This is a genomic window from Streptomyces humidus (assembly GCF_014649655.1).
Taxonomy (GTDB): domain Bacteria; phylum Actinomycetota; class Actinomycetes; order Streptomycetales; family Streptomycetaceae; genus Streptomyces; species Streptomyces humidus.
In genome coordinates this window covers 1-215,956 of sequence record NZ_BMTL01000014.1, presented here as the reverse complement: position 1 = coordinate 215,956, position 215,956 = coordinate 1, and the positions used below count along the sequence as shown (strand labels likewise).

Below are 215,956 nucleotides of genomic sequence, written 5' to 3'. Positions count from 1 at the left end.
CCACCTCCACGGACGCACCGGATCTACCTCACCCACCCCAGCACTATGCCTGACCAGCACAAACCCAGCCCCCACACTCGGTTTCGAGAACCCTTCTTACCGGCGCTCCACGAGGCGTTTGGCGTCTCCGCCCGTCCGGCGGCCACGATTCGGCGTCCTTCGAAGAGGACATTGCGGGCTGCGTTGTGGTCGCGGTCGTGCATGGCACCGCACTCGCCGCACGTCCACTCGCGGACGTGCAGGGGCTTGGGTCCGTCCCGGAATCCGCAGGCCGAGCAGACCTGAGAGGACGGGAAAGCGCGGTCCGCCTTGGCGAAGGTGCGGCCGTGCCGAGCCGCCTTGTACTCCAGCATGCCGACGAACGCGGACCATCCCGCGTCGTGCACGGACTTGGCGAGCCGGGTACGGCCGAGGCCGGACACCGCGAGGTCTTCCACGTACACCGCTTGGTTGTCGCGAATGATCTGTGTGGATGCCTTGTGGTGCCAGTCCCGACGCCGGTCCGCCACCTTGGCGTGCTGGCGTGCGACCTTGATGCGGGCCTTGGCCCGGTTCTTCGACCCCTTGGCCTTGCGGGACAACTCCCGCTGACGACGCTTGAGTTTCTTCTCCGCCCGGCGCAGGAAACGCGGGCTGTCGATCTTCCTACCGTCGGACAGGACCGCGAAGGCGGACAGCCCGAGGTCGATACCGGACTCCGCCTCCAGCCCGGGGAGGATGTCCGGCTCGGTGTCCACGACGAAGCTGAGGAAGTACCGGCCGGAGCTGTCCTTGGTGACGGTCAAGGACGTGGGCGCGGCCGGGAGCCGACGAGACCACTTGACCTTGAGATTGCCGACCTTGGCCACATACACCGTGCCGTTCTCCTGGAGGGAGAAGGCGTTGGTGTTGAGGCGGATCGACTGCCGGGTGTCCTTCTTCGACTTGTAGCGGGGCGGACCGGCCTTCCGGCCCTGCCGCTTGCCCTTGAGGCTGTCGAAGAAGTTCTTGTAGGCGGTGTCCAGGTCCCGCAGGGACTGCTGCAGGACCACGGCGGACACGTCGGCGAGCCAAGCGCGTTCCTCGATGCGCTTGGCCTGGGTGATGCGAAGCCGGGACAGATCTGCCGACTTCACGTAGGGCAGCCCGGCCGCGTGCGCTTCCCTGCGGTCGCGCAGGCAGTCGTTCCACACCACGCGGGCACACCCGAACGCCTGGGCCAGCGCGCGGCGCTGCGGAGCGTCCGGGTAGGCCCGGTAGTTGTAGCGGAGCTGCACAACCAAGATCCTACTACGATTGGTCTCATGGGTATGCAGAACGACTACAGGCGGGGCAGGCATGTCATTTCGGCGATGCATGTGCACTTGGTCTTCGTGACCAAGTACCGACGCGGAGTCTTCAATGACGAGATGCTGACACGCTGCGAAGAGATCATGCGCAAGGTGTGCGAGGACTTCGAGGCGGAGCTGAAGGAGTTCAACGGCGAACGCGATCACGTTCACCTGTTGGTGCACTACCCGCCCAAGGTCGCCGTCTCGAAGCTGGTCAACAGCCTCAAGGGCGTCTCCGCCCGCCGGATACGCCAGGAATTCACCGGCCGGACCAACCACGCCATCACGCACGGACACCTGTGGTCGCCCTCATACTTCTCCGCATCATGCGGCGGAGCACCCTTGGCGATCGTCCGCCAGTACATCGAGCAGCAAAAAACGTCCGCTCCAGCCTGCGGGTCAGAGCAGTCTTGAAATGCATCCATCCCCGGCGCGAACGCCGGGGCTTTCACGCAAGATCACCGGTAACTGCCGAACGCCCGCCCGTGTCCGGCCGCCGGATTGAGCCTGGCGACCAGCGCGGAGGCTGAAGGGGAGAACGCGGAGGCCGCCACGCCCTGCCCGAGGCGCGCCGCCCACAGCAGGCCGGGGCTGTCCGCGACGACGTACAGGGCGGAGGCGGCGGCGAAGGCGACGAGTCCGCCGAGCAACACCGGGCGCGCGCCGATGCGGTCGGCGAGCGTGCCGAAGACCGGCTTCAGCAGCACCTCGGCGCCGTCGTACAGGGCGAGCAGGCCACCGAGCACCAGCAGCGAGGTGACCGCCCCCTCGGCATGGCCACCGAGGTTGGCGGCGATCCCGTGCGCGCCGAAGGCGGTGGTGAACCCGGCGGCGTACAGCGGCCACATGCGCCGGGCCGGAGCCGCCTGCTCCGCCGATGCCGTGCTCACTGTTCCGCCTCCGGGACCTGGCGCGGGGCGGCACGCACACCGCCGTGGAACTCCTACGCAATGTAGAAGAAGGGTGCTGGATCGCCGAACGTCACGACGGGGGCGTGCGACGGGGCCCCGGACCTCAGGGGGTCGCGCTCATGAATGCCGGTCCGGCCGGCTCGAGGGCGACCGGATACAGTGCGCGGGACGGCAGCGCGGTCAGGGAGGGGAAGCGTGACCGACACCAGCAACGCACCGCTCACGGAGGGTGAAGCGCAGGCGCCGCGGCCGAGCCGACTGCACCGCCTGATGCGCTTCATCCCCCTGATCGCCCCCGTCCTGCTGTGGGCCGTGCCCTGCTGGGTGCTCCTGTACACGGGCCAGCACTGGCCGCAGCCCGTCACGCCGGCCGGCACCGTGGTGTTCGTCCTCGGCCTCGTTTGCATGCCGCTCGCGATGGCGCGCGGCCACGGGCGGCGTCAGCAGGACCGGGCGGCGATCGTCGGTGACACCCTGCTGGGCGTCGGCTGGGTTCTGTTCACCTGGTCCGTGCTGCTCGGCGTCCTGTTGCGGCTCGCCCTGACCGTGGCCGGCGTCGGCGAGAGTCAGGACCGCGCCCGGACGGTCACATGGGCCGTCCTCGGCGTGACCGCCGTGCTGCTCGCCTGGGGGTACGCCGAGGCCCGCCGCGTGCCACGCGTGCGCCGCCTCGACGTGCGACTCCCGCGACTGGGAGCCGGGCTGGACGGGCTGCGGGTCGTCCTCGTCACCGACACCCACTACGGCCCGCTCGATCGCGCCCGCTGGTCGGCACGGGTGTGCGAGACGGTGAACACCCTGGAAGCCGACCTGGTCTGCCACACCGGCGACATCGCGGACGGCACCGCCGAACGCCGCCGCGCCCAGGCCGCCCCACTCGGCACCGTGCGGGCCACGCATGCCCGGGTCTACGTCACCGGCAACCACGAGTACTACAGCGAGGCCCAGGGCTGGGTCGATCTGATGGACGAGCTGGGCTGGGAGCCGCTGCGCAACCGCCATCTGCTGCTCGAACGCGGAGGCGACACCCTCGTCGTCGCCGGCGTGGACGACGTCACCGCCGAGTCCTCCGGCCTGCCCGGCCACCGCGCCCACCTCGCCGGAGCCCTGGACGGCGCCGACCCCGACCTGCCCGTCCTGCTCCTGGCCCACCAGCCCAAGTTCGTCGACCGGGCAGCAGCCGACGGCATCGACCTCCAGCTGTCCGGCCACACCCACGGCGGCCAGATCTGGCCCTTCCACCACCTGGTCCGCATCGACCAGCCCGCTCTCGCCGGCCTCAGCCACCACGGCCCCCGCACCCTCCTCTACACCAGCCGCGGCACCGGCTTCTGGGGCCCGCCGTTCCGCGTCTTCGCCCCCAGCGAGATCACCCTGCTCGTACTCCGCTCCCCGCACCCGCCCACCGCGCCGTAGCACCGGGCAGGCCGGCACATCCGCCCGGAGGCGTCCTCGAGGGCCGTAGGGACTTCGCCCGGCGGCACGAAGTATGATTTGGACCCGAACAAATACCGAGGTCCCATGCCTTCGCAGGCGGCCCGAAGGAGCGTTCCCGTGCCCGGCCAACGATCCATCACCGAAGCCGAGAAGCTCGCAGAGGCCAAGCTCGGCGGCAGCAGCTTCCGGCATGACCAGATGGCCGTCGTCGCCAACATCTATCGCGCCGCCTCGGCGGTGCGGCAGCACCTGGAGAACTCCGTGCTGCGCGGCGTCGACCTGACGTGGACCGCCTTCGTGGTGCTCTGGGTCGTCTGGATCTGGGGCGAGTCGGAGACACGGCACGTGGCCGAAGAGGCCGGGATCTCCAAGGGCACGCTCACCGGAGTCGCCCGGACGCTGGAAAGACGCGGGCTTGTACAGCGAGCGGACCATCCCACCGACGGCAGGCTGGTGCTCCTGAGCCTGACCGACGAAGGGGAGCAGCTGATGCAGCGGGTCTTTCCGGCGTTCAACGAGGAGGAGGCCTTCGTCACCGGGCAGCTCAGCGACGCGGACTGCCGGACCGTCGCCGACGGACTGCGCCGGGTGGTGCTGCAGGTGGAGGAGAAGGGCGAGGAACGCCGCCGGGATCTGCTGGAGGGCGCCGCCCCCGCGCCACGCCGCAGCGGCCGCCGCAAGGCCTGAGCCGCGGCCGTCCCGGCGATGAGGTCCCGGACCCCCGGCGCCTCATCGCCGGGGTCGTACCGCGCGACCGGACCGGCCGGTCACGCCCGTCGAACAGGCTCGTCATCGCCGCTCCCCGGGGTCGGCGCAGGAGAGCTCCGGCTCATTCGAGGTACCGCCGGCCGCCCTGGGTGACGCCTGCGCGGTAGGCCGCAAGGAGCCGGCGCAAGGCCTCGATGCTCTCTTCGGTGCGGTCCGGTGCACCGGACGTGACCTGGTGGAACACCAGGCCGTCCAGGGCGGCGAACACGATCTCCGTCATGTCCTGCGACACGTCGAAGCAGGCCAGCGCCTCGCGTACGGCATCGCGGTACGCGTCGTAGAGCACGTCGACGTGGTGGCGCAGCTCCGGCCGCCGGCTGGATTCGAGCTTCAGCTCGTACTGGAAGGCCTGGACGTCGGGGTCGGCCGCGATGAAGTCGGCCAGCGTCGCGGCGAAGTCCTCCAGCCTTCCGCTCGCGGGCACCAGCGAAGATGTCTCGATGCTGCGGGTGACGCACCACCGCAGCGCCTCTTCGAGCAGCATGTCGCGCGAACCGAAGTGGTGGGCGACCAGTCCGTGCGTGACACCGGCCTCGGCTGCGACGGCACGGTAGGTCAGTTTCCGCAGGCCGCCACGGGCCACCACCCTGACCGCCGCTTCCAGGAGCGCCCCCCGGCCTTCGCCGTAACCGGGCCGGGCCTCCTGGCCTGCCTCGCCGTCCGTCTCCACCTCGGCAGTCACTCGCCGCCCTCCCTTGCGTCCGCCCGTCCCGAATGCCAATCTATCCTATTGACAAGTTATCCATATGGATAGATTCTCGCTGCAGCGCACATCTCCTCTATCTGCTGGAGTCCCCATGGCCATCCCCGAAGGACTGAGCCCCACCCCGTTCGCTCCCCGCTACGCGGACCGAGTCGAGGAGTGGATCGACATCTACGGCAACGCCGTGCCGCTGGCCATCGGTGATCCGGCCGAGGAGTACGAGGCCATCCGCACCGCCGTCGGCGCCTCGGAGTACTCGATGCTCTACAAGTGGCATGTCGAGGGTGAGGACGCCGTCGCCACCGTCGACGCGGTCTTCTCGCGCAGTGTCAAGGGGCTGGGCGCCGGACGCATCGCCTACGGGGTCGTGGTCGACGCCGACGGGATGATGCTGGACGACGTGACCGTGGCCGTCCTCGCGCCCGGCCACGTCGTCGTCACCGGCGGCAACCCGGCCACCCAGCAGTCGCTGACCGCACACGCCCCCGCCGGCACCACGGTCACCGAGCGCCGCGACGAGTCCGCGGTCCTCACCCTGCAGGGCCCGCGCAGCCGCGACGTCCTCCAGCGCCTCACCCACGTCGACGTCTCCAACACCGCGTTCCCCTACTACACCTTCCTGCGCGACACCCTCGTCGCGGGCATACCCGCACAGGTCAGCCGGCTCGGGTTCACCGCCGAGCTCGGCTACGAGATCCAGGTCCCGCGGGAGCGCGCGCTGGAGCTGTGGGACGCGGTCTTCGAGGCCGGCGCCGGCCTGGGGATCAAGGCCTTCGGGGCGATCGCCCTGCTGACCTGCCGCACCGAGGCCGCGATGATCATGGGTGAGCTGGAGTACGACCGGACGGTCACGCCGTTCGAGTGCCGGATGGGCTGGGCGCTGGACTTCGACAAGGGCCCCTTCCAGGGCCGGGACGCACTGCTGGCCAAGAAGGACAGCGTGACCGGCCGCGTCGTCAGCGTCGTCGTGGACGCCGCGCCGGAGGCCGCCGAGGGCGCCCGGCTGGAGCTGGACGGACGTGACATCGGATACGTGACGATGGCGCTGCCCTCCCCCGTCCTCGACGGCGCCACCCTCGGTCTGGCCCGGGTCCACCGCGACGCCGTGAAGTCCGGCACCGCGCTCACCGCCGTCGCCTCCGACGGCTCCAAGGCCGACGCCACGGTCCGGCCCACACCCGTGTACGACCCCGAGCGCGCCCGCGTGCGGGCCTGACCCGACGGAGATCCTGACGTGCAACGCTACATTCTCACGCTCCGCTGCCCCGACCAGCCGGGCATCGTCCACGCACTCGCCGCGGGCGTCGCACAGGCCAAGGGCAACATCCTGGAGAGCGCCCAGTTCTCCGATCCCGGCACCGGCGTCTTCACCATCCGTGTGTGCCTGGAGACACCCGAGGCCGACACCGAGAACCTGCGGGACGAACTCACTCTGCGGCTGGCCCGCTTCGACCCGGTTCTGACCGTCCGGCCCGAGGAGCAGCGCCGCCGGGTGCTGCTGATGGTGTCGAAGTTCGACCACTGCCTGGTCGACCTGCTCTACCGCTGGGACCTGGGCGAACTGCCCGTCGACATCCCGCTGATCGTCTCCAACCATCCCGATCTGGAGCCGGTCGCGAAGCGGTACGGCATCCCCTTCGTCCACCTGCCCGTCACCCGCGCCACGAAGCCCGAGGCGGAGGCCGAGCTGCTGCGGCTCGTGGCCCGGCACCAGGTCGACTTCGTGGTGCTCGCCCGCTACATGCAGGTCCTCTCCGACGATCTGTGCCGCAGGCTGTCCGGCCGGATCATCAACATCCACCACTCGTTCCTGCCGGGTTTCAAGGGCGCCAAGCCCTACCACCAGGCCCACGACCGGGGCGTCAAACTCATCGGCGCCACCGCCCACTTCGTCACCGCCGACCTGGACGAGGGCCCGATCATCGAGCAGGACGTCGTCCGCGTCGGTCATCGCCACACCGCGCCCGAACTGGTCGCGATCGGCCGGGACGTCGAGCGGATCGTGCTGGCCCGGGCCGTCCGGCTGCACGCGGAGGACCGCGTCGTCCTCACCGGCTCCCGCACCGTCGTCTTCGCATGACGACCGCTCCGAGAGGCTCGTACGACATGACCACCGCAACGCTGCTCGACGGGAAGGCCGCGGCAGCCGACACCAAACGGGAACTCACCGAGCGGGTGGAGACGCTGAAGAGCCGGGGCATCGCTCCCGGCCTTGGCACCGTCCTCGTCGGCGACGACCCCGCCAGCCACTCCTACGTCGGCGGCAAGCACCGCGACTGCGCCCAGGTCGGCATCGCCTCGATCCGGGTGGAGCTGCCCGGCACGGCCACCCAGGCCGACGTCGAGGCCGCCGTGCTCAAGCTCAACGCCGACCCGGCCTGCACCGGTTTCATCGTCCAGCTGCCGCTGCCGGCCCACATCGACACCCACGCCGTGCTGGAGCTCATCGACCCGGCCAAGGACGCCGACGGGCTCCACCCGGCCAACCTGGGCCGGCTCGTGCTGGGCATGCCCGGGCCGCTGCCCTGCACCCCGCGCGGCATCATCGACCTGCTGCGGCGCAACCACGTCCCCGTCACCGGACAGCAGTTCTGCGTCATCGGCTGCGGGCTCACCGTGGGCCGCCCGCTCGGCCTGATGCTGACCCGCAGCAGCGAGCACGCCACGGTGACCCTGTGCCACGAGGCCACCCAGGACATCGCCGCCCACGCTCGCGCCGCCGACGTGGTCGTGGCCGCGGCCGGCGTGGCCCACCTGGTCAAACCCGACTGGATCAAACCGGGCGCCACGGTCCTGTCCGTGGGCATCACCCGGACCGTCGAGGGCATCCTCGGCGACGTTCACCCGGACGTCGACCAGGTCGCCGGCTCACTCGCCCCGCCGGTCGGCGGAGTGGGGCCGATGACCCGCGCCATGCTGCTGACCAACATCGTCGAGGCCGCGGAGCGGAACTGATGTCGGCGTAGCGAGGGGGGGCAGGACCGTGCGGTCCTGCCCCCCCCTCGCCGCCTATGTCGCCGTGCGGCCGAAGGGCCGCACGCACGCCTACCCGCGACCGGAGCAGTCGGTGCAGCACTCCACCGGGTCCCCCTCGTAGCCCCACGGCCAGGACGTCACCAGCCCGCCACCGCGGAGAGGACCGGGCCGGCATCGCGGCGGCGGCCCGCCCGGACCAGGGCGTGGGCGAGCGTTCCCAGATCCGCGACGTCGGCGGCGTGACACAGGCGGCCAGGTCGCGGCCAGAGCTCCGCACCCCGGTCCAGCAGCCGTGCGGCGTGCGGCTGGACCAGTACTGGCTCACCCCCAGCGCCTCGACTCCCCCGCTGCTCCTCGCACCGTGATACTGCCGCACAGCCGCCGTCAGGGGCAGACAGGCCGCCGGCGCGTCCCACGGCATGACCGCGATGACATCTGTCGCCTGTGGGCGAAGAGAGCCATGTCCTTTTCAGTGTCCGTCGTGGGCGGCGCGCACCAGTGCGTCGAACAGGGCCTGCTGGGCCGGGTCCTGGTGCGCGGTGTCTTCGGGGTGCCACTGCACCGCCGTGAACCACCCGGGGTGTCCGGGCAGTTCGAGCCCCTCCACCGTGCCGTCGGCGGCCCGCGCGGTGACCGTGAGCCCGACGCCGATGCGGTCGACTCGCTGGTGGTGGTAGCAGGAGGCCTCCGTCTTCTCGGCTTCGGTGGCCTGTTCGAGCAGGGTGCCGCGCTGGATCGCGACCGGGTGCACGACGTGCCGGTGCTCGCGGTCGATGCCGCCCATGTCCTGTTCCAGGCTGCCGCCGAGGGCGACGTTCACCACCTGCAGCCCGCGGCAGACCGCCAGCAGGGGCAGCCCCGTGTCCAGTGTCCGGCGGGCGACTTCGAGGTCGAACACGTCCTGGAGGTCGTCGACGTCATAGACGGTGTCATGGGTGTCGGCGGCTCCGTAGCGGTGCGGGGCCAGGTCTCCGCCGCCCGGCAGCAGTACGCCGTCGAAGCGGGCGAGCCGCTCGGCCACGTCGGCTCCGGCCGGGTCGGCGGGATGGACGCTCACCGGCTCGCCGCCGGCCCGCCACACCGCCTCGACCAGCGCGCGGGCGTTCACCTCGGCGGCGTAGCGGAGCGCGGACGTGGTGGCGGCGAACCGGGCCGGAATCGCGATCAGGGGCCGCGGGTGCGTACGGGTCACAGCTGGATCCAGGTGGTCTTCAGTTCGGTGTACTTCTCGATGGCGTGGGCGGACTTGTCGCGGCCGTTGCCCGACTGCTTCATGCCGCCGAAGGGGACGGTCAGGTCGCCCTCCTCGTAGCAGTTGACCCAGACCGTCCCGGCCTTGAGCGCACGCGAGACCTTGTGGGCGGTGGACAGGTCGGAGGTCCACAGGCCGGCGGCGAGGCCGTACTCGGTGGCGTTGGCGAGACGTACCGCCTCGTCGAGGTCGTCGAAGGCGAGGACGGACAGGACGGGTCCGAAGATCTCCTCGCGGGCCAGCCGCATGCCGGGGTCGACCCGGTCGAACACGGTGGGCCGCAGGTAGCTGCCCCCGGTCTCGGCCAGGGTCCGGCCCCCGCCCACGCGCAGCCGGGCGCCCTCGTCCAGGCCGGAGGCGACATGCTCCAGGACCCTGCCGAGGTGGCCGTCGCCGACCAGTGCGCCCATCTCGGTGGCCGGATCGAGCGGGTCGCCCACCCGCAGTTCGCGCGCCCGTGCCACGACGGCCTCGGTGACCTGTTCGGCGATGGAGGAGTGGACCAGCAGCCGGGAGGGCGCCGTGCACATCTCACCCTGGTTGAAGAAGATGCCCCAGGCCGCGGTCGCCGCGGCCTTCTCCAGGTCGGGGGCGTCGGGCAGCACGATGTTCGGTGACTTGCCGCCGAGTTCGAGCCAGACGCGCTTGAGGTTGGAGTCGGCGGCGTAGCGCAGGAAGTGGCGGCCGACGGCGGTGGATCCGGTGAAGGCCAGCACGTCGACGTCGGGGTGCAGACCGAGCGCCCGGCCCGCCACCGGCCCGTCACCGGTGACGACGTTGAGGACGCCGGGCGGCAGTCCGGCCTCGGTGGCGACGCGGCCGAGCAGCAGGGCGGACAGCGGAGAGGACTCCGACGGCTTCAGGACGACCGTGCAGCCGGCCGCCAGCGCCGGAGCCACCTTCCAACCGGCCAGCGTCAGTGGGAAGTTCCAGGGCACGACGGCGCCGACGACACCCGTCGGCTCCCGGGTGACGAGGGCGAGCGCGTCAGGCGCGGTATGGGGGGCCTCGTCCGTGAGTTTGTCGGCGAGCTGCCCGTACCAGCGGAAGGTGTTGATCGCGGCGCGCAGCTCGACGGCGTACGCGTCGGTGACCGGTTTGCCCATCTCCAGGCTCACCGTCAGCGCCAGTTCCTCGCGCCGCTCCTCGAGCAGGTCGGCGATCCGCAGCAGGACCCGGCCGCGTTCGGCGGGCGCGAGACGCGGCCACGGCCCCCGGTCGAAGGCGCGACGGGCCGCCGCGACGGCGAGATCGACCTCGGCCTCCCCTGCGTCGGCGACCCGGACCAGGGTCTGACCGTCGCGCGGGGAGATCACGGCGAACGATCCACCGTCGCCGGCTTCGCTCCTGCCGTCGATGTGGTGCTGTGTGGGCAGATCGAGTTCCTTGCTGCGGCGCAGCAGTTCCTCATGGGTGGCGCTCAGCACGCGCTCTCCTTTCCATCTCGTTCGGTGACAGACGACTCGCGCGGTTCGGCAGAAGGCCGGATACGGCCGGGGCGCGGGCTCCGGCCGTATCCGTGGGGGCAGCACCGCTCAGTCGGTGGTCCCTGCCCGGGACCGCGTCATCCGGGCGGCGGCGACGCCGAGGACCAGCACCGCCGGTACGGTGACCTGGAGCCACACGGCCGTGGTCCGGTCACCGCCGATGAGGGTCGTGAAGTTGGCGATGATGAGCCAGATGGCCCCGGCGATGCCGAGCGCGCCCAGTACCGGGGCGATCAGGGTGTTCCAGGGGCGGGTGTCGGCGCGCGAGCGGCGGAAGAACACGACGACCGAGGCCGAGGTCAGGAAGTACAGCAGCATGACGCCGAGGACGGCGACCCCGCTGAACCAGGAGAAGAGGGTCAGCACCGGGTCCTTGCCGAGGATCGCGAAGGGCATCACCAGGAGCACGGAGAGCACGGTCTGCACCGTTCCGGCGACCCAGGGCGAGTGGCGGCGGTTGATGGCGGTCAGCCTGTGGGGCAGCAGACCCTCGCGGCCGAGGGAGAACAGGTAGCGGTTGGCGGAGTTGTGAAAGGCCAGGATGCCCGCGAAGAGCGAGGTGGCCAGCAGGATCGGCAGCACGTCGCCCGCCCAGCCGCCGAACAGGTCGGTGATCGGGGCGAAGACGAAGCTCGCCGCGTCGCCGCTCTGCAGCGCCTTGCCGGCATCGGCGGTCACCTGGGACGCGCCGTGCGCCGAGACCAGCATCCACGAGGTGAAGGCGAAGAAGCCCGTGATCACCGCGACCGACAGGTAGGTGGCCCGGGGGACGGTCTTGCGGGGCTCGCGGGCTTCCTCGCCGTAGATCGCGGTGGCCTCGAAGCCGAACATCGACGCCACGGCGAACATCAGCGCCACACCGGGAGCGCCCTTGAGCGCGGCGGACGGCGAGAAGCTGTCGGTGAAGCCGAGGCCCTCGGGCCCGCCGCCCTTGAAGAAGGTCACGAGGGCGAAGGCGATCAGGATGCTGAACTCCGCGAGGACGAACACCGCGAGGATCTTGGCGCCCATCTCGATGCCCGAGGCGCCGAGGACCTGCACGATCACCATGGTGACCAGCGTCCAGACCCACCAGGCCACATGGGTGCCCGTGTAGTGCTCGACCAGGCCGCTCACCGTGGCGCCGTAGAGCCCGTACATGGCGGCCTGGACGGCACAGTAGGCGAAGAGGGCGACCCCGGCGCTGCCGGAGCCGGTCGGGCGGCCGAGCCCCTTGCCGATGTAGGTGTAGAAGGCTCCGGCGTCCACGACATGGCGGCCCATGGCGACGAATCCGACGGAGAACAGCAGGACGATGACGCCGGCCGCGAGGTAGGCGGCGGGAACACCCGCACCGTTGCCGATGCCGACGGCGATGGGTACGGCCCCCGCGATGCCCGTCAGCGGCGCCTGGGCGGAGAGAACGAAGAAAAGAATGCCCAGGACACCGAGAGAGTCGGGCTTGAGCTTGCCTGCCATGGAGACATCATGACCAGCTTGTACGGGAAGCGCGGTTTGACTGTCCACTCGAGTTCACCTGCCGGAGACGGGGAGGGGCGGGGTTTTGTTTTGAGCCAAACGAGTTGCCTCATGTTGGGCTGGAACTATCCGTTTGGCAAGGGGGTGCGGAAAGTTCCTTCTGCGGACACGGAGGCGGTGAAGCAGGCCTTGCCGACCGAGGCCGGGAAGTGACGGCCGCCGCGCGGCCCGTGCGGCAGGACGAACCCGCCGGGATCGCGTACACGCCGGGTCGAAGCCCTCGAAGCCGGGGACGACCCGGGCGATGCAGTCGCGGATCAGGTCGCAGCCCTCAGCCATGGCCCGCCAGGGGACGCTTGGCGGCTCACGAGCGGCGAACCCCCGTTCGGCCGGTTCGCAGACCCCGTGCGGGGCCTGCGCCGTACGGCTCCGACGGTGCGGGTCTCCATCAAGCTCAACCGCTCCCACCTGGTCTGACGGACATGCCGCGTTCCCGTCTACTCGTGCACCGTGATGGCCTGCAGCGGACAGACCTCGGCGGCCTCGTACAGCGCCTCGGCGCTTGCCTCGTCCACGTCGGCCACGTAGACGTCCGTCGCCTGCGACCGCAGGGACAGGCGTCCCTCGTCGTCCAGCGCGAACAGGTCAGGGGCGGCGTACACGCACTGGCCGTGGTCCTGGCACTTCTTGAGGTCGACTTCGACCTTCATGACTGCTCCTGTCTCTCGGAGGGGTCGGGGGATCAGCGAAAACGGACGGGGAGGTGGGTGATGGTGCGCAGGAACTCGGTGTGGGCGTAGGCGGGCTCGCCCGCGAGCTCGACACCGGAGAACCGGTTGACGATCGAGCTGAAGACGATGTCGGCCTCGGCGCGGGCCAGGACCTGGCCGGCGCAGCCGTGCATGCCGGAGCCGAAGGCCAGGTGCTGGCCGGCGGCGAGCGGGCGCGTGTGGTCGAAGGTGTCGGGGTCGGCGAAGACCTCGGGGTCGCGGTTGGCGGAGGCGATGAGCAGGGCCAGCGCCTCTCCGGCCGGCACGGTGGTGGCGCCGATGACCGTGTCCTGCGTGGTCAGACGCACCACCATCGACTCGGGCGTGTCGATCCGCAGGATCTCGTTGATGATGCCGGGCCGCGCCTCCGGCTCGTCCCGGTAGGCGGCGAACAGTCCGGGCTGCTGCGTCAACAGCCAGATGCCGTGGTTGATCAGGTGCTTGACGTCGAGGTGGCCCACGGCGAAGAACAGGAAGATGGTGTGGACGACCTCTTCCTCGGTCATCCTGCCCTCGTCCTGCGCGGCGATGAAGGCGTCGATCAGTCCCTCGCCGGGGTGGGCTCGCTTGTCGGACACGAGCCGGCGGATGTGCCCTGCGAACCAGGCGAACGCCTCCGTGGTGGCGCGGGCCTCCTCGTCGTTGCCGCCGGGACCGAGGCTCAGCCCGATCTCGTAGGTCTTGCGCTGGATGGTGTCCATGTCGGTCGGCTCGATGCCGAAGATGTGGCAGGTCGTCTCGAAGGTGCACTTCAGGGAGAGGCCGTCGGCCGCGTCCAGGGCGCCGTCGCCCTTCTCGACCTCGTCGAGCACGGCCTCCACGGAGGCGCGCATGACCTTGGACCACTCCTCGACGGCCTTGGGCGTGAACCAGCGGTTGGTGATCCGCCGCAGCCGCGTGTGGTCGGGGGCGTCCTTGCCGAGCATGGTGTGGTGGATCGGGGCGGCCGGCCCGAAGTCGAGCTGCTGCACGCTCAGGGTGGGGTTGCGGATCAGCCGGGCGACGTCCTCGTAGCGGGAGACGACGTACAGGCCGGCCGGATGCCTGTAGACGGGGTGCTCCCGGCGCAGCCGCGCGTAGTACGGGTAGGGATCCGCACGGAAGCCCGGGTCGCGGAAGGGCAGCAGATCCCCGGTGACGGACGCGGGTCCTGCGGTGGTGACGGTCATGTCGTGACACTCCTCGTATCGGACGCGAGGCGGAGGCGGAGCTCGGAGTGGAGAGAAAGAGAGGGGCAACCAAGGTCCCCGTATCGGTCGAGAATTATCCACGCGGATAATTTCGTCAATACTTCGCAGCCGCGTAATCAACTCTTTACGCCGCCGGAAGCGGACGAGCCCCCGTCGCAGTGCGACGGGGGCTCGTCCTGACCTGCCGTGACGGCAGGAATCGCCAGGGGCCGGCGACTACTCCGCGCCTCCGGACCGCCGGGTCAACAGGGACCGCAGCTCCTTCAGCGCGCCCTCGGTGACGTCCGGCTCGCCGAAGACCAGCTGGTGCAGCACGAGCCCCTCCATGGCGGCGAAGACCAGCCGGGTCAGGGCAGGGCTGGTGCCCTCGGGCAGGCTGCGCGACAGCTCCCTCTCCGTGGCCTGGAAGTACTCGTCGTACAGCGCGCGGATCTGCGGCAGCAGCTCGGGCCTGCGCCGGGACTCGAGCATGAGTTCGTACTGGAACGTCTGCAGGGCCGGCTGACGGGTGACCATGTCCGCCAGTCCCGCCGCGAAGTCCGCGATGTCGCCCGTGCCGGGTTCCAGGGAACTCGTCCGCACGCTGGTGCGCACCGCGTGTTCGAGGGCTGCCTCGACCAGCGCGTCCCGCGACCCGAAGTGGTGCACCACGAGCCCGTGCGTGACACCCGCCTCCTCCGCGACGGCGCGATAGGTGAGCTTGCGCAGCCCGCCCCGGGCCACGACGCGCACAGCCGCGTTGAGCAGGGCCTCACGGCCGGTCCCGTAGTCCACCCGCTTGCGGGGCCTGGCGGAGGGCTTGTCGGAGGAATCGCTCATGGACGCGACCCTACCCGGACACCGGGGCCGGCAGGCCGCCGCGGAGGCGTCAGCGCTTCGGCGGGCGGATGCCGCGGAACTCCCAGTCGCCGCCGAGGGCGGTGGACAGCACCTCCTCCGATTCGGTGGGCTGGGCGCCGACGTCGGTGCGGATCGGGGTGGGGCCGGTGACGATGTGGTTGGTGAGCCGGCCGAGGCCCTCGACCTCGACCTCGACGACGTCACCGGGCTGGACGGGACGGGAGTTGGCGGGGGTGCCGGACAGGAGGACGTCGCCCGGGTAGAGGGTGATCGTGCGGGCGATGTCGGCGACGAGGTAGTGCATGTCCCACTTCATCTCGTCGGTCGTGCCGTCCTGGACGACCTTGCCGTTGACGTAGGTGCGCAGGCTCTTGCCGCGGAAGTCCCAGTCGGTGACCAGTCCGGGGCCGAGCGGGCAGAGGGTGTCGGAGCCCTTCACCCGGAGCATGGAGCCGGCGTCGGTGTCGCGGAAGTCGTGCAGTCCGTAGTCGTTGGCGACGGTGTAGCCGGCGATGTACTCGCCCGCCTCGGCCGGGGAGACGTTGCGCGCGGTCTTCCCGATGACGATGGCCACCTCGCCCTCGTAGTTGAGCCACTTGCAGCCCTCGGGGCGGACGACGGCGCCCTTGTGGGAGTTGAGGGCCGAGGTCGGCTTGTGGAAGTAGGTCGGCGTGCCGGGGAGGTCGATCCGGAACTCGTCGACACGGCTGCGGTGGTTGAGGTGGACCGCGATCACCTTGGACGGGACGACCGGCGGCAGGTGCTGTGCGTCCTCGATCTTGACGCGGCGGCCGTCCCCGGCGACGAGTTCGTCGTCGTCGACGGTGACCTGGACGGCGGCGCCGTCGAGGAGGATGCGTCGGTACTCGGGCATGTTCCGGACTCCTAGATGTGACGGTGAGGGGTGCGTGGGGCGGGCAGGCCGGCGCCGGTCCAGCCGTCGGCCGGGCGGTCGAACCAGAGGTGCACCTGGCCGGTGCCGATGGAGTTCTCGTACTCGCCGTACTGACGGGCCTCGGCGACGCAGGCGCGCTCGCCCAGGGCGCCGGCCATCATCAGGTAGTGGAAGAACCTCGCCTCCGGCTTGTACTTCCAGAACTCGTCCATCGTGTCGAGGACCTTGTCGTGACGCCCCTCCTTGAACCAGGCGATGCGCTCGTGGTCCGCCGCGCGGGCCTCCGGCGTGAAGATGTGCACCGGGTCTCCGGCCTCGTGGTCGCGCAGTTCGCGCAACGGCCAGAAGGTGTGCGACAGCGCACCGGAGGCGATGAGCAGGACCCGGCGGCCCGGGGTGGCGGCGATGCCGTCCGCCAGGGCGCGGCCGAGCCGCAGGTGGTCCTCCATGTCGCCGGTCTGGCAGACGCCGATGGTCACCCAGCGCTTGTCGGGCAGGCCCTCGCCGAGGAACTTCCAGAGGTTGATGGTGGCGTAGTAGATCGGCAGGTAGTCGTCGTCGATCGGGGTGATCCAGGTGCCGTGCTTGTCGGCGAACTTCGCGATGTTCCCGGCCAGTTCGGGGTCACCGGGGAAGTCGTACGGCATCCGGCACATGCCGCGTGGCAGTTCCTCGGAGGTGAACAGGCCGGCCCGGCGGGCTTGCGCGGTGACGACGAACTCGACGGTGGTGGCCCAGTGGGAGTCCAGGACGACGACCGTGTCGTAGTCGTCACGTGCGAAGACGTCCTCGCGAAGCTGGTGCAGGCCGGTGACGAGGGTGATCTCCTTGCCCCCGTTGAGCTCCAGCCGTGTCTCCTCGGGCAGCACGATGGTGGGGACGTGGGCGAGGAGGCCCGCCCCGACGATCTCACCCATGGTCCTTCCATCCCTTCGGCGCGGTCACCGTGTTCTTGAGGTCGCAGTAGAAGTCGAAGCTCCAGGTGCCTCCCTCGCGGCCTACGCCGGAGAGCCGGGAGCCGCCGAAGGGGGCCTGGAGGTCGCGGACGAAGAAGCAGTTCACCCACACCGTGCCCGCGACCAGCTGCGCGGTGACGCGCTGGGCGCGCTCCGGGTCGCCGGTGGTCACGGTGGCGGCCAGCCCGAAGCGGGTGCCGTTGGCGAGCCGGACGGCCTCGTCCTCGTCCGTGAAGGTCTGCAGCGTCAGGACCGGGCCGAAGACCTCCTCCTGCACGATCTCGGAGTCCTGGGCGACATCGGCGAGCAGGGTGGGCGCGTAGTACTGGCCGTCCCTGCGGTGGCCGCCGATGACGGCGCGGGCCCCGTCCGCCACGGCCCGCTGCACGAAGCCGTCGATCTTCTCCAGCTGGAGGTTGTGGATGTTGGGCCCGATGTCGGTGGCCTCGTCGCGCGGATCACCCTGCTTCAGCCCGCTCGCCTTCTCGACGAACCGGCGCGTGAACTCCTCCGCGACCGGTTCCTCGACCAGCAGCCGGGTGCCCGCGAGGCACACCTGGCCGGCGTTGTCGTACTGCTCCACCGCCAGGTCGACGGCGAGGTCCAGGTCCGCGTCGGCGAACACCAGCAGCGGCGACTTGCCCCCCAGTTCGAGGCTCAGGGGCGTGAGGTTCGCCGCCGCCGACGCGGCGATCCGCTTGGCCGTGGGCACCGAACCGGTGAAGCTGATGCGGCGCACGTCCGGATGCGAGGTCAGCGCGTCGCCGATCTCGGATCCGTAGCCCTGGACGATGTTGAGGACACCTGCCGGGAGCCCGGCCTCGGCGGCGATGTCGGCCAGCAGGGAGGCGGTCAGCGGCGACCACTCGGCGGGCTTGAGCACGACCGTGTCGCCGGCGGCGAGGGCCGGCGCGACCTTCCAGGTGGCCAGCATGAGCGGGGCGTTCCACGGGGTGATCAGGACGCAGGGACCGGCCGGGTCCCAGCTCACGTGGTTGGTGTGCCCGCGCGTGTCGAAGTCCTCGTGGTCCAGGCTCTGCAGCCAGTCGGCGAAGAAGCGGAAGTTGTGCGCCACGCGTGGCATCACTCCGCGGCGGTGGGAGCGCAGAAGGGCCCCGTTGTCGGTGGTCTCGACGATGGCGAGCTCTTCGATCCGCTTCTCGACCCCGTCGGCGATCGCGTGCAGGATGCGGGCGCGCTCCGCCCGGGACGTGGCGGCCCAGGCGGGGAAAGCGGCCTTCGCGGCGGCCACGGCGGCGGCCGCCTCCGTGGCCGTGCCCCGGGAGATCTCGCCGATCGTACGGCCGTCGATGGGCGAGACGTCCGGGAACGTCTGTGTCGAGGCGACGCGCTCGCCGCCGATCCAGTGCCGGGTGTCGACGGCGACCCCGGCCACGGTGATGGTGTGTTCGCTCATGCTGTGTTCCTCCGGTCTCACGAGGGGGTGGGGTCTACTCGGCGCCGGAGGTGCCGGATTCCAGCAGTCGGCCGCCGTCCCAGACGACGCCGACCTGGCGGTAGTAGGCGGCGATCGGCTCGCGGATCTCCAGGCGGGCCAGTTCCTCGGTGGGCGCCTCGAACAGCTCCAGCTCGGCGTCGCCGCGCCAGGCCGGTCCCGCCTCGAAGGACGCGGCGCCCGACTCGATCAGCTCGTCGAGGGCGAGGCCCTTGCCCTTCTCGATGGAGGGCAGCCAGCGGTGGTGGGCCATCGGGTGGGCGTTGACGAAGCCGTTCGTCTCCGACGGCTCACGCAGGGTGACCACGGTCTGGGCGAGGCGCCGGTCGGCGGCGGCGAGCGTCGCGCCGAAACGGGCCCCCGCCTCGATGCGCGGGGCGGGCCCGTACGGGTGCGGGCGGGTCTGGTGGATCGAGCCGAGCTTCTTCGGGTAGCCCTGGTGCAGCCCTCGCGCGATGGCGAAGTCCTTGTCGACCCAGATGTAGACGCATCGCGAGTAGGTCTGTCCCCGGTACGTGCAGCGCACGACCGCGAAGGCCTCCTTGTACTGGGAGAGCACGGGATCGAGCAGTTCCTCGCCGGATGCCGAGCAGGACTGCCAGTCGGCCCAGATCAGCGCCACCGCGCCGGGGTCCTCGTCGGCGAGTTCCAGCGGCTCGGGAAGCAGTTCGCGCACGCGTGCCGGATCGGTGCGGTACTCGACGGTGAGCAGGTCGCCGGAGTACCGGTAGGGCGGTGAGGGGATCAGCGACGAGGCTCCGCTCGCCGTCTTGGGGAAGAGGAATCCACGGACGGTGGTCATGATCAGCAAAGTCCTTAGGCGGTGAGGGCGGGCTGCTTGAGCAGTTCGGCGCGGTACCGGGAGGCGGCGGCCGCCGCGGCCTGGCCGCCGAGGGCGACGACACCGGCCAGCCGGCCACCGGCGTGGTAGCCGACGACGACGTCACCGTCGAGGTCGCCCTCGAGTACGCGCACGTCTTCCCTGCCGAGTACGGGCGCCCCGAAGGACTGCAGACGGAAGTCGTGCTGGTCGCTCCAGAAGGTGGGCAGCGGCGCGAACGGGGACAGGTCGTGGCCGGCGCCGGTCAGATGGGCGACGAGGGTCCTCGCTGCGTGCTTGGCGGTGTCCGTGGGGATGCACCAGTGCTCCACACGGCGCGGCAGGCCGTCGTAGCGGGCGTTGGGGAAACGGGCGACGTCACCGACGGCCACCACGTCGGGCCGTCCGCCGACGCGCAGGTGCTCGTCGGTGAGCACGCCGTCGCTCAGGTCGAGGCCGTTGCCCTCCAGCCACTCGGTGTTGGCGACCGATCCGACCGACTCGACCACCACGTCCGCGGGCAGGACGGTGCCGTCGCCGAGGGCGACGCCGGTGACATGGCCGTCGCCGGTGAAGCCGGTCACGCCCGTGCCGAGGGCGAAGCGCACGCCGCGTTCCTCGTGGCGCTTCAGCAGGGCCCTGGCGAGGAGTTCGCCGAGGGGACCGACCATCGGCAGCGGCAACGGGTCGACGACGGTCACCTCCCGGGCGCCCAGAGCGAGGGCGGTGGCGGCGACCTCGCAGCCGATGAAGCCGCCTCCGACGACGACCACGCGGGCTCCGGGCCTGGTGAGGGCCTGCCGCAGGCCCTGCGCGTCGTCGATGGTGCGGACCGTGTGCCGGCCGTCGAGCGGGCCGGGGCAGCGCAGGCGCCGGGGCCGCATGCCGGTGGCGACGACCAGACCGTCGTACGTGAGCGCCTCGCCGTCGTCGAACTCGACGATGTTCTCCGCGAGCCGCGTGGCGACGACCCGGGTGCCCAGTCGCCACTCCGCGTCGGCCAGGCTCGCCCTCGGGCGGAAGGCGAGGGACTCGAAGGGGGCCTTGCCGGCCAGGACCTCCTTGGACAGGGGCGGCCGGTTGTAGGGCATGTGCGGCTCGTCACCGACGAGCGTGACGGCTCCGGTCCAGCCGGCGGCCCGCAGCTGCTCGGCCGCGCGCAGGCCGGCCATGGAGGCGCCGGCCACGACGATGCGTGCGTTCATCGTCAGACCTCGATACGGATCGCCTGGAGCGGACACACGTCGGCGGCTTCCTCGACCTCGTCGAGCAGCGCGTCGTCGGGGTCGGACACATAGGCCAGGTGGCCGCTGTCGTCCATGGAGAAGACATCGGGGGCGGCGAAGACGCACTGGCCGTGGTCCTGGCACTTGTTCATGTCGACGACGACCTTCATGGCCGGTCCTCCTGAAACTGACGGCGTCGGGGCGGGGGCGGGGAAAGAAGAGGGGCCCGACCGCTGGGCGGCCGGGCCCCGGCCAAGGGATCGGCGACTGACCGATCCCTTACTCATTTGGCTTCAAACAACATAGGAAGCCGTCCACCCCTGGTCAATACCTATCCATGCGGATAATTTTTTTCCATCCCCCTCTTGCGGGGCGTCCGCAGCACCCATACCGTTTGGCACCAAACAAGACGGCCCTGTGCCCTCACCGGCGCCGGCCCCTCCGACTCCCCCGTCACCCACACCCCCAAGCGCCCGAGGAGACATCGGTGAGCGCAGCCCCAACCTCCAGCCTCCGTCAGCACATGCAGCGGCTCGCCGCCGAGGGCATCGACGTGGTGCGCGTGACCTATCCCGACCTCATAGGCAGCGACCGCGCACGCGACGTCCTGCTGGACCACCTGCCGTCGGCCTGCGACCACGGCCTGGCCTTCTGCCGGGCCGTCTACCACACCAGCCCCCAGGGCGACGTGGTCCCCGTCTCCGGCGGTCTCGACGCCGGCCTGCCCGACATCACCGTGCGACCCGACCTGGACACCCTCGTCCCGCTCCCCTGGGAGCCCGGGGTCGCCTCCTGCCTCGCCGACGTCACCGACCCGGCCACCGGTCTGGCCGCGACCGAGTCACCCCGCGACCTGCTGCGCACCGTCCTCGACCGGTGCGCCGAACACGGTCTGCGTCCGGTGGTCGGCCCCGAACTCGAGTACTTCCTCTGCGACGAGGACCCCGCCTCCCCGAGCGGCTGGAAGCGTTACTCCGGCGCCACCGGCACCGTGTACACCGCCGGTCTGCGCGCCGACGGCGACAACCACCTGCTGCGCACGCTGCGCCTGCTGCGGGACATGAACATCGGCGTGACCAACGGCAACCACGAGTTCGACGGCGGCCAGTTCGAGATCAACCTCACCCACTCCGAGGCTCTGTCCGCCGCGGACCGCGCCTTCCGCTTCAAGTCCGCGATCAAGGAGCTGGCACGGAAGGAGGGGAGGCTCGCCACCTTCATGGCCAAGCCGTTCATGGACGCCGGAGGCTCCGGTTTCCATCTCCACCTGTCCTGCGACAGCTCCGACGAGGAAGGCGCCGGCAACGCCTTCGACGATCCCGCCGGGCCGTACGGGCTGTCCGCCACCGCCCGCCACGCCGTCGCCGGCATCCTCGCCCACGCCCCGGCCCTGGCCGCACTGGCCAACCCGACCGTGAACTCCTACAAGCGTTTCGGCCCGGACACCCTCGCCCCCTGGCTCATCGACTGGGGCCTGGACAACCGCAGCGCCATGGTCCGCATCCCGCCCGAGCGCGGCTCCGGCGCCCGGTTCGAACTGCGCCTCGGCGACGCCGGCGCCAATCCCTACCTGCTGATCGCGGGCACGATCGCCGCCGCGCTGCTCGGTGTGCTGGCCGGCGAGGAGCCCCCCGCCCCGCTGGAGGGGTACGGCTACGACACCGCCAGGGCAGCCGTGCTGCCCATGAGCCTGCCGGCCGCGCTGGACGCCCTGGAAGCGGACACGGAACTGACCGAGGTCCTCGGCAAGGGCTTCACCGCCTCCTTCCTCTCCTACAAGCGCAATGAAGTCGAACGCTTCCAACGGCACGTCACCGACTGGGAGTTCACCGAATACGCCTACCACCTGTGACAACTGGGAGCCATGCGATGACGACCGAGACCCCGACCGCCGCCGTGAACGAACCGATGCCGCTGGCGGACGTCAACCTCGCCGACCTGGACAACTTCACCGACGGGATCACCCCGTGGCGCATGTTCCACACCCTGCGCCACCAGGACCCGGTGCACTGGCAGCCCGAGGAGGCCCCCAACTCCGGCTTCTGGGCGGTGACCCGGCACGCCGACATCGCCCGCGTCGACCGCGACGCCGAGACCTTCACCTCGATGAAGTTCGTGAACCTCGAAGAGGTCGACGAGGACCAGATCAAGACGCGTGCCTCCATCCTGGAACTGGACGGCGTCCGCCACCGCGCCATGCGCAGTCTGCTCCAGCGCCAGTTCGGCGCGAGCGTCATCAACAGCTACACCGACTTCCTGCGCGGCCTGACCGCCACCACGCTGGACGCGGCGCTGGCCAAGGGGACGTTCGACTTCGTCAAGGAGGTCTCCGCCGACTTCCCCATCAACGTCCTCGCCCGTCTCCTCGACGTTCCGCCGGAGGACAACCAGCAGCTCATCGACTGGGGCAACCGCATCATCGGCAACACCGACCCCGACTACGCCGACGTCCTGCTGAACAGCGCGGAGAGCGAGCAGTACCGGCACCTGCCCTTCCGCTCGCCCGCCTCGCTCGAGGTCTTCGAGTACGGCCGTGAGCTGGCCCGGCAGCGACGCGGCGGCGACGGCACGGACCTGGTGTCCAGGCTGGTGAACACCACCCCGAAGGACGGCGTGCCCCTCTCGGCGCAGGACTTCGACAACTACTTCCTGCTCCTCGTCGTGGCCGGCAACGAGACCACCCGGCACACCATCACCCACTCCATGCTGGCCCTCCTCCAGCACCCGGAGCAGCTGGCCCGGCTCCAGGAGGACCCCTCGCTGATCCCGGGCGCGGTCGAGGAGTTCCTGCGCTGGGCGTCCCCCGTCTACCACTTCCGGCGCACCGCGACCCGCGACGTCGAACTGGGCGGCAAGCACGTCAAGGAGGGCGACAAGGTCGTCATGTGGTACGCCTCCGGCAACCGCGACGAGGAGGTCTTCGGCAACCCGTACGACTTCGACGTCACCCGCGCCGACAACGACCACGTCACCTTCGGCAAGGGCAGCCCCCATCTGTGCCTGGGCAACCTGCTCGCCCGCACCGAGATCCGCATCATGTTCGAGGAGCTCGTCCCGAGGATCGCGGACATCCGCCTGGCGGGCGAAGTCCCGCGTGTCCGCTCCAACTTCGTCAACGGCATCAAGAAGCTGCCGGTCGAGGTCACCCTCGCCTGACCACCTGACCGACTGACCACCTGTCCGCCTGCCGTGGCCGCCCGGGCGGTCGCGGCAGGCGTGGCGGCCGCGGCAGGCCGGGCGGCCCGACCCGGACGAACGGCCGCCCCTCCGTCCGCCGGCCCGTCCGCCCGTCCGCCCCCAAGTGCACTCGTCCTGAGGAGCGCCACGATGACCACTCCCCGCATGCAACTGGTCCTGAGCGAGAACTGGACCATGACCGGGGGCCGCGCGGATCTACCGACCGTGATCCGCTGGGCCCGCGAGGCCGAGGACGCCGGATTCGACTCGGTCATGATCAGCGAACACATCGTGCTCGGCCCCGACGCCGGAGCGGGCGGCGTGATGGGCAACCCGCGCGACTACGCCCTGCCCGGCAACCAGGACCCCCGCACTCCCTGGCCCAGCTCGCTCATGCTGCTCAGCGCGATCGCCGCGGTCACCGATCGCCTGCGTCTCGCCGCGTCCGCGGTCATCGCTCCCCTGCGCCACCCCCTGCTCCTGGCCCGCGAGCTCGGCACCCTCGACCTTCTCTCCGAGGGCCGGCTGATCGTGCTGCCCAACGTCAGCTGGAGCCGGGACGAGTACGCGGCACTCGGCGTCCCGTTCTCCCTGCGCGGCAAGCTCCTCGACGAACACCTCGAGATCTGGGCGAAGGTGTGGGGGCCTTCTCCGGTGTCCCACGAGAGCGAGCACTACACCTTCCAGGACGTCTGCTTCGAGCCCAAGGCATACCGCCCGGACGGCCCCCGACTGTGTTTCGGCGGCGCGGGCATGCACGACGCCATGGTCCGCAGGATCGTCCGCTACGGGCACGCCTTCAACCCCCTGGGCAGGGTGAAGCCCGAGGACATGCGGAAGCTGAAGACCGCGATGGCCGCCGCGGGCCGCGACATCGCCGACCTGGAGATGATCGGCAGCACGCGCGCCGTCTTCCCCGACGACGACTCCTGCGCCGACCTCGCACAGGCCCTCGAGCCCCTCCCCGAGCAGATGGCCCAGGGCTTCACCACCTTCTGCGTCAAGCCCTCGCAGTTCACCGACGACCCGAACGGAGTGGGCGCGTTCTGCCGCGAGGTGATGCGCCGCGTCGAGTCCCTGACCGTCTGACGGGGGCCGACCGCTGTCCCGCATCGCGGGGGCGTCGCCACTCTCGACGGGAAGGCACGCCCCGCACTCCCGGTGAAGCCGCTCCGCAACGCCTGACGGCCCCTCGTCGCGCCGAACGGCTGAAGCGCCGCCGCGCGGTTGCGACGAGGTACGACGAACTCGCCGAGGCACGACGAACTCGCCGTCCGCTACCACGCGGCCGTGCCGGTTGCAGCCATCAACGAATGGCTACGACCAGCACGGTCGCCCCCTAGCCGTTGATGTCCAAGGCCGTCCCGTACAGCCGCTCCACCCTCAACCGAATGACGACCCTGCGCTCGGTGACCAACTGCTCGAGGAACGCTTCTTCGTTCTCCGGCTTCGCGGCCGTCGGGATCATCGCGAGCAGTTCCCGCCCGACCGCGTCGCCTGGAACCGTAGTGATCTCGGAAGTCTCCGCCGCGCCCTCGGCGACGGCGAACGACCAGACGTCGCCACCCTGCACATGCAGCGCCGCGCGCGGGTTGCGCTGCAAGTGCTTGACCTTGACGCGGTCGGCCGTGGTGGACAGCCTCACGATGCGGACCTCGGGGTCCCAGCTGTAGAGCATCGTGGTCAGGTGTGGATGGCCGCTTCGCTTGACAGTGGCGAGGGTCCCGAACTGCTGCCCGGCGAGCAGATCGGAGAGGGCTTCATCGGACAGGGAGCGAGGCGCTGGTCCTTGAGTCATGCTGCGATCAACTTCCTTGACGTGCACGGCATTCCACGGCCCTCTTGTGCCCTGCCAACTTCCGCAACAGGCTCTGACGATGATCCATGGATGGCAGATATATCTCGTAGCTCGATATATGCTCGATGCATGACCAGACAGAATCCGCCCCTGACGGAACCGCAGTACTTCATCCTTGCTGCACTCATGGATGGTCCGTTGCACGGCTACGGCATCATCAAGGCTGCCGAGCAGGCCACCGACGGGCGGCTCCGGATCGCTGTCGGCACTCTCTACGGCGCGCTGGAGCGGATGGAGCGGGCCGGGCTGGTGGCCGCCGGCCATGAGGAGATCGTGGACGGGCGGGCGCGGCGCTACTACCGGCTCACCGAGGACGGCACCGAGGCGCTCGGCCGGGAGGCGCTGCGGATGCAGCAGGCGGCGGCCGTCGTCATGGGACACTCGCGGAATGCCGGAGCGGCCCCGGCATGAATCGTCTGCTGCTTGCGGCCTACCCCGAGCCCCACCGTTCCCGGCAGGGAGAGGAGGTGCTGGCCTGCCTGTCCGAGGCGTATCCCGGCCGCTCCTGGCCCCCGCCGCGGGAAGTTGCCGCCCTGGTGCGCGCCGGGTTACAGGCCCGCGCCCGTGCCGTCGTCGACGACACGGCCCGGCCGTGGTGGCTGGACGGCATCCATCTGGCCGCCCTGGCCCTCGCGGCGCTGGCACTGGTTCCGTACTTGCAGGACGTGTGGCACTGGGCACTGCACATCGACCCCGGACAGCACGCCATCGCCTTCCGCTTCTCCGGCTGGTACCCGTGGGCCGAAGGTCCCACGCGGATACGGCTGTTGCCCTACGGGCTGCTCCCGCTGGGCTGCCTGATCGCCCTGCTCCGCGGCAGAGCGTGGATCGCGCTGCCGGCCGCGGCAGCCATGATCTGGGCGGGCGCCACGTCCCACGGCCGCACCCTCTTCGGCGACGAGGGCAAGGCGGGCCTGGGCTACTACGGTCTCGGCGCCCCGATAACGGCCCGTGACCTGGTGCTGTCGGGAGCACTGTGCGCCGCGTGCGCCGTGCTGGCGCTCTGCCGTCCCGGCCGTCTGCGACGCCGCTCGTACCGCTGGCTGGCCCCCGTCGTGCTCGCCATGTTCGTGGCCGGGGGCCTGCACGTCATCTCCGTCAGTCCGGCTTTCCAGCGCGGTTTGTTCGTCCTCGAAGTCGCCGCGCTGATCGCCGCGTGGGTGGCGACGGCCGCCACCGGCGACCACCGGTGGCTGATCCCCGTCGCGGCGTTCGCGGTCGTCCGCATGCAGGCGATCGTCGTCCGGCCGGACGCGTTCATGCAGTCCTTTCCGGACCTGGTCGTCCTCATCCTGCTGATCGCACCCCTCCCCGCCCTGGCGATCGCCGCCCAGCGCCGGCAGGGGCAGGCACTCGCCGAATAGGAGCGGACCCCCGGTGGGCCGGCCGAGCCCGGCGGCCCACGCCGCGGCACATGCCGCGCTGCGCCGTGCCGTGCCGTGCCGGAAGGCATGCGTGACCGAACTCCCCCCAACGGAAGAAAAAGAGCGATGACTCAGCACGATTATCAGTCCCTGCCCGCGCACCGTCCAAAGGCCTCGATGCAGGCTCCCGAGGCCACCGAGGCCACCGACGACCCCAGCCCGTCGCGTACGACACGGCCGTGGATGCCGGCTCTGCTGTACACCCTGGGGTTCCTGGCGGTCTACCTGCTCGCCATCTGCACCCCGTGGGGGCAACGAGCCGAGAACGCCCTGTTTCATCTCGGTGAACAGGGCGGCGAGGAAGCGTGGATCTACCCCCTGTCAGGATCGGCCTACGGCTCGACGCCCCTGCCGCCGTTGGAATTGAGCGCCAAGCCCACCGTGATGGTGGGCCTGGCCGTCATCGTGATCCTCACCCTGGTGCGGCGGTGCTGGCGGCAGGGGTGCGCGGCGCTCGGGGTCGTCATTCTCACGACCGCAGGCAAGGAGGTGCTCAAATCGACCATCCTCCCCCGCCCCGATCTGGTGGGCGCGCCGGAGAATCTCCTTGATCAGGGTTTCCCCAGCGGGCACACGGCCATCCCCGCCGCGCTGACCCTCGCCGCCGTCCTCGTGGTTTCCCCCCGCATCCGCCCCTACGTCGCCACGGCCGGTGTGCTGTGGCTCGCCTGCATCGCCGCCGCCAGCGCGACCATGGGCGGCCACCGGCCCAGCGAAGTGCTGGGAGCCACACTGTTGGCCTGTGTCTTTTACGGCCTCGCAACCTGGCTGCTGCCGTCGGCCGCCGCGCCAGCCGCCACCCGGAGCCCCCGTGCGCTGCCCGTCGTCACCCTGACGCTGGCACTGGCCGTCGCCCTCGTTTCCGGCGCACGGAACGACACCCTCACAAGGTCACTGGTCTCGGCAGCGACGGCCTTCATATGCGCGGCTCTGGTCTGGTACGCCGCAGTCGGGCGGCCCGCACACACCGCACGCCGCACACGGCCCGCACTGGACTGACCACCCGGCGGGCACCGGGCGGGAACCGGCGCATGCCGGCGGAGCACTGCTCCGGTCGGTGGCGGTCTCGTTCGCCGGCCTCGGCGGCGGCTTCCGCCGGGCCTGACCCGGACGCGGAGTGGGCCGGCCGGCTCAAGCTCCGGTGGTGGGGAGCAGTACCTCCGCCCAGACCGTCTTCGTGTACGCGTCGCGGACGGTGCTTCCCCAATCGTCGGCGTAGGCCTCGACCAGGAGCAGGCCGCGGCCCGACGTCTCGTCGGCGGGCCGCGCCGTCACGGGCGGGGGCAGCCGTTCGGGGCGGCTGTCCGTCACCTCGACGCGGAAGCGGTCCGGCAAGAGGTGCAGCGTCAGCCGGAAGTCCCGGCCGGGGAGGCTGCCGTGGCGGACCGCGTTGGACGCCAGCTCGGCGGTGACGAGGGCGACGGCGCGGGCCGGGTCGGCGTCGTACGGGAGCCCGGTCCACTCGGTGAACTGCTGGACGGCGAGCCGGCGGGCGAGGCGCGCGCCGCGTCCGGTGCTGCTGAAACGCAAGGTCAGTTGGCGGACGGGAGCCGGCGGCGGCTTCGCCTCGTCGGTGAGGTGTTGGTGTGTCACGGTGTCAGCGTCACCGGGCGCACGGCCCGCTGACCAGGTACGACGCCCGTACGCCGTCCTCGTCGTACGGAGTGGGCGGGCGGCCTCGGGCTTGGTTGTACGTGGCTTGTACGGGCGTTGTACGGGTCCGGCGCGTATCCCCTTTCCCACGCGTCGCGTTGGGCATGGACCGGTGGCGAACGCGGCCGTGGCGGGGCGCGGAGCGTGATGGGAAGGACGTGAGGCTGTGAGGACGGTACGGGACGCACGGGAGACGCGGACGGGGCGGGGCGCGAAGACGAAGGACGACGTGCCCGACGCGCCGGGCGAATGGTCGGCGTACGGGGTGCTGTTGCAGTACCTGCGCAAGCGGGCCGGGCTGAACCAACAGCAACTCGGGGACGTGATCGGCTACTCGCTGGAGCAGGTGGCCTCGGTGGAACAGGGTCGGCGGCCGGCGAAGGCGGCGTTCACCGTGGCGGCGGAACGGGCACTGGAGGCGGGCGGGGTGCTGGACGCGCTCCAGGGGGAGGTGGATCGGGCCAAGTTGCCGAGGTTCTTCAGGAACTTCGCGCTCTTCGAGGCGGAGGCGGTCAGCCGGTTCGAGTATGAGCCGCTGCTGGTGTCGGGGCTCCTGCAGACCGAGGCATACGCACGCGCTCTGTTCGCCGGGCACTGCCCACCGCTCAGCGAGGAGATCATCGACCAGCACACGGAAGCGCGACTGAGTCGGCAGAAGCTGCTGACCCGAGTGCCGCTCGCAGAGCTGTCGTTCATCATCGGTGAGGAGGCGCTGCGGAATCCGGTTGGCGACAGGGACGTCATGCGCGAACAATGGCAACACCTCTTGATGGTCGGGGCGTTGCGGAACGTGGAGGTCCAGGTCATGCCTGCCGCGTGCGGGCTCCACTCCGGTCTGAACGGCCCGTTTGTGGTTCTGGAGACCAAGGAGCACCAGCACCTTGGTTACATCGAGTCTCAGGATGTCGGGTGCGTCGTGCATGATCCAACAGAGGTCAGTGCCTTCGGGTTGCGGTATGGCAAGCTGCGGTCGCAAGCTTTGAACGGCGTCGAGTCTGCGCGGCTCATTGAACGGCTGGTGGGAGAGACATGAGCGTGGAGCAGGTGTCCGAGAACGTGAACGGGCTGCGCTGGTTCAAGAGCAGCTACAGCGGCTCGGGAGGTGGCAACTGCGTCGAGGTGGCCGCCGGCCTTGACGCCGTGTACGTACGGGACTCGAAGGCCCTGGGTGACGGGCCGGTGCTGCGGGTCGGCCGGGGCGAGTGGGCGGCGTTCGTCGCGCTCACGGTGGAGTAGGGCCGAGTACGGCTTCTGAGCGGAACAACGGGCTTGCTCACGGCACTTGTGGTGACGTGAGCAAGCCCGTTGTCATGCCGACGGCTCAGAACAGGGCGCCGTCAGCGGCCTTCTCCTCTGGCCGCGATCCGAGGCGCTCGGCGCCACCCCGCCGCAACTCGCCGCCCTGACGGCACGGATCCGCCCCCGCCGTCCGCCTCGGCCCGGCACAGGACGGACTGATCCTCCTCGACCCGGCGTGCGGTACCGGGCATCTGGCCGCAGCCGCGGTACAGGAGTACGACCGCCCAGGAACCTCAAGCCCGGCGGGACCGCCGTGACCCGGTGGACGCAATGCATTGAGCCAGGTCACGCCGCGTTTGTAGTAGTGGTACCTGGGCGAGGGGCCGGTGTTGACGCTCTTGACGGGGATGACGGAGCGTAGGCCGTCGACAGAGGCGAGCAGCGATCCGGGCCCTGGATGCCGCGTGACGGCAGATGGCCGACGTCGCTCTTGCCGACGTCCAGGTCGCGCAGGGCGTGGTGGGACTGGTCGAGGGCGGCGCCGGTGGACCAGTGGCCGTCGGGCATCCGCTCCACGGTCAGCACCCCGGCCTGCGGATCCAGCGTCGTGAAAGGCTCGGGCACGGTCAGCGTGTGACACCCTTCAGCGGGCTCTCGCCGGAGGTCCGCCGGGGTGAAGGGGTGCTGCGGGCGGTGTGCAGGAGGGGCGCCCAGCCGGCGGTGTCGGTGAAGTCCCGGCCCCCGGACGGGACGACGTCCACGACGACACGGTCGGGGCGCAGCAGCACGGCGTCCGCGCGGCCCGCGCGCAGCCAGGCGGCGAGGGCGCCGTCGTCGCCGAGCTCGGTCACTGGGATCACCCGGACGCCGAGCCCTTGGCCCAGGGCGTCCAGCGAGGGCCACGGTTCGGCGGCGGTGAGGAAGGCGAAGGAGTCGCCGAGCAACTCGTCGAAACGGGTACGCCGTCCGTCGGCGGTGACCCACGGTTGCGGGCAGTGGGTGCCCGCCAGGCCTCTGCGCAGGCGGCGGCGGACGAGGGGGCCGGGGGTCAGGGGCGGGCTGAGGTCGCGGCCGGCCAGCGCGGTCAGGCCGGGTATGCGGCAGGCCGCCGCGAGAAGTCCGCGGCGCAGTGCGGCGGCGCCGTCCTGCCCGCCGGTCATGGCCCAGCCCATGGCGACAGCGAGGCGGATCACGTGCCGGGCGTGCGGCTTGCGTTCGCTCTCGTAGGTGTCCAACAACTCCTCCGCGCAGCCGTGTTGAAGGACGCGGGCGAGCTTCCAGGTGAGGTTGTAGGCGTCGCGCAGGCCCGCGCACAGGCCCTGCCCGATGAACGGCGGGGTGAGGTGGGCGGCGTCGCCGAGGAGGAAGACCCGCCCGCTGCGCCAGCGGTCGGCGAGGCGCGCCCGGAAGGTGTACTGCGTCTCGCGGACGATCTCGAAGTCGTCGTCGTTCGAGTGCGGCAGCCACGGGGCGACCAGCTCGCGGACCGGCTCCTGACCGTCCCGCAGCCGGAACTCCCAGCGGTAGCGGTCCTCGCCGACACGCATGAACGTCGCCGGTCGGTGCGGGTCGCAGACCTGGTCGACGCCCTCCCAGCAGCGGACGTCGGCGGTCGTGCGGACGTCGACGACGGTCCAGCGCTCCTCGAAGCGCAGGTCCTCCCACACGGCGCCGACGGCGGCGCGGGTGAGGCCGTTCGCACCGTCACAACCCAGGACCGCCTCGGCCCACAGCTGGTGCTCGCCGTCGTCGTCGCGGTAGGTCACGCGGACGGGGCCGGCGGTGTCCGGGCCGACGACGGTGACCTCCACGCCGCCGCGCAGTTCGCATTCCGGGTGGCGGGCGAGGGCGTCGCGCAGCAGTCGCTCCAGCCGGGGCTGGTCGAACATGCTGGTCTGCGGGTAGCCGTGGTGGCCGTGCCCGGTGCGGCGGAACTCGGCCATCACCCGGTGACGGGCGTCCAGCAGCCGCAGTCCGTCGGCCGGGCGGGCGATCGCGGCGAACTCCTCCCCCACGCCCGCGGCCTGGAGGATCCTGCGGACCTCGTCATCGGTGGCGACGGCACGGGGCAGGGGGTAGACGTCCTGGTGACGTTCGAGGACGAGGGTGCGGACGCCGCGCCGGGCCAGGAGGAGAGCGGCGGTCACGCCCACCGGTCCGGCGCCGATGATCACCACGGGTACGTCTGCCCTGTCGTGTCCGACGGTCATGTGCGGCTCGCTTCCGTTCTCACCGGGGTCCGGACGGGGGTTCGCTGTTCGCCGAGGTCGATCCGGCCGTCCGGCGTCGCGATCGTCGCCGTGATCACGTCACCCGGGTGCAGGTAGTGCGGGTTCTTCGCCTGCGACTTGAAGAACGCCTTCCACTTCACCGCGGGCGGCAGCAGCGCGCCGATCTTCTCGACCGGTTTCGGCGGAGCCTTCAGAGCCGTGCCGCCGGGCGTGCCGGTCAGCAGCAGATCGCCGGAGTCGAGGGTCTGGAACCGGGCCAGCAGGGTCAGGGCCTGCGCCGGGCGGACGATCATGTCGGCGAGGGTGCGGTCCTGACGCAGCTCGCCGTTGACGGACAACCGCAGCCGGAGATCGAAGAGATGGGCGAAGTCCTCCGGCTCCAGCAGGGCAAGGTGCGGGCCGGTGGGCGTGAAGGTGGGGTACGACTTGCTCTCGTAGAACTGGGTCTTGGTCAGCTGTACGTCACGGGCGCTGACGTCGTCGGTGATGACGAGCCCGGCGACGTAGGCAGGCAGATCACGCTCCTCCACCACGGTGCCGACGGGCAGGGACGCGCCCATGACGAGCCCGAGTTCGATCTCGTAGTCGAGGAACTCCACGTGGGAGGGGCGCACGACAGCGTCGCAGGGTCCGCTGACCGAGCCGGACGCCTTGCGGAAGAAGGCGGGCGGGATGTCACCGGTGAAGCCCGAATCACGGGCGTGACTCCGGTAGTTGACCATCTGGGCGACGACCCGGCAGGGGGTGGTCACCGGCGAGAGTGCGACCAGGTCGGCGACCGGCGTGCCCGCGTCGGCCGAAAGAGCCGCCTCTCGTACGGCATCACGGTCGGCGATCAGCTCGGCCGTGGTGACGGCCTTCGTGTCGACGGAGACGGCCCGGTCGCCGCGGACCACCCACCAGCCGCCGGACGTGCGCAGGATATTGGTGCTCATGTCAGTGCCTTCGTGAGAGGACGGGGTTCAGGACCTGGCGGCCTTGAGCAGACCCAGCAGGCGCGCGGGGTCCATCTCGTTGTCACCGCGCAGAGCCTCGATGACGTCGCGGATGCGTTGCGGGGAGGGGCTCGCGCCGAGGAAGTCGCGGGTGGCGGGCGGACCCCACTGGGCCAGGCCGCTGGTCGACATGGAAGCCCAGCCGGGGGCGACATCGCGGGAGAACAGGTCGCCGTCGGCGAAGTGCTCCAGCATGAAGCGGTCGGGGTCGCGCCAGTAGTCGAAGAGCTGACTGCCCTGGATGTGTCGGCCGATGCCCCAACTGCGCAGGTATCCACGCTCCTTGAGGTACTCGCCACCGGCCGCGATCGAGTCCAGGTCAGGTACCTGGTAGGCGGAGTGGACGTAGCCGGTGCCGGGCCCCAGATGCATCGCCAGCGTGTGGTGGTCGGCCGGCACGCTGCCGAGGTCACAGCGGATGAAGGCCATGGTCGGACCGCGGTCGCGCTGCCCGTCCAGGAACAGGAAGTCGGAGACGATCATCCCGAGGATGTCCAGGTACCAGTCCAGGGCCCGGCCGAACACCCGTGTCTCCAAGACCACGTGGCCCAGGCGCTGAATGCGGGACGGCTCGCGTGGAGGCCTCTGCGTGGCGTTCGTACGGCGGTGATCGGTGCCGAAGTTGAGCAGCAGCGGCCGCTGCTCCGGCAACGCCGGCAGCCGCTCGCCACCGTGCACCACCCGCACCGGAAAACCCGAGGGGTCGAGCAGATCCACCGCCTCGCCGCCGCCGGGCGCGTCCGCCCTTCGCACGTCGGCCCCGGTGGCACGTGCCAGCCGGTCCAGATCGGACCGCTCCGCCGCGCGGAAGGCCGGGCCGATGAAACGGGACGTACGACCACGCCGGATCACCATGCAGGGCGAGCCACCGTAGGTACCGCGCAGCCACAGTTCCCGTTCCGTGCGGGCGGCGACGCCGAAACCGAAGTCCCTGGCGAAGACCTCGGCCCGGTCCAGGTCGCACTTCTCGAACTCCAGCCAGGCCAGGTCAGCGACCTTGATCACGGGATTGCGGGAGCGGCCGGGATGCTCACCCCGCAGCGCTCCCTCCTCGCTGTGCAGGTCCTGATGGGCCGTCCTGACATCGGGCCCGTGTACGCGGGTTTCAGACATGGTGCCCTCCGAGCGGCATCGCCTTGATGAGGAAATCATCAGGTCTGACATTCCCTTCGTCAAGGTGTCCACGGGAGGTAAATGATGAATTCATCAGAGCTGCTGTCGTCATCGCCCGCGTGGTTAGACTCTGTGCATGCCTACGTCAGCCCCGCCCGGCAACCGCTTCGAGCGGCGCCGCGCCGAGACCCGTCGCGCGCTCGTCCGTGCCGCCCGGCAGATACTCGCCGAGACCGGCGACACCGGCGCCAGCATCCAGGCGATCGCCGAACGCGCCGACGTCGGTTTCGGCTCCTTCTACAACCACTTCCAGTCGAAGACCGAGCTGTTCGAAGCGGCGGTGGTGGACGCCCTGGAAGAGTTCGGACAGAGCACCGACGAACGCCTGACGGGGATCGACGACCCGGCGGAACTCGTCGCGGCAGGATTCCGGCTCAGCGCCCGGATGGCCGACTCCCATCCCGAGCTGATGCAGGTCCTGCGCCGCCGCGGCCTCGGCCACATCCACTCGGACAACGGCCTGACCCGGCGGGCGGTGCGTGACGTCGAGGCCGGCATGGCGTCCGGCCGCTTCACCCCCGTGGCCCCGGCGGTCGCCCTGTCCGTGCTGGGCGGGACCCTGCTGTCCCTGGTGGAACTGCGATTCGCCCGACCCGACCTGGACGGCGACGAGGCCGCGTCGGACCTGGCCGAGATGGTCCTGCGCATGCTGGGCGTGCCACCGGGCGAGGCCCACGAGGTCGCCCGGCGCCCCCTTCCCGACCCCGCCTGACGGGCCCCTCCCCCGACGGTGACCGACGAGCCCGGCCGGGACGTGACCGAGCGGCCGATGAGGTCGGCGCCGCGGCGCGAGAACGTGGCGGGCCCGGTCGCCGTCTGCCGGACCGGGCCCATGCGACGGCGCAGGCCCGCGCCCGCCACACCCTGACGGATCACGGCCCGTCCCGCAGGCGGCCGCCCCTACGCGTCAGTGATCTCCGGGTCCCACGGTTTCTCCGACCGCAGGGCGGCGACACGGGAGGCGGGGGTCGGCGGCGCCGTCACGGCTGCGTGAGGGAGGCGAGCGCGGCGTCGAGCCGGAGGGTGGCCTCGTCGGCGACCGGACGGAGCGCGTCGAGTCCGGTCAGGGACACCATCGTCTGCGGATCGAGAGCCTGTACGGCGATGTGGTCGCCCTCGGCGCGGACGACCACGTTGCACGGCAGCAGCAGGCCGATGGTGCGGTCCGTCTCCAGAGCCCGGTGGGCAAGCGGCGGATTGCAGGCGCCGAGGATGACGTAGTCCTCCAGGTCCTCGTCCAGCTTGGCCTTGAGGGTGGCGGTGACGTCGATCTCGGTGAGGATGCCGAAGCCCTGCTCGCCGAGGGCCTCGCGAACCCGCGTGACGGCGGTGGCGAAGTCGGTGTCGAGGTGCACCGTGCGGTCGTAGGTCATCGGTCGGCCCCTTCCTGTCGGCTCGCCTTGCGCCGACGGGTGTCCAGCCGCAGGCCGGGCAGGTGCGAGCTGCGCCGACCAGGGAGCGGTCCACCCGGCGACGCCCGTCGGCTCGGCCCGCTCTCCCAGGATAGTCACCGAGGCCGACGGCGCCTGGCGTCGCGCCCGCCCGGTCCCGGCGGCCGGCCGCCGGGACCGGCCTCAACGGAGCTGACGGACCGTCACAGGGCGTCACGCACGAAGGTTCAGTCGCTCGGCGGCGAACAGTTCCAGGTGGGCGCAGTTCGGGCAGCGGAAGGCATCGATCTGCCATTGCGGCAGGCCCCGAGTCCTGGCTATGCCCAGGACGCCCCGGTCGAGCAGACCGCCGAACCACCGTGCGTACCCGCGGGCACCGCTGCCGCTGTCGCTGACAAAGCCCTGTTCGAGCCCGACGTGATCGCACTGGGTACACCGCATGTTGTTCATCGACGGAGTGTAGGCGCGGCAGGGGGCGATGTCGTGGGGCAGGCGGCCGGGGGGCCGGGAAGCCGGGAAGCCGGGGCAATGGATCACACCGTGCCCCTCTCCGGGTAACGTCAGGGTATGAGTCATCCGCATCCAGAACTGAAAGCCGCCCCTCCCCTTCCCGAAGGAGGGCTGCGTGTCATCGCCCTGGGCGGCCTGGGTGAGATCGGCCGCAACATGACCGTCTTCGAGCACGCGGGCAAGCTGCTCATCGTCGACTGCGGCGTGCTGTTCCCCGAGGAGACCCAGCCCGGCGTGGACGTGATCCTGCCGGACTTCACCTCGATCCGGGACCGGCTGGACGACGTCGTGGGCATCGTCCTCACCCATGGCCACGAAGACCACATCGGCGGCGTGCCGTACCTCCTGCGCGAACGGCGCGACATCCCCGTCGTCGGTTCCAAACTGACGCTGGCGTTCCTGGAGGCCAAGCTCAAGGAGCACGGCATCCGGCCGCGCACGGTGCGGGTGCGGGAGGGCGACCGGCGGCGCTTCGGGCCCTTCGACTGCGAGTTCGTCGCGGTCAACCACTCCATCCCGGACAGCCTCGCGGTCGCGATCCGCACCGGCGCCGGGATGGTGCTGCACACCGGCGACTTCAAGATGGACCAGTTCCCTCTCGACGAGCGCATCACCGATCTGCGCGCCTTCGCCCGCCTCGGCGAGGAGGGCGTGGACCTGTTCCTGACCGACTCCACCAACGCCGAGGTACCCGGCTTCACCACGTCCGAGCGTGAGCTGAACCCTGCGATCGAACAGGTGATGCGCACCGCACCGCGCCGGGTCATCGTCTCCAGCTTCGCCAGCCATGTGCACCGTATCCAGCAGGTCCTGGACGCCGCCCACCAGCACGGCCGCAAGGTCGCCTTCGTCGGCCGGTCGATGGTCCGCAACATGGGCATCGCCCGTGACCTGGGCTATCTGAAGGTCCCGTCCGGTCTGGTCGTGAGCACGAAGGAGCTGGAGAAGCTCCCGGACCACAAGATCACTCTGGTGTGCACCGGCTCCCAGGGCGAGCCGATGGCCGCACTGTCGCGGATGGCCAATCGCGACCACGTCATCCGCATCGGCAAGGGCGACACCGTCCTGCTCGCCAGTTCCCTCATCCCCGGCAACGAGAACGCCATCTACCGGGTGATCAACGGACTCACGCGGTGGGGCGCCCACGTGGTCCACAAGGGCAACGCCAAGGTGCACGTCTCCGGGCACGCCAGCGCCGGCGAACTCGTCTACTGCTACAACATCGTCAAGCCCCGCAACGTCATGCCCGTGCACGGTGAATGGCGTCATCTGCGGGCCAACGGCGATCTCGCCATCCGCACCGGTGTCGCCCCCGAGCGGGTCGTCATCGCCGAGGACGGCGTCGTCGTCGACCTGGTCGACGGGCGCGCGTCGATCACCGGCAAGGTCCCCGCGGGCAACGTCTACGTGGACGGCATGGAAGTCGGCGGCGCCACGGAAGCGTCCCTCAAGGACCGCCTCACCCTCGCCGCCGAAGGCGTGGTCACGGTGGTGGCGATCGTCGACGCGGACACGGGCGCCCTCGCCGAGGCCCCCGACTTCCTGGCGCGTGGCTTCGTCCATGACGACACCACCTTCGAGCCGGTCGTCCCCGTCATCGAGAAGACGCTGGCCACCGCGGCCGAGGAAGGCGTCGGGGACGCGCGCCAGCTCGAACAGCTCGTCGCCCGCGCCGTGGCGAACTGGGCGTTCCGCACCTACCGTCGCAAGCCCCTCATCATCCCCGTCATCATCGACGCCTGACGCCTGAGCGACGGCCCGGCAGCAGGGTCCCCGGTTCCCGTCGCGGTTCCGGGGCGCCGGGGGTCGGGCACGAAAACCGGAAGCCACCCCGGGAAGCCGGGGTGGCAAAGGACTCGGGTGCGCGGTGAAGGCCGCCCGCACCGCCCTGCGGTTCCGGCTCCCGGCTCCGGGCCCGGGCACCCGTCAGACCGTGGCGGGCGCGCCGAGCATCGCGGACGCTCGCTGCAGCGAGGTGAGGATGCCGGCGGGCGCGGGCGGGGCCTCCGGGAGGGCGCGGCAGGTGAAGCCGAGCTGGGCCATGGCCCGCAGGACTTCGGCGGCGCTGAAGTCACGGCGGTCCTGGCGGGTGATGATCTGGCCGACCTGCTTGACGGGGTAGTGGCGGCGGCCGATGGTCACGGATTCGCCGGTGACCGGTTCGGGCTTGACGCCCTTCATCGATTCCAGCACGCCGCCCTTGGTGAGTTCGAAGGGGAAGCGGGCGATGACGCAGCGCATGTGGCCTCACAGGGGAGAAATCGAGGAATTCCCGCAGGGATCAGCCGCACGGGGAATTACGGGTACGGACCGATGGCGAGAAAAAGAAAGGGACAGCGTGCAGCTGGGGCCCGCACCCCGAAGGATGCGGGCCCCAGCGACGGTGTGCGCGACGTCAGGCCGGAACGATGTTCTCGGCCGTCGGGCCCTTCTGGCCCTGCGCGATGTCGAAGGTCACCTTCTGGCCCTCGAGCAGTTCACGGAAGCCCTGCGTGGCGATGTTCGAGTAGTGGGCGAACACGTCGGCGCCGCCACCGTCCTGCTCGATGAAGCCGAAGCCCTTTTCCGCGTTGAACCACTTCACGGTACCAGCAGCCATGTCATGTCTCCTTTGGGGCAGTGCATCGGAATCCGCACCGCGCGGATGCCGTGTCGCCGCGATGATCACCCCGCCCGGAAAGCAACCGGAAATACAAAAGCGCTCCCCACCGAAAAAATTGGTGGGGGCACTCGACGTTTTGGGATCATAACTGCAACCGAGATCGACAGTAGCACGCCGAAACGGACTGTGCACGTTACTCAATTCCGCTCCGCTCATTGCGGCAAAACCCTGACCGCGGGGTCTGCCAAATTCTCGCTTCGCGGGAACAGATATTGAGTCGCCCGGGTGCGATGTCTCATCGGGGACGGTGGGGCCGGGCCCGGACGGTCGCGGGCCCGGCCCCGCGTGTCAGCTCGCCAGGCGCCAGCGCTGGTTCGCGCCGCCCGAGCAACTCCACAGCTGGATCTTCGTCCCGTTGGCCGTCGCCTGGCCGGCGGCGTCCAGGCAGCGTCCCGACTGCACCGCTGTGATCGTGCCGTCGGCATTGACGTTCCACTGCTGGTCCGCCTGCCCGCTGCAGTCGAAGATGGCCGCGGGAGCGCCGTCGCCCGCTCCCTGGCCGACGCCCAGGCACTTGTTGCCGTAGACGACGAGCTGCTTCGCGGCGGTGTAGGTCCAGCGTTGGTTGGAGCCGCCGTTGCAGTCCCACAGTTGCGCCTGTGTGCCGTTGGCCGTGGTGGAGGCGTTGATGTCGACGCAGCGTCCCGACGCCTGGCCGATGATCGTCTGGTTGCCGGAGTTGGGGGGCGGCTCCGTGTTCGAGCCGAACTGGGTGAAGAACTGCCACACCGCGGCCGACGTCCAGGTGCGCCAGCCGTCACCGGTGGATCCGTCGATGGGCCCGGGGTCGTGACCCGCTCCGTCGAACGCGGCCCAGACGACCGGGTATCCGGACCTGCATCCGGAGTAGGCGGTGATGATGTGCGTCAGGCTTCCGTTGGCCGGCTCGGGCGGGTTCTGCGGGGTGCAGCCGTTGGCCCGGACGAAGGTGTCGCGCAGCTCCCGTCCCAGCGAGATGGGCAGCACGTTGTCCCGGAGGCCGTGCAGACCCATGTAGGCGATGGGCTGGCTGCCGCCGTTGCACCCGCTGAGGTTCGCGCCGGAGTAGACCGCGACCGCGCGGAAGACCGTCGCCCGGGAACAGGCGAGGGCGTACGACATTCCGCCGCCGTAGCTGAAGCCGGCGGCGAACAGCTGGGTGGTGTCGACGCACAGACCTGCTTCGATCTGGCTGACCATGGCGTCGACGAAGGCCACGTCCTGGCCTCCGGGGTTGGCCCAGCCGTTGCCGTTGCCCTGCGGGGCGACGAAGATCGTGCTGTTGTTCGCGCCGTCCGCCAGGCGCCGCAGGCCGTAGTAGGACCAGTTGTAGCCGTCCGTTCCGCCCGAGTCGACGTCGTTCGCCGTGCCGCCCCGCCAGTGGAAACCGAAGACCAGCCGGTAGGGGTGGCTGTTGTCGTAGCCGGCCGGGACCCGCAGGATGTAGCTGCGGTTCTGGCCGCCGCTCTGGATCGTGTGGTTGCCGCTCGACAGCGCCGGGGCCTTGCCGCAGCCGGCACTCGCCGCGGCGACGGTCTTCGCGGCCGGCGTGGGCGCGCCGAGGCCACTGCTGAACGAGGTGCCCGCAGCTGCCAGGACGAGAAGTACCGCGGCCATGAGGGACATCAACAACGGTTTGCGCTTCATGCACTCCTTCTTCCGTGCTCGGGGAATGGGCGGGGAGCGCCGGTCGAGCGGGCTCAGACGGCGGTGACGGTCCACGCGTTGTTGGTGCTGGAGTTCGGCGTCCACAGCACGGCGGTGGAGCCGGCCGTGGTGCTGCCGCTGCCGTCGAGAGCGGTGCCGGTGCCCCGGTTGACGATCCGGTAGCGGTTGCCGCCGAGGTCGGTCAGCGACCACTGCTGGTTGTTGCCGCCGTTCCACGCCTGCTGGCGGGCCGGAGCCCCGTCGGCGGAGTTGCCGTAACTGTCGGCGGCCATGCCGTTGGTGCGGTTCATGATGCGGTGGTAGCCGTTGCCGAGGTCGATCAGCTGCCACTGCAGGTTGGTGCTGCCGTCGTAGTTCCACTGCTTGAGGTTGGAGCCGGCGGCGACGTTGCCGCCGCTGTCGAGCACCAGCCCGCTGGTCGCGTTGGCGATCCTGACCCAGGTCGTCGAACCGCCCGGCGCGCCCAGGACGGGTATCTCACCGGAGAAGGTGAGCTTGACCGTGTACGCCAGGGCGCCGAACGGCGGGTTGGCCGAGGGCATGGTGAGGTGCAGACCGGACGCGTCCTGCGTCGGTGCGGGCAGGTCGATGTAGGTGCCGGCGGTGTTGCCGAGCAGCTTGGCGCCCGTCAGGCTGCTGAGGTTGATCTGGTTCGAGTTCAGCGTCGTGACGGTCATGGTGCCGCCCTGCCAGCCCAGGGCGGTGGCGTAGAGCACCTTGTTGTCCTGGCTGCGGGTGAACCGGATGTCCTGCGGCTTGCCGGCCACCGGTCCGCTGAACGAGCCGCCGCCCATCTTGGTGGGACCCTCGCCGTAGCTGGCCCAGGAGCGCGTGGAGTAGACCGCCTCCCCGAAGCGGCCGAGCCAGTCGCCCATGGCGAGCAGGATGGACTGCTGTCCGGAGGGGATGACGCCGTCGGCCATCGGGGCGATGTTCAGCAGCATGCTGCCGCCCTTGCTGACCCGGTCGATCAGCGAGTGGAGCATCGCCTGCGTCGAGTAGTAGCCGATGCCCACCGTGTAGCACCAGCTGGACGAGGAGATGCTGTCGTCGGTCAGCCAGTAGGGGGTGAGCAGCCCTGCGGGGCCGCCGCGCTCGAAGTCGAAGACCTCACCCTTGTTGTTGAGGCCGTCCTTGTAGGTCGCGACCACGTCCCTGTCCCACGCGACCGCCTGGTTGTAGTAGTGCGCGAGGAACTGGAGCCGGTAGGACTCCTGCACCAGGTGCAGGTCGAAGTCCTGCCAGACCAGGTCCGGCCGGTAGCCGTCGATCACCTCGATCAGCTTGTCGTACCAGAGCTTGTTCTCCGCGGCCGAGCCCTGCTGGCCGAAGAGGATGCGCAGGTTCGGGTCCGACTGGTTCGGCACATGGTCGTAGAAACCGTTGAAGTGGTAGGCGTGGTGCAGCGAGGTCATGAACTTCAGCCCCTGCCCGCGGATGGCCTGCGACTGCAGCCCCACGAGGTCGAGCCGGGGACCGTGCTGCACCGAGTTCCACGGGTTGGAGCGGCTGTTCCACATGGAGAAGCCGTCGTGGTGCTCGGCGACCGGGCCGGCGAACCTCGCGCCCGCGGCCTTGAACAGCCGTGCCCAGGCGTCAGGGTCCCAGTTGCCGCCCTGGGAGGCGAGCTTCGGCGCGAACTGCACATGATTGCCGGCCTTGTCGCGGGCGCCGTCGACGAAGTTGTTGTACGGCCAGGCCGAGGGGTCGCCGTAGGTGGCGATGTGGTGCCGGTTCTCGGCGGAGCCGCCGATGTACATGTTGCGCGGATACCACTCGTTCCCGAACGCGGGAACGCTGAAGACGCCCCAGTGGTAGTAGATGCCGAACTTGGCGTCCTGGAACCAGGCCGGGGCCGGGGGGTGCTGGTCGACGGAGGGCCAGCTCGCGGTGTAGCTCGCGGGTCCTTCGGTCGCGGCGGCCCCGGGGGCGAACCGCAGCAGGCCGACGGCGGTGGCCGCGCCGGCCGCCGCCAGCAGGCGGCGCCGGCTGAGCGGCAGGGGGGAGGAGGACATGGGTGGGGTGCCTCTCGGGGGAATGGACGGAGGAGGTGCCGGGTCGGTGATCGTCAGCCCGTCGCCGGCTCAGTCGCGCCTCCATTTCTGGTTGCTGCCGCCGTTGCAGGTCCACAACCGCAGCAGGGCGCCGTTGGCCGTGCCGGGAGCGTCCAGACACAGGCCGGACTGGACGCCGGTGATCGTGCCGTCCGCGTGGATCGTCCATTTCTGGTTGCTGCCGCCGTCGCAGGTCCAGATGTCCACCTTGGTGCCGGGGGTGGTGCCCTGGCCCGCGGCGTCGAGGCAGTAGCTGCCGTACACCCGCAGCTCACCGGCCGAGTTGTCGGTCCACTGCTGGTTGCCTCCCCCGTTGCAGTCCCACAGCGCCACCTGGGTGCCGGCCGTCTGCGACTGGTTCGGAACGTCCACGCACCGGCCGGAACCGACCCCGGTGATCGGTGCGGACGTGCCGCCGCCGTTCCCGCCGCTGCCGGGGGTGACGGACAGGTTGTCGAACTGCGCCGTCTCGTTCTGGCTGGTCGCGTAGCCGATCTGGCCGCCTGCCCAGGTGCGGTCGTCGGCGGAACCGACGGTGGCGCCGTCGACGACGGCGGTGATCGTGGTGCCGGAGAAGGTGAGGGCCAGGGAGTGCCAGCGGTCGGTGCCCAGTGCCGCGGCCGTGCCGCGGGCGAGCGTGGACACGGTGCCATTGGTGTTCGAGTTCAGGATCGACCAGGCCCCGGTGTCGCTCACCCGCAGGTGGTAGGCGTTCAGCCCTCCGGTGCGGTCGTAGTCGTGCCCGTTGGCCCGGCCGATCAGCTCGGCGTATCCGGGCTGTTCGAGCAGCACGTCGGAGGAGAGGGTGTAGTTGCCCCAGCCCACGTCGCCGAGCAGAGCGTGCGGATCGGTCAGCGCGTCCCAGGTGATCGGCCTCTGGGGGCTCATCTGGCGCACGCACTTGCCGCTGCGTCCGCCGCCGCAGCCCACCGTCTCGAAGGCGCCCTGCCAGTCCATGAGGTACTTGGCCTCGGCGCCGGTGGCGTAGCCGTCGAAGGTGTCGCTGTACGGCAGCTTCAGCGCGCCCCGGGCGGGACCGGTGGCGGCGCCCTTGCCCTGACCGGTCGTGGTGGTCAGGGTGTACAGGTGTCCGGGCTGGACGGTCAGGCTGAAACCGCCGCCGGACGGGGTGATGTCGGCGGAGTGGACGAAGTGGTCGGCGGGGTTGCCGGAGGTGACGTCGGTGGACCAGACATGGACGGTCCCGGTGGACAGCCCGCCGGTGACGTTGAGGTTCAGCGTCTGGGCGCTGCCGGCGTCCATCGTCTCGATGACCGTCGAGTAGTCGGAGTTGTTCGGGGACTTCAGCGAGACGTAGCTGCCGTTGTTGCGGTTGCCGCCGAGGTAGCCGCTGGAGGCGTCGAGGTAGTGCCACCCGGGAGCGGTGAACTGACTGGTGTGGGCCATCACCCAGGTGTTCTTGCCGATCGAGTAGGAACCGGACCACGGCTGCGAGGCCAGGGCCAGACCCATGGTGGGGTAGGGCAGGTTGGGTGTGAGCGCGGCTACCACCGGCCAGTTGAGGTAGGCGGTCATCCGTCCGTCGATGTACCCGCGGTTGATGCCGCGGGCCATGGCCTGCGCTCCCCCGTTGTAGTCGTCCGAGCCGTTCTCGCTCGCCCACAGCGGCTTGCCCGACGACGTGGCGGCCGACGGCACGGAGCAGCTGGACTGGGCGGACCGGTAGCCGCAGGGGTAGTGCGTGCCGATGGCGCTCACCGCGGCGGCGAACGCCTGGTTGGAGTTCACGTCGTTGGCCACGGACCAGTCGGAGTCGGCAGCGACGATCTTGACGTTGCCGTAGCCGTTGGCGTTGAGCGCGCTGCGCAGCTGCACGTACCAGGAGACGTTGTAGCCCCGCTCGTTCCATCCGCCGAGGTAGTCGATGCCCAGCCCGTGCTGTTTGGCGCAGCCCAGCCACGAGAGCAGGTAGTTGGTCATGTCGGCGGACCAGAAGTTGCCGCCGCCGATCCAGCCGGGGGCGCCCCAGGCCAGCCCGTACAGCTTGATGTCCGGGTTGCGCGCCTTGGCCTGCTCCATCAGCCACCATTCGTAGCCGCGGTCGCAGTTCAGGTCGGACCGGGTGTGCTGGTGGCTCGGTTCGGCTCCTGAGGTGGAGTTGGTGTCGCCGCCGATCTCCGCCTTGAGGATCTGCAGGGACGCGCCGTAGCCGGGCCGGAACAGGTAGTCCAGGACCTGACCGCGCTGGGGCTCGGGGTAGTCGATCAGGAGCCTGCTGTTGCCTCCCCCGCCGCTGATCGCGCCGACGCCGTCGAAGGTCCGGCCGGCGGACGCGCCGTTGATCGTGACGGAGGTGGCGGCCTGGGCCGGCGCCGCGGCCGTGGCCACGATGCCGCCGGCGACCAGGAGGAGACCCGCGAGCACGGCCGCCCAGGCGCGCAGGCGCCACAACGACCGGTCGAATGCTGACACGGTGGGTTCCTTTCGCAGATCGGAGGTGTCCCGTCGGCCGCGGGGGTGTGCTCCGGCCGGGGACGCGATGTCTGTCAGCGCAGGACGAAGTCCTGGTTCGTGCCGGGTGTGTTCTTGCACTGCCACTGGTCCAGCTGCTGCCCCGGGTTGCCGGCGGCGCCGTAGACGTCCAGGCACAGGCCGCTGTTGCGGTTGTGGAACTCGTAGGAGCCGTCGGACTGCCGCACCGGCAGCCAGAGGCCGTTGGCCGCCGTGCCCGGGGCCTGCTGGACGATGTCCGGGACGCCCGCCGTCGTGGAGCCGCCGGCCACCGCCACGTCCAGGCCGGAGCTCTGGGCCCGCAGTTCGCCGTAGCCGTCCGAGGCCGGCACGAACCGGAACTGCTGGTTGCTCTGCCCGTTGCAGGTCCACTGGTCGATCGCGGCGCCGGCGCTGCGTGAGTCGCCGGCGACGTCCACGCACAGGCTGTCGCTGGCGACCACGAGCCGGTGGTAGCCGTCCGGGAAGCCGCCGCCGGACGAGGCCGGTGTCAGACGGACGGCGAACGCGTCGTGCGCGCCCCGGAACGTGATCGGCACGGTGATCGGACCGCCCGTTGCGCTCACGTCCTGGTCGTACACCGTCTGCGGGGCGTCGAGCGGGGCCTGGTCCGGGATGCGGTCCACGGTGACGTGCACGCCGCCGGCGCCCGCCAGCCAGGGGACGGACGACAGCCCGTCGAAGGTCACTGACGCGTCGCCGGTGTATCCGTTCGCGTCGCCGACGATCGCCACCGCCCGCTTGTTCGAGGGGTCCTCGGAGGCCGAGATCGCCGTCGATCCGACCTGGCCGGAGGTGTCGACGAGGGTGCCGGTCATGTCGGCGTAGTCCCGAAGAGCCCACCAGTTTCCGGTCGGCTGCCAGCTTCCCCCGCTCTGCGTCAGGGCTCCGGTCAGGTTCGGGGTGACGCAGCACACCCAGTTGCCGCGCATCGCGTTGGCGTACCCGGACTGCGCGAACCGCGCCAGATACCAGGCCGTCACTCCGGCGGTCTGCCGGTCGGCGGGCTGGTACTCGTTCGAGGACAGCGGCAGCGCGCCGATGCCCGCCGCGGTAAGGGCGCTGTTGAGGCTCCGCGCGACGGTGACCGGGTCGTCGACGTCGCCCTCGTTGTGGTTGGCGATCATGTCCGGCACGGTCCCGGCCGCCTTCACATGCGCCAGCCAGGTCCGCCATTCACCCGGATCGGCCTGGGGGGTGAACGCGAGTGACGGGCCGACGATCTGCGCACCGGGGGCGATGCGCCGGATCTCCCGGTAGGCGGTGTCCCACATCTGGAAGTACTGGGCGCTGTTCACCCCCCGGGTCCAGAACACGGAGATGTCCGGCTCGTTCCAGATGTCGTAGGAGAACGTGAGCCCCGACGCCTGCAGCGCTCCCACGGTGGAGTCGATGAAGCCGATCCAGTTCGAGCAGTCGCCGTTGTCGCACGGGTACCTCGTGTTCGACGGCTGGCCGCCGTTCGCGCCGTAGATGTCGCTGACCAGCACCTGGTACTGCGCGTGGTAGGGCGGCCGGGTGAGCCGCCTCGCCTGCGAGACGATCGAGTCGAGGTCGGCCCGGGTGGCCGGGCCGTACTGGTAACCGTCCCTGATCCAGCCGCCGGAGAACCAGCCGCCGCCGCGGAAGGCGTTGATGCCCAGCGGCTGGACGAACCGGTCCGCCGGCAGGCTGCCGTCTTCGTCGAAGCCGTAGAGGAACCCCTCCCCCACGCCGGTCGAAGGCCCGCGCGGCGACGCCAGGTTCACGTTCAGCGACCTGCCCGCGGCGGCCGGGCTCCTGCCCGGGACAGCCTGGCCGGCCGCCTGCGGCGACTTCACCGGGGCAGCCTGGCTGGTGGCGGTCGACAGCAGCGGCAGCACGAGCGCCAGGAGGGTGACGGCCAGCAGGGCCGGACGGCAGGCTCTCGCTCTCGTCCTCATCCGGTCCTCCCGCGACGTCGCGCCGCCGCGCCGCGGCGCGTGTGCGGGACAGGCCCGGTTCGCGCGGGCGGCCCGGCCGGGGCGGGGCGGGGGCTCATCCCAGCTTCCACTGCTGGGCGGCGGAGCCGTTGCAGGTCCCCAGCTCGGCGAGGGCTCCGTCGGCGGTGGCCCCTCCGGCGACGGTCAGGCACAGGCCGGACTGGACGCCGGTGACCGTGCCGTCCGCGTTCAGCGTCCACTGCTGGTTGGCCTGGCCGTTGCACTGCCAGATCTCCACCTTCGTCCCGGCCCCGGTCTGGTTGTCGTAGACGTCCAGGCACCTCTGGTCGGCCCCGGAGTAGACGGTGAGCTGGTGGGACGCGGAGTTCGTCCAGGTCTGATTGGCTCCGCCGTTGCAGCTCCAGATCACCGCCTGGGTGCCGGCCGTTCTGCTGGAGTTCGGCACGTCCAGGCACTTGCCCGCGCCCACCGCGTGCAGCGCACCGGTCACACCGGCGCCCCCGCCGCCGCTGGTGCCGCCCGCGACCCGGTACATCACCGTGCCGTGGGCCGGGACGGAGGCGCTGATCGTGCCGGAGGTGGTCGACGACGCGCCCGACCACAGGTCGGTCAGCGTGTAGGCGGACGCCCCGGTCTTCCCGATCGCGGCCGCGCTGGTGGTGATGGTCGCCGTCGAGCCCGTCTCGTTGAACAACGCCACCGAGACGTCCCCGCCCGCGAGAGGCTTGGCCAGCACGTCCCGGCCGCCCGAGGAGGAGACCATGACGCCCTGCTTGCCCAGCGGATCCTGGTCGACCGCGATCACCCGGGAGTTGGTCAGCGTGGAGAGCGTGTCCGCACTGGCCGAGGGGATGTTGGTGCCCGCGATCAGCGGCGCGGCCATCTCCGCCCACAGACTGAACTCGCTGCGGCTCTCGGTGGCCGTCAGCGAGCCGTTGCCCACCTCCAGCATGTCCGGGTCGTTCCAGTGGCCGGGGCCGGCGTAGGAGGCCAGTCCGACGTTGCTGTGGAAGATCGACAGCATGCTGGAGAAGCTGGCGTTGATGTCCCCGGTGGTGCGCCAGCTGTTGCCCACGTCCGCGCCCCAGGTCCACACGTTGTCCTGGCCCCAGTTGCACAGGCTGTACAGGATCGGCCGGCCGGTGGCGGCGAGGGCGTCACGCATCGCGGTGTACCGGGCCCGCGCGGGCGCCCCTGTGCTGTTGCAGTTGTCGTACTTCAGGTAGTCGACGCCCCAGGACGCGAAGGACTGCGCGTCCGTGGTCTCGTGCCCGAGGCTGCCCGGGTATCCGGCACAGGTCGCGGTGCCCGCGTCCTCGTAGATCCCCAGCTTCAGGCCCAGTGAGTGCACGTAGTCCGCGGTGCCCTTGATGCCGTCGGGGAACTTGGCGGGGTCCGCGACGAGACGGCCGGCGGAATCGCGGTTGCGGGTCATCCAGCAGTCGTCGATGTTGACGTACGAGTACCCCGCCGCCTGCATGCCGTTGGTGTGCATCGCCTGTGCGGTGGACTTGATCAGCGACTCGGAGACGTTGCAGCCGTACGCGTTCCAGTCGTTGAAACCCATCTGCGGGGTCAGCGCGAGCCCGTTGCCCAGCGCGGCGGCGGGCTGCGCGGCGGCGGGCCGGGCCACAGCGGCCTGGGCCGCCGCGGGCTGGGCCGCCGCGGGCTGGGCCGTGCCGAGAGCGAGGAGGGGGGCGGCTGCTGCGAGCAGCACGACCGAGAAGGCGGCTGCCCGGGCCCTGCGCAGGGACGGCAGCGGAAGCGGCCGAAGACGCCTGGCTCTCGCACCGGTCATGGACATAAGTCATCGACTCCTGAGCCGAGTTGGAGGGAAAGGGAGCTCAGCGGTAGCCCGCCGCGGTGATGTTCGCCTGCACCGCGGCGTCGGTCGCGTCGGAGGGGTAGCCGGCGACCATCGCTCCTTCGTAGAAGGTGCCGGCGCTCAGGTTGGCGCCGCCGCCGGGCTTGCAGCAGTCGCCGCCGCTCCCGAGGACGATGGCTCCCTGTTTCTTCATGGGGCTGTATCCGTTGGGGAGGCCGCCGTCCCACAGGGTGGTCAGACCGCCGGACTGCGCGTTGCCGCCCTTGAGGGCGAATCTCGACGTCCCGTTGTTCTTCAGCATCGCGGTGACGAACTTGCCGGCGAAGGCCCGCTGTCCGGGGTTCCAGGACTGGCTGCCGCCGGAGTACAGGCCCCACTCGAGATCGGCCTGCACCCAGGGACCGTTGCCGGCGCAGCCGCCGAACCAGCACTCGGTGCCGAAGTTGATGGCGTCCATCGCCCCGGCGGCGTCGGCCTTCCGAGTCGTCTCGCTGTTGCCGTAGTCGAAGCAGCAGCCGCTGTTGACGTGGGTGCCGCTGGTGACCATGTACGCCCCTTCGGGCGCGGCGCCGGTCGGCACGCCCGTCAGGTGACCGTCGCGCCAGTAGCTGTTGCCGGGATTGATGTAGAGCGAGTACGCCTTTGCGCCCCCGGCGGTCAGCGACTCGGAGGTCGCCTTCGCGGGGCTGCTCTGACTCGACCCTGGGACCTGGGCCGACCCCTGGTACCACAGGTCGTTGCCGTGTCCGGACTGGTCGTAGACGCCCGTGATCACGCACGAGGTGCCCGCGCAGAAGGAGTCCTGTGCCGCCGCGTCGGCGAAGCCGCCGGCCGCCAGGACGCCGATGCCCCTGGTCGCGTTGTCCGAGGAGCGCCTGACCTGGTACAGGTTGCCGCTGTACGAACCGAAGAGTGCCCGGACCGTGCTGTGCGCGGCCACGCACGGCGTGCCGCCCGCGGAGTAGAGGTCGCACGGACCCGATCCGCCGGCCGGAGGCGGAGTCGTCTGCGTGCTCCACTTCTGGTTGCTCCGGCCGGTGCAGGTCCACAGGATGACCGCCGTGCCGTTGGCCGTGCCCGCCCCGTTGACGTCGAGACAGAATCCGGACCGGACACCGGTGACGATCCCGTCGGAGTTCTGCCGCCACACCTGGGTCGCCCGCCCGTCGCACGACCGGATGACCGCCGGGGCTCCCGGAGCGGTCCGGTCGTCGTAGGCGTCCACGCAGCGGGTGCCGCTCATCGTCCTCAGCTCACCCGCCGACGTGACCTCGAACGCCTGGTTGGCCTGGCCGTTGCAGTCCCAGATGTCCAACGCCGTTCCCGGCGTGTCGGTGTTTCCCACGACGTCCAGGCATCGTCCCGACGCCGAGCTCACCAGGGGCGCCGTCGGCGCCGCCGCCGCCGACCAGGCGGGCACCGAAGCCGACACCATGGCCAGCAGCGCCATCACACACATGACGGCAGCCGCCGGTAAGCGTGCTCCTCGAACTGCGGGGCTCCGGGGCGAAACGGATGAAGGCTGCATTCTGTTCCTCGGATGCGTGGGGGGAACGGGGACAGAGAGCGCGTGCCTGTGCGAGGGGGCAGGGTGCCCGAGATCACCTACAGGGAACTCATAGACATCCCATGTCCATAGTGATTCCACAGGCCTCTGAGCGTGTCAATACACGCACCACCCTCGATCGGAACGCGATCCATCCCATGTATTTGCGGGCCGGATCGCCGTGCGGGCATGCCGGAACCCGCGTCCGGCGACGGCCGCCGTGCCGGGCGCGGGTGTTCGTTCCCGTCCTCCGGAACGTTCCGGGGCGAGGGCGCTGGGCGGGCGCCGATCAGCTCGCCCGAGGTTCGGGACCCGGGCTCAGGTGACCGGCAGAGCGGTCCACTGCTGGTTGGCGGCGCCGTTGCAGTCCCACAGGACCAGTTGCGTGCCGTCGGCGGTGGACGCGCCGGGGTCGTCGAGGCAGCGGCCGGAGACCGGGTTGCGGTAGCCCCCGTTGAAGGCCTGCCACTGCTGGTTGGTCGCGCCGCTGCAGTCCCAGATCTGGATCTTGGTGCCGTTGGCAGTGCCCCGGCCCGCGACGTCGAGGCACTTCCCCAGGGCCCGCAGGGTGCCGTCGGAACGCGCGGACCACTGCTGCGCGGCGGAGCCGTTGCAGGACGAGATGTCCACGGCGGTCCCGTTGACGCTGCTGCCGCCGTTGACGTCGAGGCACTTCCCCGCGATTCCGGAGCGCACCTGTCCGCCCGTGGAGGCCGGCGGGTCGATCCAGCCCGCCGCCTCCGCGGCCCGGACCCCGGCGTGGAAGGCGTCCGCCATCTTGCGGAAGCCGTTGTCGTTGGGGTGCAGGGCGTCGGACAGGTCCGCGGCGGTCAGCGCGCCCATGTCCACCAGGCGTACGTGCTTGCCGGCGGCCTGCTGGGCCTGGACGATGCCGGGCAGCTTGGCGTTGAACGCCGGCCGGTTGGCCTCCTCGGTCCCGCTGGTGGAGACGATCACGGTGCCGACGAGGACGGTCGCGTCGGGGACGGCGCGGGTGATCTGGTCGATGAGCGAGCGGAGCCGGTCGGGGGCGGTCGGGATCTGGTAGTTGCCGTTGAGGTCGTTGGTGCCGATCTCCAGGGTGACCACGTTCGGGCGGTGACGGGCCAGCACGGAGTCGGCGATACCCGCGATCTGGTCGATCCGCCAGCCGGAGTGGCCTTCGTTGTCCGGGTCGGACATGGTTCCGTTGCGGCCCGAGCCGACGAAGTCCAGGGCGTGCCCGTCGGCCGACAGCTGGTTCCACAGAAAGCTCCGGTAACTGTTTCCGGACTGGCTGCCGACGCCCCAGGTGATCGAGTCGCCCAACGGCATCACCCGCAGGGCGGCCGGCGCGGCGGCGGACGGGGGCCGCGCGCCGGAGTCGGCCGCCGCGGGCAGTGCGGCGCCCGCACCGAGCACGGTCGTCAGCGCGGCGGACAGGAGTGCAAGGCGCTTCTTCATCAGCTTCATCGGGGTTCCTCACCGGTGGGGGACAGTGGGCGGGGCGAACGGTGCGTGGACCGGTCAGCGGGGGGTGAAGTCCTGGTTGCTGCCTGCCGTGTTCTTGCAGGGCCACTGGTCGAGTTGCTGGCCGGGGCTGCCGCTGCCGCCGTAGACGTCGAGGCACAGGCCGCTGTTCTTGTTCTGGAAGGAGTACGAGCCGTCCGGCTGGCGTACGGGCAGCCACAGGGCGGCGGCTGCTCCGTCCGGGGCCTGCTGGACGATGTCGGGTGTGCCGGCGCTCTTGGAGCCGCCCGCCACCGCCACGGCCTGCCCGGAGTGCTGCGCCCGCAGCTGCCCGTAACCACCCGAGGACGGCACGAACTCGAACTGCTGGTGACTCTGCCCGTTGCAGGTCCACTGGTCGATCGCGGCGCCGGCGTTCGCGGAACCGCCGGACACGTCCAGGCACAGGCTGTCGCTGCCGATCACCAGCTGGTGGAAGCCGGTGGGGAAGCCGTCGCCGTCGCCCGGTGTGCGGACGCCCGCCTGCTGGATGACCTGTTGCGCGCCCTGCGGCCAGTTGGCGCCGCCGACCAGGACGTTGCCGCTGAGGACGTTGTTGTGCGGAGGTCCGGTGGCCACGTACGTGTTGCCGCCGTTGTACCAGTTGCCGGAGAAGGTGCTGTCGTCGGTGTGGTTGTCGCCGTTGGCGTTGGTGAGCGCCCAGTTGCCGGCGTCCTGCACCACGTTGCGGGCCACCGTCAGGTACCGGGAGCCCTCGTCGAGGTACAGCGCGGTGGTGTGGTTGTTGCCGTACATGTAGTTGTCCGAGATCACCGAGCCGGGGCTCGCCGACAGGCTGTAGATGCTGCCGCCGTCGAACATCGCCTTCTTGGTGTCGAACACCAGGTTGTGGGAGACGGTGTTGTTCTTCAGGGTCGTGGGTGTGCTGTAGACGGGCTGATAGGCGTACGTCCCCCTTTTGACGTAGTCCTGACTGCCGCCCGGGTCGTTGACGCCCCAGCCCCAGCCGATGTCGATCCCGTCGTAGGGCAGGTGGTCGCACTGGTTGTGAGTGATCGTCGCGCCCGTGACGTAGGTGGACAGGATGCCCGCCGTCTCCTTGTAGTCGGTGCCCACCCCGCTGACCCGGTTGTCGCTGACGACGATGTTCTGGTCGGTCATCTGCGGGTTGCCGGGGTGGTGCGCGTCCGGCTGGATACCGCCGATCTGGATGCCGCTGCCGGCGATGTCGGTGAACGTGTTGCCGGTGACGGTGATGTCGCGCGCGCCGAGTCCGGTGCCGGACGCCGTGGCGACGCCGTCGTTGCCGACGCCCAGTCCGGCCTGCCCCAGTCCGGAGAACGTGTCGCCGGAGAACGTGATGCCGGTGGCGGCGGAGACCTGTACGGCCGCGGGCATCTGCGCCCAGTGGTTGCGGGTGGCCTCGAACTGCGCGCACCCCGACTTGCAGGTGCTCAGCCAGTTGGCGGGCATCGCGTAGGCGCCGGTGAGGTGCGCACCGCTCTGCTGGTCCGCGTAGCCGTCGGGTCCGCTCGGGCCGAGCCAGGAGGTGCCCGTGAACCGGATGCCGGTGAACGCCAGGCCGGTCGCCGGCGAGCCGTAGCTGCCGCTGATGCCGAGCAGGCTCTGCAGCCGGGGCAGTTGGATGTCGAGACCGTTCGGGTTCTGGCCCGGCTGGGCCCGGTAGTACAGCTCGCCGGCGGGCGAGTCGAGATACCACTGTCCGGCCTGCTTCAGGAAGGCGTAGTTGTTCTCCAGGTACATGGTCCCGCCGGCGAACGGCGCGTTGACGGTGTCGTAGCCCCAGGAGTTGTTGTTCCACGCGGGCTGGCGCATGGTGATGGTTCTGCCGCTGATCGACTGAACCGGCGCATAGCGGTCGGTGAACGAGTTCAGGCTCTCGACTTCCATGTGGCTCTGGTCCGAAAGACCGGCCAGGTAGTCGAGGGAGGAGTCTTTCACGGTCAGGCCGGTCTGCGTGAAGGTGAAGCCGGATCGGGGCACCTGGATCGCCGCCCGCGGTGCTCCCTTGCCGTTCACGTACAGCTGGCGTGTGTTCACGCCGGAGCCGACGTGGACCGACCAGATATTGCTGTTCTGATCATGAACCTGCCAACCGGATAACTGCTGGGCCCCGCTCACCACCGGCTGCTGTCCGGACACGGCCTGGTAGGTGATGGTGTGGCCGTTCTGGCCGCCGTCACCGGAGCCGAAGACCAGCGGCTCGGACAGCCGGTAGGTGCCGCCGGCCAGGTGGACCACGACGTCCGCGTCGCTCGAGAGCCGGTGCGCGGGCTGCCGCGCCTGGTCGATCGTCGCGAACGGCTGCTCAGCGCTGCCGTTCCCGCCGGGAGCCGCACCCGGAGCCACGTACAGGGCGACGGCCGACGCCTGGCGCGCCGCGGGCACGGCGACCGCGGCCCCGGCCGTGGTCAGGCTCTGGGAGAGCAGGGCGAGCAGAGCCAAGGGGGCGGCCCACACGCCGCGGAGCACTGCGGCTCTGGACATCGTCATCCTCCGGTCGTGGCGCATGGGGGTCTGTCGGGGCGGGTGCCTGTGCCCCGTGCGGCGCCCGTGGCCGGGGTGACCCGGCCACGGGCTGGGGCCGTTCAGGGTGCTTGGAGCCGTTCGGGGTGCGATGGGGCTTCGTCCGCGAGATTGCAGAGAGGTTTCGGGGGGAGACGGTGCTCCCGGCCGCTCGGGCTGTCAAGGGTGCGGAAGCCTCCGCTGTGAACGTTGTCGCGGAATCGGTTCGACGGCTTGTTCCCGCGCCTCGGGGCCGGTTCGCACGCTCGAACAACTCGGGGGTCGCGGGCAGCCCCACGGCCGCGGATCCTCCCGCCGTGCCGGTGTCCGGCGGCCGGGCCCGGCCGCCGGGTGACTGTCCATCACACAGCTGAGCTGGGATGCAACCGCCGACCCCGGTCGGAGCGCCGCAGGTCCGGAAGGCGTCGGCCGCGGCGGCGGTAGCTCGGCCCGCGCGTCTGCGTCGCCTCCGCCGTCCGGAGCGGCATTGACCCCGCAGTTCCCCGGTCGTAGCATCCCGTCGAAGCGCTTGCGTGGAAGCGGTTCGCTCCACGTGCCCCGGTTCGAGGTGAGACGCGGAACGCGTGAGCCCTCGTCAGCCCGACGCCGTCACCCACGGCTCAGGGCACTCGGGCGGGCCGGCACCGCGGCCGGCGGGTCCATCGGCCTCCGGCAGTCGTCCCTTCGTCCGCCCCACCGACGGCGCCGTTCTTCACGAGGCCCCGGAAGAGGGCCGCACCGCCGGGGCGTGCGCGGGCCGGAACGCCCCGCCGTCCGGAGCGCACCGGCCACGGCCGGCGTCGGGTGGCCATGCGGTCCGGGGCCGCCACGTCCCGATCGGGGCGGCGCGGTACCTGAGCGTCCGCCGCCCGCGGGAAGAAGCCCGTCTCCGTGGGAGGCGCACCCGGCGGAGGCGAGATCCCTCAGCCGTCCAGCCAGCAGCCGCGCTCGTCGACGGGTCCTCCGGCGTAGTCCGAGGTCAGCCGGTACACGCCCGCCCGGGGCACGGTCAGCCGGGTCCACGGGCCGTCCGCGCTGAGGCACGCGCCCTCGGCCCGCAGCCACGGCGAGTACTCGATCCGCACGGTGCTCGTCCCGGCGCGGGGCATCCTCAGCGTCAGCTCCGCCTCTCCCGCGTGCTGCGGCTCGGCCGGGGCGGAGGCCAGCGGCAGGCTGTCGCGGACCCGGTAGATCTTCCAGTGACGGTCCTGCCAGACAAGCTTCAGCCAGGGCTGCCCCTCCTTGATCAGAGCGGTCTCGCGCTCCGCAGACCGGTCGGGCGTGCCGTCGTGCAGGACGACGTAGCCCACCGCCCAGTGGCGCAGCCAGGCGTGGTAGCGCGGCCCGTCGAGGTTGCCCTCGTAGAACAGACGCCCCCGTTCCACGTCCAACTGCTGGTTCCAGCCCCGCATCAGTTCGACGTGCGGGCCGAGGAGGGTGGCCCCGCGATGGTCGCGATCCGTGGGCAGTTCGACCCGGCCGCGGTCCGCGCCCAGCCGGGCGAGCGCGGCCAGCACTCCGTCGGTGTGCGTGACCCAGCCCGGAACGGGGTCCGGGCTGCGCAGATGCATCAGCGACGTGACGCAGAGATAGGAGACGGAGAGGGCGGTGACCACGGCCATCGCGCGCACATGGGTGCGGCGGACGCCGTCGCGGAATCCCCGGGAGCGACGGTGCAGCGCGGCCGCGAGCAGCACGGCGGGGGCGAAGAGCAGGGCGAGCCGCTCCACGTTGTTGCCGATCGGCGAGGGGACCAGCCAGGTCAGGACGACCCCGGCGGCATACAGGGCGCTGCCCGCCCGCACCACCCGCCACTCCCGGGGGGACGCCCACACCACGGCGGCGGCCATCAGCACGGGCAGGATCATGCGGCCCGCGGCCATGGGCTGTTCGCCCTGGAAGGGGAACAGCACTGTCGTCAGGCCGACGACGGCGACCGGCGGGAGAACCAGGGCGAGACACTTGCCGTACTGGCGGGTGGCCAGATATCCGGCGCCCGCCACCAGCAGGAAGAGCCCGGCCACCGGGCTGCCCATGGTCGCGAGCAGCGTCCCGGACGCGGCGGCGGCGAGCCGGGCGGGCCGGGGCGCGCGGCCGGCCACGGCGAGCAGGCCCGCGAGGGCGAAGGCCAGGCCCAGGGCGAAGGTGGTGCGGCCGAGCACGACGTTGTACCAGAGGGCCAGCGCCCCGACCAGCGCGGGCAACAGCGACACACGCGCGACGGTGCGCTCCAGGAGCACGGCCAGCATCCAGGTGGCACTGACCCCGGACAGCACGGAGACGGCACGGACCCCGAAGAGTGCCATCAAGTGCGGCGAGATGACGCTGTAGTTGACGGTGTGGGTCCCGCCGAACCAGAAGAGCCCGTACGGCGTGTCCGGGTGCCTCCCCACGAACCCAGCCCACGCGTACTGCGCGGCGAGGTCACCGCCGCCCGTCGCGAGAAAGGCACCCCACCCCCAGTACAGCGGGAGGACAGCGGCGACGGCGAACAGCGGTACGCGGTACCTCGCCGGTACAAGCGACCTGCGTCCGGGGCGCAGCGCCGGCGGCGGGGGTTGCCGTGCGGCGAGGGCCGGCAGGGTGGAGGACTGTACGGACATATCGACTTTCCCGGTGCGGAACGGAGGCTGGACAAGTCCGCCGAGAACCGCGCGGCCCTGGGGCCTGCTGGAACTCGCGGACCCGTGCAGGCATCACGACCGGGCCTCTCCCGTCCGTCGCGGCCACCCGCCCGTCGCGCCCCCTGTCGGCGCGCCGGTCCATCGGCCGGCTCTCCCGCGTGCCGGAGGCGGCATCACCCGAAGCGCGCCCGACGGCCCGTTGCGCAGGCCGGGTTCGTCGGACAGTCGGCCCCTGTCGGCGCGTCTCGCGCCCGCCGCGGCGGCGTGAGCGTTGAACCACGCTGCGCGTGCCGCGCAACTCGCTGACAGCGCCAGCACCAGGAGGCCGACATCATGCACTGAACCGCTCCGGAATCGGTGGAGGTTCCGGACTGGGGCCTCGTACCCAAGCGGACTGCGGACACCGGCCGGAGCACGCCTCCGACCATGATCCGGACCTTTCCCGGGCCGGTCACCCTCCACCGGCTTCAGCAGAGGCTATTTCCACAGGTCAGCCTCATGCAAGGCGCGTGCCACGAGCAGGGCGAATCCGCTGGTGAGCTGCTCGGCGACGTATCCCGGGTCCATCTCCTCGTCAGGGGCCGAGTCTTACGAAGTCGTGACGCGGTGGGCCCGGCCCCTCCCTGGGGCGGGTGACCGCCCTACGGTGGTCGCATGCGTGCACTGGTCGCCGGCGACGCCGGGCTCATCGGTTCTCCTGTCGTCGGGGCGCTTCGAGCGCGCGAGGACGAGTCCGTCGTGCGCGAGGTGCGTGGCGTGTGCGGGGTGCGGGACGCCGCGGACGCGGAGGCGGGGGGCCAGCCGGTCCCGGTGGGCGCGTTCGCGGCCCACGACACCGGCGAGGCGCCCACAGCCGGTTTCGCGGAAAGCTTGCGGGAGTTCGCGCCGGCCGGAGCGCCGGACGCGTAGGACCGCGCAGGACCGGTGGTGCTGCCTGTGTCATTGAAGCTGCCACGGGCAGCACCACCTCGAAGCGGCAGCCGCCGCGGACGTCGCACACGGCGGGCGGCGGACCCGTCCGCCGACCGGCCGGTCACGGACTCGTGGCCGGCCGTGATCCGGCCGCCGGCCGGCGGGAACCACACCACGGACCGCAACACATGACGAAACGCTGACGTCCGTGCTCGCAGCGGCTTCGGCACGGTCGCGGCGGCCTAGCCTTCCCCCGTGACCCGTGATCTTCAACGAGACCTGTACGCGACCGCGGCCGCGGCGCTGCTCGTCGCGACTGCCGCCGTGGTCGGCACCGTGATCGAGCGGCGGTACGGCACCCTGCACGTGAGCTGGCCGCCGCTGTACGGCCATGCGGAACCGCATGTCGGCCCCGGCACCCCGGCCGCCCTCCTCGTCGCCTTCGGCGTCGTGACGTACGGCCCGCGGCTGGCCGCCCGGCTGCCGTGGCGCACGCTGCTGGGCGCCGCCTGGGGCACGGCCATGGCATGGACGTGGTCCCTGGCGCTGATCGACGGCTGGCAGCGCGGGATCGCGGTACGGCTCACCACCAAATACGAGTATCTGCAGGTCATCGACCGCTTCCAGGACATCCCCGCGACGCTGCGGGACTTCACCCAGCACATCCTGATGCACTCCCCCGACAACTGGCCCGCGCATGTGGCGGGTCACCCTCCGGCGGCGACGGTCACGTTCGTCCTGCTCGACCGGGTCGGCCTCGGCGGCGGGGGCTGGGCCGGGGTCTGGTGCATCACCGTCGGTGCGTCGGCGTGCGTGGCGGTGCTGGTCGCCGTGCGGGTGCTCGCCGGCGAGGCGCTCGCGCGCCGTGCGGCGCCGTTCCTGGCGATGGCGCCGGCCGCGGTGTGGATGGGCACCTCCGCGGACGGGTACTTCGCGGCGGTCGCCGCCTGGACGATCGCCCTGTTCGCGCTCGCCGTCACCGGACACCGGCCGCCGCTCACCGGTTTCGGCGCCGGGCTCCTCTTCGGTCTCACCTGCTATCTCTCCTACGGGCTCACCCTCTTCGCCGTGATCGCCTGCGCCGTCCTCCTGCTCGGCGGCCCGCGACGGATACGGCCCCTGCCCTACGCCCTCGCCGGACTCACCGTCGTCCCGATCGTGTTCACCCTCCTGGGCTTCAACTGGTGGGAGGCCTACCACCTGTTGGTCGAGCGCTACTACCAGGGCGCCGGCGGCATCCGGCCCTACGGCTACTGGGTGTGGGCCAACCTCGCCTGCACGGTCCTGGTCGTGGGCCCGGCGACGGCAGCGGGCCTGCGGCGCACCGTCGCCACGCTCCTCGGGAGCGCGGGACGGCTCCGGACGCGTTCCCCCCTGGACGCTCCCCCGCCCGCGGACGCTCCCCCGCCGGTCCTGACACCCGACCCCGACGGCGCGTCCGTACGTGTCGTCCAACGTGTCGTCCCCGCTCTGCGCCGACGGGCCCGGGCGGGCGCGCCCGCCGCCTCCCCCGACCTCCGTCTCGCCCTCCTCGCCGCCGCGGCGCTCGCCGCCCTGCTCATCGCCGACCTGTCCGGGATGAGCAAGGCCGAGACCGAGCGCATCTGGCTGCCGTTCGCCATGTGGCTGCTCGCCTCGTGCGCGTTCCTGCCCCGCCCCCGCGCCTGGCTCGCCGCGCAGGCCACGGTCGCCCTTCTCGTCAACCACCTGCTGCTCACCGGCTGGTGACCGCCCCGGGCCCCGGCGGTCACCCTCCCGTCCGCGCGAGGACGTCTTCGAGGGTCTCCGCACGCCGCAGCGGCTCGAACGTGATGCCGCCGTGGGCGTCGACGCGTACGCCGTGGACGGCGGGGTCGGGGAGGCTGTTGTAGTGGAAGGGGGTGGAGGCGTAGTACGCGCCGGTGTCGAGGAGGCAGACGATGTCGCCGGGCGCGAGCAACGGGAGGGGGCGTGCCCGGGCGAGCAGGTCGCCGGCGAAGCAGCAGGGACCGGCGATGTCCTGGGGTACCGGTTCGCCCGCTCTGCGGCTGCCGTCGGGGCCGTGGGCGCTGATCCTCAGGGGCCAGGACGACGGCGTGAACACGGTGCGGGCCGCCACCTGGGCGCCGGCGTGGGTGATGGCGACGGGGCGTCCGCCGGACGTCTTCGTGTATTCCACGCGGGCGGCGGTGAACCCGTTCTTGGCGAGGAGGGACCGGCCGAACTCCGTGACGAGCCGGTACCGTCCGCCGAACAGGCGCGGCACACGGGACCGGACGCACCGGACGTACGCGTCGAAGCCGGGAACGGTCTCGTCATCGCCGAAGTTGACGGGGAGCCCGCCGCCGACGTCGACGCCCCTCACCTGGCGGCGGCCGTGCGTCGGGCCGACCTCGTCGGCGAAGGCCACGGCCCTCGCGATGCCCTCGGCGATCAGTTCCAGGGGGCAGCCCTGCGAGCCGACGTGTGCGTGGACCCACGTCAGCCAGGGGCGGGCGCGGTACGCGTCGAGGAGGCGCCGGCGGCTTCCCTCGTCGTCCAGCGCGATGCCGAACTTGGACGTCGCGGTGGCCGTGCTCGTCTCCGCGATGTCGCCGCCTCCGACCTGGGGGTTGACGCGTACGCCGATCCGGGAGGCGGAGGGGCGCAGCGCGAGGATCTCGTCGATGCGGTCGAGTTCCTGGAAGTTGTCGGCGTTCACCGCGACGCCCAGTTCCAGCGCCCGCGCCAGCTCCGAGCGGGTCTTGGCCGGGGAGTCGAAGACGATCCGGTCCGGCGCGAATCCCGCGGCCAGGGCCTGGGCGAGTTCGCCGGCGCCGGCCACCTCGCAGCCCATGCCGAGGGTGCGCAGTTCCCTCAGCACGGGGACCAGGCAGTTCGCCTTCGCCGCGAAGGTGTGCAGGACGCCCGGGGGGTCGGGGAAGGCCTCGTGCAGCGCCGTCACGCTCGCGGCGACGCCGTCGAGGTCGAGGAACGCGGCCAGGTCGGCGCGGTCGGGTGCGAGGAGACCCTGGTGCACGGCGGCGCGCAGGATGCGTTCGCGTCGTTCGGCGGCAGCGGTGTTCACGTGCGTCATGGCGTCCCGTTCCTCGTCGGTCTTGGCGAGCCGTCGGCCGTCACCGTTCGGGGCGGCCGCCCCGACGGCTTCCAGGACGCCGTCCTCGGCCGTGTCGCCCCTCCGCGGGCGCGGGCGGTGCGGGACCACGGCCTGACGGGGCGGGCGGTTCGCCCGCGGCCGTCGGCCGCCCGCAGGTCCGGCAGTTCCCGGGCGGACCCCGCCGGACTTCGCCGGACCCGACGGACCCCGCCGGGCGAGCGCGACCGGGGCTGAGACGCCGGCTGGTCCTGCACGGCGTGCGCCCACGGCGGGCGGCATGCGACGGGGGCCGAGGACGCCTCCGTCACCCGCACGCGGTCCCGGTCCTCCCTCCCACGGGCCCGCCGCCTCCTGCCTCAAGGAATCTCCTGCTCGGCCCAGATGATCTTCCCGTCGGCCGTGTACCGGGCTCCCCATCGATGGGCGAGCTGTGCCACCAGGAAGAGTCCGCGGCCCCCCTCGTCCGTGATCCGGGCGTGTCGGAGCCGGGGGGCCGTGCTGCTGGCGTCGGCGACCTCGCAGGTCAGACGGGCGTCGAAGAGCAGACGCAGGCGGATCGGCGGAGTGGCGTAGCGGACCGCGTTGGTCACCAGCTCGCTCACGATGAGTTCGGACGTCGTGGCCAGCTCACCCAGCCCCCAGGCCTCCACCTGGCGGGTCGCACGGGCCCGGACGTCGGCGACGGCGGCCGGGTCGGCGGGCACGTCCCAGGAGACGACGCGGTCGGGGCCCAGGGCGTGCGTGCGGGCCAGCAGCAGCGCGATGTCGTCGGACCGGGGGACGGGCACCAGCCGGCGCACCACGGCTGTGCACAGGCCGTCCAGGTCGCCGCCGGCCCCGGCGAGCACCTCGGCGAGCCGGGCCATCCCCTGCTCCATGTCCTGGTCGGCGCCGCCGAACAGGCCGTTCGTGTAGAGCCCGAGCAGGCTGTTCTCGGCGAGCTCGATCTCGGTGGCCTCGAAGGCCATGCCGCCGAGCCCCAACGGCGGCCCGGCGGGCGGCTCGGGGAAGGACACGCGCCCGTCGGGGGCGACGACGACCGGGGGCGGGTGCCCGGCCCGGGCCATCGTGCAGCGCCGGCTGACCGGATCGTAGACGGCGTACAGACAGGTCGCCCCGAGGAGGCCGGTCGAGCCCTGCGGGGCCGTCGTGTCGCCGGTGCGCTCCGCGCTCAGCCGCAGGACCAGGTCGTCGAGGTGGGCCAGCAGTTCGTCCGGGGGCATCTCCATGTCGGCGAGGGTCTGCACCGCGGTGCGCAGCCGCCCCATGCTGGCCGCGGCGGCGATGCCGTGCCCCACCACGTCGCCGACGACGAGGCCCACCCGAGCCCCGGACAGCGGGATCACGTCGAACCAGTCGCCGCCCACCCCGTCCGTGGGGCCGGCCGGGAGGTACGAGGAGGCCACCTCCAGGGCCGTGCCGCCGGCCAGGGCGTGCGGGAGCAGGCTGCGCTGCAGGGTGACGGCCGCCGTGTGCTCCCTGGTGTAGCGGCGGGCGTTGTCGACGCACAGCGCCGCCCGCGCCACGATCTCGCGGGCCAGCAGCACGTCGTCGGGCTGGAAGGAGACGGGATTGAGCGACCGGACGAACGTGGCGAGGCCCAGGGCGGTGTCGCGGGCCCGCAGCGGCACGGAGATCAGGGAGTGCATGCCGAACGCGTCGATGCGCGCCGCCCTCTCGGGCTGCTCGGCGGTCCACAGGTCGTCGGACCCGTCCAGCACCGGGATGAGGATCGGCTCGCCGTCGATGAGCAGGTTCGCGCCGTGCGGCGGAGGGACGAAGTCCACGCTGTCCCCCAGCCGGGCGACGGCCTCCGGGCAGCCCTCGCGCACCGAGCTCATCCCGGCCCGGCGCATCACCGGCCGGGCGGCGGGCGGGGCGGCGTCGGTCAGCCACGTGCCGTGCTCCTCCGTGCTGAGGACGGGCTCCAGGAGGTCGACGACGACGAAGTCCGCGAAGCGCGGGACGCAGAAGTCGGCGAGTTCCTGCGCCGTGCGCATCACGTCCAGCGTGGTGCCGACGCGGGCCCCCGCATCGTTGACCAGCGACAGCAGCTGGCGGGCGGTCCACCGTTCGGTGACGTCCTGGACCATGTAGCAGACCCCGGTGACACAGCCGTCCGCGCCCTCCAGCGGGAAGAAGGACGTGGAGTAGGCGTGCCGGCGGTGCGGATCCGCCCAGCTCCAGCCCAGGTACTCGTAGTCGGTCACCGGGTCGCCGGTCTCCAGGACCCTGCGCATGAGGTTCTCGAGGGTGACCGCCTGCAGACCGGGCAGCAGCTCGCTCAGCCGGCGTCCCAGCCGCTGTTCGCGGGGCACGCCGCCGAAGCGTTCCAGGGTGTCGTTCAGCCACACGTACCGCAGCTCCAGGTCCATCACCGCCATCCCGACCGGGGAGCGGGTCAGGAACCCGTCGAGGACGGACTGGCCGACCGCCCACCGCCGGCCCCGCTCGCGCGCCGAGACCAGGAAGCACTCGGCCCCGCCGACCCGGAAGGAGGCGGACACCCGCAGGTCGGCGTCGAGGGCGCGGCCGTCGGCGTGCCGCAGGGAGACGACGCCGCTCCATCCCATGCCGGCGCGGCAGCGCGCGGCGACGGCGGCCACGCGGGCCGGGTCGCGGGGCATCGCCACGAGCTCCGCGGCGGAGCGCCCCACCACGCCCGGCGCCGGCCGCCCGAGGAGCTCCTCGGCCTGCCGCGTCCAGCCGATCACGGCCCCGTCCTCGGAGAGGATCGCCGCCGCGTCGGTGGACGCGTCCAGGAGGTCGCCAGGACCCGCGGGCGTCGGGACCTCGGATGCTTCTCGCGCAGAATCCATGGGTGCCGCCCTCCACACGACCATGGTCCTGCCAGTTCGGCCGATGCGCACGGCGCCACGGGACCGGGCCCTCCCGCCCGGCTTCCGCGCGCGCCGGACGGGAGGCAGCATGGAAGGGCTGGAGGAGGATCCGATGACATCCGACCCCGTTCGCTCCGACGGCGACCCGTACCGCCCCGAGACGCCCCCGCCCACCGGGCTGCTCGACGTGCTGAGCGTCTCCGCGATGGTCGTCGACGCCGACGGCCGCATCGTGTTCTGGACCCCGCAGGCGGAGGATCTCATCGGCTACACAGCCCAGGAGGCGCTGGGAAGGTACGCGGCCCGGCTGTTCATCCACCCCGAGCACCTCAAGGCCGTGGCGAAGCTGTTCGCGGAGGTGCTGGAGACCGGCCGGAGCTGGGCCGGCGCGTTCCCCATCCGGCACAAGGACGGCAGCACGCGTCTGATGGAGTTCCGCAACATGCGGCTGCAGGACGATCTCGGGGACGTCTACGCCCTGGGCATCGCGGCCGACCACACCCTGCTGCAGCGCGTGGAGACCGACCTGGCGCTGTGCGAGCGGCTGATCAACCAGTCCCCGATCGGGCTGGCCCTGCTCGACCCCGATCTGCGGTACCTCCTGGTGAACCCGGCTCTGGCGACGATCGACGGCGTCCCCGCCGAGGACCATGTCGGCCGCCTGCTCGGGGAGACCCTGCTGCTGCCCGACGTCGACACCATCGAGTCCGCACTGCGCCAGGTGCTCACCACCGGCACCCCGCTGCTCGACCAGTACCACGTGGGGCGCCCGCCGACCGACCCCGACCACGAGCACGCCTGGTCCCTGTCGTTCTACCGGCTGGAGGACCCCGGCGGGCGGGTGCTGGGCGCGGCCGCCTCGGTGGTCGACGTGACCGAACGGCACCGTGCGGCCGCCGAGGCGGACCGGGCCCGTCGCCGCCTGGCCCTCATCGCGGAGGCCTCGACACAGGTCGGGACCACTCTGGAGGTGGAGCGGACCGCTCACGAGCTGGCCGAGATCGCCGTGCCCAGGCTGGCCGACGTGGTCGCCGTGGACGTCCTCGACTCCGCCCTGGCCTGCCGTCGTGCGCGCCGGCCGGACAACGGCCCGGAGCTGTTCCGCGCCCTCGCCCTCAAGGCGGGCCACGTCACCCCGGCGATGCGCGCCGCCGACGCGCCGGGCGACCTCGCGGCCTATGACGGGGACCGGCTGGTCACCCTGTGCGTGCACACCGCCCGCCCGGTCCTGGTGCGGCACGTCGGCGACCGCGACCTGCCCCGCATCGCGCGGGACGCGGAGGCGGGCGCGCTGCTGGCCCGGGCCGGCGTCCACTCGTATCTCGCGGTGCCCCTGATCGCGCACGGCGAGGTGCTCGGCGCCCTCGACCTCAAACGCACCCGCAACCCGCTGCCGTTCGACGAGGACGACGTCATCCTGGCCACCGAGCTGGCCGGGCGGGCCGCCGTGGCCATCGACAACGCCCGCTGGTTCCAGAGCGTGCGCAACACCGCGCTCACCCTCCAGCGCAGTCTGCTGCCCGACCACGCGCCCCGGCACACCGGCCTCGAACTGGCCTCCCGCTACCAGCCCGCCCAGGCCACCAGCGAGGTGGGCGGCGACTGGTACGACGTCATCCCGCTGACCGAGGACAAGACGGCGCTGGTCGTCGGCGACGTGATGGGCAACGGCATCGACGCGGCCGCCACCATGGGCCGGCTGCGCACCGCCACCTGCGCCTATGCGGACCTCGATCTGCCGCCCGGCGCCGTGCTCCAGCACCTGGACAAGATCACCTGCGATCTGGAGCACTACATCGTCACGTGTCTGTACGCCGTGTTCGACCCCCGCACCGGGCAGTGCCTGGTGGCCAACGCCGGGCACATGCCGCCCGCGCTGGCCCGCCCCGGCCGACGCCCCCGGCTGCTCGAACTGCCCACCGGGGCCCCGCTGGGCGTCGGTGGAGTGCCCTTCGAGGCCACCACGACCGAACTCGCCCCGGGCGACCTGCTGGTTCTCTACACGGACGGCCTCGTCGAGACCCGGCACCATTCCATCGACGACCGGCTGGAGGCGCTGCTGAGCTTCCTGGACGAGCCGGACCGCCCTCTGGAGGAGATCTGCGACCTTCTGCTGTACGGCCTGCGCCACCCCGAGGACCACGACGACGTCGCCCTGCTCGTGGCCCGGACCACCGTTGCCTGAGGGAGCCGGCCCCCTACCGGGGCGCCCGGTCCGGCGGCTCCGGTGCGGCGGCCGGCACGTCGTCCGTCACGAGGGAGGCGACGTGGGCGGTGACCGTGTCCAGGACGCCCGTCCAGGCCGCCCGGTCGCCGAGCACGAGGTAGTTGAGGGTGAGACCGTCGGTCATGGCGGCCAGGTAGCGGGCCAGCACGGTGACGGGAACGCGCAGGCGGAGGTCCATGCCGCGGCGGAGCTGTTCGATGAGGTCGCTGTAGGCCTCGCCGTACATCTCGTGCTGACGGCGCGCCAGGTGCTCGAACCCCGGCCTGCGCAGGGCGTACTGGGTGAGTTCGTAGGTCAGCATGTGCTCGTCGGGATGGGCGCGGACGTGGTCCCAGTACGCCTGGAAGCCGGCCCGGACGGTGTCCTCCAGGGTCTCCCTGGGCCGCAGCGCCTCCTTGACGACCGTCACGTAGTGGTCGCCGATGGTCGTGATGACGGACTCCACCAGTGCCTGCTTGGACTCGAAGCAGTAGTGGAAGACGCTGAGGGACACGCCCGCCTCCGCGGCGATCGCCCGGGTCGTCGTCTTGGCGACGCCGTCCCGGGTCATGACCCTGATCGCCGCTTCGGTCAGCTGACGGCGCCGTTCGGCCGACGGCATCCGTGCCATGAGCGTGTCCTTCGCGTTCGTCCGGCGGCGGCCGTCAACTGCTGTAGACGCCGACCTCGTGCAGCGAGTATCCCCAGTCGGTGCCGCGGCTCAGACCGTGCACCCGGACGTAGCGCGCCGGGGTTCCGGTGAAGGAGGCCGTGTCCAGGCCGCCGTCGCCGGACGTGGTGGACCAGGCGGTCTGCCAGTTCGTCCCGTCGGTGGAGAGCTCGATGCGGTACGCCTTGCCGTAGGCGCGCTCCCAGTCGAGGTTGACGCGCCTGACGAGGCCGGTGGCGCCCAGGTCGATGCTCAGCCACTGGTCGTCGCTCCAGTCGCTGGCCCAGCGGGTGCCCGTGTCGCCGTCCACTGCCCGGCCCGGCTGGTAGCTGGTGAACGGGTTGGACTCGGACGAACTGGCCGTCGCCGCGGCCCCCTTGGCGAGGTTGACGCCCGCCTGGTGCCGCTCGGAGGCGCCCCAGGTGCCGAGGTAGGACTCGGCGCCCCGCAGGAGGTCCTTCACCACGTCCTGGCCGCCGACGCGCCGGATGTCCTCGACCCAGTCCGGGATCATGCCGACGTGCGCGGCGCCGTCGGTGTTGACGTCGAAGGTGCGCGAGCCGGTCGTCAGCCTGTCGATCACCGAGCCGCCGTCGGCGCTGCGGAACGGGTAGGTCACCTTGTCGGCGGCGTCGGCGCCGCGCGGGGCGGGGTGGTCGCCGATGCCGTTGAAGTCGGTGCCGTAGCCGTAGCCCACGCCGTACTTGTCACGCAGCGCCTTGGTGCGCTGGGCCTCCGCGACGAACCCCTGCGAGCCGTGCATGTACTGGGCCACGAAGCCGCCGAGGGCGTAGACCCGCTCGGTCCAGTCGAGGTCCATCCAGCTGTGCGAGGAGATGACGCCGGGGTAGGACGCGGCCTGGAGGATGTCGAGCACACGGCCGACGGCCTTGACGCTCATGTGGTCGATCTCCAGCATCATCTTGCGTTTCATCATGCCGCGCGCCGCGTACTCGCCGAGCGCGGTGAGGCCGCGGGTGTTGCACTGCGCGTTCGCGTCGTACGAGGGGACCCGGGTGCCCGCGGGCAGGTCCGACTCCGCCGTGGAGGGTGCGGTGCCGATGGGGTTGTCGTGCTGTGGACCGGTGCACTTCTCGGTCTGCCAGAAGGTGCCCGTCGACAGGAACTGCCCGACGTTGATGGCCGTTCCGAGGCCGCCCTCGTCGAAGCGGACGCCGCACAGCGCGTTGTCGAACTTGTGGCAGAGGAACATGCTGCGCACGCCCAGCGCGTACAGCTCGTCCAGTCCCTTGTCGATGTCGGACTTGCTGCACTGCGCGATGTCGAGGATCTGCTTGCAGCCGAACGGCTCCGAGGTCTCGACGCCGAGGACGACGGCCAGCTTGCCCTGCTCGACGACGTCACGGGCCTGTGCGCTGTCGAGGACGATGCGGAACCAGCCCTTTCCTGCGCCGCCGTACTGCTTGTCGACGTAGGCCTGGAGGTCGTAGGCGAGCTTCGCCTGCAGCCGGATCGAGGTCATCTCGTCACAACTGCGGTCCTTGAAGGGGTAGACGGAGCAGATCATGCCGTTGGTGACGAGGTCGTTGACGAGCACCCGCTGTCCGCCGCGCCAGGCCCGCTCGACCCAGGCGTAGTAGTTCGCCTGGTGGGTCATGGAGTCGTAGGCGGGCCAGTCCTTGAACGTCGGCCAGCCCGCAGGGTCGTGCTTGCCGTCGCCGCCGTGGGTGATGTAGTCGAAGATCGCGAGGGTGCCGTCGGGGTAGTGCTCCGGACAGTCCTTGAGCGCGTCGGCGACGCCGGCCTCGGAGAAGACCTTGCCGCAGATCAGCCGCCCGCCGAAGGCCTCGTTGGAGAACAGGTGGTTGTGGGCGTCGACGAAACCGCGTACGTCCCCTGCGGAGTCGGTCCCGGTGAACGGCTCTCCGGTGACGCCGATCTGCGAGTCGGGGTTCGGCCTGGCCGTCGGCGTCCACCAGTCCGAGCCGGCCGCCGAGCTCGGCGTGGGGCCGAGAACCGCCGCGATCACGAGGAGGAGGAGCGAGACGACGGTGGCGTCCCGGCGTCTGCGGTAGGGGCGTTCGGTCACGGCCCACGTCCTTCGGTCGGGGTGAGGGCGCGGTCGACCAGGGCGTCCCGACCCTGTATTTGTCATGACCAGCGCAAGATGGTGGGACGAGGATCGCGACAGACTCCGTTCCGAGTCAAGAGTCCGGGACGCTTGACCTGATAACTGCGGGGGCCGGGCCCAAACCCCCGGCGCCCGTACACCGGTTGCACGGGGCCGGCCGGCGCGCCCACACGTTCAGGTGATGATCTTCGGGAGTGGCCCTCGGCTCCCCCGAACTGCCCCTATCCCTGACATATGGACAACACGCAAGCTTCTGTCGACCCCGGCGGGATCTCCCGACGGCGGTTCGCCGCGGCCACGGCCTCGGCCACCGCCGCTCTCACGGTCGCCGCGCCCGCCGAGGCCCTCTCCCCGCGGCCGGCCCGGCCGGCCGGGCCGGCCGCCGACCGGGCGACCTGCCTGGCGGTCGCGCGGGCGCTGCTGGTGGTGGACGAGAACGACCGGCCGCTGGTGCCCCGGTACGAGAAGATCCTCGCCGACGGACTCCCCCGGGCCGGGACGAGCGCCCCGAAGAAGGTGCTCGTGATCGGCGCCGGACCGGCCGGGCTGGTGGCCGCCTGGCTGCTGAAGCGGGCCGGGCACCGGGTCACGCTCGTGGAGGCCAACGGCAACCGGGTCGGCGGCCGCATCAAGACCTTCCGCACCGGCGGTCACGAGCAGGCGGCGCAGGCGTTCGCCGACACGCGCCAGTACGCGGAGGCCGGGGCGATGCGGATCCCCGGCAGCCATCCGCTGGTCATGAGTCTCATCGGCCGACTCGGCCTGGAGAAGCGCCGGTTCCACCTCGTGGACGTCGACGCGGACGGCAAGCCCGTCAACAACGCCTGGCTGCACGTCAACGGCGTCCGGGTGCGCCGCTCCGCGTACGCGAGGTCGCCGCGCCGGATCAACCGCTCCTTCGGCGTGCCCCGCGCGTACTGGGACACCCCCTCCTCGACCATCCTGCGCGAGGCGCTGGACCCGGTACGCGACGAGTTCAGCACCCGCGGCCCCGACGGCAGGCGGGTGGACAAGCCGCTGCCGGAACGGGTGCAGGGGTGGGCGCGGGTCGTGCAGCGGTTCGGGAACTGGTCGATGTACCGGTTCCTGACCGAGGAGGCGGGCCTGGACGAGCGGACCGTCGACCTGGTCGGCACCCTGGAGAACCTCACCTCACGGCTTCCGCTGTCCTTCATCCACAGCTTCATCAGCGCCTCCCTGATCAGCCCGGACACCGAGTTCTGGGAGCTGGTCGGCGGCACGGCCACCCTCCCGGACGCGCTGCTGAAGGAGGTGGCCGACGTGGTGCGGCTGGACCGGCGGGTGACGCACATCGAGTACTGGTCGCCGGACCGGCAGGGCGGTGACGGCGGCGCACGGGTGCGTGCCGACGGGCCGCACGTATGGATCGACACCGTCTCGGAGGGGCGCGACGGCAAGGTGGTGCGCGAGCAGTTCACCGCCGACCTCGCGATCGTCACCGTCCCGTTCTCGGGGCTGCGGCAGGTGCAGATCAGCCCCTTGATGTCGTACAAGAAGCGGCGGGCCGTCGCGGAGCTGCACTACGACAGCGCGACCAAGGTGCTGCTGGAGTTCAGCCGCCGCTGGTGGGAGTTCACGGAAGCGGACTGGAAGCGTGAACTCGACGCGCTGAGGCCCGGGCTGTACGAGGAGTACCGGGACGGGAAGACGCCGGCCGACGGGAGCCTGCTGGGCGCGCACCCCTCCGTGCCGCCCGGTCACATCACGGCGGGACAGCGCGTGCACTACGCGGCCGACCGGTGGGCGGGCCGTGACCAGCCGGAGGCGGCGCACGTCGTCGGCGGCGGATCGGTCTCCGACAACTCCAACCGGTTCATGATCAACCCGTCGCACCCGGTCGCCGGCAGCAAGGGCGGCGTCGTCCTGGCCTCCTACAGCTGGGCCGACGACGCGTCGCGCTGGGACTCGCTGGACGACGACGCACGCTATCCGCACGCCCTGCGCGGACTGCAACAGGTCTACGGCCCGCGCGTCGAGGTGTTCTACACGGGCGTGGGCCGCACCCAGAGCTGGCTGCGCGATCCGTACGCCTACGGCGAGGCGTCCGTGCTGCTCCCGGGCCAGCACACGGAGCTGCTGGCCGCCATCCGCTCCCCCGAGGGCCCCCTGCACTTCGCGGGCGACCACACCTCGGTGAAGCCGTCGTGGATCGAGGGCGCCCTGGAGTCGGGGGTGCGGGCCGCGTGGGAGGCGCACCGGGCGTGAGCGACGTGCTCCTGGCGCCCGGGTGACCCGGCGGCGGGGCCGCGCGGACGTGCACAGGGGTCACATCCGCGCGGCCGCCGCGCAGCCCGTCAGCTCGTCGCGCGCACCGCGTCGAGGATCAGCTCCGCGACGGCCTTCGGCTGGGACACGGCCACCGCGTGCGAGGCGCCGTCGAGCTCCACGATCGTCGCCCCGGCGCGCTGGGCGCCGAAGCGCTCCACCTCGGGGTTGATCGCCTCGTCCGCCCCGGCGACCAGCGCCCAGGACGGCTTGGTCCTCCAGGCGGCCGCGGCGGCCGTCTCCTCGAACGCGGCGGCGGCCAGGGGGCGCTGCGCCGCGGCGAGGATCCTCGTGACGTCCGCGGGCACGTCCGCGGCGAACACCGACGGGAAGGCGTCCTCGGCGATGGTGACCTCGACGGCCGGGTCGCCGCCCGGCACCGGGTACGTCCACTCCTTGAGGTTGCTCACCAGCGGCGAGAGCGGGAAGCGGCCCTGCAGCTCGCCGAGGCTCTCGCCCTCCTCGAGCACGTAGGCAGCGACGTAGACGAGGCCGACGACGTTCTCCGTGGCGCCGGCCACGGTGATGAGGGCGCCGCCGTAGGAGTGGCCCACGAGGATCACGGGGCCGTCGATCTGCGCGGCGACCGAGGCCACGTAGGCGGCGTCGGAGGCGAGGCCGCGCAGCGGGTTGGGCGGGGCGATCACGGGGACGCCCTGGCCCTGCAGCTCGGCTATGACGCCGGACCAGCCGGCCGCGTCGGCGAACGCGCCGTGGATGAGGACGACGGTGGGAGTGGTGGTCATGGGTGTGCTCTCTTCCTGAGGTCAGGCGTGCAGGGCGTCGCGCAGGGTGCCGACGGCCAGGTCGATGGCGGCCTCGGCGGCGTGGGTCGGGCGCAGCGCGTTCAGCATCACGAAGTCGTGGATGATGCCCTGGAAGCGCACCGCGGTGACCGGGACGCCGGCCGCGCGCAGCTGGTTCGCGTAGGCCTCGCCCTCGTCGCGCAGCACGTCGGCCTCGCCGGTGACGACCAGCGCCGGAGGCAGGCCCGTCAGCTGCTCGGTGGTGGCGCGCAGCGGGGAGGCGGTGATCTGGGCGCGCTCGGCCTCGTCGGTCGTGTACTGGTCCCAGAACCACTGCATGCCGTCGCGGCGCAGGAAGTAGCCCTCCGCGAACTGGTGGTAGGAGCCGGTGTCGAAGCTCGCGTCGGTCACCGGGTAGAACAGCACCTGCTGGACCAGCGGGACCCCGCCGCGTTCCTTGGCCATCAGGGTGAGGGCGGCGGCCATGTTGCCGCCGACCGAGTCGCCGGCCACGGCCAGCCGTCCGCCGTCGAGGCCCTTGGACGCGCCCTGCTCGACGATCCACCGCGCGACCGTGAAGTTCTGCTCGATGGCGACCGGGTAACGGGCCTCGGGCGAGAGGTCGTACTCGGGGAAGACGACTGCGGCGCCGACGCCCACGGCGAGCTCGCGCACCAGCCGGTCGTGGGTGTGGGCGTTGCCGAACACCCAGCCCGCTCCGTGGATGTACAGGATCACCGGCAGAACGCCCTCGGCGCCGGCCGGCTTGACGATGCGGGCGCGGACGCTGCCCGTGGGACCGCCGGAGACGGTGATCCACTCCTCGTCGACGTCCGGCTGGTCGACCTCGCCGGACTGGACCTCGTCGACGGCCTTGCGTCCCTCCGCCGGGGGCAGGTCGAAGAGGTACGGCGGGTTGGCGGTCGCCTCGGCGAACGCCGCGGCCTCCGGTTCGAGCACCGGCGTGGCCGGGTCGACGGCGTCGGACATGGCATCTCCTGCTGTTCTCGGTGTGCGCTGTCTTGCTCCGCCACGCTAGATCCGCCACGCCACCGCGTTTTGCCCACCCGTGCACGGCCGGTGATCCGACAGCGCACAGTGGAGGGCCCGGGGCGGCGCGCACGGGGATCGGGTGCGGCGGGTCGCGTCCGGCGCCGTGCCGGGGACCCTCCCGCGACGCCCCGCGCCGGACAGCCGCTCGGGGCCCGGGACGCTTTCGTCCCGGACCCCGAGCAGCGCTGACCGGGCGCGGTCAGCAGAGGCGGCCGGTGTAGTGGGCGCCCTGGATCCTGGCCGCGGAGCCCAGCCAGGTCCTGCCCGGTCCGACGCACCACTCGGTGTCGGGCGCGTGGGCCACCTCGATCTTGATGACCACCCGTGAGCCGTCGGACGTGCAGTGGTTGTAGAAGGCGTCGGAGCCCGTCTCGTAGAAGCCGCAGGGATTCGCGGCGGCGGGGGCCGCGTCCGCGGGGGTCACGGCGCCCAGGGTGGCGAACACGAGAGCGGCGGAACCGACGGCGCCGAGCATCGTACGACGAACACGCACAGCTGAACTCCTCACGGAAGGGGGATCGGAACAGGCCCCGGGACCGGGAAGACGCGGGTCCGCCGATCGCCGGGATGCCTGCACCAGGATCGTCGCGGGCCCGCCCGGACGATCGGACGTCACGTCCCCTTCACCCCTCGAAACGTTTCTCCGCTACGCCTTCGGGGTGATCCTTTTCGCGACCGGGAGTCGACGGCCCGGAGTGGGCGGACGGCGTGGCCGGGGCGCCGCGGCCGCGCTCACGCGGGAGTTGCCTGCGAACGGGCGGAGCAGCACGGCGGAGCCGGCGCCGCCGCCCTCCCCTGCGATTCGACTCGACCGCACTCTCCCGACAGCCGGGCTGCGCCGAAGCACCGCCGACCCGGTGCGAGGAGGACCGGCCGGCCGGTTGCTGCGCTTCGCCGCCGTGGGCGCCGTGAACACAGTCGCTTACGTGCTGCTGTACACGGCGCTGCGTCCGCCCGCCGGACCCCAGGCCGCCGACGCACCGGCACTGCCGGCCTGCGCTCTGGCCGGCACGTCCCCTGGACGCCCCACGGCGTCGGCCCGCAGGGTCCCAGCACAGGGCAGCGAGACCCTCACGGCTCGCGCTCGGCGGTCATGACGCTGCCGGACGCGGTCCGAGGTGGCCGCTCAGAGGTGGCCGTCCAGGAACTCCCGGATCTCGGCGACGGTCATGGGACCCGTGCCGTGCGCCACCGCCTCTCCCTCCTTCAACAGAACGCAGGACGGGGCTCCGGTGATCCCGTACAGCTCCGTTGCGGCCGGACGACGCGTGATGTCGGTGCGGACGGCCGTCAGGCTGCCCGTGTACTCGTCGGCGATGCCGCCCACGACCCGGTCCCCCCGGTCTACGGCCGAACGGCGCAGGTGAGCGGGCACGCGAGGCACTCTTTGCAGGAACTCGAGCGCCGCTGTCGATCCAGCCGCATCCCGTTCGACATGCTGATGAAGGACCCATCATCGCCCACACGAGGAAACGACGGAACATCATGAGGGACCACGTGGATCAGCTGCTGCGCGTACAGAACTTCACCGTCTCGAGCGACGGCATCGCCGCCGGGGAGGACCAGAGCCTGGAACGGCCTTTCGGCCACGACATCGATCCGAGCAAACTGTTCTCCTGGGCGGGCGCCACGGCGAGCTGGCCCAACCGCACCGATCCCGGAGGAAGCCGCGGCCTCGACGACTACTTCACCCGGGACTTCAGCCACAACATCGGTGCCGAGATCATGGGCCGCAACAAGTTCGGACCCCAGCGCGGCGCGTGGCGCGACCACGAGTGGCGCGGCTGGTGGGGTGACGAACCGCCGTTCCGCACACCGGTGTTCGTCCTGACTCATCACCAGCGTCCGTCGTTCACGCTCTCCGACACCACGTTCCATTTCGTGGACGGCGACCCTGCCACCGTGCTCGCGCAGGCGCGGGAGGCCGCGCAGGGCAAGGACGTCCGGCTCGGCGGCGGCGTGACCACCGTCCGGGAGTTCTTGGACGCCGATCTCGTCGACGCCCTGCACGTGGTCGTCGCACCGGTGAAGCTCGGGTCCGGGCTGCGCCTGTGGGACTCCCCCGAAGATCTGCTGGACCGGTTCCACATGGAGGTCGTGCCCAGCCCGAGTGGCGTGACGCACCACCTGTTCTGGCGCAGATGACGAGACGGGCCGTCCGGCAACCTCGGCACGGCTGAACGGTTGCGGCCGTTCCCGCCGGCCGGCAACAGATGTCGCTTGCCGTCGGCGGGAGACGTCGGGCGGAAGGGCGCCGCCGCCGAGGCCGTCGCCGCCGCGTCGGCGACGGCATCGGCGGCGGCTTCCGCGGCCTGGGCGGTGTCGCCGGCGGTCTGCGCGGCCAGGTCGTCCGACGATGATGTGTCGCGGGTGGCCGGGAACCGGGGCAGAACCTCGCTGAAGGCCCGGGAGGCGCCCTCGAGCGCCGAGGCCATCTCGCCGGGGATCACCCAGAAGGTGCTCCGCGGACCCTGCGCGAGCCGGGGCAGCGACCGTCTCGGTCGACTGATGGAGCGGGTCGTGGAGAGATACGTGGCAGACCTGTCGAACGTGTTCACATCCGCGGCCGAAAGGATGTCGCGTACCACCCCCGGCTCGTGCATCCCGCACCGCCCGCAGCCGCCGATGAGCGCCTCGAACAGCGTTTTCGATACACGGCCTACGCCTTCGGGGTGATCCTTTTCGCGACCGGGAATGGGCGGCCCGCGTTCGGGTAAGGCGGCCGCTTTCACCCGGCTGACCGCCCCGAGTGGTGGCGGCGCGCGGCCTGACTGACGGTGGATCACGTCAGACCGGGTCAGGTGAGCTGACGAGGTGTCGGCTGCCCGGTCGTGACGGAAGGACCATCAGATGCGTTCTGCTCGCATGATCCTGGCCACCGCGGCCGCGACGGCCGCTCTCGCGGTGGGCGCCCCCGGCGCCCACGCGGCCGACGGGGGCCGGGACCACGACGGCTCGTCCTACAGCAAGGAGGACAGCTCCTCCACCGGCAAGAGCGACGGCTCCTGGTCCGGCAAGCACGACAAAGACGAGAAGGAGGACCACGACGCACCCCACGGCGGCATGCACACCGGCGGCGGCGCACTGACCGTCCTCGGCCAGGACGGCGGCCGCGACGGCTCCGCCAAGGACCCCCGCTTCGACCCCGAGACCTACAAGGACAAGGACTGGCAGAAGGAGCAGGGCGGCAAGGACGAGAACTCCTGGAACGGTGAGGAGAAGGAGGAGTCCGGCGGCTGGAAGGGCAAGCACGACAAGCCCGACGGCGGCATGCACACCGGCGGCGGCGCCCTCGCCGGTCCCTCTGTCACCGCAGGCGGCCTCGGCGTGCTCGCCCTCGCCGGCACCGGCCTCTACGCCCTGCGCCGCAGGAAGACGGTGGGGGGTGTGGCCTGAGCATGCCTGACGCGATAGCAGCCGCGGCCGTCACGCTCCTCCGCGTGGCGGCCCGGCCGGCTTTCGGCCCACCCGGCCTTTCGCCCGGGCGCCGCGCCGCCGCCCCTGTCGGCGTCCCGTCTGCGCACGTACACTGACAAATCGTAGATGTGCGCGCGCAGTTGACCGGGGGGAGCCGCCATGTCGGGGGACCAGCACGGCAGATACGACCACACCATCCACGTTCCGCCCATGCCGACGGCGCCGCCGCCGGCCCCGGCGGACGGAGTACGGGCCGTCGCGGTGGCGGTGCTCAACCTGGGCGGACTGGGCCTGGGCTACGCGCTGGTGCGCCGGTGGGCCCTCATGGCACTGTGCTGGACCGCCACCGCCGCCCTGCTCTTCGCGGCGCTGCCGGCCGATCCGGACGGCGTTCCGGCCCTCGCGCTCGTCCTGTACGTCGCCTTCCTCGTCGCGGCGGCGGCGCACGGCGCGCGCGTCGGCCTGCGCACCCCGCTGGCCGGGCTCCGCCGCGCACCGCTCGCGCTCGGGCTCGGACTGCTCCTGCTCGTGGCGCCGGCCGGCGGCGTCGTGCTGTACGACGGCGCGCGGGACGAGGCGACGCAGCAGATGCTCCTCGACCGGCTCGACCAGGCCGACCGGCTGGTGGAGGCCGCGGGCGGGAAGCCGTTCGGCACGGCTCGGGCCGACTACGACAGAGCCCTGTCGGCCTACTCCGGTCTGCGGGCGGACCACCCGGGCTCCCGGGCGGCGGAGCGGGTGCCGTCACGGATGAAGACGTTCTACACGACGGTCGGCGCACCCTTCGCACGGGGCGACTACTGCGCGGCGACAGCGCCTCTGAAGTATCTGCGCACGGTTCCCGAGAGCCTGCCGGGGACAGACCTCGGGGAGCTGAAGTCCTGGCCCGACGACCGGCTGGCCACCTCGCTGTACGAGTGCGCGTCGGCGGCGCTCACGGCCGGCGAAGCCACCTGGACGTCGCAGTTCGGCGAGTTGCTCACCGCCTTCCCCGAGTCCGGGCAGGCCAGGAAGGTCGAGCCGGCCGTGGCCGCCGCCGTCGTCCGCACGGAGAAGGGCCTGAGCGGCGCGGAGCCCTGCTCGGCGGTCGAGCGGCTGCGCACGCTGGGGACCCAGATCGACGGTCTGACGGCCGGGCGCACCGGCGTCGGCGACGCCCTCGACAAGGACTCCCAGCGGGCTGCGGGCAGCGCCGCCGCGGGTGCGTACACCTGCGGTGTGGACCAGTACCGGGACGGTGACTTCGACGCGGCGCAGACGACCCTGACGGACTACGCCACCGCCCACAAGACCGCCAAGAACGCGGCCCGGGCCAAGAAGATCGCGATAGCGGCGGAGATCGCCCAGACCGTGCCGGCCGCCGGCAAGTCCCTGCCGACCACCCGTTCGGGCGGCAGTATCTCGGTGACGGTGCAGAACGACAGCCCCGACGAGATCACCGTCCTTTACACGGGGCCGGTCACCGGGAGTTTCACCCTCAAGGCCTGCGGCAGCTGCAAGGCGTACCCCTTCGGCAGCACCCTCAACCCGAGTTTCAAGCCGTGCAGCGACAGCGGAAAGAACTATCCGCAGCGCACCATCAGCCTGCCGGTCGGCACCACGTACTTCCTGCACAAGCCGATGGGCGACAGTCTCGCCACGCCCGCCTCGGACACGGCCGAGCTGCAGTCGGGCTATGTCTACACGGAATGCGCCTACACCCTGCAGCGCCTGGGGTCGGGCCTGTGAACAAGGGGTGAGAAAGGTGGGATATTCCGGTCGCTGAAAATCCGTCAGCTCTCGAATGCACAGCCCACGGGGCGTGGATGACGGGTGGTAAGGTGCGCCGGAATTCTCTCTTGCGCAGGCCCCACACGAAAGCCTTGAGACCACGAAATGAACGACATAATGGCGGATGCCTCCCCCGATTCCTTCGTCCCGGGCGGCAGCCGCCGGCATCGCAGACCCGGACAGAGCGGCGTCGGTCTGCGCCGGGCCCTCGTGCTCGCCCTCGCCGTTCCCCTCACCTCGGCGGCGCTGGCCGCCCCCTCGGCGTTCGCCGCGGGGAAGGGCGTCGGGACGACGGCCAAGGACACCGCGCCGGGTGAGGGCCTCGGCGCCGACGACCAGCAGATGGTCACGAACCTGGGAACCCGGGTGCTGGACCCGCGGCTGGGGCCCGACGTGAGCGGCGTGGTCCTCGACTCCGCGTCCGGCCGGACCCTGTGGGACCACAACGGCGCGACCGCGCTGATGCCGGCGTCCAACACCAAGCTCGCCACCGCGACCGCCGCCCTGACCGTGCTGGGCCCGGACCACCGGTTCACCACGAAGGTCGTCTACGGCGGCGGCACCCTGACCCTCGTCGGAGGCGGGGACCGGACGCTGACCGGCGCCGACCTCGCGGAGATGGCGAGCACCGCGGTCGCCGGCCTCAAGGCGGCGGGCCTGACGACGGTGAAGGTCGCCGTGGACGACAGCCTGTTCCCCGAGCCGACCCTGGCAAACGGGTGGAACAGCGGTTACTACCCCGACTCCGTCGCCCCGGTGCGCGCGCTCGTCGTCGACGGGCGTCACGTCGAGGACACCTCGCTCGACGCCGGGCAGCTCTTCGCTCAGAAGCTCACCGCGGCCGGGGTCGACGTCGACGGCGCCGTCACCCGCGCGACGGCCGGCGCCGGCGACGTGCCCGTGGCTCAGCACCGGTCGGCCGCGCTGTCGGACATCGTCCACAAGATGATCAAGGTCAGCGACAACGACATCGCCGAGACGCTCCTGCGGGCGACCGCTCTGGCCACGGGCCGCCCGGCCACCTTCGAGGGCGGCACGGAGGTGGTGCGCCAGGTGCTGAGCCTGCGGTACGGGGTGTCCCTCGACCACTTCGAGATCTACGACGGCAGCGGCCTCTCGCGCGCGAACCGCATTCCGGCCGCCACCCTCGCGGAAATCCTGGAGCTGCTGACGGAGCCTCGCTACGCGCGCACCCTCGGTTCCATCCGCGAGGGGCTGCCCGTCGCCGGCGAGGCGGGCAGCACCCTCGGCCCGGAGTGGGGCCGGTTCGACGACATGAACTCCAAGTGCGCCGTCGGCAAGGTGCGCGCGAAGACCGGCACCCTCACCGGGGCCATCGCCCTGAGCGGACTGACGCAGGGCAAGGACGGCAAGTGGAAGGTCTTCTCGTTCGTCGAGAACGGCTCCACGGCCGAGGCGAGCGCCATCAAGGACGCGATGGACGGCCTCGCGGCCACCGTCAACGGCTGCTGGGCCTGACGGGCGGACAGCACAGCCCAGGACGGGACGGGACAGCCGAGGCACGACAGCGACAGCGACAGCGCGCGGACGGGCAGGCTCCGGCGGAGTCGGCCCGTCCGCGCGTTCCCGGCCCGTTCGACTGTGACGCATACCACAAGAGAACGATGTCGTTTCGATGACCACACGAGGGCTACGCTGACCTGCAAGTGAACGAAACAGTTTCGTTCCTAGGCGTCCGCCCCCACCGCATGGAGAACGACAGCCATGGCCTCCGTACTCATCGTGCACGACCAGTCCCTCCAACGCCTCGGCCTGCGCATGCTGTTGACAGCCGAGCCCGATCTGACCGTCGTGGGCGACACCGCCGACGGAGCGGAGGCGGTCCGCCTGAGCGCCGCGCTGCGGCCCGATGTCGTCCTGATGGGCGGCCGCCGCCCCCGGAGCGAGGACGTCGAGATCATCCGCCGCATCGCCCGGCCCCCGCACCTCACAGCGGTCGGCCGCCCCGCCGCGCCGGCGGCCGGTCCCGCGCCGCGGGTGCTCGTGCTGACCTCCACCGACGATCAGGGACACGCCTACGCGGCCCTGCGCGCGGGTGCCGGAGGATTCCTCCTGGAGGACGCCACCTCCGGCGAACTGGCCGCGACCGTCCGGGTGGTGGCCGCCGGGCACGCCGCCATCACCCCCGAGCTGACCCGCGCGCTCATCGACACCGTCCGCCACGACCGCACCCCCCGGCCCGTCGAGCGGGCCATCGGACCGGACGCCTTCACCCAGCGCGAACGCGACGTCCTGGCCGCCGTCGCCTCCGGCTGGTCCAACGCGGAGATCGCCGCGCGCCTGTCCATCGCCCCGACCACCGTCAAGTCCCACGTCAGCCACATCCTGGCCAAGATCGGCGCCCGCGCGCGGGTCCAGGCGGTCGCCTTCGCCTACGAGTACGGCCTGGTGCACCCCGCGGCCTGAACACGGCACCGCCCCGCCACGGCCCCGCCCCGCACCCCGGGAACGGGACCGTCGTGCACTGCGGGCTCTAGTCGCGGGCGCGCTGGTGCACGCGGGCGAGCAGCAGGTTCGGGTCCCGCTGGGCGAAGTACGCGGCGCTGGTGACGTACGCGGTCCGGCCGCGGACGGCGACGGAGGTGGGGGCGGAGAGCCCGTCCGCCGCGGTGAGGACGACGCGGTGGGTGCCGTCCGGGCGGACCAGCGCGACCTCGTTGCCGCCGGTCAGGGCGACGAGAGCCGTGTCCCGGCGCCGCTCGACGAAGCCGAAGTCGTCGATCGCGTAGAGCCGGGTCGCCCGGGTCTCGATCGCGCCGGCGGAGCCGTCCGGACGCACGGGGATGCGCAGCAGCGTCCCGGCGTTGGTGTTGGACACCCACACGGCGTCGCGGTGGAGCCGCAGGCCGTTGACTCCGACGCGGGCGGCGGGCGGCGCGTTGCGGGGCTCCAGCGCGGCTCCCGTGGCCCAGGCCGTGGGGGCGCCTCCGTGGCACGGAACGCGCCAGACGGTGCCCCGCACCGAGTCGGCGGCGTAGAGCACGCCCCGGCGCTCGTCGAGGGCGAGGCCGTTGGGGAAGCCGTTCGGCGGCAGTTCGGCGATCTGACGGGGTGCGCTGCCGTCGGGGTCGACGCGCCAGATGCCGGTCCTGGCCGTGCCGGTGGCGTAGTTGACGTAGAGGGTGCCGTTCCGCGCGCGGGCGATGCCGAGCACGACGGCCGCGCGGACGACCGGGGTCTTCGGGTTCGCGACGGCGGGCAGGGTGGCGAGGACACGGGTTCGGCCCTGCCGGGTGACGTTCACGACCTGCCGGGCGGTGGAGAACGTCAGGTCGGCGGAGCCGTCGGGTTCGAGCACGATGTTCTCCGGTGTCTCTCCCCGGGCGAGCTGGAAGTGAGCGACGACGCGAGGGTCGGACACGGTCGGCTCGCCTCCTGTGGCGGGCGCCGCGGCCAGCAGGCCGAGGGCGACGGCGACGGCGGTGGCGACCGCAGGACGGGTGACTCGGGGCATGGGAGCCTTCCTTGCGGGGACGTCGGGAAAGCCGCTGTGCGGCGGCCAGACGACCATCGCGTCGCACCGGCGGCGGCCGCCGCAGTCATGGCCGGGAGATCGCCCGCGTGGCGCAGGGCAAGGACCCGCCTGCCGCTCACGCGGGTGACGTCATGCAGCAGACTGTGCGTGCAGACCGGCACTCCTCCAGAAGGAAGCACAGCGTGATCATCTTCGGCACCAAGGGATACCTGTACCAGCTCGCGATACTGACGCTGGTGTGCGGCCGTTGCGGCAACCCCGCCGCCCACACCCTCAGGAAGCGGGTCACGAAGTTCACGCTGTTCTTCGTGCCGCTGTTCCCGATCTCGACGAAGTACGCCACGCAGTGCACGTTCTGCGGCGCCGAGCAGAAGGTGACCAGGGAGCAGGCGGATCAGCTGCCGGCACAGGGAGCGGGCCCGGGCACGGACCAGCCGTACGGCCGGCCGCAGCAGCAGCCGCACCAGCACTGACGGACGACGTCCCTCAGCGGGTGAGTCCGGCGCGGTCGCAGGCGGCCCGGAGCCCGGGGGTGCAGATGCGGGCGACGGTGTAGACGCCGCGGTCGACCAGGACGCGCTGGATGTCGTCGACGGTCACCGGCTCCGAGGTGAGCAGGACCGACGGGATGCGGGCGGTGGTGGGACTGTCGGTGGTCGTGGTGGCGCTGTCGGCGGGATCCTCGCCCTTCCCCACGGCGACCGCCATGGCGGCCACGGCGGCCGCCTCGTCCTTGAACGGCTTGTACACCGTCATGTACTGCTCCCCCGCGACGATGCGCCGCACGGCGTCGAGGTCGGCGTCCTGGCCGGTGACGGGCGGGAACTTGGTGACGCCGGCGCTCTTGAGGGCGGCGACGACGCCGGACGCGATGGAGTCGTTGGCCGCGAGGACCCCGTCGATCCGGTCCGGGCCGAGGGCGGCGATGGCGGCGGACATGTTGTTGTGGGCGTTCTGGGCGCTCCAGTCGAGGGTGTCGTAGGACCTGGCGATCTTCACCTTGCCGGTGAGGACGGACAGGGCTCCCTTCCTGTAGAGGGCGGCGTTGGGGCTGGCCGGGTCGCCGTTCATCATGACGACGCCGGCTCCCCCGGACCGCCGTCCCATGCCCTCGAGCAGCCCCTCGCCCTGGAGCCGGCCGACGTGCCGGGCGTCGAAGCCGACGTAGCCGGTGACCGGGCCTTCGGCGAGGCGGTCGTAGGCGATGACGTCGACGCCCGCCCGGCGTGCCTCCTGCACGGAGGAGCGGACCGCACGGGTGTCGGCGGCGTCGAGGATGAGGACCTTGGCCCCTTTGGTGACCATGGAGACCATCTGCTGCCGCTGTCTGGTCACGTCGTTCTCGGCGTTGGCGTACTCCAGCGAGCAGCCGGGGCACAGCTTCTTCACCTGCGCCTCGATCAGCGGCCGGTCCGAATGCTCCCAGCGCGGGACCGTGCGGCTCGGCAGCAGCAGACCCACGGTGAAGCCCTCCCGGGCCGGCTTCTGCCCTCCCCCGTCCCCGCAGGCGGCCAGGGGGATCGTCATGAGGGCCGCGGCGAGCACCGCGACGACGCGCTGCCGACGGATCATCACATCACTCCCTGCGGCACGGCGATCTCGCTCCACACCTGTTTGCCTCCGGCCACCGGCACCGAGCCGAACGACTCCGACATGGCCTCGACGAGGAGCAGGCCACGGCCGCCGGTCGACTCCCAGTCCACGATGACGGGTTTGGCGGGGGCCCGCGGGGAGGAGTCGCTCACGCAGACGCGCACCCGGTCGCCACGGAGGATCAGGTCCAGCCGGACCGGTCCCTGGGTGTGCACCAGGGCGTTGGTGACGAGTTCGGAGACGACCAGCAGCACGGCGTCGGCCGCCTCCTGGACCTTCCAGCGGCGCAGGGTGCGAGCGGTGAAGCGGCGGGCGTGCATGACGGCGTCGGGCAGCCGCCACACCATCCAGCCGGACCGGATCGGGCGGGTCTTCATGCCGTCGTAGCGCAGGAGCAGCAGCGCCACGTCGTCCTCGCGGCGGCCGGCGTCGCCGAGCAGCGCGTCGGCCATGGCGCCCGGGTCCGCGGGGTCGGCCGCGGCCAGTGCGGCGCGGGTGCGGCGCATGCCCTCGTCCAGGGGCAGGTCGGCGGCCTCGACGAGACCGTCGGTGACCAGGGCGAGGACCGTGCCGGGGGACAGTTCGACGGCCGTCATGGGGAAGTCCGCCTCGGCGAGGATGCCCAGCGGGGGCCCGCCCTCGACCTCGATCTCCTCGGTGGCGCCGTCGGGGCGGCGGACCAGGGGGGCGAGGTGGCCGGCCCGGACGAAGAGGGTGTTGCCCTCCTCCATGTCGAGTTCGGCATAGCAGCAGGTGGCGAAGAGGTCGGTCTCCATGGCGACGAGGAGCCGGTTGGCGTGCGAGACGACCACGTCGGGAGGGTGGCCCTCCATGGCGTAGGCCCGGACGGCGGTGCGCATCTGGCCCATGATCGTCGCGGCGCCGGCGCTGTGTCCCTGGACGTCCCCGATGACCAGCGCCACCCGGTCCTCGGAGAGGGCGATGACGTCGTACCAGTCGCCGCCGACCTGAAGGCCCCGCTTGGCGGGCAGATAACGGGCGACGGCGGTGCCGCCGGGCAGCTCGGGCAGCCGCCGGGGCAGCAGACTGCGCTGGAGCATCGTGGCGAGTTCCTGCTCGGCGTCGTGGGCGTGGGCCCGTTTGAGGGCCTGGCCGACGAGGGCCGCGGTGGCGGTGAGCAGGGAGCGTTCCTCGGGGACGAACTCGTGCGCGCGTTCCCAGCCGACCAGGCAGATGCCGGCGACCTGGCCTTTGGCGGGCAGCGGCAGCACGGCCAGGCCGCCGTCGCCGACACCGGTCAGTCCGGGTTCGAATTCGGTGCCGGCGGGCCACAGGTCCATCCGGCCGTCGGCCAGGGCTGCTTGCAGGGTGGGCAGGGCTCGCAGCGGCGCGTCGGGCCACTCCGTGCGCCACTCGGAACGCCACACCTCCGGCCAGGCGGCGGGCCGGGGCGGGTCGAGGACGGTGACCATGAGCCGGTCGTCCTGGAGCGCGGCGAGGGCCACCCGGTCGGCGCCCAGCGGCTCGCGCAGGGCGGAGACGACGACGCGGCCGACGTCGCGGACGGTGGCGGCGTCGTCGAGTGCGGCGGTCAGCCACTGGATGCGGGCGACGTCGTCGGAGCCACGGCGCAGCACCGGGGTGGCCGTCACCACGCCCAGCACCTCTCCGGGCCCCTCGGGGACGCCCGCCTCGACGCGGCAGCTCAGGCTCAGCCAGCGCATCTCGCCGGTGGGGCCGCGGACCCGGAACTCCAGGTCCCGCCGGACGGAGGCCTGGGCGGACGGCTCCAGGACCGACATCAGGGCGTGCATGTCCTCGGGCAGGGCGTGGGCGAGGAGGGTGTCGACCTTGCCGTCGAAGTCGTCAGGGGTGATGCCGACCAGGTCCAGGAGCGTCTCGTCGGCCTCGATCAGGCCGGTGTCCGGGACGAGGACGAAGGAGCCGACGCGCAGGCTGCGCAGGGCGGGCGCGAGCAGCGGGGCCGGCGCGGGCGGGTCCGCGACCGGTCGCAGGAGCACCGCGAGCGCTTCGGCGTAACGCTCCAGGAACCGGCGTTGCTCGACGTCGAAGCCGTCCGCCGAGGCGCCCTGGACGACCAGGCAGCCCAGCCGTCTGCCGTCCGCGACCAGGGGCAGCGCGCCGAGCGGGGTGCCGGCGGCGAGCCACAGGGACCGGTCGGTCCAGTAGGCGCGCGCGGCGGGCGAGTCGCCGGACAGCGCCAGACGGTCCGGCGGCCCGGGTTCGGAGGAAGCGTCTCCGGCCGCGTCCAGGAGCCGGAGCTCCCCGTCGCCGGCAGCGGGCGCGTAGACCGCGGCCTGCGTCGCTCCGGCGAAGGTCAGGGCCCGGTCGAGGCATCTGCGCACCGTACCTCCCGTCCCGCCGCAGGTGCCGACAGGTTGAGATCGGGGCACCCACCCACCAGAATCGCATATACAGATCAACCGAACATTTCCACCTTATTGTCATCTACGGCAGGTATCGCCCATGAAGGCCCGTATGCGTGACACCGCGGCCGTCGTGACCGCCGTCTGCACCGCGATCGTGCTGGCGGCCTGCGGGGCGGACAAGGGCGCTGGTCCTGCCGGGGGGAGCGGTCCGCGCATCGGTCTCCTGCTGCCGGACGCCACGACGTCGCGCTGGGAGACGCAGGACAGGCCGTTGCTGGAGAAGCGGATCCGGGAGCTGTGCGCGACCTGCACGGTCGAACACGCCAACGCCAAGGGCGATGTGGCACTCCAGCAGGAACAGATGGACTCGATGATCACGAAGGGGGTGGACGCCGTCGTGCTCGTCCCCGTGGACGCCCGCGCGCTGGCCCCCACCGTCTCCGCGGCCCGCGCCGCGGACATCCCCGTCATCGCCTACGACCGCCTCGCCGAGGGGCCGATCTCCGGGTACGTCTCCTTCGACGGCGTGGAGGTCGGCAGGCTCCAGGGCCGCGCGCTCCTGAAGGCGATGGGCGACAAGGTGCCCGGGGCTCGGATCGTGATGATGAACGGCGACCCCGGCGACCCCAACGCCCGGGCGTTCCGGCGTGGCGCGCTGTCCGTGCTCGACGGGAAGGTGAAGATCGGCAAGGCCTACGACACCCCGCAGTGGCGGGCGGAGATCGCCCACCTGAACATGGCCGGCGCGCTGGCGGCCCTGGGCGACCAGCCCCTCGACGGCGTCTACGCGGCCAACGACGGCCTCGCCGGCGGGAGCATCTCCGCCCTGAAGGCGAACAAGGTCCGTCCGCTGCCGCCGGTCACCGGGCAGGACGCCGAACTCTCGGCCCTGCGGCGCATCGTCGCCGGCGAGCAGTACATGACCGTGTTCAAACCGTTCGGCCCCGAGGCCGCCGCGGGGGGTGCCATGGCCGTGGCGGCGGCGCGCGGGCAGAGCCTCGGACCCGTGTCCACCGGCGAGGTGCCGACGCGCGGCGGGGAGGCGGTCGCCTCGGTGCTGCTCGCCCCGGTGTCCGTGACGGCCGACAACATCCGGGACACGGTCGTCAAGGACGGTCTGCACACGGTCGGGGAGATCTGCGTCCCCCGGCTGCGGGCCGCCTGCGCCAGGGCCGGGCTGACCTGATCCGCCGACCGAGGAGTTGTTTTCCGTGGTTCCTGGGCCGGGAGGTCCGCCGGTCCGGGTTCCTGGACGAGGTGGAGGCGGAGCGTCGTACGAGGCAGCTGCCGGAACGGCCGACCGGAGGGCTGCCCGATCCGCGCGGCCCCCTCGCGTCCCTCTCCAGCGGTCGGCGCCGGACGGTCGTCCCGCCCGCGCGCTCCTGGGGGACCCTCGCGTGCTCCTCCTGGACGAACCGACGGCCGCGCTGGGTTTCGAGCAGACCACCGAGGCCCTCGACCTGGTAGACCGGTTGCGGGACCGCGGTCTCGGCGTCCTGCTCATCAGCCACGACCCGGGCGACGTGAAGGCTCTCGCGGACCGCGCCGCGGTCCTGCGGCTGGGTCGCAACAACGGCTTCTTCGACGTGAACACCGCGTCCCAGGAGCAGATCGTCTCGTCCATCACCGGCGCCACGGAGAACGTGCCCCGCCGGCCGGCCGGCCGGGAGGCGGGGTGGTGAAGATCATGCAGGCCGTCGCCGGTGGCGCGCGGAGCGCGGTCGCGGCCGTCCGGCGCAGACTGCGCGCCGGCGAGCTGGGGTCGCTCCCCGTCGTCCTCGTCCTGGCCGTCGTCTGGATCACCTTCCAGTGCCTGAACCAGAACTTCCTCTCGCCGCGCAACCTGTCCAACCTCAGCGTGGACATCGTGGGGACGGGGCTGATCGCGGTCGGCATCGTCTTCGTGCTGCTGCTCGGGCAGCTCGACCTGTCCGTCGGGTCGATCAGCGGCCTGGCGGCGGCGGTCTTCGCCGTGCTGAACGTGAACAACGGCGTGCCGGAGTGGCTCGCCCTCGTCGTCGCGGTGCTCGTGGGCACGGGGGCGGGGACGGTCCAGGGCTACTCCGTCGCCAGAACCCGGGTGCCCGCGTTCGTGGTCACGCTCGCCGGGCTGCTCACCTGGAACGGCCTGATGCTGGCCGTGCTCGGGGACAGCGGCACCGTCAGCCTCGACGAGAACGGGCTGGTCGCCCGGCTGACCAGCTACTACTTCACCCACGACGCCGTGGCCTACGGTCTGGCGGCGGTCGCCGCGGGCGCGGTCTTCCTCGTGTCCGACCGGGACCGGCGCCGCCGCAGGGCCCTCGGCATGCCGCACCGCACGCTGCGCGGCATCCTGATGCGCACCGCGGGCGTCGCGGTGCTCGCGTTCGCCGTCGCGTTTCTGCTCAACCGGTTCCAGGGGCTGCCGCTGGCCCTGCTGATCTTCCTGCTGCTGGTCGCGGTCCTCGACGTCGTGCTGCGCCGCACGCACTACGGGCGGCAGGTCTACGCGGTCGGCGGCAGCCTCGAGGCGTCCCGCCGCGCGAGCATCGACGTGACCTGGGTGCAGACGGCGGTGCTCGCGGCCTCCGGCACGATGGCCGCGGTCGGCGGGCTGTTCCTGGCCTCGCGGATCACCTCGGTGAGCCAGACCTCGGGGTCGGGCGTCCTGCTGGTCAACGCCATCGCGGCGGCCGTCATCGGCGGCACCAGCCTGTTCGGCGGGCGCGGCACGACCTGGTCGGCGGTGCTCGGCATGCTGGTCATCCAGTCGATCGCCTCCGGCATGGCGATCACGGACACCCCGCCCGCCGTGCAGTTCGTGATCACGGGCGGGGTACTGTTCGCCGCCGTGGTCATCGACTCGCTGGCGCGCCGCCCTCAGGAGACGCGCGGGCGGACCTGAGGCGCGGGAGCGACCTGGTGCGGACAGGTGCCGCCGTCCGGCTGTGCGTGGCGGCTGTCCGGACCGGAGTGACCGCGATCCGGCTTTGGTGAAACTTGCAACACTTTTGAACGCGGCGCCCCCGTCGCACCGTAATGAGGGGAGAACGGCGCGTCACGCGCGACGCGTTCCAGGCGATAGGACGACGGTGCCGAACAACTCACCCACAGCGGAGGGACGAAGAAGGTCCCTCACCAGCAACTGGCCGGTGGGCCGACGGCTGCGGGCCGTCCTGCTCATCCCGGTACTCGTGGCCCTCGTGCTCGGGGGCGTGCGGGTGAAACGTTCGGTGGACACCTGGCAGGACGCCGACGACGCGGTCAGGGTTGCCGAACTCGTCCAGACGGCGAACAAGTACGCCAGCGACGCGATCAACGAACGCGATGTGTCGGTCATCCCCCTGCTGAGGGAGAAGAGGACTTCGGACACGGTCGTCCAGGCCCGCAGGACGACCGACGCGGACGCCGCGGCCTTCGGCCGCGCGGTCGCCCGGATGCCGAAGACCAGCGGCCTGCTGCGGCGCGTCCAGCTGGTCCGGAACGGCGAGAGTCAGCTCGGCACGGTGCGGGCCAACGCGTTCACCGCAGGGATGAGCGGCGTGCGGACGGAGGAGAGCTATCACGCCGTCCAGCACCCCCTGATGGAGCTCTCGAACGAGCTGGGCTACGGCAGCAGCAACCGGACCAGCTTCGGCCGGACGCTCTACGCCGTGTCCCTGACGCAGGCGACCGAGTCCCTGATCCGGTCCATCGGCACCCACCTGCTGGTGGAGGACCGTGCCGGACTCGCCGCGGGAGAACTGGAGTCCCAGCTCGCCTCGTTCCGCTCGTACGCCTATCTCCAGCAGGTCGGGCTCCAGGAGTACGCCGGAGCCGGCACCGCCGAGGACATGGCGAGGCTCAGGCAGGCGCTGGCCGCCGCCGAGGCACGCGGCGAGCAGCAGCAGGCCGCCGCCGCAGCGAAGGCGGCGGCGGCGGGCCGCCCGTACGTGAGCCCGCCCCCCATGGCGGACATGATCACCGAGATCGCCGCCGGGAAGCCGGTCGGCGAGCTCGCCACGAAGGGCGTCACCCCCGAGTCGTTCTTCGCCGCGTCCACCCTGGGCTTCGACGCCTACCGGAGCGTCCAGGTCGGTCTCACCGACGCCGCGCTGGCCAGCGCCCAGGACATCGCCGACGACGCGCGGCGCGACGCGATCACCAACGCCGCTCTCGTGCTCGCCGCGGTGCTCGCCGCTTTCCTTCTCGCCTCCTGGGTGGCGCGGACGATGAGCACCGGCATGCGCCGCCTGAGCGCCTCGGCGATCGAGATCGCCGGACAGCGCCTGCCGGGCCTGATCCACCAGATGGCGCAGCCCGACGCCGACCCGGTGGACACCCGGGTGACGCCGATCCCGATCGACACCACCGACGAGATCGGCGAGGTCGCACGGGCCTTCGACCACGTCCACCGCGAGGCCGTCCGGCTGGCCGCCGAACAGGCCCTCCTGCGCGGCAACATCAACGCGATCTTCACCAACCTCTCCCGCCGCAACCAGTCCCTGATCGAGCGTCAGATCGCCCTGATCACCAGCCTGGAGGACAACGAGGCCGACCCGGAGCAGCTGGAGAACCTCTTCCGGCTGGACCACCTGGCCACCCGCGTGCGCCGCAACGGGGAGAACCTCCTGGTGCTCGGCGGCGAGAAGCCCGCGCAGGCGTGGGACCAGCCGCTGCCACTGGTCGACGTCGTCCGCGCGGCCTCCTCGGAGGTGGAGCAGTACGAGCGCATCCAGTTCTCCGGACTGCCCGAGGTGCAGATCCAGGGCCGCGCCGTGACCGACCTCGTGCATCTGCTGGCGGAACTGATGGAGAACGCCACGGCGTTCTCGTCCCCCCGCTCGGAGGTGCGGGTGACCGCGATCCGGCTGCCCGACGGCCGGATCATGGTCGAGATCCACGACGAGGGCATCGGCCTGGCGGCGGACGACTTCGCGATGATCAACCACAAGCTCGCCAATCCGCCGACCGTCGACGTCGGCATCTCCCAGCACATGGGGTTGTTCGTGGTCGGCCGGCTCGCCGAACGGCACGGCATACGCGTGCAGTTGCGCCCGTCCGGCGAGCGGTCGGGGACGACGTCCCTCGTCATGCTGCCCGACACGCTCACCCATCGCTCCCCCGACGCCCGGCCCGACTCCGACACGCTGACGCTGGCCAGGATCACGAACGTCCCGCAGTCCCGGCACGCGGACGTCATGGCCTCCCTGGGCGGCGGCTCGGACTCCGGCGACGCGTTCAGCGACTACGAGGCCTGGCAGGACGAGTCGGCGGGGACCGGGCCCGTCGCGGAGCCCCCGCCCGCAGCCGAGTCCTCCCCCGCCGCGGCCCGCCCCCGGCCCCTCCCCCGACGCGCCTCCGGCAGCCGCGGCCGCCGCTCCCGCTGACCCGACGGCCCCCGCTACCGCGACGACCCCGCCGGATGGGCCGTCCGGTGGCGGGACACGCCGCCGGACGGCCCATCCCGCTGGACTGAGGCCTTGACGGTCATAACGTCAGCAATATGAAGAAATGCCATATCGCATATCTGGCGTGCACGGCGGCGCTCCTCGGGACGGGGCTCGGCGCCGCCCCGCCCGTCGCGGGACGCACCGTCCACCTGGTCCTTCCGGGGGAATCGATCCAGAAGGCGGTGGACGCCGCCGAGCCCGGCGACACGGTTCTGCTGACCTTCGGCGTCTACCACGAGAGCGTCACCCTGAGCACGCCCGGGCTGACCCTGCGCGGCATGGGTCGGCACACGGTGCTCGAGCCGGCCGCCGTCACCGGGAAGGCCGCGGGGGCCGCGAAGGCCGCGGGCGCCGCGAAGGCCGCGAGCACCGGGAAGGCTTCGGGCGCCGCCGCCGGCGCCTGCGCCGCGGACGGGAACGGCATCTGCGTCGTCGGCACGAAGGACCACCGCGTCAAGGACGTCACCGTCGCCGCCCTGACCGTCTCCGGCTTCACCCGGACCGGCGTCCACGCCACGGCGACCGACCACCTGACCGTCCGTAACGTGACCGCGGTGAAGAACGGGGTGTGGGGCATCGCCCAGGAGGGCTCGGTGCGGGGCGTGTTCCGGGGCAACACCGCCCGGGACAACGGCGACGCGGGCCTGTTCCTCGCCAACAGCGTCAAGGAGGAGCAGGGCGCCACGGACACGGACGGAACGGTGGTCGAGCGCAACCGGCTGGAGGGCAACCGGATCGGCGTCACCGTCCGCAGGCTGCGCAACCTGACCGTCGCGCACAACGACCTGACCGGCAACTGCGCCGCGGTCTTCGTCGTCGGCGACGAGAACAAGCCGAAGGCCGGACTCGTGACCGTGCGCGAGAACCGCATCGTGCGCAACAACAAGTCCTGCCCCAAGACGGCCCGGCTGGACGCCCTTCAGGGCTCCGGGATCGTGCTGACCGGCGCCGAGGACAGCCTGATCACCCGCAACCTGATCGAGGACAACGTCGGCACGTCCCCCCTCTCGGGCGGCATCGTCCTGTTCAAGAGCTTCGTGGGCACCACCAGCGACCGCAACCGCATCAGCGACAACGCACTGCGCGGCAACTCCCCCGCGGACCTGGTCGTCACGGACATCGCCGGCAAGGGCAACACCTTCGAAGGCAACGCGTGCCGGACGTCGCGGCCCGCGGGCCTGTGCTGAGCGGCCACCGACCGCAGCCGCTCACGGACCCGCCCGCCCCGGGGACGCCCCGCGTCGCGTGATCCCCGGGCCCCGGGCCCCGAGCGCCGTGCACGGGGGCACACAAGGCGCCGCTCAGCGCAGGCGTTCCGGGCACTCCAGGCACTCCAGGCACTCCAGGCACTCACCACACATCGGGAATCCACGCAGGAAAGAAAGAAGGCGGCAGATGACGACCGTTCAGCCTCCCAAGCTCCCGGACCCGCCGGCGCCGGGGGCGCCGCCCCCGTCCATGCGGCTGAGGGAGCTCGCGTTCGGGGCGGCGTGCGCCGCCGCCCTGCGCGCGGCCGCCCGGCTCGGGGTCGCCGACGCCCTCGGCGGCAGCCCGATGCCGGTGGCGGACCTCGCGGCGGCGGTGAAGACCGAGCCCAAGCCGCTGCGGCGGCTCCTGCGGGCCCTGTCCTGCTACGGCGTCTTCGCCGAGCAGGCGGACGGGACGTTCGCGCACACCGACGTCTCCCGGCTGCTACGCGAGGACGACCCGAACAGCCTGCGCGCCATCACCCTGTGGTGCACCGAGCCCTGGACCTGGGACGCCTGGCCGCTGCTGGACGAGGCCGTGCGCACCGGCCGCGACGTCGTGCGGGACCTGTACGGCAAGGAGTTCTTCCCCTACCTCAACGAGGACGCCCCGGAGTCGGCGGACGTCTTCAACCGCGCCATGACGACGTCCAGCGTGCAGTCGGCGCGGGACGTCGCGGAGTTCCTCGACCTGTCGGGCGCCGCGTCCGTCGCCGACCTCGGCGGCGGCCAGGGGCACGTGGTGGCGAGCCTGCTGGACAAGTACCCCACGATGCAGGGGGCGTTGCTCGACCTTCCCCGGGTGGTGGAGAACGCGGTGCCGAGGCTGCTCCCGGGCGGCGACCTCGCCGACCGCGCGCGCGTCGTGCCGGGCGACGTCCGCGAGGCCGTCCCGGTGCAGGCCGACGTCTACGTGATCAAGAACATCCTGGAGTGGGACGACGAGAGCACCGCCCGCACGCTGCGCAACGTCCGCGAGGCGGGCGGGCCGGGAGCGCGGGTCGTGGTCATCGAGAACCTCGTCGACGACACGCCGTCGATGCGGTTCAGCACCGCCATGGACCTGATGCTGCTCCTCAACGTCGGCGGCGCGAAGCACACCACCGAGAGCATGGTCTCCCGGCTGACCGACGCGGGACTGGTCATCGACGACATCAGCCCGGTCAACCCCTATCTGCACGCGTTCGACTGCCACGTGGCAGGCTGATCCGACCGCGTGCCCGCCCGTCCCGCCTTCCCCTCCCGACCACCGGTCGCCGGGCCCGCAGCGCTGCGGGCCCGGCGACCGGTGACGGTCGGCGAGGTCAGCCGGCCGGCTCGCGCTCCCAGAGGTAGAAGCGCTGCGCCATGGCGTCCTTGGGGGAACGCCAGGTCTCGGGGTCGTAGGCGCTGACATACGCGGACAGCCGCTCGCTCACGTCCCGGAACTCGGGGTGCCCGGTGATCTTCGCGATGGCGGGACCGGGGTCGCGCTCCGACTCGATCATGTGCATGTACAGGTCGCCGAACTGGAAGAGGCTGCGCCGGACGACGCCGACGAGGTGCGGCAGCTCCCCCCGGTCGGACTCCTCGAACACCTTCGCGATGTCGGGAGCCGATCCGGGGGCCATCCGGGCGACGATCAGGGCCTGGTGCATGGAACCGTTCTCCGTCCGGCTCAGTCGGTCATTCCGGCGGTGGCGCCGCGTTCGGCGGCGGCCTTCTCGATGCGGTCCCGGATCAGGCCCATCTGGATCTTGGAGTTCCGGTTGATGTTGTCGGTCATCCAGTCGTCGTCGACCGGCGCCTCCGGCTTCATCGCGAAGTCCTGCGTCCACACCATCCGCGTGCCGCCCGGGACCTCCTCGTACCGCCAGTGGATGTTCATGTGGTCGAAGGGGCCGGTCTCGACCCGGCGGGCCTTGACGGTGCGCGTCTCGCGGTCCGGCTCGCGCTCCGAGACCCAGCTCCACACGGTCCCGTTCTCGTCCGGGTGCATGGTCAGCCGGAACGTCGTCCTGCGTCCCTCCCGGGAGAGGATCTCGACGGACGCGTACTCGGTGAACAGCCGCGGCCAGTTCTCCAGATCGTTGGTGATCTCCCAGACCAGGTCCAGGGGTGCCGCGATGGTGATCTCGTTCTGTGTGTGTCCGGACATCTCAGGCTCCTGTCATGAGGGCGCTGTTGACGAGGTCGAGGAACTCGCGGGGCGTCTTGGAGCGTTCGGCGTCGGGCGGCATCGGCGTGCCGTACCGGTTCTCCAGCTCGCCCACGATGCCCAGCAGGCCCAGCGAGTCCACGCCGAGGGTGTCGAAGCCGGTGTCCGGCTCCCGGAGCCGGTCCGGGGCGACGGTGACGCCGGCGGACTTCTTCATGAGTTCGGCCAGCTCTTCCACAGTGATGCGGTCAGTCATGGGTTCCTCTTCTCTCCTGCTGAGCGGCGCCTCGCTACGAGGCGTCGGCGACGCCGTGCCGGAGCACCAGCGCCGAGTTCGACCCCATGAGCCCCCGGCTCAGAACCAGTGCCGTGCGCACCTGCGCGGTGCGGGCCCGGCCGGTCACGAGGTCGAGGTCATGGCAGACGTCGAAGACGTTGGGGGTCGGAGGGATCAGGCCGTGCTCCATCGTGAGCACCGCCGCCGCGGCGTCCATCAGCGGCGCCGCGCAGTACCCCCGCCCGATGCCGGTCTTCGGCGCGGTGACGGGCACCCGGGCCCCGTGCGGGCCGAGCGCGTCGACGATGGCCAGCGCCTCGGCGCGGTCCGCCTCCGGGACGCCGAGCGCGTCGGCGAAGACCACGTCGATCTCCTCCGGGGCGCAGTCCGCCTCCTCCAGGGCTCCGCGGACGGCCTGGGCGAGGCCTTCCCGGGACTCGGCCCAACGGGAGGCTCCGGTGAAGGTCGCCGCGTGTCCGGCGAGGACGGCCCGCACCCGCGCACCGCGGGTCCGGGCCTGCTCCGCCGCCTCCACCACGACCATGGCGCCGCCCTCGGCCGGCACGAAGCCGCAGGCCGCGGAGGTGAACGGACGGTAGGCGCGGGCCGGGTCGTCGACGGTGCTCAGCTCCTGGTAGCCGAGCTGGCAGACGACCGAGTACGGCGCGATCGGCGCCTCGGTCGCCCCGGCCACGATCACGTCGGTGCCGCGGCGCACGGCCCGCGCCGCGTGGGCGAGGGCGTCCAGGCCGCCGGCCTCGTCGGCGGCGACGACCGAGCAGGGGCCCTTGAAGCCGCGGCGGATGGAGATCTGGCCGGTGCTGGCGGCGTAGAACCAGGCGATGGACTGGTACGGGCCGACATAGCGACTGCCCTTGCCCCACAGCTGCTGCAGCTCGCGCTGGCCGAACTCGCCGCCGCCGGAGCCGGCCGCGGTGACCACGCCGACGGAGAAGGGCGCGGCGTCGGTCTCGGTGCGGCCGAGGCCGGCGTCCTCCAGCGCGAGGTCGGCGGCGGCCATCGCGAAGTGCGTGAACCGGTCGGTCTGGACGAGGTAGCGCTCCTCGATCGCGGCCGACGGGTCGAAGTCGCGGACCTGGCCCGCCACCTTCAGCGGGAGGTGCTCACAGCCCTCACGGGTGACCCGGTCCAGGACGCTGATGCCCTCCCTGGTGGACTTCCAGAAGGTCTCCGTGCCGGCTCCGTTGGGCGCGACCACGCCGATTCCCGTGACGACCGCGCGCCGTTGAAGGGGTTCGCTCATCGTGTCTTCTCCCTCGGCCGGTTCATGACCACCGCGGACTGGAAGCCGCCGAACCCGCTGCCCACGGAGAGCACGCTGCCCAGCTTGCGCTCACGGGCCACGCGCGGGACGTAGTCCAGGTCGCACTCGGGGTCGGGCGTCTCGTAGTTGGCGGTCGGCGGCACGACCTGGTGGGCCAGCGCCAGGACGCAGGCGACGAGTTCGATCGCGCCGATCGCGCCCAGGGAGTGGCCCACCATGGACTTGATGGAGCTCATGGGGGTGTCGTAGGCGTGCGCGCCCAGGACCCGCTTCACCGCGGCCGTCTCGTGACGGTCGTTCTGCTTGGTGCCCGACCCGTGCGCGTTGACGTAGTCGATCGCGCCGGCGTCGGTCCGGGCGTGGTCGAGGGCGTCCCCGATGGCCCGGGCCATCTCGAGGCCCTCGCTGGTGAGGCCGGTCATGTGGTAGGCGTTGCCGAAGGTGGCGTACCCGCCGAGCTCGCAGTAGACGTGCGCGCCACGGGCCCTGGCGTGCTCCAGCTCCTCCAGGACGAGCACGGCGCCGCCCTCGCCCATCACGAACCCGTCGCGGTCCGCGTCGAAGGGACGCGAGGCGTGGGCGGGGTCGTCGTTGTTGGAGGAGGTCGCCTTGATCGCGTCGAAGCACGCCATGGTGATCGGGGAGATCGGCGAGTCCGAGGCGCCGGCTATGCAGATGTCGGCCCGGCCCTCCTCCACGGTGTGGAACGCGTACCCGACCGCGTCGAGTCCGGAGGTGCAGCCCGTGGAGACGGTCTGCACCGGCCCGCGCGCCCCGAACCGCTCCGCGACCGTCGAGGCCAGCGTGCTGGGGGTGAACGCCCGGTGCAGCTGCGGGGCCGCCTCGCGGTGGTCCACGTCCCAGCGCTGCCCGCCGTGGCTGACCAGGACGTAGTCCTTCTCCAGCCGGGTGGTGCCGCCGACCGCGGTGCCCAGGGAGACGCCGACCCGCCAGGGGTTCTCGGCGGCCAGGTCCAGACCGGCGTCGGTCACGGCCTCGGCCCCGGCGGCCAGCGCGAACTGGATGTAGCGGTCGCACCGTTCGACGTCGGCGGCGTCCAGTCCGTGGGCCGCCGGCTCGAAGTCGCATTCGGCGGCGATCCGCGAGCGCAGACCGGTCGGATCGAAGAACGTGATGCCGCGCGTCGCCGTGCGCCCCTCGACCAGGAGCTTCCAGAACGCCGGCACGCCTATGCCACCCGGGGCGACGACGCCTATGCCGGTGACCGCGACACGTCTCGTCATGACCGGACCTGACGTCGTGGGGCCGCCTCGGACCCGATCACCACGGGCTCGGCGCCGGTCTCCTCGGTGTCGACGTGGCCGAGCGGCGGGGTCGGCGCCAGCGGACCGAGGTGGAAGACCATACGGGCCTCGACGTTGCCGACGTTGCGGAAGCGGTGCCGCATGCCGACGGGGATCATCAGGCCCTGCTCGGGCTGCAGGGCCTGCGCCTCGCCGTCGAGGTCCACCTCCAGCTGCCCGCACACCACGTACACGAACTCCTCGGAGTACGGGTGGTAGTGCTCGCCGATGCGGTCGCCGGGCTTGATGAGCGCGACGCCCATGAAACCGCTGGTCGAGCCGACCGTCGCGGGGGTGAGCATGGCGCGCAGATCGCCGCCGCGCCGGGTGTTGGGCTCGACCTCGCTGAGATCCACGACTCTGGGACGGGATGTGATCACGACGTTCCTCCGATGTGTACTGCGCCGGCGTGGCAGGGGCGGGGGGCCGCCCCTGCCCACGTGATGGGGACTCAGGCCTCGGGCGACCGGCGGTCGGTGACGAGATCCATGCGCGCGAGCTGAAGGAACCGCGCGAGGGGGGCGCTCTTCCCGGCGGACTCGGGGGACGCGCCCGCGTCGTCCTGGAGCGTGGTCAGCTCGGCCACCTGCTCGGGATCGGCCAGCCCCAGGGCCTGCACGGGGTCGGCGGCGTCGAGTCCGCCGCGCACGTCGATCAGCCGGACGACGACGTCGTCGCGCTGGAAGATCGTGCTGCGCAGGACCGGGTTGCGGGGGTCGTCCGCGGCGGCCTCGTCCTGCCGGGCGAGCAGCTCGGCCAGCTGCATGCCGCGGTCGGGGCGGGTCGGGTAGCACAGGGCGTACCGCTCGGCCTGCGCGTCCTGCCGGTCCGCCGTCACGTGGTGCACGGCGGGCAGCGCGGCCCGGGTGAAGAACACCCGCGCGGACTCGGGGTCGTTGAGGTCCCGGTCCTGCTCCAGATGGGGGTTGATGGCCTCCTCGACGGCCCGCACCTCGGGCTGCCGGGAGACGTGGCGCAGCGCGGACAGCAGGTCGCCCCGCACCTCGATGGCCCGCACCACGCGGTTCCCGTGCATGAACAGCGAGGTGCGGCACAGCCGGGTGGTGTCGTCGACCTTCGGCTCGGGTGAGGCGTAGTCGGCGAGGATCTTGGCGACGATGTCCTCGCTGCCGGGCTTGACGGTGAAGGTGAGCGCGTGCCGGATCATGCCGTCGCCGATCCTGGGCGACGACTGGAGCCGGCGCTTGCCCTGCCCGCCGTCCGCCGGGCCGCCCGTCTCGCGGACGACGTGGAAGCGCAGCGAACGGGTGTCGCGCACGCAGCTGTGCAGCGGCTCCACCATCCGCACGTGCTCCTCGCTGTTGACCCAGGCGAGGAACGGCGGGGCGCTCTCCCACTCGCTGGTGATGAGCCACTGGGAGGGGTTCTCGATGGACTGGCACAACTGGTCGCTGACATGCCCGGGGACGGACGCGACCTGGTTGCAGAGCTGCTCGTACGCCTCCAGGAACTGCTGCTGGGCCCCGTCGTAGACGTCGACCAGGAGGACGACGCGAAGCCGGGAGCCGTCGAACACGGACTGGGAGACGCGTTGCGACGCCTGGCGCGTCCGCGAGCCTGCAACACGTTCGGACGTGGTGGTCATCCTGCGCACATCTCCTTCACGGAGGGGGAAGTGAACGTCGGCCGCGGTGATGCGACGTCAGCGTTCCTCGATCCTGTGCCCGTCCCCGCGAGCGCGCGAGTCGGATGAACTACGTGGGTGACCGGCCGGGTGAACCTCAGACGAGATGGGCGAAGACGACCAGGTTGTCCGTGTAGTCCTTGACCTGCCGGTCATAGGCGCCCGCACAGGTGATCAGGCGCGCCTGGGCCTGTGCGGTGTCGCCGTACACCCGTTCGCTGGGGAAGTCGTCCTTGGCGAAGGTCTCCACGCTGTCCACCCGGAAGGACGCCCGGGTTCCGTCGGCCCGCAGGACGTGGAACAGATCGCCCTTCCTCAGCTCGCTCAGGCGTGCGAAGACGGCCGGGGACGTCTTGGTGTCGACGTGTCCGGCGATGATCGAGGTGCCCGTCTCCCCGGGGGAGGCGCCCTTGGCGTGCCAGCCCACGAGGTTGACGTCGCTCGCCGGAGGCGGGTTCAGCCGTCCGCTGGGGCCGATGGCGAGGTCGGTGAAGGGGGCATCGACCGCGATCTTGGGGATGAGCAGCCGTACGGGCCGTGAGCGCGGCAGATGCTTTCCCGCCGTCCGGCCGTCGGACCCCGGCGCCTGCGCGTCGGGGGCGTCCGCTGCGGAGGCCGCCGGAAGGGACGCGGCGGCGGGCGGGGCGTGGGGCGGGCTCGCCGTGCCGCGAGGGGCCTCGTTGCCGCCGACCAGGCCGAGCGCCACGACCACGGCGACCGAGGCGCAGACCATCATCAGGCCGGTGCGGGAGGTCCCCTCTCCGGCGGACCCCGGCTCACCGCCGGAGGGATCGCAGGGGGAGGGGGAGGAAGAAGGGCGGACTGCCATCGGGGATTACCTCACTCGGGCGCGGCAGCGGGTGCGGGGCGGGGCGCGGGAGGCGAGCCGGCCGCCGCGCTGGGCGTGCGCGGCGGGCGCGGCTTCGCTGTGGCGACCGGGACGGGTCAGGCCACGTTTCCGGCGGTCTTCCTGCGGCGCAGGGCGTAGAGGCCGGTGCCGGCGAGGGCGAGAGCGCCGAGGCCGCCCACGGCGCGGAAGGGGCCGGGGAGGGCGCCGGCGGTGAGGGAGGGGCCGGCGAGGGCGCCGCCGCCGGTGTGCATGCCGCCGTCGGGCTTGTCGTGCTTGCCCTTCCAGCCGCCGGACGCCTCCTTCTCCTCCTTCTCCTCCTTCTCCCCCTTCTCCTCACCGTTCCCGGAGTTCTCCTCCTGGCCGGCGGAGGAGTCCTGGCCGCCGTGTTCCTTGCCCTGGCCGTGTTCGCGGCCGCCGTCCTGGCCGAGGACGGTCAGTGCGCCGCCGCCGGTGTGCATGCCGCCGTGGGGTGCGTCGTGGTCCTCCTTCTCGTCTTTGTCGTGCTTGCCGGACCAGGAGCCGTCGCTCTTGCCGGTGGAGGAGCTGTCCTCCTTGCTGTAGGACGAGCCGTCGTGGTCCCGGCCCCCGTCGGCCGCGTGGACGCCGGGGGCGCCCACCGCGAGAGCGGCCGTCGCGGCCGCGGTGGCCAGGATCATGCGAGCAGAACGCATCTGATGGTCCTTCCGTCACGAACGGGCAGCCGACACCTCGTCAGCTGGTCGACCCGTCCGGGACGTGATCCACCGTCAGCCACTCGCGGCCGCGGCACCACTCGGGGCGTTCACACGGGTGAAGCGCCCGGTGTCAGGAAAGCGACAGCCCGGCGTTCAGGACCTGACGCAGCGTCGACTCCGCCTCCCGGTCCGGGCCCGGCGACCGCCAGGCGACGAACCCGTCGGGCCGGACGAGCACGGCGCCGCCGCGGGCGATGCCGTGCCGCTCCGCCCAGTCGGCGCCGTCCTGCGGCACCAGGTCGGCGTCCGGCCCGGACCCCACCCGGTACGACCTGAGCGGAAGCGCGAGCTCCGTGGCGAGGCGTCCGGCGGCGTCGTGCCAGCCGCCCGGTTCGTCGGCGTCGCTGAGCAGGACCAGGGACCGCTCGTAGAGGTCGAGGGTGGAGATCCGCTCCTCTCCCCGTCGCACCCACAGGTGAGGGGCACGGCTGCCGGGACCGCCGCTCAGATCGAGGCTCTCGGGGACGACCGGGACCGCGGGGTCGGCGCCGACGACGGCGCCCTTCGGGTAGCGGTAGCCGAGGGCCACGTTGAGGATGCCTCGCTGCGGGCCGCCGCCGCCCGCGCCGGGCGGCGGGGCGAACCCGGGGTGGCTGTGCTCGGCGGACCGGGCGGCGGCACGGGCGCTGGTGGCCTCCGCCACGGGTCGGCGCTCGGCGTCGTAGGTGTCCAGCAGTCCCTCCCCCGCCCAGCCGTCGAGCACCGCGGCCAGCTTCCAGGCGAGGTTGTGGGCGTCCTGGATGCCCGTGTTGGAGCCGAAGGCCCCGGTCGGCGACATCTCGTGGGCGGAGTCGCCGGCCAGGAACACCCTTCCGGCCCGGTAGGCGCGGGCGACCCGCTGAGCAGCGTGCCAGGGCGCCTTCCCGGTGATCTCTACGTCGAGGTCCGCGACGCCGACGGCCCGCCGGATGTGCTCGACGCACCGCTCCTCGGTGAACTCCTCGAGGGTTTCTCCGTGTTCGGGGTGCCAGGGGGCGTGGAAGACCCAGTTCTCACGGTTGTCCACCGGCAGCAGCGCACCGTCGGCGTCCGGGCTGGTCAGGTAGCAGACGATGAAGTGGCGGTCGCCCACCACCTCGGCGAGACGGCGGGAACGGAAGGTCAGGCTGACGTTGTGGAACAGGTCGCCGGGGCCGCTGTGGCCGATGCCGAGCTGCTCGCGGACGGGGCTGCGCGGTCCGTCGGCGGCGACGAGGTAGTCCGCGCGGACGGTGAGGTGCTCACCGGTCTCACGGTTCTTCGCCACGGCGGTGACGCCCTCGGAGTCGCTGTCGAACGACATCAGCTCGGTGGAGAACCGCAGGTCGCCGCCGAGCCGTCGCGCGTGGTCGAGCAGGACCGGCTCCAGGTCGTTCTGGCTGCACAGGCACCAGGAGCTGGGGCTGAAGCGGGCCAGTCCGCCGCCCGGGTCGATGTCGCGGAACAGCCACTCACCCGCGTCGCCGACCAGGGTGGGCGTCTGCAGGATGCCGTGGTTGGCGGCGAGGGTGGCCGCCGCGTCCTGGATGGCCCGCTCGACGCCGGCCACCCGGAACAGCTCCATCGTGCGGACGTTGTTCCCTCGTCCGCGCGGATGGATGGAGGTGCCGGCGTGACGCTCCACCAGCAGGTGCGGCACTCCGAGCCTGCCCAGGAACATCGAGGTCGCGAGGCCGACCAGGGACCCTCCGACGATGAGGACCGGGACCCTGAGGGTGGGGGTGCCGGTCTGTTCGTCTCGTTCGTTCATCACTCTCGCCTCCAGCGCGTCGATTCCGCCGACCCGGCCGGATACGGCGGAGATCCTCATGCATGCCCCGTGGAGCTGACGGCGCTTCAGGCTTCACCCGCGTGCGTCGTGGCGCCCGCGGGCCCGCCGGTGGCATGCCCCGGCCGGCGGCGGCACGGCTCCGGGGACGGCGGCCGGAGGCGTCCGGGGACGGTGGGACGAGCGCACGGTCGGACGGAACCGCGCGAAAAACGCTGAGCAGCGGGCCCGGCTCGGCTAGCCTCGATCTCTCACCGCATGCGAACTGAGTTACGACGAACATCACTTCGGGAGTTCCGTGTCCGACCAGCTGCCGCCCCCGCCGAAATCCGCGGCGGAAGAGGCCGCCGCGCTCCGGCAGACCGGGGCCTCACCTCTGCGGATCGGCGACCCTGACCGCGTCGGGCCCTTCGTCACGGTGGCGCTGCTCGGCAGCGGCGGGATGGGACGCGTCTATCTGGCCCGGGCCGCCGACGACACGCCCGGGCTGTTCGCGGTGAAGGTGATCCGGCCGGAGTACGCCGAGGACGTCCGCTTCCAGCGCCGGTTCGAACGCGAGGCGGCGGTGCACGGCCGGCTCGGACCGCCGCACGCTCCGGGTTTACGCGGAACAGGCTGGGACGACCGGATGCTGTGGATGGCCACCGAGTACATCCCGGGCCTCGACCTGGCCGACGCCGTGCGCGGGGGCGGGGCCCTGCCGACGGCCGCCGTGTGGCGCCTGACCGCCGAACTGGCGCGGGCGCTCACCGCGCTGGCCGCGGTGGAGGTGGTGCACCGGGACCTGAAGCCGTCCAACGTGCTGGTGTCGCCGCAGGGCGCGTATGTGATCGACTTCGGGATCTCCAAGGCCCTGGACGCCAGTGCGATCACCGGCACGGGCAATCGGGTGGGCACCGCGGCCTACATGTCCCCGGAGTACCTGAGGACGGGTCACTGCGACACGGCCTCCGACGTGTTCTCACTGGCCGGGACCCTGCTGTACGCGGCCACCGGGCGGGCCCCGTTCGGCGACGGCACGGGCGTCGACGTGATGCACCGGGTCGCGTTCGAGGAACCGAACGCGGAGGTGACGGCCGCGCTCTCGGCGGCCGACCCGGAGCTGGGCGCGCTGCTGACCGCGTGCCTGGCCAAGGAGCCCGAGCGGCGCCCGGCGCCGCAGGACCTGATCGACGCGGTCGGCCCCCGCGCCCTGGCCACCGGCTGGCCGGAGCCGCTGCGGAGCATGGTGCTGGCCCGGCAGCGCGCCTACGAGGCGCTGTACCGGCTTCCCGTCGAACGGACCGCCCTGCTGCGGCCCACGGACAACCGGGCGAACCGGGTCCCGGAGCCCTCGACCGGGCGCCTCGCCCGGGAGGAGGCCCCGGCGACGCCGCCCGCCCGCGCTCCCCGGGAAGGGGACGCGGCGCCGGCCGCCGGCGGTGGTTCGCGGGGAGAGGAGGCGGCGGCCGCAGCCGAGACGGCGTCGCCCGTGCCGGGGGCCGCGCCTGCGACCCGGCCCTGGGCTCGGCGGAAGCGGGGGGCGGCCCTCGCCGCCGTCGCCGCCGTGTGCACGGTCGCCGCGGGCGCCTTCTCCGTCATGCGCGAGGAGGGCCCCGCAACGGCTTCTCCGCGGGCCTCCGAGTCGGCGTACAGCAGCGGGACGGACGGCGGGCCCGGCGCCGGCGACAGCGACGGGGCGGCTTCGTCCGGCCCCCCGGACCGGGCCTCCGTCGCGGGCTCGTCCAGCGGGCGCGCCGATGTCGTCACGGCCGGGGAGAACGCCTCGTCGTCCCGTGCCCGGGCCTCGGTCCAGCCCTCCGCCCCCGGCACGGGGAGCACGCCCTCCGCCCCCGCCGACGAAGTCTCCGCGTCCCCGAGCCCCTCCTCCGACGTCACGCCCGTCGAGCCCGGCGCCCCGCCCTGGATCAGCAACTGCACGTACTACGCGGGCAGCGGCCGCACCAGCCTCGGCGACACCGGCAAACGGGTGCGGCAGGCGCAGTGCATGCTCACCGAGCGCGGCTACGGCGTGGGCGCCTCCGGCGTCAGCGGCACGTTCGACACGGACACCGAGACAGCCGTGCGCGGCTTCCAGAGCGACCGGGGGCTGAAGGCCAACGGCGTCGTGACGAAGGCCACCTGGGCGGCGCTGCGCGAGAACGACTGACGGCCGGGGCAGCCCCTCCGGCTGCCTCCGCCCTCGGCGGGAGCGGCCGTTCGGCGGCCGCTCCCCTCGAGTGAGGGGCGCGGCCCCTCAACAGGCGAGATAGAAGCGGACCGTCGTGCCCTCGTCGCCGGTGTGCAGACGCACCAGGTCCGCCACGTAGTGCACCAGCATCAGGCCGCGGCCGCCGATCTGCCCCCGGGCGGGCGGCCTGCGGCCGGCCAGCGGATCGGTCAGCCGGCCCGTGTCCCGGACCTCGCACACCAGTTGCCCCGCCTCGGCCCAGACCGCGAGCGTCCCGTGCCCGCCGCCGTGCAGCACGCTGTTGGTCGTCAGCTCGGCCACCGCAAGTTCGGCGTCCTGCAGCCGTTGTCCCGCGAGGCCGAGCCGGCCGGCCTGCTCGACGGTGAAGGCGCGGGCCAGGAACAGGTTGGCGGCGTCGAAGGAGAACACGGCGGCGTCCGCCGCGGCCGGCAGCGGCTCGTTGTGGCGGGCGACGACGGAGCGCCAGTCGTAGACGTCGCTGACCCGACGCCCGTCGCGGGACACGATGGTGGGGTGGGCGAGCCTCATGTCGGCCAGGACCGCCTCGTCCAGGTTCGCCTCGTCGTACGGGCACAGGATGGTGACCGCCCGGCCCTCGAAGGCCGCGTTGATCAGCGCCTCGTGCTGCGCGCACGCCGGGTACTCCAGCGCGCTGCGGCCCGCCCACATCGGCTCGCCGATGATCCGCGTCCGTCCCTGTGGGTGGGCGTCGGCGAACGAGCGGAGCACTCCGGGGATGATCCGTCCGGGGTTGCGGCCGACCCGTGCCATGTCGAGCAGCAGGACGCCCTCGGCGTCGGCGCCCAGTGCGGTCCTGATCAGCTCCAGGTTGGGGCCGGGCACCGCGACCGCCACCGGCTCGCCGAGGTCCAGGCCCTCCTGGACGAACGACACCGTCCTGTCCACGTACTCGCGTTCGCCGCGGTAGAGCAGCGCGGGATGCTCGAACGTCTCGTGGGTCGCCACCGTGTTCATCGCGGCGCCATCTCGAGCCGGCGCAGGCCCGGCCAGAACAGGCCCAGCACCCGCGGCACCTGCGGCGGAGGGTGCTCGACGACCATGCGGCCGCCGGGCAGGCCCAGCGCGGTGACGGCGAGCGCCGCGACTCCGGCCACGTCGACGAACCCCACTTCCGACAGCTCGACGTACGACACGTCGGCGTGCTGCCGCGCCAGGCCCGCCAGCGCGGCCTCCCACGGCGACCGGGTGACCTCGCTGATCTCGCCCCTGGCACGGATGCCGGGCCGACCGGGCAACGGGCCCACCTCCAGCACGGTCCCGCCGCGCCTCGGCTCCCGCCCGTCGACTGCCTGCGAGGGGTCCACCACCGCCGCCTCCTTCGTGTCCGCGGGTACCCCCGTCGCCCCAGGGGGCAGCCCCCTGGACGACCGCTGCCCGCCCCGTGCAGCCTAACGCGGCCTCCGACGCCGCTGCCGCCCTGTCCGAGGACTGGGTCCGACCGGGTTCGACCGCACCGGAGCGGGAGCGACCGGCGACGAACGGGGACGACCGGGATCTGACTCGGTACGGCGTCGGTCCGCGCACCGGGTGGACGCCGGGTGCGCGAAGTAGCGTGACCGGCACGGCGGGACGGCCGCATCCGACCGACGCGGACGCGGCCGGCACGGAGCACGCCGCCGCGCCCACAACGAAGGCGACGGCGACGGCGGAACCCGGAGGGACGTGATGTGCTGGAGTGCGACGGCCGATCTGGTGGCGGGCGTGGGCGTGGCCGCCGTCGGGGTGGCCTGTGTGACGCGGGTGCGCGACGGCCGGGACCTTCCCCTCGCGGCGCTGCCTCTGCTGCTGGGGGCGCACCAGCTCGTCGAGGCGGCGGTGTGGCACGCGGGCGGAGGCGACGGGGCCGCCACGGTCGCCTGGGCGGTCATGTCGCTGCCGCTGCTGGCGGTCTGGGTGCCCGCGGGCGTGTGGGCGGCCGCCCCGCCGTCCGCCCGGCGCGGACCGGCGTGCGCGCTCGCGGTCGGCCTGGCCACGGCCGCGGTGCTGGCGTACGCGATCGCCACCGGTCCGGTGACGGCCGAGGTCCGCCGCCACACCGTCGGCTACCTCCTGGACGTGCCGTACCCGCCGGTGCTCGTGGCGGGCTACCTGCTGGCCACCGTCGGCTCGCTGCTGCTCTCCGGCGACCGGCGGCTGCTGGCCCTGGGGGTGGCGGCCGCCGTGGGCGCGGCCCTCTGTTTCGCGCTGTGGCGGCTGGAGTTCGTCTCGACCTGGTGCGCGTTCGCGGCGGTGTGGTCGGTGCTGCTGTTCGACTGGGTCCGTCGCCGTCCGGCCGCGCGGCGGCTCAGCTCGCGCACCCCGTGACGTCGTCCGCGCACTCTCCGGCCTCTCCGGGAGCGACGGCGTGCAACCTCCACAGACGGTTGCCGAAACGGTCATCACCCCACTCCGGTCCGGGCGTCGGCCCCCTCGCCCGGATTTCCCCCAGCGGTGTCCGGCCCGGCCGGACCCCGGTCGGCGTGCGCGGCGGAGCCGGGGCACGGCGGGGGCCGGGGCGGCCGGTCCTCGCACCATGGCCCGCTGCGGGAGCGGTCGTTCGGCGAGCCGCCTCACAGCTCGCAGCCCGGCCTCAGATGCCGGTCTCCGCTCGGCGGCCGGCGACAGAGTTCCCCCGACGGTCGGCGGGGGCGGCGTCGAGCTCGGCGACCAGGCCGCGCAGCACCGGGCCGTACTCGGGGTGGGCGAGGGCGAAGGCCATCTGGGCGACCAGGTAGTCGGCCGGGTTGCCGGTGTCGTACCAGCGGCCCTCGATCACCTGCCCGTACACCGCACGGGTGGCGGCGTAGGCGTTGATCGCGTCGGTCAGGTAGATCTCGCCGGTCCTGTGCTCGTACCAGCGGCGGGTCTGCTCCCGCAGTTCGTCGACGATGCCGGGGGTGAGGACGTAGCCGCCGATCGCCGCGTACGCCGAGGGGGCCGCGGCCGGCTCGGGCTTCTCGACCAGCCCGGTGATGCGCAGTTGGCCGCCGCCCAGGTCCTCCTTGACGAGGGGCACGCCGTAGCGCCGGGAGTCGGCGGGATCCATCGGCATCAGGGCCAGCACCGGACAGCCGGTCTGCTCGTAGGCGCGGATCAGCTGCTGGGCCCGGGGGACCTCGGCCACGAAGACGTCGTCGGGCCACAGCACCAGCACCGGTTCGTCGCCGAAGGCACGCGCCGCGTTCAGCACCGGAGTGCCGTTGCCGTACGGACCGTACTGGTCGAGATACGTGATGTGGCCCCGGCGGGCCAGCTCGGCGACCTCCTCCACCGCGTCCGCGTAGTGCGCCTTGCCGCCGGCGCGCAACTGCTCGACCAGGGCCGGGCTGGGGCGGAAGTGCTCCTGGATCAGGGACTTGCCGCCGGAGACGACGATGGTGATGTCGGTGATGCCGGAGTCCACCAGTTCGCGCACGGTGTGCTCGATGACCGGCTTGTCGCCGACCGGCAGCATCTCCTTCGGGGTCGCCTTCGTCAGCGGCAGCAGACGGGAGCCGAGCCCGGCGGCGGGGATCACGGCCCTGCGGATCGTCGGGGACATCGCGTCTCCCTCGGTCGAGCGGCGCACCGCACCGGCCGGCACGGCACAGGCGGACGCTACCAACGCTGCCCCGCGCGCGCCGACCGAGCCCGACGGCGCACGCGGCCCGCGACAACACCCCGCACATCCGCCCGGTGATGTACGGCACACCCTCCGCGAGGTCTTTAAATTGGTATCTCACATGCAAGTTATCTACGATGCAGCCAGGGCCGCCCGCCGCCGCGCACAGCTCGCGCTGTGCATCCTGATACCGAGAGGACCGCGATGCTCTCCGCGCCTTCCGTCCCGATCGTCCGAGCCACCCTTCCGGCCGTGGGGGCCTCACTCGGGGCGATCACCGAGCTGTTCTACCGCCGCCTGTTCGAGGAGCACCCCGACCTGCTGCGGAACCTGTTCAACCGCGCCAACCAGGCCAACGGCGCGCAGCGCCAGGCGCTCGCCGGCGCCGTCGCCGCCTTCGCCACCGTGCTGGTCGAACGGCCGGGCGAGCGTCCCGACGCCGTCCTCGGCCGCATCGCCCACAAGCACGCCTCACTCGGCGTCACCGCCGACCAGTACCCCGTCGTCGGACGTCATCTGATGGGCGCCGTCGCGGAGGTCCTCGGCGACGCCGTGACCCCTGAGGTGGCGGCCGCCTGGGACGAGGTGTACTGGCTGATGGCCAACGCCCTCATCGCCCTGGAGGCACGTCTGTACACCGAGGCGCGGGTCGAGGACGGCCAGGTCTGGCACGAGATGGAGATCGCGGAGCGCACCGAGGAGTCGCTGGACGCGGCGTCCTTCGTGCTGCGCCGCCCCGACGGCCTGCCCACCGAGCCGTTCACGCCCGGTCAGTACGTCAGCGTCCAGGTCGAACTGCCGGACGGGGCACGGCAGATACGCCAGTACAGCCTGTCGTCCGCACCCGGTCACAAGACCTGGCGCATCACCGTCAAGCGCGAGCGCTCCGCCGACGGCAGCCTCCCCGAGGGCGAGGTCTCGACCTGGCTGCACACCCACGCCCGCCCCGGCCATGTCCTGCGCGTCTCGCTGCCGTTCGGCGACCTGGTCCTCCCGCAGGACGACAGCCCGCTTCTGCTGGCTTCCGCCGGCATCGGCATCACGCCCCTGCTGTCGATGCTGGACCACCTCGGCGACGTCTCCCCGCACCGTCCGGTCACCGTCGTCCACGCCGACCGCTCCCCCGCCCATCACGCGCACCGCGACGAGCAGGCCGAACTGGCCGACCGCCTCCCGCACTCGACCGTGCACCTGTGGTACGAGGCCGGCGCGGAAGCGGTGGAGGCCGGGGGATCCCGGGTGCGGGTGCGCGAGGGACGGGCCGACGTCAGCGGCCTGGTCCTGCCCCAGGACACCACCGCCTACCTCTGCGGACCGCTGCCGTTCATGCGGGCCGTTCGCGGCGACCTCCTCGCCCGGGGGCTGAGCCCCGCCGCCGTCCACTACGAGGTGTTCGGTCCCGACCTCTGGCTCGGCAACTGACCTGCCCCGCAGCTCCGTCGCGGCCGGGCCTCTGGTTGGATGTCCGTCCATGAGCCGACGGATCTACCTGGACAAGCAGAGCCCCAAGGCCTACCACGCGTTGGTCCAGACGTCGGAGGCCGTGCGGGCGACCGCCGCCGAGGCCGGGCTGGAGCGCATCGTCGTGGAGCTGGTCAACCTGCGCGTCTCCCAGCTCAACGGCTGCGCGTTCTGTCTCGACGTGCACACCAAGGCCGCCCTGCGCGCCGGCGAGGACTCCCGGCGGCTGGGCGTCCTGGCGGCCTGGCGGGACACCGAGCTGTTCACCCCGCTGGAGCGGGCGGCCCTGGCGCTGGCGGAGGCGACCACCCTGCCCTGCGACGCGGCCGCCCAGGAGGCCGCGTTCGCCGACGCCCGCCAGGTGCTGACCGAGGACCAGACGTCGGCAGTGATCTGGGTGGCCGTCACCATCAACGCCTTCAACCGGGTGTCCATCCTCAGCAAGCATCCAGTGCGCTGAGCCGACGCGGGCCCGTCCGGTCCGCCGAGAATCGTCAGACCGTCCACCCTGTCGTGTCAGCCCTGTCACGCCCGCCCTGTCGGAGGCCCCCGCCATGTCCCGTCCCCTCACCTCCGACGGCCCCGGGCCCGCCGGACCCGCGGCTCGCCGGCCGGTGCGCGCCCGCCCCCGCGCCGGCCGCCCGCCCGTCGCGCACGCGACGCTCGGCGTCGGGGCCGTCCTGTACGGTCCGCGTGGACTGCTCCTGGGCCGTCACCGCGGGGGCACCTGGGAGCTGCCGGGCGGCGCGGTCGAGCCCGGGGAGTCGCTCCGGGAGACGGTGGTGCGCGAACTGCGCGAGGAGACCGGCCTGCGAGCGGCCCCTTCCGGGGTACGTCTGCTGGGCACGCTCCTCGACGAGGTCGACGGCGTCGTGCGGATGACGGTCGGCGCCGTCGTCACCGCCTGGGAGGGCGAACCGGCCGACCAGGCCGGCGAGAGCGTCGGCGACTGGCGCTGGTACCCCCTGGACCGGCTGCCCGAGCCGCTGTTCGTGTGCAGCGCCCAGTCCCTCACCGTCTGGCGTCCCGACCTGCCCATCGAGCACGCCCCGGCCCGTTTCGTGCCCTTCGCTCCCGGTGCGGGCGGCGATGACGACTGACCCCGGATCCTCCCGGCCGGCCTCCGTCCGGCCTCGCCTCCCGGCCGACCTCGACGGCTGTGTGGCCGCGCTGGCGCTCGTGCACGCGCACAGCGGCTATCCGGTCGACTGGCCCGGGCGTCCCGCCGCCTGGCTGACTCCGGCCGCGCTGCTCGCGGGCTGGGTGGCCGAGCTGGACGGACGGGTCGTGGGGCATGCGGCGCTGTGCGCGGCCGGCGAGGGGGATGCCGCGGCGACGTTGTGGAGCGGCCTTCCGGACCGGCCGGCGCCCGCGGTGATCAGCCGGCTGTACGTCTCCCCCGCCGCCCGCGGGCACGGCGTCGGCGCGGCCCTGCTGGACCGGGCCGCGGGGGCGGCGCGGGCCCGCGGTCTGCATCCGGTCCTGGACGTGGTCGCGGCGGACCCGGCCGCGGCGTTCTACGAGCGACGGGGCTGGCGCAGCCTCGGCACCGCCGTCCAGGAGTGGGGGCCGGGGCGCAGAGTGCTCCTGAACTGCTACGCGGCGCCGTTCCCGGACCGGCCGGCCGCAGGCTGAGACCCGCCCGCCGCACCGTTCGCACCGTTCGCACCCCTGACGGACCACGTGGCACGACCTGCCGACCAGCACAGCCTGCCGCACGGGTTGAGGAGCCTCGGCGTCACGGAGGGCTTCAGTCTGGGCGGCGGCGGTCGTCGGCCCTGGTGGGCCGCCCGCCGGGCACGGCCCGGGTCACGGTGCGCAACCGTCCCTCCGGCGGGTCGGAGCGTCCGGCGCCGAACGGCGTCGGGGTCTTCGCCCGATGACGCCGTCGGCCCCGCGGGGCCTCACGGCCGGAGGCTGCCGACGATGTCGGCCGTCGCCGTGAGGCCGCTGTGGATCGTGGGCGCCATGCTGGTGCCGGCCAGCAGGAATCCGAGCAGCAGGCAGACCAGAGCGTGGGAGATCTTCAGGCCGCCGTTGCGCGTGAAGATCATCGCCAGGACCGCCAGGAACAGCACCGCGGAAATCGAAATGGCCACCGTCAACCTCCTCCGCCACGTCCGCTTTCGCGGCGTTCGGCCGTAAGTGTGGCGTAAGGGAGGGTTCATCCATGCCGCGGAGCCGTCCGCCGAACGAGTGGTGTCAGACGGGCGTTACGCCGTCCGGCGGGCGTCGGGGAAGGCCTCCGGGCCGGCCGGGCCGTCGGTGACGAGGCAGGCCGCGCCCGCGGCGGGGCGGGTCATCTGCGGACGGGTGCGGGCGGGGCCCGCCCACGGGGAGTACGCGGCGGTCGGGGTGTCGGCGAACCCGCGGCTGCGATGTTCGGCCGGACCGCCGCCCGTTCACCCCGTCGGCGCGGGCGCCCGGTGAGGCCCGCCCCACCCGGGGCGGCCCTCACCGGGGGACGGTCAGGGAGCCCGCAGGTCGACGAGTTCGGCCAGCGCCGCACGATGGGCGCCCGCCGTCCCGTAGGCGATCGAGTCGGCCTTGGCCCGCTTCAGATACAGGTGGACGGGGTGTTCCCACGTCATGCCGATGCCGGCGTGCAGTTGCAGGGCCTCCTCGGCGGCCCGGACGGCCACGGGCGAGGCGTAGGCCTGGGCGACGGCGACCGCCACGGACGCCTCGCCCAGGGAGTCCCCGGCGGCGAGCGCGTCGGCCGCGCTCCGGGCGGCGGCGCGGAGGCTGACGACCTCCAGCCAGACCTGGGCGAGCCGGTGCTTGAGCGCCTGGAACCCGCCGACCGGCCGGTTGAACTGCTTGCGCTCCTTCAGGTAGCGCACGGTCTCGGTCAACGCCCACTCGGCGACGCCGAGTTGTTCGGAGGCCAGCAGTCCGGCGCCGGCCCGCAGCGCACGGCGCACGGCGGGTCCGGCGTCGCCGAGCCGGCGGCCGGGCGCGCCGGCCAGCGTGACCGTGGCGAGGGGCCGGGTGAGATCGAGGGAGGTCTGCGGGGTGACGGTCACGTCCTGCGCCCGCACGGCGTACAGCGCGCCGTCGTCGCCGGGCACGAGCAGCACGTCGGCGACGGCCGCGTCCGCGATGCCGGTCAGGTCTGCGCGCAGGAGGCCGTTCTCGACCTGCGCGACCTGGTGGGCGGCGCCCGGTGCGAGGTGCAGGCCGACGGCCAGCGCGCCGATCGTCCGCCCGGACGCCAGCCGGCCGAGCAGTTCGTCGTCCCCGCAGGACAGCAGCGCCTCGGTGGCGACCACCGCACTGGTCAGATAGGGCACCGGGGCCACCGCCCGGCCCAACTCCTCCAGCACGACGGCGGCTTCGCGGTGGGTGGCGCCCTGACCGCCCTGCGCCTCGGGCACCAGCAGGCCGGCGAGGCCCATGCCGTCGGTGAGGGCCTTCCAGGCCGACAGGTCGTGCGGTGCGCCGGACTCCGTGCGGGCGATGACCCCGGGCGCGTCGCAGTGGTCGGCGAGCAGGTCCCGGACGGCGGCGCGCAGCGCCTCTTCCTCCTCCGAGTACAGCAGGTCGGGCTGGGTGTTCACCGGGCCAGGTCCTTCCATGCGACGTCCTTGTCGGTGCGCGGCTCGGAGGGCAGGCCCAGAACGCGCTCGGCGACGATGTTCAGCAGGACCTCGCTGGTCCCGCCCTCGATGCTGTTGCCCTTGGAGCGCAGGTAGCGGTACCCGGCGTCCCGGCCGGTGAAGTCCACGAGCTCCGGGCGGCGCATCGTCCAGTCGTCGTACAACAGGCCCTCCTCGCCGCGCAGTTCCACCTCCAGGCCGCTGATCTCCTGGTTGAGGCGGGCGAAGGCGAGCTTCATGCCCGCGCCCTCGGGGCCGGGCTGGCCCTGGGCGAGCTGCTGGCGCAGGCGTTCGCCGGTGAGCCGGGCGACCTCGGCCTCGACCCACAGCTTCAGCAGCCGCTGGTGCAGGTCGTGGGTGCGCAGTCCGGGCCGCTCGCGCCAGGTCTTCGCGACCGGGCCGATCATGCCGCCCTCACGGGGCAGCCGCATCCCGCCGATGGCGACGCGCTCGTTGTTCAGCGTGGTCTGCGCGACCCGCCAGCCGTCGCCGACCTCGCCGAGCCGGCGGGAGTCGGGGATGCGGACGCCGGTGAGGAAGACCTCGTTGAACTCGGCCTCGCCGGTGATCTGGCGCAGCGGCCGGACCTCGACGCCGGGGTCGGTCATGTCGCAGAGGAAGTAGGTGATGCCGGCGTGCTTGGGGACGCCCGGGTCGGTGCGGGCGATGAGGATGGCCCAGCGCGCGAGATGGGCGCTGGACGTCCACACCTTCTGGCCGTCGACGAGCCAGTCTCCCCCGTCCTGCTGGACGGCGCGGGTGCCGAGGGCGGCCAGGTCCGAGCCGGCGCCGGGCTCGCTGAACAGCTGGCACCAGACCTCCTCGCCCGTCCACAGGGGCCGCAGGAAGCGCTGCTTCTGCTCGTCGGTGCCGTACTTCAGGATCGTCGGCGCGGCCATGCCGAGGCCGATGCCGATGCGCCGGGGGTCGTTGTCCGGAGCGCCCGCGGCCTCCAGCTCGGCGTCCACCACGGCCTGGAGGGAGCGGGGCGCGCCGAGGCCGCCGAGGCCCTCGGGGTAGTGCACCCAGGCGAGTCCGGCGTCGAAGCGGGCTTCCAGGAAGGCCGGCCGGCCGGTCGTGGCGGGCGGGTACGCGGCCAGCAACTGCGCGGTGCGGCGCTGGAGTTCGGCTGCGTCGGTCATGCGGCGGCTCCGTTCTGCGGTACGACGGCGACGCGGCCCGTGGTGACGCCGTCGGCGACCCGCTGCACGGCGGCCGCGGCACCGTCGAGCGGCACGCGCTCGCTGATCAGCGGCCGGATCGCACCCCGGGCGGCCAGCTCGGTGAGCTGTTCGTGGCAGTGCTGGACCAGCTTCGGGTTCCTGGTGTTGTACAGGCCCCAGTGCAGGCCGAGGATCGAGTAGTTCTTGACGAGGGCGTGATTCAGGGCGGGGCTCGGGATGGTCCCGCTCGCGAAGCCCACGACCACGATGCGGCCCTCGAAGGCGACGGCCTTGGCGGACTGCGTGTAGGCCTCGCCGCCGACGGGGTCGTAGATCACGTCGGCGCCCCGGCCGGCGGTGGCCTCCTTCACGGCGGCCACGACGTCCTCGGCCCGCCGGTCGACGACCACGTCGCAGCCCAGTTCCCGGGCGGCGGCGGCCTTCTCCGCACCGCCCACGACACCGATGACGGTCGCGCCCGCCGCCTTGCCGAGCTGGACGGCCGCACTGCCGACTCCTCCCGCGGCCGCGTGCACGAGGAGCGTCTCGCCGGCCTCCAGGCGCGCCCTGCGGTGCAGTGCGAACCAGCCGGTCTGGTAGCCGATGTGCAGGGCTGCGGCCTCGGCGTCGTCCAGCGAGCCGGGGGCGGGGAGCAGGGCGGCGGCGTCCGCGACGGCGTACTCGGCGAAACCGCCGTACGGCAGGGCCGGGTTGGCGATCACGCGGCGGCCGTCCTCGGTCTCGCCGCAGATCTCCACGCCCGGGGTGAACGGCAGCGGGGGCCGTACCTGGTACTGGCCCCGCACCATCAGCGCGTCCGGGAAGTTGACGTTCGCGGCACGCACCCTGAGCAGGACCTGGCCGTCGCCGGGAGTGGGCCGCTCCACTTCCCGGAGCCGCATCACCTCGCTCGGCTCGCCGTTCTCGTGCACCTGCCATGCCTGCATGCGGAGCCTCCACGGGACTGCGTCGTCGGACCCTGGTCGACTGCATACTAAGCGGTCGCTTGCCCTCGGGGGAACCGTTGCGCGCGTCACCCCCGCGTCGGTCGCGCCCGCACGTGCATCCGCTCGCCCTGCGGTCCGAAGAGGCTGAGGAACTCGGCGGGGCCCTCCCCCGTCGATCCGAACCAGTGCGGCACGCGCGTGTCGAACTCGGCGGCCTCTCCCGCCGTCATCACCACGTCGTGCTCCGCGAGCACCACCCGCAGCCGGCCGGACATCACGTACAGCCACTCGTAGCCCTCGTGGGTGCGCGGCTCGGGCTCCTCGTCGCTCCGCGGCACCAGCACCTTGAACGCCTGCAGCCCGCCGGGCTGCCGGGACAGCGGCCAGAAGGTGCGCCCGTGCCGCACCAGCGGCCTGGCCCGCACCCGGGGGTCGCCCACCGGGGGCGCCCCGACCAGTTCGTCCAGCGGGACCTGATGAGCCCGGGCGATCGGCAGGAGAAGCTCCAGGCTGGGCTTGCGCAGCCCGGACTCCAGCCGGGAGAGGGTGCTGACGGAGATTCCGGTCGACTGCGACAGCGCCGCGAGCGTCACCTCCCGCTCCTTCCTGAGCCGCCGCAGCCTCGGTCCGACCTCCGCGAGCACGTCATCCGTAGTCATGTCCCCCATCCTCGTCCCCGTATTGCCGAACCGGCAAAGTTCTTTGTCGATTCCGCACCCCTGCGGCGACGGTGGTCGCGGAGGTGGTCACCATGACCGAGCAGTACGAAGTGATCGTCGTCGGCGGCGGCGCGGCAGGCCTGTCCGCCGCTCTCGTCCTGGGCCGGGCCCGGCGCCGGACCCTGGTCGTCGACGCGGGCGAGCCGCGCAACACGCCCGCCGCCCATATGCACGGCTACCTGACACGGGACGGCATGCCGCCCGCCGAGTTCCTCGCCCTGGGCCGCGAGGAGATCGCGCGCTACGGCGTGGAACTGGTCCGCGACCGGGCGGTGGACGTCACCCGCGGCGAGGACTTCGCCGTCCTGCTCGAGGGCGGCCGGACCGTGCGGGCCCGGCAGCTCGTCGTCGCGACCGGCCTGAAGGACGAGCTGCCGCCGGTGGCGGGGCTGGCCGCGCGCTTCGGCCGGGACGTGCTGCACTGCCCGTACTGCCACGGCTGGGAGGTCCGCGACCGGGCCTTCGGCGTGCTCGCCACGACGCCGATGAGCGTCCACCAGGCACTGATGGTGTCCCAGTGGTCGAAGGACGTGACCCTCTTCCTGCACACCGTCGCCGAGCGGGAACTGACGGGCGAGGACCGGCGCAGGCTCGGCGCGGCCGGCGTGGACGTCGTCCCCGGCGAGGTGGCCGGGCTGACCGTCCGGGACGACCGGCTCGCCGGCGTCCGCCTCGCGGACGGCCGCACGCACGAGCGCGAGGTGCTCTTCGTCGCGCCGCGCGCCCTACCGCGGACCGACCTGCTGACCCGGCTCGGGGCCGAGACGACCGACACTGCGTTCGGCACGTACCCGGTGGTCGACGGCCGCGGCGCGACCACCGTCCCCGGCCTGTGGGCGGCGGGCAACGCCTCCGGCTTCGCCGAACAGGTCGTGAACGCGGCCAGTCGCGGCTACCGCGCCGGGGCCGCGATCAACGGCGAACTGCTGATGGCCGACCTGGACGGGGTGCCGGAGGCGTAGGCCGAAGGCCCGAACGCCGGGCCGTCGGACCCTGGGCCCGGCGGACGCGGAACCCGTCGGATCCGGGGCCCGGCGGACGCCCACAGGGACGGCGCCCGGGCGCGGCCGCACGAACGAGCGAGTACGGCGGGGCCGGGTACCGGACACACCGGGTCCGCTGACGAGGAGCCCCGCCGTCCCCCGCCGCGCCGTCCGCGCCGTCCCCGCCGCGCCGTCCCGCGGGTCCGGGTGTCCCGGTGGGGATCGCGTTGCACCATGGCTGCATGTTGCTCACCCGGCTCGCCGACGTGTCCCGGGAGGTCGCCGCCACCTCCGCGCGCTCCCGCAAGATCGCCCTGCTCGCCGAGCTCTTCCGGCACGCCGAGGCGGACGACGTGCCCCTCGTGATCCCGTATCTGGCCGGGCGGCTGCCCCAGGGCCGGCTGGGCGTCGGCTGGAAGGTGCTGGGCCGTCCCGTGCCCCCGGCCGGGACCCCGACCCTGACGGTGCGCGAGGTGGACGCCCTCCTCGGCCGGCTCGGCGAGGTGGCCGGCCCCGGCTCCCAGGCCGAACGGGTGCGGCTGGTCGAGGAGCTGATGGGCGCGGCCACCGCCGAGGAGCAGCGCTTTCTGCTCGGTCTGCTCACCGGCGAACTCCGTCAGGGCGCGCTGGACGCCGTCGCCGTGGAGGGCCTGGCACAGGCCACCGGCGCGCCCGCGACCGACGTGCGGCGGGCGGTGATGCTGGCCGGGTCGCTGCAGACGGTGGCGCGGGCGCTGCTCGGCGAGGGGCCGGCAGCGCTGGAGGCGTTCCGGCTCACCGTCGGCCGTCCGGTGCTGCCGATGCTCGCCCACTCCGCGCCCACCGTCGCCGAGGCGGTCGGCAGGCTCGGCGCCTGCGCGGTGGAGGAGAAACTGGACGGCATCCGCGTCCAGGTGCACCGCGACGGGGACGAGGTCCGTCTCTATACCCGCACGCTCGACGACATCACCGGCCGGCTGCCGGAAGTGACCGGGGCGGCAAGGCGGTTGACGGGCGCGCGCTTCGTCCTGGACGGGGAGGTCATCGCCTTCGACGAGGCGGGACGCCCCCGCTCCTTCCAGGAGACCGCCGGCCGCGTCGGCTCCCGGGTGGACGTGGCGGCGGCCGCCGAGGCGGTGCCCGTCGCCCCCGTGTTCTTCGACGTGCTGTCCGTGGACGGCCGCGACCTGCTCGATCTGCCCTTCGCCGATCGGCACGCGGAGCTGGCCCGGCTGACGCCCGAGCCGATGCGGGTGCGCCGAACGGTCGTGTCCGGCCCCGACGACGTCGAAGCGGCGGAGGAGTTCTCCCGGCAGACCCTGCTGCGCGGCCACGAGGGAGTGATGGTCAAGGCCCTGGACGCGCCCTACAGCGCGGGGCGGCGGGGCGCTTCCTGGCTGAAGGTGAAACCCGTGCACACCCTCGACCTGGTGGTGCTGGCCGCCGAATGGGGCCACGGCCGGCGCACCGGCAAGCTCTCCAATCTGCACCTGGGGGCGCGCACGGCGGCGGGCGGCTTCGTCATGCTCGGCAAGACCTTCAAGGGCATGACCGACGCGATGCTCGCCTGGCAGACGGAACGGCTGCGGGAACTGGCCGTGGACGAGAGGGGGCATGTGGTGACCGTTCGGCCCGAACTCGTCGTCGAGATCGCCTACGACGGCCTGCAGCGCTCCACCCGCTACCCGGCGGGCGTCACCCTCCGCTTCGCCCGCGTGCTGCGTTACCGCGAGGACAAACGCCCCGGGGAGGCGGACACGGTGGAGACCCTGCTCGCCGCCCACCCGCAGGTGCGCCCGTGACGCCGGCGACCCCCCGGCGCAGCGCCGGGCTGCTGCTGTTCCGCCGCACCGACGACGGGCCGCAGGTGCTGCTGGGCCACATGGGCGGCCCGTACTTCGCGAAGAAGGACGCCGGGGCGTGGACCGTCCCGAAGGGCGAGTACGAGCCCGACGAGCCGGCCTGGGAGGCGGCCCGCCGCGAGTTCCGCGAGGAGCTGGGCCTGCCGCCGCCCGAAGGGGAGGCGATCGGGCTGGGCGAGGTGCGGCAGGCCAACGGCAAGATCGTCACCGCCTGGGCGATCGAGGCGGACCTCGACCCGGCGTCCGTCGTCCCCGGCACGTTCACGATGCAGTGGCCGCCGAGGTCGGGGCGCGTCCAGGAGTTTCCGGAGCTGGACCGGGTGGCCTGGTTCGGGCTGGACCAGGCGCGCGCGGTGATCGTCACGGCCCAGGCCACGTTTCTCGACCGGCTGGCGGAGCACTCGGTCTGAGCGGACGCGTACGCGTTGCGGCCCCGGGCCCGGCGCGGGAAGGTCGAAGCACAGCCAGCTCTTCAGGAGGTCGGTCATGCCCATCGCGACGGTGAACCCGGCGAACGGCGAGACGCTCAGGACGTACGAGGCCATGGACGAGCAGGAGCTGGAACGCCGGCTGCAGCTCGCGCAGGCCACGTTCCGCACGTACCGGACGACGTCGTTCACCGACCGCGCCCGGCTGCTGAACCGGGCCGCCGACCTGCTCGACGAGGACCAGGACGACGTCGGCCGGATCATGACCACCGAGATGGGCAAGCCGGTGAAGCAGGCGCGCGCGGAGGCCGCGAAGTGCGCCAGGGCGATGCGCTGGTACGCCGAGCACGCGCAGGAGCTGCTCGCCGACGAGGAGCCGGCCGCCGCCGACGTGAAGGACTCCGGCGGCTCGCGGGCCCTGGTCCGCTACCGGCCGCTGGGGCCGGTGCTCGCGGTGATGCCGTGGAACTTCCCGCTGTGGCAGGTGGTCCGGTTCGCCGCGCCGGCCCTGATGGCGGGCAACGTGGGTCTGCTCAAGCACGCCTCGAACGTGCCGCAGACCGCCCTGTACCTGGAGGACCTGTTCCACCGGGCGGGCTTCGCCGAGGGCTGTTTCCAGACCCTGCTGGTCGGCTCCGGCGCGGTCGACGACGTCCTGCGCGACGAGCGGGTGAAGGCGGCGACCCTGACCGGCAGCGAGCCGGCCGGGCGGGCGGTCGCCTCCACGGCCGGCGAGATGATCAAGAAGACGGTGCTGGAGCTGGGCGGCAGCGACCCGTACGTGGTCATGCCCTCGGCGGACGTCGACCGGGCCGCGCAGGTCGCGGTGACCGCGCGGGTGCAGAACAACGGGCAGTCGTGCATCGCGGCCAAGCGGTTCATCGTCCACACGGACGTGTACGACGCGTTCGCCGAGCGGTTCGTGGCGGGCATGGCGGCCCTGAAGGTCGGCGACCCGATGGAGGAGGACACGGAGGTCGGGCCGCTGGCGAGCGAACAGGGGCGGTCGGACCTGGAGGAGCTGGTGGACGACGCCCGGCGCAGCGGGGCCGCCGTGCTGTGCGGGGGCGAGCGCCCGGACGGGCCCGGCTGGTACTACCCGCCGACCGTCCTGGCCGGCGTCACGCGCGAGATGCGCATCCACCGGGAGGAGGCGTTCGGGCCGGTCGCGACCCTGTACCGGGCGGACGGCCTGGACGAGGCGGTCCTCATCGCCAACGACTCGCCGTTCGGCCTGAGTTCCAACGTGTGGACGCGCGACGAGGCCGAGGTCGACAGGTTCGTCCGGGATCTGGAGGCCGGCGCGGTGTTCGTCAACGGGATGACGGCGTCCCATCCGGGCTTCCCGTTCGGCGGGGTGAAGCGGTCCGGGTACGGCCGTGAGCTGTCGGGGCACGGAATCCGGGAGTTCTGCAACATCACCACGGTTTGGCACGGTGCGTGAGCACCGCGCGGCTACGATCCCGGTGTGAACCGCGAAGTGACTCTGCCTCTGATCGTCGATGACCGCGGGACCTTGCAGGTGGCCGCGGCCGACGTGAGCAAGCTGCTCCGCACGCTGGGAGGGCGGTGGCTGCACCTCGTCGAGGCCGGCGCGGACGGGCTGGACGAGGACACGGTGGCCGCCCTGACCATCGAACTGGCCAAGCTGGCCGACCGCATCGACGTGGCGTGCATCGCGCACAGCAGCGGCGGGACGCCGTAAAGGTCGGGGCCTTCGCCGGTGCGGGCGGTCCGTGGCGGGTCGCGCGGTTCCCCGCCCCGCCGGGATACGTCGGCCGCACCTGTCCGAAGGCGGGTGGGGACCGCGCGACCGGCCCCCGCGCATCCGCGGCCGCCGTGCCTACCGGATGGGCATCCCCGAGAGCGTCCTGGCGATCACCAGGCGCTGGATCTCGCTCGTACCCTCGAAGATGGTGTAGATCGCGGCGTCGCGGTGCATGCGCTCCACCGGGTACTCGCGGGTGTAGCCGTTGCCGCCGAGGATCTGGATCGCCTGCGCGGTGACCTTCTTCGCGGTCTCGCTGGCGTACAGCTTCGACATCGAGCCCTCGGCCGCCGTGAAGGGCTTCCCGTTGACCGCCATCCAGGAGGCGCGCCAGACCAGCAGCCGCGCGGCGTCGATCTGCGTGCGCATGTCCGCGAGCTGGAAGGCGACGCCCTGGTTGTCGATGATCGGGCGGCCGAACTGCTGACGGGTCTTCGCGTAGTCGAGGGCCACCTCGTAGGCGGCGCGGGCCGTGCCGACGGCCATCGCGCCCACGGCGGGGCGTGAGGCCTCGAACGTGGCCATCGCCGCGTTCTTCAAGCGCTCGCCGCCCGACTTCGCCCGTTCGCGCGCCCGCGCCAGTCGCTCGTCCAGCTTCTCCTTGCCGCCGAGGAGGCAGGACCCGGGGACGCGCACACCGTCGAGGACGACCTCGGCGGTGTGCGAGGCGCGGATGCCGTGCTTCTTGAACTTCTGGCCCTGGGCCAGGCCCGGTGTGCCCGGCGGGACGATGAAGGAGGCGTGTCCCTTGGAGCCCAGCTCGGTGTCCACCGCCGCGACGACGACGTGGACGTTGGCGATGCCGCCGTTGGTCGCCCAGGTCTTGGTGCCGTTGAGCACCCACTCGTCCTTGGCCTCGTCGTACACGGCACGGGTGCGCAGGGAGGCCACGTCCGAGCCGGCGTCGGGCTCGGAGGAGCAGAAGGCGGCGACCTTGACGTCGCTCGCGTCGCCGTACATCTGGGGGATCCAGGTGCCGATCTGCTCCTCGGTCCCGTTGGCCAGGACGCCTACGGCGGCGAGGCCCGTGCCCACGATCGACAGGGCGATGCCCGCGTCGCCCCAGAACAGTTCCTCCATCGCCATCGGGATGCCGAGGCCGGTGGGGTCGAAGTACTGCTGTGCATAGAAGTCGAGGGAGTAGATGCCGACCTTCGCGGCCTCCTGGATGACCGGCCAGGGAGTCTCCTCACGCTCGTCCCATTCGGCGGCCGCGGGGCGGATGACGTCGGCGGCGAAGCCGTGCAGCCAGTCCCGGACCTCCTTCTGTTCGTCGTTGAGCTCCATGGTGAACTCGGCCATGTCCCCTCCAGCGGCGGAACGTGTGTTACTAGCGGTAACTCGAGAGTCTGTTACCGGTCGGTAGGAAAAGTCAACTCCTGGTGACGGGGCCGGAGCCCTTCGGCCCGTTCGATGTCAGGCTGCTGTCAGGTGTTAGTTTGCGCAGGCGTCACCGAACAAGCACGGGTGGGGAGAGCACATGGACACCACGCAGCGGACCGGGCAACAGCGGTCCGCCGACCGCCGACGGCGCGAACTGCTGGAGGCCGCCGACCGGGTGGTGCTGCGCGACGGCCCACAGGCCTCGATGAACGCCATCGCGGCCGAGGCCGGCATCACCAAACCCATCCTCTACCGCCACTTCGGCGACAAGGGAGGCCTGTACGCCGCCCTCGCCAAGCGGCACACCGACGCGCTGCTCGACTCGCTGCGCGCCGCGCTGGACGCTCCGGCGGAGCGGCGGGAGCGGGTCGAGGCGACCCTCGACACCTATCTGGCCGCCATCGAGGCCCGGCCGCAGGTGTACCGGTTCCTGATGCACCCGTCCGACGGATCGGCCGGCGAGCACGGGTTCGACGTCGGCAAACACTCCGCTCCTCTGCTGCGCCGGATGGGCGAGGAACTCGCCCAGGTCATCGGGGACCGTCTGGACCTCGGGCCCGGCGGCCGGCAGCTCGCGCGGGTCTGGGGGCACGGGATCGTCGGGATGATGCACGCGGCGGGCGACTGGTGGCTGGGCGAACGGCCCTGTTCCCGGGCGGAGCTGGTGCGCAGTCTGGCCGACCTGCTGTGGGGCCGCCTCGCGGCGGCCGGCGACAAGGTCGGCGGTCCCGGCTTCTGAGGCGCCGGGGCCCCGTGCCGCGGGGCGCCCGCGCTCAGCCGCTCCACGCGGCCCTGCGCACCTGACGGGACAGCCTGCGCCCGCGCAGGCCCGTCACCCGGTCCGCGTACACCCGGCCGTCCAGATGGTCGGCCTCGTGCTGCAGGCACCGGGCGAAGAACCCGGTGCCGCGCACGGTGACCGGTTCCCCCGCGGCCGTGAAGCCCTCGACCACCGCCTCGTCGTAACGCTCCGTCCCCGCCTCCAGGCCCGGCAGGGACAGACACCCCTCCGGGCCGCGCAGCACGACGCCGTCCGTGCCGACCAGTCTCGGGTTCACCACATGGCCCAGGTGGCGGACGTCGTCGTCGTCCGGGCAGTCGTAGACGAACACCCGCAGGGACTCGCCGACCTGGTTGGCCGCCAGGCCGACCCCCCCGGCCGCGTACATCGTGGCGAACATGTCCTCGACGAGACGGGCGAGTTCGGGGCCGAAGCCGGTGACGTCCTCGCAACGGGCGTGCAGCACGGGGTCGCCGAGCAGGGTGAGGGGCCGGACGCGCCCGTGGGCGCCCGGGATGGAACGGTGTCGCATCCGGCAAGGGTACGGTCCTTCCTGACACGCGCATGCCGTCCACGGACGGGAGGCGGTCCCGGGATTCGGGAGTGCGAGGGGATCTCGATAGGCTGACCGCCTACCACGTTGCCGTACGGCAGAGGCGCGGCGCGTACGCAAGGAGGATCGAGAACTGATGGCAGGCAACTCGGACCCGCTCACGCCGCGGGCCAAGATCGCCGTGACCGCCGGCAAGGCGGTCGCGGCGGCGTCGCGCGCGGCGGGGCGCGGCAGCGGTTCGGTGATCGGCGGCCGGGTGGCGCTCAAGCTCGACCCCGACCTCCTCGCCCGGCTCGCCCAGAACCTGGACGTGATCCTCGTCTCGGCGACCAACGGCAAGACCACCACGACCCGGTTGATCGCCGAGGCGCTGCGGGCCGCCGGGCCGGTCGTGTCCAACGCGCTGGGCGCCAACATGCCGGCCGGCATCACCTCCGCTCTCGCGGGCGGCTCCGAGGCCCGCTACGGCGTGATCGAGGTCGACGAGAAGTACCTCGCGGGCGTGGCCCGGGACACCGCCCCCAAGTGCATCGCGCTGCTCAACCTCTCCCGCGACCAGCTGGACCGCGCCGCCGAGACCCGCATGCTCGCGGAGAACTGGCGTGAGGGCCTCGCCGGTTCCAAGGCGGTCGTCGTCGCCAACGCCGACGACCCGCTGGTGGTGTGGGCGGCCTCCTCCTCCCCCAACGTCGTCTGGGTCGCCGCCGGGCAGATGTGGAAGGACGACGCCTGGTCGTGCCCGTCCTGCGGCGGCGTCATGCAGCGGCCCGGGGACGACTGGTTCTGCGGCGAGTGCGGGTTCCGGCGCCCCACGCCCAGCTGGGCGCTCAGCGGCGACCACGTCCTGGACCCGCACGGGTCCGCCTGGCCCATCCACCTGCAGCTGCCGGGCCGCGCCAACAAGGCCAACGCCGCCTCCTCCGCCGCCGTGGCCGCCGTCTTCGGGGTGCCGCCGCAGGTGGCGCTGGAGCGGATGTACGCGGTGCAGGCCGTCGCCGGGCGCTACGACGTCGTCCAGTTCCAGGGCCGCGACCTGCGCCTGCTGCTCGCGAAGAACCCCGCGGGCTGGCTCGAGACGTTCAGCCTGATCGATCCGCCGCCCACGCCGGTGATCCTCTCGGTGAACGCGCGCGGCGCCGACGGCACCGACACCTCCTGGCTGTGGGACGTCGACTACACCCGGCTGACCGGTCACCCGATCTTCGTCGTCGGCGACCGCAAGCTGGACCTGGCGGTGCGCCTGGAGGTCGCCAACCAGCACTTCCAGGTGTGCGAGAACCTCGACCAGGCCGTGCAGCAGGCGCCGCCGGGCCGGATCGAGGTCATCGCGAACTACACCGCGTTCCAGGACCTCCGCCGCCGCGTCGGCAACTGACCCCGAAGGACGTTCCCATGAGCGACAACCAACTGCGGCTGGTGTGGATCTACCCGGACCTGCTGAGCACCTACGGCGACCAGGGCAACGCCCTCGTCGTCGAGCGGCGCGCCCGGCAGCGCGGGCTGGACGTGGCCCGGCTCGACGTGCGCAGCGACCAGCCGATCCCGACCTCCGGCGACATCTACCTCATCGGCGGCGGCGAGGACCGGCCGCAGCGGCTCGCGGCGGAGCGGCTGCGCCGGGACGGCCACCTGTACCAGGCGGTGAACAACGGCGCGATCGTCTTCGCGGTCTGCGCCGGCTACCAGATCCTGGGCCACGAGTTCGTCAACGACCTCGGCCAGCGCGAGCCCGGCCTCGGCCTGCTGGACGTGACGACGACGCGCGGCGAGGGCGAGCGCTGCGTCGGCGACGTCCTCGGGGACATCGACCCGCGGCTCGGCCTGCCCCCGCTGACCGGGTTCGAGAACCACCAGGGCATCACCCACCTCGGTCCGACCGCCCGCCCGCTCGCCCGCGTCACCCTCGGCAGGGGCAACGGCACCGGCGACGGCACCGAGGGCGCCTACAGCGACACCGTGTTCGGCACGTACATGCACGGCCCGGTGCTGGCGCGCAACCCGCTGATCGCCGACCTGCTGCTGAAGCTGGCGCTCGACGTCAACGCGCTGCCGCCGATCGACGACCACTGGTACGAGGCGCTCCGCAACGAGCGCATCGCCTCCGCTCAGCAGCCTGCGTGACCTGTACGTTCACCTGATCTTCAGGGTGCCGTCAGCAGCCCGTCTGGCGCTACGCCCGCACAGGTGAGCAGGCACGTCCAGCAGGCGGACGCGTGCTTCGGCCCCGCCCCCTCCTGCCGCTAGGGTGGCGGGGATTCGAGCCGGACAGCGTGGTCCGGACCGGCCCTCGTGAAGAAGGTTGTTTCGGGCTATGCGCATTGGTGTCCTCACGTCCGGCGGCGACTGCCCCGGCCTGAACGCCGTCATCCGGTCCGTCGTGCACCGCGCCGTCGCCGACCACGGCGACGAGGTCATCGGCTTCCGGGACGGCTGGAAGGGCCTCCTGGAGTGCGACTACCTCAAGCTCGACCTCGACGCGGTGGGCGGCATCCTCGCCCGCGGCGGCACGATCCTCGGTTCCTCCCGGGTCCAGCCCTCGCATCTGCGCGACGGTGTGGAGCGCGCCCGGGGCCACGTCGAGGAGCTCGGTCTCGACGCGATCATCCCGATCGGCGGTGAGGGGACCCTCAAGGCAGCCCGGCTGATGTCCGACAGCGGGCTGCCCATCGTGGGCGTGCCCAAGACCATCGACAACGACATCGCCGTCACCGACGTCACCTTCGGCTTCGACACGGCCGTCGGCGTCGCGACCGAGGCCCTCGACCGGCTGAAGACGACCGCCGAGTCGCACCAGCGGGTTCTGGTCGTCGAGGTCATGGGGCGCCACACCGGCTGGATAGCGCTGCACTCCGGCATGGCGGCGGGCGCGCACGCCATCGTCGTGCCGGAACGGCCCTTCGACATCGAGGAGCTGGCCCGCCGGGTCGGCGAGCGGTTCGAGGCGGGGAAGCGGTTCGCGATCGTCGTGGCGGCGGAGGGCGCGAAGCCCGCTCCCGGCGGCATGGCCTTCGACGAGGGCGGCAAGGACGTCTACGGGCACGAGCGGTTCGCCGGCATCGCCCGGCAGCTGTCCATCGAGCTGGAGTCCCGGCTCGGCAAGGAGGCCCGGCCGGTCATCCTGGGTCATGTGCAGCGCGGCGGCACGCCGACCGCCTACGACCGGGTGCTGGCCACCCGGTTCGGCTGGCACGCGGTGGAGGCCGTGCACCGGGGCGAGTTCGGCCGGATGACGGCCCTGCGCGGCACGGACATCGTCATGGTGCCGCTGTCGGAGGCCGTCGAGACGCTGAAGACGGTTCCGGCGGAGCGGTACGAGGAGGCCGAGACCGTCCTGTAGGAGCGCCACGACTCCAGCCGCCCCCGGTGACAGAGATCGCCGGGGGCGGTTCTACTCTTGGGGCGGCAGGAAACGTACAACCCCCCACGAATCAGGAGCCGGCGCAATGGATCACAGCGGGCACGGCATGACCATGGATCTGCCGCCGTTCACGCTGGGACGCGGCCTTCAGTGGTCGGCGGACCCGTTCTTCCTCGTCGCCTGTGTCGTGGGACTCGGCCTGTACGCATGGGGCGTGCTGCGGCTGCGGCGACGCGGCGACTCGTGGTCGGCCGGGCGGACGGTGTCGTTCGTGGTCGGCGTGCTGACCGTCGCGCTGGTGATGTGCACCGGTCTGAACGACTACGGCATGGTCATGTTCAGCGTGCACATGGTGCAGCACATGGTGATCAGCATGCTGTCGCCGATCCTGATCCTTCTCGGCGCGCCCATGACGCTCGCGCTGCGCGCGCTGCCGGCCGCCGGCCGGGGCCGCAAGGGGCCCCGGGAGCTGCTGCTGATGCTCCTGCACAGCCGGTACATGCGGATCGTCACCCACCCCGCCTTCACCATCCCGCTGTTCATCGCGAGTCTCTACGCGCTGTACTTCACACCGCTGTTCGACTTCCTGATGGGCTCCAGGACGGGGCACCTCGCGATGATGGTGCACTTCCTGGCGGTCGGCGTGGTGTTCTTCTGGCCGATCATCGGCGTGGACCCGGGGCCGAACCGGCCGGGCTACCTGATGCGGATGCTGGAGCTGTTCGCGGGCATGCCGTTCCACGCGTTCTTCGGCATCGCGCTGATGATGGCCTCGGAGCCGATGGTGGAGACGTTCAAGAACCCGCCCGCCTCCCTCGGCATCGACGCGCTGGCCGACCAGAACGCGGCGGGCGGCATCGCCTGGGCGTTCAGCGAGGTCCCGTCCGTACTGGTGCTGATAGCGCTGCTGTTCCAGTGGTACGGCTCCGAACAGCGGCAGGCGAAGCGCAAGGACCGGGCCGCCGACCGCGACGGGGACCAGGAGCTGGAGGCGTACAACGCCTATCTTGCGTCACTCGGCGCACGCGGACGCTGAACCCGGGGCACCATGGAGGGGGAACACGCCCTGCGGAGGGGCGGCCCACAGGAGGGTGTCGCGATGGCCGGTACCACGGACAGTTCCACCAAGACCATGGGAGTGCTCACCGTCGGCGGGCTCGTCATGGTCACCGCCTACACGGTGGCGCTCGGCAGCAACGGCTGGCTGTGGTTCGGCTGGGTCGTGCTGGGGCTGATCACGCTCGCCCTGGCCGTGCTGCGGACCGGCTGATCAGCCGGGGGCGAGGCGGCCCGCCGAGTGAACGCCCGGCTGGTATTTCGGCAGCCGGGCGGTGATCTTCATGCCCGCTCCGAGGGCGGTCTCGATGACGAGGCCGTGGTCGTCCCCGTAGACCTGGCGCAGCCGGTCGTCCACGTTGGACAGGCCGATGCCGCCGGACGGGCTGGCCTCGCCGGCCAGGATGCGGTGCAGCGCGACCGGGTCCATGCCCGCGCCGTCGTCCTCGATGACGACCAGTGCCTCGGCGCCCGCGTCCTGCGCGGTGATCCGGATGTGGCATGCGTCGGCCTTGCCCTCCAGTCCGTGTTTGACGGCGTTCTCCACGAGCGGCTGCAGACACAGGAAGGGCAGGGCCACCGGCAGGACCTCGGGGGCTATCTGGAGGGTGACGGCGAGGCGGTCGCCGAAGCGTGCCCGGACCAGGGCGAGGTAGTGGTCGATGGCGTGCAGTTCGTCGGCGAGGGTGGTGAAGTCGCCGTGCCGGCGGAACGAGTAGCGGGTGAAGTCGGCGAACTCCAGGAGGAGTTCACGGGCGCGCTCGGGGTCGGTGCGCACGAACGAGGCGATCACGGCGAGCGAGTTGAACACGAAGTGCGGGGAGATCTGGGCGCGCAGGGCCTTGATCTCGGCCTCGATGAGTCTGGTGCGGGACTGGTCGAGGTCGGCCAGCTCCAGCTGGACGCTCACCCAGCGGGCCACCTCCGCAGCCGCCCGGACCAGGACGGCGGACTCGCGGGGCGCGCACGCGACGAGGGCCCCGTGCACCCGGTCGTCGACGGTGAGGGGGGCGACCACGGCCCAGCGGACGGGGCAGTCGGCGTGCTCACAGGTGAGGCGGAAGGCCTCGCCGCGGCCGCTCGCCAGGGGGCCGGCCAGTCGCTCCATGATCTCGGCGCGGTGATGGGATCCCACTCCGTCCCAGGCCAGCACATCCTTCTGGTCGGTCAGGCACAGGGCGTCCGTGCCGAGCAGGGTGCGCAGTCTGCGAGCTGACCTGCGGGCGGTCTCCTCCGTGAGGCCGGCCCGTAGCGGGGGCGTGGCGAGGGCGGCGGTGTGCAGGGTCTGGAAGGTGGCGTGCTCGACGGGGGTGCCCAGGCCGCCCAGGCTCTGCGGGCGGGCGGTGCGGCGGCCCAGCCAGAAGCCGGCGGCGAGGAACGGCAGGATCGCGATGCACACGCCCGCGAGGAAGCTGCTCATGCCCTCGCCTCCGAGGCCCGCAGCTCCTGTGCGCCCAGTTCCTCCGGCAGGTGGAAGCGGGCCAGGATCGCCGCGGTGCCAGCCGGGACGCGCCCCGGGGTGGCCAGGGACACCAGGATCATGGTGAGGAAGCCCAGCGGCACGGACCACAGCGCGGGCCAGGCGAGCAGGGCGTGCACGGCGCCCGTGCCCGGCAGGCCCGCCATGGTCGCGGCGACGGCGACGAACGCCGACCCGCCGCCCACCAGCATCCCGGCGGCCGCGCCGGGCGGGGTCAGCCGCCGCCACCAGATGCCGAGGACCAGCAGCGGGCAGAAGGAGGACGCCGACACCGCGAAGGCCAGCCCGACGGCGTCGGCCACCGGCAGGCCGCCGACCAGGAAGCTCGCGGCGAGGGGCGCGGCCATGGCCAGTCCGGTGCCCAGGCGGAAGTGCCGCACGCCTCTGGCCGGCAGCACGTCCTGGGTGAGGACGCCCGCCACGGCCATCGTCAGCCCGGACGCAGTGGACAGGAACGCGGCGAACGCGCCCCCGGCGATCAGCGCGCCCAGCAGGTCGCCGCCCAGGCCGCCGATCACCCGGTCGGGCAGCAGCAGGACGGCGGCGTCGGCGTCGCCGCTGAGGGTGAGTTCGGGGGTGTAGAGACGGCCGAGGGCGCCGTAGAGGGGCGGCAGGAGGTAGAAGGCGCCGACCAGCGCGAGGACGGCGACCGTGGTGCGGCGGGCGGCCACCCCGTGCGGGCTGGTGTAGAAGCGGACGACCACGTGCGGCAGGCCCATGGTGCCGAGGAACGTGGCGAGGATCAGCCCGTAGGTGGCGTACAGCGGGCGTTCCTCGCGGCCGGCGGCCAGGGACGTCGACATGCCGCCGTTGCTGCCGCGCTCGGCGGTGGGCACCTCGGCGCCGCGGGCGAAGGTGAGGCGGGCGCCCCGCTCGATGTGGTGGGAGCCGGCGGCCAGCCGCAGGACGGCGCCCTCGTGCGGACGGCCGTCGACCGTGCCGTCCACCGTGACGGTCAGCGGGCGCTCCAGTCGGAGGTCGAGGGTGGCGTCGACCCGCACGACCCGCCGGTCGCGGAAGGCGGGCGGTTCCTCGAAGGCGCCGCGGGGGGCGCCGTCGCCCTGCCAGGCGAGTGCCAGGAACAGGGCGGGGACGAGGAGGGCGGTGAGCTTGAGCCAGTACTGGAAGGCCTGCACGAAGGTGATGCTGCGCATGCCGCCCGCGGCGACGGTCGCCGTGACCACCACGGCGACGATGAGTCCGCCGAGCGAGTCGGGGGCGCCGGTCAGCACGGTCAACGTCAGTCCAGCGCCCTGGAGCTGGGGGATGAGATAGAGCCAGCCCACGCCGACCACGAAGCCGCCCGCGAGCCGTCTGACCGCCTGTGAGGCGAGCCGGGCCTCGGCGAAGTCGGGGAGGGTGTAGGCGCCCGAGCGGCGCAGCGGGGCGGCCACGAACAGCAGCAGGACCAGATAGCCGGCGGTGTAGCCGACCGGGTACCAGAGCATGTCCGGTCCCTGGACGAGGACGAGGCCGGCGATGCCCAGGAAGGAGGCGGCGGAGAGGTACTCGCCGCTGATGGCGGCCGCGTTGAGGCGGGGGCCGACGGTGCGGGAGGCGACGTAGAAGTCGGAGGTGGTGCGGGAGATGCGCAGGCCGAACGCCCCGACGAGCACGGTCGCGACCACGACCAGGGCGACGGCCGGGACGGCGAACGTCGGGTTCACCGGTCCTCGACCAGCCGCACGAAGTCCCGCTCGTTGCGCTCGGCGCGGCGCACGTACCAGCGGGCGAGCAGGACGAGCGGGGCGTAGAGGCAGAAGCCGAGGACCGCCCACTCCAGCCGGTGGGCGTCGGGCATCGCCGCGAACAGCAGGGGCAGCGGGCCGACGAGGAGCGTGAGGACCGCGAACACCGTGAGGGCGGCGCGCAGTTGGGAGCGCATCAGGGAGCGGACATAGGTATGGCCGAGGGTGGTCTGCTCGTCTATCTCGGTGCGCGGGCGGTAGGAGCCGAAGGCGTGGGGGTGCCGGCCGCGCGAGCGCAGCCGCGCGTGCGGGAGTGTGCGGCGAGCGGGGCCGGTGACGACGACGCGGCGGTCGGCGGGGTCCGGGTGCGGCACGGCTAGGGCCTCCTCATCAGCAGGTCGCGCAGTTCGCGGGCGTGACGGCGGCTGACCTGGAGTTCCTCGCCGCCGACCAGGACGCTCACCGTGCCCGCGTCCAGGCGCAGTTCGCCTATGTGGCGCAGGGCGACGAGGTGGCGGCGGTGGATGCGGACGAAGCCGCGGGCGCGCCAGCGCTCCTCGAGGGTGGACAGCGGGATCCGGACGAGGTGGCTGCCGCGGTCGGTGTGCAGGCGCGCGTAGTCGCCCCGGGCCTCGACGTGGGTGATGTCGTCGACGGCGACGAAGCGGGTGACGCCGCCGAGTTCGACGGGTATGTGGTCCGGGTCGGGCTCGTGCACGGGGATCGGCGGCGCGGCCCCGCGCAGTTCGGCGGCCCTGCGTTCGACGACGCGGCGGACCGCCTCGGCGAGGCGTTCCTTGCGCACGGGCTTGAGGACGTAGTCGACGGCCTTGAGGTCGAAGGCCTGGACGGCGAAGTCCTCGTGGGCGGTGACGAAGACGACCAGGGGCGGCCTGGCGAAGCCGGTGAGGAGACGGGCCAGGTCGAGGCCGTCGAGGCCGGGCATCTGGATGTCGAGGAAGACGACGTCGACGGCCTCGGGGCCCTGCGGTCCGGACTCCAGGGCCCGGTTGATGCGGCGCAGCGCCTCGGTCGCGTCGCCCGCGCCCTCCACGCTGCCGATGCGGGGGTCCGCGGTGAGCAGGTAGAGCAGCTCTTCCAGCGAGGGGCGTTCGTCGTCGACGGCGAGGGCGCGCAGCATGAAGGTGGAGTGTAGGGGCGATCCGCACCGCTGGACACGTACGGGGGTGCCGCCGCGCGCGCTGTCCTACAGTGCCCGCATGAACAGCGCGCCCGCCCCGTTCGACGAGCTCGACCGGAAGATCATCACCGCTCTGATGGCGAACGCCAGGACGAGCTTCGCCGAGATCGGTACGGCGATCGGCCTGTCCTCGACGGCCGTCAAGCGCCGGGTGGACCGGCTGCGGGACACCGGGGTGATCACCGGTTTCACGGCGACGGTGGAGCCGTCGGCGCTGGGGTGGCGCACCGAGGCGTACGTGGAGGTGTACTGCGAGGGCGCGGCTCCGCCCCGCCGTCTGGCGGAGGTGGTGCGCAACCATCCGGAGATCACCGCGGCGATGACGGTGACGGGCGGGGCGGACGCCCTGCTGCACGTGCGGGCGCGGGACGTGGAGCACTTCGAGAACGTGCTGGAGCGGATCCGCGCCGAGCCGTTCATCCGCAAGACGATCAGCGTGATGGTGCTGTCGCATCTGCTGCCGGACAGCCCGGAGGCCGGCGCGACCCAGCCCGCTCCGGAATAAACCCGTTCGCGCGCAGCAAGCCTGCGTTCGCCGGGATCATCACGCAGCATTACTGCGCGGACACGCAATGCCCGTTCCTTGTCGTGCGTGCCTGTCAGTTCCTACCGTGGTGTCAACCCTCAGTCGACACCCGCAGGGAAACGGAGGAATCCCTCTGTGACCGAAACCCGCGTGGGGCGCTCCCGGCGCTACCTCGTCTGCGAACCCCGGCACTTCGCCGTGCGGTACGCGATCAACCCCTGGATGCGTCCCGACACCCCCGTCGACGTCGACCTCGCCCAGGAGCAGTGGCAGACGCTGATCCGCGCCTACCGGGCGCACGGCCACACCGTGGACAGCGTGGAGCCGGCCCCCGGTCTGCCCGACATGGTCTTCGCCGCCAACTCGGCGGTCGTGGTGGCGGGCCGGGTCTTCGGCTCCCTCTTCCACGCGCCGGAGCGGCGGCCCGAGTCCGACCACTACGACACCTGGTTCCGCGCGGCGGGCTACGACGTCCACCGGCCCGAGTCGGTCTGCGAGGGCGAGGGGGACCTGGTATGGACCGGCCGCCATGTGCTGGCCGGCACCGGGTTCCGCACGACGCGGGAGGCACACCGGGAGGTTCAGGAGTTCTTCGGCCATCCGGTGATCAGCCTGACCCTGGTGGACCCGCACTTCTACCACCTGGACACGGCGCTGTTCGTCCTGGACGACGGGCACGACGCAAACATCGCGTACTACCCGCAGGCGTTCTCCCCCGGCAGCCGTGCGGTGCTCGCCCGGCTGTACCCGGACGCGGTGCTCGCCACCTGCGACGACGCCGTGGCGTTCGGTCTGAACTCGGTCTCCGACGGTCGCCATGTCTTCATCGCGCCCCAGGCCGAGGCCCTCGCCGCGCGGCTCGGCGAGCGCGGCTACGTCCCCGTCCCCGTCGACCTCTCGGAGTTCCGGAAGGCCGGCGGCGGCATCAAGTGCTGCACCCAGGAGATCCGTCCATGACCGCACCCGTCGTGCCCGCCCGCTCCTCCGCCGATCTGATCCGCGCCGAGGAGCCCGTGCTCGCGCACAACTATCATCCGCTGCCCGTGGTCGTCGCGAGCGCCGAGGGAGCATGGGTGGAGGACGTCGAGGGCCGCCGCTACCTCGACATGCTGGCCGGCTACTCGGCCCTCAACTTCGGCCACCGCCATCCGGTGCTGGTCGAGGCGGCCCACCGCCAGCTGGACCGGCTCACGCTCACGTCCCGCGCGTTCCACAACGACCGCCTGGCCGGGTTCGCCGAGCGGCTCGCCCGGCTGACCGGCCTGGACATGGTCCTGCCGATGAACACGGGCGCGGAGGCGGTGGAGAGCGCCGTCAAGGTGGCGCGCAAGTGGGCGTACGAGGTGAAGGGCGTGCCCGCCGACCGGGCGACGATCGTGGTCGCCGCGGACAACTTCCACGGCCGCACCACGACCATCGTGAGCTTCTCGACGGACGAGACGGCCCGGGCGGGCTTCGGACCGTTCACACCGGGCTTCCGCGTGGTCCCGTACAACGACCTGGCCGCGCTGGAGGCGGCGGTCGACGAGACGACGGCGGCGGTGCTGATCGAGCCGATCCAGGGCGAGGCGGGCGTGATCGTGCCCGACGACGGCTACCTGGCCGGGGTGCGGGAGCTGACCAGGCGGACGAACTGCCTCTTCGTCGCGGACGAGATCCAGTCCGGCCTCGGACGCACCGGCCGCACGCTGGCCGTGGAACACGAGGGGGTGACGCCCGACGTGCTGCTGCTCGGCAAGGCGCTGGGCGGCGGCATCGTGCCGGTGTCGGCGGTGGTGGCCCGGCGGGAGGTGCTGTCGGTGCTGCGGCCCGGGGAGCACGGGTCGACCTTCGGCGGCAACCCGCTGGCCGCGGCCGTCGGCACGGCGGTGGTGGAGCTGCTGGAGACGGGCGAGTTCCAGCGCCGGGCGGCCGAGCTGGGCGTCGTCCTGCGGGACGGGCTCTCCAGGCTGGTCGGCAAGGGTGTGGTCGGCTTCCGGGCCAGGGGGCTGTGGGCGGGCGTCGACGTCGACCCGGCGCTGGGCACCGGCCGCGAGGTGAGCGAGCGCCTCATGCGGGAGGGCGTACTGGTCAAGGACACCCACGGCTCGACCGTCCGGCTGGCGCCGCCGCTGACGATCACCGCCGACGAACTGGTCTCGGCGCTGGCCTCGCTGGAGAGGGTGCTGACGCAGGGGAGCTGAAGGACACCGCGGGAGCGGCCGGGGCACCGGGGTGGCCCGGGGGCCCGGCCGCTCCGCGATCGGACCGATCCGGCCGCGGCTGATCCGCGAGCACCCGGATCTGCGAGGTCTGCGACGGCGGCGCCACCGCACCCTGCGAGGTTTCGACGGCGGGCCACCACACCCTTGCGCCGTCCGCGCGCCGCCGACGAGGGCGGCCGCGGCCTGTTGCCGGTCTCCCGGGGCGCCCGGCCGTGGGGCGCCCGGATTCTCCCGGCGGGCAAGGCCGTCCGGGCCGAGCGACCGCTCACGGGTCCCCGGCGGACGAACGACGAGCCGATATACCGCGACACATGAGAAAATGGCGCGAAACCGGCGGATGGGGCGCGAGCCATGAACGACACGGCGATCGACTACGCGGCGGTCTTCCAGGCCCTGCCCGGCATGGTGGCGCTGCTGACACCCGGACTGGTGTACGCGGACGTCAACGTCGAGTTCCTGCGCGCGACGGGCCGCAGTCGCGACCAGATGATCGGCCGGCACCTCTTCGACGTCTTCCCCGACAACCCCAACGACGCGGCCGCGAGCGGCATGCGCAACCTGGAGGCCTCGCTGCGCCGGGTGCTGGCCACCGGCGAGCGGGACGCCATGGCGCTGCAGCGCTACGACGTGGAGTCGGTCGAGCGGCCCGGCGAATGGGACGAGCGCTACTGGAGCCCGGTCAACGCGCCGGTCCATGGCCCGGACGGGTCGGTGGTCCTGCTGGTGCACCGCGTCGAGGAGGTCACCGAACTGATCCGGGCGCGCGGCGGACGCGGGGGCGACGGACACGGGAGCCGGGGCCGGGTCCTGGAGGCCGAGCTGTACACCCGGGCCCGTGAGCTGCAGGAGCTCAACGAGCGGCTGCGCCTGGCGCACGCCCGGGAACGCGAGGTGGCGATCGCCCTCCAGGAGGCGATGCTGCCGGCTCGCCGGCAGGTGGGACACCACCGGGCGGCCGTGCGCTACCGGCCGGCGGTCGGCGCGCTCAACGTGTGCGGGGACTGGTACGACCTGGTCGACCTGGTCGGCGGCAACCGCATCGGCGTGTCGGTCGGCGACGTCGTCGGGCACGGGCTGGAGGCCGCCGGGGTGATGGGCCAGCTGCGCAGCGCGCTCAGCGCCGCCTCCCGGGTGGCCGAGGGGCCGGCCGAGGCGCTGAACGTCCTCGGCCGGTACGCGCACGTCGTGGACGGCGCCGAGTCGGCCACCGCGGTCACCACGTTCATCGACTTCGACCACCACACGATCGCCTACAGCAGCGCCGGGCACCCGCCGCCGATGCTCGTCCACGCCGACGGCCACGTGGAGTGCCTCGACCGGGCCACCGACCCGCCGCTCGACGCCCGCCCCACCCCGACCCCCCGGCCCCAGGCGTGCACCACCTACGACGACGGCGCCACCCTCGTCCTGTACACCGACGGCCTGGTGGAACGGCGGCGGGAGGACATCGACACCGGCCTGAACCGCCTCGCCGACGCCCTGTCCCGGCATCGCGACGACGACCCCGAGACCCTGGCGGACGCGGTGCTGTTCGAGCTCCTGCCTGTCGGCGGCGCCACCGACGACACGGCCCTGGTGGTCGTACGGCTGTGAAGGGAGGAGCCCGGACCGGGCTGGATCCGCCCGGTTCCTGCCGTCGCCGCCTGCCCCTACACTGACACCCCACGCCATGCCGGTTGACCTGCTGGAACACGGCGGCGAGCCGATCCGCCGGACCCGAGGAGCGACTCCCTTTGTTCTACTACCTCCTGAAATACGTGGTGTTGGGGCCGCTGCTGAGACTGCTCTTCCGGCCCCGGATCGAGGGCCTGGAGCATGTGCCGGACTCGGGAGCGGCCATCATCGCGGGCAACCACCTGTCGTTCTCGGACCATTTCCTGATGCCCGCGATCCTGAAGCGCCGTATCACCTTCCTCGCCAAGGCCGAGTACTTCACGGGTCCCGGCGTCAAGGGACGGCTGACCGCCGCCTTCTTCCGCAGCGCCGGCCAGATCCCGGTCGACCGCTCCGGCAAGGAGGCCGGCCAGGCGGCGATCCGCGAGGGGCTGGGGGTGCTCGCCAAGGACGAGTTGCTCGGCATCTATCCGGAAGGCACCCGCTCGCACGACGGCCGCCTCTACAAGGGCAAGGTCGGCGTCGCGGTGATGGCCCTGAAGTCCGGCGCGCCGGTGGTCCCCTGCGCGATGATCGGCACCTTCGAGGCGCAGCCGCCCGGCAAGAAGGTCCCGACGCTGTACCCCGTGACGATCCGCTTCGGCGAGCCGCTCGAATTCTCCCGCTACCTCGGCATGGAGAACGAGAAGGCCGTGCTGCGGGCGATCACCGACGAGATCATGTACGCGATCCTGAAGCTGTCGGAACAGGAGTACGTGGACCGGTACGCGGCGGTCGCCAAGGCGGAGCAGGCCGAGGCGAAGGCGAAGTCCGGGCGGACGGACCGGCCCGGCAAGTTCCGTCGCACACGGCAGGACTGACGTCACGTCACAGAGCGCGGCGGGTGGGGCGGACGCCGGAGGGGCGGCCGGATCGGTCCGGCCGCCCCTCACTGCCTGCCGAAGGTGCTTACGGCACGGGCGTGGCGTGCGGGGCGCAGGTGACGTCCGCCCGGTCCAGCTTCCCGGTGAGGAGGTACGCGTCCACCCGGGGGTTGATGCAGGCGTTGACCAGCCCGGTCACGCCGTGGGAACCGGCGCCCTTCTCGGTGATCAGACGCGAGCCCTTGAAGCGCCGGTGCAGCTGGACGGCGCCGTCGTACGGGGTGGCGGCGTCGTTGGTCGACTGCACGATCAGGACCGGCGGCAGCCCCTTGCGGGTGGTGACGTCCACCGGGGTCTGCTGCTTGACCGGCCAGTAGGCGCACGGGAGGTTCAGCCATGCGTTGGCCCAGGTCATGAACGGGTAGTCCTTGTTGAGCCGCGTGTTGTCGGCGTTCCACTTCCGCCAGCTGGTGGGCCACTTGGCGTCGGTGCACTCCACGGCCGTGTAGACGGCGTTGCCGTTCTCCGAGGAGATGTTGCCGGCCGTGTCGGTCAGGTCCGGCGCGGCCGCGTCGACGAGCGCCTGGGTGTCTCCCGCGACGTACTTGCTGAAGACGGTGGCGATCGGGACCCAGGAGGAGTCGTAGTACGGGGCGCTCTGGAAGAAGGAGATCAGCTCCGCCGGACCGACCAGGCCGCCGATGGGGTTCTTCTTCGCCGTGGCGCGCAGCTGGAGCCACTTGGTCTGGACGGCGGCGCGGGTGGCGCCGAGGTGGAAGGTGGCGTCGTTCTTGGCGACCCAGTCCTGCCAGTCCTTCCAGCGGCCCTCGAAGGCCACGTCCTGGTCGAGGTTGGCCTGGTACCAGATCTTCTCGCGGGACGGGTTGACGACGCTGTCGACGACCATCCGGCGCACGTGGCCCGGGAAGAGGGTGCCGTAGACGGCGCCGATGTAGGTGCCGTAGGAGACGCCCAGGTAGTTGAGCTTCTTCTCGCCGAGGGCGGCCCGGATGACGTCCAGGTCGCGCACGGTGTTCAGCGTGGTCATCTGGGGCAGCATCTCGCCGCTGCGCTCGTAGCAGCCGTCGGCGTACTCGCGGGCGAGCTTGATCTGGGCGAGCTTGTCGGCCTCGCTGTCCGGGACCGGATCGGCCTTGGGCGCCTTGACGAACTCCTGCGGGTCGATGCAGGAGATGGGCGCGGAGTGGCCGACGCCGCGGGGGTCGAAGCCCACGAAGTCGTAGGCCTTGGCCACGTTGGCCCACACGGGCGCCTTGGTGATGACGCGGCGCGGGAAGCGCAGACCGGAGCCGCCGGGCCCGCCGGGGTTGTACACGAGCGCGCCCTGGCGCTCCTTCGCCGTGCCCGTGTTGCCGATGCGGTCCACGGCGAGCTTGATCTTCTTGCCGTTCGGCCTGGCGTAGTCGAGCGGGACGGTGACCCAGCCGCACTGGATCGGCTTCTCCAGGCCCCAGTCGGCCGGGCACGCCTGCCAGTCGATGCCTGCCTTGGCGGCGCGCTCGGCGGCGAGGGCGGCGCCCCGGGCCTCGCGGTCCTGGCCCGGACGGCCGCTGGCCGCGCCGGCCGTGGGCGCCGCGACGGCACCCGCGATCAGGGTCGCGGTGACGAGTACGCCCGCCGAGCCCAACGCTGCGGTGCGCTTGTTCGGTCGTATGTCCTTCAAGTGGGAACTCCCCTGGTTTATGGCGGCAGATGGATCCTCGCGGCTGTGAGGCGCCTGAGAAAAGGTGTCGTTGACCTTCTTTGCCAATCCGATAACCGGAACGAAAAGTACCGCTCACCGGATGTCCCACTCGGCGAGCGCCTCGTCCAGCACGCGCCGCAGCCGCAGCCCGTCGGGCGCGACGGCGGTGACCAGGGCGGCGGGTCCGGCCAGCGGCATGACACAGGCGTGCTCCGCGAAGATCCTGGGCTCCATCGGCCGCTCCGCGAACTCCGGTCGCGCGAGCAGAAGTTGACCGACCGCCCGATGTCCCGCGAGCACGGCGGGGCCGTCCCAGCCGCCGGGCGCGCCGGGCCCGCAGGTCAGTTCCTGGTCCAGGACGACCCGGCCGGCGATCCGCACGACCAGCCGGCTGCCGAGCCGGCCGGGCTCCTCCCGCATCCGCCCGAGCACCTGCTCCTCACGCAGGACGAGCCGCGCTCCGGCGTCGAGGTCGACCCGGGTGACGACGGACAGGTCGCTGCCCTTCGCGGAGATCAACGGCTCGGGCAGCCAGTGCAGTTCACCCCGGTCGGCGACGGTGAGGCGCACCTCGTAGCGGGCGCCCTCCTTGGTCTGGCCGGGGAGCGCGATGGTCGCGGCGGCCGACCCCACCCGCAGCCGGGCGCCGCCGCCCACGTCGGCCTCGACGGCGAAGCGGTCACCGCCGAGGGGACCGCTCATCGCCCCGACGAGCATGACGCGCGCCTCGGACGCGGCTCCCCGGGTGCGCCGCAGGGCGAGCGGGCCGTCGCTCTCCAGGACGGGGAGCGAGGTCCCCCCGCGCCCGTCGCCGCGCGCCCCGATCCGCGCGGTGGCGTGCACACCGCCCATGTCACGCCGTCCAGGCGGCGAGCCGTGCCCGCACCCAGCCGGCGACGTCGGCGACGCCGCTCTCGCTTCTCAACGACTGGAAGACGACGGGCAGTCCGGCTCGCTGGGCCTTCGCGTCGGCCGCCATCCGGGCGAGGTCGGAGCCCACGTACGGCGCGAGGTCGGTCTTGTTGACGACCAGCAGGTCGGCGGTGGTGACGCCGGGCCCGCCCTTGCGCGGGATGTCGTCCCCGCCGGCGACGTCGATGACGAAGATCTGCGCGTCCACGAGGCCCTTGGAGAAGGTGGCGGTGAGGTTGTCCCCGCCGGACTCGACGAGGATCAGGTCCAGCGGCCCGACCTCGTCCTCCAGGTCCTCCACGGCTTCGAGGTTGGCGGAGATGTCGTCGCGGATCGCGGTGTGCGGGCAGGCGCCCGTCTCGACGGCGGTGATCCGCTCCGGCGGCAGCACGGCTTCGCGCAGGAGGAACTCGGCGTCCTCGCGGGTGTAGATGTCGTTGGTGACGACCGCCAGGGACAACCGGTCGCGCAGGGCCCGGCAGAGGGCGGCGACGGTTGCCGTCTTGCCGGAGCCGACGGGCCCGCCGAGTCCCACGCGCAGGGCGCGGCGCGAGCCGTCGGGGCGACGGGCGTCGGCGCTGAGGGCGGCGGGACCGTGCGGGGAGTGGTCAAGATGCACAACGGCTCCAATCCGGCCGGGCCAATCGATTCGGCCCGTCTGGGGCCCCCTTCCGGGGGAGTGCGATGACGAGGCCCGTTCGAGGGCCGAGGGGGCTCCGGGGACGAAGCCCGCGGGAGCGGGGAGGGACGGCAGGGAGAGATGAAGGGAGGGACGGCGGGAGGGCGAGGTCTCACGACGCGAACAGCCGCACCGGCCAGGCCGCATGCACCTCCGCCCCGATCTCCAGCAGCGGCGCGGACGCCGCGGGCAGCACGTCGACGCCCTCGGTCCGCACCGCGGTCGCGGAGGTGACCGCCCGGTCGGCCACCCGGTCCAGTTCCGGCGCCAGCCGGGCCAGCACCGCCGTCGCCTCGAAGGGGTCGAGGCTCAGCAGCCGCACCACGGCGGTGGCCGGTCCGCCGACGCTCTCGTAGACCGCGCAGTACGCCGCGTCCGTCGGTCCGAGACCGGCCGCTCGCGCCGCCAGCCCCAGCACCACCGGCTGATGAGCGCCCTTGGGGAACCGGCGTGCCACGGCGTCCAGTTCGCCGTCCGGCCAGGTGGCGCGGGCCGCCCTCATCAGCTGGCGGCCCAGTCTGCGGGACGTGGTCCGCAGCGCGGGGGACGGCGTCCGGGCGTCCGCCGCCACGTCCAGCCCGGCCGGGTCCGCCCCGGCGGCCGCCGCCGCGGCCAGCGCCGCGGCGACCAGTCCCGCGGTGTGCAACCGCCCCCGGCAGAAGGCCTCCAGGTCCGCCGCGCCCGTGATCCGGCCCGCCTTCACCGCCGCCTCCGCCCCGCCGGAGTGCGCGTGCCCTCCCGCGGGGAAGCGGCCGTCGGCCAGGACGAGAAGTGCCGCCCTTGTCACGTCGATGTCCTCCAGGCCCGGATCTCAGAACAGGAAGTACCGCTGGGCCATGGGCAGTTCGGCGGCCGGAGTGGCCTCGACGAGCTCCCCGTCGATGTGCACGGCGAAACTGTCCGGATCGACCTGGACGCGCGGCCGGGCGTCGTTCTCCCGCATGTCCGCCTTGGTCACCGCGCGCGTGGAGTCGATGGCGACGAACTTCTTGCCGAGCTGCAGCCGTTCCGGCAGGCCGTCCTCGATCGCCAGCGATGCCACGAAGTTGACCGAGTTCGACGCGGGCGCCCGGCCGATCGCGCCGAACATCGGACGCGGCAGGACCGGCTGCGGGGTCGGGATGGAGGCGTTGGCGTCGCCCATCTGCGCGTAGGCGATCTGGCCGCCCTTGAGGACCAGATGGGGCTTGACGCCGAAGAAAGCGGGCTCCCAGAGCACCAGGTCGGCGAGCTTGCCGCTCTCGACCGAGCCGATCTCGCGCGCCAGGCCCTGTGCGAGCGCGGGGTTGATCGTGTACTTGGCGACATAGCGCCGCACGCGGTGGTTGTCGGCCCGGCCGTCGCCCGGCAGCGCGCCCCTGCGGCGCTTCATCACGTGCGCCGTCTGCCAGGTCCGCAGGATCACCTCGCCGACCCGGCCCATGGCCTGGGCGTCGGAGGAGATGATCGAGATGGCCCCGAGGTCGTGCAGGACGTCCTCGGCCCCGATCGTCGACGGGCGGATCCGGGACTCCGCGAACGCCAGGTCCTCCGGGACAGCAGGGTTGAGGTGGTGACACACCATCAGCATGTCGAGGTGTTCCTCGGCGGTGTTCACCGTGTAGGGGCGCGTGGGGTTCGTCGAGCTGGGCAGCACGTGCGGCTCGGAGACGACGGTCATGATGTCGGGCGCGTGCCCGCCCCCCGCGCCCTCGGTGTGATAGGCGTGGATGCCGCGCCCGGCGATCGCGGCGAGCGTGTCGCCGACGAAGCCCGCCTCGTTGAGGGTGTCCGTGTGGATGGCCACCTGGATGCCGGTCCGGTCGGCGACGGTCAGCGAGGCGTCGATGACCGCCGGCGTCGAGCCCCAGTCCTCGTGCAGCTTCAGCCCCACCGCCCCGCCCCGGATCTGCGACAGCATCGCGTCCTGCGAGACGGTGTTGCCCTTGCCGAGGAAGCCGACGTTCAGCGGGTACTGCTCCATCGCCTCCAGCATCCGGGCGAGATGCCATGGACCGGGCGTCACGGTGGTCGCCTTCGAGCCCTCGGCCGGGCCGGTGCCGCCGCCGACCAGGGTGGTGACGCCCGAGGACAGCGCCTCGTCGGCGATCTGGGGACAGATGAAGTGGACGTGCGCGTCGACCGCGCCGGCCGTCAGGATCCGCCCGTTGCCGGCGATGATCTCGGTCTCCGGGCCGATGACCAGGTCCGGGTGGACGCCGTCCATCGTGTCGGGGTTGCCGGCCTTGCCGATGCCGGTGATCCGCCCGTCGCGGATGCCGACGTCGGCCTTCACCACTCCCCAGTGGTCGACGACGACAGCCCCGGTGATGACGGTGTCGGGCGTGCCGTCGGCGCGCGTGGCCCGTGATTGCCCCATGGACTCCCGGACGACCTTGCCGCCGCCGAACACCGCCTCCTCGCCGGCGAGCCCGGGGCCGCCGCAGCGGTCCTCCTCGATCTCGATCAGCAGGTCGGTGTCGGCGAGCCGGATGCGGTCGCCGGTCGTGGGACCGAACAGGTCGGCGTAGGCGGGCCGCGAGATCTCAGGCATCGAGGGCGCCTCCGGTCTCCCCGCGCAGCCCGGGCACGACACGGGCCCCGGCGAGGGCGACGAGTTCGACGTCGACGGGGATCCCGGGCTCGAAGCGCACGGCGGTGCCGGCGGCGACGTTCAGCCGCTTGCCGCGGGCGGCCGCGCGGTCGAACTCCAGGCCGGGGTTGGCCTCGGCGAAGTGGTAGTGGGAGCCGACCTGGACCGGCCGGTCGGCGGCGTTGAGCACGGTGAGCCGGGTGACCTCCCGGCCCTCGTTGCAGACGATCGCGTCCTCGGCGAAGAGGATCTCTCCGGGAATCACGGCGGCCTCCCCCGTCACACGATCGGGTCGTGGACGGTGACGAGCTTGGTGCCGTCCGGGAACGTGGCCTCGACCTGGACGTCGTGGACCATCTCGGGGATGCCCTCCATGACGTCGTCGCGCGTCAGCAGGTTGCGGCCGGAGGCCATCAGCTCGGCGACCGTGCGGCCGTCCCGCGCGCCCTCCAGGATGTGCGACGTGATCAGGGCCACCGCCTCGGGGTGGTTGAGCCTGAGACCGCGGGCGCGGCGCTTCTCGGCGACGTCGGCCGCCACGTGGATCAGCAGCCTCTCCTGCTCGTGCGGGGTCAGTTGCATGTCCCGCCTCACCTCCTCGCTCCGGACCGTGCGGGGCCCGGTTGCCGCGGGCCACGGAGGAAACCCCCTGGTGGCATGGATCGGCAGGCTAGTGGGACCGCATTTCGAGCACGTTAACCAAGTCGTGATCGTCGCGTCCCCCGCCGCTCCGACGGGCCGGCGTCCCGTGACGCCCGCGAGACGTGCCGGGACCGCGTCCGCGCGCGGGAGGCCGCCGGGGCGGGACGCCGTCGGGGGCGGGGCCGTATACGGCGCGGCTACGACGGGCTCGGCCCCCGGCACTCCGCCGTCACGCCGAACCGGTGCTGTTCGCGGGGGGCGGACGCGACCTCGCGCACGGCAGTGACCGAGCTGATCACCGGCTGCTCCGCCGGTCGGTCGAGTTCGTCGAGTCGCTCCAGGTCGGCGGCGGAGACGAGGGCGACGAGGGGTTTGCCGTGCCGGGTCACGACCACGCGCTCACCGCCGTACACGACGCGGTTGATCAGGTCGGCGAGTTCAGCCCTGGCTTGCGTCACCGGAATCTCGTAGGCCATGGCACCATTCTAACGGCACGTACGTCCTGTACATTTTTTACAGATGCGCCAGACGCAGAAGGAGGGGCACCATGCACCGACCGTCCGCCCGCCACGTCCTGCCCGAGTTCACCGAACGCACGAGCTCCGGCCACCGGACGCTGGATCCGTACTCGAAGCTGCTGGAGGAACGGATCGTCTTCCTGGGCACGCCGGTCGACGACGTCGCGGCCAACGACGTCACCGCCCAGTTCATGTATCTGGAGCACAAGGACCCGGACCGGGACATCGCGCTGTACATCAACTCCCCCGGCGGTTCGTTCAGCGCGCTGACGGCGCTCTACGACACGATCCGCTTCGTCACCTGTGACGTGTCCACGACCTGCCTGGGCCGGGCGGACTCGTCCGCGGCGGTGCTGCTGGCGGCCGGCGCTCCCGGCAAGCGGTTCGCACTGCCGGGCGCGCGGATGACGATCCGCCAGCCGTCCCTGCCCGAGCCCGTCGAGGGTCAGGCGAGCGACCTCGCCATCCAGGCCGACGAGCTGGCGCGCACCCGGGCGGCCCTGGAGGGGATGCTCGTCCGGCACACCGGGCGGACGCCGGAGCAGGTCGCCGCGGACACCGAGCGGGATCTGTTCCTGACCGCCCAGGAGGCCGTGGAGTACGGCCTGGTGGACGGGATCATCCCCAGCCGCAAGGGCTCGGCCGGCTCCCAGGGCCGGGGGTGAGCCGCCGATGGTGCCCGAGCTGCCGCCGCTGCCCGCCCTGACACGCGCCGAGGCCGAGTTGATCGACGGTTACCTGGACGTCGTCGACCTGCTCGGCCGGATCAACCCCGCCCACCACGGCGACACCTACCGCGGACTGCGCGCCGCCCAGGCGCTGGTGACCAAGGCGACGGCGCTGCGCGACGCGCTGACGCTGATGCACCAGCGGGGCGAGAGCGAGCTGCACGCGCCGACCCTCGCGCGGGCGCTGCGCGTCCTGGACGGGGAGCGCCGCACGGCGCGCGTCACGCTGCCCCCGCTCGCCGAGAGTTGACCCTGGCGCACCTCCGGTCCGGACGTCTCGTGGCGCGCACGCGACGACCGGACCGGAGTCGAAACGCCCCAGAAGGCGTACCCCCGTTCGGCAGAACGTCTACCGTTCGCCGGGACACGGAAAAGTTGCGCAAAAAGAGGCCCATCGAGCGGAGCGAGAGACGTCATGCCTGGTGGGAGCCACTGAGGCGGCTCCGCACCTGATCATCCATCAGAGTGTTCACCCGAACGGGTGAGTGGTGAGTAACCCCACAAATCCCCGGTTCCATTGGGATTTTCGGACATCCGTGAGCCAAGATCCCTGACTGACGACAAGCCCCCGCCACAAGAGGCGGGGCGGTCCGGGCGGACGCCGAGTCCTGCCGCCGCTCGGATGACCGGTCGACAGAAGTGCATCGGCAGGAGTGGAGGACCCAAGCACGACGGGTCGCCGGCACGTTCGGCTCCGCGAGGAGCCGTCGGGCCGAGCAGCCCTTGGGGTGAAGCCGCATCCGCGGCCGGGCAACTTCGCCAGCCCGAATCCGACAGGTCATCCTTCACAGGCGGCTGACGAAGGGTTGCGCATGACTGCGCTCAATCGTGTCCCGTCGCTCATGGCCCGGGCCGGTACGGCCTCGGCGTTCGCCATCGCCGCCGTGGGCGGCTCGATCGTGGTCCCGGGGCTCGCCTCCGACGCCGCGGCCGCCACACCGGCGACGAAGGCGCTCCAGATCGCCGCCTCCAAGAAGGGCGCCCCGTACCGGTACGGGGCCACCGGGCCGAAGAGGTTCGACTGCTCTGGGCTCACGCTGTACTCGTACAAGAAGGCCGGCAAGAGCCTGCCGCGGACGGCGGCCCAGCAGTACAACAAGACCAAGCACATCTCGGCGTCCAGCCGCAGGGCGGGCGACCTGGTCTTCTTCCACTCGGGGTCGAACGTGTACCACGTCGGGATCTACGCGGGTAAGGGCAAGATCTGGCACTCGCCGAAGACCGGCGACGTGGTGAAGCTGCAGAAGATCTGGACCAAGAGCGTCTGGTACGGCCGGGTGCGCTGAGCCGCCCGGCCACCGGGCCGGGGCCACTGAGCCTCCCGGGGCGGCGCGACGTCGTGCTGACGCGCCGTCATCGCCCCGGGACGTCCCCCTGCGCCGGGGACGCGAGCGCTCCGGTCGCCGGCCGCGCCGCCGGCACGGCCCACGGCAGCTCGACGGTGACCGTCTTCCCGCCCTCCCGGGTGGGCCGCACCGCCAGCCTGCCGCCGCACTCCGCGGTCAGCCAGCGGATGATGACCATGCCTCGGCCGTTGTCCTGCTGGACGGCGGCCGGCAGTCGCCGGGGGAAGCGCGGGTGGCTGTCCGTGACGCCGATGCGCAGGTGTTCGTCACGGTCGAGGACGAGACCCACCGTGAAGGTGGGCGACTGCCCGAAGGTGTGCTGCACGGCATTGGTGGCGAGTTCCGAGACGATCAGCCGGACCGTGTCGGCCTGCTCAGTGTCCGCCGGCAGACCCCATTCGGCGAGTGCGTCGACGACGAATCCGCGGGCCGCGGAGACCGAGGCGGGCTCGCTCGGCAGAGTGATGGATGCTTCCAGGTGATCTGCCATGGCGACGTCGTCCCTTTCCCACGGGACCGGGGTCCGACACGGTGCGTGTGGTTCGAGTACGGTCCCGGACTGGTGCTTCTTCGCCAGACTGCCATCACCGCGCCGGTCACGGAGGGGGATCCACCAAGATATGCATATATCTGTCGCCCGTTGCGGTGAACTCTGCCCCGGCAGAGCTTGTTCGGCCTGCCGGTGAGGAGTAAGGAGGAGCCCGTGCAGCACGGTCCCGCGGTGCGCCGCCGGAAGCTGGGCGCGGAACTGCGCGCTCTGCGCGCCCAGGCGGGCCTCACCAGTGGCGAGGCGGCCGGGCTCGTGGGCTGGCACCAGTCCAAGGTGAGCCGTATCGAGACCGGTGCCAGTGGATCGAAACCGGCCGATGTGCGGTTGCTCCTCGACGCCTACGGCGTGACCGATCAGCGGCTGCGGGAGCTGATGCTGGCGCTGGCGGGCGCCGGCGGGAGCGGTGGCCGCGATCACTGGTGGCACGCCTACCGCGGCGTGCTGCCGCCCGCGTACCGGGACTTCATCAGCCTGGAGGCGCAGGCGAGCGCCATGCGCACGCTGGAGACGAGCGTGGTGCCGGGTCTGCTGCAGACGCCCGAGTACGCGCGTGCGGTGACCAGCGCGGCCATGGAAGGGGTCGAGGAAGAGCAGGTCGACACCCTGGTGGAGGTGCGGATGGCCCGGCAGGACGTGCTGCGCGCACAGCCGCCGCTGGAGCTCGACGCGGTGCTGGACGAGGCGGTGCTGCGCCGGGAGGTCGGCGGGCCGGAGGTGATGGCACGCCAGCTCGGCCGGCTCGCGGAGGCCGCCCGGCTGCCCCACGTGCGGCTGCAGATCCTGCCGTTCTCGGCCGGCGCGCATATCGGCGTAACCGGCTCTTTCGTCATCTTTTCGTTCTCGCGCGCTTCTGATCTGGATGTGGTCGTTCTCGACCACCTGACGAGTAGCGTCTCTCTCGAACGGAAAGAAGACCTCCAGGCCTACACCGAGGCCTTCAACGCCCTCAGGGCGCACGCCCTTTCGCCCGAGGACTCGTCGGATTACCTCGCCGCGACAGCCGACGGCGCGTAAGGAGGCACCATGTCCGCAACACCGCGGAACGTACCTTCCCGTACCGATTCCGATCCTCTCCCGCAGATGCGGTGGCTGCGCAGCAGCTACAGCACGGGAGCGAACAACTGCGTCGAAACGGCCCGGCCTGCATCCGGTCCCTGGGCCGGCCTGCTCGCCGTACGCGACTCCAAGAACCCGGCCGGCCCCGCCCTGCTCTTCTCCCCCGACAGCTGGACGGGCTTCACGGCCTCGTTGCAGCGACCGTGACAACGTAGTCAGCCGGTCCGCCGACCGGTCTGCCGGTCGGTGGGCCCGTCTGCCGGCCGGCCGTCAGCGACGGGTCGTGGTCGCGGCACGCGGACTCACGGCCGGGTCGCGCCGACCACCCGGACAGCCTGTTCCAGCTCCGCCCCGGAGAGGTCCGCCCGGGCGGTCAGCCGCAGTCGTGAGATGCCGTCGGGCACGGAGGGAGGACGGAAGCAGCCCACGGCCAGGCCTGCCGACCGGCAGTCGGCCGCCCACCCCAGGGCCTGCTCCGGGGACGGCGCGCGCACGGAGACGACCGCGGCGTCGGGGCTCACCGCCTCCAGACCCGCGGCCGTCAGGCGCGCGTACAGCTCGTCCGCCACCGCACGCGCGCGTGCCGCGCGCTCGGGCTCCCGCCGCAGCAGTCGCAGGGCGGCCAGCGCCGCGCCCGCCGCGGCCGGGGCCAGGCCCGTGTCGAAGATGAACGTGCGGGCCGCGTTCACCAGGTGCTCGATCACCCGCGCGGGTCCCAGCACGGCGCCGCCCTGGCTGCCGAGGGACTTGGACAGCGTGACCGTGGCGACCACGTCGTCGGCGCCCGCCAGGCCCGCCGCGTACGGCGCGCCCTGTCCGCCCTCCCCGAGCACGCCGAGCCCGTGGGCGTCGTCCACCACCAGGCCCGCGCCGTGGTCGCGGCAGGCGGCCGCGAGGGCGGCCAGCGGGGCGGCGTCGCCGTCGACGGAGAAGACCGTGTCGGAGACGGCCACGGCCGGCCCGCCGTGGGTGCCGAGCGCCTTGCGTACGGCGTCCGGGTCGGCATGGGCGACGACCTGGGTGGCGCCGCGGGCCAGCCGGCACCCGTCGATGAGCGACGCGTGGTTGCCTGCGTCGGAGACGATCAGTGAGCCGTGGGGCGCCAGCGCGGTCACCGCGGCGAGGTTGGCCGCGTACCCGGAGGAGAAGACGAGAGCCGCCTCGAAGCCGCAGTGCTCCGCGAGCTCGCGTTCCAGCTCGGCGTGCAGTTCGGTGGTGCCGGTGACGAGCCGTGAGCCGGTCGCGCCGCCGCCCCAGGTGCGGGCCGCCTCCGCGGCGCCCTCGACGACCTCGGGATGCCGGGCCAGACCCAGGTAGTCGTTGCTCGCGAGGTCCAGGAGCGGCGAGTCCGCCGGACGGGGGCGCAGCGTGCGCACGAGTCCGGCCCGGCGGCGCAGTTCCGCCTGTTCGTCGATCCAGCCGAACGCCATGGGTCCTCCGGGGCTTTTGTAGGTAGCGGACAGACACTAGCGGCAGCGATCGCCGACTTCGGTGTGGCGATACCCACACGTCGAACCGGGTGTGTTGTGCGATCCCTACCTTGGCCCCGAGCGGGTACGTAAGACAGGATCGGCTCTCATGGACCTGCTGAACACGCTGGTGGACAAGGGGCTTCGGCGCGAGCTGCCGACCCGCGAGGAAGCGCTGGCCGTCCTGGCCACCTCCGACGACGACGTGCTGGACGTGGTGGCCGCGGCCGGGAAGGTGCGCCGGCACTGGTTCGGGCGTCGCGTGAAGCTCAACTACCTCGTCAACCTGAAGTCGGGGCTGTGCCCCGAGGACTGCTCCTACTGTTCCCAGCGGCTCGGCTCGACGGCCGGGATCCTGAAGTACACCTGGCTCAAGCCCGACGAGGCCTCCAAGGCGGCCGCGGCAGGGCTCGCCGGCGGCGCCAAGCGTGTCTGCCTGGTGGCGTCCGGACGCGGCCCGACGGACCGGGACGTCGACCGGGTGGCCGGCACCATCAAGGCCATCAAGGAGCAGAACGAGGGCGTCGAGGTGTGCGCCTGCCTCGGCCTGCTCTCCGACGGTCAGGCCGAGCGGCTGCGTGAGGCGGGCGCCGACGCCTACAACCACAACCTCAACACGTCCGAGTCGACGTACGGGGACATCACCACCACCCACACCTACGCCGACCGGGTGGACACGGTCACCAAGGCGCACGCGGCGGGCCTGTCGGCCTGCTCGGGCCTCATCGCCGGCATGGGCGAGTCGGACGAGGACCTGGTGGACGTCGTCTACTCGCTGCGCGAGCTGGACCCGGACTCGGTCCCGGTCAACTTCCTCATCCCGGTGGAGGGCACCCCGCTGGCCAAGGAGTGGAACCTCACCCCGCAGCGCTGTCTGCGGATCCTGGCCATGGTCCGTTTCGTGTGCCCGGACGTCGAGGTGCGCATCGCGGGCGGCCGCGAGGTGCACCTGCGCACCATGCAGCCGCTCGCCCTGCACCTGGCCAACTCGATCTTCCTCGGCGACTACCTCACCACCGAGGGCCAGGCCGGCAAGGCCGACCTGGAAATGATCGCGGACGCCGGGTTCGAGGTGGAGGGGGCGGAGCAGGTCACGCTGCCCGAGCACCGGGCGGCGACGGCGGCCGGCTGCGGATCCCACGAAGGCGGCGGCTGCGGCTCGCAGGAGAGCGGCGGGTGCGGTGGGCACGAGGGCGGCGGGTGCGGTGGGCACGAGGGCGGCGGCGTCTGCGGCTCGGCTCCGGCCGCCGCCGCGTCGGCCTCCTCGCCGGCGGTCCCCGCGTCGGCGAGCGAGGCCCGTACCGATCTGGTCGCCGTGCGCCGCCGTGGCGCGGGCACCGATCTCGCGCCCAATGCCTGAGCCGTCGCCACTCGGTGTGCCCGAGCTGCTGGATCTCGACCGGCGGCATGTGTGGCATCCGTACGGTCCGATGCCCGGACGGGTCGACCCGCGCGTCGTGGAGTCGGCCAGCGGGGTCCGGCTGCGGATGGCGGACGGCTCCGGCGAGCTGGTCGACGGCATGGCGTCCTGGTGGTCCGCGATCCACGGCTACAACCACCCGGTGCTCAACGAGGCCGTGCGCGAGCAGTTGGGGCGGATGAGCCATGTGATGTTCGGCGGGCTCACCCATGAGCCCGCCGTGCGACTGGCGAAACTCCTTGTCGACATGTCGCCCGACGGCCTGGAGCACGTCTTCCTCGCCGACTCGGGGTCGGTGTCGGTCGAGGTCGCGGTGAAGATGTGCCTGCAGTACTGGCGTTCGCTGGGCCGCCCGGGCAAGCAGCGGCTTCTCACCTGGCGCGGCGGCTACCACGGCGACACCTGGCAGCCGATGTCCGTGTGCGACCCCGACGGCGGGATGCACGACCTGTGGACCGGCGTGCTGCCCCGGCAGGTCTTCGTCGGCCCGCCGCCGGCCGAGTACGACGAGGCGTACGCCGACGAGCTGCGCGCGGCGATCGAGCGGCACGCCGACGAACTGGCCGCGGTCGTCGTGGAGCCGGTCGTGCAGGGCGCGGGCGGGATGCGCTTCCACTCCCCGGGGTATCTGCGGGTGCTGCGCGAGGCGTGCGACGCGCACGGCGTGCTTCTGGTGTTCGACGAGATCGCGACCGGCTTCGGCCGCACGGGTGCGCTGTTCGCGGCGGAGCACGCCGCTGTGACACCGGACGTGATGTGCGTCGGCAAGGCCCTGACCGGCGGCTATCTGACGATGGCGGCGGCCCTGTGCACATCCCGGGTGGCCGACGGGATCTCGCGGGGCGAGGTGCCTGTCCTGGCGCACGGGCCGACGTTCATGGGCAACCCGCTCGCCGCGGCCGTCGCCTGTGCCTCGATCGAGCTGCTCCTCGGCCAGGACTGGCTCGCGGAGGTCAAGCGGATCGAGACCGGGCTGCGCGACGGGCTGGCGCCGGCGCGGGAGCTTCCGGGGGTGCGCGACGTACGCGTCCTCGGCGCCGTCGGCGTGGTCCAGCTGGACCACGGCGTGGACATGAAGGCCGCCACGGACGCCGCGGTGCGCGAGGGCGTCTGGCTGCGGCCGTTCCGCGACCTGATCTACACGATGCCCCCGTACGTCACCGGTGACGTGGACGTGGCACGGATCGCGCGCGCGGTGTGCGCCGCGGCGCGGGAGGGATGAGCATGCCGATCCTGGTGATCACGGGGACGGGCACGGAGGTCGGCAAGACCGTCACGACCGCCGCGGTCGCGGCGTGTGCGCGCGCGGCGGGTCGGTCGGTGGCCGTGTTGAAGGCCGCGCAGACCGGCGTACGGCCGGACGAGCGCGGGGACGCCGTCGAGGTCGCACGGCTCGCGGGACCGCTCACCACGGCCGAACTCGCCCGCTACCCCGAGCCGTTGGCTCCGGGGACGGCGGCGCGGCGCGCGGGGCTGCCGCCGGTGCGACCGCAGGACGTGGCGGAGGCGGTACAGAAACTGGCCGCGGAGCACGACCTGGTGCTCGTCGAGGGGGCGGGCGGTCTGCTCGTGCGGTTCGACGAGGCGGGCGGAACGCTGGCCGACGCCGCGCAGTCGTTGCGGGCGCCGGTACTGGTCGTGGCCTCGGCCGGACTGGGCACGCTGAACACGACGGAACTGACGGCCCGTGAACTGCGTTCGCGCGGGCTGGAGTTGCTGGGCCTCGTCATCGGGAGCTGGCCCGACTCCCCCGATCTGGCGTCCCGTTGCAACGTCGCGGACCTGCCGGAGGTGGCCGGCGCCCCGCTGCTGGGGGCGCTGCCCGCGGGATCCGGCGCGCTGCCCCCCGCCGACTTCCGCGTGGCGGCGCGCGGTTGGCTGGCGCCACGGCTGGACGGGACGTGGGAGGCGGAGGCCTTCCGCGAGCGGACGGGCTCGGCTTCCTAGGATCCTCCGCAGGTCCCGGCGGTCCGGCCGGGACCTGCGGAAGACCGGCCGGGCGGGCGGGTGCCCGGTCCGTCCGGCGGCGGAACGCCGGGGTCCCCCACGGAGGGCGACGGCCCGATGCCGTGGCCGGGCGCGCCGGTCGTGAGTACGCCCCCAGGGACGCCGACGAACGCCGACGAGCGACGCCCGTCGCCACGGGCGCCGCTCGTCGGCGCGGCGCGCCCCTGGGCCATCCCGGGTTCCGTCGGCCGAGTGCGCAGCCGCCGCACGCTCCGCTGTCGTCCGCCGACGACGAGGCCCTGTCGTGGAAAGCGCCCAGGGCCCGGCAGGACGCGGCGCCCTCCGCGCGGCCCTCGGAGGCCACGCCCTCAGCCGCCGTCCGAGTCCGCCAGCAGGCGCACCAGGTCGATGCGGGAGCGGATGCCCAGTCGCGTGAAGACGCCCCGCAGGTGATGGTCGATCGTGCGCGGGCTGAGGGCGAGACGGGCGGCGATCTCGCGGTTGGTGGCGCCGTCGGCGGCCATGCGGGCGATGAGCAGTTGCTGAGCGGTCAGGCGGGTCGACAGGCGTGCGCCCGCGCGCGTCGAGGTGGCCGGGGCGCCGAGCGCGCGCAGTTCGGCGCGGGCTCCCTCCGCGCAGTGCGGGGCGCCGAAGGACTCGAACGCCTGTAGGGCGCTGTGCAGTCGGTCGCGCGCCTCCGTGCGGCGGCGCAGTCTGCGCAGCGCGCTGCCGAACAGCAGCTCCGTGCGGGCGCGTTCGAAGGCGCGGTCGCCCTGCGTGTGCAGGTCGAGGGCCGTGGCGTAGTGCGGAAGGGCGTCGGCGCCGGGGGTGAGCAGGGCCCGGCATCTGGCGCTGAGGGCCAGTTCGTCGGGGCTGCCCACGGCGCGGGCCCAGCGGTCGTAGTCGGCGTGCGCCGCGCGGGCGACGCGGGTGTCGCCGGTACGGGCCGCCGCCTCCACGTAGTGCGGGGCGGCGAGGTGGCGCACGGCCCGGTGACCGTGTCCGGGGCCGGAGGCGGCGAGGGCGCGCAGCCGGGCCGCGGCGGCGTCGTAGCGGCTGTTGCCGAGGTCGAGGAAGGCGAGCGCCCACTGGGCCAGCGCGGCGGGCAGGCCCAGCCCGTGGGCGAGGGCGTGCGAGCGGGCGGCCGCGGCCCGCTCCCGGCACAGTTCGCCGTCGCCGGTGAGGGCGGCGAACATCGCGAGAGCCGCCTGCAGATGGCAGGCGCCGTTGTCCTGTCCGGTGGCGTACGCCTGGCGCAGGGCGTCCAGGGCGGCGGCCTCGGCGGCGTGCGGGCGGCCGGTCCAGAAGTCGGCGTAGGCGCGGAACTCCATGGCCTGGGACACGAGGACGGCGGCCCCCCGGGCGCGGGCGGCGGCCGCCGCCCGGACGGCGGCGGTGGCGGCCCGGGTGTGGTCGCCGAGCATCAGAGCGGCGATGCCCGCGTGGAGCAGCGAAGTGGGATCACCGCCCGGCCCGCACCGGCCGGCGGTCGCCTCCAGCAGGTCGCGCGCGTCCTCGTACCGCCCGTCGACGGCAGCGGCGAGCCCGCCCAGCACACCGGGCGGATCGATCCCGGCCTCCCGCGCCGCCCGCACCGCGTCCTGACAGCGACGCAGATCACCGGTGTACACGGCGGCTTCGGCGGCCCGCGCGAGGAGATCGGCGGCGGCCCCCTCCGGTGCGCGGGCCGCTCGAACGGTCCGCGCCGGCCGGGGCCTCGCGGCTCGGACGGCGCCCGCCAGCAGGGCGTCGAACGCCTCCCCCGCGTGCCCCGTGCGCAGGGCGAGGACGCCGGTGACCGCGTCCGCGTCACCATCTGCGTCACCCTCGGCGGCCATGCGGGCGGCCAGGGCGCGGGAGCGGTCGCTCTCGCCGGCACGCCAGGAGTCGGCCGCCGCGCGGGCGAGCAGACGGGGCCGTTCGCGGGGGTCGGTGCAGAGCGCGGCGGCGCGTTCGGCGAGGGCGCAGGCGAGCGCCGGGTCGCCGGCGGACCGGGCGCGGGCGGCGGCCTCGGTCAGTTCCGCGGCGAGCCGGGCGCTCGGTCCGAGCGCGGCCGCGCCCCGGTGCCAGGCGCGCCGGGGCGTCTCGGCCGGCCCGTGCAGCACGCGCGCGAGCAGCCGGTGGACGTCGCGCCGGTCGGCCGGTGAGGCGGTCTCGTAGGCGGCGATCCGGGTCCAGGCGTCACGGAAGCCGACCCCGCCGGCCGTGGCGTACGCGATGCCCGCGGCCTCGGCGGCCTCCAGCGGCCGGGTGTCGAGGCGGACGGCGGCGACGGCCCGCAGGAAGGCGTGCGTGGCCACCGGGTACTGGTCGGCCGCGGCCAGCAGCAGCACCAGGCGGGTGTCCTCGGGCAGCGCCCGCACCTCCCGGCGTTGGGCGGACAGCCGTTCGGGGGCGAGCTCGACGGGTTCGGCCGGCAGCGGGTCGAGGCCGGCGGCCTGCCGCTCGGTCAGCCGGTCCGCGGCTTCGACGGCGGCCCGCGGGTCGCCGTGCACCAGGCGCAGCACACGGACCCGGACGCCTTCGGACAGCGCGGCGACCGGGCGCGGACCGGCGCCCGCGAGCGCCGGTGACGAAGTGCCGCCGAGAGGTGGGGGGTTCACCGGGGTCACCACCCACCTGACGTTACTGGCGGGTTACTTGAACCGTAAAGACCGGCGACTTCACCGATGCGGCGCGCGTAGACCCCCGCGGACACTCCTGGCAACCCCACCCGTTTCAGGAGGCACCATGCAGCGCCACAAGCGTCGCATCGCCGCGGTCCTCACGGCCGCGGCCTCTTCGCTCCTTCTGTCACTGTCGTTCTCCGCCCCCACGGCCCACGCGGCGACCCACGACCCGGTCGTCTTCGTCCACGGTCTCAGCAGCGACTCCAGCAGCTGGGACGACTGGGTCGCCGACTTCGAGGCCGACGGCTACACGGCCGCCGAGCTGGACGCGTGGACGTACACCTGGACCCAGTCCAACGTCACCACCGCCGGTCAGCTGGACACCGAGATCAAGAAGGTGCTGGCGCGGACCGGCGCGAGCAAGGTCGACGTCGTCGTGCACTCGATGGGTGCGCTGAGCTCCCGCTACTACCTGAAGAACCTCGGCGGGACGGCGTACGTGGACGACTTCGTCTCCGTCGCCGGCGTCAACCACGGCACCTCGGTGGCGTCGTTGTGCAGCTGGCTGTACACCTCCTGCGCGCAGATGGTGCCCGGCAGCTCGTTCCTCACCGCGCTCAACTCCGGTGACGAGACGCCCGGCAGCGTGAACTACGCGACGTACTGGTCGAACTGCGACGCGGCGATCGATCCGGACTCCTCGGCGCTGCTGAGCGGGGCGGCCAACGTCGGCGTCGGATGCATCTCGCACGACGCCATGAACAACGACCACGGCGTGTACGAGAAGGTCCGCGACTTCATCCGGTGAGACGCGGGCGGGGTGCGAGCAGCGCCGGCACGGTCGCTCGCACGAGGGCGCGACGGGCCCGCACGGGGGAGAATCCCGGTAGGCCCGTCGCCGCCCCGCCCCGGAGGTCGCCATGCCGTCACGGCCCCACGGCTCCAGCTCCAGCTCCCGAACCGGCCCCGGTCCCGGCCGCGGTTCCGGTCCCGGATCCGGCGAGGTGCGCGGCGACGACGTCCGCCATCCGGTGTTCGCCCGTTGCTACGCCCGGCTGGGCGTGGCCGCGGAGACCTGCGCGGGCCTCGCGGGTGTGCGCGACCGTCTGCTCGCTGGGCTCTCCGGCCGGGTCGTCGAGATCGGCGCGGGCAGCGGGCTGAACTTCGCGCACTACCCGGCGGCCGTCGCCGAGGTCGTCGCGATCGAACCGGAGCGGCGGTTGCGGCAGTGGGCGCTGGAGGCCGCCCTGCGCGCCGAGGTGCCCGTGGACGTGGTGCCGGGGGCGGCGGAGGCGCTGCCGGTCGAGAGCGAGGCGTTCGACGCGGCGGTGCTCTCGCTGGTGCTGTGCAGCGTGCGGGACGTGGAGCGCGCCCTGGCGGAGCTGCGGCGGGTGCTGCGGCCCGGCGGCGAGGTGCGGTTCTTCGAACACGGGCCCGGCGGGGGCCCGGCGATGCTCCTCACCCAACGGGTACTGGACCGCACGGTGTGGCCGCGCCTGGCCGGCGGCTGCCGGCTCACCCGTGACACCGTCGGCGCCCTGCGGGAGGCCGGGTTCGAACTGGGCCCCTACCGCCGCACGACGCTGCCGGAGCACGGTCCGCGGTGGCCGTTCTCCTACTGCGTGACGGGCGCCGCCTGGCGGCCCCCGGAGCCCGGGTGAAGCGCGAGGCGGGCGGGCGGGGGAGCTACCGGCTCCATCGGCGCAGCTCGCCCGCGATCTCGGACACCGACGCCTCTCCGCTCTTGGCCAGCCTGGCGAGATCGCGGACCTGTTCGGGCGAGATCGCGATCTTCAGCCCGCTGGCCACGAGGTAGGCGTAGGCGACGGCGCACGCGAACAGCGCGTTGGAACGCTCCAACGCCGGTACGTGGATGAGGAGCTGCAGCAGCGCGGCGGCGCGCGCGTGGGGATCGCCGTAGACGGGAACGTCGAATATCTCGGCCTGGTGGCGTGCGACGGCCGCGACCAGGGCGCCCCAGTCGGTGACCTGGGGGTCCCCCGGGGTCTTCTGTTCGGCGAGCATGAGGAGCCAGGCGAGGTCGATCCGAAGGTCGCTCAAGGGTCAGCGGCGACCTTCGCGCGTGGCCGCCTCGCGTGCCCCGCCCTCGCGCTCCGCGCCGAATTCCTCGGCGAAGAGGGCCTCGTACTGCTTCATGAAGTCGCCCGCGGCCTCGACGAAGGTATGGCCGATCTCCCCGGCGTCCTGTCTGACCAGCTCTTCTATGTAGCGGTTGACGCTCATGCCACGAGCTGTGGCGCGCTCGCGCGCGACCTGGGCCGTGCCCTCGTCCACGCGTACGTTCAGCTGGGTCTTCGCCATACCTCGAAGCTAGCGCCATAGCGCTAGCAGCGGCAAGGGCGGCGGATGGTCGAAAAGGGATACCGGCTGTGCGCCGGGTCACACTACGCTCGGCCAGGCACAGTCGTCGATGCGTAGTCGGCACGTCCACCGAGCGAGGAGGCAGCCTTGTCCACACCTGCTGCGGAGCACGTCCCCGGCCTGGCCTCGGCCGACGGGATCGCGGCCCGCGCCCGAGGTCTGACCAAGGCGTACGGCTCCGGCGAGACCACCGTGCTCGCGCTGGACGCCGTGGACGTGGACATCGCGCGCGGCCGCTTCACCGCCGTCATGGGGCCGTCCGGGTCCGGGAAGTCCACGCTGATGCACTGCCTGGCGGGCCTGGACACCGTTTCGGCCGGCCAGGTGTGGCTCGGCGACACCGAGATCACGGGCCTGAAGGACCGGGAGCTGACCCGGCTGCGGCGGGACCGGATCGGATTCATGTTCCAGTCCTTCAACCTGATCCCGACGCTGAACGCGGCGGAGAACATCACCCTTCCGATGGACATCGCGGGCCAGAAGCCCGACCAGCGGTGGCTGGACCAGGTCATCGACACGCTGGGCCTGCGGGACCGGCTCAAGCACCGGCCGTCGCAGCTCTCCGGCGGCCAGCAGCAGCGCGTGGCCTGCGCCCGTGCGCTCGCCTCCCGCCCCGAGCTGATCTTCGCCGACGAGCCGACCGGCAACCTGGACTCACGGGCCGGGCTGGAGGTCCTCGCGTTCCTGCGCGAGGCCGTCGACGCCCTGGGGCAGACCGTCGTCATGGTCACCCACGACCCGGGCGCCGCGGCCCACTCGGACCTGGTGCTCTTCCTCGCCGACGGGCGGATCGTGGACGAGATGCAGCGGCCCACGGCCGAGGCGGTGCTGGAGCGGATGAAACAGTTCGACGTGATCCGCGCCCAGTCCGACGGCGAGGGCGGGGGCGGCGGCCCCAGCGCGGTCGGCGCCGAATCCGGCTCCGGCTCCGGCTCCGGGGAGAAGTGATCCGATGCTGAAGGCCACGCTCCGGAGCTTTCTCGCGCACAAGGGACGGCTGCTGCTGTCCGCGCTCGCCGTCGTCCTGTCGGTGGCGTTCGTCGCGGGCAGCCTGATCTTCTCCGACACGGTGACGCGCACCTTCGACCGCCTCTTCGCGTCCACGTCGGCGGACGTCACCGTGAAGCCGAAGGAGGACCTCACCTCGTCCGTGCCGACCGGCGCGGTGCAGACCGTGCCCGCCTCGCTCGCCACGCGACTGGCCGGCGTGAAGGGCGTCGCCTCCGCCCACGGCGACGTGAGCGTGCAGAGCGTCACGGTCGTCGACGCGAAGAACAGGTCCCTGGGTCCGTCCACGGGCGCGCCGACCATCGCCACGGACTGGTTCGTCACCCACCGCAGCCCGGTGAAGCTGACCTCGGGGCACGCCCCGCGGGGCGCGGACCAGGTGGTGCTGGACGCCGACACCGCCGGCAGGAAGCACGTGCGCATCGGCGACACGCTCACCGTGATGGCCCAGCCGGGCTCGTTCAAGGTCGAGGTCGTCGGCATCGCCACCTTCACCACCACCAATCCCGGCGCGGCCCTGGTCTACCTCGCCCCCGACACGGCCGCGGCGAAGCTGCTGGGGACGGCGGACAGGGTCACGAGCATCTCCGTCGACGCGGCCCCCGGGGTGAGCGACGCGGTGCTCAAGAAGCGCGTCGCCGCCGCGGTCGGCGCGGGTCCCTACGAGGTGAAGACGGCCGACGAGCAGGCGAAGTCGTCCGCGCAGGCGCTGGGCGGCTTCCTCGACGTCATCAAGTACGTGATGCTCGGCTTCGCCGGGATCTCCGTCCTCGTCGGCGTGTTCCTGATCGTCAACACCTTCTCGATGCTGATCGCCCAGCGGACCAGGGAGCTGGGTCTGCTGCGCGCCCTGGGCGCCGACCGCCGGCAGGTGCGCCGCTCCGTGCTCACCGAGGCGGTGCTGCTGGGCCTGGTCGGCTCCACGCTCGGTCTGGCCGCCGGCATCGGCCTCGCGGCCGGGCTGATCAAGCTGATGAGCGCCTTCGGCATGAACCTGAAGACCACGGAGATGGTCGTCGGATGGGCGACCCCGGTGTCGTCGTACGTCGTCGGCGTCGGCGTCACCTTCGTGGCGGCGTACCTGCCCGCCCGGCGCGCGGCGACCGTGTCGCCGATGGCGGCCCTCGCGGACGCGGACGTCGCCGGAGTCGGCCGGCCGCTGAAGGTGCGCGCCGTGGTGGGCTCGGTCGTCGGGGCGCTCGGAGCGGCCGCGCTCGTCGGCTGTGCGACCTCCTCGAAGACGGCGACGGCGTCGTCGTTGCTCGGGCTGGGCGTGGTGCTCACCCTGACCGCCACCGTCATCGCGGGACCGCTCCTGGTCCGGCCGGTGATCAGGGTCCTGGGCGGCGCGTTCCCCGCGCTGTTCGGGTCCGTCGGCCGGATGAGCCAGCGCAACGCGCTGCGCAACCCGCGCCGGACGGGCGCCACGGCGGCCGCGCTGATGGTGGGCCTCGCCCTGGTGGGCGGGATGTCGGTGGCGAGCGCCTCCATGTCCAAGTCCTTCGACCAGCAGATCGACAAGACCCTGGGCGCCGACTTCATCATCCAGAGCGCCAGCTTCACGCCGTTCTCCGAGGAGGTCACGGACGCGGTGCGCGGCACCGAGGGCGTCGGCCTGGTCGTGCGGCAGCGGTACGCGCCGATCGCCCTTCGGCTGCCCGACGGCAAGCGCGTCGAGACGACCGCGGCCGGCTACGGCGACCGGGTCGACGACGTCGCACACGTCCCCTACGCCTCGGGCGACACCGCGGCCGCGCTGGCCGACGGCGCCCTGGGCATGGACGTGGGCTTCGCCGAGGACCACGGGGTGCGGCTCGGCGACGTGCTCCCGGTGGAGTTCCCCGGCGGCCGGACGGCGTCGCTGAAGGTGGGCGCGCTCACCGACCAGGAGACCGCGGACGGGTTCGGCGCCCGGGGCGGGGTGTTCTTCGGGATCGCCACCGTCGAGAAGTACGTGCCCGGCGGGCAGGACACCGCGCTCTACGTCAACGCGCGCTCCGGCACCACGGCCGACCGGCTGCGCCCCCTGCTGGAGAAGACCCTGGACGCGTACCCGCAGGTGCAGGTGCGTGACCAGGCCGACTACAAGAAGCTCGTCCACGACCAGATCGCCGTGCTGCTCTATCTGGTGTACGCGCTGCTCGGGCTGGCGATCGTCATCGCGGTGCTCGGCGTCGTCAACACGCTGGCCCTGTCGGTGGTGGAGCGGACCCGGGAGATCGGGCTGCTGCGCGCCATCGGACTGGGCCGACGGCAGTTGCGCCGGATGATCCGGCTGGAGTCGGTGGTGATCGCGGTGTTCGGCGCGGTGCTGGGGCTGGCGCTGGGCCTGGTGTGGGGCGTGTGCATGCAGCAGGTGCTGGAGTTGCAGGGCATGAAGGCCCTGGCCGTCCCGTGGGGCACGATCGTGGCGGTCGTGGTGGGCTCGGCGGTCGTCGGCGTCGTCGCGGCGCTGCTGCCCGCGCTGCGCGCGTCCCGGCTGAACGTGCTCGCCGCGATCGCGCACGACTGAGGGTCCGTGGAAGAGCACCGGGTTCCCCTTCCGGCGCTCCGCCCGTGATGGGATCGACGCATGTCTGAACTGCGGATACGGGCCGCGACACCCGATGACCTGGACACTGTGCTGGCCTTCTGGAAAACCGCCGCCGAGGGGACGAGCATCAGCGACGACCGCGGCGGAGTGGAGCGGCTGGTCGCCCGCGACCCGCAGGCGCTGATCCTGGCCGAGCAGGGCGGTGAGCTGGTCGGAACGGTGATCGCCGGGTTCGACGGCTGGCGGTGCCACCTGTACCGGCTGGCCGTGCACCCGCGGCGCCGCCGCCGGGGCGTCGGGTCGGCGCTGCTGGCGGCCGCGGAGGAGCGGTTCGTGCGGCTGGGCGGCCGCCGCGGGGACGCGATGGTGCTCACCCGCAACGAGACGGCGCATCATGCCTGGCGCGCGGCGGGGTACGCGCCCGAGGAGAAGTGGCGGCGCTGGGTGAAGCCGCTCGTCGACTGACCTGGGCCCACAAGACCACTTTGCCGATCCTTTACCCTGGGGGGGCCGCGCGGATCGCCGCGCGGTCCCCACGACGTCATGAAAGGTGTGAGCGTCCGCCCATGGGCGAGCCTCCCCGTAGCCGCACACGAACCCGCGCGCGCACCCGAACCCGCACGCGCACCCGCACGCGACACAGCGCGCTGCCCCCCGCCCTGTCCGATCCTGGGACGGAGGTGACCCGATGACCGAAGTGCTGCTGCTCCTGGTGGCGATCCTGCTGTCGCTGGCATGCGGCGCCTTCGTGGCCGCCGAGTTCTCGCTGACCACCGTCGAGCGGAGCGAACTCGAACGGGCGGTGGAGCGCGGCGAGCGCGGCGCGGCCGGGGCGCTGAAGGCCGTACGGAACCTCACCTTCCAGCTCTCGGGCGCGCAGTTGGGCATCACGGTCACCAACCTGGTGGTCGGCATGCTGTCCGAGCCGTCGATCGCCAGGCTGATCTCCGGGCCGCTGGAGTCGCTCGGTCTGTCGAGCACGGCCGCCGGTTCCGTCGCGCTGGTGCTGGGCACGGCCCTGTCGACGGTGTTCCTGATGGTCGTCGGCGAACTCGTGCCCAAGAACTGGGCGATCTCGTCGCCGCTGGCGGTCGCCAAGGGCGTGGGCAACGCCCAGCGCTGGTTCAGCGCCGCCTTCCGGCCCTTCATCAGCCATCTCAACGAGACCGCGAACCGTGTCGTGCGACTCTTCGGCGTGGAGCCCACCGAGGAGCTGGCCGCCGCACGCGGTCCCCAGGAGCTCGCGGCCCTGGCCCGGCACTCGGCCAGAGAGGGCGCCCTGGAGGCGGACACCGCCGAGCTCTTCGTGCGCACCCTGAACCTGGCCGACCTGACGGCGGAGAACGTGATGACCCCGCGTGTGCAGGTAGTCGCCCTGGAAGCCGCGGCGACCTGCGAGGACGTCGCCAACGCCACCCGGGCCACGGGGCTGTCCCGCTTCCCGGTGTACCGCGGCGGCCTCGACACGGTGGTCGGCACCGCGCACATCAAGGACGTGCTGGCGATCCCGGCCGGGCGGCGCCCGCGCGTGCCGGTCTCGGAGATCATGCGCGAACCCCTCCTGGTGCCCGAGTCGCTCACCGTGGACCGGCTGCTGGACCGGTTGTCCGGCAAACGGACGATGGCCGTGGTCATCGACGAGTACGGCGGCACGGCGGGCGTCGCGACGCTGGAGGACATCGTCGAGGAGGTCGTCGGCGAGGTCCGCGACGAGCACGACCCGCACGAGACGCCCGACCTCGCCCCCGCGGGCTCGGACGACGAGGGCCGCACCCTGTACTCGGCCGACGGCTCCGCCCGCACCGACCAGCTCGCCCGCGTCGGACTGCAGGCCCCGGAGGGCCCCTACGAGACGCTGGCCGGTCTGGTCGCCGCCGAACTGGGCCGGATACCGGCCGTCGGCGACACCCTGGAGGTCGCCGGCTGGCGCATGGACGTCGTGGACGCCTCCGGCCGCCGGGCCGCCCGGGTGCTGCTGCACGCACCGCTCGCCGACACCCCCGCGGAAGGGGCCGACAAGTGATCGCCGTCCAGTTGCTCATCGCGCTGGCGACCCTGGTCGTCAACGCGTTCTTCGTGGGCGCCGAGTTCGCGCTGATCTCCGTACGCCGCTCGCAGATCGAGCCGTACGCCGAGCAGGGCGACCGGCGCGCCAGGAACGTGCTGTGGGGACTGCAGCACGTCTCGGCCCTGCTGGCGGCCGCACAGCTCGGCATCACCCTGTGCACCCTGCTCCTCGGCGTGGTCGCCGAGCCCGCCATCGCGCACCTGCTCGAGCCGGTGTTCCACGCGGCGGGGGTGCCCACGGGCGCCGGCCACGCGGTGTCCTTCGTGATCGCGCTCGTCCTCGCCACCTATCTGCACATGCTGCTCGGCGAGATGGTCCCGAAGAACGTCGCGCTCGCCGAGCCGGTGCGCAGCGCCCTGCTGCTGGGGCCGCCGCTGGTCGCCCTCGCCCGGGGGCTGCGACCGGTGATCTTCGCGATCAACGCCTTCGCGAACGCCCTGCTGAAGCTGATGCGGATCGAGACGAGGGACGAGGTCACGGCGACCTTCTCGGACGCGGAGCTGGCGCAGATCGTCAGGGACGCGGGCGAGGCCGGGCTGATCGACGACCGCGCCCAGGAGCGGCTGCACGACGCCCTGGAGCTGGGCCGCCGCCCGGTGCGGGACGTCGTCCTGCCGCTGGAACGCGTCGTCCACGCGCGTGTGGGAGTCACTCCCGAGGGGCTGGAGACGCTGGCCGCCGAGTCCGGGTTCTCCCGGTTCCCGGTGGTGGACGAGGGCCGGCGGATCGTCGGCTATCTGCACGTGAAGGACGCGCTGGACGCCTCGCCGCGGGACACTCCGTTCCGGCTGCGGGACATGCGCGCCATCGCGCGGGTCCGGGAGGCGACGCCGCTGGACGACGTCCTGACCGCGATGCGGGGCAGCCATACGCATCTGGCGGCCGTGCTCGGCTCCGACGGGCGGCTGGCCGGCCTGGTCACCATGGAGGACGTGCTGCGGGAACTGTTCGGGCAGCGCGCCTGACAGGAGCGGCGCGAGCCGCGCGCGGCAGGCACGCGCGGCTCGCGGAGGCGGCCGACCGGCGGACCACGGAGGCGGTTGGCCGCCGGGCCTCGGAGACGGTTGGCCGCCGGGCGGGCAGAGGCGACCGACCGACGGGTATGCGACTCGGGCTACCATCTGTGTCGCCATGCAGACGAACCCCACACACACCAGCCTGGTCGCCGTCGGCGACTCCTTCACCGAGGGCATGTCCGACCTGCTGCCCGACGGCACCTACCGGGGCTGGGCCGACCTCCTCGCCGCACGGATGGCCGCCCGCGCCCCCGGCTTCCGGTACGCCAACCTGGCCGTCCGCGGCAAGCTGATCGGGCAGATCGTCGAGGAGCAGGTGCCGGTGGCGGCCGCGATGGGCGCCGATGTGATCACCCTGGTCGGCGGCCTCAACGACACTCTGCGGCCCAAGTGCGACATGGGCCGGGTCAAGGGCCTGCTGACGGAGGCCGTGGAGCGGCTGGCGCCGAACTGCCGGCAGCTGGTGCTGATGCGCAGTCCCGGACGGCAGGGGCCTGTCCTGGAGCGGTTCCGGCCGCGCATGGAGGAGCTCTTCGTGTGCGTCGAGGAGCTGGCCGCGCGGCACGGCGCGCTCGTCGTCGACCTGTACGGCGCGCCGTCACTGAGCGACCCGCGCATGTGGGACGTCGACCGGCTGCATCTGACGGCGGAGGGCCACCGCAGGGTCGCCGAGGCCGTCTGGCAGACCCTCGGGCACGATCCCGAGGACCCCGAGGGCATGGAGTGGCACGCGCCGATGGCGGCGACGCCGCCCCCGGGGTGGGCCGCCCGCCGGGTCGCCGACGCGCGGTTCGCCCGGCAGCACCTGCTGCCGTGGATCGGCCGCCGCCTCACGGGCCGCTCCTCCGGGGACGGACTGCCGCCGAAGCGGCCCGATCTGCTGCCCTACGACGGTCCGACGGCGTGAAGGCCGGGGCGACCGGCCGAGGACTCTCGGCGACGCCGGAACCCCGGTGCCCCGGCGGTGCCCCGGCGGTGGCCCGGCGCGGCACGCCGCCCGCCCGGGAGACCGGCGGGCTCCCCCCCGCGGCCACGACGAGTGACCCCGGTCTCGTAGGTTCCGCCGAACCGGACCGTGCGCCGACCTGCACGAATCGCCAGTAGAATCCGTCCACGTGACTTCCGCTCCCGCCAAGCCCCGCATCCCCAACGTCCTCGCCGGACGCTACGCCTCCGCCGAGCTCGCCACGCTCTGGTCGCCCGAGCACAAGGTGAAGCTGGAGCGTCAGCTCTGGCTCGCCGTGCTGCGTGCCCAGAAGGACCTCGGGATCGAGGTGCCGGACGCGGCGATCGCCGACTACGAGCGCGTCCTCGACACCGTGGACCTGGCCTCGATCGCCGAGCGCGAGAAGGTCACCCGGCACGACGTCAAGGCCCGTATCGAGGAGTTCAACGACCTCGCCGGGCACGAGCAGGTCCACAAGGGCATGACGTCCCGCGACCTGACGGAGAACGTCGAGCAGCTGCAGATCCGCCTCTCGCTGGAGCTGGTCCGCGACCGTACGGTGGCCGTGCTGGCACGCCTGGGCAAGCTGGCCGGCGAGTACGGCGAGCTGGTCATGGCCGGCCGCTCGCACAACGTGGCCGCGCAGGCCACGACCCTGGGCAAGCGGTTCGCGACCGCCGCCGACGAGCTGCTCGTCGCCTACGGCAGGGTCGAGGAGCTGCTCGGGCGTTACCCGCTGCGCGGCATCAAGGGCCCGGTGGGCACCGCCCAGGACATGCTGGACCTGCTGGGCGGGGACGCCGCGAAGCTGGCCGGGCTGGAGGACCGGATCGCCGGTCACCTGGGCTTCTCGCAGGCGTTCACCTCGGTCGGTCAGGTCTACCCGCGCTCGCTCGACTACGAGGTCGTCACCGCGCTGGTGCAGCTCGCCGCGGCGCCCTCCTCGCTGGCGAAGACGATCCGGCTGATGGCCGGGCACGAGCTGGTGACCGAGGGCTTCAAGCCCGGCCAGGTCGGCTCGTCCGCCATGCCGCACAAGATGAACACCCGCTCCTGCGAGCGCGTGAACGGCCTGATGGTCATCCTGCGCGGCTACGCGTCGATGACCGGCGAGCTGGCGGGCGACCAGTGGAACGAGGGCGACGTGTCCTGCTCGGTGGTGCGCCGGGTCGCGCTGCCGGACGCGTTCTTCGCGCTGGACGGCCTGCTGGAGACGTTCCTGACGGTGCTCGACGAGTTCGGCGCCTTCCCGGCCGTCGTCGCCCGCGAGCTCGACCGCTACCTGCCGTTCCTGGCCACCACCAAGGTGCTGATGGGCGCCGTGCGCGCGGGCGTCGGCCGTGAGGTGGCGCACGAGGCCATCAAGGAGAACGCCGTGGCCTCGGCGCTGGCGATGCGCGAGCAGGGCGCCGAGCGCAACGAGCTGCTGGACAAGCTGGCGGCGGACGAGCGCCTGCCGCTCGACCGGGCGCAGCTGGACGCGCTGATGGCCGACAAGCTGTCCTTCACAGGCGCCGCGTCCGCGCAGGTCGCCGTCGTGGTCGGCCGGATCGAGGAGATCGTCGGGCAGCGGCCGGAGGCCGCCGGTTACACCCCGGGAGCGATCCTCTGACGCGCTTCAGCCAGGCGGAGCTGGAGGCCGCCCGCGACCGACTCGTGCCGGACGTCGTCGCGGACGGCCTGCGCGTGCTGTTCTGCGGCATCAACCCGGGTCTGATGACGGCGGCGACCGGCCACCACTTCGCCCGCCCCGGCAACCGCTTCTGGCCCGTGCTGCACCTGTCCGGCTTCACGCCGCGGCTGATGAAACCCGCCGAGCAGCGGGAGCTGCTGTCCTACGGGCTCGGCATCACCAACGTGGTGGCGCGGGCGTCGGCCCGGGCGGACGAGCTGAGCGCCGAGGAGTACCGCGAGGGCGGCCGGCTGCTGGCGCGGAAGGTGACGGCGCTGGAGCCGCGTTGGCTGGCGGTCGTGGGCGTGACCGCCTACCGGGCCGCGTTCGAGGACCGCAAGGCCGCGGTGGGGCCGCAGGAGCGCCGCATCGGGGAGACCCGCGTGTGGGTGCTGCCGAACCCCAGCGGGCTGAACGCGCACTGGACGACGGAGACGATGGCGCAGGAGTACGCCCGGCTGCGGGCGGCGGCGCAGGACTGACGGCGCGACGGCCGCCTCCATGCCCCGCCCCGACCCCGGGTCAGGGCGGGTCGTTCTCCGTCACCACCAGCAGGAGCTGGAAGGGCAGTTCGGCGTCCCACTGGGAGACGCCGAGCGCTATCCAGCGTGGTGTGCCGGGCAGTTGCCACAGGTGCAGGTCCGGGACATGACCACTGAGCGATGCCCAGGGCTCGGGTATGTCCTCGCCGGCCGTGGAGCGCTCCAGCGTGCTCGCCAGGCTGACGAGGTGCGGCGGCCCCCAGCGGCCGGTCAACCGCTCCGAGAGGCCGTCCCGGTCGGCCTCGAACTGCTCCTCCGTCTCCCCCCAGGCGCCGCGGCCCTCGCCGTGGAAGTCCCCGCCGGTCTGCAGTTCCGCCACGAGATACCCCTGCGCGGGCAGCGCGCGGACGCTCAGCAGGTCAACGGTGGCCAGACCGTGCGCGATGTCCATGAGATCCAGTAAACCGGCCGCCACTGACAATTGGCGGCACGTCAGTGCGCGGTCCCGCTCAGGCGTCCCGGACCCGCACCCGCCACAGGCCCGCGGCGACTGCCGCCGCCGTCCACAGCGCGCTCACCGCGAGCCCCGTCCACGGCCCCAGCGTGCCGTCCCAGCTGCTGTGCAGGACGACTTGGCCGGCCCGGTCGGGCAGGAAGTCGGCGGCGTTGCCGTTCACGTCGCCGAGGACGAAGGACACGAGCAGCAGGAAGGGGACGAGGATGCTCAGCGCCCCCACCCCGCTGCGCAGGACCGTCGTCAGACCGGCGGCCAGCAGGGCCATCAGCGTGAGATAGACGGCGCAGCCGGCCGTCCCGCGCACCCACTCCGCAGGGGTCGCGTCCCGCGCCTGCGGCCCCACCGTCATCGCTCCCGCCGCCAGGGCCGTCAGGCCCGTGACCAGGCCGACGGCGAGCACCGGCAGGCCGATCGCCGTCAGCTTGGCGGCGAACCAGCTGCCCCGGCGAGGCACCGCGGCCAGCGACAGGCGCAGGGCGCCGGTGTGGAATTCGGCGGAGACGGCCGTGGTACCGAAGGCGATCGCTGCGATCTGCCCGAAGTTCACGCCGAAGAAAGCGGAGAACAGGATGTCGTCGTCGCCGGCGCCGAGTCCCGCCAGTGCGGAGAACGCGACCGTGGCGAGCGGCACGGCGGCCAGGGCGCCGATCTGCGGGCGCAGCGTGCGGATCTTGATCCACTCGGCGTGGAGTGCGGGCGGGAACGTCAGGCGGGTCATGGCCGGACCTCCTCGTGCTGCCGGGCCGCGAACTCGGCGTCGACGGCGGTGAGAGCGAGGTAGGCCTGCTCGAGCGTGCCTTCCTCGGCGGAGAGTTCGAGCAGCGGGACGCCCGCCGCGGAGACCAGCGGGCCGATGTCGTCCACGCGCGCGTGGCGCACGGTCCAGTGTCCGTCGGGGTGCCGCACGGCGTCGTGGCCCTGCCGGGTGAGGGCGTTCTCGAGGGCGGCCGGGTCCGTCGTGCGGATGCGGACGCCGGGGTGCACACGCGCGTCGATGAAGTCACGCAACGCGGTGTCGGCCAGCACGCGGCCCCGGCCGAGGACGACGAGGTGGTCCGCGAAGGACGCGGTCTCGTTCATCAGGTGACTGGAGACCAGCACGGTACGGCCCTCCGCGGCGAGCCGGCGCAGCAACCCCCGGATCCAGACGATGCCTTCGGGGTCGAGACCGTTGGCGGGTTCGTCGAGCAGGACGACGCCGGGGTCGCCGAGCAGAGCGGCGGCGATGCCGAGCCGCTGGCGCATGCCGAGGGAGTACGTCCTCACCCGGCGTCGGGCGGCCGGGGTCAGCCCGGTCTCCTCGAGCACCTCGTCGACCCGGCGGACGGGGATGCGGTTGCTCGCGGCGAGGACGAGCAGGTGGTCCCGTCCGGTCCGGGAGCTGTGAGCGGCCTGGGCGTCGAGCAGGGCGCCGACGTGGCGCAGCGGTCGGGCGAGGGAGACGTAGGGGCGGCCGGCCAGGGTGGCGGTACCGGAGGTGGGCCGGTCGAGGCCGAGGAGGAGGCGCAAGGTGGTGGACTTGCCCGCACCGTTGGGGCCGAGGAAACCGGTGACACGGCCGGGCGGGACCCGGAAGGTGATCCGGTCCACGGCCCGGCGGGGGCCGTACTCCTTGGTGAGGTCGTGGACATCGATACTGGTCATGAACACCACCCTGGCCGCCGGGCCGGGCGCGGGCCTCCCCCGTCCGAGGGGCCCCTCTCCCCCGCTCGGGGGAGGCCCGTTGTCACCGGTTGCTGCCACCATGTCCGCATGGGCCGCCTGCTGCGCCCGCTGCTGCGGGGGAAGACGTACACACGACTGCTGCACCTGTGGGTGCCGATGCTGATCGTGAGCGTCTGGATGTTCATCGATCCTCGGCGGCCGTGGGTGCCCGCCCTCGTGCTCGTTCCTGTCGGGCTCGTCCCGGCGGTGCGCAGAGGCGAGGGCGTCCAGGCGCACCTGCTGCTGACGCCCGACGAGCAGGAGCCGGGATTCTCCGTGGCTCCGTCGGCGGCCTGGCGGGACCGGCTGCGCACGGTGCTGTGGCTGGAAGTGCGCATGGCCCTGGGCGTGGTGACGATCTTCGCCTGCGTCTGGCTGCCGATCACGGCGGTCGAACTGGTCCGGAGCGCACGTGGGGGTGCGGCCGCCGGCATCCCGGGCGTCTCCGAGGCGGCGGCACCGTGGTGGTCTGCTCTCCTGGCGCCGCTTCCCGTGCTCGCCCTGTACGGACTGGTCGTCGCTCTGGGCGAGTTGGCCACCTCCGTCGCGCGGCGTCTCCTCGGACCGTCGGCCGCGGAACAGCTCGCCGCCCTGGAGGCGCGCACCGAGCAGCTCCTGGAGCGCAACCGGATCGCCCGGGAACTGCACGATTCGATCGGTCACGCGCTCACGGTGGCGGTGGTGCAGGCGGGCGCGGCGCGGGCGGCGGGCGACGCGGCCTTCACCGACCGGGCGCTCGGGGCGATCGAGGAGGGCGGCCGGGCCGCCCTGGAGGACCTGGAGCGGGTGCTCGGCGTGTTGCGGGAGGCCGAGCGGCCGTTGAGCAGCCGGCCGACGCTGGCGGAGGCCGACCGGCTGCTGGAGTCGGCGCGCGCCTCCGGGGCGCGGATCGACGCCGAGGTGACGGGCCCTCTGGAGAGGTTGCCGGGGCCGGTGTCGCGCGAGGGCTACCGCATCCTCCAGGAGTCGCTGACGAACGTGCTGCGGCACGCGGGTGCCGTTCCGGTCCGGGTGCGTGTCAGCGTCGCCGACGACGTTCTCAGCCTGGAGGTCCGCAATCGGATTCCCGTCGGCCTCGCACCCCGCCCCGGGCGGGGCAGCGGGCTGCGGGGGATACGGGAGCGTGCGGCCCTGCTCGGGGGAGGGGTTTCGACCGGGCCGGACGCGGGCGACTGGCACGTCCACGCCGAGTTGCCGCTGAGTTGATCCGGGGACTTCCTTCCGGCTCGGACAGCTCGGACAGCTCGGAGCTACGGCGCCTCATGGCCGCCCCGAGCGGGTTCCGGTGCGTGCGAGGTCCTAGGCTGGGCGGATGCCGGTGACCGTGCTCCTCGTCGACGACGAACCCCTGGTGCGGGCGGGCCTGCGGGCGGTGCTCGAAGCGCAGCCGGGCATCGAGGTGGTCGGGGAGGCGGCGGACGGGGCGGCGGTCATCCCGCTGGTGCGGCGGCTGCGGCCGGCCGTCGTCGCCATGGACGTGCGCATGCCGCTGATGGACGGCATCGAGGCCACACGCGCAGTGCTGCGCACGGTGGACCCGCCGCCGAAGATCCTGGTCGTGACGACCTTCGAGAACGACGAGTACGTGTACGAGGCGCTGCGGGCGGGCGCGGACGGATTCCTGCTGAAGCGGGCCCGGCCGGCCGAGATCGTGCACGCGGTACGCCTGGTCGCCGAGGGCGAGTCGCTCCTGTTCCCGGCGTCGGTGCGGCGGCTGGCCGCCGAGTACGGCGGCGGGGACGGGGCCGCGAACCGGGCCGCACGAGACGCCCTGCAGCGGGCCCGGCTGACCGGCCGGGAGGCGGAGGTGCTGCGGCTGATGGCACGCGGGCTGTCGAACGCGGAGATCGCCGACCGGCTGTTCGTGGGCCCGGAGACGGTGAAGTCGCATGTGAGCGCGGTGCTGGCGAAGCTGGGGGCGCGGGACCGTACCCAGGCGGTGATCACAGCGTACGAGTCGGGATTCGTGGCCCCGGGTTGAGCGGTGCGTGACGGCTTCGGTGCGAAGGCGGCACTCGCCCGGGTCGTCCGTGCCGAGTACCATCCGCCCCAACACCGGCTCGAGCTGGAAGGACGGACCTTGGGGCGGTTGACGGGCGGGGATCCCTCGCTGCTGCGAAGGATCAATTCCGCGGTGGTGCTGCACGCGCTGCGTGCCGCGGACTGCGCGACGCTCACGGAGATCACCCGTGTGACGGGTCTGTCCCGGCCGACCGTGGAGGGGGTCGTCGAGGATCTCATCGGGGCGGGGCTCGTCGTCGAGCAGGCCGCCGACGGGAGCGTCGCCCGGCGGCAGGGGCGGCCCGCGCGGCGGTACCGGTTCCGGGCCGAGGCCGGACATCTGCTGGGTCTGGAGATCGGCTCGCACCGGGTGGCCGCGCTGCTGGCCGACCTGGACGGGCGGGTGCTGGGCGCACAGTCCAGGGAGGTGGACGAGGCGGCGCCGGCCGACGAACGGCTGGATCGGCTGCGCGGCGCGGTGGCGGAGCTGCTGCGCCGGGCCGGCGTCCCGCGCGGCTCGCTGCGGGCGGTGGGCGTCGGCACGCCGGGAATCGTGGAGGCGGACGGCACGGTGCGGCTCGGCACCGCGCTGCCGGAGTGGACGGGGCTGCGGCTGGGCGAGCGGCTGAGCCGTTCCTTCAAGTGCCCGGTCCTGGTGGAGAACGACGCCAACGCGGCGGCCGTGGCCGAGCACTGGAAGGGCGCCGCCACCGAGTCCGACGACGTCGTCTTCGTGCTGGCCGGGCTGAGTCCGGGGGCCGGCTCACTGATCGGCGGTCGTCTGCACCGGGGCTACGGCGGGGCGGCCGGGGAGATCGGCGCGCTGCATCTGCTGGGACGTGAGGTGACGCCGGAGACGCTGCTGTCCATCACGGACGAGCCGCTGCATCCGCTGGACGAGCAGGCGGTCGCTGCGGTGTTCGCGCAGGCCCGCGAGGGCGACCAGCGGGCCCGGGCCGCGGTGGACCGCTTCATCCAGCGGCTCGTCCACGATGTGGCCGCGCTGGTGCTGGCCGTCGACCCGGAACTGGTCGTGGTCGGCGGCTGGGCGGCCGGCCTGGACGGTGTGCTGGAGCCGCTGCGGGACGAGTTGGCCCGCTACTGTCTGCGGCCGCCGAAGGTGGCGCTGTCGATGCTCGGGGAGGCGGCGGTGGCGACGGGGGCGCTGCGGCTGGCCCTCGACCATGTGGAGGAGGAGTTGTTCGCGGTGGAGGCCACGGTCACGGCCCGTCGGTGAGGACACCGCGGGGAACACGCCGCCCCCGGAGGAGTTCCGGGGCGCGGCGCGGGACGTCCGTCGACTGCGGTATGCGTACGAACGTCCCCTCCCGGTGGGGTGGATCCTGGTCGGGGAGCCTCCTGCGCCGGGCCCGGACGGAGCGTTCAGGAGGCGGGTCGCTCCGGACCGTGCTGGATCTCCACGCCGCCCGAGGCGCCGAACGTCAGGCGGCAGGTGTCCGCGCGGTACGTCGCGACGGAGAGCGCCGCGGTGCGGCCCTCGGCGAAGAAGCGCGTGGTGACGACGAGGACGGGCGCGCCGGGGAGCCGGTCGAGTTCCCTGGCGTCCTCCGCGCGGGCGGATCCCAGCTCCACCGCGCGGTCCTGCCCCTGCAGTTCGAGCCGCTGCAGCTCGCCGAGCACCGCACGCGCGCGTGCCGCTCCGGTGGGAGCGTGGACCGTGGCCGCGCCGGGCTCCGACGCCAGGGCGGGCACCGAGGCCACGGGGACGTAGAGCAGTTCCGCGGCGACGGGCCGGCCGTCCGAGACGCGCGAGCGGCGCACGATGTGCACGGCCTGGTCGCGCGCGGTCGCCAGGGCGGTGGCGACGGCCGCCGGCGGAGCGGCGAGGGTGCTGTCGACCGGCTGCCAGGCGTCGTCGTCCGTGCCGGGCCACAACTGCTGCTCGGTGCCGACGGCCACACCCGTCCGCGGCGGCGCCACGGTCGTGCCGACGCCGCGGCGGCGCTCCAGCCTGCCCTCCAGTTCGAGCTGCTCCAGCGCCTGGCGCAGCGTCGCGCGGGCGACGCCGAAGCGGGCGGCCAGCTCGCGCTCGTTCGGCAGGATCTCGCCCACGGTGAACTCGGAGTCGAGCGCTTCGCTGAGCACCGTCCTGAGATGCCAGTACTTCGGTTCCGTCACCGATTCCAGTTGCGTGGTCCCCACCCTGTCCTCCGCAATCGCCGTGGTCGGCAGTGCTTTTCGCGCCCTTGTTTATTAAAGGTTGTTTCACTTCTCTGCGACCTTAGGACTCCCCTCACCCTTGGTCAAGACCAATCATCGAACCCTGCCGACCCAAGGGGCCCTTGGGGGAAAGCGGTTACGGGGCGTGCCCACGGACGCGTTCCCGTGACACTCCGACACCGCTCCCGCCGTGAAGGCGGCCCGTATAGCCCGGCGGGAATTACCGTGGCGCCAGGTCCGGCGCTCCGTCGGGTCCGACGACAAGGGAGGTCGGCTGTGCGGTACGCGGTGCTGGGTACGGGCGAGGTCGGACGCACGCTGGGCGGCGAGCTGGTGCGCCTGGGACATTCGGTGGTCCTGGGTTCGCGCACGAAGGACAATCCGGCGGCCCTGGAGTGGGCGCGGCAGGCGGGGGCGCGGGCGAGCACGGGGACGTTCGCGGAGGCGGCGGCGGCTTCCGAGGTGATCGTGAACGCCGTGGCCGGGCGGGCGTCCCTCAAGGCTCTGCAGGCGGCCGGGGCGGCCCACCTCGACGGCAAGGTCGTGCTCGACGTCTCCAACCCGCTGGCCTTCGAGGACGGCGAGGCACGCTTGTCGCCCGTGGAGTCGGACAGCGTGGGCGAGCAGATCCAGCGGGCGTTTCCGCGGGCGCGTGTGGTGAAGTCCCTCAACACCGTCAACTGCCAGGTGATGGTGGACCCCGCGCGGGTGCCGGGCGGCCACCAGGTCTTCGTGTGCGGGGACGACGAGGACGCCAAGGGCCGGGTCACGGAGCTGCTCGGTGAGTTCGGCTGGCCTGCCGACCGGGTGATCGACCTGGGCGGGATCCGGGCGGCGCGGAGCGTGGAGATGTGGCTGCCGTTGTGGCTCGACCTCATGCGCCGCTTCGGTCACGCGGACTTCAACCTGGAGCTGCGCAGGGCCCGTTGAGCCGGACGGACCCAGGGAGGGACTCGGCGAGGAGGGCATGGCGCGGGCCTTCGCGGCTTCACCCGACCGGGGGCTACCCGCCGGTAGTAATTGCTGACAAGCTGTCTACGGCGTACACCTGCCAGTCCAGACGAGGAGCTCCCATGTCCGCCACCGTCTCCTTCACGGTCCCCTCCCCCGGCGGCCCGCTTCCGGTCACCGTGTCCTACACGCGCGCGGGCGCGGGCGAGCCGCTGCTCCTGCTGCACGGCATCGGCCACCACCGGCAGGCCTGGGACCCGGTGGTGGACATCCTGGCCGCCGAACGCGACGTGATCGCGGTGGACCTCCCGGGCTTCGGCGCGTCCCCCGCCCTGCCGGACGGCCTCGCCTACGACCTCCCCACGACGACCGCCGTGTTCGGGGCCTTCTGCGAGGCCCTGGGGCTGGACCGCCCCCATGTGGCGGGCAACTCCCTGGGCGGCCTGCTCGCCCTGGAGCTCGGACGCGAGAAGCTCGTGCGGACCGTGACCGCGCTGTCTCCGGCCGGGTTCTGGTCGGAGGCGGAGCGGCGCTACGCCTTCGGCGTCCTGGTCGCCATGCGGGGGATCTCCCGCCGTCTGCCGCTGCCCCTCGTCGAGCGGCTGGCGAGCACGGCGGCCGGCCGCACCGCCCTCACCAGCACCATCTACGCCCGCCCCGGCCGCCGTTCACCCGAGGCCGTGGTCGCCGAGACGCTGGCCCTGGCCCGGGCCACCGGGTTCGACCAGACCCTCAAGGCGGGCATCACGGTCCGGTTCACCGACGACCTGCCAGGTGTGCCGGTCACCGTCGGCTGGGGCACCCGCGACTGGCTGCTCGTGCGCCGCCAGGGCGTCCGCGTCAAGCAGGTCATCCCGGCCGCGCGGCTGGTGCGGCTGCCCGGCTGCGGCCACTGCCCGATGAACGACGACCCGGCGCTCGTCGCGCGCGTGCTCCTCGACGGCAGCCGCTGAGGCGGCGGCACGGTCCGGCCCCCGCCCCCAGGGCGACGCCGGCCCCGACGAGATCGCTGCCGGGAGAGGCGGGGCGCGGCCCGTGCTCGGCCACGCGCGCCTGTCGCCCGCGCGCGTGCGGGACGGCGTACGGCTGATGAGGCGGGCCCCCGGGGGAGTGACGTCCGACGGTCCCCGCGGATCGGCCGCCCGGGAGCGATGTCCGCCGGATCCCTTCGGCGCGGCGGTTGTTCATCTGTGGTTTCCGTGCGCGCTGCGGCGTCCCAGTAGTTGTGACTGTGCACACCGGCCGGCTACCGCCCCTGGAGGCCCCGTCATGTCCCACCGTCCCTTTCCCGGGCGCCGCAGCGTCCTGCGCGGCACGCTCGCCGCGTCCGCGGCCCTGACCCTGCCCTCCGCCGTCGGCGCGGCCCCCGCCTTCGCGTTGTCCGGGCGCCCCGAGGCGGGTTGGGGCGTCCAGACCGGGGATGTGACCTGCGACTCCGGACTGGTCTGGGTGCGCTCCGACCGTCCGGCGCGGATGATCGTCGAGACCGCGGCCACCGAGTCCTTCCGGGGCGCCCGCCGTTGGCACGGTCCGCTGCTCGGCGCCGGCACGGACTTCACCGGCACGACCCGCCTGCACGGTCTGCCGGCCGGCGAGCAGATCCACTACCGGGTGCTGCTCGCCGACCCGGACGACCCGCGCCGCACCGGCGAGCCGGTGGCCGGCGCCTTCCGCACCACCCCCCTCGGGCGCCGGCGCGGGGTGCGCTTCCTGTGGTCCGGGGACCTCGCCGGCCAGGGCTGGGGCATCAACCCCGAGCTGGGCGGTTACCGCATCTACGACGCGATGGCGAAGCTCGACCCCGACTTCTTCCTGTGCAGCGGCGACAACATCTACGCCGACGGCCCGATCGCGGCGACCCAGGCGCTGCCCGACGGCAGCCTGTGGCGCAACGTCGTCACCGAGGAGAAGGCGAAGGTCGCCGAGACGCTGGCGGAGTTCCGCGGCAACTTCCGCTACAACCTGCTCGACGACAACCTGCGCCGGTTCAACGCCCAGGTGCCGTCCGTCATCCAGTGGGACGACCACGAGGTCCGCAACAACTGGTACCCGGGCGAGGTGATCGCCGCCTCCGACGCCCGTTACACGGAGAAGAGCGTCGACGTGCTCGCGGGACGGGCCCGGCGGGCGTTCAGCGAGTACTTCCCGATCTCCACCCTGCGTCCGGGCGCCAGGGAGGGCCGCGTGCACCGGGTCGTGCGCCACGGCCCGCTGCTGGACGTGTTCGTGCTGGACATGCGCACGTACCGCAACGCCAACTCGCCCGACGACCAGCGGACGGACCCGCAGGGCATCCTGGGCGCCGAGCAGTTGGAGTGGCTGAAGCGGGAGCTGTCGCGCTCGCGCGCGGTGTGGAAGGTGATCGCCGCCGACATGCCGCTCGGGCTGGTCGTGCCGGACACCACCGAGGGCAGGCCGAACATCGAGGCCGTCGCGCAGGGCGACCCGGGCGCCCCGCTGGGCCGTGAGCTGCAGATCGCCGAGCTGCTGCGGTTCGTCAAGCACCGGCGGATCACCGGCACCGTGTGGCTGACGGCCGACGTCCACCACACCTCGGCGCAGCACTACCAGCCGTCACGCGCCGCGTTCACCGACTTCGAGCCGTTCTGGGAGTTCGTCTCCGGTCCGCTCAACGCGGGCGCCTTCCCGGCGAGCGCGCTCGACGGCACCTTCGGTCCGGAGCGGGTGTTCGTGAAGGCCCCGACCGCGTCGAACGTGTCGCCCGCGGGCGGCTACCAGTTCTTCGGCGAGGTCGACATCGACGGCGACAGCGGTGAGTTGACGGTGCGTCTGCGCGAGCAGGACGGAACGGTGCTGTTCACCAAGGTGCTCCAGCCGGGACGGGTCGGGCAGTAGCCGGGCGTCCCGAACCCACGATCGTAGAAGGATTAACAAAACGGGCATTCGTAGCCTTTACCCATCAGTCACAGACCGTTCGTGATCACGCAACACAGTTCCCCCACAGTGGCTGCATGACTCGAGACATCACGGACGTGACACGCGCGAAGAACGGACGTCCCGTGCACCACTGGCGGCGGGACGTGGTGGAACTCGCCGCGCTCTTCACGGCCGTCGCGGCGGCCGACGGCGTGGCCAACCTGGTGGGACACGGACCGGACGGCCCGGTGCTGCTGGCCGTCTCCGCCGCCGTGCTCGTCGCCACCGCCGGGTTCCACACGTGGTGGGCACGGCGCCACGGGCACGCGCCGCCCACCGCGGATACCGACGCCCGGCCGCACTCCGAGGAGCCGCGGGCCGGGTCGTCGGGGCTGCCCCAGGAGGCCGCCGAAGGCAGCGCCCTGTGGCGGATGCGGACGACGGTGAAGGACGCCCCGGGATCGCTCGCCGCGCTCTGCGCCGCGCTCGCCGCTCACCGCGTCGACATCCTGAGCCTGCAGACGCACCCGCTGGGCGAGGACACGGTGGACGAGTTCCTGCTGCGCGCCCCGGGCGCCCTCACGGTTGCCGAGATCACCCGGGCCGTCTCGCTCGCGGGCGGCGGCGGCACCTGGATCGAGCGCGCCGACGCCCACGATCTGGTGGACGCGCCCACCCGGGTGCTCGGCCTGGCCACCCGTACCGCGCTGGACGCGGCGGAACTTCCGCTGACGCTGCGGCAGTTGCTCGGCCGCTGCACGATCCGCTCGCTGCCCGCCGCGTCGGGCGCCACGAGCCGGGGCCCGGAGGGTGTGCCCGTCGAGGGCGTGCTGGACGACACGGTGATGCGGCTGCGGGCCCCGGAAGGCGGGGTGATCACCGTGGAGCGGCCCTATCTGCCCTTCACCCCGACCGAGTTCGCCCGCGCGCGGGCCCTGGTGGAGCTGGACGCCCGGCTCGGACCGCGGATCCCGCGCGGGCAGGACATGCTGACGCTGCCCGAGGGCGGCGACATCACCGTGCGCCGCGCCGACACCGGTGATCTGGAAGCGGCGAAGGCGATGCACGACCGGTGCTCGTCGCGCACGCTCGGGATGCGCTACCACGGGCCGGTCGGCGACGCGGACCGCTACCTCGACCACCTGCTCAGCCCGCGCCTCGGCCGCACCCTCGCCGTGCAGACGCCGTCCGGCCGCATCGTCGGCCTCGGTCATCTGCTGTGGGACGGCGACGAGACCGAGGTCGCGCTGCTGGTCGAGGACCAGTGGCAGCGGCGCGGGATCGGGTCCGAGCTGCTCGGCCGGCTGGTGGCGATGGCCGTCGAGGCACGGTGCGAGAGCGTGTACGCCGTGACGCAGGCCTCCAACACCGGCATGGTCGCCGCCATGCGCGGTCTCGGCCTCCCGCTCGACTACCAGATCGAGGAGGGCACCCTGGTCATCACCGCACGGCTGGACACTGCCGCGGCGCAGCCGGCGTCACTGCGCCACGACGGGCGCGTCGCGCGCGACTGAGACGACGGCCGAGGACGGCCCGGCGGCCCGCGTGGCCCGGGCGGCTCCGGCGGTGGCGCACCGCCCGGCCCTTGGCCGCCGGATCCGCAGACCCAGACCCGGGCCGCCGGGCCGTCCCCCGGGGGAGCGGCGGTCAGCCGGCGGCGACCCCGCGTCCGGGCAGGGCCGTCGTTCCCGCCGCACGGGCGGCACCGGCCGCACCGGCCCCTGCGAGGGAACCGGCGGCACCGGCGGCGTCCGCCGGCTCCGCGAGGCCCGCCACCGCGGCGGAAGCCGCCACCTGGTCCGCGCCGGCCGCACCGAGCGCCGCTCGCAGGTCGTCCCACAGGTCCTCGACGTCCTCGAGCCCCACCGACAACCTCAGCAGCCGGTCGCTCACGCCCGCGCCCCGGCGTTCGTGCGCGTCCACGATGCGGTGGCTGATGGAGGCCGGGTGCTGGATGAGCGTGTCGACGCTGCCGAGGCTGACGGCCGGGGTGATCAGGCGGACGCCCGCGATCACCTCGTGCGGGTCGCCGTGCACCTCGAAGGCGATCATCGCGCCGCCGATGCGCGGATAGTGGACGCGTGCGACGCGCGGGTCGCCGGTCAGCCGCCGGGCGAGTTCGGCGGCCGTCACGGAAGCGGCCCGTACCCGCACCGGCAGCGTCGACAGGCCGCGCAGCAGCAGATATCCGGCCAGCGGATGGAGCACGCCGCCGGTGGCGAACCGTATCTGCCGCAGCAGCCCGGCGAACTCCTCGTCGCAGGCGACCACGCCTCCCAGCACGTCCCCGTGGCCGCCGAGGTACTTGGTGGCGCTGTGCAGGACGAGCCGCGCGCCCTGCTCGAGGGGGCGTTGCAGCACGGGCGTGGCGAAGGTGTTGTCGGCGAGCAGCGGGACGGAGCCGCAGGCGTGCGCGACAGCCCGCAGGTCGACCTCGGCGAGCGTCGGGTTGGCCGGCGTCTCCACCATGACCAGCCCCGTGTCCGGGCGCAGCGCGTCCGCGATCCCGGCGGGGTCGGTCCAGGTGACCTCCGATCCGAGCAGTCCCGCGGTCAGCAGATGGTCGCTGCAGCCGTAGAGGGGGCGCACGGCGACCACGTGCCGCAGCCCTGCCGAGGCGCGCGCCAGCAGCACCGCGCTGAGCGCCGCCATGCCGCTGGCGAACGCGACCGCGCTCTCGGCGCCTTCGAGCCGGGCCAGCGCCGTCTCGAACCGGGCGACCGTCGGATTGCCCAGCCGGCCGTAGACGGGCGGGCCGTCCGGCTCCGCGCCGGTCGCGGCGAACGCGTCGATGCGTGCCGCCTCGGCGCGGCTGTCGTACGAGGGGTAGGTGGTGGACAGGTCGATGGGCGGGGCGTGCAGGCCCTGGCGGGCCAGGTCGTCCCGGCCGGCGTGCACGGCCTCGGTGGCCAGTGCGCGGGGCGCTCCAGACGTGCGTACGCCGTCGTACGCGTGCGTGCTCGCAACGGATGAGTCCATGGTCCGCAGGGTGAACATCCCACGGGCTGTCCGGTGCAGATGCCGTGCTACGTTCGGCCGATGACCGAATCCGTCGTACTGGACCCGGTCGATCTCCAGTTGCTGCGGCTGCTGCAGAACGACGCCCGGACCACCTACCGCGACCTCGCCGCGCAGGTCGGCGTCGCACCCTCGACGTGTCTGGACCGGGTGACGCGGCTGCGCCGCTGCGGCGTGATCCTCGGGCATCAGCTGCGGCTCGATCCGGCCAAGCTGGGGCGCGGTCTGCAGGCGCTGCTGTCCGTGCAGGTCAGACCGCATCGCCGGGAACTGGTGGGACCGTTCGTGGAGCGCATCAGGGCGCTGCCGGAGGCGTTGACGGTCTTCCATCTCACCGGACCCGACGACTATCTCGTCCATGTCGCCGTCGCGGACATGGCCGATCTGCAGCGGCTCGTCCTCGACGATTTCACGGCGCACCGGGAGGTGGCCCGCGTCGAGACCCGGCTGATATTCCAGCAGTGGGAGTGCGGGCCGCTGCTGCCGCCCACGACCGCGGGGCCGAACCCCTGAGGTGCGCCGCCGGCTGCTTCCGGACAAACGCCGTGACGTGCGCCGCCGGCCCGTACGAGGATGGGGCGCATGTCACAGACCAACAACCCGCTGCCCCGCCAGGTCGCCGACGCCTATGTCGACGACCTCGTCGCCCTCGACCCGGTGACCGGCACCTACCTCGGCGTGCAGGACAGTTCGAGCCGTCTGCCCGACTACTCGCCCAGGGGGCAGGAGGCGCTCGCGCGGCTCGCGCGGGACACCCTGGCGAAGCTCGACGAGGCGGAGCGCAGGCCCGGTGCGGACAGTGACATCGAGCGCCGGTGCGCCCGTCTGCTGCGGGAGCGCCTGACCGCGGAACTCGGTGTGCACGAGGCCGACGAAGGGCTGCGCGCCGTCGGCAACATGTCCACGCCGGCGCATCACGTACGCGAGGTGTTCACGGTGACGCCCAGCCGGACCGACGAGGACTGGGCGGCGATCGCCGAACGGCTGCGCGCGGTGCCGGCGGCCCTCGCGGGCTACCGGGAGTCCCTGACGCTCGGCCTGGAGCGCAAGCTGTACGCGGCGCCGCGGCCGACCGCCACGTTCGTCGATCAGCTCACGCAGTGGTCGGACCCGGACGGCGAGGGCCGTGGCTGGTTCGAGGGCTTCGTGGCCGCGGGCCCCGAGGCGCGCCGCGCCGAGCTGGACGAGGCGGCCCGCGGGGCCACCGCGGCGGTCGTGGAGCTGCGGGACTGGCTGCGCGACGTGTACACCCCGGCCGCGGAAGGCGCGCCGAACACCGTGGGCCGGGAGCGGTACGCCCGCTGGGCGCGCTACTACAACGGCACCGACCTCGACCTCGACGAGGCGTACGCGTACGGCTGGGCGGAGTACCACCGGCTGCTCGGCGAGATGAAGAAGGAGGCCGAGAAGATCCTTCCGGGGGCCCGGACTCCCTGGGCAGCGCTGGCGCATCTCGACGAGCACGGCAGGCACATCGAGGGCGTCGACGAGGTCAGGGACTGGCTGCAGGGCCTGATGGACCGGGCGATCGAGTCGCTGGACGGCACCCACTTCGAACTCGCCGAGCGGGTACGGAAGGTGGAGTCGCGGATCGCCCCGGCGGGCAGTGCCGCCGCCCCGTACTACACGGGCCCCTCGGAGGACTTCTCCCGGCCGGGCCGCACCTGGCTGCCGACGATGGGCGAGACCCGTTTCCCCGTGTACGACCTCGTCTCCACCTGGTACCACGAGGGCGTCCCCGGCCACCACCTCCAGCTGGCGCAGTGGGCGCACGTCGCCGGGGACCTCTCCCGCTACCAGGCCTCCGTCGGCATCGTCAGCGCCAACGCCGAGGGCTGGGCCCTGTACGCGGAGCGCCTGATGGACGAGCTCGGCTTCCTCACGGACGCCGAGCAGCGGCTGGGCTACCTGGACGCGCAGATGATGCGCGCGGTGCGGGTCATCGTCGACATCGGCATGCACCTGGAGCTGGAGATCCCGGCGGATTCGCCGTTCCACCCGGGTGAGCGCTGGACCCCGGAGCTGGCCCAGGAGTTCTTCGGCGGGCACAGCAGCCGTCCGGCGGACTTCGTGGAGAGCGAGCTGACCCGCTATCTGTCCATCCCCGGCCAGGCGATCGGCTACAAGCTCGGTGAACGGGCCTGGCTGCTGGGCCGGGAGCGGGCCCGTGAGCGTCATGGAGACGCCTTCGACCTCAAGTCCTGGCACATGGCGGCCCTTTCGCAGGGTTCCCTGGGCCTCGACGACCTGGTGGACGAGCTGGCCCGGCTCTGATCAGCGGCGGCCCGGCCCCCAGGGCGGCGAAGGCCCGCCGCGCTGGGGGCCGTCCCGTCCGCGAGGCGGACGCCGGGCTGGACGTCGGTCCCGCACGCGGCGCGCCCCGAGGGCGAGTTCGGGACCTCGCACCGCCGCTTCCCACGCCGACGCCGACGGTGGAGGTGTCGTTGTAGGTGGCGTTGGAGGTGGCGATGGTGACGGCGTCGGTACGGGAAGGACAGGGCCGCTCGGCCGACGGCGGCCCGGCGTCAGCAGCCGCGGCCGGCCCTGTCACTCCTCGCCGCTCTCCCGCCGCCCGCTCGGCCGGTAGCCCCGCAGCCGTACCGTCGACCCCGACCGGCCCTTGACGACCTCCAGTTGGGCGTGGATGCGACGGCGCAGGTCGCCCACATGGCTGACGATGCCGACGCTGCGGTCGCGCTCGCGCAGGGAGTCCAGGACGTCCAGGACCTCGTCGAGCGTCTGGTCGTCGAGACTGCCGAAGCCCTCGTCGATGAAGAGGGTGTCGAGCCTGACTCCGCCGGCCTCGTCGGTGACGACGTCCGCGAGCCCGAGGGCCAGGGCGAGCGAGGCGAAGAACGTCTCGCCGCCCGACAGTGTGGCCGTGTCCCGCTCCCGGCCGGTCCAGGCGTCGACGACGTGCAGCCCGAGCCCGCTGCGGCCGCGGCCGGCCCGGTCGTCGGAGTGGACCAGGGTGTAGCGCCCGGACGACATGCGCTGCAGCCGTGCGGTCGCCGCGGCGGCCACCTGTTCGAGCCGGGCGGCCAGGACGTACGCCTCCAGGCGCATCTTGCGCTCGTTGTCCGCGGAGGTGCCCGCGGTGAGGCCGGCCAGACGGGCCACCCTGTCGTACTCCTCGCGCAGCGGGGCGAGCCGGCGCACGCCGCCGCTCGCGCGCGCGGACAGCTGGTCGAGTTCGGTGCAGCGGCGGGACGCCGCGTCCTGGGCGGAGGCGGCCGCGCGCAGCCGTTCGGCCGCCTCCGCCGCCGCCCGTTCGGCGGCCGCGAGGTCGGCGGGAGGCTGCCGCGCCGCGGCCACGGTGTCGGGTTCGGCGAGGGCGGCCCGTACGGCGGCCTCCTCCGACTGCCAGGCGTCCAGGCGTCGTTGCAGCTCGCGGTGGGCGGTGTCGTCGAGAAGGGCGTCGGCCGCGGCCTGCGGCGTGTCGAAGCCGGCCCGGAACGCGGCTTCGTCCAGGCGTCCGTCGGCGGCCTTGAGGCGCTCGGCGCTCTCCTCGGCGGCGCGGGCGGTCTCGGCCGCGTCGGTGAGCAGCGCCGTCTGCCGCTCCAGCTGGGCGGCCCGCGCGGAGACGCTGTCCGCCGTCCCCCGGGCCTGTGCCAAGTCCTCCTCCAGCGTGCGCCGTTCGCGTTCCAGGCGCTCGCGGTGACCCACCCGGGAGGCGGCCCTGACGGCGGCCTCACGCTGGGCTTGCGTACGGCGCTCGTGCTCCTGCTCGGCCTGGCGCAGCTCCTCGCGCGCGGGGTGCAGCGCAGAGGCCTCCCGGCGGGCCTGCGCGTAGGTCTGCTCCGCCTCCAGCGCCTCGGCGGCGAGCCGGTCCGCCGGGGCGTCGCCCGCCTCGGCCGTGGCGGCGGCGAGCGCCTCCCTCAGCAGGCCGAGTGCTCGCTCGTCCCCGGCCTGGCGTTCCTCGGCGTGCTGGTAGGCGGCCAGCGCCTGCTCCTCGGCCTCGCGGTCGACGTGCCCGGCGCTCCTGCGGGCGGGCGCGGGGTGCTCGGTGGCGCCGCAGACCGTGCAGGGTTCGCCCTCGGCGAGGGTGGCGGCCAATTCGGCGGCGATGCCGTTCAGGCGCTGTTCCTTGACGTCGAGCCAGTGTTCGCGGGCCGACTGCGTGCGTTCGCGCGAGGCGAGTGCGGTGCGCCGGGCGGCCTCCAGGTCGTCGGTCAGCCCGTCGCGCCGCCGGGCGGCCTCCAGGCGCAGCCGTGCGGGCTCGCGCCGGCCGTCGAGCTGTTCGGCGCGGGTGGCGGCCTCCTGCGCGCGTTCGATGCGGGCCCGCAGATCCGCGCGGACGGCGTCCCAGCCCGTGAGCCAGGCCTCGGCCTCCGTCAGGACGTCCTCGTCGTCGCGTTCGCGCCGGTCCAGGTCGGCCCGCTCGGCGGCGAGGTCGGCGAGCCTCCGCTCGCCCCGGCGAGCGGACTCCAGACCGCCCAGCTCCTCAGTGGCCCGGCGTGCGGCCGCGGCGAGCCCGGCGGCCCCGGAGTCGGCGAACCGCTCCGGGAGCAGGGCACGCGCCCGGGCCGCGCGTGCGGCCGCCCCCTCGTGCTCGGCCTCGGCGGCCTCGCGCAGTTCCAGCGCCGGCGCCACCGCCTCCGCCTTGCGCGCCCGCTCCATGCGCGCCTGCGCCTCCTGGTGGGCGCCTGCCCGCTCCTGCAGCGCCTCGGCCCGCTCGCGCGCCTCGGCGAACCGCCTCTGCAGCCGATCGCGTTCACGGACGTCGGCCAGCGCGCGCTCGGCCGCGGCCTGCGCGGACTCGGCGGCGAGGCGGCCGCAGTGCGCGGTCGTCAGCAGCTCGCGTGCGGTGCTGCGGGCGACCGCGGCCGCGCCGAGCACCGCCTCGGCCAGGCCCGGCTCCCCCGGGGCGAGTTCGGGCAGCTCCATGGCGTCCCCGGCCACCTGCTGCATCCGGTGGGCGTCCGCCAGCAGCGCGGAGTCGCCCTCGCGCACGCGTGCCTCGGTGGTACGCCGGCGCTCGGCGAGGCGCTTCTCGACCTCGGCGAACCGCCGGGTGTCGAAGAGGCGGCCCAGCAGCCGGCCCCGCGCCTCGGCGTCGGCGCGCAGGAACCGGGCGAAGTCGCCCTGGGGCAGCAGCACCACCTGGCAGAACTGCTCCCGGCTCATGCCGAGCAGCTGGGTGATCTCCTCGCCGATCTCCTGGTGCGAGCGGCTGAGGTCCTTCCAGGCGCCGGCGACCGGGTCGTACTCGCGCAGCAGGCTCTGGGCCTTCTCCACCGTGGTGCCGGAGCCCCGCTTCTTGGGCCGCTCCCAGGGGGGCTGCCGGGCGACCTCCAGCCGGCGTCCCGCGACGGTGAGTTCGAGGACGACCTCGGTCCGCGTGCCGGGCGCGGCGTGATCGCTGCGCAGGGTCGCGCCCTGACCGCTCTGGCGGGCGCCCGGCACGGAGCCGTACAGGGCGTAGCACACGGCGTCCAGGACCGAGGTCTTGCCCGCGCCGGTGGGTCCGTGCAGCAGGAAGAGGCCGGCGGCGGAGAGCTCGTCGAAGTCGACGCTCTGGGCTCCGCCGAAGGGGCCGAAGGCCGTCAGGCCGAGCCGGTGCAGCCTCACCGCGCCACCTCCCGCTCCACGTCGTCCGCGCGGACCGCGTCGAAGGCGTCCCGCAGTACGCCCTGCTCGCGGGCGTCGGGCGCCGCTCCGCGCACGTGGGCCACGAAGTCCTCGGCGATCTCCTGGTCGCTGCGGTCGGCGAGACGGCGGGCGTAGGACGCGTCGGGGTCGTCGGGCGCGCGCTCGGGGGCGAAGACGAGGCTGAGGGTGTGCGGGAACCGCTCGGCGAGCCGGGCCACGGGATCGGCGGGGCGGACGGCGTCGGTGAGCGTGGCCTCGACCCACGCCTCCTCGTGGCGGGCGAGCGCGGGGTCGGCGAGCAGCTCCTCCAGCGTCCCCCGGATGCGGGCCAGCGCGCGGGGCACCGGGCAGTCGACGCGCTCGGCGGCGATCTCCCCGTCGGCCGCGAGATCGACCAGCCACATGGTCTTGCGGTGCTCGCTCTCGGAGAACGAGTAGGGCAGCGGGGAGCCCGAGTAGCGCACCCGCGCGGTGATGGTCTGGCTGCCGTGGAGATGACCGAGCGCCGTGTAGTCGACGCCGGCGAAGACCCCTGCCGGGACGGAGGCGACCCCGCCGACGGTGATGTCCCGTTCGCTGTCGCTGGGCTCGCCGCCGGTGACGAAGGCATGGGCGAGGACGACGGAACGCGTTCCCCGCGCGCGTGCGGCGAGGTCGGCGCGGACCCGGTCCATCGCGGCGGCGAGCACGGCCTCATGGGCGGCCTTCTCCACGCCGAACTCGTCCTTCACCAGGGCGGGTTCGAGATAGGGCAGGCCGTAGAAGGCGACCTCCCCGAAGGCGTCCCGCAGGATCACCGGGGTGCCGGCCGCCGCCGGGTCCGTCCGCAGGTGGATGCCCGCGCGTCCGATGAGGCCGGCGCCCACGCCGAGCCGGCGGGCCGAGTCGTGGTTGCCGGAGATCATCACCGTGGGCACTCCGAGGCCGGCCAGCCGGTGCAGGGCGTCGTCGAAGAGCTCGACCGCGGCGAGCGGCGGAACCGCGCGGTCGTACACGTCCCCCGACACGACCACCGCGTCGACCTCGCGCTCACGCACGGTCGCGACGAGGTGACCGATGAACTCGGCCTGGGCGCCGAGCATGTTCACCCGGTGGAACGCCCGGCCGAGATGCCAGTCGGAAGTGTGCAGCAGCCTCATGATCCCCGAGACTAACGGCCGGGTCCGACAGCACGGGCGGTTACTCCCGTATCGCACCGTCATCGCACCGTCATGACAGCCGCCACAAAGCGACTTCGCGGACATTTCGCACACCCAGTCGTTCGCGCGACGCGTCGCACCTCACACGTCCCGCCGCGCACCACCGCCACGCACGGACCAGGCAAGTCATGTCACGCCATGTCACGCCATGTCATGTCACGGCCAACGCACTGCAGGCGCGGGCCTCTCACGCGTCCCCGTACGCCTCGTCGCCCAGGGTGAGGCCCGCCGTCCCCGCGGTGGCGTCCGCCAGCCAGGCGCGGAAGGCGGCCACCTCGGCCTCCGGCAGGCCGATCTCGATGGCGACCGCCTCGCCGTAGCGGACGTCGCGCACCTGGCGCCCGGTCGCGAGCAGGTCGTTGTGCACCTTGCCCGCGCGCTGGTGGTCGACGGTCACCGTGGCCAGCCGGAAACGGCGGCGGGTGAGGACGCCGAGGGAGTCGATCGCCTCGCCGACCGCGCCGCCGTACGCCCGGATCAGGCCCCCCGCGCCGAGCTTGACGCCGCCGTAGTAGCGCGTGACGACGGCGACGACGTACCGCATGTCGCGGCGCAGCAGCATCTGCAGCATGGGGACGCCCGCGGTGCCGCCGGGCTCGCCGTCGTCGCTCGCCTTCTGCACGGCGGCGTCGGCGCCGATGACGTACGCCCAGCAGTTGTGGGTGGCGTCGGCGTGCTCCTTGCGGACGGAGGCCAGGAACTCCCTGGCCTCCTGTTCGGTGGCCGCCGGGGCGAGGGAGCACAGGAAGCGGGACCGGTTGACCTCGGTCTCGTGCACGCCCGCGCGGGCGACGGTGCGGTACTCGTCCTGCATCCGGTCAGCCTATGCGCTGCCCGGACGGCCGGCTCACCCCCGCCCTCGGCCTGCTCGTCGGCTAACGGCCCCTCGGCACGGTCATCGAGGCGAGCCGGGCCGCGCCGGGCGTCAGGGCCCGCCAGTCGGGCCCGTGCCAGGTCAGAACGGCGATGGCCGACGTCGGGAACTTCAGCCGCACCTGGTCGAGGGCGTCCGCGAGACCCTCGCCCGACAGGCCGAGGACGAGCTCCTCCAGACCGGGGTTGTGCCCGACCAGCAGCAGGGTGCCGACCGCGTCGGGCGTCTCGCCGACGACGTCCAGGATCTCGGGGACGTCCGCCCCGTAGAGCCGCGGGTCGAAGCGCGCCGGGGGCGGCACGTCCCACTGGGCGCAGGCCAGCTCCCAGGTCCGGCGGGCGCGGACGGCGGTCGAACACAGGACGAGATCCGGGCGGCAGCCGGCCTCGGCGAGTGCGCGGCCCGCCGCCGGCGCATCCCTGCGGCCGCGCGGGGCGAGCGGCCGCTCATGGTCGGGGACCCCCTCCGGCCAGGCCGACTTGGCATGCCGCAGCACGACCAGCCGACGCGGCGCACCGGCGCCTGACGCTTCGGCGCCGGGCACACCGGCGCCGGGCGCGGTCACGACGGGGCTCCGAGGTCGCGGGTGAGTTCGAGGCCCAGGAGACGATCGGCGTAGGCGTACGTCTCGAAGCGGGCGCCCGCCGGCAGTTCGGGGCCGGCGTCGCGCACCCACCGGAGCACGCGCAGCACCTCCGGCACGTCGAGGTCGTCCTCCCAGGCGGTGCGCAGCCGGCCGCGGAGCTCCTCCGGAACCGGTCGCGAGGACTGCCGCGCCCAGTCGGCGACGGACCGCCGCCAGCGCGCAAGGGTGTCGTGGGCCTCGGCCAGTACCGTCGCGTCGAGCCGGAGGGCCTCCGTACGGGGCACGGAGAGAAGGGCGAGACGCAGGACGGACGGGTCGGCGTCCGGCACGGCTCCCCGCGCCGACGCCCCGGGCAGGAGGCCCTCGGCCGACGCGACGGCGATCAGCGCCCCGCCGTCGGGGCGCCGGCCGTCCTCGCCCACCACGTGCAGGACCTGCGCCTCGCCCACACCGGCCCCGAGGTCCCGGCCGTCCTCGAAGGGGTGCATGCCGAGGGCGGTGGCGCCGGCCCGCAGCTCAGCCTGGTCGCGGTCACCGGTGAGCAGGAGCCAGGCGGGCGTGCCGCCCAGTTCCAGCGCGCGCACGAGCAGATCGGCGACGAGCAGCACCCTGAGCGACGCGGCCCCGTATCCCGAGGCATGCGCCTCGACACGGGTCAGCCCCCGCCGGACGGGGGCGGCGAGCACGGGTACGCCGGTTCGGGCGTCGATGATGCGCAGCACGTGCCGAGCCTAGGCGGACGGAGGCCGCTTCGCAGGCAGGGACCGGAAAGGCGGGACCCGGAATCAGGATCCGTCGCACACTGTTGGCACCCGCGTCGGATCCTGTTCGACACGCGAACCCAATTCGATCATTTCTGATATTTTCTCACCGTTTTCGACTGTCAAGGAGGCCGCCGGTGTACGGCGACGAGGCGACGATCCGGAAGATCCTCACCGGACTCGGTGACACCTGGGCCGTGGTGGGCCTGTCGACGAACCGTGGACGTGCGGCCCACGGGGTCGCCGAGGTGCTGCGGCGCTTCGGCAAGCGGGTCGTACCCGTCCATCCGAAGGCGGAGACCGTGCACGGCGAGCAGGGGTACGCCTCCCTCGCGGACATCCCCTTCGAGGTGGACGTGGTCGACGTCTTCGTCAACAGCGCGCTCGCGGGAGCCGTCGCCGACGAGGCGGTGGCCAAGGGCGCACGGGCCGTGTGGTTCCAGCTCGGCGTCGTCGACGAGGCCGCCTACGACCGCACCAGGGCCGCAGGCCTGGAGATGGTCATGGACCGCTGCCCGGCCATCGAGATCCCCCGCCTGGCCTGACGACCCTGCCACCCGCCACCGCGCCCGAGCTCCGGTCCGGCCGGGAGCACGGGGAGCCGCCAGGAGAACGGGGAGGCGGGGAGGCGGGGAGGCGGGAACAGCCCACCGGCCGCGCTGTTGCAGCCGCACCGGCCGCCCATAATGTGCGGGTGAGCACCGACTCCCCTCCCTCCGGTTCCTCCGGTTCCTCTGGTTCCGGTTCCTCCCGCCACGTTCCGGTCGTCGTCGTGGGCGCGGGCCCGGCAGGTCTCACCGTCGGCAACATCCTGCGGGCCGGGTCCGTCGACTGTGCCGTACTGGAGGCGGAGAGCCGTGAGTTCATCGAGCGGCGGCCGCGGGCCGGCGTCATCGAGGAGTGGGCGGTGCGCGAACTTCAGCGCCGTGGCTTGGCGGACAACCTGTCGGAGCGCGCCCAGCGGCACTCGTCGTGCGAGTTCCGCTTCGGCGGCGAACGCTACCGCTTCCCCTACACCGAGCTGACGGGTCGTCACCATTGGGTGTATCCGCAGCCGTTGCTGGTGGCGGACCTCGTCCACGAGTACGTCGACGTGCGCGGCGGGGACGCCCGCTTCTCGGTGCGCGACGTCGCACTGCACGACCTGGACACGGCTCGCCCGTCCGTGACGTACACCTGCCCCGAAACCGGTGAACGCCGTTCGCTGACCTGCGACTTCGTCGTCGGCGCGGACGGCCCGCGCGGGGCGGCCCGGGCCGCGCTGCCGACCGGGCACGCGCGGATCGCCCGGCACGACTACGGCATAGGCTGGCTGGCGCTGCTCGCCGAGGCGCCGCCGTCCTCCGACTGCGTGCTGTTCGGCATCCATCCCGACGGGTTCGCCGGGCACATGGCGCGCAGCCCCGGAGTGACCCGCTACTACCTCCAGTGCCCGCCCGGCGACGACCCGGACAACTGGTCCGACGACCGCGTCTGGTCCGAGCTGCACCAGCGCCTGGAGGGGGCGGGCTCTCCGCCGCTCACCGAGGGACCGCTGATCGAGAAACGGGTGCTCGACCTGCACGACCACGTGGTCGAGCCGATGACGTACGGGCGGCTCTTCCTGGCCGGCGACTCGGCCCACCTCGTGGCCCCCATCGCCGCGAAGGGCATGAACCTCGCCCTGCACGACGCGTTCCTGCTGGGCGACGCCCTGGTCGCCTACCTGGACGGCGGCGACGGGAGCGGTCTGGACGACTACTCGGAGGCCTGTCTGCGCCGGGTGTGGGACTACCAGGAGTTCTCACAGTGGCTGTCCGAGGTGTATCACGGGACCTCGGCCGGCGACCCGTTCCGCGCGGGCACGACGTTCGCCCGGCTGCGCCGCCTGTTCACCTCCCCCGTCGCCGCCGCCGCCTTCGCGGAGCAGTACCTGGGCACCGCGGAACGCTACTGACGCGCACGCGACCGGTTCGGGCGCCGGCCACGGGATCGTCGTGGCGTCTCAGTGCGCGGGTGCGGGAGGGGGGACCGACACCGTCAGGACCATCCGTGTCGGGATCTCGCCGAGGTTGGCGTACCGGTGCGCGGCGTTGGCCTCGAAGGTGACGCTCGCGCCGGCCGGGACGCGGTGCTCTGTGCCGTCGACGGTGAGGGTGAGCTCGCCGTCGGTGACATGGGCGATCTCGACCGTGCCGAGCGGGTGGGGGTCCGATCCGCTGCTCTCGCCGGGCATCAGCAGCCACTCCCACATCTCCAGCGGACCCGGCGCCTCCGTGCCCGCGAGGAGCCTGCTGTAGCTGCCCGCGTCGGTGTGCCACAGCCGCACCGCCTGGTCGGCGGGGACGATGCGGACCTTCGGGCCGCGCTCGTAGTCGAGCAGGGTGGTGATGCTGACGCCGAGCGCGTCACCGATCTTGACGACCGTGCCGAGGCTGGGATTGGTCCGGGCCTGCTCGATCTGGATCAGCATGCCCCGACTGACCCCGGCGCGCGCCGCGAGCGCGTCGAGAGTGAAGCCGCGTTCGGTGCGCCACCGTTTGACGTTGCGCGCCAGGGACTGGGTCAGCAGGTCGAGGTCCGACACGTTCCGTCCTGTTCCGCCCTTTTTCATCGGCCTTTTTCCGTCGGCCCTTTTACGTCCGGTCCCGGCGGCCCCGGAGTCCGGCATTCTGGATGACCGGTTCGCATTACCGGACTACGGCGTGCTGTACCCGATCATGCACCGAACTGTACTGCGAGGTATCGGTGGTGACGGCTCTCGCCGTGCGCGGCCTGCTTCGCGAGGGGCCTCGCCGTCCGGGCGACGGGCTTGCGGGCGGCGGGCGTGCGACCGTCTCCCTCCGATCAGCTGCCGGGCTCCAGCCGGGTCAGCTTGGCCACCGTCTCCTCGTCCAGCTCCGAGAGCGCGACCAGTTGGTCGGAGGTGACGCCGTCCGGTATCGGCACCGGCGCGGGGCTGCGCAACGGCGGCTGCCAGCCCTCGTCAGGCGTCCAGCGTCGGACGACCCTGGCGGGCGCGCCCGCCACGACGGCGTGGTCGGGCACGGTCCCGCGCACGACCGCGCCGGCCGCGACGACGACGTTCCGTCCGACCCGCGCCCCCGGCAGGATCACGGCCCCGGTGCCGATCCAGCATCCCGGACCGATCTCCACGGGTTCCATGCGGGGCCACTGCTTGCCGATCGGCTCGTGCGGATCGTCGTAGGAGTGGTTGGTGGACGTGACGTACACGTACGGGCCGAAGTAGCAGTCACTGCCGATGGTGACCGTCGTGTCGGCGATGACATGACTGCCCCGGCCGAGGACCACGCCGTCGCCGAGGCGCAGGATCGGGTCCGGGCCGAGGTCGAGGTCGGGCATCAGGCCGGCGGTCAGGGTCACCTGCTCGCCGACGATGCAGTGCGCGCCGAGGTGGATCCAGGGCTCCCCGAAGACCGTGCCGAGCGGAAAGGCGAGCCGGGTGCCGACGCCGATCGAGCCGAAGCGGAAGCCCCCGGGGCGCTCCGCGGTGACGGAGCCCGTGCGCTGCACCCAGGACCAGCCCGCGTGGACGGCGCGCTGCACCTGTCGGCGCCGCCATGATGAGAACGTGTTCTTGCGCTTCGGCACCCGCTCACCGTACTCAGCGCGCAAGCCGGCCGCGGCCCCCGGCCCTGTGATCTTCGCCCCACCCGGTGGCGTACGGTGCGGGAGCGCGGCGGAGACGACGGGCACGGCAGACACGACGGACACCACGGGCACGAGGAGACGGTGATGACGCACAAGGCGCTGATCGTGGGCATCGGCGGCAGGGAACCCCAGGTCCACGCGGAGGCCTTCGTGGCGCCGACCGCGTCGGTGATCGGGGACGTCACCCTGGAGGCGGGCGCCAGTGTCTGGTACGGGGCCGTCGTCCGCGGGGACGTGGAGCGGATCACCGTCCGGGCGGACGCCAACATCCAGGACAACGTGACGCTGCACGCCGACCCCGGGTTCCCCGTGACCATCGGCGAACGGGTCTCGGTCGGTCACAACGCCGTGGTCCACGGGGCGACCGTCGGGAACGACTGCCTCGTCGGCATGGGGGCGACCGTGCTCAACGGGGCCGTGATCGGGGCGGGTTCGCTGATCGCCGCGCAGGCGCTCGTGCCGCAGGGGATGGAGGTGCCGCCGGGTTCGCTGGTGGCGGGGGTGCCGGCCAAGGTGAAGCGGGAGCTGAGCGAGGAGGAGCGGCAGGGCGTGACGCTGAACGGCACGCTGTACGCGGACCTGGCCAAGGCCCACGGGGAGATCCACGAGTAGACGCGGCGTCGTCACCCGCGGCTGCGCCGGGCGCGCGCGGTGACGGCGTCGGGGTCCGCAAGGTGCGGGCTCGACCGCCCGGGAGGCGGATCCGCGTCCTGGCTACTCGGCGGCGGCCGCGGGCTCGGCCTCGGGCTTCGCCTCGGCCCCGGCCTTCTCCTGCTCGGAGCGCTTCGCCTTGCGCTTGACGACGAGCAGCGACCCCAGACCGAACAGCACCGCCAGCACCAGCCCCAGCCACGAGAACCGCTTCAGCCAGGACTCCGCCACGACGCCCACGTAGTAGATGACGGCCGTGGTGCCGCCCGCCCAGGCGATGCCGCCGAGCAGGTTGGCGGTGAGGAACTTCCAGTACGGCATGTGCAGGACGCCCGCGAGGGGCCCGGCGAAGATGCGCAGCAGGGCGACGAAGCGGCCGAAGAAGACGGCCCACATGCCCCACTTCTCGAAGGACCGCTCGGCGGTGGCGATGTGCCCCTCGCTGAAGTGGCGGGGGAACTTCGCGCCCAGCCAGGCCAGCAGCGGGCGTCCGCCCCTGCGGCCGATGGCGTAACCGATGGAGTCGCCGATCACGGCGCCGGCGGTGGCGCACGCACCCAGGACGACGGGGTTCACGCCACCGTGCTGGGAGGACAGCAGCGCGGCCGAGACGAGGACGATCTCACCGGGCAGCGGGATGCCGAGGCTCTCGAGGCCGATGACGAGGGCGACCACGGCGTAGACGGCGGCCGCGGGTACCGTGTCGAGCCATTCCTGCACGTGCACCGCGGGTTCCTCCCGTTTGACGCCCTGGCTCTGTCGCCCTTCCCAGGAAGCCTACCGGGTCGGCCGGACGCGGTCCGGCGCTGGTGCGGCCGCCCGGTCCACCACGGCCACGGCGTGCGGCCCCTGGTGACGGCCGCCCGTCCGCACGCCGTGGACGCCGCGACGCCGGGACGTCGGCTCACCGCGGGCGCCGGGATGCGGCGCGAAGAAGGAGAGGCCGGCTCCCCTCGTGCGGGCCTCGTCCGGCTTCGCGGGCGCTACCGGGTCAGTGCCCAGAGAACGGGTCAGGGACGTCCGGGTGAGGGGGCGTCAGCCGTTGGGGCGCAGGGTCCACGTCACGGTCATCTCGCCGGTGACCGCCCCGTCGGCGCGGCGGATCTCGATCGCGACCGGGAACTCGGGGCGCTCCCCCGCGTCGAGCTGCGCGACGACCTCGGCGGCCGGCCGCCCCAGGGTGGCGGTGGCGGTGACGACGCCCATCGCCAGCTTGCGGTAGGCGATCTCCGCGCCGACGGCGAGGGGCACGGCCCGGGAGAGCTGGTCCCCGAACGCCGCGAGGACGATCGCGCCGCTGGCGGACTCGCCGAGCGTGAACATCGCGCCGGCGTGCGGACCGCCCACATGGTTGTGGAACTCGCCCTGGTCCGGCAGCGCGACCACGGCCCTCTCCGGACCGGCCTCGATGAACTCGAGGTTCAGGGTCCTCGCCATGGGCACCGTGGCGGCGAGCATCTCGCCGATGGACATCTGGTCTGCGCTCATGCCGTGACGTTACCCGCGAGTAGCGTCCACTGGCCAGCCGATGTGACGCTCGCCCCATCAGCGCCGTCCGTCACCGTCGCCCATGGCCGCGGCCGGCGACCGCGGCCCACGCCCCACCCCGCGCAGGAACGACGCAATCCGGAAGTACGGGGGCACTGTGCGCGGGTCGCCCACGTCCGAACCCGTCCGGCCTCCGTTCGGTACGTCCCTGACAAGGGGCGGTTACCGAACCGTGTCCCGGACGGCACTAGTGTTTCCGGCCATGTGGCCAGGACAGCAGCCGCCCGGGGGAGAGCAGAACCCGCAGGCGCAGAACAACCCGTACCAGCAGCCGGGATACCAGCAGCCGAATCCGTATCAGCAGCCCGGATACCCGCAGCCCGAATACCCGCAGCAACCCAACCCCTATGCGACACAGCCGCAATGGGGCGCCCAGGCGCCCCCGGGCGCGCCCACGCCGCCACCCGGCGGCAACGGCGGAGGAGGCGGCGGCGACCGGACCAAGCTCGTCGCGATCGTCGCGGCCTCGGCCGTCGTCGTGGCCGCCGGAGTCACCGGGTTCCTGGTGCTGGGCGGCGGCGACGAAGGGGCCCCCGTGGCCAAGGGCAGCACGAGCCCCTCGGTCTCCGGCTCCGCCGCGGCGTCGGCGTCCGCGTCGACCGGCACGGACGACAACCCGCGCAACGGTGAGGCGGAGAAGCCGACCGTGGCCGGCTGGAAGGTCGTCGTGAACCCGAAGTGGGGCATCGCCTTCGACGTGCCGGCGGACTGGGAGGTCCAGTCCCCGGGGCTCAGCCAGGGCTTCGAGTGGGAGGACAAGAAGAAGTCCGACGGCTACGACCGGATCCTGCAGGGGGGCACCGCCGAGTACAAGTCGAAGTGGTGCTCGGTGGACTCCGACAAGGACGGCAAGATCGAGGACACCGCGCTGGCCATGGTCGGGAGCAAGGGCGCCGAGGGCGCCAAGAACACCGACGAGATCGCGATCAACACGCCCGCCTGGTGGGTCTTCGGCGGCTACACCGAACCGGACAAGAAGAGCATCACCACCGACAAGAAGGCCACCCCCTTCACGACCGCCTCCGGAATCAAGGGCAGTTACGCCTGGGCGCAGTCGACCGGCACGCCCCAGAAGGGCAAGTGCGACAGCGACGGCAAGGCGATCACCTTCGGTTTCAAGAACTCCGAGAGCGACTACGTGTCCTGGAACCTGTACGGGGCCAAGGGTGTGAAGGGCGAGCTCCCGAAGGCCACGATCATGCAGATCCTGAGCACCGTACGACTCCACGGAACACCCACCCACAGCTAGGCGGGGCCGCCCTGCCGGCGGCACATCGGCTGACGGCGCCCCCACGCCCTGCCGTCAGCCGACGCCGAACGCGCCCTCGGGCGGTTCCGGTGACGGTACGGCGTCCTCGTCCCGGACCGGGTGGGCGTCGCCGACGAGACGGCGCAGGCCCGGGCCGTGCACCACCCGGGCCGGGAACGCGTCGGAGGCGGTGCGGCGGGCCAGGGCGGACAGGTCGAGCGGGCGGTGCGCGGCGGCCAGCACCGCGTTGCCGAAGCGGCGGCCGCGCAGCACGGCCGGCTCCGCGATCAGCACCAGCTCCTCGAACACCTCGGCCAGGTTGGCCAGTTGGGACCTCAGGAAGGCGAACGGCGCCGCGTCGGCGAGGTTCGCCAGGTAGACCCCGTCGCCGCGCAGGACGCGCGCCGCCTCCTGGACGTAGGCGAGGGAGGTCACGGCGGCGGGGACCCGGGAGCCGCCGAAGACGTCGGCGACGAGCACGTCGGCGGAGTCGTCCGGGGCCGCTTCCAGCCACTCCCGCGCGTCGGCCGCGTGCAGTTCGACGCCCGCCCGGGGCGGCACGGGCAGGTGCTCGGCGACCAGGTCCAGCAGACCGCGGTCGAACTCGACGACGTCCTGCCGGGAGCCCGGCCGGGTCGCGGTGACGTACCGGGGCAAGGTGAGCGCGCCGCCGCCGAGATGCAGCACGTCCAGGGGCCGCCCCGGTTCGGCGACGATGTCCAGGACGTGCCCGAGGCGTCGCGTGTACTCGAACTCCAGGTGCGTGGGCTCGTCGAGGTCGACGTACGACTGCGGCGCCCCGTCGACCGTCAGCAGCCAGGCCCGGTCCCGGTCGACGTCGGGCATCAGCTTGGCGGTGCCGTGGTCGACGGCTCGGGTGACGGGTACGGGCTCGTCGTTCACCCGCTCATTGTGCCGGGGGCGGACGCGCCCGCCGGACCCGCCCCCGGGGCGCCGGTCCGCGGACCGGCGCCCGCGGTCCGCGGCTGCGCGCGACGCCGGCCGGTCTCAGAGGACGGCCGTCACGGTCCCCGCTCCCACGGTCCGCCCGCCCTCACGCATCGCGAAGCCGAGCCCGGTCTCCAGCGCGACCTCATGGCCCAGCTCGACGGTCACGTCGACCGTGTCCCCGGGCCGCGCGACGGTGATCCCGCCCAGGTCCACGTCCCCGACGACGTCCGCCGTCCGGATGTAGAACTGCGGACGGTACCCGGTCGACAGGGGCGTCGTACGGCCGCCCTCTCGCGTCGACAGGACGTACACCCGCGCCGAGAACCGCCGCCGCGGCGTCACGCTCCCGGGCGCGGCCACGACCTGACCCCGGCGGACGGCGTCGCGCGGCACCCCGCGCAGCAGCAGGGCCACGTTGTCGCCGGCCTGGGCCTCCGTCATCGGCTTGCCGAAGGTCTCCAGGCCGGTGACGACGCTCGCCAGACCCGCGCCGAGCACGTCGACCCGGTCGCCCACCCGCACCGTGCCCCGTTCCACCGCTCCGGTGACCACGGTCCCGCGGCCGGTGATGGTGAGCACGTTCTCCACCGGCAGCAGGAACGGCGCCTCCAGGTAACGCTCGGGGACGGGCACGTAGGTGTCCACCGCGTCGAGCAGCGCCTCGACGGCGCGCGTCCAGCGCGGGTCGCCCTCCAGGGCCTTCAGCCCCGACACCCGCACCACGGGCGCGGCGTCGCCGCCGTAGCCGTGCTCGGTGAGCAGGTCGCGGACCTCCAGCTCGACGAGGTCGATGAGCTCCTCGTCGCCCGCGTCGGCCTTGTTGAGCGCGACCACGATGTGGTCCACCCCCACCTGCCGGGCCAGCAGGACGTGTTCGGCGGTCTGCGGCATGATCCCGTCGAGCGCGGAGACGACGAGGATCGCGCCGTCGAGCTGCGCCGCGCCCGTGACCATGTTCTTGACGTAGTCCGCGTGGCCCGGCATGTCGACGTGCGCGTAGTGCCGGGTGTCGGTCTCGTACTCGACGTGCGCGATGTTGATGGTGATCCCGCGCGCGGCCTCCTCCGGGGCGCGGTCGATGCGGTCGAACGGCACGAAGGAGCCGGTCCCGCGGTCGGCGAGAACCTTGGTGATGGCGGCGGTCAGGGTGGTCTTGCCGTGGTCGACGTGACCCATGGTGCCGATGTTGAGATGCGGCTTGGTCCGTACGTAGGCGGTCTTGGGCATGGCTGTACCTCGAAGCGTGTCCGTGGGAAGGGGGACCCCGAGGAATCGGCCGACCCTCCCCCTGGGGGGTCGGCCGGACGATCCGGGGAGGGTCAGCTTCGGGCGCCGCCGGCAGCGGCCGCGAGCATCGGGACGGCAGCCTTCGGGGCATCCGCGACTGCGGACGCTGCGAGGTGGAAGGCGTGCCGGAACATGAGGCCGATCCTCGTCGACCGTTGGCCGGATGTCGAACTGTTTTCGCCGGATCGGACAGGAGCGGGCAGCGGGCGCGATGACCGGCCCCACCCCGCGCGGCGGGCGGACGAACGGCTACGGCAGGCCGGGGACCGTACCGATGTTCTTCAGGGCCTCACGGACCGTCAGCGGCGCGAACCGGCCCCGCTCGCGGACGAGGAAGGCCCGCACGGCCTCCGGATCGGTCTTGGCGTACTCGCGCAGGCACCAGCCGATGGCCTTGCGGACGAAGAAGTCGGGATGGCCGGACTGGCGCAGGCAGTACGCGAACAGCCGGTCGGCGTCGGTGCGCTCCTTGTGACGCAGTTGGTGGAGCAGGGCGGTGCGGACCACCCACATGTCCTCGTCGACGATCCAGTCGTCCATGTCGGCGGCGAGACCGGGGTCGGCCGCGACCAGGGAGCCGACCACGTGCGCGGCGAGCGGATCGACCGTGTCCCACCAGGACGTGGTGGTGACGAGCCGGCGGGTCACGGGCAGGAACGCCGACGACAGGCGTCCCGCGTGGCGGCGGAGGAAGTCCACGGCGAAGTAGTGGTATTCGCGGTGCGGCAAGGCCCAGCAGCGCAGGGCGATCGCCGTGCAGTCGGCTTCGGCGGGACGGGGCATGCCGGCGAGAACGGCGCGGGACAGGGCCCGGCGGCCGGGGGTGGGCAGCCCGAGGAAGGGGGCCACGTCCTTCATGTACGCGCGCATGGCCGCCGCCCGGCCGGGGTCGGCCGCGCCTTCGTAGGCGGCCGTCAGCCGCTCCAGCACGGTGTCGGCGAGAACGCTGCCCGGCGCGTCGGCCGGGCCCGCGCCTGTGACGGTCATGGGACGAACCATACGGCGATCACATCTGTCCGTCCGTTAGTGTCACGGGATGCTCGATGCCACCACCCGCTCTGGGGGCACCGCCACGGCCTCTCCCCGGGCCGCCGGCACGGACTTCGTCGTTCCGTTGCTCGCGCCTGCTCCCCTCCCCGTCATCGGGACCGTCACCGCGAGCGCCGACGCGCCCGCCGATGCGTCCGCCCTCGCGCACGTCGTCGCGCCCGTCCCCTCCTCGGCTGCCGCTCCCGGCGGCCTCGCCGCGCGCTGCGGCAGAGTGCTCCTGTCGCCCTGGTCCCGGCTGGCGCTGCTGGTCGTTCTGCTGGCGGCCGCCGCGACGAGCGTGCTGCTCTTCGAGCCGCAGAAGCTCCTCGCGGGCGGCTGGCCGGCCCACCTGGGCGGCGCGGCGGCGGCCGCGCTCTTCGCGCTGGCGTACGGGCTGTGCACGGTGGCGTTCGTGCCGAGACCGCTGTTGAACCTGGCCGCCGGCGCGCTGTTCGGCTCGCAGTGGGGCGGCGGCGCGGCGCTGGCCGGCACGGTGCTGGGGGCCGGTATCGCCTTCGGGCTCGGCCGTGTCCTGGGGCAGGACGCGCTGCGGCCCCTGCTGCGCGGCCGGCTCCTCGAGGCGGCGGACGGTCAGCTCAGCCGGCACGGTCTGCGCTCGATGCTGGCGGCCCGGCTGTTCCCGGGGGTGCCTTTCTGGGCCGCGAACTACTGCGCCGCCGTCTCCCGCATGAGCTGGCCGTCCTTCCTCGCGGCGACCGCGCTGGGATCGATCCCGAACACCGCCGCCTACGTCGTCGCCGGGGCCCGGGCCTCGTCCCCGACCTCGCCGGCCTTCCTGATCGCGATGGTCTGCATCGCCCTGCCGGCGCTGGCCGGCGCGGCGGTGGCCTGGCGCAAACGGCACCACCTGCGCCGTCCGTAGCGGACGGTGGCGGCTCCTTCGGCCGCCCCGTCTCTCACGCCTCCAGCTTGCGGATCTGCGCAGAGACGAGCGCCTCGGGCACCTTCGCCGGGGTGCCCGTGCCGCTCGCGGTGCAGAAGAGGACGACCGTGGCGCCGGTGCGCACGACGACGAACGCGTCCGCGCTGTCCCGCTCGGTCTGCAGGCCGAAGGCGACGGCCTCGTCGCCCGCGTCGGGCGCGGTGGCGGCCTCGGCCGTGGTGCGGGCGGGCACCCCGCCCTCGTAGGCCGTGCACTTCTTCAGGGCGGTGCGCAGACGGTCGAGGACGCCCTCCGCGCCGGACCGGTCGTAGGCCATGAGGCCGATGGTGGTGGCCGCGCCGTCCGCGGGGGCCGCGCCGGGAAAGGCGAGGCGGCCCTCGAACGCCTGAGGGCCCGGGTCGGGAGAGGCGGTGCGCATGTCCTCCAACGGCTGGCACGCGGCGGGCCGCGCGGTCGACTCGTCGTCGGGCTTCACGGGGAAGTCGGTGATCTGGTAGCCGTCCACGTCGCCGGCCGTCAGCGCCGCGGACTTCAGCTGAGCCGCTCCGAGCGGTCCGGAGGGAGCCTTGCCCCCCGCGTCCGGAGCCGGACCCGACCGGGAGCCGGAGCCGGAGCCCGTGGCCGCGGCGCCGGAGTCCTTCCCGCCCGAATCGCTCCCGCCGCCGCACCCGGCCACCAGAACCGCCGTGCACAGCGCCGCCGCCGTCACCCTGATCCGCACGTACTGACTCCCCGCTCTCGGAATCGGTCGATCGGATCATTCAAGGGCACGCAGCCGCGGGGATTCGCCGGAACGCCGGAACTACGACGACCGACCGGGCCGGCGATGATGCATCGGGCCCAGGGTCACGCGTACGCGTCCAGCCGCCCGCACATGCCGAACCTCCCGTACTCGGACGGCTCTTCGGCCCGCACGACGGCCTCGGCGAGGTGGGAGACGTCGCCTTCCGCGAGCCGGTCGAGCTGCTCCCCGGTGGCCTCCGCGGCCGCGCGCGCACCGTGCGTCCAGCGCTCGCGCCACTCGGCGAGCCGGGGACGGACGAGCGCGGCGGCGGCCCGGTGGAAGGCGGCCAGGGCCGCCCGGGGGTCCGGCGCCTCGCGCAGCGCCAGGTAGCCCTCCAGCGCGAGGTCGCGCCGGGCGCGGGCGATGCGGGCCTGCTCCTCGCGGGGGGCGTCGGCCGGGACGGCGGTCGCGGCGGCGTACGCCTCGGGGTCGGCGAGGTGCTCCGGCGGCAGGGTGAGGACCGCGTCGCCCGCCTCGGGCAGCCCGCCGTTCTGCATCAGGACGGTGATGCGCAGGTCGGCCTCGTTGACCAGCCGGTGGATCGTGCCCGGCGTGAACCAGGCGACGGTACCGGGCGCGAGGGGCGTCACCCGGTGGCCGGAGGCCGTCAGGGTCTGCACCGCTCCGCGTCCGCGGGTGACGACGTACCCCTCCGAACAGACCAGGTGCATATGGGGGGTTCCGCCGTGCAGACCGTCGGCGGCGGGCCAGTCGTACACGCACAGGTGCGAGACGGCCACCCCGCCGGGCAGTCCGGCGTACGCGCTCACCACGGGTGCGTCCGCAGGTACTCGGCGATCTCCTCCCGCTCCCAGGCCCCGTCGGCCACCACCACCCGGTAGCGGCGGGTGAGCGTGTCGCCGGGGGCCAGCTCCAGTTCGTCGAAGAAGGCCCAGGAGGGGGCGACGCCCGCGAAGGGCTCGTTGCGCACGAACCAGTGGGCGGGGTGGGCCCCTTGAGCGCCGGTGTGGTCGTTCTCGGGGGCGTGCGCGAAGACGAGGGTGGCGTGGCCGTCGACGCCGTCGTGCTCTCCGCCGAGGGCGAGCCACGGGCTCTGCGAGGCCATCAGCCCCGGCCCCTCGCCTTCGGGTCCGATGATCCGGCCGTCCCGGAAGGCGCGCGGTCCGCGCCAGAACAGGCCGGTGTAGCCGGCCATCTCCCGCCCGGCGGTGGTCGGACTGCCGAACCGCAGTGGCTCGTCCCGGCGGTTGGTGACGGCGCTGGTCCAGGTCAGCGCCCAGGAACCGGAGTCGGGCTCGACGTCGTGCACCTCGATGCGGCGCGCCTCCTCCGCCCACAGCTCGCCGCCGGACGGATGCCAGGTCAGCCGCTCGGCGATGACGGCACGGCCCTCGCTCGCCGCGACCTCGTCGAAGCCGGCGTGCGCCATCGACCCGACCCGCTCGGGCAGTTCCCGGTAACCCTCGCCGTGGACGTACGAGTTGCCGCCCCACAGGTTGGCGCCCGACAGGTGCGAGGCGGTCAGCGACAGCCCCTTGTGCCAGCGGTGGTCGTTGGGCCGGTAGTCGGTGACGACGTCGCCGGCGAGGGTCCGCAGCGGGTGGATGTACGGCTTGGGCGCCTCCCAGGCCGCCTCGGGCCGGTAGACGTAGGCCAGCAGTTCGACGCCGGTGCCCGGGTCGGTCACCGTGACGCGGTCGCCGTGGGCGTGCACCAGACGCAGCTCCGCGGTCATGCGGGCACCTCCGCGGACGCCGTGGCCGGCGCCCAGCCCGGGGCGCCGCCGTGCAGGGCCGTGTAATAGGGGTCGCCGGGACCGATCTCGCCGCGCCGCACGGTCGTGTCCGTGAACGCCGACTTGTACAGCGCGGTGATCAGCTCCAGGCTGGTGCGGCCGTCCTCGCCGCTGCTGCGCGGCCGTCGGCCGGCGCGCATACAGGCGACCAGCTCGCGCAGCTGGGCGAGGTGCGAACTGGGCACGTCCGTGCCGAAGTCCGCCCAGGCGGCCGCCTCGTCGCCGGGGACGCCGGGGGCCGGGGTGAGCCGCCAGTCGGCGTTGGAGTGGCCGTACAGGTGGGTGAGTTCGACGGTGGCGCGCTCGCAGTCGACGCGGATGCGGCTGACCTCGTCGGGGCTCAGGACGCTGTTGACCACCGTGGCCAGGGCGCCGCTCTCGAAGCGGAGCAGGGCGGTGGACACGTCCTCCGTCTCCACGTCGTGCACGAGCCGGCCGGCCATGGCCCGCACCTCGCTCCACGGACCGAGGAGGTCGAGCAGCAGGTCCATCTGGTGGATGCCGTGGCCCATCGCCGGGCCGCCGCCCTCGGTCTGCCAGCGACCGCGCCAGGGCACGGCGTAGTAGGCGGCGTCGCGGTACCAGGTGGTCTGGCAGTGGGCGACGAGCGGCCGGCCGAGGGCCTGCCCGGCGAGCAGCCGGCGCACGTGCCGGGCTCCCGAACCGAAGCGGTGCTGGAAGACGATCGAGGAGAAGGGGCCGTCCGGCGTTCCTTCCTCCGCTGCCACCGCGTCGTAGTCGGCCAGGGTCGGCACGGGCGGCTTCTCGCACCACACCCAGGCGCCGGCCCGCAGCGCGGCCACGCTCTGCTCGCGGTGCAGGGTCGGCGGGGTGCAGATGGTCACCAGGTCGGGCCGCTGCTCCGCCAGCATCCGGTCGAGGTCGGTGTAGGCGTTCGGCACGCCGCTTTCCGCGCAGAACGCCCGGACGGCGTTGGCATCGATGTCAACGGCCGCCACGACCTCGGTCTCGCCCTCGGCGGCGAGTTGCCGGAGGGCGGGCAGATGGGAGCCGCGGGCGATGGCGCCCGCGCCGACGACGGCGGCCCGGATCCGGCGGCCGTCGAGCGGACCCGGCGGCGGAGTGGTGGGGGACATGGGCGTGATCAGCACTCCTCCGACGTACGGGCGTGGACCGGGCGGGTCCGGCCAAGCGCGTGGGAAACACGCGGCACGTGTGCGGCACCCGTGCACAGCAAGCGCTTTCCCGTCGGCAGCAACGTATGCGGCGGCCGGGCGGCGGGTCAACCGTCCGGACGTTCCGAGGTGCGGCACGGGAACACGGCCGGCCAACCGCCCGAACGTCCCGGCGCACGGCGCGGAACCCGGTTCGTCGCGCCCCCGCCGAGCCCCTGTGCAGGACCTGTCGCACGAGACCGCTACCCTTTCTTTGCACACCCTTGATCAGATCATTGGGCGCGGCCTTCTGCCGTCGTCGACGCCCCTCTCCGATCGGCACTTGGACTCCGTAACCTCATGTCTTGGTTTGAATCCCTCATCCTCGGACTCGTCCAGGGGCTGACCGAGTTCCTCCCCGTCTCCTCCAGCGCGCATCTGCGGCTGACCGCGGCCTTCTCCGGCTGGGAGGACCCCGGCGCCGCCTTCACGGCGATCACCCAGATCGGCACGGAGGCCGCGGTGCTGATCTACTTCCGCAAGGACATCGGGCGGATCATCGCGGCATGGAGCCGGTCGCTGTTCGACAAGACGATGCGCAAGGACCACGACGCCCAGATGGGCTGGCTGGTCATCGTCGGCTCGATCCCGATCGGGGTGCTGGGCGTGACCCTCAAGGACCAGATCGAGGGCCCCTTCCGCGACCTGCGCATCACGGCCACGATGCTCGTCGTCGTCGGCGTCGTGATAGGCATCGCCGACCGGCTCGCGGCCCGCGACGAGACGGGCGGCAAGCACCGCGCGCCCAAGCAGCGCAAGACCCTGGAGAACCTGGGCGTCAAGGACGGCCTCATATTCGGCCTCTGCCAGGCCTGCGCGCTCATCCCCGGCGTCTCGCGCTCGGGCGCGACCATCAGCGGCGGCCTGTTCATGGGCTACAAGCGCGAGGCCGCGGCCCGTTACTCGTTCCTGCTGGCCATCCCGGCCGTGCTGGCCTCCGGTGTCTTCGAGACGAAGGACGCGCTGGAGGGCGGTCATGTGGCCTGGGGGCCGACGCTGTTCGCGACGGTGATCGCCTTCGCGTCGGGCTACGCCGTCATCGCCTGGTTCATGAAGTTCATCTCCCACAAGAGCTTCATGCCGTTCGTCTGGTACAGGATCGCCCTCGGTGTGGTGGTGATTGTGCTGGTCAGCATGGGTGCGCTGAGCCCGCACGCGGGCGAATCCGGCGGCTGAACCAGGGCCGCGCAGGTAGCGCTGTCTAGCATTTCCTAGCGCCTGATTGCAGCACCACGCCATGATCATCTCCCACTTGTCTCCCACTCATCTCCCACCGTGGAGGCGGGATACGCCCCACTAGGGCATGTGCGTCCGCAACGTAGGGGATGACACGGAAGGGCCCGCACGGACGTGCGGGCCCTTCCGCACAGAGGGTGAAATGGGTCATCTGAGGTTCATGTCCGGCCCAGGCCGCGGCCTTCTCCATGAGGAAACGCAGCCGTTCGTCCACCGTGTCCCAGGCATCGCCGGTGAGGGCGTCCAGCGCGGCGGCCGTGAGGGTGAGCCGGCCGAGGCGTGCCTCCACGTCCTTCACACGTTGCCGTACGGGCCGTTCAAGGCGCTCATGCAGACCGACCCTCGGGCCGGTCACCGTCGCGGCCTCCAGCTCGAATAGCGAGCCGAAGGCTGGGCGTGTTTCGAGGATGCCCCGACCCTGGGAGACCGGGAGCTACACTCCGGGGGTGCGTAGGCCCAGGCGGTCATCTCCTCATGCGTTGGAGTGACTACATCTTCGAAGGCGGGTTCTGGGCTCACGGCACCTACAAGCGCAGTAAACCAATCGCTACCAGACGCGCTAATCCGGGGAACGCGGGGCGAGGTCGCCGTTTCCGCGCTTGACCACCGGTTCACTTCGGGGCCAAGCCTCTGATCTCCGATGTCCATCAAAGCGGACCAAGCCCAACAAACCCCCCGGCTCGTCGGGCAGTTTCTGTGCGTGCGCTCAGGTCAGCGCAGGCCGTCTGTGTCGTCGCACTCTTCGCCGACTGGGAGTGGCTGACGGTCGTCCCCGGGGTCCTCGCTGTAGGTAACCGCGGAGGATGCTTCTTCGAAGGTGATCCTGAGCTGCTCTCCTGACGGAGCACCAATCGGGTAGGCGGGCCGGTCACCCGACCTTCCTACCCGATTGTCACATCGGCGTCTCGCCATGGACATCTTCGAGTTCCAGTGGTGTCTCTGAGGAGACGCTCTGATGCCACCGGCCGGACGCGACCCCTACGCTGATCGTCGAAGCCCCCAGCAAGACACCGATGAGACCCGCCAACGCGCCAGTCGGGACACGCATCGGCCTTCAACCAGACCTCCGACGGCCTCTCACGAGTAGACCCAGTCCCCGATGCGAAGCTTGAGCGTGTAGGGCTCCCCGACCGAGCAGTTGGTGACCACGAACCTCAAGCTCTTGTCGGCCTTTGAAGAGGATCCCGCCATGGTCTATTCCCACCACCAGGCCCTGGTCGATGAGTTCCGGCTTCGCGCCAAGGCGCAGGACCGCGTGCCGACTGCCGCCCAGGAACTCGCAGAGCAGTACCCGGCCGTGACCGAGGAGCTGAAGAACACCAGGCAACAGCTGGCAAGGGAAAGAAAGTTGACCGCCTACCCGCGGCGAACCACCGTGGAGCTGGCGATCGAGGTGGTGAACCTGCGCCGCGACCAGGAGGACGCCGCCGGCGCCACGGTGGTGCCGATGCCGCGACGGCGTGGGCCCGGCCGCAGGTTTCCGCCAGCGGGCCCGGACAGCTGAACAGCCAGAGAGGCCCCGACCTGCACGAGCGATTCTTCTGGAGGGCGGCCATCGATCACATTCGGCGCGGAATAATTTGGGCTGCTATCCTGAGGTGAAAATCGGAGCGCTGTTCTGAGGCGTGGGTTGAGGCCGGAGGAGGTGAAGGCATGGTCGGCACGCAAGCCCACCCCGGGATGCTCGTCCTGCTGCGCGAGTCTCGCGGGCTCACACAGGCGGAGGTCTGCGCGGCCATGTCCAAGGCATCTCCCATGGGAGCGACGGCAGTGTCGCAGGGATACGTGAGCCGGGCGGAGTCCGGGCGACTCGCCGTTTGTGACGACCGGCTGGCGTGGTATGCGGCCGCGCTCGGCTACCCGCAGGACCTACTCTGTCTGGATCCACAGGTGGGAGGGGTGGGCGTCGGACTGATCCATCACCGCAAGAAGGCCGCCCTGTCCGCCTCCGCGCTGCGCCAGGTGCACGCTCAACTGGCCCTCACCAAAGTGCAGTTGCGAGGAATCACGTCGGCGGCACAAGTTTCTGATGAAGCATCTGGGTTCGTGCGCGTGCTGTTGTCCACGCTCACGACCCCGAAGGACGTCGCCCGCCAAGTGCGCAAGGCGTGGGGGCTGGCCCCGGGACCCGTTCCAGATGTGATCGAGGCGGTCGAGAATGCCGGAGGGCTGGTAGCCGTACGGGATCTCGGCAGTGATCTGCTGGACGCCGTCAGCCAGTGGGACGAGGCCGGGCCCCCACTGCTCCTGGTCAACGGCCGGGCGCCCGGCGACCGTTGCCGGTTCAGCGTCGCCCATGAACTCGGCCACCTGATCATGCACGGGGAGCCCGGCACCGGGTCCCAGCAGGAGAAGCAGGCCGACGCCTTCGCGGCAGAACTCCTCATGCCTGCCGCGGATATCCGGAACGCTTTCAAGGGCGGCGTCGATCTGCAACGGCTCATGGAACTCAAGCGGACCTGGCGGGTGTCCATGAGTGCTCTGCTGCGCCGCGCCCTTGACTTGAACGCGCTGACCGAGTGGCAGCACCGCACCCTTGTCATCGAGATGTCCGCACTCGGCTACCGCACGGCCGAACCCGTAGAGATCCCTCGCGAGCAGCCCCGGACCGTCCCCGCACTCGTACGAACATTGCTCGACGAGCGCGGGCTTACTCTCGAATCGGCAGCCGCCTGCGCCCGGTTGCTGCCCGAGGACTTCCAGCACTTGTACGTCGAAGGTCACCGCACGTCACCGTTGCCGTCGCATTGAAGGACCGTCCATGACTGACCCTTCCGCCGTCCCGTCCCGTCCTCGCCCTTCTGACTCCGCATCGGACGGCATGGCCCTCCTGCGCGGCCGCATGCTGATCCAGACTCGCCCCACACTCGTCAAGGGGGTCTCGGAGCAGATCGCCCCCAGTCTCAGCGGCCTGCTCCTGTGTGGCGACAAGGCTGCGCGGACGGCGCAGCGGATGCGGCGGGAGGAGGGGTACAGCGGGGTCCTGCTCGCTGATCCGGCCTGCTACGAATCGGTTTCCGCCACCGAGGAGGCTCCGTTCCCCGAGAACAAGCCGGCCGGGTTCTTCATGAATGACCCGCTGGAGGTCTCCCTCTCCCGGCAGCGAGCGGCCGGCGTCACCGCGCCGATCACCCCGACCGGCTACATCCATGCCGAGGACTCCGACGCGCTCCGAGCTGCGGTCCTCCGCATGGATGGACTCGGCGATCCTTCGGTGATTTTTGCGGTGCCGGTCGACGTGGCGTGGCTCCGGAACGAGGAGTCGACTCGACAGCTGATCGGCTTTCTGCAGATGGTCCGAGGGCCCAAGGCGATCATGCTGGGCGGGCAGATGGACCCGCTCGCACGGTACGCGAAAGCAGTCGCTCATTTGCGCATGCTGATCGCCGAGGTGCCGGACGCCGCGCTGGCCCGTGCCGACCTCGCCGCCTTCGGCGCCCTGGCGTCCGGCGCCCTCTTCACCGCCTTCGGTGGGAGCAGCGGCCTCCGGCACATCGTGGCTCCCGGAGAGAAGGCGCAGACGAGTAGGAAAGGGGGCGGCGGCCCCACTGCGCCGCATGTGCTTCACCCCGAGCTGATGGACTTCTACCTGGGGGACAACCTGGCGGACAAGTACGGTGGCGCTCCCGCGCCTATCTGCGAGTGCTACGCCTGCGAAGGCCGGTCCCTGGACATCTTCATCAGCAACCACACGCCCCTGCCCGCGCAGGCCGCCGCTCACAACATCGCCGTGCTCATGGGCTGGCTCCGCGACCTCTGCGCGATTCCCGCGGGGATCAAACGGGAACAGTGGTGGCACAACCGATGCCGCAGCGCCGTCGACCAGTACCCGTTGGTGAACGCCACCCTCCGGCAGCCCAATGCCTTCAAGGTGCCCGAGCAGCTCGACCGGTGGGCACTGGCCGCGCCGGATTCTGTCCCTGCCGCCCTCGAAGCCCCGCGTACTCAGCACACCCGCTGATACAGCTCCTCCACGAACCGCCAGGCCGCCGCGGTATGCCTCTGCGGCCGGTAGGACTCGGGTTCCAGGGCCATCTCGATCTGGTCCCCCATGTCGATGAGGACTCCGATGCCGTAGAAGTCCGCTTCCGCCAGCACCTCGTCCAGGCGCGCGGGACGGCGGCTGAGCAGCATGGCCCGACGGCAGAACGGGGCGAACCGGCCTGCTCTCTCCAGTCCCTGGCGCCACCCGGCCGCCGGAACCACGGCGAGATCCACCTGCAGAGGGCGCACCGCACGCCGCGTCACCGTCCGGCGGTCCCGGTCCGCCGCTCCGGTTGGCAAGGAACGAAGTGCCCGCCTTTCGTGCTGGTTCAGTGAGGCCAACGGAACGGGCATGCCGACCGGAAGCGACAACAGCGTCTCCAGCGGGTGCCGCCGATCCAGGCGTTCCGCGCCGACCTCTCGGCGGCGCTCGTCCTCGGCAGGGTCGAGGCGGTAGAAGAACAACGCTTTTTCTCCCATGACCTGGGTAAACGCAGTCTTCCCGCCCTGCTCCACAAGCTGGGCGGACACCGTCTTCACCGAGCTGTCGAGCACGGAACCTACCGAGGTCATCATGGTCTCCACCCTGCCTCACCCGGCCGTGACCGCAAACACCGGCCCCGTCGGCTATCCAACCTGTTCCGTTCCTGCCACCGCTGCCAAACGACGCAAGAGGCCCTCGAGGTACTGCCATAGCTCGTTGTCGTTGCTGCGTCGGTAGTGCTTGCGCCGCTCCCCGGGATCCTGCGGCAGCTGCAAGGCCAGCCCAGCCTGCACCAGCGCCCGGATCGGCGCCTGATAGAGGCTGGCGGAGATCCCGTAGGAAGCCGCCAGATCTCCCATGCAGACACCCCGGTCATCGGCCTGGGCGAGCGCGAGCAGTACTTCCGCCCGATAGCGGTTCCCGAAGAGGCTCCCCGAGAGCTCGCGCGTCCCCTCAGGTGGGCTTTGAAACATGATTCATGATTCGTTTATCACGTCTCATATGTCAACCCTGCACCTGCCGAGAAACTCATCCGTCCTGGTGGAGGCTGGCGTACGGGTGGTGTCGAGCGCGGGCGCTTGGGCGGGAGCTCTGGGGCGCCTGGTGAGTGCCCCGGCAGGATGATCTGTCGTGCTGCTGCGACTGACCTTGCGCTTGCCGAATACCTCCGGTCCGCAGGTTCGGCCGCACCCGATATAGGCGCTCGGGCTGTCCCCGCGACGGGGCCGGCCTCAGCACTTGCTGTCGAACAGGTACTGCGCCATCTCGGAGGTGTCGACGGAGGGGTCTTCAACGGTGATGTCGAGGAGGCCGGCCACGGGCTCGGTGCCCTCCTCGATCATGGTGTCGCAGATGAGCTGCTGGGTGTCCGGATCGACGGAGTCCCACGCGGTGTCGTAGACCGCCTCATTGGCCGCGCTGGTCAGAATGTCGTCCTTGTGATTGGCGAGTACGTCACCGACGGCGGCGACGTACTCGTCGTTGTTCAGGCCGATGCAGGGGGCTTCGTCGGAGGCATCGTGGACGTTGTCCTCGGCGTAGTTCTTCTCGAGGAGTTCCTTGCAGTCCTCAGCGGTGGAGACAGGTTCCTCGGCGGTCGTGGAGGCCGGGGCGGATGTCGTGGCACTTGGGGCGGCGCTGTCGTTGGAGTCGGAGCAGCTGGCCAGCAGCAGCATGGTGGCGGCGAGTGCAGTGGCGTACAGGGTGGTGCGGGTCTTCAAGGTCCCCCCAGGGATGGTGCGGCGCTGATGAGCGGCGCCTGGTGTGTACGGGTACGACTCGCGTGGGGGCTGCACGGTTGCGTTACCGGTGGGTTCGCTATTGGCGTGCAAAGGCCCCGCTGCCGACGACGGGTGAATCCTGGCTCTTCCAAGATTTCCGTGAAGCCGGTCATGCTTACGTGCGCCGGTGACGCTCCGTCACGGATGGTGCGATGCTCGGTCAGTGTGGGGAGTTGCTGAAGACTGTGTTTCCGCACCTCGGCAGGGTGCTGGTGCCAACGCAAGGACCTGCCGCCGTACGATCCGAGCCCAAAGAGCAGCCCCGGCACGCTGTTCGACGGGTTGAGCCAGGCAAGCCACCTACACCATTGGCTGACCTCAACACGACCAGGTTCGGGTGGTGGAACCCGAACGGGCGACGGGAAGCGCTCCGAGCCTATTCATCGGCCCTACCTTGGGGTCTGCCCGTAGCTCGTCGAGGTGGAGCCGAAGCTCGTGAAGTACACGCTGACTGAACAGCAGGCTGCCATGTTCCGCCAGATCGCTGCAGCGTCCAGTGCCGTGCCCATCGCTCCCAAGAGTTCGAACACGGCTTGGGCTCTTGAGCAGCGTGGGCTGATCAAGCGGAGCTGGCGCGGTAGCGGGCACGTCGCAGTGGTGACGTCGGACGGCCGCTACTTCCTCAAACATGGCAAGCATCCCAAGGAGGTCCAAGCCGAGAAGGAGCGCTTGGCCGGTGATGCCGAACAGGCCGAGCGCGCTCCTGCCGACGGAGCCGAGCTGATCGCTCGACTGCAGTCCGCGACTATCTGGAAGCTCACCGTCCCTGATCCGGGCCCGCAGACCCGGGGGCGGTGGCGGGCGGCCTTCTACGACGCGCTCCATCACGATCACGTGCCAGGAGAGCTCAAGCTGCGCTGGACCGGACGGCAGCGTGGCGACTGCGTCTTCACGTTGGTCTACGAGGAAGCCGAGAAGGCTGCGCAACCGCCGCCGGTGCCGACCATCGATGTCCCCGACGTGCTGGGCCGTCCTCATCAGCTCGTCCGGGCGACGCGCAAGGCCCTCGGCAGGTCCAAGACCGTAGTCGACACCCGCGGGACGCCCGAGGTCATTTCTCTGCATGTGTCACGGGAGCAGGTGGACCGTGCCCTGCGAATCATGCACGCGCTCCTGACCGAGGCGGAAAGCCGCGGCTACCAGGTGGAGACCCGAACCGAACATCATCGCGGCCAGGCCGTACACCAGATGGTCATGGTCATCGTCATCCGCGGACACGCGCTCCCGCTCGCGATCACAGAGCAGACGACCAAGGTGCCGCACGAGCCGAGCACTCAGGAGATCCGCCAACAGCAACGCAATCCCTGGACTCGTATCCCCAAGTACGACCACGAGTTCAACGGACGCCTCGAACTCGGTGCGCCTGCCAGAAGCTGGTACCAGAATTCGTACACCTACAGGGACAGCGCACGGTGGACACTGGAGTCCCGCCTGGGGCACCTTCTGCAGGATCTCGAACAGCGTGCCGCGGCGGCCGAACGCCGGCAGCGGGAAGAGGAACTCCGCAAGGCCGAGCAGCGACGCCGCTGGTACGCGGCTGTTGCGCAGGCACGGGAGCGGCAAGTTGAGCGGCATCGAGAGAAAGTCCTGGTCGAGCAGGTGGAGGCACGGCATCGGGCCGCCGAGATCCGCGCCTTCTGCCGCGCGGCCCGCACGAGAGCCGACGGCGCGTCCGCTGCGGCGGAGGAATTGGAGTGGCTGCAGTGGGCTGAGGCGTACGCAGACCGGATTGATCCACTGTGCGCGCAGCTGGTGACTCCGCCGGATCCCCCAGCCAGCCGTGAGGCTCTGCGCGCACTCCTTCAGGGCGATCTCTACGCCCATCCCTGGCCGTTCGACAGCAAGGGTCGCTGGACACCGCCCGAAGAGGAGGTCGCACAGCGCCCCTGATCAGGGCGACGCCTCCGCCCTGTCCGTAAGGTGACAGGGCGGAGAATCATTCATGCGGCGATGGTGAGCGGAACGTCCACGCGCTCCCCGCCACCAATAACGGCCTTGTGCGCGTCCGGTTGAAGGTGTAACGGTGGAGTCGGGTATTGGAACTCCGCGAATGCCTCGGCCAAGAGCGGCGCAGGGAGGTAGGTGCCGGTGCCCGGAGTTCGCCTGCACAACGCCGGGCAGGGGCGCCGACCGTCAGCTGGAGCCACGCGTCGCTTGATGCGAGCTCACCAGGCCCCGGGGGGGGCCAAACCTGTCGATCACACCATTGCCCCATAGGTAAAACACCCAGTGACCTCCGAAACACCCGTCTATCGGTGCGCAGAAGCGCCCGTACGTCGAGTCCTTGGTTATGTGAACTGTCAAGCTGTCGCAGGAGGTCGACTGTCGCAGGCATTGAGGCAATAGGCGACGCGAGGTCAACCATTGACGTATGGTTGACCTCATGACAACTAATATTAGGCCGTTCCGTCGTATCGGCGGAGTCTCGGAAGTGGCGGCTGAGCTCGGAGTCAGTCGGCAGCAGGTCGCCAAGCTCCGTCAGAGCGATGATTTCCCGGCCCCGGTGGCCTCCCTCAGCGCTGGCGACATCTGGGATCTGGACATCATCCGGCGGTGGGGAAGCAGTGGTCTGAGGCGTGGGGCGGGGCGCCCCGCACCCGTTGGGCAGCCTCGTTCGGTCGGGCGCCGATTCGAACTCGGGGCAGAGATCGATGGCGGCGGGTTCGCCGTCGTGTTCGGCGCGCGAGACCTTGAGGCGGGTGATGACGATCAGGTGGCCGTAAAGGTCCTGCAGCAGACGCATGCACTCGACGTGGAGACTGTTGCTCGGTTCGAGCGGGAACTCCGCCTGATGTCCACGTTCGGCCATGCAAACGTCATGAAGCTGCTGGCGAGCGGGAAAGATGAAGACCTGGGCCTGTGGTATGCAATGCCGCTAGCCCGAGGCATCCTCTCCGACGAAGTCGGCAGCGTCATGAAGGCCGAGGACGTGGCTGCCGTGATGCGGAACATCTGCGCCGGACTTGCATATATTCACAGTCAAGGGATTCTTCATCGCGATCTGAAGCCGGGGAACGTGCTGCGAACTCCTGATGGGGTTTGGGCTATTGCTGATTTCGGGCTCGCGCGAGTAGTGGAGGAGAGTGGTCTCCTCACCTCCACCTTCGACGGCTTTGGAACCCGATTTTATGTTGCCCCTGAGCAGTGGAGGGATGCCAAGCATGTTGATGAGCGCGCGGACATCTATTCCGCAGGCAAGATCATGCAGGCGCTTCTGACGGGTGGCACCCCGGTGGACGACGTTGTGCCGGCCGGACCGCTGCGGGGCGTGATCCAGCGTGCGATCTCCCAGGATCGCGGCCAGCGCCATGCCAGTGCGACCGAGTTGCTGGCGGCCATCGAATCGGCGGTCGCCCCGGCGCCGACCGGGCGATGGGAAACCGCCGAGGAGAAGGCGGGACGCCTGCGCCCCCGCCTCAAGGCCGGTCGTGTCGTGGATGAAGCCGCCCTCGACGAGTTCGTTCGCTGGGCAGACGAGCTGGACTTCAGTGACGACGAGGACATGGGGGAATTTTCCTGGGCCCTTAGCGCCCTGCCGTCGGATTCAGTGGAGTGGTGGTGGCAGCAGAACCCCGCAGGCTTCACCGGCATCTTCCAGGCGTTCGCGAGTTGCCTGGAGGGGTCCTTTGATTTCGGAATGTGCGACATCCTTGCGGATTTTGCTCGCCGTGCTGTCGTAGCCACGGGTGATGCGATCATTCTCCGAGAGGCCGTCCGTGGGCTTGCCCATCTGGGCACTAACCATAATCGTTGGCATGTGCGTGATGTTGCCGTCGATATTCTACAGAAAATCCGAACGCCCGAGGACGCGGTCGCCGCTCTCGAAGGACTCCGCATGGCTGGACAACCGTTCATCGAGTGGACTGTGGGCAGTGCGGTAATCCGAACCCTGCATCCCGTGCTGCGAAGCGGTCTCGGTACTTTCATCGATTCCGACGACGACTGACGACCGACGGACAGGCGCGAGCGTGATCGACTAACCTCGATCTTTCTTGACGGTCCACCGACGGAGTCGGCGGACCGTTTCGCTTTCGGTGGCTGAGGGCGGGCAGGCCGCTAGCCCGAGTGTCGCCTCGG

General features: G+C 72.3%; 194 protein-coding genes, 5 pseudogenes and 1 riboswitch. Of the genes and pseudogenes, 93 read left to right on the top strand and 106 right to left on the bottom strand.

Going from position 1 to position 215,956, the window contains the following annotated elements:
• Window positions 1-23: 23 nt before the first annotated feature.
• Window positions 24-1,256 (bottom strand): RNA-guided endonuclease InsQ/TnpB family protein, encoded by a 1,233-nt coding sequence (locus IE239_RS18640; RefSeq protein WP_190150464.1) that lies wholly within the window; start codon window positions 1,254-1,256, stop codon window positions 24-26.
• A 27-nt stretch (window positions 1,257-1,283) separates the two neighbouring features.
• Here IE239_RS18640 and tnpA point away from each other — a divergent pair, with 27 nt between their 5' ends.
• On the top strand, window positions 1,284-1,724 hold the full coding sequence (gene tnpA / locus IE239_RS18635) for an IS200/IS605 family transposase (RefSeq protein WP_190150463.1): 441 nt from the start codon (window positions 1,284-1,286) through the stop codon (window positions 1,722-1,724).
• Between the two features lie 50 nt (window positions 1,725-1,774).
• Here the strand turns inward: tnpA and IE239_RS18630 are convergent.
• Window positions 1,775-2,158 (bottom strand): annotated as a pseudogene (locus tag IE239_RS18630) (MFS transporter); the annotation flags it as partial.
• A 258-nt stretch (window positions 2,159-2,416) separates the two neighbouring features.
• On the opposite strand from IE239_RS18630, the gene IE239_RS18625 reads away from it, so the two are divergent.
• Window positions 2,417-3,637, top strand: coding sequence for a metallophosphoesterase (locus tag IE239_RS18625; RefSeq protein ID WP_190150462.1), 1,221 nt, complete (start codon window positions 2,417-2,419; stop codon window positions 3,635-3,637).
• 138 nt (window positions 3,638-3,775) lie between these two features.
• Complete coding sequence (locus IE239_RS18620; protein ID WP_190150461.1) at window positions 3,776-4,345, top strand: MarR family winged helix-turn-helix transcriptional regulator; 570 nt, start codon at window positions 3,776-3,778, stop codon at window positions 4,343-4,345.
• 142 nt (window positions 4,346-4,487) lie between these two features.
• On the opposite strand, the gene IE239_RS18615 is transcribed toward IE239_RS18620, so the two are convergent.
• Window positions 4,488-5,108 (bottom strand): TetR/AcrR family transcriptional regulator, encoded by a 621-nt coding sequence (locus tag IE239_RS18615; protein WP_229878174.1) that lies wholly within the window; start codon window positions 5,106-5,108, stop codon window positions 4,488-4,490.
• A 115-nt stretch (window positions 5,109-5,223) separates the two neighbouring features.
• Between IE239_RS18615 and IE239_RS18610 the strand changes: the two genes are divergently transcribed.
• The 4 genes from IE239_RS18610 (at window position 5,224) to IE239_RS18595 (ending at window position 8,470) form a co-directional block, all read left to right on the top strand.
• The gene (locus IE239_RS18610; RefSeq protein WP_190150460.1) at window positions 5,224-6,345 is read left to right on the top strand and encodes an aminomethyl transferase family protein; all 1,122 of its coding nucleotides are present in this window, start codon (window positions 5,224-5,226) and stop codon (window positions 6,343-6,345) included.
• 18 nt (window positions 6,346-6,363) lie between these two features.
• The gene (purU, locus tag IE239_RS18605) at window positions 6,364-7,209 is read left to right on the top strand and encodes a formyltetrahydrofolate deformylase (protein ID WP_190150459.1); all 846 of its coding nucleotides are present in this window, start codon (window positions 6,364-6,366) and stop codon (window positions 7,207-7,209) included.
• Between the two features lie 26 nt (window positions 7,210-7,235).
• Window positions 7,236-8,084 (top strand): bifunctional methylenetetrahydrofolate dehydrogenase/methenyltetrahydrofolate cyclohydrolase, encoded by an 849-nt coding sequence (locus IE239_RS18600; RefSeq protein WP_190150458.1) that lies wholly within the window; start codon window positions 7,236-7,238, stop codon window positions 8,082-8,084.
• 224 nt (window positions 8,085-8,308) lie between these two features.
• Window positions 8,309-8,470 carry a hypothetical protein gene (locus IE239_RS18595; RefSeq protein WP_190150457.1) on the top strand — a complete coding sequence of 54 codons (162 nt, stop codon included), beginning with the start codon at window positions 8,309-8,311 and terminating at the stop codon, window positions 8,468-8,470.
• Between the two features lie 104 nt (window positions 8,471-8,574).
• Here the strand turns inward: IE239_RS18595 and IE239_RS18590 are convergent, their stop codons facing one another.
• The 12 genes from IE239_RS18590 to IE239_RS18535 form a co-directional block, all read right to left on the bottom strand.
• Window positions 8,575-9,297 (bottom strand): gamma-glutamyl-gamma-aminobutyrate hydrolase family protein, encoded by a 723-nt coding sequence (locus tag IE239_RS18590; RefSeq protein ID WP_229878173.1) that lies wholly within the window; start codon window positions 9,295-9,297, stop codon window positions 8,575-8,577.
• Window positions 9,294-10,784: an aldehyde dehydrogenase gene (locus IE239_RS18585; protein ID WP_190150456.1), complete on the bottom strand. Its 1,491-nt coding sequence runs from the start codon at window positions 10,782-10,784 to the stop codon at window positions 9,294-9,296. The genes IE239_RS18590 and IE239_RS18585 overlap by 4 nt, the downstream gene beginning before the upstream one ends.
• 108 nt (window positions 10,785-10,892) lie before the next feature.
• On the bottom strand, window positions 10,893-12,350 hold the full coding sequence (locus IE239_RS18580) for an APC family permease (protein ID WP_373308113.1): 1,458 nt from the start codon (window positions 12,348-12,350) through the stop codon (window positions 10,893-10,895).
• Between the two features lie 449 nt (window positions 12,351-12,799).
• Window positions 12,800-13,012, bottom strand: a complete 213-nt coding sequence (locus IE239_RS18575) for a ferredoxin (RefSeq protein ID WP_190150454.1) — start codon at window positions 13,010-13,012, stop codon at window positions 12,800-12,802.
• A 32-nt stretch (window positions 13,013-13,044) separates the two neighbouring features.
• Entirely contained in the window at window positions 13,045-14,241 is a 1,197-nt protein-coding gene (locus IE239_RS18570) for a cytochrome P450 (RefSeq protein ID WP_190150453.1), read from the bottom strand.
• Window positions 14,242-14,478: 237 nt separating this feature from the next.
• Complete coding sequence (locus IE239_RS18565) at window positions 14,479-15,081, bottom strand: TetR/AcrR family transcriptional regulator (RefSeq protein WP_190150452.1); 603 nt, start codon at window positions 15,079-15,081, stop codon at window positions 14,479-14,481.
• A gap of 49 nt (window positions 15,082-15,130) precedes the next feature.
• Window positions 15,131-15,976 carry a fumarylacetoacetate hydrolase family protein gene (locus IE239_RS18560; RefSeq protein WP_190150451.1) on the bottom strand — a complete coding sequence of 282 codons (846 nt, stop codon included), beginning with the start codon at window positions 15,974-15,976 and terminating at the stop codon, window positions 15,131-15,133.
• Window positions 15,977-15,987: 11 nt separating this feature from the next.
• The gene (locus IE239_RS18555; protein WP_190150450.1) at window positions 15,988-16,914 is read right to left on the bottom strand and encodes a 3,4-dihydroxyphenylacetate 2,3-dioxygenase; all 927 of its coding nucleotides are present in this window, start codon (window positions 16,912-16,914) and stop codon (window positions 15,988-15,990) included.
• Window positions 16,907-18,370: an aldehyde dehydrogenase gene (locus IE239_RS18550; RefSeq protein WP_190150449.1), complete on the bottom strand. Its 1,464-nt coding sequence runs from the start codon at window positions 18,368-18,370 to the stop codon at window positions 16,907-16,909. Before IE239_RS18550 ends, IE239_RS18555 begins: the two co-directional genes overlap by 8 nt.
• A 34-nt stretch (window positions 18,371-18,404) precedes the next feature.
• Window positions 18,405-19,211, bottom strand: coding sequence for an acetoacetate decarboxylase family protein (locus IE239_RS18545; protein WP_190150448.1), 807 nt, complete (start codon window positions 19,209-19,211; stop codon window positions 18,405-18,407).
• A gap of 14 nt (window positions 19,212-19,225) precedes the next feature.
• On the bottom strand, window positions 19,226-20,434 hold the full coding sequence (locus IE239_RS18540; RefSeq protein WP_190150447.1) for an NAD(P)/FAD-dependent oxidoreductase: 1,209 nt from the start codon (window positions 20,432-20,434) through the stop codon (window positions 19,226-19,228).
• Between the two features lie 2 nt (window positions 20,435-20,436).
• Window positions 20,437-20,625, bottom strand: coding sequence for a ferredoxin (locus tag IE239_RS18535; RefSeq protein ID WP_190150446.1), 189 nt, complete (start codon window positions 20,623-20,625; stop codon window positions 20,437-20,439).
• 353 nt (window positions 20,626-20,978) lie between these two features.
• Here IE239_RS18535 and IE239_RS18530 point away from each other — a divergent pair, with 353 nt between their 5' ends.
• The 3 genes from IE239_RS18530 to IE239_RS18520 all read left to right on the top strand — a co-directional run bounded on the left by IE239_RS18530 (window position 20,979) and on the right by IE239_RS18520 (window position 24,721).
• Window positions 20,979-22,307 carry a glutamine synthetase family protein gene (locus tag IE239_RS18530; RefSeq protein ID WP_190150488.1) on the top strand — a complete coding sequence of 443 codons (1,329 nt, stop codon included), beginning with the start codon at window positions 20,979-20,981 and terminating at the stop codon, window positions 22,305-22,307.
• Window positions 22,308-22,324: 17 nt separating this feature from the next.
• On the top strand, window positions 22,325-23,611 hold the full coding sequence (locus tag IE239_RS18525; RefSeq protein WP_190150445.1) for a cytochrome P450: 1,287 nt from the start codon (window positions 22,325-22,327) through the stop codon (window positions 23,609-23,611).
• Between the two features lie 171 nt (window positions 23,612-23,782).
• On the top strand, window positions 23,783-24,721 hold the full coding sequence (locus IE239_RS18520) for an LLM class flavin-dependent oxidoreductase (protein ID WP_229878171.1): 939 nt from the start codon (window positions 23,783-23,785) through the stop codon (window positions 24,719-24,721).
• Between the two features lie 250 nt (window positions 24,722-24,971).
• Here the strand turns inward: IE239_RS18520 and IE239_RS18515 are convergent, their stop codons facing one another.
• Window positions 24,972-25,430: a PPOX class F420-dependent oxidoreductase gene (locus tag IE239_RS18515; RefSeq protein WP_190150486.1), complete on the bottom strand. Its 459-nt coding sequence runs from the start codon at window positions 25,428-25,430 to the stop codon at window positions 24,972-24,974.
• Between the two features lie 129 nt (window positions 25,431-25,559).
• Here IE239_RS18515 and IE239_RS18510 point away from each other — a divergent pair, with 129 nt between their 5' ends.
• The 3 genes from IE239_RS18510 (at window position 25,560) to IE239_RS18500 (ending at window position 27,913) form a co-directional block, all read left to right on the top strand.
• Window positions 25,560-25,901, top strand: a complete 342-nt coding sequence (locus IE239_RS18510) for a PadR family transcriptional regulator (protein ID WP_190150444.1) — start codon at window positions 25,560-25,562, stop codon at window positions 25,899-25,901.
• Window positions 25,898-26,854 carry a hypothetical protein gene (locus IE239_RS18505; protein WP_190150443.1) on the top strand — a complete coding sequence of 319 codons (957 nt, stop codon included), beginning with the start codon at window positions 25,898-25,900 and terminating at the stop codon, window positions 26,852-26,854. Before IE239_RS18510 ends, IE239_RS18505 begins: the two co-directional genes overlap by 4 nt.
• A 126-nt stretch (window positions 26,855-26,980) precedes the next feature.
• Entirely contained in the window at window positions 26,981-27,913 is a 933-nt protein-coding gene (locus IE239_RS18500) for a phosphatase PAP2 family protein (protein ID WP_190150442.1), read from the top strand.
• A 132-nt stretch (window positions 27,914-28,045) separates the two neighbouring features.
• Here IE239_RS18500 and IE239_RS18495 read toward each other — a convergent pair whose 3' ends face one another.
• Window positions 28,046-28,507 (bottom strand): ATP-binding protein, encoded by a 462-nt coding sequence (locus IE239_RS18495; RefSeq protein WP_190150441.1) that lies wholly within the window; start codon window positions 28,505-28,507, stop codon window positions 28,046-28,048.
• A gap of 289 nt (window positions 28,508-28,796) precedes the next feature.
• On the opposite strand from IE239_RS18495, the gene IE239_RS18490 reads away from it, so the two are divergent.
• Window positions 28,797-29,600: a helix-turn-helix domain-containing protein gene (locus tag IE239_RS18490; RefSeq protein WP_229878170.1), complete on the top strand. Its 804-nt coding sequence runs from the start codon at window positions 28,797-28,799 to the stop codon at window positions 29,598-29,600.
• On the top strand, window positions 29,597-29,803 hold the full coding sequence (locus tag IE239_RS18485) for a DUF397 domain-containing protein (RefSeq protein WP_190150439.1): 207 nt from the start codon (window positions 29,597-29,599) through the stop codon (window positions 29,801-29,803). The genes IE239_RS18490 and IE239_RS18485 overlap by 4 nt, the downstream gene beginning before the upstream one ends.
• Before the next feature lie 629 nt (window positions 29,804-30,432).
• Here the strand turns inward: IE239_RS18485 and mhpA are convergent.
• Genes mhpA through IE239_RS18470 form a run of 3 tightly spaced genes read right to left on the bottom strand, consistent with a single transcriptional unit; the run spans window position 30,433 to window position 34,145 of the window.
• A complete protein-coding gene (gene mhpA / locus IE239_RS18480) occupies window positions 30,433-32,016 on the bottom strand; it encodes a bifunctional 3-(3-hydroxy-phenyl)propionate/3-hydroxycinnamic acid hydroxylase MhpA (RefSeq protein ID WP_190150438.1) in 1,584 nt (527 codons plus the stop codon).
• Complete coding sequence (locus IE239_RS18475) at window positions 32,013-32,972, bottom strand: fumarylacetoacetate hydrolase family protein (protein ID WP_190150437.1); 960 nt, start codon at window positions 32,970-32,972, stop codon at window positions 32,013-32,015. Before IE239_RS18475 ends, mhpA begins: the two co-directional genes overlap by 4 nt.
• A 27-nt stretch (window positions 32,973-32,999) precedes the next feature.
• The gene (locus IE239_RS18470; RefSeq protein WP_190150436.1) at window positions 33,000-34,145 is read right to left on the bottom strand and encodes a VOC family protein; all 1,146 of its coding nucleotides are present in this window, start codon (window positions 34,143-34,145) and stop codon (window positions 33,000-33,002) included.
• Between the two features lie 136 nt (window positions 34,146-34,281).
• On the opposite strand from IE239_RS18470, the gene IE239_RS18465 reads away from it, so the two are divergent.
• Complete coding sequence (locus tag IE239_RS18465) at window positions 34,282-34,917, top strand: TetR/AcrR family transcriptional regulator (protein ID WP_190150435.1); 636 nt, start codon at window positions 34,282-34,284, stop codon at window positions 34,915-34,917.
• Between the two features lie 268 nt (window positions 34,918-35,185).
• Here IE239_RS18465 and IE239_RS18460 read toward each other — a convergent pair whose 3' ends face one another.
• Together IE239_RS18460 and IE239_RS18455 are read right to left on the bottom strand one after the other, a co-directional pair.
• Window positions 35,186-35,578, bottom strand: coding sequence for a DUF302 domain-containing protein (locus IE239_RS18460; RefSeq protein WP_190150434.1), 393 nt, complete (start codon window positions 35,576-35,578; stop codon window positions 35,186-35,188).
• Between the two features lie 231 nt (window positions 35,579-35,809).
• Window positions 35,810-36,046, bottom strand: a complete 237-nt coding sequence (locus IE239_RS18455; RefSeq protein WP_190150433.1) for a hypothetical protein — start codon at window positions 36,044-36,046, stop codon at window positions 35,810-35,812.
• Between the two features lie 117 nt (window positions 36,047-36,163).
• Between IE239_RS18455 and IE239_RS18450 the strand changes: the two genes are divergently transcribed.
• Entirely contained in the window at window positions 36,164-37,849 is a 1,686-nt protein-coding gene (locus IE239_RS18450) for a ribonuclease J (protein ID WP_190150432.1), read from the top strand.
• A 183-nt stretch (window positions 37,850-38,032) separates the two neighbouring features.
• Here the strand turns inward: IE239_RS18450 and IE239_RS18445 are convergent, their stop codons facing one another.
• The 11 genes from IE239_RS18445 to IE239_RS18395 form a co-directional block, all read right to left on the bottom strand.
• Window positions 38,033-38,347 carry an SCO5918 family protein gene (locus tag IE239_RS18445; protein WP_190150431.1) on the bottom strand — a complete coding sequence of 105 codons (315 nt, stop codon included), beginning with the start codon at window positions 38,345-38,347 and terminating at the stop codon, window positions 38,033-38,035.
• 154 nt (window positions 38,348-38,501) lie between these two features.
• Window positions 38,502-38,705, bottom strand: a complete 204-nt coding sequence (locus IE239_RS18440; protein WP_030404051.1) for a cold-shock protein — start codon at window positions 38,703-38,705, stop codon at window positions 38,502-38,504.
• A 351-nt stretch (window positions 38,706-39,056) separates the two neighbouring features.
• Window positions 39,057-40,373, bottom strand: coding sequence for a ricin-type beta-trefoil lectin domain protein (locus IE239_RS18435; RefSeq protein WP_190150485.1), 1,317 nt, complete (start codon window positions 40,371-40,373; stop codon window positions 39,057-39,059).
• Window positions 40,374-40,447: 74 nt separating this feature from the next.
• Complete coding sequence (locus IE239_RS18430; RefSeq protein WP_190150430.1) at window positions 40,448-42,430, bottom strand: alpha-L-fucosidase; 1,983 nt, start codon at window positions 42,428-42,430, stop codon at window positions 40,448-40,450.
• Between the two features lie 69 nt (window positions 42,431-42,499).
• Window positions 42,500-44,902: a ricin-type beta-trefoil lectin domain protein gene (locus IE239_RS18425; RefSeq protein WP_190150429.1), complete on the bottom strand. Its 2,403-nt coding sequence runs from the start codon at window positions 44,900-44,902 to the stop codon at window positions 42,500-42,502.
• Window positions 44,903-44,976: 74 nt separating this feature from the next.
• Window positions 44,977-46,863, bottom strand: coding sequence for an RICIN domain-containing protein (locus IE239_RS18420; RefSeq protein WP_190150428.1), 1,887 nt, complete (start codon window positions 46,861-46,863; stop codon window positions 44,977-44,979).
• Window positions 46,864-46,957: 94 nt separating this feature from the next.
• Window positions 46,958-48,661, bottom strand: coding sequence for a glycoside hydrolase family 27 protein (locus IE239_RS18415; RefSeq protein WP_190150427.1), 1,704 nt, complete (start codon window positions 48,659-48,661; stop codon window positions 46,958-46,960).
• Between the two features lie 46 nt (window positions 48,662-48,707).
• A complete protein-coding gene (locus tag IE239_RS18410; RefSeq protein WP_229878169.1) occupies window positions 48,708-50,138 on the bottom strand; it encodes an arabinofuranosidase catalytic domain-containing protein in 1,431 nt (476 codons plus the stop codon).
• A 414-nt stretch (window positions 50,139-50,552) separates the two neighbouring features.
• Window positions 50,553-51,677: an SGNH/GDSL hydrolase family protein gene (locus tag IE239_RS18405; protein ID WP_190150484.1), complete on the bottom strand. Its 1,125-nt coding sequence runs from the start codon at window positions 51,675-51,677 to the stop codon at window positions 50,553-50,555.
• A gap of 63 nt (window positions 51,678-51,740) precedes the next feature.
• Window positions 51,741-54,191 carry an RICIN domain-containing protein gene (locus tag IE239_RS18400; RefSeq protein ID WP_190150425.1) on the bottom strand — a complete coding sequence of 817 codons (2,451 nt, stop codon included), beginning with the start codon at window positions 54,189-54,191 and terminating at the stop codon, window positions 51,741-51,743.
• A 941-nt stretch (window positions 54,192-55,132) separates the two neighbouring features.
• Window positions 55,133-56,812 carry a DUF8823 domain-containing protein gene (locus tag IE239_RS18395; RefSeq protein ID WP_229878168.1) on the bottom strand — a complete coding sequence of 560 codons (1,680 nt, stop codon included), beginning with the start codon at window positions 56,810-56,812 and terminating at the stop codon, window positions 55,133-55,135.
• 675 nt (window positions 56,813-57,487) lie between these two features.
• Here IE239_RS18395 and IE239_RS18390 point away from each other — a divergent pair.
• Together IE239_RS18390 and IE239_RS18385 are read left to right on the top strand one after the other, a co-directional pair.
• Entirely contained in the window at window positions 57,488-57,742 is a 255-nt protein-coding gene (locus IE239_RS18390) for an NAD(P)-dependent oxidoreductase (RefSeq protein ID WP_190150424.1), read from the top strand.
• Window positions 57,743-58,000: 258 nt separating this feature from the next.
• The gene (locus IE239_RS18385) at window positions 58,001-59,473 is read left to right on the top strand and encodes a hypothetical protein (RefSeq protein WP_190150423.1); all 1,473 of its coding nucleotides are present in this window, start codon (window positions 58,001-58,003) and stop codon (window positions 59,471-59,473) included.
• 19 nt (window positions 59,474-59,492) lie between these two features.
• Here the strand turns inward: IE239_RS18385 and IE239_RS18380 are convergent, their stop codons facing one another.
• Window positions 59,493-60,800 (bottom strand): type III PLP-dependent enzyme domain-containing protein, encoded by a 1,308-nt coding sequence (locus tag IE239_RS18380; protein WP_190150482.1) that lies wholly within the window; start codon window positions 60,798-60,800, stop codon window positions 59,493-59,495.
• Between the two features lie 377 nt (window positions 60,801-61,177).
• On the bottom strand, window positions 61,178-63,640 hold the full coding sequence (locus IE239_RS18375) for a SpoIIE family protein phosphatase (RefSeq protein WP_190150422.1): 2,463 nt from the start codon (window positions 63,638-63,640) through the stop codon (window positions 61,178-61,180).
• 133 nt (window positions 63,641-63,773) lie between these two features.
• Between IE239_RS18375 and IE239_RS18370 the strand changes: the two genes are divergently transcribed.
• Window positions 63,774-65,846 (top strand): SpoIIE family protein phosphatase, encoded by a 2,073-nt coding sequence (locus IE239_RS18370; protein ID WP_190150421.1) that lies wholly within the window; start codon window positions 63,774-63,776, stop codon window positions 65,844-65,846.
• A gap of 13 nt (window positions 65,847-65,859) precedes the next feature.
• On the opposite strand, the gene IE239_RS18365 is transcribed toward IE239_RS18370, so the two are convergent.
• Window positions 65,860-66,498, bottom strand: a complete 639-nt coding sequence (locus IE239_RS18365; protein WP_190150420.1) for a TetR/AcrR family transcriptional regulator — start codon at window positions 66,496-66,498, stop codon at window positions 65,860-65,862.
• 34 nt (window positions 66,499-66,532) lie between these two features.
• Window positions 66,533-68,587 (bottom strand): galactose-binding domain-containing protein, encoded by a 2,055-nt coding sequence (locus IE239_RS18360; protein ID WP_229878167.1) that lies wholly within the window; start codon window positions 68,585-68,587, stop codon window positions 66,533-66,535.
• Window positions 68,588-68,863: 276 nt separating this feature from the next.
• Here IE239_RS18360 and lgoX point away from each other — a divergent pair, with 276 nt between their 5' ends.
• Complete coding sequence (gene lgoX, locus IE239_RS18355) at window positions 68,864-70,855, top strand: L-glutamate oxidase LgoX (RefSeq protein ID WP_190150418.1); 1,992 nt, start codon at window positions 68,864-68,866, stop codon at window positions 70,853-70,855.
• An 89-nt stretch (window positions 70,856-70,944) separates the two neighbouring features.
• Here lgoX and IE239_RS18350 read toward each other — a convergent pair whose 3' ends face one another.
• The 4 genes and pseudogenes from IE239_RS18350 to IE239_RS18335 form a co-directional block, all read right to left on the bottom strand.
• Window positions 70,945-71,661 (bottom strand): alpha/beta fold hydrolase, encoded by a 717-nt coding sequence (locus IE239_RS18350; RefSeq protein ID WP_190150417.1) that lies wholly within the window; start codon window positions 71,659-71,661, stop codon window positions 70,945-70,947.
• A 21-nt stretch (window positions 71,662-71,682) separates the two neighbouring features.
• Window positions 71,683-72,651 (bottom strand): alpha/beta hydrolase, encoded by a 969-nt coding sequence (locus IE239_RS18345; RefSeq protein WP_190150416.1) that lies wholly within the window; start codon window positions 72,649-72,651, stop codon window positions 71,683-71,685.
• A gap of 262 nt (window positions 72,652-72,913) precedes the next feature.
• Entirely contained in the window at window positions 72,914-73,189 is a 276-nt protein-coding gene (locus IE239_RS18340) for a DUF6355 family natural product biosynthesis protein (RefSeq protein WP_190150481.1), read from the bottom strand.
• A gap of 651 nt (window positions 73,190-73,840) precedes the next feature.
• Window positions 73,841-74,050 (bottom strand): annotated as a pseudogene (locus IE239_RS18335) (thioredoxin domain-containing protein); the annotation flags it as partial.
• A 161-nt stretch (window positions 74,051-74,211) separates the two neighbouring features.
• On the opposite strand from IE239_RS18335, the gene IE239_RS18330 reads away from it, so the two are divergent.
• Complete coding sequence (locus tag IE239_RS18330) at window positions 74,212-74,859, top strand: dihydrofolate reductase family protein (protein ID WP_190150479.1); 648 nt, start codon at window positions 74,212-74,214, stop codon at window positions 74,857-74,859.
• 128 nt (window positions 74,860-74,987) lie between these two features.
• Here IE239_RS18330 and IE239_RS42165 read toward each other — a convergent pair.
• Window positions 74,988-75,203, bottom strand: a pseudogene (locus IE239_RS42165) (SPFH domain-containing protein); the annotation flags it as partial.
• Window positions 75,204-75,564: 361 nt separating this feature from the next.
• Here IE239_RS42165 and IE239_RS18325 point away from each other — a divergent pair.
• The 4 genes from IE239_RS18325 to IE239_RS18310 all read left to right on the top strand — a co-directional run bounded on the left by IE239_RS18325 (window position 75,565) and on the right by IE239_RS18310 (window position 80,328).
• Window positions 75,565-76,110, top strand: a complete 546-nt coding sequence (locus IE239_RS18325; RefSeq protein WP_190150415.1) for a hypothetical protein — start codon at window positions 75,565-75,567, stop codon at window positions 76,108-76,110.
• A 180-nt stretch (window positions 76,111-76,290) separates the two neighbouring features.
• Window positions 76,291-77,859: a hypothetical protein gene (locus tag IE239_RS18320; RefSeq protein ID WP_190150414.1), complete on the top strand. Its 1,569-nt coding sequence runs from the start codon at window positions 76,291-76,293 to the stop codon at window positions 77,857-77,859.
• A gap of 159 nt (window positions 77,860-78,018) precedes the next feature.
• A complete protein-coding gene (gene dacB / locus IE239_RS18315; RefSeq protein WP_229878165.1) occupies window positions 78,019-79,380 on the top strand; it encodes a D-alanyl-D-alanine carboxypeptidase/D-alanyl-D-alanine endopeptidase in 1,362 nt (453 codons plus the stop codon).
• Between the two features lie 246 nt (window positions 79,381-79,626).
• Window positions 79,627-80,328: a LuxR C-terminal-related transcriptional regulator gene (locus IE239_RS18310; RefSeq protein WP_190150412.1), complete on the top strand. Its 702-nt coding sequence runs from the start codon at window positions 79,627-79,629 to the stop codon at window positions 80,326-80,328.
• A 67-nt stretch (window positions 80,329-80,395) separates the two neighbouring features.
• Here IE239_RS18310 and IE239_RS18305 read toward each other — a convergent pair whose 3' ends face one another.
• Window positions 80,396-81,376: an SMP-30/gluconolactonase/LRE family protein gene (locus tag IE239_RS18305; protein ID WP_190150411.1), complete on the bottom strand. Its 981-nt coding sequence runs from the start codon at window positions 81,374-81,376 to the stop codon at window positions 80,396-80,398.
• A 203-nt stretch (window positions 81,377-81,579) separates the two neighbouring features.
• On the opposite strand from IE239_RS18305, the gene IE239_RS18300 reads away from it, so the two are divergent.
• Window positions 81,580-81,870 (top strand): zinc-ribbon domain-containing protein, encoded by a 291-nt coding sequence (locus tag IE239_RS18300; protein ID WP_190150410.1) that lies wholly within the window; start codon window positions 81,580-81,582, stop codon window positions 81,868-81,870.
• 13 nt (window positions 81,871-81,883) lie between these two features.
• Here IE239_RS18300 and IE239_RS18295 read toward each other — a convergent pair whose 3' ends face one another.
• Together IE239_RS18295 and IE239_RS18290 are read right to left on the bottom strand one after the other, a co-directional pair.
• Window positions 81,884-82,969: a sugar ABC transporter substrate-binding protein gene (locus IE239_RS18295; RefSeq protein WP_190150409.1), complete on the bottom strand. Its 1,086-nt coding sequence runs from the start codon at window positions 82,967-82,969 to the stop codon at window positions 81,884-81,886.
• Window positions 82,969-85,317, bottom strand: a complete 2,349-nt coding sequence (locus IE239_RS18290) for a SpoIIE family protein phosphatase (protein ID WP_190150408.1) — start codon at window positions 85,315-85,317, stop codon at window positions 82,969-82,971. Before IE239_RS18290 ends, IE239_RS18295 begins: the two co-directional genes overlap by 1 nt.
• Window positions 85,318-85,438: 121 nt before the next feature.
• On the opposite strand from IE239_RS18290, the gene IE239_RS18285 reads away from it, so the two are divergent.
• The 6 genes and pseudogenes from IE239_RS18285 (at window position 85,439) to IE239_RS18260 (ending at window position 93,209) form a co-directional block, all read left to right on the top strand.
• A complete protein-coding gene (locus IE239_RS18285) occupies window positions 85,439-86,527 on the top strand; it encodes a sugar ABC transporter substrate-binding protein (protein ID WP_190150407.1) in 1,089 nt (362 codons plus the stop codon).
• A gap of 29 nt (window positions 86,528-86,556) precedes the next feature.
• A pseudogene (locus IE239_RS18280) lies at window positions 86,557-87,023 on the top strand (ATP-binding cassette domain-containing protein); the annotation flags it as partial.
• 5 nt (window positions 87,024-87,028) lie between these two features.
• Window positions 87,029-88,228: a sugar ABC transporter permease gene (locus tag IE239_RS18275; protein WP_190150478.1), complete on the top strand. Its 1,200-nt coding sequence runs from the start codon at window positions 87,029-87,031 to the stop codon at window positions 88,226-88,228.
• A 187-nt stretch (window positions 88,229-88,415) separates the two neighbouring features.
• The gene (locus IE239_RS18270) at window positions 88,416-90,692 is read left to right on the top strand and encodes a sensor histidine kinase (protein ID WP_229878164.1); all 2,277 of its coding nucleotides are present in this window, start codon (window positions 88,416-88,418) and stop codon (window positions 90,690-90,692) included.
• 116 nt (window positions 90,693-90,808) lie between these two features.
• Entirely contained in the window at window positions 90,809-91,942 is a 1,134-nt protein-coding gene (locus tag IE239_RS18265; RefSeq protein WP_190150406.1) for a right-handed parallel beta-helix repeat-containing protein, read from the top strand.
• Between the two features lie 208 nt (window positions 91,943-92,150).
• Entirely contained in the window at window positions 92,151-93,209 is a 1,059-nt protein-coding gene (locus tag IE239_RS18260) for a methyltransferase (RefSeq protein ID WP_229878163.1), read from the top strand.
• 97 nt (window positions 93,210-93,306) lie between these two features.
• Here IE239_RS18260 and IE239_RS18255 read toward each other — a convergent pair whose 3' ends face one another.
• The 10 genes from IE239_RS18255 to IE239_RS18210 form a co-directional block, all read right to left on the bottom strand.
• The gene (locus IE239_RS18255) at window positions 93,307-93,639 is read right to left on the bottom strand and encodes a TcmI family type II polyketide cyclase (protein ID WP_190150405.1); all 333 of its coding nucleotides are present in this window, start codon (window positions 93,637-93,639) and stop codon (window positions 93,307-93,309) included.
• A 20-nt stretch (window positions 93,640-93,659) separates the two neighbouring features.
• Window positions 93,660-94,139, bottom strand: a complete 480-nt coding sequence (locus IE239_RS18250) for an SRPBCC family protein (protein ID WP_190150404.1) — start codon at window positions 94,137-94,139, stop codon at window positions 93,660-93,662.
• Window position 94,140: 1 nt separating this feature from the next.
• Window positions 94,141-94,395: an acyl carrier protein gene (locus IE239_RS18245; protein ID WP_190150403.1), complete on the bottom strand. Its 255-nt coding sequence runs from the start codon at window positions 94,393-94,395 to the stop codon at window positions 94,141-94,143.
• A 34-nt stretch (window positions 94,396-94,429) separates the two neighbouring features.
• Window positions 94,430-95,680, bottom strand: coding sequence for a ketosynthase chain-length factor (locus tag IE239_RS18240; RefSeq protein ID WP_190150402.1), 1,251 nt, complete (start codon window positions 95,678-95,680; stop codon window positions 94,430-94,432).
• Window positions 95,677-96,945 carry a beta-ketoacyl-[acyl-carrier-protein] synthase family protein gene (locus IE239_RS18235; RefSeq protein ID WP_190150401.1) on the bottom strand — a complete coding sequence of 423 codons (1,269 nt, stop codon included), beginning with the start codon at window positions 96,943-96,945 and terminating at the stop codon, window positions 95,677-95,679. The genes IE239_RS18240 and IE239_RS18235 overlap by 4 nt, the downstream gene beginning before the upstream one ends.
• Window positions 96,942-97,385, bottom strand: coding sequence for a cupin domain-containing protein (locus IE239_RS18230; RefSeq protein ID WP_229878162.1), 444 nt, complete (start codon window positions 97,383-97,385; stop codon window positions 96,942-96,944). Before IE239_RS18230 ends, IE239_RS18235 begins: the two co-directional genes overlap by 4 nt.
• A gap of 71 nt (window positions 97,386-97,456) precedes the next feature.
• A complete protein-coding gene (locus IE239_RS18225) occupies window positions 97,457-98,611 on the bottom strand; it encodes a SchA/CurD-like domain-containing protein (protein ID WP_190150400.1) in 1,155 nt (384 codons plus the stop codon).
• A gap of 136 nt (window positions 98,612-98,747) precedes the next feature.
• Window positions 98,748-99,479, bottom strand: coding sequence for a class F sortase (locus tag IE239_RS18220; protein ID WP_190150399.1), 732 nt, complete (start codon window positions 99,477-99,479; stop codon window positions 98,748-98,750).
• Between the two features lie 116 nt (window positions 99,480-99,595).
• Window positions 99,596-100,171 carry a hypothetical protein gene (locus IE239_RS18215; RefSeq protein WP_190150398.1) on the bottom strand — a complete coding sequence of 192 codons (576 nt, stop codon included), beginning with the start codon at window positions 100,169-100,171 and terminating at the stop codon, window positions 99,596-99,598.
• Between the two features lie 133 nt (window positions 100,172-100,304).
• Window positions 100,305-101,963, bottom strand: coding sequence for an FAD-dependent oxidoreductase (locus IE239_RS18210; RefSeq protein ID WP_190150474.1), 1,659 nt, complete (start codon window positions 101,961-101,963; stop codon window positions 100,305-100,307).
• Between the two features lie 316 nt (window positions 101,964-102,279).
• Between IE239_RS18210 and IE239_RS18205 the strand changes: the two genes are divergently transcribed.
• Window positions 102,280-104,130: a serine/threonine-protein kinase gene (locus IE239_RS18205; RefSeq protein WP_229878161.1), complete on the top strand. Its 1,851-nt coding sequence runs from the start codon at window positions 102,280-102,282 to the stop codon at window positions 104,128-104,130.
• A gap of 87 nt (window positions 104,131-104,217) precedes the next feature.
• On the opposite strand, the gene IE239_RS18200 is transcribed toward IE239_RS18205, so the two are convergent.
• Window positions 104,218-105,147: an anti-sigma factor RsbA family regulatory protein gene (locus IE239_RS18200; protein ID WP_190150397.1), complete on the bottom strand. Its 930-nt coding sequence runs from the start codon at window positions 105,145-105,147 to the stop codon at window positions 104,218-104,220.
• Complete coding sequence (locus IE239_RS18195; protein WP_190150396.1) at window positions 105,144-105,500, bottom strand: STAS domain-containing protein; 357 nt, start codon at window positions 105,498-105,500, stop codon at window positions 105,144-105,146. The genes IE239_RS18200 and IE239_RS18195 overlap by 4 nt, the downstream gene beginning before the upstream one ends.
• Window positions 105,501-105,858: 358 nt before the next feature.
• Between IE239_RS18195 and IE239_RS18190 the strand changes: the two genes are divergently transcribed.
• On the top strand, window positions 105,859-106,497 hold the full coding sequence (locus tag IE239_RS18190; RefSeq protein ID WP_190150395.1) for a DUF6629 family protein: 639 nt from the start codon (window positions 105,859-105,861) through the stop codon (window positions 106,495-106,497).
• Window positions 106,498-106,762: 265 nt separating this feature from the next.
• Here the strand turns inward: IE239_RS18190 and IE239_RS18185 are convergent, their stop codons facing one another.
• Complete coding sequence (locus tag IE239_RS18185) at window positions 106,763-107,713, bottom strand: UTP--glucose-1-phosphate uridylyltransferase (protein WP_190150394.1); 951 nt, start codon at window positions 107,711-107,713, stop codon at window positions 106,763-106,765.
• A 264-nt stretch (window positions 107,714-107,977) separates the two neighbouring features.
• On the opposite strand from IE239_RS18185, the gene IE239_RS18180 reads away from it, so the two are divergent.
• The 4 genes and pseudogenes from IE239_RS18180 (at window position 107,978) to IE239_RS18165 (ending at window position 110,869) form a co-directional block, all read left to right on the top strand.
• Window positions 107,978-109,195 (top strand): globin domain-containing protein, encoded by a 1,218-nt coding sequence (locus tag IE239_RS18180; RefSeq protein WP_190150393.1) that lies wholly within the window; start codon window positions 107,978-107,980, stop codon window positions 109,193-109,195.
• A 49-nt stretch (window positions 109,196-109,244) separates the two neighbouring features.
• A complete protein-coding gene (locus tag IE239_RS18175) occupies window positions 109,245-109,694 on the top strand; it encodes a carboxymuconolactone decarboxylase family protein (RefSeq protein ID WP_190150392.1) in 450 nt (149 codons plus the stop codon).
• Window positions 109,695-109,842: 148 nt separating this feature from the next.
• Window positions 109,843-110,334, top strand: a pseudogene (locus IE239_RS18170) (nucleotide triphosphate diphosphatase NUDT15); the annotation flags it as partial.
• Window positions 110,324-110,869 carry a GNAT family N-acetyltransferase gene (locus IE239_RS18165; protein WP_190150390.1) on the top strand — a complete coding sequence of 182 codons (546 nt, stop codon included), beginning with the start codon at window positions 110,324-110,326 and terminating at the stop codon, window positions 110,867-110,869. The pseudogene IE239_RS18170 and the gene IE239_RS18165, both read left to right, overlap by 11 nt.
• 269 nt (window positions 110,870-111,138) lie before the next feature.
• Here IE239_RS18165 and IE239_RS18160 read toward each other — a convergent pair whose 3' ends face one another.
• The 5 genes from IE239_RS18160 to IE239_RS18140 form a co-directional block, all read right to left on the bottom strand.
• On the bottom strand, window positions 111,139-111,333 hold the full coding sequence (locus IE239_RS18160) for a hypothetical protein (RefSeq protein WP_190150389.1): 195 nt from the start codon (window positions 111,331-111,333) through the stop codon (window positions 111,139-111,141).
• Window positions 111,334-111,702: 369 nt separating this feature from the next.
• Window positions 111,703-112,794: an acyl-CoA dehydrogenase family protein gene (locus IE239_RS18155; RefSeq protein WP_229878160.1), complete on the bottom strand. Its 1,092-nt coding sequence runs from the start codon at window positions 112,792-112,794 to the stop codon at window positions 111,703-111,705.
• A complete protein-coding gene (locus IE239_RS18150; RefSeq protein WP_190150387.1) occupies window positions 112,791-113,975 on the bottom strand; it encodes an acyl-CoA dehydrogenase family protein in 1,185 nt (394 codons plus the stop codon). The genes IE239_RS18155 and IE239_RS18150 overlap by 4 nt, the downstream gene beginning before the upstream one ends.
• A complete protein-coding gene (locus tag IE239_RS18145) occupies window positions 113,972-114,943 on the bottom strand; it encodes an NADPH:quinone oxidoreductase family protein (RefSeq protein WP_190150386.1) in 972 nt (323 codons plus the stop codon). Before IE239_RS18145 ends, IE239_RS18150 begins: the two co-directional genes overlap by 4 nt.
• Window positions 114,944-115,029: 86 nt before the next feature.
• Window positions 115,030-115,602 carry a helix-turn-helix domain-containing protein gene (locus IE239_RS18140; protein WP_190150385.1) on the bottom strand — a complete coding sequence of 191 codons (573 nt, stop codon included), beginning with the start codon at window positions 115,600-115,602 and terminating at the stop codon, window positions 115,030-115,032.
• A 92-nt stretch (window positions 115,603-115,694) separates the two neighbouring features.
• Between IE239_RS18140 and IE239_RS18135 the strand changes: the two genes are divergently transcribed.
• From IE239_RS18135 to IE239_RS18115, 5 genes are all read left to right on the top strand, one after another.
• On the top strand, window positions 115,695-116,624 hold the full coding sequence (locus IE239_RS18135) for an NAD(P)/FAD-dependent oxidoreductase (protein ID WP_190150384.1): 930 nt from the start codon (window positions 115,695-115,697) through the stop codon (window positions 116,622-116,624).
• Window positions 116,625-116,887: 263 nt separating this feature from the next.
• On the top strand, window positions 116,888-118,426 hold the full coding sequence (locus tag IE239_RS18130; protein ID WP_190150383.1) for an ATP-dependent DNA ligase: 1,539 nt from the start codon (window positions 116,888-116,890) through the stop codon (window positions 118,424-118,426).
• Complete coding sequence (locus tag IE239_RS18125) at window positions 118,423-118,896, top strand: NUDIX hydrolase (RefSeq protein WP_190150382.1); 474 nt, start codon at window positions 118,423-118,425, stop codon at window positions 118,894-118,896. The genes IE239_RS18130 and IE239_RS18125 overlap by 4 nt, the downstream gene beginning before the upstream one ends.
• 76 nt (window positions 118,897-118,972) lie before the next feature.
• Window positions 118,973-120,358 carry an NADP-dependent succinic semialdehyde dehydrogenase gene (locus tag IE239_RS18120; protein WP_190150381.1) on the top strand — a complete coding sequence of 462 codons (1,386 nt, stop codon included), beginning with the start codon at window positions 118,973-118,975 and terminating at the stop codon, window positions 120,356-120,358.
• Window positions 120,359-120,382: 24 nt separating this feature from the next.
• Window positions 120,383-120,619 (top strand): DUF6213 family protein, encoded by a 237-nt coding sequence (locus IE239_RS18115; RefSeq protein WP_062646401.1) that lies wholly within the window; start codon window positions 120,383-120,385, stop codon window positions 120,617-120,619.
• 138 nt (window positions 120,620-120,757) lie between these two features.
• Here IE239_RS18115 and IE239_RS18110 read toward each other — a convergent pair whose 3' ends face one another.
• Complete coding sequence (locus tag IE239_RS18110) at window positions 120,758-121,984, bottom strand: acyl-CoA dehydrogenase family protein (protein WP_190150380.1); 1,227 nt, start codon at window positions 121,982-121,984, stop codon at window positions 120,758-120,760.
• Between the two features lie 178 nt (window positions 121,985-122,162).
• Between IE239_RS18110 and IE239_RS18105 the strand changes: the two genes are divergently transcribed.
• Window positions 122,163-122,804 carry a TetR/AcrR family transcriptional regulator gene (locus tag IE239_RS18105; RefSeq protein WP_190150379.1) on the top strand — a complete coding sequence of 214 codons (642 nt, stop codon included), beginning with the start codon at window positions 122,163-122,165 and terminating at the stop codon, window positions 122,802-122,804.
• A gap of 34 nt (window positions 122,805-122,838) precedes the next feature.
• Here the strand turns inward: IE239_RS18105 and def are convergent, their stop codons facing one another.
• Window positions 122,839-123,378, bottom strand: coding sequence for a peptide deformylase (gene def, locus IE239_RS18100; RefSeq protein WP_190150378.1), 540 nt, complete (start codon window positions 123,376-123,378; stop codon window positions 122,839-122,841).
• A 157-nt stretch (window positions 123,379-123,535) separates the two neighbouring features.
• On the opposite strand from def, the gene IE239_RS18095 reads away from it, so the two are divergent.
• The 5 genes from IE239_RS18095 (at window position 123,536) to IE239_RS18075 (ending at window position 128,027) form a co-directional block, all read left to right on the top strand.
• Entirely contained in the window at window positions 123,536-124,774 is a 1,239-nt protein-coding gene (locus IE239_RS18095) for a MurT ligase domain-containing protein (RefSeq protein WP_190150377.1), read from the top strand.
• Between the two features lie 17 nt (window positions 124,775-124,791).
• Complete coding sequence (locus tag IE239_RS18090; RefSeq protein ID WP_190150376.1) at window positions 124,792-125,520, top strand: type 1 glutamine amidotransferase; 729 nt, start codon at window positions 124,792-124,794, stop codon at window positions 125,518-125,520.
• Window positions 125,521-125,710: 190 nt separating this feature from the next.
• Window positions 125,711-126,736 carry a 6-phosphofructokinase gene (locus tag IE239_RS18085; protein ID WP_190150375.1) on the top strand — a complete coding sequence of 342 codons (1,026 nt, stop codon included), beginning with the start codon at window positions 125,711-125,713 and terminating at the stop codon, window positions 126,734-126,736.
• Between the two features lie 106 nt (window positions 126,737-126,842).
• Window positions 126,843-127,793: a cytochrome c oxidase assembly protein gene (locus tag IE239_RS18080; RefSeq protein WP_190150374.1), complete on the top strand. Its 951-nt coding sequence runs from the start codon at window positions 126,843-126,845 to the stop codon at window positions 127,791-127,793.
• A gap of 63 nt (window positions 127,794-127,856) precedes the next feature.
• Window positions 127,857-128,027 (top strand): hypothetical protein, encoded by a 171-nt coding sequence (locus tag IE239_RS18075; protein ID WP_190150373.1) that lies wholly within the window; start codon window positions 127,857-127,859, stop codon window positions 128,025-128,027.
• Here the strand turns inward: IE239_RS18075 and IE239_RS18070 are convergent, their stop codons facing one another.
• From IE239_RS18070 to IE239_RS18055, 4 genes are read right to left on the bottom strand one after another with little or no spacing between them, the layout of a single operon-like run.
• Window positions 128,028-129,233, bottom strand: a complete 1,206-nt coding sequence (locus IE239_RS18070; RefSeq protein WP_190150372.1) for a sensor histidine kinase — start codon at window positions 129,231-129,233, stop codon at window positions 128,028-128,030. It abuts the gene before it with no gap.
• Window positions 129,230-130,960 (bottom strand): sodium/solute symporter, encoded by a 1,731-nt coding sequence (locus IE239_RS18065; protein ID WP_190150371.1) that lies wholly within the window; start codon window positions 130,958-130,960, stop codon window positions 129,230-129,232. Before IE239_RS18065 ends, IE239_RS18070 begins: the two co-directional genes overlap by 4 nt.
• A complete protein-coding gene (locus IE239_RS18060) occupies window positions 130,957-131,355 on the bottom strand; it encodes a hypothetical protein (protein ID WP_190150370.1) in 399 nt (132 codons plus the stop codon). The genes IE239_RS18065 and IE239_RS18060 overlap by 4 nt, the downstream gene beginning before the upstream one ends.
• 2 nt (window positions 131,356-131,357) lie before the next feature.
• On the bottom strand, window positions 131,358-132,122 hold the full coding sequence (locus IE239_RS18055) for a LytR/AlgR family response regulator transcription factor (protein WP_190150369.1): 765 nt from the start codon (window positions 132,120-132,122) through the stop codon (window positions 131,358-131,360).
• Window positions 132,123-132,201: 79 nt separating this feature from the next.
• On the opposite strand from IE239_RS18055, the gene IE239_RS18050 reads away from it, so the two are divergent.
• The 5 genes from IE239_RS18050 to IE239_RS18030 all read left to right on the top strand — a co-directional run bounded on the left by IE239_RS18050 (window position 132,202) and on the right by IE239_RS18030 (window position 137,386).
• Window positions 132,202-132,687, top strand: coding sequence for an Lrp/AsnC family transcriptional regulator (locus IE239_RS18050; RefSeq protein WP_069772743.1), 486 nt, complete (start codon window positions 132,202-132,204; stop codon window positions 132,685-132,687).
• Between the two features lie 156 nt (window positions 132,688-132,843).
• Window positions 132,844-133,665 carry a dimethylargininase gene (gene ddaH, locus IE239_RS18045; protein WP_190150368.1) on the top strand — a complete coding sequence of 274 codons (822 nt, stop codon included), beginning with the start codon at window positions 132,844-132,846 and terminating at the stop codon, window positions 133,663-133,665.
• The gene (gene rocD / locus IE239_RS18040; protein WP_190150367.1) at window positions 133,662-134,891 is read left to right on the top strand and encodes an ornithine--oxo-acid transaminase; all 1,230 of its coding nucleotides are present in this window, start codon (window positions 133,662-133,664) and stop codon (window positions 134,889-134,891) included. The genes ddaH and rocD overlap by 4 nt, the downstream gene beginning before the upstream one ends.
• A gap of 372 nt (window positions 134,892-135,263) precedes the next feature.
• The gene (locus tag IE239_RS18035; RefSeq protein WP_190150366.1) at window positions 135,264-136,505 is read left to right on the top strand and encodes a PP2C family protein-serine/threonine phosphatase; all 1,242 of its coding nucleotides are present in this window, start codon (window positions 135,264-135,266) and stop codon (window positions 136,503-136,505) included.
• 140 nt (window positions 136,506-136,645) lie between these two features.
• On the top strand, window positions 136,646-137,386 hold the full coding sequence (locus IE239_RS18030; protein WP_190150365.1) for a lysophospholipid acyltransferase family protein: 741 nt from the start codon (window positions 136,646-136,648) through the stop codon (window positions 137,384-137,386).
• Window positions 137,387-137,474: 88 nt separating this feature from the next.
• On the opposite strand, the gene IE239_RS18025 is transcribed toward IE239_RS18030, so the two are convergent.
• The 8 genes from IE239_RS18025 to IE239_RS17990 all read right to left on the bottom strand — a co-directional run bounded on the left by IE239_RS18025 (window position 137,475) and on the right by IE239_RS17990 (window position 144,375).
• Window positions 137,475-139,073 (bottom strand): alpha/beta hydrolase, encoded by a 1,599-nt coding sequence (locus IE239_RS18025; RefSeq protein ID WP_190150364.1) that lies wholly within the window; start codon window positions 139,071-139,073, stop codon window positions 137,475-137,477.
• A gap of 114 nt (window positions 139,074-139,187) precedes the next feature.
• A complete protein-coding gene (locus IE239_RS18020; protein WP_190150363.1) occupies window positions 139,188-139,946 on the bottom strand; it encodes an urease accessory protein UreD in 759 nt (252 codons plus the stop codon).
• A 1-nt stretch (window position 139,947) separates the two neighbouring features.
• Window positions 139,948-140,625 (bottom strand): urease accessory protein UreG, encoded by a 678-nt coding sequence (ureG, locus tag IE239_RS18015; RefSeq protein WP_190150362.1) that lies wholly within the window; start codon window positions 140,623-140,625, stop codon window positions 139,948-139,950.
• A gap of 172 nt (window positions 140,626-140,797) precedes the next feature.
• Entirely contained in the window at window positions 140,798-141,472 is a 675-nt protein-coding gene (locus IE239_RS18010) for an urease accessory protein UreF (RefSeq protein WP_190150361.1), read from the bottom strand.
• A 24-nt stretch (window positions 141,473-141,496) separates the two neighbouring features.
• A complete protein-coding gene (locus IE239_RS18005) occupies window positions 141,497-143,218 on the bottom strand; it encodes an urease subunit alpha (RefSeq protein ID WP_190150360.1) in 1,722 nt (573 codons plus the stop codon).
• Window positions 143,211-143,522: an urease subunit beta gene (locus tag IE239_RS18000; RefSeq protein ID WP_190150359.1), complete on the bottom strand. Its 312-nt coding sequence runs from the start codon at window positions 143,520-143,522 to the stop codon at window positions 143,211-143,213. Before IE239_RS18000 ends, IE239_RS18005 begins: the two co-directional genes overlap by 8 nt.
• Before the next feature lie 14 nt (window positions 143,523-143,536).
• Window positions 143,537-143,839: an urease subunit gamma gene (locus IE239_RS17995; RefSeq protein ID WP_190150358.1), complete on the bottom strand. Its 303-nt coding sequence runs from the start codon at window positions 143,837-143,839 to the stop codon at window positions 143,537-143,539.
• A 257-nt stretch (window positions 143,840-144,096) separates the two neighbouring features.
• Window positions 144,097-144,375 (bottom strand): type II toxin-antitoxin system Phd/YefM family antitoxin, encoded by a 279-nt coding sequence (locus IE239_RS17990; protein ID WP_190150357.1) that lies wholly within the window; start codon window positions 144,373-144,375, stop codon window positions 144,097-144,099.
• A 71-nt stretch (window positions 144,376-144,446) separates the two neighbouring features.
• Here IE239_RS17990 and IE239_RS17985 point away from each other — a divergent pair, with 71 nt between their 5' ends.
• From IE239_RS17985 to IE239_RS17975, 3 genes are all read left to right on the top strand, one after another.
• Window positions 144,447-145,082 carry an ATP-dependent Clp protease proteolytic subunit gene (locus tag IE239_RS17985; RefSeq protein ID WP_190150356.1) on the top strand — a complete coding sequence of 212 codons (636 nt, stop codon included), beginning with the start codon at window positions 144,447-144,449 and terminating at the stop codon, window positions 145,080-145,082.
• Window positions 145,083-145,089: 7 nt separating this feature from the next.
• Complete coding sequence (locus tag IE239_RS17980; RefSeq protein WP_190150355.1) at window positions 145,090-145,395, top strand: hypothetical protein; 306 nt, start codon at window positions 145,090-145,092, stop codon at window positions 145,393-145,395.
• A 380-nt stretch (window positions 145,396-145,775) separates the two neighbouring features.
• Window positions 145,776-145,954, top strand: a riboswitch (cyclic di-AMP (ydaO/yuaA leader).
• Window positions 145,955-145,957: 3 nt separating this feature from the next.
• Window positions 145,958-146,431, top strand: coding sequence for a C40 family peptidase (locus tag IE239_RS17975; RefSeq protein ID WP_190150354.1), 474 nt, complete (start codon window positions 145,958-145,960; stop codon window positions 146,429-146,431).
• 67 nt (window positions 146,432-146,498) lie between these two features.
• Here the strand turns inward: IE239_RS17975 and IE239_RS17970 are convergent, their stop codons facing one another.
• Window positions 146,499-146,981: an ATP-binding protein gene (locus IE239_RS17970; protein ID WP_190150353.1), complete on the bottom strand. Its 483-nt coding sequence runs from the start codon at window positions 146,979-146,981 to the stop codon at window positions 146,499-146,501.
• Window positions 146,982-147,194: 213 nt separating this feature from the next.
• On the opposite strand from IE239_RS17970, the gene IE239_RS17965 reads away from it, so the two are divergent.
• Together IE239_RS17965 and IE239_RS17960 are read left to right on the top strand one after the other, a co-directional pair.
• Window positions 147,195-148,055, top strand: a complete 861-nt coding sequence (locus IE239_RS17965) for a helix-turn-helix domain-containing protein (RefSeq protein ID WP_190150352.1) — start codon at window positions 147,195-147,197, stop codon at window positions 148,053-148,055.
• 9 nt (window positions 148,056-148,064) lie between these two features.
• Window positions 148,065-148,304, top strand: coding sequence for a DUF397 domain-containing protein (locus tag IE239_RS17960; protein WP_190150351.1), 240 nt, complete (start codon window positions 148,065-148,067; stop codon window positions 148,302-148,304).
• Window positions 148,305-148,399: 95 nt separating this feature from the next.
• Here the strand turns inward: IE239_RS17960 and IE239_RS17955 are convergent, their stop codons facing one another.
• On the bottom strand, window positions 148,400-149,527 hold the full coding sequence (locus tag IE239_RS17955) for an 8-amino-7-oxononanoate synthase (protein ID WP_190150350.1): 1,128 nt from the start codon (window positions 149,525-149,527) through the stop codon (window positions 148,400-148,402).
• A gap of 148 nt (window positions 149,528-149,675) precedes the next feature.
• Here IE239_RS17955 and bioB point away from each other — a divergent pair, with 148 nt between their 5' ends.
• The 3 genes from bioB to bioD are packed head-to-tail and all read left to right on the top strand — an operon-like array spanning window position 149,676 to window position 152,933.
• Window positions 149,676-150,926: a biotin synthase BioB gene (gene bioB / locus IE239_RS17950; protein WP_190150349.1), complete on the top strand. Its 1,251-nt coding sequence runs from the start codon at window positions 149,676-149,678 to the stop codon at window positions 150,924-150,926.
• Window positions 150,919-152,208, top strand: coding sequence for an adenosylmethionine--8-amino-7-oxononanoate transaminase (locus IE239_RS17945; RefSeq protein WP_190150348.1), 1,290 nt, complete (start codon window positions 150,919-150,921; stop codon window positions 152,206-152,208). The genes bioB and IE239_RS17945 overlap by 8 nt, the downstream gene beginning before the upstream one ends.
• 2 nt (window positions 152,209-152,210) lie before the next feature.
• On the top strand, window positions 152,211-152,933 hold the full coding sequence (bioD, locus tag IE239_RS17940; protein ID WP_190150472.1) for a dethiobiotin synthase: 723 nt from the start codon (window positions 152,211-152,213) through the stop codon (window positions 152,931-152,933).
• Window positions 152,934-153,301: 368 nt separating this feature from the next.
• Here the strand turns inward: bioD and IE239_RS17935 are convergent, their stop codons facing one another.
• Window positions 153,302-155,545, bottom strand: a complete 2,244-nt coding sequence (locus IE239_RS17935) for a LuxR C-terminal-related transcriptional regulator (protein ID WP_373308114.1) — start codon at window positions 155,543-155,545, stop codon at window positions 153,302-153,304.
• Window positions 155,546-155,663: 118 nt separating this feature from the next.
• Between IE239_RS17935 and IE239_RS17930 the strand changes: the two genes are divergently transcribed.
• Together IE239_RS17930 and IE239_RS17925 are read left to right on the top strand one after the other, a co-directional pair.
• On the top strand, window positions 155,664-156,350 hold the full coding sequence (locus IE239_RS17930) for an esterase/lipase family protein (protein WP_190150346.1): 687 nt from the start codon (window positions 155,664-155,666) through the stop codon (window positions 156,348-156,350).
• A 112-nt stretch (window positions 156,351-156,462) separates the two neighbouring features.
• Window positions 156,463-157,203, top strand: coding sequence for a class I SAM-dependent methyltransferase (locus IE239_RS17925; protein ID WP_190150345.1), 741 nt, complete (start codon window positions 156,463-156,465; stop codon window positions 157,201-157,203).
• A 25-nt stretch (window positions 157,204-157,228) separates the two neighbouring features.
• On the opposite strand, the gene IE239_RS17920 is transcribed toward IE239_RS17925, so the two are convergent.
• Window positions 157,229-157,603 carry a fic family toxin-antitoxin system, toxin component gene (locus IE239_RS17920; RefSeq protein WP_190150344.1) on the bottom strand — a complete coding sequence of 125 codons (375 nt, stop codon included), beginning with the start codon at window positions 157,601-157,603 and terminating at the stop codon, window positions 157,229-157,231.
• Between the two features lie 3 nt (window positions 157,604-157,606).
• Complete coding sequence (locus tag IE239_RS17915) at window positions 157,607-157,864, bottom strand: toxin-antitoxin system HicB family antitoxin (protein ID WP_190150343.1); 258 nt, start codon at window positions 157,862-157,864, stop codon at window positions 157,607-157,609.
• Between the two features lie 147 nt (window positions 157,865-158,011).
• On the opposite strand from IE239_RS17915, the gene IE239_RS17910 reads away from it, so the two are divergent.
• The 8 genes from IE239_RS17910 to mug all read left to right on the top strand — a co-directional run bounded on the left by IE239_RS17910 (window position 158,012) and on the right by mug (window position 167,649).
• Window positions 158,012-158,872 (top strand): ABC transporter ATP-binding protein, encoded by an 861-nt coding sequence (locus IE239_RS17910; RefSeq protein WP_190150342.1) that lies wholly within the window; start codon window positions 158,012-158,014, stop codon window positions 158,870-158,872.
• 4 nt (window positions 158,873-158,876) lie between these two features.
• Window positions 158,877-161,444 (top strand): ABC transporter permease, encoded by a 2,568-nt coding sequence (locus tag IE239_RS17905; RefSeq protein ID WP_190150341.1) that lies wholly within the window; start codon window positions 158,877-158,879, stop codon window positions 161,442-161,444.
• A 60-nt stretch (window positions 161,445-161,504) separates the two neighbouring features.
• Window positions 161,505-161,930, top strand: coding sequence for a GNAT family N-acetyltransferase (locus IE239_RS17900; protein ID WP_190150340.1), 426 nt, complete (start codon window positions 161,505-161,507; stop codon window positions 161,928-161,930).
• 223 nt (window positions 161,931-162,153) lie between these two features.
• On the top strand, window positions 162,154-163,488 hold the full coding sequence (locus IE239_RS17895) for a hemolysin family protein (protein ID WP_190150339.1): 1,335 nt from the start codon (window positions 162,154-162,156) through the stop codon (window positions 163,486-163,488).
• Window positions 163,485-164,498 (top strand): hemolysin family protein, encoded by a 1,014-nt coding sequence (locus IE239_RS17890; protein ID WP_190150338.1) that lies wholly within the window; start codon window positions 163,485-163,487, stop codon window positions 164,496-164,498. Before IE239_RS17895 ends, IE239_RS17890 begins: the two co-directional genes overlap by 4 nt.
• A 166-nt stretch (window positions 164,499-164,664) precedes the next feature.
• On the top strand, window positions 164,665-165,456 hold the full coding sequence (locus IE239_RS17885; protein ID WP_190150337.1) for an SGNH/GDSL hydrolase family protein: 792 nt from the start codon (window positions 164,665-164,667) through the stop codon (window positions 165,454-165,456).
• A 208-nt stretch (window positions 165,457-165,664) separates the two neighbouring features.
• Window positions 165,665-167,107, top strand: a complete 1,443-nt coding sequence (gene purB, locus IE239_RS17880; protein WP_190150336.1) for an adenylosuccinate lyase — start codon at window positions 165,665-165,667, stop codon at window positions 167,105-167,107.
• A 44-nt stretch (window positions 167,108-167,151) separates the two neighbouring features.
• Window positions 167,152-167,649: a G/U mismatch-specific DNA glycosylase gene (gene mug, locus IE239_RS17875; protein WP_229878159.1), complete on the top strand. Its 498-nt coding sequence runs from the start codon at window positions 167,152-167,154 to the stop codon at window positions 167,647-167,649.
• A gap of 40 nt (window positions 167,650-167,689) precedes the next feature.
• Here the strand turns inward: mug and IE239_RS17870 are convergent, their stop codons facing one another.
• The 3 genes from IE239_RS17870 to IE239_RS17860 are packed head-to-tail and all read right to left on the bottom strand — an operon-like array spanning window position 167,690 to window position 169,810.
• On the bottom strand, window positions 167,690-168,100 hold the full coding sequence (locus tag IE239_RS17870) for a hypothetical protein (RefSeq protein WP_190150335.1): 411 nt from the start codon (window positions 168,098-168,100) through the stop codon (window positions 167,690-167,692).
• 58 nt (window positions 168,101-168,158) lie between these two features.
• Window positions 168,159-168,875 carry an ABC transporter permease gene (locus tag IE239_RS17865; protein ID WP_190150470.1) on the bottom strand — a complete coding sequence of 239 codons (717 nt, stop codon included), beginning with the start codon at window positions 168,873-168,875 and terminating at the stop codon, window positions 168,159-168,161.
• A 5-nt stretch (window positions 168,876-168,880) separates the two neighbouring features.
• Window positions 168,881-169,810 carry an ABC transporter ATP-binding protein gene (locus IE239_RS17860; RefSeq protein ID WP_190150334.1) on the bottom strand — a complete coding sequence of 310 codons (930 nt, stop codon included), beginning with the start codon at window positions 169,808-169,810 and terminating at the stop codon, window positions 168,881-168,883.
• A 108-nt stretch (window positions 169,811-169,918) separates the two neighbouring features.
• Here IE239_RS17860 and IE239_RS17855 point away from each other — a divergent pair, with 108 nt between their 5' ends.
• From IE239_RS17855 to IE239_RS17845, 3 genes are all read left to right on the top strand, one after another.
• Window positions 169,919-171,076, top strand: a complete 1,158-nt coding sequence (locus IE239_RS17855) for a sensor histidine kinase (protein ID WP_190150333.1) — start codon at window positions 169,919-169,921, stop codon at window positions 171,074-171,076.
• Window positions 171,077-171,182: 106 nt separating this feature from the next.
• Window positions 171,183-171,851, top strand: a complete 669-nt coding sequence (locus IE239_RS17850) for a response regulator transcription factor (protein ID WP_190150332.1) — start codon at window positions 171,183-171,185, stop codon at window positions 171,849-171,851.
• A gap of 99 nt (window positions 171,852-171,950) precedes the next feature.
• Window positions 171,951-173,108: an ROK family transcriptional regulator gene (locus tag IE239_RS17845; protein ID WP_190150331.1), complete on the top strand. Its 1,158-nt coding sequence runs from the start codon at window positions 171,951-171,953 to the stop codon at window positions 173,106-173,108.
• Between the two features lie 146 nt (window positions 173,109-173,254).
• Here IE239_RS17845 and IE239_RS17840 read toward each other — a convergent pair whose 3' ends face one another.
• Window positions 173,255-174,034, bottom strand: coding sequence for a GntR family transcriptional regulator (locus IE239_RS17840; RefSeq protein ID WP_190150330.1), 780 nt, complete (start codon window positions 174,032-174,034; stop codon window positions 173,255-173,257).
• Window positions 174,035-174,328: 294 nt separating this feature from the next.
• Here IE239_RS17840 and IE239_RS17835 point away from each other — a divergent pair, with 294 nt between their 5' ends.
• From IE239_RS17835 to IE239_RS17820, 4 genes are all read left to right on the top strand, one after another.
• Window positions 174,329-174,982, top strand: coding sequence for an NADPH-dependent F420 reductase (locus tag IE239_RS17835; RefSeq protein ID WP_190150329.1), 654 nt, complete (start codon window positions 174,329-174,331; stop codon window positions 174,980-174,982).
• Window positions 174,983-175,125: 143 nt separating this feature from the next.
• Window positions 175,126-175,956 carry an alpha/beta fold hydrolase gene (locus IE239_RS17830; RefSeq protein WP_190150328.1) on the top strand — a complete coding sequence of 277 codons (831 nt, stop codon included), beginning with the start codon at window positions 175,126-175,128 and terminating at the stop codon, window positions 175,954-175,956.
• Between the two features lie 316 nt (window positions 175,957-176,272).
• Window positions 176,273-177,859 carry an alkaline phosphatase D family protein gene (locus IE239_RS17825; protein ID WP_190150327.1) on the top strand — a complete coding sequence of 529 codons (1,587 nt, stop codon included), beginning with the start codon at window positions 176,273-176,275 and terminating at the stop codon, window positions 177,857-177,859.
• Window positions 177,860-177,975: 116 nt separating this feature from the next.
• Window positions 177,976-179,394 (top strand): GNAT family N-acetyltransferase, encoded by a 1,419-nt coding sequence (locus IE239_RS17820; RefSeq protein WP_229878158.1) that lies wholly within the window; start codon window positions 177,976-177,978, stop codon window positions 179,392-179,394.
• A gap of 133 nt (window positions 179,395-179,527) precedes the next feature.
• On the opposite strand, the gene IE239_RS17815 is transcribed toward IE239_RS17820, so the two are convergent.
• Window positions 179,528-180,859, bottom strand: coding sequence for a trans-sulfuration enzyme family protein (locus IE239_RS17815; RefSeq protein WP_229878157.1), 1,332 nt, complete (start codon window positions 180,857-180,859; stop codon window positions 179,528-179,530).
• A gap of 60 nt (window positions 180,860-180,919) precedes the next feature.
• On the opposite strand from IE239_RS17815, the gene IE239_RS17810 reads away from it, so the two are divergent.
• Both IE239_RS17810 and IE239_RS17805 read left to right on the top strand, forming a co-directional pair.
• The gene (locus IE239_RS17810; protein WP_190150326.1) at window positions 180,920-181,411 is read left to right on the top strand and encodes an Lrp/AsnC family transcriptional regulator; all 492 of its coding nucleotides are present in this window, start codon (window positions 180,920-180,922) and stop codon (window positions 181,409-181,411) included.
• A 69-nt stretch (window positions 181,412-181,480) separates the two neighbouring features.
• Window positions 181,481-183,172, top strand: coding sequence for a DUF885 domain-containing protein (locus IE239_RS17805; RefSeq protein ID WP_190150325.1), 1,692 nt, complete (start codon window positions 181,481-181,483; stop codon window positions 183,170-183,172).
• Window positions 183,173-183,445: 273 nt separating this feature from the next.
• Here IE239_RS17805 and IE239_RS17800 read toward each other — a convergent pair whose 3' ends face one another.
• The 5 genes from IE239_RS17800 to IE239_RS17780 form a co-directional block, all read right to left on the bottom strand.
• Window positions 183,446-186,469, bottom strand: coding sequence for an AAA family ATPase (locus IE239_RS17800; RefSeq protein WP_190150324.1), 3,024 nt, complete (start codon window positions 186,467-186,469; stop codon window positions 183,446-183,448).
• Window positions 186,466-187,629 carry an exonuclease SbcCD subunit D gene (locus IE239_RS17795; protein WP_190150323.1) on the bottom strand — a complete coding sequence of 388 codons (1,164 nt, stop codon included), beginning with the start codon at window positions 187,627-187,629 and terminating at the stop codon, window positions 186,466-186,468. Before IE239_RS17795 ends, IE239_RS17800 begins: the two co-directional genes overlap by 4 nt.
• 247 nt (window positions 187,630-187,876) lie before the next feature.
• On the bottom strand, window positions 187,877-188,503 hold the full coding sequence (locus IE239_RS17790) for a YigZ family protein (protein ID WP_190150322.1): 627 nt from the start codon (window positions 188,501-188,503) through the stop codon (window positions 187,877-187,879).
• Window positions 188,504-188,564: 61 nt separating this feature from the next.
• Window positions 188,565-189,128: a SixA phosphatase family protein gene (locus IE239_RS17785; protein ID WP_229878156.1), complete on the bottom strand. Its 564-nt coding sequence runs from the start codon at window positions 189,126-189,128 to the stop codon at window positions 188,565-188,567.
• Window positions 189,125-189,871, bottom strand: a complete 747-nt coding sequence (locus IE239_RS17780) for a hypothetical protein (protein ID WP_190150321.1) — start codon at window positions 189,869-189,871, stop codon at window positions 189,125-189,127. The genes IE239_RS17785 and IE239_RS17780 overlap by 4 nt, the downstream gene beginning before the upstream one ends.
• Before the next feature lie 176 nt (window positions 189,872-190,047).
• Between IE239_RS17780 and IE239_RS17775 the strand changes: the two genes are divergently transcribed.
• The gene (locus IE239_RS17775; RefSeq protein WP_190150320.1) at window positions 190,048-190,455 is read left to right on the top strand and encodes a CoA-binding protein; all 408 of its coding nucleotides are present in this window, start codon (window positions 190,048-190,050) and stop codon (window positions 190,453-190,455) included.
• Window positions 190,456-190,682: 227 nt separating this feature from the next.
• Complete coding sequence (locus IE239_RS17770) at window positions 190,683-191,846, top strand: 4-hydroxybenzoate 3-monooxygenase (RefSeq protein WP_229878175.1); 1,164 nt, start codon at window positions 190,683-190,685, stop codon at window positions 191,844-191,846.
• A gap of 48 nt (window positions 191,847-191,894) precedes the next feature.
• On the opposite strand, the gene IE239_RS17765 is transcribed toward IE239_RS17770, so the two are convergent.
• The gene (locus tag IE239_RS17765) at window positions 191,895-192,476 is read right to left on the bottom strand and encodes a helix-turn-helix domain-containing protein (RefSeq protein WP_190150318.1); all 582 of its coding nucleotides are present in this window, start codon (window positions 192,474-192,476) and stop codon (window positions 191,895-191,897) included.
• 260 nt (window positions 192,477-192,736) lie between these two features.
• Window positions 192,737-193,501, bottom strand: a complete 765-nt coding sequence (locus IE239_RS17760) for an acyltransferase (RefSeq protein ID WP_190150317.1) — start codon at window positions 193,499-193,501, stop codon at window positions 192,737-192,739.
• A gap of 144 nt (window positions 193,502-193,645) precedes the next feature.
• Between IE239_RS17760 and IE239_RS17755 the strand changes: the two genes are divergently transcribed.
• The gene (locus IE239_RS17755; protein WP_190150316.1) at window positions 193,646-194,173 is read left to right on the top strand and encodes a gamma carbonic anhydrase family protein; all 528 of its coding nucleotides are present in this window, start codon (window positions 193,646-193,648) and stop codon (window positions 194,171-194,173) included.
• 102 nt (window positions 194,174-194,275) lie between these two features.
• Here IE239_RS17755 and IE239_RS17750 read toward each other — a convergent pair whose 3' ends face one another.
• Window positions 194,276-194,938 carry a DedA family protein gene (locus IE239_RS17750; protein ID WP_190150315.1) on the bottom strand — a complete coding sequence of 221 codons (663 nt, stop codon included), beginning with the start codon at window positions 194,936-194,938 and terminating at the stop codon, window positions 194,276-194,278.
• Between the two features lie 309 nt (window positions 194,939-195,247).
• Window positions 195,248-195,685: a DUF4442 domain-containing protein gene (locus IE239_RS17745; protein WP_190150467.1), complete on the bottom strand. Its 438-nt coding sequence runs from the start codon at window positions 195,683-195,685 to the stop codon at window positions 195,248-195,250.
• 277 nt (window positions 195,686-195,962) lie between these two features.
• Between IE239_RS17745 and IE239_RS17740 the strand changes: the two genes are divergently transcribed.
• Window positions 195,963-197,009 carry a DUF8017 domain-containing protein gene (locus tag IE239_RS17740; RefSeq protein ID WP_190150314.1) on the top strand — a complete coding sequence of 349 codons (1,047 nt, stop codon included), beginning with the start codon at window positions 195,963-195,965 and terminating at the stop codon, window positions 197,007-197,009.
• A 54-nt stretch (window positions 197,010-197,063) separates the two neighbouring features.
• On the opposite strand, the gene IE239_RS17735 is transcribed toward IE239_RS17740, so the two are convergent.
• The 3 genes from IE239_RS17735 to IE239_RS17725 form a co-directional block, all read right to left on the bottom strand.
• Window positions 197,064-197,855 carry a spermidine synthase gene (locus tag IE239_RS17735; RefSeq protein ID WP_190150466.1) on the bottom strand — a complete coding sequence of 264 codons (792 nt, stop codon included), beginning with the start codon at window positions 197,853-197,855 and terminating at the stop codon, window positions 197,064-197,066.
• Window positions 197,856-198,017: 162 nt separating this feature from the next.
• A complete protein-coding gene (gene tuf, locus IE239_RS17730) occupies window positions 198,018-199,187 on the bottom strand; it encodes an elongation factor Tu (protein ID WP_190150313.1) in 1,170 nt (389 codons plus the stop codon).
• A gap of 309 nt (window positions 199,188-199,496) precedes the next feature.
• On the bottom strand, window positions 199,497-200,234 hold the full coding sequence (locus IE239_RS17725) for a DNA alkylation repair protein (RefSeq protein WP_190150312.1): 738 nt from the start codon (window positions 200,232-200,234) through the stop codon (window positions 199,497-199,499).
• Window positions 200,235-200,283: 49 nt separating this feature from the next.
• On the opposite strand from IE239_RS17725, the gene IE239_RS17720 reads away from it, so the two are divergent.
• A complete protein-coding gene (locus IE239_RS17720; RefSeq protein WP_190150311.1) occupies window positions 200,284-201,159 on the top strand; it encodes a TVP38/TMEM64 family protein in 876 nt (291 codons plus the stop codon).
• Between the two features lie 34 nt (window positions 201,160-201,193).
• Here IE239_RS17720 and IE239_RS17715 read toward each other — a convergent pair whose 3' ends face one another.
• From IE239_RS17715 to IE239_RS17700, 4 genes are all read right to left on the bottom strand, one after another.
• The gene (locus IE239_RS17715; protein ID WP_190150310.1) at window positions 201,194-201,901 is read right to left on the bottom strand and encodes a hypothetical protein; all 708 of its coding nucleotides are present in this window, start codon (window positions 201,899-201,901) and stop codon (window positions 201,194-201,196) included.
• 125 nt (window positions 201,902-202,026) lie between these two features.
• Window positions 202,027-202,737 (bottom strand): cupin domain-containing protein, encoded by a 711-nt coding sequence (locus IE239_RS17710; RefSeq protein ID WP_190150309.1) that lies wholly within the window; start codon window positions 202,735-202,737, stop codon window positions 202,027-202,029.
• Complete coding sequence (locus tag IE239_RS17705; RefSeq protein WP_190150308.1) at window positions 202,731-203,660, bottom strand: DUF6807 domain-containing protein; 930 nt, start codon at window positions 203,658-203,660, stop codon at window positions 202,731-202,733. Before IE239_RS17705 ends, IE239_RS17710 begins: the two co-directional genes overlap by 7 nt.
• The gene (locus IE239_RS17700; RefSeq protein WP_190150307.1) at window positions 203,657-204,817 is read right to left on the bottom strand and encodes a Gfo/Idh/MocA family protein; all 1,161 of its coding nucleotides are present in this window, start codon (window positions 204,815-204,817) and stop codon (window positions 203,657-203,659) included. Before IE239_RS17700 ends, IE239_RS17705 begins: the two co-directional genes overlap by 4 nt.
• Window positions 204,818-205,195: 378 nt before the next feature.
• On the opposite strand from IE239_RS17700, the gene IE239_RS17695 reads away from it, so the two are divergent.
• The 4 genes from IE239_RS17695 (at window position 205,196) to IE239_RS17680 (ending at window position 210,092) form a co-directional block, all read left to right on the top strand.
• A complete protein-coding gene (locus tag IE239_RS17695; protein ID WP_190150306.1) occupies window positions 205,196-206,071 on the top strand; it encodes an undecaprenyl-diphosphate phosphatase in 876 nt (291 codons plus the stop codon).
• Between the two features lie 1,201 nt (window positions 206,072-207,272).
• On the top strand, window positions 207,273-207,635 hold the full coding sequence (locus IE239_RS17690) for a hypothetical protein (protein WP_190150305.1): 363 nt from the start codon (window positions 207,273-207,275) through the stop codon (window positions 207,633-207,635).
• Between the two features lie 149 nt (window positions 207,636-207,784).
• The gene (locus tag IE239_RS17685) at window positions 207,785-208,882 is read left to right on the top strand and encodes an XRE family transcriptional regulator (protein ID WP_190150304.1); all 1,098 of its coding nucleotides are present in this window, start codon (window positions 207,785-207,787) and stop codon (window positions 208,880-208,882) included.
• A gap of 10 nt (window positions 208,883-208,892) precedes the next feature.
• Window positions 208,893-210,092 (top strand): hypothetical protein, encoded by a 1,200-nt coding sequence (locus IE239_RS17680; RefSeq protein ID WP_190150303.1) that lies wholly within the window; start codon window positions 208,893-208,895, stop codon window positions 210,090-210,092.
• Here the strand turns inward: IE239_RS17680 and IE239_RS17675 are convergent.
• The 3 genes from IE239_RS17675 to IE239_RS17665 all read right to left on the bottom strand — a co-directional run bounded on the left by IE239_RS17675 (window position 210,077) and on the right by IE239_RS17665 (window position 211,819).
• Window positions 210,077-210,670: a hypothetical protein gene (locus IE239_RS17675; protein WP_190150302.1), complete on the bottom strand. Its 594-nt coding sequence runs from the start codon at window positions 210,668-210,670 to the stop codon at window positions 210,077-210,079. The genes IE239_RS17680 and IE239_RS17675 overlap by 16 nt on opposite strands.
• A 72-nt stretch (window positions 210,671-210,742) precedes the next feature.
• Window positions 210,743-211,072 (bottom strand): helix-turn-helix transcriptional regulator, encoded by a 330-nt coding sequence (locus IE239_RS17670; protein ID WP_190150301.1) that lies wholly within the window; start codon window positions 211,070-211,072, stop codon window positions 210,743-210,745.
• A gap of 258 nt (window positions 211,073-211,330) precedes the next feature.
• Window positions 211,331-211,819, bottom strand: a complete 489-nt coding sequence (locus tag IE239_RS17665) for a hypothetical protein (protein ID WP_190150300.1) — start codon at window positions 211,817-211,819, stop codon at window positions 211,331-211,333.
• 495 nt (window positions 211,820-212,314) lie between these two features.
• Here IE239_RS17665 and IE239_RS17660 point away from each other — a divergent pair, with 495 nt between their 5' ends.
• Complete coding sequence (locus IE239_RS17660; RefSeq protein WP_229878155.1) at window positions 212,315-213,769, top strand: hypothetical protein; 1,455 nt, start codon at window positions 212,315-212,317, stop codon at window positions 213,767-213,769.
• Between the two features lie 481 nt (window positions 213,770-214,250).
• A complete protein-coding gene (locus IE239_RS17655) occupies window positions 214,251-215,825 on the top strand; it encodes a serine/threonine-protein kinase (RefSeq protein WP_190150299.1) in 1,575 nt (524 codons plus the stop codon).
• The last annotated feature ends 131 nt before the right edge of the window (window positions 215,826-215,956 follow it).

Coding starts and splice junctions, on each gene's coding strand:
- IE239_RS18135 (WP_190150384.1), top strand. CDS start 115,695: ATGACCGAGCAGTACGAAGTGATCGTCGTCGGCGGCGGCGCGGCAGGC.
- IE239_RS18265 (WP_190150406.1), top strand. CDS start 90,809: ATGAAGAAATGCCATATCGCATATCTGGCGTGCACGGCGGCGCTCCTC.
- IE239_RS18260 (WP_229878163.1), top strand. CDS start 92,151: ATGACGACCGTTCAGCCTCCCAAGCTCCCGGACCCGCCGGCGCCGGGG.
- IE239_RS18530 (WP_190150488.1), top strand. CDS start 20,979: ATGCAGCGGCTCGCCGCCGAGGGCATCGACGTGGTGCGCGTGACCTAT.
- IE239_RS18375 (WP_190150422.1), bottom strand. CDS start 63,640: ATGGATTCTGCGCGAGAAGCATCCGAGGTCCCGACGCCCGCGGGTCCT.
- IE239_RS18165 (WP_190150390.1), top strand. CDS start 110,324: ATGACGACTGACCCCGGATCCTCCCGGCCGGCCTCCGTCCGGCCTCGC.
- IE239_RS17960 (WP_190150351.1), top strand. CDS start 148,065: ATGTCCGCAACACCGCGGAACGTACCTTCCCGTACCGATTCCGATCCT.
- mhpA (WP_190150438.1), bottom strand. CDS start 32,016: ATGACCGTCGGACACGACAGGGCAGACGTACCCGTGGTGATCATCGGC.
- IE239_RS18350 (WP_190150417.1), bottom strand. CDS start 71,661: ATGACCACCACTCCCACCGTCGTCCTCATCCACGGCGCGTTCGCCGAC.
- IE239_RS17735 (WP_190150466.1), bottom strand. CDS start 197,855: ATGCCCGACGTCGACCGGGACCGGGCCTGGCTGCTGACGGTCGACGGG.
- IE239_RS17820 (WP_229878158.1), top strand. CDS start 177,976: ATGACTCGAGACATCACGGACGTGACACGCGCGAAGAACGGACGTCCC.
- bioB (WP_190150349.1), top strand. CDS start 149,676: ATGGACCTGCTGAACACGCTGGTGGACAAGGGGCTTCGGCGCGAGCTG.
- IE239_RS18535 (WP_190150446.1), bottom strand. CDS start 20,625: ATGAAGGTCGTCGTCGACATGAACAAGTGCCAGGACCACGGCCAGTGC.
- IE239_RS18415 (WP_190150427.1), bottom strand. CDS start 48,661: ATGACCGGTGCGAGAGCCAGGCGTCTTCGGCCGCTTCCGCTGCCGTCC.
- IE239_RS17955 (WP_190150350.1), bottom strand. CDS start 149,527: ATGGCGTTCGGCTGGATCGACGAACAGGCGGAACTGCGCCGCCGGGCC.
- IE239_RS17885 (WP_190150337.1), top strand. CDS start 164,665: ATGCAGACGAACCCCACACACACCAGCCTGGTCGCCGTCGGCGACTCC.
- IE239_RS18525 (WP_190150445.1), top strand. CDS start 22,325: ATGACGACCGAGACCCCGACCGCCGCCGTGAACGAACCGATGCCGCTG.
- IE239_RS17755 (WP_190150316.1), top strand. CDS start 193,646: ATGACGCACAAGGCGCTGATCGTGGGCATCGGCGGCAGGGAACCCCAG.
- IE239_RS18465 (WP_190150435.1), top strand. CDS start 34,282: ATGCCTACGTCAGCCCCGCCCGGCAACCGCTTCGAGCGGCGCCGCGCC.
- IE239_RS18275 (WP_190150478.1), top strand. CDS start 87,029: ATGCAGGCCGTCGCCGGTGGCGCGCGGAGCGCGGTCGCGGCCGTCCGG.
- IE239_RS18570 (WP_190150453.1), bottom strand. CDS start 14,241: ATGACCGTCACCACCGCAGGACCCGCGTCCGTCACCGGGGATCTGCTG.
- IE239_RS17720 (WP_190150311.1), top strand. CDS start 200,284: ATGCTCGATGCCACCACCCGCTCTGGGGGCACCGCCACGGCCTCTCCC.
- IE239_RS17930 (WP_190150346.1), top strand. CDS start 155,664: ATGCAGCGCCACAAGCGTCGCATCGCCGCGGTCCTCACGGCCGCGGCC.
- IE239_RS18175 (WP_190150392.1), top strand. CDS start 109,245: ATGAGCCGACGGATCTACCTGGACAAGCAGAGCCCCAAGGCCTACCAC.
- IE239_RS18515 (WP_190150486.1), bottom strand. CDS start 25,430: ATGACTCAAGGACCAGCGCCTCGCTCCCTGTCCGATGAAGCCCTCTCC.
- IE239_RS17685 (WP_190150304.1), top strand. CDS start 207,785: ATGGTCGGCACGCAAGCCCACCCCGGGATGCTCGTCCTGCTGCGCGAG.
- IE239_RS17670 (WP_190150301.1), bottom strand. CDS start 211,072: ATGTTTCAAAGCCCACCTGAGGGGACGCGCGAGCTCTCGGGGAGCCTC.
- IE239_RS17870 (WP_190150335.1), bottom strand. CDS start 168,100: ATGGACATCGCGCACGGTCTGGCCACCGTTGACCTGCTGAGCGTCCGC.
- IE239_RS18130 (WP_190150383.1), top strand. CDS start 116,888: ATGTTGCTCACCCGGCTCGCCGACGTGTCCCGGGAGGTCGCCGCCACC.
- IE239_RS18090 (WP_190150376.1), top strand. CDS start 124,792: ATGAGCGACAACCAACTGCGGCTGGTGTGGATCTACCCGGACCTGCTG.
- IE239_RS18020 (WP_190150363.1), bottom strand. CDS start 139,946: ATGGGCGGTGTGCACGCCACCGCGCGGATCGGGGCGCGCGGCGACGGG.
- IE239_RS18395 (WP_229878168.1), bottom strand. CDS start 56,812: ATGTCCGTACAGTCCTCCACCCTGCCGGCCCTCGCCGCACGGCAACCC.
- IE239_RS18235 (WP_190150401.1), bottom strand. CDS start 96,945: ATGACGAGACGTGTCGCGGTCACCGGCATAGGCGTCGTCGCCCCGGGT.
- IE239_RS18050 (WP_069772743.1), top strand. CDS start 132,202: ATGAACAGCGCGCCCGCCCCGTTCGACGAGCTCGACCGGAAGATCATC.
- IE239_RS18075 (WP_190150373.1), top strand. CDS start 127,857: ATGGCCGGTACCACGGACAGTTCCACCAAGACCATGGGAGTGCTCACC.
- IE239_RS18180 (WP_190150393.1), top strand. CDS start 107,978: ATGCTCTCCGCGCCTTCCGTCCCGATCGTCCGAGCCACCCTTCCGGCC.
- IE239_RS18120 (WP_190150381.1), top strand. CDS start 118,973: ATGCCCATCGCGACGGTGAACCCGGCGAACGGCGAGACGCTCAGGACG.
- IE239_RS18440 (WP_030404051.1), bottom strand. CDS start 38,705: ATGGCTGCTGGTACCGTGAAGTGGTTCAACGCGGAAAAGGGCTTCGGC.
- IE239_RS17815 (WP_229878157.1), bottom strand. CDS start 180,859: ATGGACTCATCCGTTGCGAGCACGCACGCGTACGACGGCGTACGCACG.
- rocD (WP_190150367.1), top strand. CDS start 133,662: ATGACCGCACCCGTCGTGCCCGCCCGCTCCTCCGCCGATCTGATCCGC.
- IE239_RS18410 (WP_229878169.1), bottom strand. CDS start 50,138: ATGGCGCTGCTGGCCATGGTGTCGGCTTCGGTGCCCGCCTGGTCGGCG.
- IE239_RS18240 (WP_190150402.1), bottom strand. CDS start 95,680: ATGAGCGAACCCCTTCAACGGCGCGCGGTCGTCACGGGAATCGGCGTG.
- IE239_RS17740 (WP_190150314.1), top strand. CDS start 195,963: ATGTGGCCAGGACAGCAGCCGCCCGGGGGAGAGCAGAACCCGCAGGCG.
- IE239_RS18475 (WP_190150437.1), bottom strand. CDS start 32,972: ATGAGCACCAATATCCTGCGCACGTCCGGCGGCTGGTGGGTGGTCCGC.
- IE239_RS18215 (WP_190150398.1), bottom strand. CDS start 100,171: ATGCGTTCTGCTCGCATGATCCTGGCCACCGCGGCCGCGACGGCCGCT.
- IE239_RS17905 (WP_190150341.1), top strand. CDS start 158,877: ATGCTGAAGGCCACGCTCCGGAGCTTTCTCGCGCACAAGGGACGGCTG.
- IE239_RS17655 (WP_190150299.1), top strand. CDS start 214,251: ATGGTTGACCTCATGACAACTAATATTAGGCCGTTCCGTCGTATCGGC.
- IE239_RS18405 (WP_190150484.1), bottom strand. CDS start 51,677: ATGAAGAAGCGCCTTGCACTCCTGTCCGCCGCGCTGACGACCGTGCTC.
- IE239_RS17725 (WP_190150312.1), bottom strand. CDS start 200,234: ATGACCGTCACAGGCGCGGGCCCGGCCGACGCGCCGGGCAGCGTTCTC.
- IE239_RS18055 (WP_190150369.1), bottom strand. CDS start 132,122: ATGCTGCGCGCCCTCGCCGTCGACGACGAACGCCCCTCGCTGGAAGAG.
- IE239_RS18610 (WP_190150460.1), top strand. CDS start 5,224: ATGGCCATCCCCGAAGGACTGAGCCCCACCCCGTTCGCTCCCCGCTAC.
- IE239_RS17970 (WP_190150353.1), bottom strand. CDS start 146,981: ATGGCAGATCACCTGGAAGCATCCATCACTCTGCCGAGCGAGCCCGCC.
- IE239_RS18380 (WP_190150482.1), bottom strand. CDS start 60,800: ATGACGCACGTGAACACCGCTGCCGCCGAACGACGCGAACGCATCCTG.
- IE239_RS18505 (WP_190150443.1), top strand. CDS start 25,898: ATGAATCGTCTGCTGCTTGCGGCCTACCCCGAGCCCCACCGTTCCCGG.
- IE239_RS18400 (WP_190150425.1), bottom strand. CDS start 54,191: ATGTCCAGAGCCGCAGTGCTCCGCGGCGTGTGGGCCGCCCCCTTGGCT.
- IE239_RS18080 (WP_190150374.1), top strand. CDS start 126,843: ATGGATCACAGCGGGCACGGCATGACCATGGATCTGCCGCCGTTCACG.
- IE239_RS18390 (WP_190150424.1), top strand. CDS start 57,488: ATGCGTGCACTGGTCGCCGGCGACGCCGGGCTCATCGGTTCTCCTGTC.
- IE239_RS18575 (WP_190150454.1), bottom strand. CDS start 13,012: ATGAAGGTCGAAGTCGACCTCAAGAAGTGCCAGGACCACGGCCAGTGC.
- dacB (WP_229878165.1), top strand. CDS start 78,019: ATGGCGGATGCCTCCCCCGATTCCTTCGTCCCGGGCGGCAGCCGCCGG.
- IE239_RS17695 (WP_190150306.1), top strand. CDS start 205,196: ATGTCTTGGTTTGAATCCCTCATCCTCGGACTCGTCCAGGGGCTGACC.
- IE239_RS17825 (WP_190150327.1), top strand. CDS start 176,273: ATGTCCCACCGTCCCTTTCCCGGGCGCCGCAGCGTCCTGCGCGGCACG.
- IE239_RS18500 (WP_190150442.1), top strand. CDS start 26,981: ATGACTCAGCACGATTATCAGTCCCTGCCCGCGCACCGTCCAAAGGCC.
- IE239_RS18150 (WP_190150387.1), bottom strand. CDS start 113,975: ATGACCGACGCAGCCGAACTCCAGCGCCGCACCGCGCAGTTGCTGGCC.
- lgoX (WP_190150418.1), top strand. CDS start 68,864: ATGGACAACACGCAAGCTTCTGTCGACCCCGGCGGGATCTCCCGACGG.
- IE239_RS18255 (WP_190150405.1), bottom strand. CDS start 93,639: ATGCACCAGGCCCTGATCGTCGCCCGGATGGCCCCCGGATCGGCTCCC.
- IE239_RS18365 (WP_190150420.1), bottom strand. CDS start 66,498: ATGGCACGGATGCCGTCGGCCGAACGGCGCCGTCAGCTGACCGAAGCG.
- IE239_RS18250 (WP_190150404.1), bottom strand. CDS start 94,139: ATGTCCGGACACACACAGAACGAGATCACCATCGCGGCACCCCTGGAC.
- def (WP_190150378.1), bottom strand. CDS start 123,378: ATGCGACACCGTTCCATCCCGGGCGCCCACGGGCGCGTCCGGCCCCTC.
- tnpA (WP_190150463.1), top strand. CDS start 1,284: ATGGGTATGCAGAACGACTACAGGCGGGGCAGGCATGTCATTTCGGCG.
- IE239_RS18560 (WP_190150451.1), bottom strand. CDS start 15,976: ATGCCCGAGTACCGACGCATCCTCCTCGACGGCGCCGCCGTCCAGGTC.
- IE239_RS17995 (WP_190150358.1), bottom strand. CDS start 143,839: ATGCAACTGACCCCGCACGAGCAGGAGAGGCTGCTGATCCACGTGGCG.
- IE239_RS18005 (WP_190150360.1), bottom strand. CDS start 143,218: ATGCCTGAGATCTCGCGGCCCGCCTACGCCGACCTGTTCGGTCCCACG.
- IE239_RS17700 (WP_190150307.1), bottom strand. CDS start 204,817: ATGTCCCCCACCACTCCGCCGCCGGGTCCGCTCGACGGCCGCCGGATC.
- IE239_RS18450 (WP_190150432.1), top strand. CDS start 36,164: ATGAGTCATCCGCATCCAGAACTGAAAGCCGCCCCTCCCCTTCCCGAA.
- IE239_RS18310 (WP_190150412.1), top strand. CDS start 79,627: ATGGCCTCCGTACTCATCGTGCACGACCAGTCCCTCCAACGCCTCGGC.
- IE239_RS18420 (WP_190150428.1), bottom strand. CDS start 46,863: ATGAGGACGAGAGCGAGAGCCTGCCGTCCGGCCCTGCTGGCCGTCACC.
- IE239_RS18510 (WP_190150444.1), top strand. CDS start 25,560: ATGACCAGACAGAATCCGCCCCTGACGGAACCGCAGTACTTCATCCTT.
- IE239_RS18220 (WP_190150399.1), bottom strand. CDS start 99,479: ATGGCAGTCCGCCCTTCTTCCTCCCCCTCCCCCTGCGATCCCTCCGGC.
- IE239_RS17980 (WP_190150355.1), top strand. CDS start 145,090: ATGGTGCCCGAGCTGCCGCCGCTGCCCGCCCTGACACGCGCCGAGGCC.
- IE239_RS18540 (WP_190150447.1), bottom strand. CDS start 20,434: ATGAACGCACGCATCGTCGTGGCCGGCGCCTCCATGGCCGGCCTGCGC.
- IE239_RS17705 (WP_190150308.1), bottom strand. CDS start 203,660: ATGACCGCGGAGCTGCGTCTGGTGCACGCCCACGGCGACCGCGTCACG.
- IE239_RS18340 (WP_190150481.1), bottom strand. CDS start 73,189: ATGCTCGGCGCCGTCGGTTCCGCCGCTCTCGTGTTCGCCACCCTGGGC.
- IE239_RS17925 (WP_190150345.1), top strand. CDS start 156,463: ATGCCGTCACGGCCCCACGGCTCCAGCTCCAGCTCCCGAACCGGCCCC.
- IE239_RS17850 (WP_190150332.1), top strand. CDS start 171,183: ATGCCGGTGACCGTGCTCCTCGTCGACGACGAACCCCTGGTGCGGGCG.
- IE239_RS18070 (WP_190150372.1), bottom strand. CDS start 129,233: ATGAGCAGCTTCCTCGCGGGCGTGTGCATCGCGATCCTGCCGTTCCTC.
- IE239_RS18200 (WP_190150397.1), bottom strand. CDS start 105,147: ATGAACACGGTGGCGACCCACGAGACGTTCGAGCATCCCGCGCTGCTC.
- IE239_RS17805 (WP_190150325.1), top strand. CDS start 181,481: ATGTCACAGACCAACAACCCGCTGCCCCGCCAGGTCGCCGACGCCTAT.
- IE239_RS18190 (WP_190150395.1), top strand. CDS start 105,859: ATGTGCTGGAGTGCGACGGCCGATCTGGTGGCGGGCGTGGGCGTGGCC.
- IE239_RS18145 (WP_190150386.1), bottom strand. CDS start 114,943: ATGCAGGCATGGCAGGTGCACGAGAACGGCGAGCCGAGCGAGGTGATG.
- IE239_RS17945 (WP_190150348.1), top strand. CDS start 150,919: ATGCCTGAGCCGTCGCCACTCGGTGTGCCCGAGCTGCTGGATCTCGAC.
- IE239_RS18470 (WP_190150436.1), bottom strand. CDS start 34,145: ATGTCTGAAACCCGCGTACACGGGCCCGATGTCAGGACGGCCCATCAG.
- IE239_RS18140 (WP_190150385.1), bottom strand. CDS start 115,602: ATGACTACGGATGACGTGCTCGCGGAGGTCGGACCGAGGCTGCGGCGG.
- IE239_RS17830 (WP_190150328.1), top strand. CDS start 175,126: ATGTCCGCCACCGTCTCCTTCACGGTCCCCTCCCCCGGCGGCCCGCTT.
- IE239_RS18105 (WP_190150379.1), top strand. CDS start 122,163: ATGGACACCACGCAGCGGACCGGGCAACAGCGGTCCGCCGACCGCCGA.
- IE239_RS17915 (WP_190150343.1), bottom strand. CDS start 157,864: ATGGCGAAGACCCAGCTGAACGTACGCGTGGACGAGGGCACGGCCCAG.
- IE239_RS18435 (WP_190150485.1), bottom strand. CDS start 40,373: ATGTCCCTCATGGCCGCGGTACTTCTCGTCCTGGCAGCTGCGGGCACC.
- bioD (WP_190150472.1), top strand. CDS start 152,211: ATGCCGATCCTGGTGATCACGGGGACGGGCACGGAGGTCGGCAAGACC.
- IE239_RS18210 (WP_190150474.1), bottom strand. CDS start 101,963: ATGAACGAACGAGACGAACAGACCGGCACCCCCACCCTCAGGGTCCCG.
- IE239_RS17790 (WP_190150322.1), bottom strand. CDS start 188,503: ATGCAGGACGAGTACCGCACCGTCGCCCGCGCGGGCGTGCACGAGACC.
- IE239_RS18295 (WP_190150409.1), bottom strand. CDS start 82,969: ATGATCCGTCGGCAGCGCGTCGTCGCGGTGCTCGCCGCGGCCCTCATG.
- IE239_RS18345 (WP_190150416.1), bottom strand. CDS start 72,651: ATGTCCGACGCCGTCGACCCGGCCACGCCGGTGCTCGAACCGGAGGCC.
- IE239_RS18245 (WP_190150403.1), bottom strand. CDS start 94,395: ATGACTGACCGCATCACTGTGGAAGAGCTGGCCGAACTCATGAAGAAG.
- IE239_RS18370 (WP_190150421.1), top strand. CDS start 63,774: ATGACATCCGACCCCGTTCGCTCCGACGGCGACCCGTACCGCCCCGAG.
- IE239_RS17975 (WP_190150354.1), top strand. CDS start 145,958: ATGACTGCGCTCAATCGTGTCCCGTCGCTCATGGCCCGGGCCGGTACG.
- IE239_RS17985 (WP_190150356.1), top strand. CDS start 144,447: ATGCACCGACCGTCCGCCCGCCACGTCCTGCCCGAGTTCACCGAACGC.
- IE239_RS17745 (WP_190150467.1), bottom strand. CDS start 195,685: ATGTCCATCGGCGAGATGCTCGCCGCCACGGTGCCCATGGCGAGGACC.
- IE239_RS17895 (WP_190150339.1), top strand. CDS start 162,154: ATGACCGAAGTGCTGCTGCTCCTGGTGGCGATCCTGCTGTCGCTGGCA.
- IE239_RS18305 (WP_190150411.1), bottom strand. CDS start 81,376: ATGCCCCGAGTCACCCGTCCTGCGGTCGCCACCGCCGTCGCCGTCGCC.
- IE239_RS18520 (WP_229878171.1), top strand. CDS start 23,783: ATGACCACTCCCCGCATGCAACTGGTCCTGAGCGAGAACTGGACCATG.
- IE239_RS18110 (WP_190150380.1), bottom strand. CDS start 121,984: ATGGCCGAGTTCACCATGGAGCTCAACGACGAACAGAAGGAGGTCCGG.
- IE239_RS18445 (WP_190150431.1), bottom strand. CDS start 38,347: ATGCGCTGCGTCATCGCCCGCTTCCCCTTCGAACTCACCAAGGGCGGC.
- IE239_RS17990 (WP_190150357.1), bottom strand. CDS start 144,375: ATGGCCTACGAGATTCCGGTGACGCAAGCCAGGGCTGAACTCGCCGAC.
- IE239_RS18225 (WP_190150400.1), bottom strand. CDS start 98,611: ATGACCACCACGTCCGAACGTGTTGCAGGCTCGCGGACGCGCCAGGCG.
- IE239_RS17680 (WP_190150303.1), top strand. CDS start 208,893: ATGACTGACCCTTCCGCCGTCCCGTCCCGTCCTCGCCCTTCTGACTCC.
- IE239_RS18325 (WP_190150415.1), top strand. CDS start 75,565: ATGCGTTCTGCTCGCATGATCCTGGCCACCGCGGCCGCGACGGCCGCT.
- IE239_RS18185 (WP_190150394.1), bottom strand. CDS start 107,713: ATGTCCCCGACGATCCGCAGGGCCGTGATCCCCGCCGCCGGGCTCGGC.
- IE239_RS18285 (WP_190150407.1), top strand. CDS start 85,439: ATGAAGGCCCGTATGCGTGACACCGCGGCCGTCGTGACCGCCGTCTGC.
- IE239_RS17855 (WP_190150333.1), top strand. CDS start 169,919: ATGGGCCGCCTGCTGCGCCCGCTGCTGCGGGGGAAGACGTACACACGA.
- IE239_RS18545 (WP_190150448.1), bottom strand. CDS start 19,211: ATGACCACCGTCCGTGGATTCCTCTTCCCCAAGACGGCGAGCGGAGCC.
- IE239_RS17900 (WP_190150340.1), top strand. CDS start 161,505: ATGTCTGAACTGCGGATACGGGCCGCGACACCCGATGACCTGGACACT.
- IE239_RS18035 (WP_190150366.1), top strand. CDS start 135,264: ATGAACGACACGGCGATCGACTACGCGGCGGTCTTCCAGGCCCTGCCC.
- IE239_RS18455 (WP_190150433.1), bottom strand. CDS start 36,046: ATGAACAACATGCGGTGTACCCAGTGCGATCACGTCGGGCTCGAACAG.
- IE239_RS18320 (WP_190150414.1), top strand. CDS start 76,291: ATGTCGGGGGACCAGCACGGCAGATACGACCACACCATCCACGTTCCG.
- IE239_RS18430 (WP_190150430.1), bottom strand. CDS start 42,430: ATGTCCTCCTCCCCCCTGCCGCTCAGCCGGCGCCGCCTGCTGGCGGCG.
- IE239_RS17795 (WP_190150323.1), bottom strand. CDS start 187,629: ATGAGGCTGCTGCACACTTCCGACTGGCATCTCGGCCGGGCGTTCCAC.
- IE239_RS18600 (WP_190150458.1), top strand. CDS start 7,236: ATGACCACCGCAACGCTGCTCGACGGGAAGGCCGCGGCAGCCGACACC.
- IE239_RS18565 (WP_190150452.1), bottom strand. CDS start 15,081: ATGAGCGATTCCTCCGACAAGCCCTCCGCCAGGCCCCGCAAGCGGGTG.
- IE239_RS17810 (WP_190150326.1), top strand. CDS start 180,920: ATGACCGAATCCGTCGTACTGGACCCGGTCGATCTCCAGTTGCTGCGG.
- IE239_RS18460 (WP_190150434.1), bottom strand. CDS start 35,578: ATGACCTACGACCGCACGGTGCACCTCGACACCGACTTCGCCACCGCC.
- IE239_RS18555 (WP_190150450.1), bottom strand. CDS start 16,914: ATGGGTGAGATCGTCGGGGCGGGCCTCCTCGCCCACGTCCCCACCATC.
- IE239_RS18550 (WP_190150449.1), bottom strand. CDS start 18,370: ATGAGCGAACACACCATCACCGTGGCCGGGGTCGCCGTCGACACCCGG.
- IE239_RS18485 (WP_190150439.1), top strand. CDS start 29,597: ATGAGCGTGGAGCAGGTGTCCGAGAACGTGAACGGGCTGCGCTGGTTC.
- tuf (WP_190150313.1), bottom strand. CDS start 199,187: ATGCCCAAGACCGCCTACGTACGGACCAAGCCGCATCTCAACATCGGC.
- IE239_RS17860 (WP_190150334.1), bottom strand. CDS start 169,810: ATGACCAGTATCGATGTCCACGACCTCACCAAGGAGTACGGCCCCCGC.
- IE239_RS18095 (WP_190150377.1), top strand. CDS start 123,536: ATGGCAGGCAACTCGGACCCGCTCACGCCGCGGGCCAAGATCGCCGTG.
- IE239_RS18085 (WP_190150375.1), top strand. CDS start 125,711: ATGCGCATTGGTGTCCTCACGTCCGGCGGCGACTGCCCCGGCCTGAAC.